Below are 220,317 nucleotides of genomic sequence, written 5' to 3'. Positions count from 1 at the left end.
GGGCAACCGCATGGCCAAGCGGGGCGCGGGCGGCAAGGCGCTTGGCGCGGCGGCCATCGGGTCGTTCTTCGGCGGCACCATCGCCACGATGGGCCTTGCGCTGGTCGCACCGCTGATGGTGGCGGTCGCGCTGTCCTTCGGCACGGCCGAGTATTTCGCGCTGATGGTGCTGTCCTTCATGACCGTCTCGGCGGCCTTCGGCGGGTCCGTGGTGCGCGGCATGACCGCCCTCTTCATCGGCCTGACCATCGGCATCGTCGGCACGGACAAGCTGACCGGGCAGGTCCGCATGGCCTTCGGCGTCCCGGAAATGAGCGACAACATCTCGATCGCCATTGTCGCGGTGGGTCTGTTTGCCATCGGCGAGACGATGTATCTGGCCTCGCAGCACATCAACCACAAGACCAAGGCCCAGGCGGTCAGCGGTTCGGTCTGGCTGAACTGGGCGGACCTCAAGCGCTGCTTCCGGCCTTACTTGCGCGGGACGGGTCTGGGCTTCCTGTTCGGACCGATGCCCACGGGCGGCGCCGAGATCCCGACCTTCCTGTCCTACACCACCGAAAAACGGCTGGCGCAGGGCGAGGCGCGGCGCGATTTCGACGAGAACCGCGGCGCCATCGAGGGCGTGGCCGGACCCGAGGCCGCCAACAACGCATCGGCGGCAGGCACGCTGATCCCGCTGCTGACGCTTGGCCTGCCGACCTCGGCCACAGCGGCGATGATGCTGGCGGGCTTTCAGCAATACGGGCTGCAACCGGGGCCGCTGCTGTTCACCAACAGCGCCGATCTGGTCTGGGGTCTGGTGGCCAGCCTGTTCATCGCCAACCTGATGCTGGTCGTGCTGAACGTCCCCTTCATCGGCATCTGGGTCAAGCTGCTGACGATCCCGCGGCCGTTCCTCTATGCGGGCATCCTGACCTTTGCGACGCTTGGCATCGTGGGGGCGCAGGGTTCGGCCTTCGCGCTGATCCTGCTTCTGGGCTTCGGCACGATCGGCTTCCTGATGCGGCGGTTCGGCTATCCGCTGGCGCCCGCGCTGGTGGGGGCGATCCTCGGGCCCCTGGCCGAGGAACAACTGCGGCGCGGTCTGATGATCAATCAGGGCGACTGGACCTTCCTGCTGAACTCGAAGATCGCCCTGTCGATCTATGCCATCGCGCTGCTCGCGGTGCTGGGGCCGCGCCTCTGGGCGCTGATGCGCCGCAAACCCGTCGTCGCGGCCTGATCCCTCCCCGCCGCGCGACAGGGGCCGCCCCGGCGGGGCGGCCCTTTTGCGTTCACGATGACGTGACGTCCCGCTCGCCAGAACGGCCCCGGCCGGTGGAGATTATGCTCAAGGTGTCTGTGGGGGGCGAGGAATGTTCGATGTCATCATCGTGGGGGCGGGTTCGGCGGGCTCGGTTCTGGCCAACCGGCTTTCGGCCGATCCCGGCTGCCATGTCTGCCTGATCGAGGCGGGCGGACGCGACCGAAGCCCGTTGATCCACATCCCGCTTGGTCTGGCGCTGCTGGCGCGCACCAAGGGCGTCAACTGGGGCTTTGGCACACAGCCCGAACCCGCGCTGAACGGGCGCAGGCTCTACTGGCCGCGCGGGCGGACGCTTGGAGGGTCCAGTTCGGTCAACGCGATGATCTATACGCGCGGCCACCCCGAGGACTACCGCATCTGGGCCGAGGCGGCAGGCCCGGATTGGGGCTGGGACCGCGTGCGGTCGCTGTTTCTGGACCTCGAGGCGAATGGCAGCCACGGCGCGCCCCATCACGGGCAGGACGGCCCGCTGACCGTCAGCGACCTGCGCCATGTGAACCCGCTCAGCCGCGCCTTCGTCGAGGCGGGCGTTCAGGCGGGCTTTCCCCAGAATCGCGATTTCAACGGGGCGGCGCAGGAGGGCGTGGGCCTCTATCAGGTGACGCAGCGCGAGGGGCGGCGCTTCAGCGCGGCGCGGGCCTTTCTGGTGCCCGCGATGGGCCGCGCGAACCTGACGATCCGCACCGGCGCACAGGTCCGCCGGGTCCTGTTCGAGGGGCGGCGTGCCGTGGGGGTCGATCTGGGGCCGGAGGTGCTGCGCCTCAGGCCCGGCGGTCAGGTGATCCTCTGTGGCGGCGCGGTGAATTCGCCGCAATTGCTGATGCTGTCCGGCATAGGGCCGGGCGCGGAATTGGCGCGGAACGGCATCCCGGTCCTGCATCACGCGCCCGAAGTGGGGGCCAATCTGGCCGATCATCTGGACATCACCGTCATGGCCGCCGCGCTTGGGCGCGAGGCGATCGCGGTCGCCCCGGGCCTTCTGCCGCGCCTCTTGCGCGCAGGGCTGGCCTTCGCCCGAGGGGGTCAGGGAGAGCTGACCTCGAACGTGGCCGAGGCGGGCGGCTTCGTGCGCTCGGACCCGTCGCGGGACAGGCCGAACCTGCAATTCCATTTCCTGCCCGCGTTGCTGCGCGACCACGGGCGGCGGACCTCGTGGGGTTACGGGGTGACGCTGCATGTCTGTGACCTGCTGCCGCAAAGCCGGGGGCGGATCGGGCTGGTCAGCCCCGACCCCCTGGCGCCCCCGCGGATCGAGGCGAATTACCTGACCCATCCCGCCGACATGGCCGTGATGCTGGACGCTGTGAGGATCGCGCGCCGGGTGATGGCCGCGCCCGCGCTGGCCGGACGGCTCGGCGCCGAGATCCTGCCCGGCCCCGCAAGGCGCGACGACGCCGCCCTGATCGAGGATATCCGCGCCCGCGCCGAGACGATCTATCACCCTGTCGGCACCTGCCGGATGGGCCGCGACGATGCCTCGGTCGTCGATCCGCAGGGCCGCGTGCGCGGGGTCGAGGGCCTCAGCGTCGTCGATGCCTCGATCATGCCCTCGATCATCGCGGGCAATACGAACGCCCCCACGATGATGCTGGCCGAGAACATCGCCCGAATGATGACCCGCGCCTGACGCGCCCTGTAAAGGGCTGCGACCTCGCGCGAACCGCGCGCCGCAAGGCGTTGATAATGCTGGATCAGGAAGATTTGGCTGGGGCGGTAGGATTCGAACCTACGGTACACGGTACCAAAAACCGATGCCTTACCACTTGGCCACGCCCCAACTGTGGGAGGGTGATTACCGAAGGCCCGAGGCAGGTGCAAGACCGAAAATGCAGAAATCTTGCCCTGCCCGTCACGCCGGGTTAACCGGGCCGCATGGAGCATTTCGACCTTGTCATTCTTGGCGCCGGGGCGGCCGGTCTTTTCTGTGCGGGCTCGGCCTTGGCGCAGGGCCGGCGCGTCGCGGTGCTGGATCACGCGCGCAATCCGGGCGAGAAGATTCGCATCTCGGGCGGGGGGCGCTGCAACTTCACGAATCTGGCCACGGCGCCCGACCGGTTCCTGTCGGGCAACCCGCGCTTTGCCGCCAGCGCGCTGGCGCGCTATCCGGCCCGCGACTTCGTGACGCTGGTGGATCGGGCGGGCATCGCATGGCACGAAAAGACCCAAGGCCAGCTTTTCTGCGACGGCAAGGCCACGCAGATCACCGACATGCTGCTGGCCAGGATGCGCGGCGCCGACCTGCGCCTTGAGACGCCGATCGAGACCGTCACACATCAGGGCGACCGCTTCCATGTGACCGGCCCCCGGGGGGCAATGACGGCGGCGCGGGTGGTGGTGGCGACGGGCGGCAAGTCGATCCCCAAGATCGGCGCGACCGGTTTCGCCTATGATCTGGCCCGCCAGTTCGGGCTGCGTCTGGTGGATACGCGCCCTGCCCTCGTGCCGCTGACCTTTGCCGAACAGGATCTGGCGCTCTGCCGCCCGCTGGCGGGTGTTGCAGTCGAGGCCCGGATCGCCCATGGCGGCGGCGCCTTCCGCGATGCGCTGCTGTTCACGCATCGGGGCCTGTCGGGGCCGGCGATCCTGCAGATCAGCAGCTTCTGGCAACCCGGAGAGGTGCTTCAGATCGACCTTTGCCCCGACCACGACATCGCCGCGCACCTGAAGGAGGCGCGGGGCCGCAATGGCCGCCAGCAGGTGGCGACCGCGCTTGGCGCGATGCTGCCCGAACGCCTGGCGCAGGCCCTTGCGGTCGAGACGGGGCTGGCGCAGGCGCGGCTGGCCGATCAGAACAACGCCCGCCTTGACGCGCTTGGCGCGCGGGTCAATCGCTGGCGCATAACCCCCGTCGGGACCGAGGGCTACCGCACCGCCGAAGTGACGCTTGGCGGGGTGGACACGCGCGATCTGGATGCACGCACACTGGCGGCGCGCGCCGTGCCGGGGCTGCATTTCATCGGGGAATGCGTGGATGTGACCGGCTGGCTGGGCGGCTATAATTTCCAGTGGGCCTGGGCCTCGGCCGATGCCGCCGGGCGCGCCTGAACGCACCCGGCGCGCGGGTCAGTAGCGCGCGGCCATCGCGGATAGCGGCAGGGGCTTGATGCGGCTGGCATGACCCGCCGTGCCGAAAGCCTCGAACCGGGCGCGGCAGATTTCCGACATGGCGGCCATGGCGGGCTTCAGATAGGCGCGCGGATCGAATTCCTCGGGGCGCTCGGCAAAAACCTTGCGGATCGCCGCCGTCATCGCCAGCCGGTTGTCGGTGTCGATGTTCACCTTGCGCACGCCGTGGCGGATGCCGCGCTGGATTTCCTCGACCGGGACGCCCCATGTCGGGCGGATGTCTCCGCCATGCGCGTTGATGATCCACTGCAGGTCCTCTGGGACCGAGGATGAGCCGTGCATCACCAGATGCGTGTTCGGCAGGCGGCGGTGGATCTCCTCGATCACATGCATCGCCAGGATGTCGCCATCGGGCTTGCGGGTGAACTTGTAGGCGCCGTGGCTGGTCCCCATGGCGATGGCCAGCGCATCGACGCCGGTATCCTGGACAAAGCGCACGGCCTCGTCAGGGTCGGTCAGCAGCTGATCCTCGGACAGCTTTTCGGTGGCGCCGTGGCCATCCTCCTGATCGCCCATGCCGGTTTCCAGACTGCCCAGAACGCCCAGTTCCCCCTCGACCGAGACGCCGCAGGCATGGGCCATCTGGGTCACGCGGCGGGTGATGTCGGCGTTATAGGCGTAATCGGCGGGCGTCTTGCCGTCGGCCTTGAGGCTGCCATCCATCATCACGCTGGTAAAGCCGTTCTGGATCGCGGTGGCGCAGGTCGCCAGACCGTTGCCGTGATCCAGATGCATGCAAATCGGAATATCGGGAAAGGCGCGGGCCAGCCCCGTGATCAGCCCCGCCAGAACCGCGTCATTGGCATAGGCGCGCGCGCCCCGGCTGGCCTGCAGGATCACCGGGCTGTCGGTGGCGGCGGCGGCCTGCATGACCGACAGGCCCTGTTCCATGTTGTTAATGTTGAAGGCCGGCACGGCATAGCCATGCTCGGCGGCATGGTCCAGAAGCTGGCGCAGGGTGATCATGGCCATGGGGCGTTATCCTTTGCGGGCAAGGTAGGTGTGGATCGTCGCCACCTCGTCGGCGGCGCCGAAGATCAGGGGCGTCATCTGGTGCAGGCTGTCGGCGGCCAGATCGAGGATCGGGCGGCGCCCATCGGTCGCCTGCCCGCCCGCCTGTTCGATCAGAAAGGCGATGGGCGCGGCCTCGTAGACCAGCCGCAGACGCCCGTTGGCATAGCCCGGGCGCGCGTCGTCGGGGTAAAGGAACACCCCGCCCTTCAGCAGGATGCGGTGCAATTCGCCGACCGCGGCGGCCAGCCAGCGCATGTTGAAGTCGCGCCCGCGGGGCCCCTCGGCGCCCGCGCGCAGATCGGCGGCCCAATCCCGCAGTCCGGGCGCCCAGTGCCGCTCGTTCGAGGCGTTATAGGCGATGGTCGAAGCCTGATGCTTCAGCCGCAACCCCTCATGCGCGATACGGAAGTCGCCGCCGGGTTCCAGCGTGGCGACATGCACGCCCTGCCCGGTCGAAAAGCCGAAATCGACCGAATGGCCAAAGGACGCATAGCCCGCCGCCACCGCCGTCCGGCCCGGCCGCAGGAAGCTGTCCGGACCCGAGGGCAGAACGCTGAACAGCAGGCCAAGCGGCGCGCCGATGCCGATACTGCCCGAGCCGTCGATCGGGTCGATGGCCACATCGAAATCGCCGCCCTCGTTCAGGGCGATGACGGCTTCGGCCTCTTCCGACAGGACGCGGCGCACGCCGGCCGCGCGCAGCGCCGTCAGCATGTGGTGATGGGCGGCCAGATCCAGCGCCTTTTGCCAGTCGCCGCTATCATTCGTGCCGACCACGGCTTCGGGATCGCCATGCAGGCGCCCCGCCGCCAACCGCGCGGCCAAGGGCGGCACGGCGCGGGCGATGGCCGCGATGACGGGGCCTGCGGGGGCGCCTTCCAGCGCCTCGGCCAGGCGGGGGCCGGTCGCGGCCCCATCGGTGGGAAGCCGCAGCATCAGGCCTTGTTGTATTTGGCATCGACCGCGTCGATGGCATCCACATTGCCCGCCGACTTGCCCGAGGCGTCGAAGTTCAGCGTTTCCGCAAGCCAGGCATCGGCGATGGCCTTGGCCAGTTCCGGGCCGATGACCCGCGCGCCCATCGTGATGATCTGCGCGTTGTTCGACAGCGCCGCGCGGGTCGCGGAATAGGTGTCATGCGTCAGCGCCGCGCGGATGCCCGGCACCTTGTTCGCGGCGATGCAGACTCCGATCCCCGTGCCGCAGACCAGGATGGCGCGGTCAAAGGTGCCGTTCATCACGCCCGAGGCGACGCGGTCCGACAGGTCCGCATAAAAGGCGTCCGGGCCTTGATCCGTGCGGCTGATCTCGGACACGTCAAAGCGGTCCTTCAGGTGATCGGCCAGCAGCTTTGCCAGACCCTCGCCCGCGCTGTCCCCTGCAATCGCCAGTTTCATGCCGTCTCTCCCATGGTTGCGGCGCAGCGCGCCAGAATGTCCAGATAGCCCGCCACGTCCCAGGCCGAGCGTCCGATGAACAGCCCGTCCACATGCGGACAGGCGATGAGTTCCGCGCAATTGCCCGGATTGACCGACCCGCCATAGAGACATGGGATGTGCCGCCCCATGACCTGCCGCGCGACGTCGGCTATCTCGGCGTGCCGCGCATCGGCATAATCGGCGGTGGCGGGTATGCCGCCCGCGCCGATGGCCCAGACGGGTTCATAGGCCAGAAGGATGGGCGCGTCGGACCCCGCCACCGGTTCCAGCGCGGCGCGGACCTGCGCGGCCAGAACCTGGGTGGCGCGACCCGCCTCGCGTTCGGCCAGGGTCTCGCCGATGCAGATCAGCGGGGTCAGCCCGTGCCTGACGGCGGCCGCCGTCTTCAGGCCGACCGTCTCGTCGGTCTCGCCGAAATGGGCGCGGCGTTCGCTATGGCCCAGCTCGACCAGATCGAGGCCGCAATCGACCAGCATCGGCGCGCTGATCTCGCCGGTCCAGGCGCCCTCGTCCTGCCAGTGCATGTTCTGCGCGCCGACCTTGACATCGGTGCCCGCCAGCGCCGCCTTGACCTGACGGCAGGCGGTGAAGGGCGGCACGACAAAGCGCTGGATGCCAGGCAGAGGCCGAGCCGCGCGCAGCCCCTCGGCAAAGGCCAGCGCCTCGGGCAAGGTCTTGTTCATCTTCCAGCTCGTGCCGATCCAGAATGTCGTCATCGCTTTCCTCCGCTGTCCTGTGAACCCGTGGCATTCCCCGCGACGATCAGCGCGATGCCGCCGCGCTCCAGCGCCGCCAGATGGTCGGGCGCGGGCGCCGCATCGGTGATGATCGCGTCGAAATCCGACAGATTGGCCAGCAGATGCAGCGCGCTGCGCCCGAAGCGGCGATGGTTCACCAGCAGCACGCTGGTTCCCGCCGCCCGCATCATGGCGCGCTTCGTCCGCACCGCGTCGCCATCCATGTGAAAGGCCTGAAGCCCCGCCACGGCCGGGGTCGAGACAAAGGCCAGATCGGCGCGCAGCCCTGCCAGCGCGTTTTCCGTGACCATGCCGAAAAAGCCGTTGAATTTGGCGCTAAAGGTGCCGCCAAGCGCGATCAGCGTGACGCCGGGCGCGTCCTTCAGCCGTTCGATCACGGCGGCATTGTTCGTGATGACGGTCAAGGGCGCCAGCGCGGCCAGACGCGCCCCCAGAAGCGCCGCCATCGAGCCGTCATTGACCATCACCGTCATGCCCGGCTCGACCAGCGCCATAGCCGCCTCGGCCATGCGGGCCTTGGCCTCGCCGTCCTGCAATTCGCGGATGCGGAAGTCGCTTTCGAACTGGGTGCCCGCCTCGATCGTGGCGCCGCCGCGCACCTTTCGCAACAGGCCCGCCTGGGCCAGATCGTCCAGATCGCGGTGGATGGTCATGCGGCTGACCGCGAAACGGGCCGCCAGCGCGTCCAGATCGACCGCGCGGTCGGCCACCAGCAGATCCATGATCGCCTGTCGTCTCTCGTCCCGCTTCATCACCAGCGCCCCCTCTGGCGCCGCTCATAACACAATGCGCGTTATATGGAACACCGATCATGTGATCCTGTGACGATTTCATGTGATGAATCGGCAAGCCTGCCGCGCGCAGGGCGGCGCGGGGCCAAGCGGCAGCGTCCGGGCCGGGCTTTGCCCGGCCCGCCCCCCTTACGGGGCAGGTCGTTGGTCAGGACAACAGGCTGCGGGCTGTCAACTCGTCAGTGATCAGCCCGGACAGGTGGCCACTGTTCAGCACCGCGCGGATCGCGGCGATCTTCTGCGCGCCGCCCGCGATCACGACGATCCGGTGCCCGTCAGGGCGGCCCAGATCCACCGACAGCGTCCGCATGCTCAGCGTCGTGGTCAGAACGCGGCCCTCGGCATCGAAGAAATGGCCCATCATCTCGCCCACGGCGCCGGCGGCGTTGATCTCGTCGATCTCGTGGCGCTCGATCATCCCCGAGGCGACAAGCTGCGCGCCCGCATCCGCCGATCCCATCCCCACCAGTTTCAGCGTGGCGCTGTTGGACAGGTCGAAGATCTCGCGCACGCCGGGCTGCGCCAGCAGGATCGCCCGGTCGCTTTCGCTGTTGGCAAAGAACGGCACCGGCAGCACGAAGGCCTGCGCGCCAGTCTTTTCGGCCAGGCTGTGCATCACGTCATGCGGGTTCGCCGCGTAATTCCGCGTAAGCCCCCCCAGAACCGAGACGAACCGCACCCGCCCCGCATCAAAGCGCGGCAGGTTCTGCACCGCCGCCGCCATCGTGCGGCCATGGCCCAGACCGATCACCTGATGTTCGCCCCGCTCGATCTCGCGGCGCAGGAAGGCCGCGCCGGCCAGGCCAAGCGCGCGCAGGGGGATGTCCTCCTCGCCCAGATCGGGGGCGACCTCGCAATGATCCAGCCCGAAGCGGGCGCAAAGCCGGTCCTCCAGCATGGCGCATTCGACGATCTCGCCGTCGATCGTCACTTTCACCACGCCCTCGGCCACGGCGCGGGCGATCAGGCGATGCGCCTTGACCCCCGGCACGCCCAGCCGCTTGGCCACCGCCGCCTGCGTCAGCCCGCCCGCGTAATGCAGCCAGGCCGCGCGAATCGCGAGGCTCTGTTCAGGATCGACCGGCCCACGCCGCGCCATCAGCCCGCGTCCCGCATCAGCGCACAAAGCGCGGGCCGCGACAGCACCGCTGGATTGGCTCTCATCGACGAGGACGAGGCGGCCGCCTCGGCCGCCTGGCCCTGCGCGTCTGCGTCGATGCCAAGCGCGGTCAGGGACGGCAGGCCGCAGCCCCGCGACCAATCCGCCAGCAGGCCCGCCGCGCGATCCATATCGGCATCCGGGTGCCCGAAGGCCGCGCCGATCCATCCCGCGACCTCATCAAGCCGCGCGGCCAAGGCCGGATCGCTGACCACCGCCCGGTTCGCCCGCAGGCCATGCGGCAGCAGCACCCCGCAGATCGCGCCATGCGCCGCCCCCGTCAGCCCGCCCAGGGGGCCCGCCAGCCCATGCACGACCCCCAGCCCGGCATTGGCCAATGCCAGCCCGCCGCACAGGCTGACCCAGGCCATGCTGTCGCGGGCGGCAGGGTCCTCGGCCTGCATCAGCCGCATCAGCGCGGCCAGCCCCTGCGGGATCGCATCACGGCACAAGGCGTCGGTCAGCGCATTGGCGCGGGTGCTGACATAGGGCTCGATCACCTGCGTGATCGCGTCCAGCCCCGAGGCCAGCGTCACCGCGCGCGGGCAGCCATCGGTCAGGGCCGGGTCCACGATGGCCAGACGCGGCAGCATCCGCGCATCGCGCAGGCTGACCTTGCGCCGCGCCTCGGGCACGCCGATCACCGCGTTGCGCGTGACCTCGGCACCGGTCCCCGCGGTGGTCGGGATCGCGACAAAGGGCAAGGGCGCGTGATCCAGCGGCAGGCCCTGCCCCACGACCTCAAGGTGATCCATCAGGGGCCGCGCCATCGTCAGGCAGGCGGCCAGCGTCTTGCCCGCATCGATCACCGCGCCACCGCCCAAGGCCACGACGACCTCGGCCCCGCGCGCAAGGCGCAGCGCGTCCTCGATCATCGGCAGGTCCGGCTCACGCGGGATCGAGAGGCGCGCGACCGTGCAGCCCCGATCCTCGAGCGCCCGCGCCAGCCCGTCGGCGCGCGACCCCGTCGCCCCCTGCACCAGCAGCACCGCCCGCCCCATCGCGGCCACGCGGGCGGCAGCACCCGCCATCTGGCCGCGTCCGAACAGGATTTCCGTGGCTGTGGCAAAAGCAAAAGGGCTGGTCATGGCTGAATTCCTGCTGTGTCAATCCGCTAGATATTCAGCTTATCCGCGCCCGTGTCGATATGGGGCGCCCAGAAGGCCACGCTTTCCGCGATCTGGGCGATGACCTGCCGGTCATTGGGCTCGCGTTCCTTGAAGCTGAGTTCCAGACAGATCTCATTGTCGATGGCGCCGCCCTCTGCCAGCGCGACCAGCAGGGGTTTCGGCTGGATGCGGCCCAAGGCGTTGAAATCTGCGGTAAAGGGACGATGCCCGCCCTTGTCCATCAGCGATTGTTTGATGTGGATGATCGGGCTGACCGGCGGCACCGCCCGCGCCCAGGCATAGGGATCGTAATCGGCCGGGTCCGCGCTGGTCACGTCGCCATGGTCGATATCGGCCATCATCCACATTGGGATGGCCATGCCCGAAGCCGCGATCCGGTCCTGCAAGGCCATCGCGGCGGGAATCGTCTCGCCGAATTCGCGCCCTATGCTCATCGGCTCCCAGAACAGGTAATCGAGGCCCGCGCCCCTCGCGTGGTCCGCGACCTCGGCCCAGCAATCCAGCGCGGCGTCGATCAGTGCCTCGCGGCGCGCCGGATCGTCGTAATCGCGCCAGGTGAAGATCGCGAATTGCGTGCCGATGCTGCGCCCGCCCAGTTCGGCGGTGATGTCGGCGAAGGTCCGGAACCAGTCGATATAATGTCTCCGCACCTCGGCGTCGGGATGACCGAAATGATTGAGCCGCCCGTAAGGCCCGGTCATGCCGCTGGTGACGCGCACCCCGGTGCGGTCCAGCGCGGCGCGCATCTGCCGGGTCAGGCGCCGGATCAGCGGCGCGGGCCAAGAGGGGTTGATGAATTCATGGGTCAGTTGCAGGTCGCGGATGCGGATGTCGCGGGCCACGATGTCGATCAGATGGTCCGGGTCGGCGATGCGGTTGACCAGCGGATTGGTGTTCAGCGAAAGCGTCAGCATCGTCATTTCCTCAGGCCGCGCGGGCCAGATCAGAGGCGTTGAACCATTCGGCAAAGGCGGCCTGTTCGGCGGCGCTCAGATGCAGGTAGTGCTTGGTGCGGCGGGTCAGGATATCCTCGGGCGTGCGCGCCCATTCGCGGGCGACCAGATAGCGCGCCTCGGCCTCGTAGAGCTGGCCGCCGAAATGGCGCCCCAGATCGGCCAGCCCCATCGCCCCCGCCACCACGTCGCGGGTCCGTGCGCCGTAAAGCCGCCCGTAATGGCGCACCAGCGCCCGTGGCATCCAGGGATGAAGCTCGCGCAGCAGCGCCGCGAAACTTTCGTAATCGGCATTGGCGATCTCGCCGCCCGGCAGAGGCGCGGTCTCGGTCCAGTCGGGGCCCATCTGCGGGAAGATCTCGGCCAGCCGGTGCATCCCGCGTTCGGCCAGTTCGCGAAAGGTGGTGATCTTGCCGCCGAAGATGTTCAGCATCGGCGCCCCACCATTCCGGTCAAGGTCGAACACGTAGTCGCGCGTCACCGCCGAGGGGTTGCCCTGCCCGTCATCGAAGAGCGGCCTGACCCCCGAGAAGGAATGGATCACATCCTCGCGCCGCAGCTTTTCCTTGAAATAGCGGTTCACGGCGGCCAGCAGATAGTCGATCTCGGATTCGTCGGCGGTCACGTCCTCGGCCCGGCCTTCATAGGCGATGTCGGTCGTGCCGATCAGCGCCATGTCGCCCTCGTAGGGGTTGATGAAGATCACCCGCTTGTCGTGGTTCTGGACCAGATAGGCGTTCGGCCCGTCCCACCATTTCGGCACGATGATGTGACTGCCCTTGACCAGCCGCACGTTGCGGGCCGAGTTCGAGCCCGCAACGCGCGTGATGATGTCGCTGACCCACGGACCCGCGCAATTCACCAGACAGCGGGCGCGGAACTGGCGCGTCTCGCCGGTCAGGCTGTCGCGGGTGGTGACGGACCAGGCCCCGTCCTCGCGCCGGGCCGAGATGCAGGGGCTTCGCGTCAGCACCGTCGCGCCGCGTTCGGCCGCGTCCACCGCGTTCAGCACCACGAGGCGCGCATCATCGACCCAGCAATCGCTGTATTCGAACCCCTTGTGATACTTGTCCAGCAGCGGCGCGCCCTCAGGGTCGCGGCGCAGGTCCAGCACCCGCGTTCCGGGCAGTTTCCGCCGACCCCCGAGATTGTCGTAGAGAAACAGCCCCAGCCGCACCAGCCATGCGGGCCGGTCATCAGGGCTGTGGGGCAGCACGAAGCGCATCGACCAGATGATGTGAGGGGCTGCGCGCAGCAGCACCTCGCGTTCGATCAGCGCCTCGCGGACCAGGCGGAATTCGTAATATTCAAGATAGCGCAGCCCGCCATGAACCAGCTTGCCCGACCGCGACGAGGTGCCCTGCGCCAGATCGTCCTTTTCGCACAGCACGACCGACAGGCCACGCCCGGCGGCGTCGCGCGCCATGCCCGCGCCGTTGATGCCGCCGCCGATCACGAACAGGTCGATCATCTCGGGGTCATGGGTCATCCTGTTTCTCCTGTCGTCGGGCGCGAGCGGGCCAGCGCGGCCCAGACGGGCGGCATCGCGGCGCGGGTCGCGGCAAAGGCGGGGTAAAGGCGCGCATAGGTCGCGGCCAGATCGGGGTCGGGCATCTCGGGGGCGCCCAGAAGCGGCGTCACCCATCGGTCGATGCAGCTCCGCATGTCGGGGGCGGCGCCGATGGCGACGGCAGCCATCATGGCGGCACCGGCCGCCCCGGCCTCGTCACGCGCCGAGACGCGCAGCGGCGCGTTGAGGCAGGCCGACAGGATCGCGCGCAAGCCCGGCGATCGCGCAGCCCCGCCCGTCAGGCGCAGTTCCGAGGGCAGCGGCCCCATCGCGGCGTAGCAATCGCGCATGGCCATGCCCAGCCCCTCGGCCACGGCCCGGACCAGATCGGGATAGCGATGCGCCGCCGACAGACCGGTGAACGCGGCCCGCGCATCGGCATCGACAAAGGGACCACGCTCGCCCGCCTCCGAGATATAGGGATGATACAGCACCCGCCCCGGCGCGGCCTGCGCCAGCCAGCCGTCCAGCCGCGCGACCAGATCGCGATGCGTCACGGGCTGGCCCATCTCGGACAGAAGGTCCGCCGCCAGCCCCAGCACCCAGTCGAGGTTCAGCGTCGCCGCCATGTTGGTCTGGACCTGCGTCACCATGCCCGGCACCGGCAGGCAGATCACATAGCCCGTCCCCTGATCGTTCAGATGCACCCGTTCCGCCGCAACGGCGCGCAGATGCACCCCGGTCGATCCGACGGTCGAACAGGCCACGTCTCCCGCGCCCTGCCCCTCGTGCCCGGCCAGCACGCCCGCACCAAGGGCTGTCATCACCATGTCCACATAGCCCAGACAGACCGGCGTGCCTGACAGAAGGCCGGTGGCGCGGGCGGCCTCGGCGGTCAGGGGATGGGTGATCTGCGTCCCCTCGATGATGGGCGGCAGCAGGGCGCGGCGATGCGTCAGGCCAAGGGCTGCGATCACCGCATCGTCATAGGCGCGCCTGCGGAAATTGCCGAAGGTAAAGCTGGCCTCGGACGGATCGGTCGCGCGGATGCCGGTCAGGTTGAGGTAAAGCCAGTCCTTGCAATGCAGCGCGACCTCGGCCCGGTCCAGCAAGTCGGGGTGGTGGGCGTCCATATGCGCCATCTGCGCGCCCTGCTGGCAGGTGTTGAGGCCAGTCCCCGTCGCCTCGAACCGGGCGCGGTCCTGGCCCAGTCGCGTCACGGTCGGCGCGGCGCGGGCGTCCAGCCAAAGCCAGGCGTCACCGACCGGACCGTCGCGCCCGACAAGCCATGTCCCGTCGCCCTGCCCCGTCACCGCCAGCGCCGCGGTCCGCGCGGCAAGCCCCGGCACGCGATCGGCCAGACCGCGCAGCGAAGCCGCGCAATCGGCCCAGGTCCGCGCCATGTCCTGCACCGCCGATCCATCGGCCCCGCTGCGATAGCGATTGGCGACCGAGGCCGCGCCAAGCTGCCGCCCGTCCAGATCGAAGGCCACGGCCTTGATGACCGACGTGCCCGCATCGATGCCGATCAGGACATCGCGTCCGCCCGGCGCATCGCCGTTGAAGGCGCCCCCCTCGACCATCTGCTTCCCCCTCGCTTGCGGCGCCGCAGGGCGGCTTACCGCATTCCCGATATAGCACGCATTCGGGTTGTTAAACGAATTTTTTTACGGACAGCGCAAAATATTTCATCTAAGCTGATCCTGTTCGCCGCAAAACGGTACCGGGAAAGACGGCGCATTGTCGCGGCCCGGCACCTGAAAGCAAGACAGGCGAAGCCGAAGGGGAGGTCGGCGCTTGGTCATGAATACACCGCTTTTCCAGCGCCTTGCCGCGATCATGCCCGCCGCGCCCATCAGCGCGCACGACGCCGCCTTGCGCGCGGCAGGCCCGCGAATCGCCTACCCCTCCCGCGACGTCACCGACCAGAGAGGCCGCCCATGACCGCAGACGCCGAAAGCCCCCGGACCCCGCCCCGCGCCGCGGCGCCCAAGGCGGCGCCCTCGTCCCGGCGCGGATTGTGGCTGTCGCTGGCGGCGGGGGTGCTGGTTCTGGGCGCCATCGCGCTGGACACGACCGTCGTTCATGTCGGCTCCGAGGCCGATGTCCGCCAGCAGGCCTTTTCGCCGGACGCCTATGGCCAGCAGGAATTCCCGCGCATCCGCGACTTTGTCATCAGCCGCGCGGTCGAGGCCGAAGCCCTGCATGCCGCCATCGCCGCCGACCAGCAGGCGGCCATCGACGAATACGGCACGCCGGCCTCGACCGGGGCGATCTTCATGGTCACCGTCTCGGGCGTCGCAGGCACGCCCCGCGCCGGCGTCTATCCGCTGGAGGTCGAGGGCATGCCCGAAGGTCAGGTGATCCGCGTGCAGACCGGCCCCGCCATCAACGGCACCGACCTGCGCGACGCGCCGGGCGACATCGCCTTTGGCGCCTTCCGCAACCAGATCGAGTTCCAGGATGCCGGATCGGGCATCAACCGCGCCATGGCGGCCGAGGTTCTGGGCCCCATCGACACCGCCAACCTGACCGGCCGCACACTGACCGTGACCGGCGCCTTTCGCCTGATCAACCCGACCAACTGGATGATCACCCCCGTCGCGCTGGAGGTCCAATGACCGGCATCGTCCTTGCCGCGCGCAACGTGGCCAAGTCCTACGGGCAGGTCCATGCCCTCAAGGGCGTGAATTTCGACATCCGCCGCGGCGAGGTCACGACTCTGTTCGGGGAAAACGGCGCGGGCAAGTCCACGCTGATGAAGATCCTGTCGGGCGTCATCCAGCCCACATCGGGCGAGATCGTGCTTGACGGCCAGCCCGCCCGTTTCGCCAATGCCGCCGAGGCGCAGGCGCGCGGCATCTCGATCATCCATCAGGAACTGAGCCTCGCGCCCAATATGTCGGTGCGCGACAACATCTTCATGGGCCGCGAGATCATGACCCCCTTCGGCGTGGACTACGCCGAAGAGGAACGGCAGGTCCGCCTGCTGATGACCGAGCTGGAAGAGGATATCGACCCCCAGACCCCGGTCGAGGATCTGCGCCTTGGCCAGCAGCAGATCGTCGAGATCGCCCGCGCCCTGTCCGTGGACAGCCGCATCCTGATCATGGACGAGCCGACCAGCGCACTATCGGCAAGCGAGGTCGAGGTCCTGTTCAAGGTGATCCGCGACCTCAAGGCGCGCGGCGTCAGTATCGTCTATATCTCGCACCATCTGGAAGAGGCGCTGACCATCACCGACCATGCGGTCGTGCTGCGCGACGGGGTGATGACCGCCAGCGCGCCGCGCGACCGGATCGACCTGGAGTGGATCGTCCGCAACATGGTCGGCGAGAATTACGATCTGGGCAGCCCGCCCGACACGACGCCGGGCGCTGTGGCCCTGTCGATCCGCGGCCTGTCGGTGCCGGATGCGACCGGGCAGGATCTGGTGCGCGGCCTTGATCTGGACATCCGCGCGGGCGAGATCGTCTGCATCTACGGGCTGATGGGCGCGGGCCGGACGGAACTGCTGGAAACCGTCGCGGGACGTCTGCGCGCCAGTGGCGGGCAGATCGTGCTGGACGGGCAAGAGGTCAGCCACGTGTCCATCGCGGACCGCATCGCGCGGGGCCTTGCGCTGGTCCCCGAGGATCGCCAGCGCGACGGGCTGGTCCAGACCATGAGCGTGGGCCAGAACCTGTCGCTGGCTTCCATCGCGCGCTTCACGCGGGGCCTGTTCACCGACACGGGCGCCGAACGCGCCCTGATCGCGGACAGCATCCGCCGCGTCACGGTCAAGACCTCGGGCGGGGACGCGGCCATCGGCTCGCTATCGGGTGGCAACCAGCAAAAGGTGGTGATCGGCAAGATCCTCGCCACCCAACCCCGCGTCATCATGCTGGACGAGCCCTCGCGCGGCATCGACATCGGCGCCAAGGCCGAGGTGTTCCGCCTGCTGGCCGAAGGCGCGCGGCAGGGTCTGGCGGTTCTCTATTCGACATCCGAGGTCAGCGAATGCCTGTCCATCGCGCATCGGATCATCGTCATGCACAAGGGCCGCATCTCGGCCGAATTCGACAGCAGCGTCTCGAAGGAAAAGATCATGGCCGCCTCGGGCGAGTCCGTGGCCGCCTGAGCGCGAGGAGGAAACCATGTCCGCATCAACCACCAACCCCGCCTCGCCCAAGCGCCGCCCGCTGAACCTGACCCGCATCCTGCTTGAGGGTCGCGCCTTCTTCGCGCTGATCGCGATCATCGCGGTCTTTTCGTCGCTGTCGCCCAATTACTTCACGGTGGCGAACTTCCTGATCATGTCCAGCCAGGTGGCGATCTTCGGCATCCTGTCCATCGGCATGCTGCTGGTGATCCTGAATGGCGGGATCGACCTGTCGGTGGGCTCGATCCTGGCGCTGTCGGGGGTCGTGGCGGGCGCGATGATGCAGGGGGTGGAACTGGATGCGCTTGGCGTGATCCTTTATCCGCCGGTCTGGGCGGTCGTGGTGCTGACGCTCTGCGTGGGCGCGGCGGTGGGCGCGGTGAACGGCGTGCTGGTCGCCATCTTCAAGGTGCCGCCCTTCGTGGCCACGCTTGGCGTGATGTATGTGGCCCGCGGCATCGCGCTGCTGATGACGAACGGGCTGACCTACAACAACCTGCGCGGCCGCGAGGAACTGAGCAATACCGGCTTTTCGTGGTTGGGCTTCAACCGGCTCTGGGGCATTCCGATCAGCGTGATCGTGCTGGCCAGCATCGCCATCATCGCGGGGCTGATCCTGTCACGCTCGGCCTTCGGGCGCTGGCTTTACGCCTCGGGCGGGAATGAACGCGCGGCGGAATTGTCGGGCGTGCCCGTGAAGCGCGTCAAGATCACCGTCTATGTCGTCTCGGGGATGCTGTCGGCGGTGGCGGGGCTTGTGCTGGCCTCGCAGCTGACCTCGGCCGGTCCCACGGCGGGCATGACCTACGAGCTGACCGCCATCGCGGCGGTCGTGATCGGCGGCGCGGCGCTGACCGGCGGGCGCGGGACGGTGCGCGGCACGATGCTGGGCGCCTTCGTGATCGGCTTCCTGTCGGCGGGCCTCGTGATCATCGGGGTCAGTTCCTACTGGCAGACGGTCTTCACCGGCGCCGTGATCGTGCTGGCCGTGCTGATGAACTCGCTTCAATATGGCGGCCCCCGCAAGGGCTGAGGCCGCCCCGACCTTCCCCGCGCGGCCCGAAAAGAGGACGGGCCGCCCGGAAAGACCCCCGCAAGGGGCAGACCACCAACCCAAAGGGAGAGAGAGAATGCTGAAGATGACCCGCCGGATGCTGATGGCCGCCGTGGCAAGCGCCCCCCTGATGGCCGGCTCGGCCTGGGCCGAAGGGCTGATCACGATCATCGTGAACGACCCCGCCAACCCCTACTGGTTCACCGAGGGCGAGGTCGCGAAGGCCACCGCCGAGGAACTGGGCTACACCGCCAATGTGGCCGCCCATCGCGGCGACACCAATTCGGAAAGCACCCTGATCGACACCGCGATCACCAATCAGTCGGTCGCGATCATCCTTGACCCGGCCAATGCCGACGGCTCGATCGGCGCCGTCCAGAAGGCCGTCGATGCAGGCATCCCGGTCTTTCTGGTGAATGCCGAGATCAACCAGGAAGGTCTGGCCAAGGCGCAGCTTGTGTCGAACAACGCGCAGGGCGCGGCCCTTGGCGCGCAGGCCTGGGTCGAAGCCATGAGCGAAGAGGGCGGCCAGTTCGTCGAATTGTTCGGCAACCCCGCCGACAACAACGCGCAGACCCGCTCGAACGGGTTCGAGACCGTGCTGAGCCAGTATCCCGAATTCGAAAAGGTCGGCCAGGAGGTCGCGAACTGGGACCGCACGCAGGGCTTCCAGCGGATGCAGTCGCTGCTGCAGGCGAACCCCGACATCACCGGTGTGATCTCGGGCAATGACGAGATGGCCCTTGGCGCCATCGCCGCGCTGAAAGAGGCCGGGCGTCTGGACGGCATCGTCGTCGGCGGCTTCGACGGCAGCCCCGACGCGGTCGAGGCCGTGAAGGCGGGCGAGATGGCCTATACCGTGCTGCAACCCGTCGCGGTCTTCGCGGCCGAGGCCGTGCGTCAGGCCGACAACTACATCCGCACCGGCGAGACCGGCGCCGCCAGCGAAAAGCAGCTGTTCGACTGCCTGCTGATCACCGCCGAGAACGCGGATCTCTACAGCGCGCCCTTCGTGCTGGATCAATAAGCCCTCTGGCGGCGGGGGCACTCTGCCCCTGCCGCCGACACCTCTCAAGGAACCGGGACGCGCATGCTGCTGCTGGGCATCGACAACGGGCTGACCGTCACCAAGGCGGTGATCTTCGACGCCTCGGGCCGGGTTCTGGCCACGGCGCGGCGACGCGTCGCGCAATCCATGCCCCATCCCCGCCATGTCGAACGCGACATGGCCGACCTGTGGCGCCAGACCGCCGCCGCCATCGCCGAGGCCATCGCCGCAAGCGGCCAGCCCGCCTCGCGCATCGTGGCCGTGGCCGCGACCGCGCATGGTGACGGGCTTTATCTGCTAGACCGCGCGGGCGCGCCCCTTGGCCCCGGCATCCTGTCGTTGGACAGCCGCGCGGGCCGCGTCGCCGAGGACTGGGCGCGCGACGGCACCGCCGCGATGGCGCTGGAGCGGACGGGGCAAATGCCCCATGCCTCGGCACCTTCGGCGATCCTTGGGTGGATGCGCGACCATGAACCCGAGCGCTTCGCGGCCATCGGTCACGTTCTGGCCTGCAAGGATTGGCTGACCCTGTGCCTGACGGGCCAGATCGGCACCGACCTGACCGAGGCCAGCACGTCCTTCACCGACATGCGGACCCAAGGTTACGCGCCCGACATCCCCGCATTGTTCGGCCTTGGCCCCCTGCCCCTGCCCGAGATCGCCTTGCCCGATCAGATCGTGGGCCATGTGACCGCCGAGGCGGCTGCGATGACCGGCCTTCTGCCCGGCACGCCGGTCGCTGCGGGGCTGCATGACGTGACGGCCTCGGCGCTTGGCTCGGGCAGCTACGCCGAAGGGGTCGTCGCCATCGTGGCCGGCACCTATTCCATCAACGAGACCGTAACCCGCAAACCCCTGACCGATCCGCGCTGGTTCTGCCGCAACGGCATCACACGCGGCGAATGGAACGCCATGTCGATTTCGCCAGCATCATCAGCGAATTACGACTGGTTCCTTGACAATCTCTGCACCAATGACGGCTCGGGTGCTCCCCTGCACGAACAGGCCATCCCGCAGATCGAGGCGGCCTTGGCCCAACACTCGACCGCGCTGTTCCACCCCTATCTGTTCGGCTCGCCCCATGGGCCGCAGGCCAGTGGCGCGTTCTTCGGCCTGCGCGGCTGGCAAGGGCGCCCCGACCTGCTGCGCGCCGTGGTCGAGGGGATCGCCCTGAACCACCGCCACCATGTCGAGGCCCTGCGAGAGGGCTTTGCGCCCGGCTATGCGCGTCTGACCGGCGGCATCTCGCGCGCGCCCCTGCTGGCGCAGCTTTTCGCGGATGCGCTGGACATGCCCGTCACGACATCGCCCGTCGAAGAGGCCGCCGCCTGGGGCGCGGCGCTTTGCGCGGGGGCGGGGGTCGACCTTTTCGCATCGCCCCGCCACGATCCGCGCACCGAGGCCGGCACGACCCATCAACCCGACCCCGCCCGCGCCGCCGAGTTGACCGCCCGTCACGCGCTGCTGACCGATCTGGCGACGGCCCTGACGCCGTTCTGGCCCCGGATCGAGGCTTTGGGCGCGCCATGATCCGCGATCTCGACGTGCTGATCCTGGGGGCGGGGATCAACGGGGCGGGCCTGTTTCGCGACCTCTGCGAGCAGGGGATCGATTGCGCGATCATAGACAAGGGCGATTACGGCGGCGGCACCTCGGCCGCGCCCTCGCGGCTGATCCATGGCGGCATCAAGTATCTGGAAACGGGCGAATTGCGCCTGGTCGCGCAATCGACGCTGGAGCGGAACCTGCTGCTGAAGAACGCGCCGCATCTGGTCAGGCCGCTGCCGACGGTGATCCCGATCTTCTCGTGGCTACGCGGCATCGGCCCTGCGCTGCGGACGCTGATGGGATCGACCACGGCGCCCCGCAGCCGCGGCGCGGTGCTGATAAAGGCCGGGCTGGCGATGTATGATTTCTACGGCCGCCGCCACCGGGTCATGCCCCGCCATCAACTGTGGTCGCGGGCGCGCGCGCTGCGCGAAATACCGCCCCTGACGCCGCGCATCCGGGCAGCGGGGCAATATTACGACGCGGCGGTGACGCTGCCCGAACGGCTGGTCTGGGAACTGGTCGCGGACGGGCTCGGCGCCAATCCGCAGGCGCTGGCGCTGAACCACACGACGCTGGCGGGGACCGATGGCGAGGTGATCCGCTTTGACGGCCCCTCGGGTCCGGTGGCTCTGCGCCCCCGCATCGTGGTGAACGCGGCAGGGCCCTGGATCGACCGGGTGAACGCGGCGCTCGGCGCGCCCTCGCGGCTGATCGGGGGCACGCGGGGCTCGCATATCCTGCTGGACCATCCCGAACTGCTGGCCGCGCTGAACGGCCGGATGATCTATTTCGAGGCCGATGACGGCCGCATCTGCCTGGTCTTTCCCTATCTGGACCGCGCGCTGGTCGGCTCGACCGATATCCGCGCGGAGGATCCGGACGAGGTGGCCTGCGACGATGCCGAGATCGCCTATTTCCTCGGCGCGCTCAGCGGCCTGCTGCCGGGCCTCGACTTCGACGAAAGCCAGATCGTCTATGCCTATTCCGGCATCCGGCCCCTGCCCGCCTCGGACGCGGCCAATCCCGGCCTGATCAGCCGCGACCACTCCGCCCCGGAAATCGCGCCAGATGCCACGCGCCGCTGGCCGATCATCTCGCTGGTGGGGGGCAAATGGACGACCTTTCGCGGCTTTGCCGCCGAGGTCGCCGATGACCTGATGGCGCGGCTCGGCGTCACGCGCCGCCGGGACACGGCCCTGCTGCCCATCGGCGGTGGCCACGATTACCCGGCCGATGCGGGCGCGTGGAGCGACGATGCGGCCCGCCGCACCCTTGCCGCGCCCGCCCGCGCGCGCCAGCTTCTGGCGCGCTATGGCACGACGGCCGAGGCCATCCTGAGAGCCGAAGGCGCAGCACCTGCGATGCTGGAGGCCAGCGATCACAGCGAACAGGAGCTGGACTGGATCATCCGCAACGAACAGGTCGGCACGCTGGCCGATCTGGTCATGCGCCGCACGGCGCTGGCGGTGACGGGGCGCCTGTCGTCGCGCGATCTGGCGCGGATCGCGGATCTCTGCGCAGGGGCGCTTGGCTGGGACGAAGCGCGGCGCGACATCGACCTGAAAGAGACGCAGGCGATGCTGCTGACGCGGCACCGCCTGCGGATGGATCAGGCGGCCTCGGCCTGATCCAGGCGGGCCAGACGGGTCTCGACCGCCAGCATCTGCGCGACGGCATTGGCGGCCTCGGCACCCTTCTTCACGAAATGCTCGCGATAGAAGCCGGTCAGAAGCTCGGTCTCCTGGTAATTGTGCGGCGTCAGCGAGACCGAGAAGACCGGCACGTCGGTCTCCATTCCGGCCTGCATCAGCCCGGACACGACGGCCTGCGCCACGAAATCATGGCGGTAGATGCCGCCATCGACGACAAGCGCCGCCGCGACCACGGCGTCATATTTGCCGGTCCGGGCCAGCTTCTTCGCCAGAAGCGGCATTTCGAAGGCGCCGGGCACGTCCCAGGCCTCGATTTGGGCGCCGGGCATCAGGCCGGCGGCCTCGGCGACGAAACCATCATGCGCGCGGTCCACGACATCGGCGTGCCAGCGGGCCTTGATGAAGGCGATACGAGGAGATTTGGTCATCTTTCAGGAACCTTACGTTAATTGCGTCAGGCCCCCAAGGCATACCACCGCACACGCCGGGGTGGCGCATGAGACGGTTCTCTTCCATCCGGACTATACCGTCGGCCCCGGAATTTCACCGGATCTGCTGACCCTTCCCTCTCGGCAAGGCGCTCGCGGGCTGTCACCGCCGGTGGGGAATTTCGCCCCGCCCTGAGAACTCTTGCAGAATAGGCATTCCCGAGGGCAGCGCCAAGGCCCAAGCGGCAGGCCAGCGGGAAAAAACGACATCAGAGCGGTTCGATGTCGCCTTCGGCCCGCTTCGCGTGGAAATCCGCGACGAAGGCGTCCAGCCGCCCCTCGGCGATGGCGCGGCGCAGGCCCTCCATCAGGCGCTGATAGTAATGCAGGTTGTGCCAGGTCAGCAGCATGCCGCTGATCATCTCTTTCGCACGGAAGACATGGTGCAGATAGGCGCGCGAATAGCCGGTGCAGGCAGGACAGGTGCAGGTCTCGTCCAGCGGGCGCGGATCGTCCTGGTGGCGGGCATTCTTGATGTTGACCTGACCGCGTGGGGTCCAGGCCTGCCCCGTGCGCCCCGAGCGCGAGGGCAGAACGCAATCCATCATGTCGATGCCGCGTTGGACCGCGCCCACGATGTCGTCGGGCTTGCCCACGCCCATGAGGTAACGCGGCTTGTCCTGGGGCAGGAAACCGGGGGCATAGTCCAGAACGCCGAACATGGCCTCTTGCCCCTCGCCCACCGCCAGGCCGCCGACCGCGTAGCCGTCAAAGCCGATCTGTTGCAGGGCCTGGGCCGATTCCTCGCGCAGCTCGCGGGTGACGCCGCCCTGCATGATGCCGAACAGCGCATGTCCCGGACGGTCCCCGAAGGCGTCGCGCGACCGCTGCGCCCACCGCATCGACAACCGCATCGAGGCCGCGACCTCCGCATCCGTCGCGGGCAGCGCGGGGCATTCGTCAAAGCACATCACGATGTCGCTGCCCAGCAGGCGCTGGATCTCCATGCTGCGCTCGGGGGTCAGGTGGTGTTTCGATCCGTCCACATGGCTGGAAAAGGTCACGCCCTCTTCGGTCAGCTTGCGCAGGCCCGCCAGCGACATGACCTGAAACCCGCCCGAGTCGGTCAGGATGGGTTTCTGCCAGTTCATGAAGCGGTGCAGCCCGCCCATCCGCGCGACCCGTTCCGCCGTGGGGCGCAGCATCAGGTGATAGGTATTGCCCAGAAGGATGTCGGCCCCGGTCGCGGCCACGCTTTCGGGCAGCATCGCCTTGACCGTCGCCGCCGTGCCCACCGGCATGAAGGCCGGGGTGCGGATCTGGCCGCGCGGCGTGTCGATGATGCCGGTGCGCGCCTTGCCGTCCGTGGCGTGAAGGGTGAATCCGAAACGGGTGCTGTTCATCTGGCCTGACCTTCTGCAAGCGCTGGCTTTTAGCCCCGGCGTGGCGCGGGCGCAATGCGTGTGCCACTGGACCGGGGACGCGTGCTGCCCTATATAATCGGTCGGAATTGAAGGAAGACGCGATGACCGAACCCCTGATGGAAGGCGCGCCGCTGATCGCGCCCTCGAGCACCGATCACCCGCTCTACGAGTCGATCGTCGAGGCCTGCAAGACGGTCTATGACCCGGAAATCCCGGTCAACATCCACGATCTGGGCCTGATCTACACGGTCGAGATCAACGACGAAGCCGAGGTCAAGGTCATCATGACCCTGACCGCCCCCGGCTGCCCCGTCGCGGGCGAGATGCCGGGCTGGGTCGCCGACGCGGTCGAGGCCGTGCCGGGCGTCAAACAGGTCGACGTGGAAATGACCTTCCAGCCCCAATGGGGCATGGACATGATGTCGGACGAGGCCCGGCTGGAACTGGGCTTCATGTAACCACCCACCCCTTGCCACCGGCGGGGAACGCGAGGCCCCGCATCTTGAGCGGCGGCCCCTTCGCGCCTATCTCTTACATGACGCTGCCTGAGGAACGCACCATGTTTGCCCTGCCCGGAACCGCACCCGTGACCATCACCCCCGCCGCCGAGGCGCAGATCGCGCGCCTGATGGCGGGCAAGGGTGCCTTCGGTCTGCGGATCGGGCTGAAAAAGGGCGGCTGCGCGGGCATGGAATACACGATGGAACTGGCCGAGGCCGCAGGTCCCGCCGAAGAGGTCATCGAACAGGGCGCGGCCCGCGTGCTGATCGCGCCCATGGCGCAGATGTTCCTCTTCGGGACCGAGATCGACTTCGAGACGGGTCTGCTGGACTCGGGCTTCCGCTTTCGCAACCCGAACGTGACCGACAGTTGCGGCTGCGGCGAATCCGTCCGGTTCGAGCCCCTCGAAGGCAGCCGCGCCGCGCAAGGCTGATCCCGCCACAAGGCTGTTGCACGGCCGCGCCGCTCCGCTTAACTGCTTTCGCAGTCAAACGGAGGAATGACATGGCACCGCGCAAGCTGGCAGCAGGCAACTGGAAGATGAACGGCACCCTCGCCGCGCTGGCCGAGGTCGAGGCCCTGGCCGAGGCCCATCCCGCACCGTCCTGCGACGTGCTGATCTGCCCCCCCGCCATCCTGATCCATGCCCTGTCCACCCGCATCGCGGGGCGCGGCATCAAGGTCGGCGGTCAGGACTGCCACGCCAAGGCCTCGGGTGCGCATACCGGCGATCTGGCGGCCGAGCAGCTGGCCGATGTCGGCGCAAGCCATGTCATCCTCGGCCATTCCGAGCGCCGCGCCGATCACGGCGAGACCAGCGGCGCCGTCGCCGCGAAGGCCCGCGCCGCACATGAGGCCGGGCTTGTCGCGATCATCTGTCTTGGCGAGACCGAGGCCGAACGCGATGCGGGCCAGACGCTGGACGTAATCGCCGGCCAGCTGGCCGCCTCGCTGCCCGAGGGCGCGACCGCCGCGAACACCGTGATCGCCTACGAGCCCGTCTGGGCCATCGGCACCGGCCGCACCCCCAGCACCGAGCAGATCGCCGAGGTCCATGCCCTGCTGCGCGCGGACCTGTCCAAGACCCTGACCGACGGCGCGGATGTCGCGCTGCTTTACGGCGGCAGCGTCAAACCCTCGAACGCAGCCGAGATCTTCGCCATCCCCCATGTGAACGGCGCGCTGGTCGGCGGCGCCAGCCTCAAGGCCGCCGATTTCGGCCCCATCGTGGCAGCCCTGTCCGCCGCCTGACGGCTTCGGCGCGGCGGGATCATTTCGGCATTGCGCCGGACCTGCCGCGCCTGTATCTACCCCCGCAGGCACCCGTAGCTCAGCTGGATAGAGCGCTGCCCTCCGAAGGCAGAGGCCAGGGGTTCGAATCCCTTCGGGTGCGCCAGAAATTGCCTCACCAGAACGACGAAAGCGCCAGCATTTGCTGGCGCTTTTCGCATTCCGGCCCCTATGGATGCGCGGGACACCCCGGATTTGGTTCACAGTCTGGTTCACAAGTCTATGCACAATGCACTTGCGCGCTTCCTTGCAATTTGCCCATATGGCGCAATGAAGCCGCCAAAGATCATCCTGCGCGAAAGCACTTGGCATATCCGCAAGCGGGTGCCGATCCGCTATGCCGCTATCGAACCGCGATCCATCATCCATGTCAGCCTGCACACCGATAGCAGGGTCATCGCCCAGGCAAAGGCCATGCAGGTCTGGACGGAAATGATCGAAGCCTGGGAAGCGAAGTTGGCCGGGGCCGACCAAGAGGCCGAAAGCCGCCTTGCCGCAGCCCGCGAACTGGCGCAGCGCCGGGGCTACCGCTATCTCGCGGCGCCCGAGGTCGCCAAGCTGCCTATTAACGACCTGCTGACACGGCTGGAAAGCATCGTGGACGGCAACGGCCGGTTCGACCCCCGAGAGGCCGACGCGGCGCTTGGGCTGGTCACGCCCCCCGCCCTGACGGTCGCCCAGGCCTTGGACAGCTTCTATGAGGTGGCCGCCGAGGACTTGCGTGGCAAGAACGACGACCAGATACGACGCTGGAAGAACCCCCGGATCAAGGCCACCAAGAACTTCATCGACGTGATCGGCAACAAGCCCGTGGCCGAGGTCACGACCGAGGATATGTTTGCCTTCCGCAAGTGGTGGGTGGATCGCGTCATGGAGGGTCAGACGGCAGCGGAAACCGCGAACAGGGATTTCATCCACCTCGTCGGCATGTGGAAACGGGTCTGCCGGTCCAAGGGGATTGCCCTGGGCTTCTCGACCGAGGGGCTGATGCTGAAGAAGGACAAGGACAAGGACGATGTGCGCCCGCCCTTCTCGCCCGACTGGATCAAGGCCAAGCTGCTCGCGCCCGGCGCGCTGCGCGGGCTCAACACCGACGCGCGGCTGATCCTGCTGGGAATGGTGAACACCGGCTACCGGCCTTCCGAGGGCGCGGGGCTGATGCCCGACGAAATCAGGCTTTCCGACAACGTGCCGCATATCGTGATCCAGCGGAACGCGAATCGCGGCCTCAAGACGGCCCACAGCAAGCGGGTGCTGCCACTGGTCGGCGTCAGCCTTGAGGCGTTCAGGGAGGCGCCCAAGGGCTTCGCGCGCTATGCCCGCAACAGCGCGAGCCTATCGGCCACGGTCAACAAATACCTGCGGGAAAAGGGCCTGCTGGAAACGCCGGGGCATTCGCTCTACTCGCTGCGCCACAGCTTTGAGGACCGGCTTCTGGTGGCTGGGATAGATGAAAGGGTGCGGCGCGATCTTCTTGGCCACGCGCTGAACCGGGAACGCTACGGATCGGGCGGCGATCTGGTGTTCCTGCGCGATCAGGTCTTGAAAGCCGCGATCTAGGCGCGGCCTGCCAAGTGGTCGATCTGGGCGCCAGCCAGCAAGGCGCGGGCGCGGGCGACAGGATCGCGCGAACGCTGCGCGGCGGCGGCGCGGCTCGCCGCCTCAAGTTCCCGGTCTATCCGCTCGAAGATGGGCAGAGCGGACGGGTCGTGTTCGACGGCCCGCGCCGCGATCATCAGCGCCCGCTCAAGCCGGGCGAGGAAAGCCGGGTTCACGATATGGCGCGGCGCGTTCATTCACCCCTCCCACTGTTGATGATCTGCCCGCAGCAGGGGCATCGCTCGATGCCCTCGGCGTCGTCGGTATAGGTGATCGTCTCGCACTGGCATTCCGCATCATCGCCATAGAAGGCGCGGTTCGCGCAGCCCGGCACGAGGTATCGCCCGCCTGGCACATCCTTATCCTCGATCCAGCGACAGTGGTCAGCCATTGGCCTGCCTTTCCCGGATCGCGGCGACGAAGAAGTCCCGGCGCGTGGTGGCCTTGGGCTTGCGGTCCTCGTCTGCCAGGCGGTCGGCGGCGTCGATGACGATCCACGGGCGGCGGGCGCGCAGGACGTCGAGCAGGACATCGGCGCGGGCGCCGGTTTCGGCTGCGGCCTTGAGCCAGGGCGTCAGCATCGCGTCGGAGAAATTTGCCACGGAGTCCGGCTCGTATTCCAGGAGCGCCTTGAGGCCAGCGGTCACGGCTGCGCGCTGGCGCGCCTCGATCAGTGCCCGGATCGTGGCGATGGCGAAGACCTGGCCGGGCTTGCGGGCGTTGGTGCTGAAATTGCTGGTCATCAGACGGCAGCCCGCTTCGGCCACAGCATCGCGACAGGCCAGCGCCCAGTTCTCGCCCGCGATCAGGGCCGCGCGATAGATCTGATGGCCGGTCACGCGGATCTGACGGGTGTTGATGTCGATGAAGGCCTGCGCCTGTTCCTCGGGCGCGACCAGTGCGACCATGGCGGGGATCGACTTGATCCCGACCAGCGCGGCGGCATGGGCCCGGTGCTGGCCGTCGATCAGGGCATAGCCCCCGCCCTCGGCCGGGGCAACGATCACGGGGGTGAAGCGCGACCACCGGAAATCGGCGGCGATCCGGCGGATCGCGGCCCGGTTGCCTGCATTCAGCGGGCGCTGATAGCGGTCATCGATCAGGAGCTGGTCGATCTCGACCCAGAGGATCTGCGGGGCTGGCTGCGAGGCCAGTTCGCAGGGCTGCATGCCCTCGAGGTCGATGCGGCGGAAATGGCTGGTCATGTCACGCCATCCCCAGGGCGGATTTGTACATCTCGAGGATCGACTCTTCCTCGGCCACATCGTCCCGGTGGCGCTTCCGCAGGGCGACGATCTTCTTCATCACCTTGGTGTCAAAGCCGCGCCCCTTGGCCTCGGCCATGACCTCTTTCTGGCGCTCGGCGGCGTCCTTCTTCTCGGCTTCCAACTGCTCGAACCGTTCGATGAACTGGCGCAACTCGTCGGCGGCCACGCCGTAGGCTTGATCTTCCACGTGCTTATCCTCCGGGGTGTTCTTGACGGGCGGGGCGCCGCGCCGCTTGCGGTCGGCGGCTTTCATCTGGTCGAGGGCTTCGCGGAACTCGCTCATGGTCCCCTCGGCCGTGACGGTGCCGTCTTGGGCGCGGATCTGGATGATGGGATCGGGTTGCTCGGCGGGTTGGGGCCAGAGAACTTCGCGCTTGCCCACATGATCGGGCGCAGACACGACGCCGCGCGCCTCCATTTCCTCAACCAGTCTCGCGGCGGCGTTGTAACCGATAGCCAGCTTTCGCTGGACATAGCTGGTCGAGCATTTCCGGTCGGTCGTCACGATACGGACGGCCTCGGAAAGTCGGGCGAACCAATCGGGTTCAGTGATCATTGGCTTTCCCCCTTGCTGTCGATGTTGCTGCGCTGGACCGTGAAGGTCAGGGCGCAGACCCACGGGTTCGTGTCCCATGCGTCGGGGCTGTGCAGGCTGTTCCAGAGGTCGCAGAACCAGTGCCGGGCGTTGCCGAGTTCAGGATACATCCGCAGTTCCGCGACCGGCGCACCCTCCGCCACCGCATCCGCCTCGCTGATGTCCTGCAACCGCTGCACCCGCACGTCGGTGATGTGCAGCGTGATCCGGCTGGCCCAACGGGGCATGTGGATCGAGGGGCGCCAGCGGCCCCAATATTCTTGCCATCCGTGATCAGGGTCAGATCGATAGTGCAGCCGTCCCAGCCCCTCCTGGATGCGTGGCCACGCTGCGCCGGATTGGGCAAAAGCCTCGCGCACCCACACCCGGTCGCCGCGCCGGAAGCTAGTCTCTATGAATCCGGTTGCCACTTCGGCGCTGATATCGTCTGCGGGGTCGATCCAGGCCGGAACGCGCAGCACCCGCCGCGTCTGCGTCTTTCTGCCGTCCAGCAGCGCCCGGACCATCGGGCCGGAAAAGATCATCGGTCGGTCGGTCATCACGCATACTCCCCGATGATGTAGCCCCGGTCGCCGCCGAGGGATTCCAGTTCGGCATCCACCCGCAGCGTGGCGGGGATGCCCTCGTTGGGCGCGGTCCCCGAGCCGCGCAGGCGCCCGGTCCAGCCTTTCGCGCGCGCGATCCGCGCAACCTGTTGGGGCGTCGGGTCCAGTTCGCGCGCGGCCGGGAAATGCTCTTTCATCGACTCGGCCAGATCGGCGGCGGTCATGTCCCAGCCGTAGGTCTTGCCGTGCGCCTCCATCAGATAGGCAACGGCCATGCTGCGCGCGTTCATGCCGCACCAACCTTCACCGCGTTCGCGGCAGCGTGCGCTTGCGCCTGATCTGGCGTGGCAACCTCAAAGCGCGGGTGTCTCTGGCCGTCCTCGGTGACAACCTCCAGCTTGTGCAGCCTGAAAAGCCCGCCGAGAGTCCAGTTGCAGGGCTGGCCGTCTGGCGTCGCGCGCGGCGATCCTGCGCCGGTCCATCGCCCGACGCACGAGAAGCCAAGATATTTCTCGACGGCCTCGAAATCGAGGCCCGCGCCTGCGGAAATCAGATCGCGCGCACTCTGGACCGTGCCGCAACAAGGGCAGATCAAAGCCAAGTCGGCGCGATCCTGAACTCCTTGGGATTTCAACGCGGCATGGAAATCCGCGACTGTCATGGTCTGGACGCTCATGCCGTCACCTCGATCAACTCGTAGCCGCGAAAGAAGGCCGCGACGTCGCTGATGCGGTAGTCAGGCCCGATCCTCTGCGCGTCAACCGGCGCGAGGTGGATGAAATTGGCATCGGCCGGATGCAAGCGGATGCGGGCGCCATCAGGGACGGCATCGAAATCTGTTCTCAGGCTGGCGAGCATTGTGGTCCTCACTGGATGGAAAGGGCGGGCCGGTCTGTGAGAGGGCGACCGGCCCGCAGTTGCCCGGCGCGGGACAGGGGTTCGCACCGGGTGGTAGGTCGTCAGGCGCGGTCGGCGGCGATCTTCTCGTAAGCGTCGATCATCGCGGCGTGTTCGCTCGCATCTTCGGCCTTGATCGCGTCAAGCTGGGGCTCGAACATTTCCAGCACCTCGGACAAGGGCGCGTTCTCGGCCAGCATGTCGCGGATGCTGTCGTCCAGCATCTTGATCCGCTCAGACAGGGACGGTGCGCGCAGGTCCATACCGGCCTGATCATCCGCCCGTGCGCGCGACTGGCGCGGCGCGGGCTTTTCCTCGGCCTTGGCGCGCGACTGGCGCGGCGCAGGATCGCGGGCGGGTTCCTGTTCGATGGTGGTCTGGGCGGCGCGCTGATCCTCGATCACCGGATCGCCCCCGACCTCGCCCGTCTCCGGGTCGTGGTCGATGTAGCCGGAATCGTCGTCGGGCGTGGCGTCCAGTCCCGCGACCGGGTTCATGGCGAACGCTGCGTAGTCAGCATTGCGGGCGCCGTCGCTTTCCAGCCCGTCGCGGAACTCGGTCGAGAGCGGCAGAAACTTGGCCAGGGCGCGGATGGCGGTTTTCTGGGCCATCTCGTCCTCGTGGGTTGCCCACGGGCTGTTCACCGGCTTCTTGTATTTCTCGGCCGTCTTGACCGCTGCCTGCCAGCCCTGCGATCCGTCGCGGATCTTCATAACCTTGTGCCAGGGCAGGACGACATAGGCATGGCCGCCATCGGTGAACTTGGCGATGGCATAGGCATGCAGCTTTTCGCCCTCTTGGTAGCCGGGCCGATGCCGCAGGCGGCTTTCCGTGCCTTCCTCGTATTCCCAGAGGCCGCCCGTGGTCTCGTCGTCCGAATAGTGGATGCCGGCCGCAATGCTGGTGATGTGGCCAGACCGGCGCGCAAGGTCGATGTAGCCCTTGTAGCCGATGATAAGCTGGACGTTGACGCCCAGCTTTTCGCGCTGCCGCGTGTTCGGGTTCCACCGCGATTCCTCGAACGGGATCAGGTAGGCGTGGCCGAGGACCGTGTTCGGCTCAAGGCCAAGGCTGGCGCATTGCATCATGGCGCCCAAGAGCGAGAGCGGGTTGCACTCGCCCAATTTCGGGTTGGCGCGCATGGCGTTCGCCATCAGCCGCATCATGCGCTCGGGGTTCATGTGCCGGGCGGCCACCGCTTGAAGCTGCTGGCGCGCCTGATCGTTCACCAGCATGGTTTTCACGTCAGGGACTTGCCGCAGCGGGATTTTCGAGGCGGGCAGCTTGGATTCGCCTTGTCGGGGGGCGATCTGGTTCATGGGTGTTCTCCTGTCCTCGACCGTCAGGCGACGGTCGTTTGTTCGATGAAGGTGACGCCGTTGATTTCGGTCGGGCCGTCCTTGCGGCGCCGGGCGGCGGTGCAGAGGCGTTCCATTTCCGCGAGCAGGGCCGGGCGGCTTTCCGGGTCGGCCAGCAGCCAGCCGAACGCGCGGCGCGCGTCGCTGTCCGTCTTGATTTCGGCGCGGTAGGTGGTCCGCGTCGCCATGGTGCGGCCCCCGCCCGTGGCGCTGGCGATCTGGGCGCGGGCGGGCTTCTCTGCCGCCTTCGCGGCCTTCTCTGCCGCCTTGGCGCGTTCCTCGGCCTCGGCCTGGGCGATCACGTCATTGCGGGCCTCGGCCTCGCGGCGCAGCCGGTCGGCTTCTTCCTGCGCGCGGCGGGCTTCCTCCTGCGCCCGGCGCCGTTCCTCGTCCAGCTTGCGCTGTTTCTCGGCGGCGAACGCGCCCAGCATGTCCTTCAGCTTGACGCCGAGGGTGGTGAGCGGGCCGGTCAGGGTCTTGAACTTCGCGTCAACCGCCGTCGCCGCGTCCATGTGCGGCTGTTTCGCGGTCTTGCGGGCGTCCTCGATCTGCTTGGCGCACTGGCGCGCTTGGGCCAGAAAGTCGTTCAGCTTGCCCGCCTGTTCCTCGTCCTCGATCTTACCGAGGTCGAGCCATGCGCCGCCTGCGTCGGCCAAGTCGCGCACACGCTGTTCCAGCGCGGCGACGGTCTCGGGGTCATAGGGGGGCGGGTTGTTGTGGCCAGCAGCGGCCGGGGTCATGTCGTTCATTGTCCTGTCCTATTTCTGGGGTGGGTTTTGCCCGGCGCCCTCACACGCCGGGCAGCGCGATCAGCAGGACCGCAGGCGGCTTTCCAGCGCGATCACGCGGCCCTTCTCGGTGGCGATCTGCCCGGCCTTGTCGCCGCCCATCAGCGAGGACGTGGGGACGCCGATCAGAAAGACGCCGATGGCGTCGCCCGCGACGGCGCCGCGCTGTGCGCTTTCAAGCGCCGCAAGATTGGCGCGCGCCGCCGTCAGTTCGTCCGACGCGGACTGGCAGGACACGCCCGCATAGGCGTTGCCCATGCTCACCGGCGCGATGGCGTCCGGGGACTTGGCGCAGCCCGCAGCGATTGCCGCGACGGCGGCCAGGATCAGAAACTTACCCATGATGATCTCCTATCGGTCAGGGTCGGATTGGGGCCATTTCGGCCAGGTTGATCGAGACATGCGTTGCCGCCATGTCTGCGATTGCGTCACGCGCGCCGGTCAGCGCGTCGTATTCTTCCAGGCTGATCGCTCGGCAGTAGGACCAGACCGTGTAGGGGTTGCACCGCTCGCCGTTGCAGACCGCGCGCAGTTCCTCGTCGGCCGTCAGTTCCCCCGTCTCCGGGTCGATCTGCTGTTCGAGCCAGATTTCGACCGGCACGAAAGGCCCGCCCCTGACGAACCGGCGCTTGTAGAACCCCGGCTGGGGCTCGTCCTCGATGCGCGGCACACGCTCGCCCGCGACCGATCGCTGCCAGTGGTCATATTGAGCGGCGCGAGTGGTGGGCTGGCGGATCATGCGGGCGGGTCCAGCTTGACAAGCCCGGTGCGCCGCGCCCGTTCGCGGGTCATGCGCGCCAGATAGGTCGGCTTGATCGCGGCGCGGTCGAGGATTTCCACCTGAGCCTTGGGCGCCCATTCCGCTGAATGGCGGGGCTTGCCCGGCAGAGAAAGCAGCAGCCCGCGCGGGCTTTCGCTGACAATCGCAACCTCGACCTCGATAACTTCATCACGGTCGATCATGCGGCACCGCCTTCCGCATTCCATCGGCGGATCGCGTCGGCCTTGCTGCCGCTCGAACCGCTCGCCCCGCAGATGCGGCAGAAAGCCCAGAACAGGCCGCCCGCGTGGCTCAGGCCCGCGCTACCGCCGCAGCGGCAGGGGCGCAGAAAAACGCCCCCGGTCATGCGTCACCGCCTTTCGAGAGGGCGGCGCGGGCGCAGCGTAGGTCGCCAAGGGTAAGGCCCGCTCCGATAAAGCCAGCCGTGTCAGGGTGGCCTTTTGTGTCCACCTGGGCGCAGGCTTTGGCAAACGGCTCCAAAGCCGCCCGCAGATCGTCGGTAGGTGCTGCGATAACATCGCCCGACCGGATCAGGTCGAGCAGGCGCTGCATGTCCGACAGCGTGGGGTCGCTGTGGCGCTGGCGCAGGGCGGCGATGAACTCCGCAGGGGTCGGGACGCTCATGCGTCACCGCCGTTCTTCGCGGCATCGCGGGCGGCCTGCTGGCGCAGCGCGTCGGCCAACATGGCGGCGAAGATCGCCGCGCTGAATGCGTCGGGTCCGATGATCGTCATGGCCGCGCCTCCGCGCAGGCCGCCGCCTCGGCGCCGCGATACTGCTCGCAGCCGGTCAGCCGCGCCTCGGCCCGGCCCAGCCCTTCCAAGAACGCCGCGCCCAAAAGCCACACGATTGCGGCGCAAACGAGGATGATGGCCGCGACGCGGGCGATGCTTCCGACAACGGACGGCTGGCGCGCGGGCTCGTGCCAGAACCCTCGCTGTTCATCGTAATCGGGGGCGCCGGTCGAGCGGCGCGCGGGAATGTAAGGGTCGGGGTGCATGGCGTTGTCCTCCGTTCGCGCGGTATGCGCTTTCGGAAGTTATGCGCTGTGCATACAGGTCATGTCAATGCGTAACGCATACATAGAGCATAATTTTATGCGGACATGAAAAAGCCCCGCGCGGGGCGGGGCTTCATCAGGCTTGTAGATCAGATCAGTAGCAGGTCGTCTGAACGCTGGTCCCGAGGCGCGACGATGTGCATGTCGTCTGCCGTCGCGGCGCCGGTGCCTGCTGCTGCATGCCCGCGCCGTAGCTTTGCAGGCCGACCGAGAAGGCGTTGCCGATTTCCTCCCCGAGTTCGGCGCGCGCGCGCTCGATCTTCGCCATTTCGTCCGAGACGCAGGCCGAGAACCCGGCGCTGCCCGGCGCGATGCCTCCTGCCCTGCACGTCGCTGACGCGCGCTCTGCATCCCTCGCGGCAGAGGCGCATCCGGCCAACGCCAGGGTAATGATGATAGCTGCTTTCCTCACACTTTCCTCCCGAACCAGATCACACGCCCCAAAATGGCGACCTCGTGGTATTCGGCCTCGATCTGTCGATAGGCGTCATTGTCCGAGGTGATCGTCACCCAACCTGCTTTCCTGTGCCGACCGATCCGCTTGACGTGCAGGGCATCACCATAGCGCAAAACGAACAGCCCGTCGAAATCGGGATTCGTCTTGCTCATGTCCACAAGCACCTGATCGCCATCGAGCAGCGTGGGTTCCATGCTGTCGCCCTTGACGCTGATGATCGAAAGCTGGCGGGGCGATGCCATCGTCATCGACCGCAAGAAGCGGGGCGCGAAAGCCACCTCATCCACGGGCCGTTCCGCATCGACAAGCGCACCGCCCCCGGCGCTTGCCGACAGATCGTAAACCTTCACCTGAACCAAACCTGACCCGTTATCATCTGAAACCATCGGCGCCGGGGCCGGTGCGGTCGCGCTTTCATCGGCCCCGAATTGCAGCCAGCTACGGCTGACCCCGAACGCGGCGGCATATTCCGCGACGGTCTCGGGTCCAGGGACGCGCGATCCGTTCTCATGCCCGGCATAGGTAGGGTAAGCCCAGCCGAACCGCTCGCAGGCGGCGCGAGCAGACTTGAAGCCCGCGTTCCGGCGCGCCTGGGCGAGCCTGTTCTTCAGTGCATCATCCATCGGGCGACCTCGGCGCATAGGTTATGCGAACGGCATTGACAGGGCATTATGCGAACTGCATAAAGTGTGCCATGGAACGGATATTCGACATGTGGCCTTCGATGGCCGACTTCGCGCGCGACCTGGGCGAGAAATACCCCACGGTCGCGGCATGGAAGCAGCGCCGCAACATTCCGGCGCATCGTGACTTTGACGTGGTGGCCGCTGCGAACCGTCGCGGCCTCCCGCTGACCATCGAGGAAATGGCGCGCGCCCGGCGTGATGCCTTCGAGCAGAAGGCTGGGGCCTGATCCATGTCCAGACCGCTGACACCCCGTCCGGGCGGGTCGAATGCGCTTGATCGCGCGGTATTCGATCAATGGCCGTCCATGGCAGAGTTGGCGCGCGATCTGCGCGAGCCCTATGACGCCGTGCTGTCGTGGCGGCGCCGGTCGAGCATCCCGGCCCGCGCCGATCTGGCGCTGATCCGTGCCGCCGAGGCGCGCGCTATCGACCTCACACTTGAAGGCTTGGCGCGCGCCCGCGCTGCCGTCGCCAAGGCGCGGCACAAATGAGCAAGCCGATGATTTCACAGCGCAACGGTTCCTTCAAATGTATGCACCGAGCATACGGGCATGTTGCACGGATGGTCAATCCATGACCCCGCCCCGCGCACCTACCAAATCGGTCATATTGTCTGCACTTCGGATGGGCTGGGGCGTGGAAGATATCGCCCTCAAGGCAGGGTGCGCGCCCGATCAGGTCCGCGAAATCGTCGCTGAACTGCGCCGCGATGGGATCATCCAGAACGTCCGGTTCGACCGGCCCCGGAGGTGCGCGGGATGAGGGCTGTTCCGCTTCCCCAACCCTTTGCGGACCGCCTTGCACAGAAAGGCGAATGCCTTGTGTGGCAAGGCTGCGTTGGCCGCGACGGTTATGGTCATGTCAGGCACAAGGGGAAGGTCGTCGCTGCGCACCGGCTCGCATTCGAGTTGGCGAGCGGCTGCGCCCCGAACGGCCATGTCCTGCACTCGTGCGACAACCCTCTGTGTTGCAACCCGGCTCATTTGAGCGTCGGCACGCACCGGGACAATATGCAAGATTGCGCCCAGAAGGGGCGCAACCGTGTCCCGCGTCCTGGTAATGGGCGCACCAAGCTGGCGACCGCCGACTTGGACCTAATCAAGCGGCGCTTTGCAGCCGGGGGCTGCACGAAGTCCAGCCTTGCCAGGGAGTTTGGTGTTACGCCGACCCGGATACGGCAGGTGCTGAAATGACCGCATCTGCAAAGCCGCTTTTCCGTGCCATGAAGCCGAAGCCCGACAAGGGCCCTGCGCTTGGTCTTGATCTTCACAGGCAAGATAAGCCGGTGCTGGCCCGGCGCAAGGACGATTACTATGCCACAGCGCAGCCCGAGGCGATCCGCGCGCTGTTCGCCCGCGATGGCGACCGCATCCGCGAGTGTGGCGCGGTCTGGGAACCGGCCTGCGGCGATGGCGCGCTGGTCCGCGAGATCCGGGCGATGGGCGTTCCCTGCTGCGCGTCCGACCTGATTGACCGGGGTTGCCCCGATAGCTGGGTGGCCGATTTCTACACCTGCTTCCGCAGCCGCGCCCGCGCGATCATCACGAACCCGCCGTTCTGCGAAATCAACGCGCGCGACGGGCATGGACGCTGGCTGCGCCACACGCTCGACATGCCGGGCTGGGATTACCTTGCCTTGCTGCTGTCGTGGGACTGGCCGGCCGCCCGCATGAATGGGCTGGGCGAACTGCTCGACACGCGCCCGTTTTCCTACTGCTACCTTATGCGCTGGAAACTGGACTTTTCCGGCGAGGGGAGCCCGCCGCAGAGAAACGCTTGGTTTGTCTGGGATCGGCATGACCCGCGCGGCGGCCCGCATCCCGACCCCTCGTTCCGATGGCTCGACCGCACGGACGCCCGGCAAGCGGAGATGCAGCTATGACGCCGCAGGATCAGTCAATCGCCTTCATGCGCGTGGTGCGGTCTGGCCGGTTCACGCTGCGTGAAATCGCGGAGCGCGCGGGGCTGTCCGTCGATCAGGCCCGCGAGGTGCTGTTTCGAGGCGTCCAGAAAAAGCTGCTGATCGTCAACGACGCAGACCGACAGAACATCGTCATCGAGATACGGAAGCGCGAGGCCGAGACATGACCGCCCGCATGACCGCCGCCGATTTGATCGCCATGCAGGCCAAGGCCCGCCGCCCGAAGCGCGTGGACCGCGAGGGGCCCATCCACCGGGAGATACTGGCGCATCTGCGCGCTGTGCTGCCTGCCGGGTCCATCGTCCACCATAGCGCCAACGCCATCGGCCTGTCAGGCGCGCTGATCCAGCGCCAGATCGCGCACAATGAGGCGATGGGGACGGTCAAGGGTTTCCCCGATCTGCTTTGCATCCTGCCCGGCCCGCGCGTCTGGCTTTTCGAGGTCAAGGCGCCCGGCAACAGCCCGGACAAGGACCAGCGCGCCCTGCATGCCGATCTGCGCGCCCTGGGCGCCCGCGTGGCCGTGGTCCGGTCCACGGTCGAGGTCGATGCCGCAATCACCGAATGGAACGCCGCCGAGGCGCCGCGCTGGCGCCCGAACGATTACCGCGATCTGCGCGACCGGATCGTGGGGGAAGGAACAGACACATGACCCCGCCAGATCACATCGTTGGACCTCTCAATGCGTCGATGCGTCAAGCCGTGGCCGACCGGCTGGATTGGGTGGCGAAGGCCCTGGCCGCAGGCATGACACGCCGCCAGATCGGCGCCGCCCTCGGGCTGGCCGATTCCACGGTTGTAACCCTCGCCGTCAAGGCAGGTTTCGGCGGGATCAGGGACAACAGCGCGGCGAACGCGGCGCGCATGGCCAAACAGCGCGCCGCCCGTCATGCGCCGCGCAACGGCTGGACTTGGGAGGCGCTGCACGAGGCTGGCTATTCATCCGCCCGCGCCGCCCAGCTACGCGGGCAGTCTCGATCCAGCGCGCTGTCTTGGGCGAAGGACACCGGCAAGAAGTGGACGGACGGCCGCAAGACCGAAGAAACTCGGGCGAAGAAGCGCGCCCTCTACGCGGGGCAGGCCGAAGCAATCCAGCGTGGGTTCAGGGCGATGCTGGCCGATCCGTCGCGCTGGCACATGGCCCGCATGACGGAGCGGCAGAAGAAGGACTATCTGGCTTTCATCCATGCTGGCTATCGCTCTGCGGAGGCCGCAGCGATGGCAGGCGCCCCCCATGCGTCCATTGAGGCGGTCCGGGCTGACCGGGCGGCGCGCAAGGCCGAGAAGGCGGCGAGGAAAGAAGCCGCGCGCCGCCGCGCGCACCTCAAGACGCTGATGGCCGCCGATCCAGAGACAGCCATGATCGTCGCCATGCGTCTGGACGGGGTGCGGGCATGAGCATTGCCCACATCGAAGCCGTTTTCAGGTCCGACCTGCCGCCGACTCAGCGGTTGGTAATGCTGGCGCTGGCCGATCACGCGGACCGCCGCACCGGACAATGCTTCGTGTCCATCGAGCGATTGGAGCGCCGCACCGGGCTCGCAGAGCGGACCATCCAGAACAGCATCCGCGCGCTGTGCGCCGCAGGACACCTGACGCTGGAGACCAGGGGCGGGCGTGGTCGCGCGAACGCCTATTCCGTCCACACAAACCCCGCAGCAGATGCCCCGTTTGAGGCTGAAAACCCCGCAGCAGATGCACCCTTTGCCGATCAAAACCCCGCAGGAGAAACCCCGTATCTGACGACAAACCCCGCAGCAGATGCCCCGTTTATTCCCAAAAGGGTGCATCTGACGACCGTAAACCCCGCAGGAGATGCCCCCCAACCGTATAGAACCAACGTAAACGGAGCGGATACGGTTACGCGCGCGAGCGTCGATCACGGCTTGATCGCAAAACTGACCCACGCCCTGGGCTTCGACCTTCAGGGGATCGTCCCGAGGTATTGGGCATCGCCCGACGCCGCCCTGATCGTCAGCCGATGGCAAACCGACCTCGGCCTGACCGCCGATGAGATAATCCACATCGCCACCGCGAACATGCGCGCGCACGGCGCACCGGCCAACGGGCCGAAGGTGCTGACGCGCCACATGCAGGACTACGCCGCCGCCAAGGCCGCGCCTGCCCTCACCCCCACCCCCGACCCCATGACCACCGGAGGAAACAGCTATGCCCAACGACCTGCCCGCCGTGCCGCCGATGACGCTGCCGCCGCTGACCGCCTACGACGCGAAGTTGATGCCGCAGTCCGAATGCGACGCCCTACGCCGAGCGACATGCCTTGAGGTCAAGATCGCGCTTGGCGAATACTGGCAGGACACCCGCAAGACGTTCGAGATGACGGCCGCCAGCACAGCCCTATGGGCCGACATGCTGGAAGGCTGGACGCCCGAGCAGGTGCGATGGGCGCTGCGGCAGCACATGCGCGACGAGCCGAACCGGCGTCCGAATCCTGGCCATATCCTGCAAATCCTGAAGGACGCATGGGGCAGGAAGCATGCCGACGAGGTGCGAGCCGCGCTTGCCGCCCGCCAGCCTGCCCCATCGCAGCCCATGACGCGCGAGCGGCACGAGCAGGTCAGCGCCGAAATGGCCGATCTGCTGGGCCAGTTCATCCGCCGCGTCGAGCCCCCGCGCGAGTTCTGAAAGGACGCCAGCCATGACCGACCGTTTCGACCCCGAGGACGCCATGCGCCGCGCGTGGCAGCGCAGCATCCCGGCCCATCTGCGCGCCAAGCCCGAGAAGCCAGACCGGGCGCCGCCTACGCCTCGCCAGTCCACAGCGCGCGTTCGCGCCGCCGCCGCGCGCCGGGCCGAACTGGCGCCCCGCGTGGCCGAGTTGCGCGCCCAGGGCGCCACCATGCCGGCCGTCGCGGAAGCCCTGGGGATCGGCCTCGGGACCGTCCACAAGATCATCCGCGAAAACCGGATCGAGGCCCCGAAATGAGCCGCCAGCGCATCGGCGCCAAGATCCGAAAGAACCCGGATTACATCGCACTGGCGCGCTACCTCGATGCCCACGACCTCAAGCATGAGATCGTCCCGCCGACCGGCAAAGGCCATCCCGCCCTGCGGATCACGCTGCCAGACGGGTCCGACATGATCCATCACATCGCCTGCACACCGCGCGGGCGATGCCACGTCGCGCCCCGCGTCGCCCAGCTGCGCCGCCGACTGGAAGCCAAAGGAGTTCACGCATGACCGACGCCACCACCGCCCTCGATTTGATATTCGATTCCGGCATTGGCTGGGCAGTTGTCGGCTTCATCGTGGGGATGATCGTAGGCATCAGCATCTTCCTGGACGACTGATCGCGCCGGGGAGGGGAAACTTTATCCCCCCCTTGACTATACCCCAATACGGGGTAATATGGGGACATTGAAACGGGCAGGAAGCCCACAACAGGAGATAGACCATGCAGCACAGCTTCAACGGCATTCGCTACAAAACCCGCGCCGACATGCTGGCCGGGTTCGCCCACGATTTTATGACCGGGGGCGGGCTCCATTCACCCGATCAGGTCGCGCACCTGCTGGCGCACCTGACCGACGCCGAAGCCGCCGCCGAGGCTTTCGACAATTGGGATCTTGGGGACATGACCCACGCCGAGGTTGAGGCCGCCATCGCGCAATTCCGGGCCGACCGCCCCGACATGAAAGGCTGACCCATGCGTATCTGCACCATCACCGCCGACATGGACCGCGCCGCGATCAACGAACTGATGCCCTGCTGCGATTTCATCGAGGCCGCCGTTGATGCCCGCGAAGCCGCCGCGCCCGGATCGGCCGTCGCCACCCTGCACCGGATCGACGGCCTGTTCGTCCTGCACTTCCCCGGCACCGAAACCGCACTGGTCAACAAGGTCAGCGCGGGGACCGACAGCAGCAGCTACATCGAGGACGTGCCGAGCGCGCGCGACGCCGTGGACAGCTTCAAGGGGCTGGGCGACATGCCCAGCTACGTCCGCGAGCATCTGGAAGAACAGGACCGCATCTGCCGCGAATACGAAGCCCGCTCGTTCTGAGCCAGCCAACAGGAGGACCAGACCATGACCACCACCGCCCTCGACCGCGCCAATGCCGCCTTGAGCCGGTTCAGCGATACCTACGACCGGATCAACGCCAAACACGCCCTCACCCGCCCCCTCGCCCGCGCCTTTGCCCGCCGCCTGTCCGATGCCCTCACGCCCGAACAGCTTGAGGTCGTCAACCTGACCAACGCCCGGCCCGAGAACGCCGCCTGTTGCGCCTCGCATGACTTCTGCGATGCCAACGAGGTCATGGCCGCCGCCTTTCAGGAGGTCCATGGCCGAAAACCGGACCCGGCGTCCGACGACGACGCCGACCAATGGAACCGCGCATGGGAAGCCGCCCGCGCCGGGGGATTCCGCCCGTTCCAGCCTGCCAAGGTCGAAATCACCCGCAAGCGGTTCAGCGTCACCCAAGGCGAGGTGCTGGTGGCCTATGCTGGCCACAGGATCGAGCAGTATGGCGACAACATCGCCATGAACGAGGCAGGCAAATGGCGCGGCCAGCCCGATGAAGTCTGGCAAGGCGTGGCAGAGCGCGAGGCGATCAAGCGGGGGCTGGCAGTATGAGCCGCGCAGGCGCCGCGAGGCATTGGAGGATCGGCTTTGCCAGCGGCGCAAGGCTGACCGTCAGGGCCACCGATCACGCCGCCGCCGAGGCCCGCGCTATCGCAATCGCCGCCAGCGCGCGAAACCGGCCGCGCATCGTGTCCATCGTCCTGATCGACAGCCCAAAGCCGGGCGGCATGTGCAGCGCCGGATTGAGAGAGGAATGACCAATGGCCCAATCACCGCAGTTCAAGATTTTCAGGCCGGGCGGCGAATACGTCGCGGCATGCAAGTATGCCGAAGACGCCGCCGCGCTGACCGCAATCCTCGGGGATGGAACCAAGATCAAGCATGGCCACAGCCATGTTGTGTGGACCGAAGGCGCCGAGGACTTCAGCGCAGGCGAAAGCTATGATCGCGTGGCGAAAATCGTCCACGACCGAATACGGCAGAAGGGCGAGGACTACCTGCGGCGGGTAGGACGGCTATGACCCCCGAAGCGTTCGCCCGCTGGCTGGCCGACATGCTGGCCAGCGGGAAGGCCCGCAACAAGAGCGATTGCGCCCGCGCCCTCGGCGTCCTGCCCAAGCACCTGCACCGCTACGAGGCGAACGGCGGCGACACACGCCTTGCCCTCGCATGCGCCGCCCTGCTGGCCGGTCTGACCCCCTACGAATAGGCCCCGCAGCCGTCACGTTCCGCGCCGCCCGTTGATCGGGCGGCGTTTTCGTGCGATTTGTGAACCAAATTGTGTTCCAACTCGACCGTGAATGGACCGTTAACGACATGCCCCGGCCCCGCCTGACCGAGATGAAGCTGAAATGGTGTCAGGAATACGCCATCAAGCCCGATGCCAAGGCCGCCGCGCTGGCCGCTGGCTACTCGCCTGCCGGGGCTCATTCCCGAGGCTACGAGAACAGCCAATGCCCCGACTGCATGGCCGAGGTCGCCCGCCTGCGCGCCCTTGAGGACGAAAAGTTCCTGCTCCGCAAAACCGAGGTCATCCGCGAACTGGCGATCCTCGCCATGGCCGATCTGGGCGATGTGCTGGAATGGGGCCAGGAGCCCGTCGAGGACGATGACGGTCTGCCCGTCACCCTGCCCAATGGCGAGCCGGTGATGCGCCCGGTCGTCACCCCGATCAATTCCCGCGCCATCCCCGCCGCCCTGCGCCGCGCCATCAGCGAGGTCAGCATGAGCGACAAGGGGACATTCAAGGTCAAGATGCACGACCGGATGAAGGCACTCGAAATGCTCGCCCGCATCCATGGCCTGTTCGAGAAGGACAACGAACAGGCTGGCAAGGCCGCCGCCGACAGCATCGCCGCGCTGATCGAGGCCGTCCAGGGCAAGCCCCTGTCACCCACCACCGACACCTGAAGCGCCATGGATTACCACCGCGCACCCCCACCGCTCCCCAACGTCGAGGACAGACACATGAGCATGCAGAAGCCGACCACAGCACCGACAGACGCATTCAGCGTGACCGCCCAGGGCGTCAGCTCAAGCGATCTGTGGCAGATCGACTATCAGCCGACCGGCATCAGCATCAAATGCGCGCCGGGCTACGAGGCCGACACCCTCAAACTCGCGCTGGACGCTGCCCCGCGCATCATCGAGCGCATGGACTATGAGCGCGCGCGGCAGGAAAACCGCATCGAGGCCGCCCGCGACACGCTGCGCGAGGCCGTCATGGGCGACGACGACGCCGAGCGCGACCATGCAGGCGACGTGATCGAGGATCTGGCCGCGTGGATCGCCGGGGCCGAGGATGAACCTGCCCCCGCCGACCCGGACGCGGACAAGGCAGAGTTCGAGCGAGCCGCCGATCCTTGTGGGCTGACCGAGGCATTCCGCAAAGCTGAGGCGCAAGCCTTCGCATGCGGCACCGGCATGATCCGCGTGACCTATAGCCACGGCTACGGGCTGCAATACGAAGCCGTGCCAGTCCCCGCGCGATGAATGACATGGGATTGGTCACAGCCACTCACCCAGCCCCTACCGGCGCCCACAACGCCGGAGGAATGGCGCGTGGCTCTGGCCGACCCCATGTGGCGCATCTGTTCCGGCGTCCTCTACAAGATCATGGTCAAAGGGGACGATCAGGACGACAGCGAGATCGGGCAGTTGGAGCCGTTCTTGCCCAACGTGAACCAATTGCGGTTCCTGGCCGATCTGCATTTCCGCAACACGATCCTCAAGGCGCGGCAGCTTGGCTTCACGACCCTCGGCGCCGTCATGGGGTTCGACCGGGCCGCGTGGACGCCCAACCAGCGATGCGGGATCATCGCGGACGAAAAGGACAAGGCCAGCGCGATCCTGCGCGACAAGGTGTTCATCCTCTACGAGAACCTGCCCGAACCGCTGCGCGCCAAGATGCCCCTGGCCAAGCGGTCGGAAACCGAACTGCAATTCGCCCACAACAACAGCAGCATCCGCGTCGCCATCAGCATGCGCGGCGGGACCATCCATTTCCTGCACATCAGCGAGTTGGGCAAGATCGCAGCCAAATACCCGGCCAAGGCGCGCGAGGTGCAAACCGGATCGCTGCCAGCCGTCCCCAAGAGCGGCATCGTCACCATCGAATCCACCGCCGAGGGTGCAGAAGGGCTGTTCTTTGACATGACCAGCCGCGCCGAGGCCCAGCACATCGCCCGCCAGCCCCTCAACCGGGGCGATTACCGGTTCCACTTCTTCCCGTGGTATCTCGAACCCGGCTATGTGGCCGAGCCCAGGCATGTGCGGATCAGCCTCAAGCAGCACGAGTATTTCGACAAGATCGAGGCCGAGACGGGCGCCACCCTCACGATGCCGCAGCGCGCGTGGTATGTGAACAAGCTGGAAGCCGATTTCAGCGGCGACCACCAGTTGATGAAGCAGGAAATGCCATCGACACCCGCCGAGGCATGGTCGCGCAGCACCGCAGGCACCTACCTGACCGCCCAACTGAACGCCGCGCGCGCGGCAGGCCGGATCGGCAAGGTTCCCCACATCGCCAGCCTGCCCGTTCACACGTTCTGGGACATTGGCGCGGGCGACGGGACCGGCATCTGGCTCATGCAACAGGTCGGGCTGGCCTCGCACTTCATCCGCTATGTCGAGGATTGGGGAAAGGGCTACGCGCACTACGTCCGCATCCTGCGCGAGACGGGCTTTATCTTCGGCGGCATGTATCTGCCCCACGACGCCAACGCCGAGCGTCAGCTGGCCGACAAGATCGGCGCCCCCATCGGGATGCTGCAAGACCTCGCCCCCGACTGGAACTGGCAGATCGTCCCCCGTGTCCACGATTTCCAAGCGGGCATCGACATGCTGCGCCAGCGGTTCCCCGAAGCGTGGTTCGATGAAGAAGGCTGCAAGGAGGGTATCACCCACCTGAGCCTCTACCGGAAGAAATACAACACCGCGACCAAGACCTTCCGCGACGAGCCCGAGAAGTATGACGGCCATTCCGAGGCCGCCGACGCGCTGCGCCAGTGGGCGCAAGGATTCACCCCATCCCACGCAACTGGCGAGCGCAGGAAGCAGCAGCGCCGCAGATCAGGAATGACCGCATGACCTTCGATGAAATTTGGCATATCGCCGCGCCGTTCTACGAGCATGTTCCGGCCGACGAGAATGGCGTCAGCTATCTCGGCCTCAACTTCAGGAGCGCACCGAGGGGAACGCCGTCTAGCAGGCTGCGGAAGGGTTATTCGGCAGGCGGCAGCGGTCATCCCATCGTCGCATCGCACGGCCGCGAGCTGCTGAAGGACTACTTCAGAGACAACCCCGAGGCGCAGGACAGGCTGTGCCGGATGATGGCCGAGGTCGGGCTGATCGAGGTGACGGCATGAGCGACCAGCCCAACGCCCACCGCACCCAGGTTCTTCAGTTCGGTGTCGATATGGCCCGCCAGCCCGATACTGCCGTCCTGACCATCATCGCGCTGCGCGCCGATGGCACCGTGGCCGTGCAGACCGATGGAGACGCGGCCACGTTCTGCCTGTCGGTCGAGCAAGGCAAGGCCGCGATCCTCGCCAACCTCATTCGGGAGGCGTAACCGTGAGCGCGCTTTTCCACAGGCAGTTCCACAGCATCAGCCTCGACACCCGCCCGGTTCTCGACATGACGATGACCGAGTTCGAGACCATCGCGCCGGGCAATATCCGCGTCACCGGGACGTGGTTCATGGACCCGGAGACCCGGACCAGCCAGCCCTGTCTTGTGCTGACCGACGCCCGCCGCCCGCTCATGCGGCGAGCGAGCGGCCGCCGCGCCGTTCCCTGCATCATCACCCTGGACGTGGCGTGGATGTGGACGGTCGAAATGGGCGACCCCACCCATGTCTGGGCGACGATCAGCAATTGGCTGCGAGAAGGCGTCTTGCCCGGATCGCCCACCAACGACCTCGACAAGTGGGCCGTGTTCGATGCGGTCCAGTGCCGACTGCGTGACATGATGATGATGCCGCCGATGCCTGCCGCCCCGGCGATCAAATATGGCACCCCCCCCGAGGTCGTGGGGGAGGTGGTCATACGGGACCAAAGCACCGGGGCGGTGCTGCAAGAGGTGGAGTTGACCAAGCATGTTCGACATTGATTTCAGTTCCGGGCGCATCCTCACCGTCAACGGACACCCCTACAATTCACGGCCCGGCGAAGTGCCGTTCCTCGAAAGCGCAAAGGCGCAGATCGAGCGCGACCGCGCGTCACCACCGGCCAAGAGCCGCGTCAGCAAGCTGGACAGCCCGGAGGCCATCGACCTCTGGAAAAGGCTGCTGGCCACCTACCGCTACGAACTCGAACGGCAGGCGCAGAACCGCTACGAAATGTCGGTGGACGAGGATTTCTACGACCATATCCAATGGACGCTGGAAGAAATCGCGGAACTGGAAGCGCGGGGGCAATTCCCGCTCGTGTTCAACCTGATCCAGACGACAATCAACTGGATGCTGGGGACGCAGCGCCGGGCGCCGCAGGATTACAAAGTCCTGCCCCGCAAGAAGGACGGGCTGCAATCCGCCGAGCGCAAGACCGAACTGCTGCGCCATTTGCGCGACGTGAACCACTCGAACCAGCATGTCAGCATGGCGTTCAGCGACGCCGTGAAGGCCGGGATCGGCTGGCTTGAGGTCGGCCAGGGCGATCCGGCCGAAGGCGTCCGCGTCATGGATCGGCGCGAAAGCTGGCGCAACATGCTCTGGGACAGCCGCGCGCAGGACATGGGCCTGAAAGATGCCCGCTATGTCACCCGCATGAAGTGGCTCGACCTCGACATTGCCGCCGCCCTCTGGCCCGACCGCATCGGCATCCTTGAGGCGTCGCGCGAGCATCGCCTGTTGTCGGCCATCACGTCCGACTATGGCGACGATGCCAGCGATTCCCAGGAGATGGACCATCACGGCAGCGTCGGCAGCGACGTGACCGCAGGCGGCGCCTATCTGCGCGACCGCATCCGCTGCATCGAAATGTGGTTCAAGAAGCCCGCCGCCGTGCCGGTCCTGAACAATGGCCAGTTCCGGGGCGAGGTGTTCGATGAATGGTCGCGCGGCCATTGGGACGAACTGCTGCACGAACGCGCAAGCCTCGTTATCCGCCCGCGCGAGGTGATGCACGTTGCCGTGTTCACCGAGTTCGGCCTTCTGGACCTGCGGCAATCGCCCTACCGGCACAACCAGTTCCCGTTTACGCCAATCTGGGGCTATCGCCGCGCCCGCGACGGTCAGCCCTATGGCGCGATCCGAGGGCTGCGCGGGCCGCAGAAAGACCTGAACAAGCGCGCATCCAAAGCCCTGCACCACCTGTCCACGGTTCAGGTGACGGTCGAGGAAGGCACCGTTCAAGACATCGAGGAACTGCGCGACGAGGCAGGACGGCCCGACAGCGTGATCGTCCACAAGCGCGGCACCAACCCGCCCCGGATCGACAAGAACACCGAGGTCGCATCCGCCCATCTGCAACTGATGGAGACCGACGCCCGCATGATCCAATCGGTCGGCGGCGTCACCGACGAGAACCTGGGCCGCCGCAGCAACGCCACCAGCGGCAAGGCGATCATGGCGCGGCAGGATCAGGGATCGCTGGCAACGTCCGTTTTCTTCGACAACCTGCGCTATGCCTCCCTGCTGCATGGCGAGAAGCAGATGATCTGCATCGAGCAGTTCTACACCGAGCAGGACCAGATCAGGATCACCGACAGCCGGGGCAATCCCCAATGGGTCGATCTGAACGACCCGGAGCATCCCGAGAACGCCATTGATATGTTCAAGGCGGATTTCATCATCGAGGAAGAAGATTGGCGGGCCAGCACCCGGCAGGCGCAGGCCGAGCAGCTTCTCGAACTGATGGAACGGCTGGCCGCCACCGCGCCGCAGGTCGTGATCCAGACGCTCGACCTCACGGTCGAAGCCCTGGACGTGCCGAAGCGCGACGAAATCGTGAAGCGCATCCGGCAGATCACCGGCGCCGCCGACCCGGACGAAGATCCGAACAACCCGAGCCCCGAGACGATCCAGCGCCAGCAAGCCGCCGAGGCCGAGGCCGCGATGCAGCAGCGCGCGGCAGAGGCCGAAATCTCGGAGAAGGAAGCGCGCGCAGCCAAGACCGCCGCCGAGGCCAAGCTGATGGATATGGGCCTGCGCGGCGCCAGCCTCGACCAACTCAAGAAGGCCATCGAGGCGGCTATCCAGATCGCCGGGGCGCCCGCCATCGGCAAGGCCGTCGATAATCTGATGGCGACCGCCCAAGAGGACGCCGCAGCCGCCGCAGGCGCGGGCGAGCCGACCGAACCCCCCGCCATGGAACCCCAAGACCCCATGGCCGAACCGGCTGCGCCCGCAGCCATGCCGATGTGAGAGGAAACACCGTGGCAAAGACCCCCCTGAACACCACCGCCGAGGACGATCTGAAGGCTATGGGCCTGCCCCCGGCGTTCACCATCGACGACATGCGCGAACTGCTGGACCCGGCTGAAATCGCCGCCATGGCCGAGGGCGATGATCCGCTGATCGACAAGCTGCCCGACGACCTCAAGGCCGCCACGGTCAAGAGCAAGAGCGCGTTCGAGGAACTGAACCCCGGAATGGAGGACGACGACGCGGATGCTGATGCTGATGATGATGCTGACGGCGACGACGAGGACGCCGACGAGGATCAGGATGGCGACGCCCAGGACGACGAGGAAGGCGCGGCGGATGATGGCGACGAGGACGAGGCCGACGACGCGGCGGGCGATCCGCAGGACGATCAGCAGGCGGATCAGACCCCGGACCCGAGCCTGACCATCAAGGACACCGGCGACCTGCAAGCCAAGGTCGAGGCGTTCGACACCAGCCTGGACGAATTGCAGGCGCAGTATGACGATGGCGAACTGACGACCAGCGAGTTCCGCGAGAAGCTGAAGGCGCTGACCACCGATCAGGCCAAGGCACAGGCGGAACTGGACCGGGCGACCGAGGCCAACCAGCGCGCGCAGGAAGAATACGCGCAGACATGGTTCCAGAAGGTCGAGCGGTTCACCGAGGCCCGGCCCGAACTGATGGACACCAAGCCCATCCCCGGCCTGCCCGAGAACGCCAGCGCCTATACCGTGTTTGACCTGTCCCTAAAGCACGTCAACGCGGACCCGGCGTTCGCGGCCCTGTCGATGCAAGAGCGGATCGACGCGGCCGCCCAGATCGCCAACACCTACATCGAGAAGCAGACGGGCAAGCCCCTGACCGGCCCGGCGCCCGGCAAGAAGGGTGACGGCAAGAAGCCCGGCCCGCGCACCGACAAGCGCCCCGATCCGGTCAAGACCCTCGGCGGCATCACGGCGGCATCCGACAACGATGTGCAGGACAGCCGGTTCGCCGCGCTGGATCGCATGGACCCGATGGACGCCGAGGCCGCGCTTGACCGCATGAGCCCCCGCGAGCGCGAAAAGTATCTGGCAGGCTGACAAGCAACGGAGGCGCCCGGCAAAGGTCCGGGCGCCCGTCACGAGGACGAGGGCAGATGAGCAAGCAATCAAGGGGCGGATACGGGCTTGTGCGGCGCTGCCGCCTCGAAGAAACACCCGTGTCGATCAAGGTGGGCGATGTGACGGTGACGATCACCCGCCTGGGGACGCTGACCGCGACCGTGGGCGTCAAAGCGCCCCCCGACATGGAGATAACCTTTGCCGATGGCCGCCCGCTTCACGAGACGGTTGAGCAGGCCATTCAATCCATGGTAGAACGCGGATCAGACGACAACGCATAGGATGTGCCGCGCGTCACGAACCCCAACAGGTCTGTGACAGGAGCATCCTATGAAAACGACCTTCGGAATCAACAGCCCCCAGGCTGTCAAACGCTGGGCCAACGAACTGGCCCGCGACACCACCAAGCAGATGTATTTCACCAAGTTCATCGGGACTGGCGAGAACAACATCATCGAACGCAAGGTGGACCTCGAACAGTCGGCGGGCGATGAAATCCGCTTCGACCTCAACATGAAGCTGCGCGGCGACATGACCGAGGGCGACGATGTGGTCGAGGGCCGCGAGGAAAACCTGACCTTCCTGCAAGACGTGGTGCGGATCGACCAAGCCCGCAAGGGCGCCGACGCGGGCGGCCGCATGACGCGCAAGCGCAGCCTGCACAACCTGCGCCAGATCGCCAAGGATCGCGTGGCCGAGTTCACCGCCGAATGGTCCGACGAACTGATGATCGTCTATCTGTCGGGCGCCGCGCCGGGCAGCTATGTGAACGAGGATGCCATGGTGCGCCGTCCGTTCGCCACCAACCCCATCGAGGCCCCGGACCAATACCACATGGTCTATGGCGGATCGGCCACGTCCAAGGCGACGCTGGAAGAAAGCCACCGCATGAGCCGCGAACTGATCGAGCGCGTCAGCGTCATGCCGCGCATGATGGCCGCAATCGACCCGACCGGCCAGACCGTGAAAATGTCGCCCGTCTCGGTCGAGGAAGGCGGCAAGCATTTCGTCATGCTCATGTCGCCCTTCCAGATGCACGACCTGCGGAACGGCGCCGGTGAACTCGGCTGGGCTGCGATCCAGAAGGCCGCCGCCGCAGCCGAGGGCAAGAACAACCCGCTGTTCAAGGGCGGCGCGGGCATGATCAACGATGTGGTCCTGCACCAGCACGAGAACGTGCGCCGCTTCCGCGACTACGGCGCCGGTCAGAACGTCGAGGCCCACCGCGCCCTGTTCATGGGCCGTCAGGCGGGCGTCCTGGCCTATGGCAACGGCGGCAACGGCACCCGCTTCCAGTGGGTCGAGGAATCGAAAGACGCTGGCAACCGCGTGGCGATCTACGCGGGCGCGATCCTGGGCTTCAAGAAAACCCGGTTCGGCGGCCGCGACTTCGGCGTCATCACCGTGGACACCGCGTCCAAGAACCCGAACCCGGCCATCGCCGCCTGATAGCGCCTGACCGGCCCCGAGCGGGCCGGTTTCCCCCTTCACGCCACAAGACACACAGGAGAGTGCCATGGCGATCATCAAGAGCCGTTACACGGGCGGGAACGGGCGCAAGCAGCTTCCGTCGCCCTATGTCGCGCATGTCGAGTGCGTCGAGTTCATCGACCACGTTTTCACGCAACCCCTCACCACCGCCGACATTCTGGAACTGTTCTACCTGCCCCCGAACTGCCGCATCACGGACATTCGCATCGTGACCGCAGGCACCGGCGCCGCGACCCTGAACATGGGTCTCATGTCGGGCGATGTGGGCAGCGAGGACGCATCCCGCACCCTCGGGACGCAGTTCTTCAACGCCCAGGCCACGCCCACGAACCCGCAGACCGCTTCGCTGGCCGGTCTGGCGGCCGTCGCCGCGTCGCCCATGCCCCGTTCGGTCGGCGTGTCCTTCTCGGCCAACGTCGCCGCGAACCCCGGCAACCGGATCACGGCCATCGTCCGCTACGCCACGACCTGATCGGGGCGCGATAGCCACCTGACGCCCAGCCCCGGCCCCACAGACGGGCCGGGGCTTTTTCAAAAGGAAGGACTGCCATGTTCATCGAACGCATCCTGCGTGACCCTGACGGAACCAAGGTCCGTCTCGGCGCCATCGAATACCGCTTCCGCCCGATCTGGAATGACGGGCCGCACGTCGCCCGCGTCGAGGATGAGGCGCATCAATCCGTGCTTCTGGCCATCCGCGAGGGCTACCGGGAATATTCCGGCCCCATGCCCGATGTGGAAACGGCCGCCGCCGCCATCAGCGCGATCATCACGCCGCCCGCCGCGCCAGCCCCGGCGCCTGTCGTGACGCCCGAGCCCGAGCCCGCGCAAGGCGACCAGACCGGCGCAGCTTCCGAGCCCGCACAGGATGGTGAGGGTCAAGCGCCCGCCACCGACTTCGACGCCCTGGACGACGACGCCCTGCGCGCGCTGTTCAAGGACGAGATCGGCCGCGCCCCGAACTCGCGCGCCGGGCGCGACACGATGATTGCCCAGATCGAGGCCAAGCGCGCCGAAGCCGCCACCGAGCAAAAGGACGCCTGATCCATGAGCGTTGCCGCATCCGTCATTATGAAGCGCGCAAGCACCATCCTTCAGGATGCGGATGCGGTGCGCTGGACCCCCATCGAACTGCACGACTGGCTGAACGAGGCGCAACGCGCCGTGGCCATCGCCAAGCCGAACGCCAAGAGCGGGACCGTGACCCTGCCGCTTGTCCAAGGCACCAAGCAGGACTTGCCCGAGCAATACACCATCCTGTCGCGGATCGTGCGGAACGGAGGCGCCAGCGGTCGCGCCGTTCGCCAGCTCGCGCGCCGGGAAATCCTCGACGCGCAAATCCCCGGCTGGCACAGCACCGCCGTTCTGCCCTTCTCGGCAGAGGTGCAGTATGTCTTTCAGGACATGATGAACCCGCGCGAGTTCTATGTGGCGCCGGGCAACACCGGGACGGGGAGCCTTGAGGCGGTCGTGGGCATGGTCCCCACGAACATCGCAGCCCCGGCATCTGGCCAACAACTGAACATCGACGCCTATACCGGCACCATCGACCTGCCGCCGATCTATCAGTCGATACTGCTGGACTTCCTGCTGTTCCGGGCCTTCTCGAAGGACAGCGCGGCCCCGGACGCGGCACAGCGGGCGCAGGTTCACCTTGGCCTTGCCACCAACGCCCTGGGCGCCATGGGCGCATCCGAGGCCGCCATGAGCATGGCCACGGCCTTCCTGATGCAGCCCGGCCCGGCAGCGGCGGGGTAAGCCATGGCGGTTCAACTGGTCAGCACCGCCGTTCTGCTTCCGCAGATCGCGCCTTTCGCCCCGACCTGCCCGGCTTTCGTGGCCGAGCAGCAAATCCGCATGGCGGCGATTGAACTGGCCGAGGTCAGCCGCGCATGGCGCCATGTCACGACCACGACCGCGCCAGACCCTACCCATATCCTTGTCGCCCCTGCCGGAACGGCGATCCACGAAATCGAGTTTGCCGAGTTCAACGGTCGGCCGCTCGCCCCCATCCAGTTCAGCACTTTCGAGGAAGGTCTGACCGGCTTTCCCGCGTTCGTCAGCCAGATCGGGCCGGGCGAGGTGCGCCTGAGCCCCGCACCGGCGCCCCCCGGCCCCGGCATCGAGCCAGGAACGCTGCGGATCAGCGTTTTCCTCAAGCCCCGCGCGGACAACGCCATCGGCGGCAACCCGGCCAAGCCGTTCGAGGATGCCCACAACCTCATTCCCGACTTCTTCGTCAGCATCCACGGCCACACCCTGACCTGTGGCGCGCTGGCCCGGATCTTCGCCATCCCCGACGAGCCTTGGACCGACGAACGCCGCGCGGCCTATTACGAAGCCGAGTTCACCCGCAAGCGCGATGCCGCGTTCACCGGGAACCTGCGCGGCCAGCAGCGGGCGCCGATCCGCACCAAGTTCAGGGACTTCTGACATGGCCAAGATCGCGCTGCGCGGCTTCACCGGGGAAAGCCCCCGCCTCGACCCCTATTACCTGCCCGAGCAGGCGGCGGCCATCGCCCTGGACGCTGCGATGCGCGGCGGGAGCCTGACGCCCTTCCGCCAGAACAGCGCGCCCGTGGTCGCGTTCGAGACGAACCGCCAGACCATCTACCTGCACAATGCGGAATGGCTGGCATGGAACACGGACGCCAACGCCGTTCCCGGCCCGGTCGCCACGGATCGCCTCTATATCACCTATGCCAACGCCGCCCCGCAAATGTGGATCGCGGGCGACTATATCCCCCTCGCCCTGCCGCGCCCGAGCGCGCGCCCGACGCTGACGCGGGGCGGGACGCTGAACAACGACATTGCCGAACTGGTGGCCTATGCCTTCACCTGGGCAACGTCGCTTGGCGAGGAATCCGGCCCGTCTCCCGTCTCGGCCCCGATCCTATGGAGCGAGGGCAACACGATCACCGTGGCAGGCATGCCCGCGACGCCCCCGGCAAACCGCCTCGTGACCCACAAGCGCATCTATCGCAGCGTGACCAGTATCAGCGGCGTCACGGAACTGTTCTTCGTGGCGGAAATCCCGGCTACGGACACGACCTATGTGCATGATCTGGCCGCCGCGCCGATTGCCGAGGCCATCGCCACCAGCGATTTCGCCGCCGTCCCCTCGAACCTGCGCGGCCTTACCGCCATGCCCAACGGCATCATGGCAGGCTTTGCCGGGAAGGAACTCTATTTCTGCGAGCCCTACCAGCCCCACGCATGGCCGCTGAAATACAACCAGACCATGAATGACACGATCATCGGTCTGGCGTCGTTCGGAACCATGCTGGCCGTCCTGACGACCGGCAATCCGGTGACCATGCAGGGCATGCACCCCGAGCAGATGACGGCCGAGAAGGTCGAGCAGCCTTTCCCCTGCATGTCCAAGCGCGGGATCGTGGACATGGGCTATTCGGCGGTGTTCCCGTCCAGCGACGGCCTTGTCTCGATCAGCGCCCAGGGCGGCCGGCTGATTTCCGAAGGCATCTGGACGCGCGAGCAATGGCTTGCCTTGCAGCCGACCAGCTTCATCGCGGCCCGGATCGGCACCCACTACGCATTCAGCTACGTCCCTGCCGGGGGCGGCCCGCGCCGCATGGCGATGATCGACCCGGCATCGCCGGAACCCACGCTTCTGCCCGTCTCGGGCGCCTCGGCCTCGATCTACACCCAGATCAGCAGCGGCGACAGCTTTATCCTCGACACCGACAACCGCACCGTCAGGCGGTTCGACAACCCGGCCAGCGCAAAGCGCGCCTTCACATGGCGGTCAAAGCCGTTCCGCATGCCCTTCCCCCGATCCATGGGCGCCCTGCGGATCGACGCGCGCGCCGAGGCCGGGGAGACCCTGACCACCCGCATCTTCGCGGATGGCGCGCTGCTGCACGAGACGACGCGGATCAACCAGCCCGTGCGCCTGCCTGATGGCGAGCGCACCGACTGGCAGATCGAAATGAGCGGCACCGCCACAGTGATGCAGGTCACGATGGCGCAATCCCTGGCCGAATTGGGGTAAGGCGATGGACGCGCGGCTGAAAGCCCAGATCGAGGAACTGATCGGCCTGCGACCCGGCGCGCAGCAGCGCCGCGCCGTCCGATGGGCCGACCTGAAGAACGGGATCGCGGGCGGGGCAGGCTTCAACGCCGAGGCCGTCCGCAACATCGCGGAGAAGGTCGCGCGGGAGGTGGCCGAAAGCTACGACAGCGCGAACATCGACTTCGCGCAGCTTCAAGCCGAAATCAACGCCGCCATGGCCGAGGCAACCGCCGCGCGCAGCGAGGTCTTGAGCGCCATCAGCGCCGCGAACGCCGCCCAGGCCTATGCCGATACCATCGTCGCGCAGGCCCGGTCTGATTTTCAGATTGATTTCGATACCGCCATCAGCGCATCGCAGGACGCGCTGGCCGCATCGCAGGCCGCGCAACTGGCCGCAGGCGGCGCCAATGAGGATCGGCTTGCGGCCGAGGCAGCGGCGCAGGCTGCGCTGGCACAGGCCGATCTTACGGTTCAGGAGCGGATCGCCAGCCAGACAGCCCGCAGCGGCGCCGAGGTGGCCCGCGATCAGGCGGTTGTGGCCCGCGATGAGGCAGGCGCGGCACAGGCCGCAGCGCAGACGAGCCAGACCATCGCAGCAGAGGCCGCGAACCGCGCCCTGACCGGCAACATCGACGCCGATGCAGGGCTGACCGGGTTCCCTGCGAACTACACCCTGTCAGGCGCGACCGCCCGTCTCACCAAGGTAACGCCCACCGTCGAGGGCGCCGCACAGGCCGAGGCCCTGCGCTTCGGCACGACGAACAACAACGTGCTGGCCGCATTTGCCACGCCCGCCTCGCCGGTCGAGCGCGCCGCCAACCGGACCTATCGTATGTCCGTCCGCACCCTTGGCCAGACCAGTCCGGGGAACGTGTCGAATGGTGTCAACGGCCGCTTCGAGGTCCACATCGAGGCCCTTCTTGCAGGCGCAGTCGTGGAGACGCACCGGCTGGCGCTGAACGCGCCGGTCAGCCTGACCACATGGGGCCTTGTCGATGTGGCCCAAGCCATCGCGGCAGAACATGACGCGGTGCGCTGGCGCTTTGACCGGCCGACCGGACGCAGCGCGGACAACCTGCTGATCGCAGACCGGATCATTCGGGACGTGACGGAATCCGCAAGCGCCGCGAACAGCGCCAATGCCGCAGCCACGAGCGCCGCCCTGGCCGCCAGCAGCGCAACGGATGCGGGCAGCAATGCCGTAGCCTCGGAACAATCCCGCCTTGCAGCGGAGGCCGCGCAGGCTGGCGCGCAGACGGCCCGAGCCAATGCCGAGGTCGCGCGGGACGCGGCGGTCACAGCACGACAGGACGCCCAGGGCGCGGCCAGCACGGCGACGACGCAGGCGGGGCTGGCGGCGACGGCGCGCGATCAGGCGGGCAACAGCGCCAGCGCGGCGGCGACCAGCGCGAGTGCAGCGGAGACCAGCGCCACACAGGCGGGGCAACAGGCCAGCGCGGCCGAAAGCAGCCGCCTTTCGGCAGAGACGGCCCGAGGCGGCGCCGAGACAGCGCGCACCGAAGCAGAATCCGCCCGCGACGGCGCAACCATCGCGCGGGACGCGGCTGTTGTCGCCCGGCAGGACGCCGAGGGGGCCAGCGCGGCGGCCCAGACCAGCGCGAACCTTGCGGCCACGTCACGGAACGAGGCGGCGGGCTTTGCGGATGCCGCAGGCACCGCCCGCACACAGGCCCAGAACAGCGCGACGGCGGCCGCGAACAGCGCAACGACCGCAGGAACGAGCGCAACCAACGCGGGCTCAAGCGCAACGGCCGCGAACAATGCCCGGATCGCCGCAGAGGCAGCGCGCGACGGGGCCAACAGCGCGAGCGCCAGCGCAGGCGTCGCCCGCGATCAGGCCGTGCTTGCCCGGCAGAATGCCGAGGGCGCGGCGGCGGCGGCGCAAGAGAGCCTGAACCTGACGGCCGAGGTCAGCGGTCGGGATATGTCGGTCATCAACGACACCTTCCTGATTTCGTCGGATTGGCAGCGCATCGGATCGCAAGGGACGCTGACGACACCCGCCAACACGATCTATCCTATCGGCCGGGACTGGCGCTTTGTCGTCACGAACAGCCAGAATGATGGCCTGCGGATCAACCAGAGCCCGGCAACCATCTGGCCCGGCCAGACCAATGCCGAGGCGTTCGTGGTCGAGGTCGAGTTTACTTTGGTCACGGGCGGCTTGGGCGGCGCGGGCATCCAACTGGCCTGGACGAACAGCGCAGGCTCGAACTTCTGGACATGGGCCGCGCTGGCCGACATTCAGGCGGGCGCAGGTCTGGCCGGTCGCGCAAGAACCGCGCGCGTGGTCCTGCGGCGCCCGGCCAACTTCACCGGCACATTCGCATCCCACACGCTGATCATACACGCCAACGCCCAAGAACAGAATTGGGTGAGGCAGGCCAAGACGATCACCTTCCACCGCGTCCGCATCCGCCCGGCGACGGCCGAGGAATTGGGATCGGGCGAGGTCGAGGCTGGCGTTCGCGCGAACATCCTTGTCGATTACCTCACCAGCGCATCGACGCAGCAGGCCATCGCTGCGCTGCGGGAGGATATGACCGTCGAGATGGGCGGCAGTCTCGCCGCCGTGCGCCGGTCGGCTCAAGCCATCGCCAACCTGAGCGGCACCGTCGCCCGGTTCAGCCAGATCGCCAGCGTGAACGGCGAGCAGGTCGCGGCAGGGATCGAGGCCGTCTCCTTCAACAACGAGGGAGGGGCCAGCGGATCAGTCTTGAAGCTGATCGGTGACAACGTGGTGGCCGAGGGGACTCTATCGGCAAACGCGCTTGTCGTGGGCCTGGGCAAGAACCTTCTGGCCGACCCGGAGTTCGTGGAAGGATCGCAGCACTGGACGCCGGGGGAGTGGGACGCGGCCAATCACAGCCTGCTTGTTCTGGCGCCCGGCAGCTTCGGCGCGCATCCTGCATTCCCCACGCTGGCAGCGCGTCAGACCGGCACCAGCACGGCAAACGCATCGGTGGGATACCGCCCGGTGAGCAACGAGAGCGGCGCGCGAGCATGGGGCGTTCCAGTGGTCGCAGGTCAGCGATATTGCGCGTCGGCATATTTGCGTGTCACTGGCGGCGGCGTGGCTGAAGCGCGCATGCAGATCATCTGGCGAGACGCGAGCGGGAATGTCCTGGGCAATAACACGCCGCCTTTCGCAGCCACGGGGGGCGACGGGTTTCTTCCCGACACATGGCCCCGGATGGCAGCGTTCGGACTTGCCCCGAGTGGCGCAGTCTTTGCCGAGATCCGGGCGCAAAAAGCGCCAAGCGGCCAGTTCCCGAACACGCTCTGCATCTGGAAGCCGCAGTTTGAGGAAGTGCATGCAGCCGCGTCCGGTCCGTCGCCTTGGGCGCCGGGCGGCACGTCCTACATCAGCGGGGATCGGATCGTCACCGGGGGCGTGGTTTCGCGCCATGTAACCACCGATACCATCCGCGCGATAAACGGCCGGTTCAACAGCTTGTCGGCTGCGAATATCAGCGTCGGAAACGCAGAAATCGGCGCGGCCCAGATCGCCAACGCTGCAATTACGCGGGCGAAAATCGAGGACGCCGCAATCAACTCGGCCAAAATCCAAGATTTGGAGGTCACGCGGCTTAAAGTCGCAAATGGCGCGATCACGTCATACGAGCGGGCTTTCACGGCGGGGAGCATTACAGCTTCAGTTAATGGATTTTTCAGCGCGCAACAGCTTTCCTACACCATCGGTCGCGCCGGGCCGCAGACGCTATTCATTGCGTGGACCGCGACAGGCGCTGCTGGGAGCGGTTTGCTTCAAAACCATGGGATGCGGATCATCAGGACAAATGCAGGCAATTCTTCCGTGATCTACACCCAAGGGTTTGACGCATCCCCATCTGGCTCCGATTACAATATCTGCATCACCGATACTGCCGTTCTGTCTGGTCCGGTGATTTACGGCTTCGAGTTTTCGCGCTTCACCGATGGGACGGTCAGCAGAAGCGTTACGCTTTCCAACCGCTTCTTTGGGGCGCTCAATGTTTTCAAGTGACCGGACCATGTTCGCCATTATTGCCATCGAGACAGGCGCCATTATCCGCATGGGCGAATGCGACATTGACGATCTGGTGCTGCAAGCGACACCGATGCAGGACGTGATTGCGCCGGTTCCTGACGGGATCAGGGACGATACGCATTTCTGGGACGGGGATGCATTCCAGCCCTTGCCGCCCCGCCCCGGCATCTGGGCCGAATGGGACGGACAGGCATGGATTGACCCGCGAACGCCGGCCGATTTCGCGGCGGCGCTGCAATCGGCCCGAGACGCGGCCCGGCGCGACAAGAGCGGCCTTCTCATGGACCTTGCCATGATGGGAGTGCTGACCGTCCCCGAGGCCATACAGGCGGCGCGCGGCGACATTCCCGAAAGCTTCGAGCCTGCGCTATCGTCCCTGCCGGAAGAAGCGCAGGGGATCGCCCGCATCAAATGGGCAGGCGATCAGACGATCAGCCGCACCAACCCGCTGATCCTGCTGGCGGCATACGCCAAGGGGATCACGGACGAACAACTGGATCAGGCATTCGGCGTTCAGGCGCCGGTCTAAGGAGGAAGCCATGGGCAAGATCACTTTCATCAGCAACCAGCAGGCGCATCACGTCGAGATTGCAAAGCAGCTCACCGGGTCGGAAGGCTTCATGCACGACGCCCGCGCCATCGCCGCCTATCTGCCGGGCGAAACGGCGATGGACCTGCTTTGCGTCGCCGTGTTCGAGTGCTTCCGGGGCGGCCGGGCCGATCTGCACCTTGGTTGCGCGCCGGGCAAGCGGCTGACGCCCGAGGTCATCACGACCGTCAGCACCCTGGCCTTTCATCCCCGCTTCTTCAGCCTGGACGAACTGCGCTGCCGCGTTCCGGTCGAGAACGTCAACGCGATCTGCACCCTTCTCAAGATTGGGTTCCAGATCGAATACCGGGATCGCGCTTCCGTTGTCGGGGGCGGCGATGCTATCGTGCTTTCACTGTCCAAGGAGACGGTATTGGCCTCTGCCGGGCCGCGTGACGAAATCAGCCGTCCCGACGAGGGCGCGGCCGCGCAGGAGTAAGGCAGATGGGCCGCAGCAAGGCGCCGCAAGCAGACCCCAATATCGGCATCGCCGCGCTGAAAAGCGCGGAGTTGGGCGAAAAGCATCTGGAATGGATGAAGGGCCAAGCCGAGATCACGAACCAATGGGCCAGCGAGGATCGCGCCGACTGGCGGGAAATCTTCAAGCCCATCCGCGACGAGTATGTGCGGGACGCGAAGAATTGGGACACCCCGCAGCGCCGCCAGCAGGCGCAGCGTGAAGCCATTGCCGATGTTCGCATGCAGGGCCGGGTCGCGGACGGAAGTCGCATCCGTCAGGCCATGGCAATGGGCATCAACCCGAACAGCGGCAAGTTCCTGACCGCGCAGCGCGACGGCGCCAACGACATGGCGCTGGCCGCCGTAGGGGCGGGCAACATGGCCCGCGACCGGATCGAGGCCCAGGGCGAACAGCGCGTGGCCAGCGCCATCAACATGGGCGCTGGGCTGGGCGTGAACCCGGCTCAGTCGATGCAGATTTCCAACGGCGCCGCGTCGTCAGGCTTTAACGGCGCCATGCAGGGCTACGGCCAGCAAGGAAGCCTGCTGAACACCCAATTCCAGCAGCAGATGCAGGCATACGAGGCCAAGCAGTCGAGCCGTGGCAGTCTCTTCGGCGCAATCGGTTCGGTCGCGGGCATGGCGAACTGGGGCAAGATCGGCGCGACCGTGCTTCCGATGCTGTCGTCCAAGAAGGCCAAGACGAACAAGAAACCGATCAAGGACGGCGCCGGGATCGAGGCCGTCCGCAAGATGCCGGTCGAACAATGGGACTACAAGCCGGGCATGGGCGACGGCGGGCGGCATGTCGGCGCCTATGCCGAGGACTTCCAGAAGGCGACCGGCCAGGGCGATGGCAAGACCATCGACATACCGTCCTACCTCGGGACGCTGACCAAGGCCGTGCAGGACATTGACAAGATGATCCGCAGCGGTGCGGCAGGAGGGAAATCGGCATGAGCCTCGCCAGTTCCATCGCATCCTTTGCCCAAGGTTTCGCCGGTTCTGTCCAGAACAAGCGGGATCGAGCCGAGCGGACCAAGCTGCAAGAGCAGAGCGATCGGTTGATCGACCTGATGGGGCAGCAGATCAAGGCAGGGGGCGCCATGCAGGGCAGCGGCACGATGGGCGCCGAGCCACAGCCGGGCGGCCTGTCCTATGGCGCGGCAGCACCCACCAGCGGGACCATGGCGGGCGGCACGGCTGGCGGACAAGCCTCGGCCGCCGCCTTCCCGCGCAGCAAGGCTGTCGATTTCATGGCGCTGATGGACAGGCACGAGGGCGCGGGCGATTACGACACGCTGTTCGGCCACGCGCAGAGGCGCGGGCAGTTCGCCGGAACGCGCATCAGCGACATGACGATTTCCCAAGCCCTCGATTTCGCCAGCCCGCGCGGCGCCTATGGCCAGTGGGTCGCATCGAAGAACAACGGGACCGTGGCAACGCCGATGGGCCGTCACCAGATCGTCGGCAGCACCTTGCGGCGCGCGGTCGAGCAGATGGGCCTTGATCCGAACACGACGCGCTTTGACCGCGACACGCAGGACGCGGTATTTCGCCATCTGGCAACGCAGCGATTGAGAGGCGCCGCCACGCCCGAGGCCGCGCGAACCGCGATCCGTAACGAGTGGGTCGGCTTCCGCAAGGTGCCGGATCACATGCTGGATCAGGCGATCCACAATTTCAGAGTGCAACACATGGGCGGCGGCTTGGGCGCGCGGCCACCGGCTTCGTAGGAGAACCAGATGAGCCTGGGAAACAGCTTCGCCAGCTTCGTGAACGGCTTTGTCGGCGGCCGGGACGTGCGCGACCGTTGGGAGGATCGCAAGATCGCCCAAGAGCGCCAGAAGGTGCTGGACGAATACGAGGCCGAGCGCCAGAAGCGGCTGGCCGACATGCACGGATGGGCGGGCGAGCAACACGGCTGGAACGCCCAAACGCACCGGTCGAACATGACCGACGCGCAGCATCGCCAGAGGCTTGCCGAACTCGGCTATCAGGACACGATGTCCACCCGCAGCGCGCTTGAGCAGGCGCTTGCTGCGGCCGAGGGCGGATTGGGCGCCCCTCCGCCCCCCGGCGCGGCAACCGGACCCGCACCGGCGCCCGGCCCGGCCAGCATGCAGTTCGCCCCTGCAATGCCCGACGCCCTCGGCGCACCCCCGGCGCCCGGCGCACAGGCGGCCCCTGCGCCCGGCCCCGTCGAGCGGGCAGCAGGCGCCCCGACCGTCGCGCCGCGCAGCGCCCGGCCCGAGTTCGGCCCCGCAATGCCGGGGATGGAAGCAGGTCAGCCCCCGGCCCTCGGCGCGCGGCCCGCGCCCGCGCAAGCCCCCGACGATCTGTTCATCCAGAACCCTGACGGCACGGTGACGACCGCGCGGCCACCGCGCACCCCGGAAGAAGCGCGGGCGATTGCAGAGGCGGCCCGTGCTGGACGGCTGCGCCAGTCTGACGAAAGCGCCGAGCGGCAAGGCCAGATCGACGCAGCAGGCAATGCGCGCCAGCAGGAGAGCGCGATTGCCCGCAACCTGCGGCTGGACGAGGGCAACGAGTGGGGCGGTGACGGCCAGTTGGCAGGGAACATCGCGCAGGTCGGGCGGCACATAAACCGTGCCATGGTGAAGGGCGCCGACTATCTCGGCAACACGGCCATCGAACTGGCAAATACGCCTATTCGCAAAGCCAACGCCATGCAGCGATGGGCGACCGGCGAGGACGCCGTGTCCGAAATTCCGCGCCTCGACACCCTCAACCGCAAAGCCCCGGCCTTCCCCGACGCACCGGCCACGCTTCCCAAAGACGCGGACGAGACGCAGGCGGCGGCAGCGACCGGCGCGGCCAACGTGGTCGATCAGGTTTCCCAGACCCCGGCAGGGGCGGCCGCGCTGGAAGGGATGCCGGAACTCGGCGCCAAGCCTGGGCAATCCCTCACCCCGGCCCAGATTGAGCGGGGCGCGACCGGGCTTATGCAGTCCTATCGGGACAATGGCCTGCCGATCATCACCAAGGAACTGATGCGGCAAGGACGGTTCGAGGAAGCGGAATCCCTGCGGTCCTTCGTGTCCGAGGCCGCCGCGCAGGAAGGCATGAAGGCATGGAGCGGCGCCGTGTTCCGCGCGCTGATGGGCGACGTGGACGGGGCTGCGAGCGGCATCATCGACGCCTATAACTCGGCCGGGTATTTCGATGATGGTCTTGAAATCGTGAAGGACCAGACGGAACTGATCCGGGCTGATGATGGGCAGGTCATGGGCGTCAAGCTGGCGATGCGCGATCAGGCGAGCGGCGAGGTGACTGTCGAGCAGATGAACATCGAGAACCTGATCGAGCGCGGCCTGTGGCTTCTGTCGCCCGAGCAGGCTGCGCAGAACTATCTGGCGCAGCGGCAAGCCGTCAGGGCGCAGCTTGCCGAACAGGCGGCTGAACAGCGCAGCACCGGCCGCCAGATCATCCTTGAGGGGATGAAGGCCGACGAGCGGGCTGCGCTGGAAATCTACAAGGCTCACATCGGTCTGGACGGTCAGCCTTCCATCAGCTTCGAGGAAGCTCGTGCGCTGGCCGTCGCCCAGGCGCAAGAAGGCGAGCCCGAGGACGCGGAGGACGACGAGCCGCCGATGCTGCGCCGCCCGACGCGGTGATCCGCGCTTGAGCGAACCGGCCCGCCCGTGTCATAACGGGCGGGCGAGGACGTAGGACATGGGCTCGCGAAGCTGACACCTTCGGAGAGCCCCATGTCTGGCAATACGCCTGCTGATCGCGCACATGCGCGCCTCGACGCACTTTATGGCGTCGCCCCCGCTTCCCAGACCGATTTCCGCAGCATCGCGCGCCGCACCAAGGTTCCCGTCAACCTGCTGATGGCGCTGGATGGAGGCGCGGGCGACTTGCGCGCGGTCGAGCAGCAGGCCAGCAAGATCGCGGAGGCGGTCAGCGCGGGCAAGCCCCTTGAGGCGGCTGTGGCAGAGGTCGCGGGCGACGAGGCGCGGGGCATGGCCATTCTGGAAACGGCCTATGATCTGGCCGACCGGATGGCCCCGGCGCCCGAGGCGGCGCCCGGCAGGGGCAATGATGGCCGGGTCGGGCTCGGGGAAGGCATCGCAGGCGCGGCGCGCAGCTTGGGCGGCGGTCTCGTCCGGGCGAGCGGCGGCGCGCTGGATGCCCTGGGCGTGGCGGCAGACGAGGCGTGGCGGCAATCGTTCAGTGACGACCCTTCGCAGGCAAGCGGGCTGCGTCGGGCCGGTCAGGCGGCCGGGGATGCCGCCCGAGGCGCGGGCGAAAGCATCATGGATGGCGCCAGCGAGGACTTCAAGGCGCGGCGCGAGGGCTTCCAGCCGAGCGGAAACCTTGCGGACCCGTCGAGTTGGAGCCTTGGCGACGATCCGAGCATCTGGGGCGCGATTGGCCTGACGGCCGAGGGTCTTGGTTCGATGGCGCCTGTCGTCGCGGCCGGTCTGCTGACCAAGAACCCCGCCATTGCCGGTTCCATCGTCGGCGGCCTGATGGGCGCGGGCGAGGGCGTGGAAACCGGGCGGCAGTTCGTGCAGGACGCCGCCAAGACGCTGGACGAAAACGGCCGGCCGGTGATCGAGGGCCTGCCAGAATACAAGAATCTGCGCGAGGCGGGCGAAAGCCATGACCGCGCCGTGTCCGAACTCACGCGGCGGGCCGAGAACGACGCCGGTTTCCGGCAGGGCATGGTTGCCGGTCTGGGCGGCGCGGCCACCAACCGCATCCTCTTGAGCGCGGACGGCTGGCTTGGGCGCGGCGGGCGGCTGGCGCGGGCAGGCAAGAAGGGCGCGGCCAGCGCGCTTGAGGAAGGCGCGCAAGAAACGGCTGAAGGCGTCGCGGGCGGGTCTGGGATCGAGGCCGCGACCGGCGCCGATCTGGACCTGATGGACGACAGCTTTGGCGATTTCGTCGCTGGCGCGCTGTCTGGCGGCGTGATGGGTGCTGGCGCTGGCGCGCTTGGACGCAGCAACGACGAGCCGCCCGCCTCCCTGGGTGCTGCGCCCGCGCCAAGTGCCCCGCTGGCGCTTCCCGCGCCCACGAACGGCGGAACGATCTTCGGGCGCCCGCCTTCGGCCGATCTGAACCCCTCCATGCCCCTCGGGCTTCCCGCGCCGAACAATGGCGGCGCGATCATCCCGCCTGCACCGCCCCCCGGCGCGCTTGGCCTTCCGGCGCCCGAGCCGGTCACGCAACGAGACAACCCCGAGATTGCCGGGGCGCCGCTTGGCGGCCCCGCACCCTTGGCCCCGGCTGGCGGCAGCAGCCAGGGCCAGACCGCCGCGCCCGCCCCGGTTTCCTCCCCTGGGATCGGCGCGGCGGTTCCACCCTTGGGCGCGGCGCCTGCGCCCGCCCCGATCACGCCCCCGGCGCCGCCCGCAGGCCCGGTCGAGGCCATCGCGCAACAGATCGCCGCCGCCACCCCGGCGCCGCAGGCCGAGCCCGCGCCGCGCTTCCCCGACCAGAAGCCGGGCGCGACCGTGACCTTGGGCAATGAGGACGGCGCGAACGAAAACGCCGTGTTCCTGCGCGAGACCCCGAACGGCGCCCTTGTCCGCATCCAAGGCCAGGAAATCGAACTGACGCCCGAGCAGTTCGATCAGGCCCGCAATCAGGCAGAAGTGAACCAGAACCGCGAGGAAACGAGCCGGGGCGAATTGGGCGGCATTTCGGTGGCGGCAAGCCTCGGCGCGCGGCCGGGCCCCCGGATCGCCATGACGGTCGAGGAAGAATTTGCCCGCATGACGCCCGAGGAGGCGCGCAAGCGGCTGGTGGCCCTTGAAGCCGGGGCGCGTCAGCGCGGCTGGAACACGCGCACCTCGAACCTTCGCACTATCCTCTTGCAGCGCATCGCCCTGGGAGAACCGGCCAATGTGGAATCCAGCGTCGCAGAAGATCCGGCCTCGGGACCATCTTCCCCCCTTGGGCTACGCGATGGACGCAATGACGGCAGCGCGGGAACTGCAACGGGCGGGGCTGCTGTCCAAACGGGAGCGCAAGACGCTGGAAGCGTGGATATGCGACCCGAACCGGCAGGAACCGGACCTGCACCTGTCAGCGGTGATCTGGGCGGTGTGGATGTGGCAGATGACGCCGGGAAGCTGGGCGCTGCACTGAACGCCGCGCGCGCGGCCGGGCTGGTGACGCACACCACCAAGAAGGGCAAGCCCAAGGTCGGCTATGTGCTGCAAGGCGTGACCAAGGCCGAGGCCGACGCCATGGACCCCTATTCCTTCCGCAAGGACGGGGGCATCTTCGTGAACGCCGCGCGGGCGGATGCGTTTGACGTGCAGCAACCGGCCCAAATTGACACACAAGCCGGTTTGAGTGGCAAAGATGCGCCTCAACCGCCGCAGGGAAACGGGACATCGGCCAACCCGGAACCCCTCACAGTTGCGACCGCCGCCGCTAATGTGGCCCCGGCACCGACCGACGCCCAGAAGGAGGCCGGGAACTATCGCAAGGGGCATGCCCGCTGGAACGGGCTGGACCTGTCTATCGAGACGGCCAAGGGGCAGGAGCGCAGCGGCACCGACCCGAACGGCAAGCCGTGGTCTGTCACCATGCCCGCCGACTACGGATATTTCCGCAGGACGGAGGGCAGCGACGGCGATCAGGTCGATTTCTACATGGGACCGGACGAGGGCAGCGATTTCGTCCTGGTCGTGGATCAGAAGGACTTGGCCACCGGCGCATTCGATGAACACAAGGTCATTCTCGGGACGAACAGCGCCGCCGAGGCCATGGCGATCTACGAGGCCGGTTTTTCGGATGGGCGCGGGCGCGAGCGCATCGGCGGCATCCGTGAGATGCACCCGCAAAGCCTGCGCGCTTGGCTGAACAATGGCGACCTGACCAAGCCCGCGTCGCCCAGCTTCGACGGCCCGGCGCGGCCCATGCAGCCCACCAGCGCCCAGAAGGCGCGCGATCAGGAGGCCAAGCCCGCCAGCACCGCGCCCGAACACGCGGCGGTCGGCGTGGACCCGCGCGAACTGTCCGAGATCGTGGCCGAGTTCAACGATGCTCAAGGCGGCATGGTTCAGGACGGTGATCGCATCCACCATCTGTTCGACGCCCCGAAGAAAAGCGAGATCGTCAGGCTGGGCCAGAAAGCCGAGGTCCGCTCTGTCACGCGCGACGGCGCGCGCGTCTGGCACCGTGACAAGGGCTGGATGACCCCCGCAGAGGCCCGCGCCCAGATCGAGGAATGGAAAGCCCACGCCCGCGCCCAGGGCGAGACGCGCGAAAACGCCGACAAGGTGGTGCTGTCCCTGTTCGACCTGACCGGAAGCTGGTCGCTCCCGTGGGAAGAAGCGGGCTATCAGGTGTTCCGCTTTGACATTCAGGCCGACCCCGAGATGGGCGACGTGAACAACTTTTCGACGGATTTCTTCGGGGACTGGTTTGGCGACTTCGACGGGATGGACATTTACGCCATCCTTGCCGCCTGCCCTTGCACGGATTTTGCCAGCAGCGGATCGCGCCACTTCGCGGCCAAGGACGCTGACGGCCGAACCGTCGCATCGGTCAAGCTGGTTCACCAGACCCTTGCCACCATCGAGCATTTCCGACCGGCTGTCTGGGCTATTGAGAACCCCGTGGGGCGGATCGAGAAGCTGGGCGGCCTCCCGCCCTGGCGGCTTTCGTTCGAGCCGTTCCACCTTGGCGACACCTACACCAAGACGACGCTTCTCTGGGGCCGTTTCAATGGTGATCTGCCTGTCGCGCCGGTCGAGCCGGTCGAGGGCAGCAAGATGCACCAGAAGTATGGCGGCAAGAGCCTTGCCACCAAGAACGCCCGGAGCGCGACGCCCGAGGGCTTCGCCTATGGCTTCTTCATGGCCAACAACGCGACCGACCATCCTGTCATGGCGCTGGCCAACAAGTTCGACCGGCTGGACCGCGATCTGATCGAGCAGGCCATCGAGGCGGGCGTGACGGCCGACGCCATCACCGAGGCGGTCTCGGATTTCTACTACATGGAACTGGACGACGCGGCCGCCAATCAGGCGATCCGCGACCTGATGAAGCCGTCGCCCTCGCCCAAGGGCCAGCGGATCGAGGATGCAGAGGTCGTCAGCACGACGCCGCCCGCCCGTTCCGAGGTCGAGCGCACCGTTCCTGAAGCGCGTGATGCGTCCGAGTTCGCGGCCGCCATCGGCGCCACCGCGAACCGCCCTATGACCGGGCTGGATAGCCTCGATTTCGACGCATTCGATGACAAGACCCGCGAGGACGGACAGAACAGCCCGGCCAAGCGCAAGGGCCGCGACGAGACCGGACGTTGGGCCAAGGCTGTCGTGAAGGCCCTGACGACCGTGGCAGGCATGGAGCCCGTCAAGGACAAGAAGGGGAAGGCCCAGAAGCCGGTCAGCTTCGGCTATGGCATGGCGTCCGAACTGGACGAGACGAATATCAGCTTGGCCGGGAAGAACGGCGTTCAGGTGTTCGTCAAGATGGCAAACGGATGGAGCCGGGGGCAGACCCAGACCATCTATTTCCAGATCACGGGCAACCCGGAGAAGCCCGGTTACAGCCGCCCCTTCATCGGAGGCAACACGTTCATTCCCGAGACGGCGACCCCGGCAGAAGCGGCGGCGATGATCGCGCGCGCTGTCGAGCGGGCCGAGGGCGCGGCCGAGCAAAAGGCGGTGAAGGCCGCAGCCGATCAGGCGGTCAGCAAGCCCGCCGAGGGGGGAGCGTCCAATTCTGGACAGACCCCCGAGGCCGCGCCCGCCGCGCCGGAGCCTGCCGCCGATCACCCGATCAAGAAGCACCTCACCGGCCAGATCGAGCGCGAGAAGGTCAAGTCCCGCAAAGCGCGCGCGGCAGGTGACAATTCCAAGGCAGGCATCGCAGATGCGACCTTGCGCAGGCTGCGCATGAATATGTGGAAAGCCGAGGAAGCTATTGACGCGGCTATTGCAGCCAAGGACTTCGCACCGTTCGCGCCCCACCAAGCGGATTTCCCCATCGCGGCGGAAGCGTTGCGCAGCGAAATCAGCCGGATCGCCCCTGCCGTCCAACCTGATGTTACAGAAACCGCCCCTCAAAGAGGGCCTGAAAATGTAACACGCCCCGGCAGCGGCATCGCCGCCGCGCTGTCGCCCGAAGATCAGGCGCGCATGGCGGAGTTGAAGAAGAAGCTGGCGGCCCGCCTGCGGACCCAGGCCAGCAGCGGCCTCGACCCCGAAATCCTCGGCATGGCCGTTGAACTGACCGGCCTCTACATCAAGGCAGGGGCGCGCAAGTTCGGCGCCATGCTGCGCGACTTCATGGCCGACACCGGCCTGACCGCCTCGGAGTCGCAGCGTTACATGCGCGCGGCCTATGGCGACGTGCGCGACGACATGGACCTGAACGGCGAGGACGTGAGCGGCTTCGATACAGCCGATCAGGTCATGGCCGAGGTCCGCGCGGCGCTGGCAGAGGAAAAGGCTGCGCCTGCCCCATCGGCCAACTCGCAGGAAGCGCCGGATCGTGGTAGTATCGGGCAGAACGCCCAGAAAGAGGATCAACCCGATGATCGAAACGGCTCTGATGAAAGCGATGATCGAGCAGGCGCCGACCGAGGCCCGCAAGATCCAGAAGCGGGGGCCGAACGCCCTCAAGGAACACGTCGCGGCCGTGGTGACGCGGACGCGGGCCAATCTCGATCCGAACCCGCCGCAGGACGATCCGGCCGGGGACGTGATGATGCGCGAGATGGTGATGGCCGAGGCGATGGCCGAACTGACGATGCGCGACGAGTAGAAGCGCCGCAGAACCACGTCATTCCCGAGGGCGGTCTTGAACTGACCGGAGGGGAAAAGACCCGCGCCCGCAACGCGGTGAAGGCCATCGAGATTGTCCGCGCCCTGGAACGCGAGGGGCGCCCGGCCACGGCCGACGAGCGCGCGGCGCTGGCCAAGTATGGCGGCGCTGGCGTTCTGGCCCCTGCCCTGCCCAACAGCGCGGGCCGGATCAGGATGCAGGACATTGCGGCTGATCTGGACCGACTGCTGACCCCCGAAGAACGGGCGACGGTCGAAAAGACCAGCCAGTATGCGTTCTATACCGCCGAGCCGGTCTTGCGGAATATGTGGGCGCTGGCGCAGCGCCTTGGATTCAAGGGCGGGGAAGTGTTCGAGCCCGGTATGGGCGTGGGCGGCTTCGCTGGCACCATGCCTGCGGGCGTCAACGGGCGCTATCACGGGATCGAACTGGACCACATCACGGCGAAGATCGCGGCGGCCCTCTATCCCCGGCACCACATCAAGCATGGCGACTTCATCCAAACGGCCATGCCCCGCGACTTCTACGACCTCGTGATCGGCAACCCGCCCTTCTCGCAAACCAAGATCACGGCCGACCCCGCCTATCCGCAGGGGTTTATGATCCACGACTATTTCTTCGCCAAGAGCCTGGACTCGGTTCGGCCGGGCGGCCTGCTGATGTTCGTCACCAGCGCAGGAACGATGAACAAGCGCGACGCCAAGGCGCGGAACTATCTCGCAGACCGGGCCGACCTTGTGGGCGCGGTCCGCTTGCCCAACACGGCCTTTGCCGAGAACGGAACCCAGGTCACGACCGACATCATCGTTCTGCGGAAGCGCCTTGAGGGCGAGCCCGAGGCGAACCCGGCATGGCGCGAATCTACCCCGGTTTCCGTGCCGGATGGGAAAGGCGGCACGGTCGAACTGAACGTGAACCGCTATTTCCAAGCGAACCCCGAAATGATCCTGGGCGAACAGGGCGCGTTTGATACGCTCGTCGGCGCCCCGAGGATCGGCGTTCGCCCGCGTGAGGGCGCCAACCTTGGCCGCGATCTGCAAACCGCGCTGGCCAGCTTCCCCGAGAACGTCATGTCGGCCGCCGATCCGCGTCAGATGATGGACGGGCCGCGCGACGCGACCAGCGCCGAGACGAAAACCGGCAGCTACTACCTGAAGGACGGGGAACTGTGGCAGTTCGACGGCCGCGAGGGCAAGCCGGTCCAACGGAAGGGCAAGAGCGGCGGCGGCATGAGCAAGGCCGATTACGACCTTATCAGCCAGCTTGTGCCGATCAGGAACGCCCTGCGCGCGGTCTATGCCGCCGATCTGGCGGAAGCCGACGCGACGCAGGCCCGTGCGGAACTGAACCGCCTCTACGACGAGTTCGTCGCCAAGAACGGCCCCATCAACAAGGTCGAGGAAAGCTATCGCCGCCCGAGCGCGGTTGAATTGGAGGGGATGCGTCAGCGCGCCGCCGAGGATGCCCGGTCGGCCAGTCTGGGCTTCGACATTGGCAGCTTCGATGCCGGGCCGATGATCGAGGCGGGCGCCAGCATGGCCGCCATCGCCCGCGCGCGGCGCGAGGCCGCGCAGCAGCCCGGATACCGTGAAGGCACGTTCGACCCCGAGGCCGTCCCTGACAAGGTGTTGGAGCGGTTCCCGAACATCGACGCATTCCGGCAAGACCCCGAGAGTTTCCGGCTGCGCGCCATCGAGAAGTTCGACCGCGCGACGGGCGAGGCAACCAAGACGCGCGTATTCACCGAGAACGCCGTGAAGAAGGCCACCCAGCCCAAGATCAGTTCGCCCGAGGATGCGCTTCTTTATCTGCTGGCAGACACGGGCCGGATTGATCTGGACCGGATCGCGGAACTGTCCGGGTCCGCACCGGCGACCGTGCGCGCCGAGTTGAAGGGCAAGATTTTCCTCAACCCGGCCACCGGCGAGTTCGAGACGCGGACCCGCTACCTGTCAGGCAATGTGCGGCGCAAGCTGGCCGAGGCCGAGGCCGCAATCTCGCGCGACATTCGCTTTGCCGAGAACGCCGAGGAACTGCGGAAGGTCATTCCCGACCCCATCCCTCGCAGCGGGATCGTCATTCCCCTGGGCGCGCATTGGTTCGATCACGGGTTTTACGCCGAGTTCGCCAAATCCAAAGGTCTGCGCCTCGAAGCGACCTTCAAGAAGGCCCTGGGCCGCTGGAATGTCGAGGGCGACGACAGAAGCCCGGCCGCGAAGAACGAGTGGGGGACCGAGGACGTTCCGTTTGCCGACATGATGCGGCGGGCGATGAACAACAAGCCCATGCGCGTGACCCGGACCGTCAAGAACGAGGACGGCACCACTACCAGCTTCGTGGACGAGGAAGCCACGCAAGCCGCGTCCGACAAGGCCGCAGAGGTGCAGGCCGCGTTCTCCGAATGGCTTTGGTCGGACGAGGCCCGCGCCGAGATGCTGGAAGAACGCTACAACGAGGTGTTCAACGCCGAGGTCGCGCCGGTCTATGACGGCGCCTATCTGACCACGCCCGGCATCAACACGGGCTGGAAGTGGCGCCCGCACCAGACGGCGGTTGTCGCGCGCATCCTGCAATCGGGCAGCACCTACATGGCCCATGCGGTTGGCGCCGGTAAGACCAGCGCCATGATCGGCGCTGGCATGGAGGCCCGCCGCCTCGGGATCGCCCAACGCCCCTGGTATTCGGTTCCGAACCACATGCTTGTGCAGTTCGCCACCGAGTTTCAGGAGCAATACCCGCTGGCGAATATCCTTGTCGCGGACGAGACCAACTTTCAGGGGGACCGGCGCCGCCAGTTCGTCGCGGACGCCGCGAGCGGCGATTACGATGCGGTCATCATCACTCACAGCGCGTTCGAGCTGATCCCGTCGAGCCCGGCCGCGAAAGCCGCCGTGGTCGAGGAAATGCTGTCCGATCTGCGCGAGTTGATCGAGGACATGGGCGACAATCCGCGCGACCGACAAGCCGGGCAGGATCAGGCTCTTTTGGGCGCGCTGCGGTCCGTGGCGGGCGCCCTGGGCATCAAGGAGGAAAAAGAGAAGGGCGTCAGCACCGCGAAGAAGATCGCGCAGATGATGGAGCAGGCCGAGCAGCGGCTTACTGCCATGACGCAGGACACCGGCAAGGACGAGGTGTTCACCTTCGATGAAATCGGCGTGGATATGCTGTTCGTGGACGAGGCCCACCTGTTCCGTAAGCTATCCTTTGCCACGACGAATGGCACGATCAAGGGCATCGACCCCAAGGGTTCGGCCATGTCGATGGACCTGTTCATCAAGTCCCGATCTGTCGAGCGCCGCAATCCGGGCCGGGGTCTGGTATTGGCATCGGGAACGCCGATCACCAACACCATGGCCGAACTCTACAGCCTGCAACGCTTCATGCAGCCGCAAGCCTTGGACGATAAGAACATCAGTGCGTTCGATTCCTGGGCCGCGACATTCGGGCAAGTCACCAGCGAGTTGGAGCAGACACCGGACGGAGGATACAAGGAGGTCAGCCGCTTCTCGAAGTTCGTGAACACGCCTGAACTGTCGCTGATGGTTCGGCAGGTCATGGATATTGTGACCAGCACCGATCTTGAGAAATACGTCACCCGGCCGAAACTGCGCGGCGGCGGCCGCAATCTTGTCGTGGTCGAGGCCACCCCCGAGCAGAAGGCATACCAGCAGGATCTTGCCCGGCGCATGCGGGCGATGCAGCAGCGCAAAGGCCCGCCCAAGCCGGGCGACGACATCATGCTGAACGTGGTGAACGATGGCCGTCTTGCCGCTATCGACATGCGGCTGGTTGACCCCAATTCGACCGGCGAGGGGTCCAAGCTGGAGCGGCTTATCCAGAACGTCTATGCGGGCTGGAAGGCGGGGGCGAACGCCCCCCTGCATGGCGTGAAACCGGAAGGCGGCTACACCGACAAGCCCAAGATGCGCGGGCCGACGACGCAGATCGTGTTCTCGACCCTGGGCGTGAGCCCGTCGAAGCACAATCCCAGCTTCTCGGTCCACCGTCACATCAAGGCCTCACTGATCCGCATGGGCGTCCCCGAAAGCGACATTATCATGGCGGGCGATCTCAAGTCGCACGTTGCGAAGCAGCGGGCGTTCAACGACATGAACGATGGCAAGCGACGCATTCTGATCGGCTCAAAAAACCTGTTCACCGGCGTCAACGCGCAGCGCCGGTTGGCGCAAATTCATAACCTCGATCCGCTCTGGTTCCCGGCTGACGACGAGCAGCGGAACGGGCGCGGCATCCGCCAGGGGAACATGAACCCCGAGATTGCCATCAACGACTACTCGACCAAAGGCACCTACGACGCGACGATGTGGCAGATGATGGAGCGCAAGGCGGGCTTCATCAGCGGCTTCTATCGCGGCGATCCGACGATGCGCGACATGGAGGACTTGGGCGAGGAAAGCGCCTTTGCCCAGGCCAAGGCCATGACGACCAGCGATCCGCGCGTTCTGCAACTGACAGAGATGAAAACCGAGCGCGACAAGCTGCGGCGCCGGGCTGGCGCCGTGGATACGCAGCGGTCGCGCCTGCGCGCACAGATCAGGGGGGCAATGCGCGCCGCTGAATATGCCCGTGACGAAGAACGCAAGATCAGCCCTGTCGCCGCGATGATCCCCGACCTTTCAGGCGAGAAGTTCAAGATGCGGGTCGGCGCCACGGAGTTTGACAGCCGGAAGGAGGCGGGCGAAGCGATCATGGCGCGCGCTGATGCGCTGGTCGAGGCGGGAAAATCGGTCGATGATGAAGTGATCGGCAACATCGGCGGGTTCCCTGTCGAGGCCCGCTATTCGGTCATTTCCCAAGTCGTTGGGCTTGGCATCCGCCACAGCCCGGCGATGGACTTGGCCGATGCCGAGTTCAGCGATGATCCGGTCGGCCTGATCCGCAAGCTGGAATACGCCCTCAAGAAGCCCGAACGCTACGTCGAGTTCTATCAGGCAGATATTGCCAAGCACGACCGGGCGGCCGCCGCCCTGCGCGGCCAGCTTGAAGGCGTGAAGGAGTTTGCCGATCAGGGCAAGCTGGACAAGCTGGACGCCGAGATTGCCGAACTGGAAGCGGCGCTTCTGGCGGATGCCGCAGCCGAGGCCGAGGCCGCCAAGGAGTCGCGCTTCACCGACGATCCTGAACTGACCCCCGCGCTGGCCCGCCAGATCAACGCGGCAGCGCGGGCCGAACTGGAAAAGGTAGGCATCGCCGGTCGAGTCCGGGCCGAGGTCGGGGGCGAGGGCCGCGCGGCTGGCACCTATCAGCGCGGCGTCATTCGCATCCTGCGCGCCCGTTCGGGCAAGTGGCGGCACACGCTGGACCATGAAATCATCCACGCCCTGCGCGATCCGGCGATCTGGGGCGGCGATGCCGGTATCTTCACGCGCGACGAGTGGCGCGCGCTGGTCCGTGCCGCGCGGGCCGACGAGGGTATCGCGGCGCGCGTCGAGGCCGCTTACAGCGATCTGGACGCCACAGGCCAGACCGAGGAAATGGTTGCCGAACTCTACGCAGATTGGGCGCAGGCGCGGCGTGAGGCGCCCGCAGGGCCGGTGCGGACCGCGTTCGACCGCATCCGGTCTTTCTTCCGGGCGGTGGCCTCTGCGCTGCGCGGTGAGGGCTTCCAAGACGCCGCGCGGATCATGGAGCGGATCGCCAATGGCCGGATCGGCGGGCGAGGCCCGGACGGGCCGGGCGGTGGCGTCAGCCCCGCGCGCGAGCAGCGCGACACCACGAGCGCGGCGTTCCGACGCTGGTTCGGTGACAGCAAGGTCGTGGATGCCGATGGCAAGCCGCGCGAGGTCTATCACGCAACCAAGGCAGGCGATTTCGAGGCGTTCGACACGAACATTTCCAGCCCCGACCAGACATTCGGGCGCGGCAGCTACTTCGCAACCCGCAAGTCGGACCTGAACGAGCATCTGGGCATGGGCGAATATGACGAGGGCGCGCGCGTCATCACGGCCAATTTGTCCATCCAGAACCCTTACGTCTGGGATGTCAGCACGGAGGCCAAGCGCGTAAAGCTGCTGGCAGACCTTGACGCAGCCGGGATCGAGGGCAAGGGGCCGTATCCGTTCCATGAGATGAACGGGCGGCGCGATCCTGGGCGTTTCACGGCCTGGGCGAAATCGCAAGGCTACGATGGCGTGTTCGTCATGTCGGCCAACGGGCGTGACGTGACAGAAATCGTCGCCTTCGACCCGACGCAGATCAAATCGGTGAACAATCGCGGCACGTTCGAGCCTGACAACCCTAACATTCGCGAGCAGCGCGACATGACCGCGATCAAGGATGCGTTGCGCGCGGCAAGCGGGCGCGGCAAGGGCCGGGCGGCTTCGGCCGCGCGGGCGATGTTCAGCCGCGACGGCTGGAAGAAGTCGCCCGAGGTGTTCTCGAACTGGCTGACCGACGCCATGGGCAAGAACGAGCGGTTCAACGTCCTGGGCGCCGTTCCCGGCCATGCCTTGTTCGCGGAATTGGGCAAGAACCTGTCCGCTGCCCAGACCTACCTGAAGAACAAGCAGGCCATGGACACCGAGCGCAACGACTGGCAGGCGCGCGCGGCCGCCATGGTGGACAAATGGTCCAAGGCCGGGCGCCAGGACGGGGAGGCGAACACGCGCCTCATGGACCTGATGCACGAAAGCACCCTGGCCGGGATCGACCCGAGCAAGCCCGACGATTGGGTGCATCCGAGCGCCGACAGCGCGCGCAGGATCGACCGGAGCGACGTGGCCAGCCCCGAGCAGAGGGCCTTTGCGCGCCGTGTGGCGGAGGAAATCGCGGATCACAAGGCGACCTATTCCCGCCTCAAGGCCGCGCATGATGCGCTGCCCGCCGAGTTCCAAACCCTCTACAGCGAGATCCGCGACGAATACGCGGCCATGGCCGACGCGACCGATAGCGCGGTGCTGGAGAATGTCTCTATCGCCAACGAGGTCGCGGTGAAGCGCGCCCGGCGCCAACACGCAAAGGAGATGCAGCGGATCAAAGACGAGGGCTTGACGGGCAGCGCAAAGGACGAGGCCATTGACCAAGCGGATGCGAGGCTGGCGGCGACCGAAAAGCGGGCGCGCATGAACGGGGCCGCGCGGATCGCGGCGCTGCGCGCGGCGTTCGAGACGAACCGGATGCAGGGGCCGTATTTCCCGCTCGCCCGGTTCGGCAACTACTTCGTCACTGTCCGCGATAGCGCGGGCAAGGTCATCAGCTTTAGCCGCTTCGAGAAGAAGGAAGCCCAGCAAGCCGCGATCCGCGAGGCCGAGGAAGATGGCGCGGCCGAGGGCTGGCAGATCGAGCATGGCGTCCTGGGTGGCAACGCCGATCTGAAAGGCATGGTCGATCCGCGCTTTGTGTCCGAGGTCGAGGGCATCTTGGCAGAAACCGGGGCCAGCCCCGAGACCATGGACGCGATCTGGCAGCACTGGCTTGAAACCCTGCCCGACCGCAGCGTTCGCAAGAGCCGCATTCATCGCAAGGGCCGCAAAGGCTTCAACCAAGACGCGGTTCGGGCATTCAGTTCGGCCATGTTCCACGGCGCCCATAACCTCGCCCGCCTGCGCTACGGGCTGCGGATGGACGAGAACCTGAACGACGCCGAGGAACAGGCGGCCCGCCAGCGCGACCCCGAGCGCGCCGGGTTCGTGGTGCGCGAGATGCGCCAGCGCCACGCCTTCACGATGAAGCCGACGAACAACCCGCTTGTGACGGCCGGCACGTCCCTGGCCTTCATCTGGTATCTGGGCATGAGCCCGGCCGCAGCCATGGTCAACATCACCCAGACCACGGTTTTCGGCATCCCGATCCTCGGAACGCGCTTCCGCAAGGCGGGCGTGACCGGCGCGGCCGACGCTCTGGCGCGGGCCAGCGCGGATTTCGCGCGGGGCAAGGGCTGGGCCGAGCGCAGCAAGAACCTGACGGCCGACGAGCGCGCGGCGATGCAGCGCGGCTATGAGTTGGGGACCATCGACAAGACCCAGGCGCACGATCTGGCGGCGGTTGCGGAATCCGGCGTTGAGTATCGGCCCGGCCGCGAGAAGGCGATGCGCGTGATCGGCTTCCTGTTCCACCATGCCGAACGGCTGAACCGCGAGGTCACTTTCCTTGCCGCCTATCGCTTGGCGCGCAAGGAAGGGCTGGCCCACGAGTCCGCGATAGACGAGGCGGCGGCGCTGACGTGGCGAACGCACTTCGACTATCAGAACACCAGCCGTCCGCGCATGATGCAGGGCGATTTCGCCAAGATCATCCTGACCTTCCGCAACTTCACCGTGAACGCGCTTTACCGGCTGTTCCGCGACACGCATCAGGCTTTCGCGGGCGATAGCCCGGAGGCGAGGCGCGAGGCGCGCGGCCAGCTTGTCGGGATCACGCTGTCGATGATGGCACATGCCGGGATCAAGGGCGTCTGGGGCTTCGGCCTGCTAATGGGGCTTCTCGGACTGGCTTTCCCCGGTGGCGACGGCGACGACATCGAGGATTGGTTGCAGGATGCGCTTCTGGTCGAGGGCGACGGCCTCGGGACCGCCTCTTGGAACTGGATGATGGGCATGCTTCTGCACGGCGTTCCCGGTCACGCCATGGGCGTCAGCATGACGGAGCGCGTGGGCATGCCGAACCTGTGGTTCCGGCCGCCGCGCGAGGGGACCGAGGGGCAAGACCTGTGGACGCACTATCTGCAAGAGGTGGCCGGGCCGGTCGTCGGGATCGGCGGGAACTTCGTGTCGGGCCTGTCGATGATTTCCGACGCCTGGGGCGATGGGAACAGCGAGAACATGCTTCGCGGGGCCGAGCGGATCACGCCGAACTTCGTCAGCAACGGCGTGATAAAGCCCGCCCGGTTCATGGCCTATGGCGCCAACACCTATCGGGGCGATCCTCTAATGGAGGTCGGGCCCCTAGACGCGCTGCGGACGGTTGCAGGCTTCACCCCGGCGCAACTGGCCGAACGCTACCGGATCAACGGGCGCCTGCGCGCCGCCGAGCAGCGCGTTATGAGCGAGCGCGCCAGCATCCACCGGGCAATCGGTAAAGCTGTCGAGGCGGGCGAGCCTATCCCCGAGCGCGTCATGCGGCAGATGCGCGAGTTCAACGCGACCTACCCCGAATACCCGATCACGGCCGCCACGATCCGGCAGTCGATCCGCAGCCGGGCGACGATGAAGGAGCGGAACGAGTGGGGCCTGTCGCTGAACCCGAAGCTGAATGACCGGCTGCGCGGCGAACTGCCCCAGGCGATTTACAGCTAGGTCTAGCACAACCGGGGGGCGATCTGTTAGATTGCCCCCATGCTCACGCACAGGACGTGCCGAGGCCCCTTTCTTCTGGAGCCCGCTGTCCGATGGCAGATCACAACGATATGAAGGTGGGCGCGGCCTACGTCGCCCTTCCGGCCGATGCCGAAGATACCATCATCTTCTGCGATGATGGCGAAATCCGGTTCACCGCCCATTCCAGCCCGACCGGCAATACCGCAGGCATCCCGCTCAAGAGCGGGCAGGCCCATTTGGTGAAGGCGGGGACCGTCCTGCATGTCCGATCCGGCGTCGCGGTCAATTCGATCTTGGTCCGCACGGTGGCGTGATGGACTGGTTGCTGAAAGCGCCAAACACGCTGCTGGGCAGGGCGGCGGATCGCGGGATACCGTCCACGCTCACGGCGTTCTACCGATCCGGCGCGATTTTGGCGCACTACAGCACCGACCGCGTTTTGCGGGACGCCGCAGGCGCGATAACTGCGTTTCCGAACATGGGCGGCGCTGGTTCAGTTCTCGACGCAACTGTAATCGGGCCGGAGCTGATGCAGCAATTCAGCACGGCGATTTTCCCCGAGAACGGGACAAGCATTACACAGATTGCTGCGCCGCTTAATTTGATCGGCGTGCGTCTGTTTTGGCTGATGGACACGGCCCAAGCCGCTGACGGCGCTCGGCTTTTCGGGCGGCAGGATGTGTCTGGCATCGTCATGGCCAAGAACGCCAGCGGCATGGAACTGCAAATTCGCCGGGCGGGCGTCGGGCCTAACCTAGCGCCGCGCACCCCATGGCCGGAAGGGCTGGCGGTTTATGAACTGGACGCGACCGCCACGACCTACACGCTGCGGATCAACGGCGTCGTCGTGGCTTCTGCTGCGCACACCCATGCGGACCTGCTGATTGATCGGATTGCATCGGGGCAGGCTGGGTTGCTGCGCTTCGCCGGTCGCATGGGCGAAATACTCGGGGTCATCCTAGGCCTGACAGACACCGGCGCCGCGATCACCGCAGCCCGCGCCCGCCTCAACGCGCGCCTTCTGGAAATCACCCCCATCGCGTCGGGCGCGGCCATCGCTGGCCTTCCTGCCGTTCCTGCGGTCGCAGTCACGCCCACGTTCGACGGCGCAATAATCGGAGCATCCTGAACCATGAACCGCAGCGTTTTCTTCCGCACCAAGTCGCCGGTTGGGCCTTGGCAGCGATACAGCGGCGCCCTTCCGTTCAACGTGACTGGCTTTCAGGCTGGCGTGGTTCTGGAATACGATATTGGCGATGGTGTGATCCGTGAAATCACGACCAGCGCATTCGACCCGGACGCGCAGGCCCTTTTCAACCGCTTTGAAATTGCCCCAGAGCTTGAGCGCAAGCAGCTTATCAGCGACCGCTTCATCGCAGGCAAAGCGACGACTTGGTGGTCAAAGCTGGATGCCTTGTGGGTCCATGCGGCTCACGCGCCCGAAGCAGGACGCCTGAACTGGCTGTCGCCCAACTTCAACTGTCTGCCGGTCAACAACCCGTCTTTCGAGGTAGATCGCGGCTATACCGGCGACGGCGTGTCGTCCTATCTCGATAGTCAGTTCAATCCGGCTGTGCAGGTTCCGCTCGGGTCTAAGTTCCAGCGCGACAGCGCGAGCATGGGCGTCCGCTCGAACACTGACAACCAATCCGCAGGATCTCTGATCGGATTCTTCGACGGAACATCTGGTGTGTCCATGAACCCGCGCAACGCCAACAACGGCGCGGCCTACCGGGTGAACCAAGGGACGCAGTTGACCAGTTCCAACGGCACCAGCCCGTCAGCAGTCGGCATGTTCGCAGTCACGCGAACGGCGGCCAACGCGGTGGCCCTCTACCGGCAAGGCGGGCTTATTGCCTCCGGCACGACCGCCAGCAACCCGGTTGCCAATGGAAATCTGCGGCTTGGTGCGATCACCGACACGAGCCTGCGATCCTGCCAGTTCGCAATGGGCTGGATCGGCGGCGGCCTCACGGCAGACGAGGTGCAGAGCATTTTCGAATGGTTCCAGCCTTACCGGACAGCATTGGGGATTGAGTGATGGAATGGGTGATTTTTGACGACGCTGATTGCGCGTCGCTTGCCGAGATGAACGCGGGGACCGAATACAAGGTCCGACCTCGCCTGATCGACAACCCGGCAAGCCCGCTGGCGGGTCGGTTCGTGGCGCCGGTCGGCATCCTCGACGGCGCGTCGGGCGAATACTGGCGTGACCTGCTGGCAAATCATCAGCGTGCCACGGCCTCGCCTGACGGCCTGTTCACCCCCCCGGAGGACTGAGCGATGCTCCCAGACTGGCTTGGCCTGATCATGGACATGCTGTCCACGCCCGGCACTCCTGAAGGGCCGTATGAGCGCATGGCGGCCGCCTTCGGTCATTCCATGATCGGCGTCCTGCTGGCGGCTGCTGTCCTGCGCTTACTGTCTGCGCGGCCGTGGCTCGCGGCAGCAGCGGGGGCGGCGATCTACGCCCCGTGGGAAGCGGCCCAGATGATCTGGTTCGGGTCCAGCTTGGCCGACAGCGCGATTGACCTGGGCGCGGCGCTATGCGGCGCGCTGATCGCCGCATCGCTCTGGGCGCACCGCTTGCCGCCGATCCTGCCCGTGGCACTGGTCCTGCTCGCACTCGGCCGGGCCGCGCCCCGAGACAAGGACCGGCGCGATGGGTGAGAAGGCTAAGAACTTCTGGTCGTTCGTCCTTGAAGAAGCGAAGAAGTGGGCAGCGAGGACGGCGATCATGCTGGCCGTGTCCGTCCTCGTGCTGGTCGTCGCGCCCTTCCGAGACCGGATCATCGCCATCTGGCAGAGCCCGGCCCAGCTTGACCAGATCGCCACGCAGTTGGATCAGATCGCGGCAGGGTTCGCCGGGCAGTTGGAGCAGATCGCGGCAGAGTTGGCCCGCGCCACCGGCGAGGATCGCGTGATCCATGAGGCGCAGGGCCTAAGCTATGTCAAAGAGCCGGTCTATGTGGGCGATCCCATCACCCTGAACATCGTTGTGCGTCGGACGCGGCTTGGCGAAGCCTGTGTGCTGCTGAACCGCACCGCGATCTTCACCGACGAATCCAACATCACGAGCGCGGGCGAAACCCTGCGGCCGGCGCGTCAGGTGACGGTGGCCGAAACCGCCGTTCGCCTGTCCCTCGACGTGCCGCCGCAGGTCCAGCCGGGCCGCGTGACCGTCTATCTGTCCCTGGAGTTCGATTGCGCCGGGCGGCGGGTGTTCGACCAAACCAGACCAGTGGCCTTCGCGCTGCTGGAACAGCCCGAAAGGATCGACCCGTGAAGGTTTCCCATTTCAGCCGTTTCCCCATGGACCAGTGGCGCTGGCCCAACTTCTCGCCCCGCGAACTGGCGTCCAAGCGCGAGGGCGAGTTGCTGATCGACCCCCCGTCGCTCGACAAGCTGCAAGCCCTTCGGACGCGCCTTGGGCGGCCCATGGTCATCACCAGCGCCTACCGCAGCCCGGCCCACAATCGCGCGGTCGGCGGCGCGGCAGGCAGCCTGCACATGGATGGCAAGGCGTTCGACGTGGTGGTCGGCAACCATGATCCTCGCGCATTCATCGCGGCGGCGCGGGCGGCGGGCTTCACCGGGATCGGCACCTATCCGCGCCAAGGCTTCATCCACATCGACACCGGCCCGGCGCGGACCTGGGGCGACCCGTTCCCCTTCACGCGCACCGGCCTTGCGCCCGAGCCCGCTATGCCGCCCCAGCCCGAGAACAAGGCACCTATCCCCGTTCTCGACGCGGCGGCTGCATGGGACGTGACGGGCGGCGCCGCGCGGTCGGCGCTGACGTGGCCCACCATTGGCGGCCTGTCGGCAATTGCCCTGGCTGCGGCCTACTTCATCTTCGGAGGCTGACGTGAACCCTGTCCTGATCTTCAAGGCAATCCGCGACCTGAACGCGACTATCGAGCAAGCCAACCGGCTGGCCGGGCCGGATCGTCGCTATTCGCTGGCCGTCTCGAACCGCAGCTTCTGGTTCATGGCCGTGGCCGCGCTGGCGCAACTTCTGGCCGCCCTTGGCCTGGGCTTTCCGCTTCCCATCGACGTGACGGCCGAGACGGCTTATGCTGTGGTCACGGTCGCGCTGATGCTCTGGGCCGGGATCGAGAGGGTGCGCGGCAAGACGCGCGCGATCTGGAACCGCAAGCAGGGCGCCGACGCTCTGACCGAGGCCCTGCGCGCGGCTGTAGGGGACGAAAAGGGGCGGTGAATCTGGTTCACAGAATGGTTCACATTCTGGATCACGCCGCCCTCTGATTTCCCAGCATTTGCTGGTTATTGCCCGTCCGCATGGATGACTTCGGGTGCGCCAATTTCAAAACCTGTGATTGTCCCTTCGCCGCCTGACCAGGCGCGCTTCCGGGGTATGCCCCTGCGGCCTTTGCCCCGCTTCGGAACAATCACCGCCCCCTCTGGTTCACCATGACCGGGCGGGAATTCTCCGGCCGCAAAAGAAGCATCCGGAGAGACAAGCAGGCATGACCCCCGCCCGAGGCCAGATCGACTTTCGCGACGTGGTGATCATCGGCGCGGGCTTCGCCGGGCTGGAGGTCGCCAAGGCCCTTGGCCGCGCAGGCATCGGCGTGACGGTGATCGACCGGCGCAACCATCACCTGTTCCAGCCGCTGCTCTATCAGGTGGCGACGGCTGCCCTGTCGGCCACGGATGTCGCGGTGCCGATCCGCAAGATCCTGCGCCGCCATCACTCGGTCCGGGTGATCCTGGGCGAAGTGACCGGGATCGATACCGAGGCGCGGCGGCTGCTGCTTGGCTGCGGGCAGGTGATCGGTTATCGGCACCTCGTCCTGGCCAGCGGGGCCAGCCATGGCTATTTCGGTCGGGACGAATGGGCGGAATGGGCGCCGGGCCTCAAGACGATCGAGGATGCGCGGCATATCCGCTCGCAATTGCTTCTGACCTTCGAGCGCGCTGAACGCGCAACCGACCCGGCCGCGCGGCAGCGCCTGATGCGGATCGCCGTGGTCGGCGGCGGCCCGACCGGGGTCGAGATGGCGGGCGCCATCGCCGAACTGAGCCGCCACACGCTGCTGCACGATTTCCGCAGCATCGATCCGGGCAGCGCCTCGGTCACCCTGATCGAGGCCGGGCCGCGTCTGCTGGCCGGGTTCGACGAGGACATGTCGGCCTATGCCAAGGCCAGGTTGGAGCGGTTGGGCGTCACCATCCTGACCGGCGCAAGGGTCGAAGAGATCGGGCCGGGCTCGATCAGCCTGGCCGGGCAGACGCATCCGGTGGGCGTGGTGGTCTGGGCTGCGGGCGTGGCGGCCTCGCCCCTGGGGGCGCAATTGGGGCCGACCGACCGTGCGGGCCGCATCGCCGTGGACGAGACCCTGACCGTGAGGGGACAGCCGCAGGTTCATGCGCTTGGCGACGTCGCGCTGTTCACCAACGCCGAGGGCAAACCCCTGCCCGGCCTTGCGCAGGTCGCCAAGCAGCAGGGCATCCATCTGGGCCGTGCCCTTGCCGCGCATCTGACCCATGGCACGCCCCTGCCCGCCTTTCGCTACAAAAGCCGCGGCAACACCGCGATCGTCGGCCGCCATGCCGCCATCTTCGAACAGGGTCGCTTCCGACTGCGGGGTTGGCCCGCCTGGATGTCCTGGGCGATCATCCATGTCTATCTGCTGGTTGGGTTTCAGAACCGTTTTCTGGTCTCGATGCGCTGGCTGTGGCGTTACCTGACCTACGAGCGTGGCGCCCGCCTGATCGCCGGTGATGTCAGCGACGCAGCCGACAAGATGCCCCCCGACCCGCCCGGTCTGCGGGCGGCAAGGACCGGGGATCGGAGCATCGGATGATCAATCCCTTCCGCTTCCGACCCGAGACTCCGGCCCGATCCGCCGAACCAGAGGCCGGCAACCTGACCGGTGATACCGCCGAGTGGCAGGATAACTGGCTCTCGAACGGGATGGCATGGGGCAGCCGGGCCTTCCTGCCCGCTTGGTGCCATGGCCCCGGCCATTGGACATCGCGACTGGTGGCGCATCTGCACACGTCCTGCCCCTGCTGCCTGTTCTTCCGGGGGATGGTGCTAGGGCTGCCCTTGGGCGGCGCCGTCGGCCTCGCGGTCGGGGTCATCCTCTGAAAGCGCCTGTGGCGCAGCGCCGGCCATCACGCAGGCCGGGACAAGACCCCGCCCACAGGCTTTGGCACCACGGCGCCGGTTTTTCAGCAGAACCCTAAGATCAGACGCAGGCCGCGCGTCGCGTGCCGCCGGACATGGCCACTTGGCCGGTGCCGCTTTCGACGGCAAAGCCGGGCATGTCGCGGGCGGCTGTCCAGCCAGCAACAGCCTGGACGCGGCCGGGGACCTCGTTATGGCCGTCGCTGCCTAGAAATCGAAGGGCGCGACGATGGCCCTCTGGCCCATCGTGAAAGCGTCGGCGACCAGAACCATCGGCGCCAGATCGACCTCGCTGCGACCGTCCTGCACCAGCCCGGCCATCCGGGCATAAAGGGCGGGGTATTCCTGCATGATGTCCTTTTGCCCCTCGACCGGCCTGCCCGCGATCTCGAGGAGGTTGCCGCCCATCCGCAAGGCCATCGGCCCGGCATCGGTCACAAGCTCGATATCCCAGGTCTGCGGCCCGGTCTGGAGGAAGTCCAGATCGGCCTCGATCCCGCCCGAAAGGCTGAGACGCGCGGCGATGGGGGCCTGCCGGTTCGCCGGGAAATCCAGAGTGGCTGCGCGCAGGTGGACCGGGGCGGGCAGGATCTCGGTCAGGATCGAGAGCGCGTTGATCCCCGGATCGAAGACGCCCATCCCCCCGGCCTCGAGGATCCAGTCCTGCCCGGGATGCCAATGCCGGATATCCTCGCGCCAGATGATCCGGCCGCTTTCGATCCGCTTGTCGGCCAGCCAGCGCTTGGCCGCCGCGACGCCAAGTGCCATGCGCGAATGCCACGTGGCGTAGATCGTGACGCCTGCCTCGCGCGCCAGCGCCTGCAGCGCGTGAACCTCGGAGAGGCTGGCACCGGGGGGCTTTTCCAGCATCAGATGGCGCCCGGCGCGCAGCACGGCCTTGGCCGCGGCAAAGCGTGGCACCGGTGGCAGGCAGAGGCTGACCGCCCCGATATCGGGCCGCGCCTCAAGCATGGCGCCGATCTCGGTGAAGGCCTCGACGCCCTCGACCCTGCCGCTGCGCGAGACGGTGGCGGCAAGGTCCCAGTCGGCGCTGGCGCGCAGCGCGGGAACATGCTGGTCCAGCGCGATCTTTCCGATGCCGACAAGCGCGATCTTCATCAATGGCTGTCCCTTCCGACCGCGTTGCCCCGGCACCCCTGGAGGAAATCGAAATCCGCACCGGTATCGGCGCCCATCACATGGTTCTGGTGAAGCCAGGCGTAACCGCTGGCTGGCGGATCGGGCAGCGGTTGCCATGCGGCAAGGCGCGCGGCCAGTTCGGCATCGCTGATCTCAAGATGCAGGCGGCGGTTCGGCACGTCCAGCTGGATCATGTCGCCGTCGCGCACCACGGCAAGGGGACCGCCCGCCGCCGCCTCGGGCGAGGTGTGCAGAACGACCGTGCCGTAGGCCGTGCCCGACATGCGGGCGTCGGAAATCCGCACCATGTCCGTCACGCCCTTGCGCAGCACCTTGGGGGGCAAGCCCATATTGCCGACCTCGGCCATGCCGGGATAGCCGCGCGGGCCGCAATTTTTCAGCACCATCACACAGGTCTCGTCGATATCCAGCGCCTCGTCGGCGATGCGGGCCTTGTAATCGTCGATATCCTCGAAGACGACCGCGCGGCCGCGATGGGTCAGCAGATGCGGGCTGGCGGCCGAGGGCTTCAGAACCGCCCCGCTTGGGGCGAGGTTGCCGCGCAGGACCGCGATGCCGCCCTGCGGGGTCAGGGGATTGTCCACGGGCCGGATCACGTCCTCGTTCCAGTTGACGACATCCTTGACCTCTTCCCAGATCGTGGCCCCGCTGACCGTCAGCGCGTCGCGGTGCAGCTGCCCGGCCTCGGCCAGACGCTTGATGACGACGGGCAGGCCACCCGCATAGAAGAATTCCTCCATCAGGTATTTCCCGGAGGGCATCAGGTTCACGATGGTCGCCACATCGCGGCCGCAGCGGTCCCAATCGTCCAGCGTCAGGTCGATCCCCGCCCGGCCTGCCATGGCCAGCATGTGGATCACCGCATTGGTCGAGCCGCCGATGGCCCCGTTCACGCGGATCGCGTTCTCGAAGGCCTGCCGCGTCATGATGTCCGAGGGCTTCAGGTCGTCCTTGACCATCTGCACGATGCGCCGCCCCGACATCTGCGCCATGACGCGGCGACGCGAATCCACCGCAGGGATCGCGGCATTGCCGGACAGGGCCATGCCCAAAGCCTCGGCCATCGATGCCATGGTGCTGGCCGTCCCCATCGTGTTGCAGGTGCCGCTGGAGCGGGACATGGCGGCCTCGGCGTCCAGAAACTCGTCCTGCGTCATCTGCCCGGCCTTCACGGCCTCACTGAACTTCCACAGATGCGTGCCGGACCCGACCCGCTCGCCCCGGTACCAGCCGTTCAGCATCGGTCCGCCGGTCACGACGATCGAGGGAATGTCGCAGCTGGCCGCCGCCATCATCAGGCTGGGCGTGGTCTTGTCGCAGCCCACCATCAGCACCGCGCCGTCGATGGGCTGGCCGCGGATGGTTTCCTCGATGGCCATGGCGGCCAGGTTCCGAAACATCATCGCGCTAGGCCGGAAGGTGTTTTCCGAGACCGAAAAGACCGGCACCTCGACGGGAAAGCCCCCGGCCTCCCACACGCCTGCCTTCACCTTTTCGGCCAGTTCGCGCAGATGGCCGTTGCAGGGCGTCAGGTCGGACCAGGTGTTCAGGATGCCGATGACCGGGCGGCCGTCGAACAGGTCGTGCGGATAGCCCTGATTCTTGAGCCAGCCACGGTGATAGATCGTGTCACGCGAATTGCCGCCATACCATTCCTGGGATCGCAGCTTTCGGGGCCAGGGGGCGGGGGTGAAACTCATGCTCGCCTCACAGCGCAAGGGCGGCGACGGGCGCCGGGTCGGCGGCCTCGACCGCCAGAGGATTGGTCAGGGGCAGCCCGAAATCGGGGCATTCGATGCGGAAATGATCCCCCGCCTCGGTCCTGATCCCGTCGGCGAATGACAGGGTCGCGGTGCCAAAGAAATGCACATGCACATCACCGGGCTGCCGGAACAGAGCGTATTTGAAATGGTGGTGTTCCAGATTGGCGATGCTGTGGGACATGTTCGCCTCGCCCGAGAGGAAGGGCTTTTCCCAGACCGTGCGCCCGGCGCGGATCAGGCGGCTCGTGCCCTCGACATGGGCGGGCAGATCGCCCACGCGCATCTCGGGGCCGAAGCTCGCGGGGCGCAGCTTGGAATGGGCCAGCCACAGATAATTGCCGCGCTCGGTCACATGGTCGGAAAACTCGTTGGCCAGCGCGAACCCAAGCCGCACAGGGCGCCCGTCGGGGGCGACGATGTAGAGGCCCGCGATCTCGGGCTCCTCGCCTGCGTCGAGGGCGAAACCGGGCGAATGCAGCGGCTGACCGGGCGCGACCGCGTTGTGGCCGTTGCCCTTCCAGAACCATTCGGGCTGCGCGCCGATGCGCCCCGCCTCGGGCTTGCCGCCCTCAAGACCCATGCGGAACATCTTCATGCTGTCGGTCAGCTCGCCCGCCTCCAGGCTGGCATGCATCTTGTCGCGCGCCGAGGCGCTGCCCAGATGCGTCAGCCCCGTGCCGGTCAGGTGCAGATGCGCCGGGTCCTCGTGATCCAGCGGCAGAAGCAGCCGCCCCTCTTCCAGCGCGGCGACCAGATCGACGGCCTCGCCCGCCCCGCGAGTGGTCACTTCGGCCTGAAGGCCCCGACCCGCCGCCAGCGCGGCCAGCGCAAGCTCGCGGGTGGTCGCGATGCCGGGCACCAGATGCGCCCCGGCCCCGGTTCGGGCGGCGACGGCGCGGCTTCCGTCCGTCAGCGTCAGTTGCGACAGCCACATGGTTCAGCCCTCACGGTTCTTGTTGTAGACATCGAAGAAGACGGCAGCCAGAAGCACCAACCCCTTGATGACCTGTTGGTAATCGATGCCGATCCCCATGATCGACATGCCGTTGTTCATCACGCCCATGATGAAGGCGCCCACGACCGCGCCGACGATCTTGCCGACACCCCCCGACATCGAGGCGCCCCCGATGAAGACCGCCGCGATCACGTCCAGCTCGACCGCGAAACCCGCCCGAGGGGTCGCGGTGTTCAGCCGCGCCGCAAAGACCAGCCCCGCCAGCGCCGCCAGAAGCCCCATGTTCACGAAGACGAGGAAGGTCAGCCGCTCGGTCCGGATGCCCGACAGTTTGGCGGCCTTTGCATTGCCGCCGGTGGCATAGACACGCCGCCCGATCGTCGTCCGCTCGGTCAGGAAGACATAGATCACCGTTAGCACGACCATGGACAACAGCACATTCGGCAGGCCCCGGAACCAGGCCAGTTTCCAGGTCACGAACAGCAGTGCGGCCGCGATCACGCCGTTGCGGATCAGGAACAGGGCCAGCGGCTCGTCCTCCATCCCGTAGCGGGCGTTGCGGGCGCGGGCGCGCAGGCCGATCCACAGGATCAGCAGGACCGACAGCACGCCCACCGCCAGCGCAAGCCCGTTGGGACGGTCAAAGCCGAACGGGTCCGCGATGAAGCCCGTCGAAAGCTGCTGAAAGCTCTGCGGGAAGGGCCCGACCGACTGTCCCGCCAGCAGCCACAGCGACAGGCCCCGGAAGACCAGCATCCCGGCCAGCGTCACGATGAACGAGGGGATCTTCCAATAGGCGATGAAATAGCCCTGAACCGCGCCGATCGCCATGCCGACCACGATGCAGACCGCCATCGCCTGCCAGACCGGCATCTGGTTCTGGACGATCATGACCGCGGCCAGCGCCCCGATGAAGCCCATGACGGACCCGACCGACAGGTCGATATGGCCCGAGACGATCACCAGCAGCATCCCAAGCGCCATGATGATGATGTAACTGTTCTGCAGGAACAGGTTGGTGATGTTCACCGGGCGCAGAAGGACGCCGCCGGTCACGATCTGGAAAAAGACCATGATCGCGATCAGCGCGAAAAGCAGCCCGTATTCGCGGATGTGCCGCGCCACGTATTCGCGCATGCCCGTGCGGGGCGCGCTGTCGATGCGTTCCACGCTGTCCTCCTATTCCCTGACGATCAGCGACATGATCGCTTCCTGGCTGGCGCTTTCCGCGTCCAGTTCACCGACCAGACGGCCTTCGTTCATCACGTAGATCCGGTCGCACATGCCCAGAAGCTCGGGCATTTCGGACGAGATCATGACGACGGCGCGGCCCTCGCGGCTGAGATCGTTGATGATGTTGTAGATTTCGTATTTCGCGCCGACGTCGATCCCACGCGTCGGCTCGTCCAGAACCAGCACGTCGGGCGCGGTGAAAAGCCATTTCGCCAGCACGACCTTCTGCTGGTTGCCGCCCGAAAGGTTCATCACCTTCTGAAAGACCGAAGGCGTGCGGATGCGCAGTGCGCGGCGGTACTTTTCGGCGGTCTCGGTCTCGCGCCCCTCGTCCACGATGCCCCGGCGCGACACGCCGCCAAGATTGGCAAGGATCGTGTTGCGCCGGATCGTCTGTTCCAGGATCAGGCCAAGCGTCTTGCGGTCCTCGGTCACATAGGCCAGCCCCGCTTTGATCGCCCGGTCCACGGTCGAGACATCCACCTCGCGCCCCCGGACCAGCGCCTGACCCGAGATGCCCCGCCCGTAGCTGCGGCCGAAGACGCTCATGGCCAGTTCGGTGCGACCCGCCCCCATGAGGCCCGCGATGCCCACGACCTCGCCCGCGCGGACGGTCAGCGAGACATCGCGGATCATCTGCCGCTCGCGCTGTTCGGGATGCCAGACGTTCCAGTTCTTCAGCTCGAAGACCACCTTGCCCGCGCGCCGGTCGCGTTCGGGATAGCGGTGCGCCATGTCGCGGCCGACCATGTCGCGGACGATCTTGTCCTCGGTCAGGCCCTTCGCGTCCAGCGTGCTGATCGTGGCGCCGTCGCGGATCACCGTTACGCGGTCGGCGACGCGGCGCACCTCGTTCAGCTTGTGGCTGATGATGATCGAGGTGACGCCCTGCTCCTTGAGTTCCAGCAGCAGGTCCAGAAGCGCCTGGCTGTCGCTTTCCGAAAGCGCGGCAGTAGGCTCGTCCAGGATCAGCAAGCGCACATTGCGCGACAGGGCCTTGGCGATCTCGACAAGCTGCTGCTTGCCCACGCCCAGCGTGCCGACGATGGTGCCGGGTGCCTCGCGCAGCCCCACCTTGGCCAGCAGCGCCTCGGTCTGGAGAAACGTCTCCTGCCAGTCGATCACGCCGCCCCTGGCGCGCTCGTTGCCCAGAAAGATGTTCTCGGCGATGGTCAGAAGCGGGATCAGCGCCAGCTCCTGGTGGATGATGATGATGCCCTTCGCCTCGCTGTCGCGGATGGTGCGGAAATCGACCACCTCGCCGTCATAGGTGATCTGGCCCTCGTAGCTGCCGGTCGGGTAGACGCCGGACAGCACCTTCATCAGCGTGGACTTGCCGGCGCCGTTCTCGCCGCAGATGGCGTGGATCTCGCCGGGGGCGACGTCGATGCTGACATCGTCAAGCGCCTTCACGCCGGGAAAGCTTTTCGAGATGCGCTGCATCTGAAGAAGGGCATTCATCGCGACATTCCTTGCCGGGCCGGTCCGCGGGGGGACAGCCAGCGCGCCTGAAGGGCCGCCCCGAAAGGCGGCCCGTGATCTTACTGAAGCTGCTCGGCCGTGTAATAGCCGCTGCCGACCAGAACCTCTTCCCAGTTCGAGGCATCGACCGGCACCGGCTCCAAGAGGAACGAAGGCACGACCTTGACGCCGTTGTCATAGGTCTCGGTGTCGTTGATCTCGGGCTCGCCGCCCTTGAGCATGGCATCGACCATGCCCACCGTCACGCGGGCCAGTTCGCGGGTGTCCTTGAAGATGGTCGAATATTGCTCGTCCGCGATGATCGACTTGACCGACTGCACCTCGGCATCCTGGCCGGTGACGATCGGCATTTCCAGATCGCCCGAGCCGTAGCCGACGCCCTTCAGCGACGACAGGATGCCGATCGACAGCCCGTCATAGGGCGACAGGACGCCGTGAACCGTTTCCTGCGTGTAGTTCGCCGAGAGCAGGTTATCCATCCGCGCCTGCGCCGCCGAGCCGTCCCAGCGCAGCGTGCCGACTGTCTCCATCCCCTGCTGGCCCGAGGGGATCACGATCCGCCCCTCGTCGATCAGCGGCTGCAGGATGGACATGGCCCCATCATAGAAGAAATAGGCGTTGTTGTCGTCCGGGCTGCCGCCGAACAATTCAACATGCCAGGGGTTCACGTCGCCGAAACGCTCCTCCAGCCCCTGCACGAGCGAGTTCGCCTGCTGCACGCCGACCTGAAAGTTGTCGAAGGTCGCGTAATAATCCACATCGGGCGTGTCGCGGATCAGCCGGTCATAGGCGATGACGCGGATGTCCGAGGCGGCGGCATTCGCCAGCGCGTTCGACAGCGTGGTGCCGTCGATGGCGGCGATCACCAGCACGTCCACCCCTTGGGTGATCATGTTCTCGACCTGCGCAAGCTGGTTGGGGATGTCGTCCTCGGCATATTGCAGATTGGTCTGATAGCCCGCGGCCTCGAATTGCTGGACCATGTTGGCCCCGTCCGCGATCCAGCGCGCCGAGGATTGCGTCGGCATCGAAATGCCGATCGTCTGGGCCGATGCGGCCACGGCCAGCATCGACACGCCGAACGCCAAGGCGGCGGTCCTGATGGTTTTCATGTCGTCCTCCGCTGCGGCGCCCTCCCCGGCGCCTTTTGTGTCGCAAAACCCTAGCGCAGGAAGAAGATAACCGTAAAATGATATTATGGCCCTTCTCTATATCGGAAATGGTATGTCAGACCCGCTTGCCCGCCTGCATCTGAAACCCTCGCAACTGCGCCTGATCCTGCGCATCGCCGAAAGCGCGCGGTTGCAGATCGCGGCCAATGCCTGCGCGATGACCCAGCCCGCCGCGTCCCGCATGCTGGCCGAGACCGAACGCCAGCTGGGCGCGCCGCTGTTTGTGCGCGCCCCCTCGGGCATGGTCCCGACCGAGATCGGCACCGCCGTCATTCGCCGCGCGCGCACCATCCTGCGCGAGATGGGCAACATGGCGGCCGATGTGACGGCCTTGCGCGGCGGGCATGCCGGGTCGGTCGTCGTGGGGGCCGTGACGGGGCCCGCAGTCAGCCATCTGGTCCCCGCCATCCGCGAGATCAAGCACGAGATCCCCGAGGCGGACATCACCGTCGAGGTCCTGCCCTCGCGCGATCTGCTGCATCACCTGACCGCCGGCGAGATGGATTTCGCCCTCGCCCGCATTCTGCCCGAATTCGACAGCCGCGATTTCGAAATCCTGCCCATGCGTGACGAAAAGGTCGCCTTCTGCACCCGCGCGGGCCATCCGCTGGCGCGCGCGCCGATGGTCACGCTGACCGAGCTTGCCGAATACGAATGGATCATGCAGCAACGCGGCGCGCCCATCCGCGAGGCCACGCTGGAGGCCTTTGCCTCGGTCGGCCTGCCCGAGCCGCGAAATGTCGTCTCGTCGGCCTCGATCGTGTTCACGATGGCCTATCTGGCCGAAAGCGACGCCGTGGCCTCGGTCTCGCAAGAGGTCGGGCTGCTCTTGCGCCGCGCGCCGGTAGGGGCTGGCTTTGCGCTGCTGGCCGTCCAGCGCGACATCCGCGTGGCGCCCTACTTCCTCTTGAACCTGCGCCACCGTCCGCTGTCGCAACTGGCGCAGCGCGTCCGGGCGAAGGTCATCGAAAAGACCGGGCTGTCTGGCTAGGGCCGCGTCTCCAGCCGCGCGGGGATCAGCCCGCGCAGCGCATTCCCCATGATGATGCCCCCGCCCCGCAGATCATCCATCGTCAGCGCCGCCTCTCGCGCGCGCCCCGCCGCGATCAGGCTGGCGCGCAGGACGCCGGGCAACAGACCCACCGACAGGGGCGGCGTCAGCAGCACCCCGCCGCGATCCAGAAACAGGCTGGTGATCGTGCCTTCGCAGGGCACGCCCGCGCGGTTCAGCAGGATCGCCTCGTCGATGCCCGGCGGCAGGGCGGCGCGGGCGGCGTCATAGACCGGGCGGTGCGACGACTTGATGGCCAGCCACGGATCGCCCGCATCCAGCCGGTGTTCAGCGATCACGACCCGCCACAGGGCCGGGTTCGGCGGCAGGGCCGCATGGGTCAGCGACAGCGCGCCCGCCCGATCGACGGCCAGCCGCGCCCGCAGCACCTGCCCGCGCGGCAGCCCCGCCAGCAAGGCAAAGGCCCTTTCCTCGTCCAGCGGAAAGCCCAAGGCGGCGCAACCGCGCCGCAGCCGCGCCAGATGCAGGGGCCACAGCGCGATGCGGCCGTCAGCCTCGGCGCGCATCGTCTCGAAGACGGTCAGCCCGTCGGGAAATGGCCCAGGAATGCGGATTTGCACAGAGCCTCCTCCCATTCCGAACCGGCCTCGCTGTCATGGACGATGCCGCCGCCCACGTTCAGCCGCAAGCGGTCCGGGGCGCTGAACCAGGGCGACCGGATCGCCACGTTGAACCGCATCGGCCCCGCCGGATCGACCCAGCCCACCGCGCCGCAATAGACCTCGCGCGCGGCGCCCTCGAGTTCGGCGATGATCTCCATCGCACGGATCTTGGGCGCCCCGGTGATCGAACCGCAGGGAAACAGCGCGCCCAGGATCTGGGCCAGACCGACGCCCGGAAGAAGCCTCCCTTCGACGGTCGAAACCATCTGATGGACCGTCGCATAGGTCTCGATGGTGAACAGGTCGGGCACGCGCACGCTGCCCGGATGACAGATGCGGCTGATGTCGTTTCGCAAAAGATCGACGATCATCAGGTTCTCGGCGCGGTTCTTGTCGGAGAGGCGCAATCCCTCGGCGCTGGCGTGATCGCTGGCCGGATCGTCGCCGCGCCGGGCGGTGCCCTTCATCGGCCGCGTCCGGATGGCGCCCCCATGACCGACGGCAAAGAACAATTCCGGCGAACGCGACAGCACGACCGGCCCGCCCAGATCGACAAAGGCCCCCTCGCCCACCGGCTGACGCGCGGCCAGCGCCGCATAGACGGCCAGCGGATCGCCGCTGACCTCGGCCTCAAGCGGGAAGGTCAGGTTGATCTGGTAGGTGTCGCCCGACTCGATATAGCGATGCACCGCCGCCAGCGCCCGGTCATAGCGCGCCCGGTCCCAAAGAGGCTTCGGCACGCCGATCTGCACGCCATCGGGCGCAGGCAGGGGCAGCGCCGGGCGGGGGGCGTCAAAGACCCCCATCAGGATCAGCGGCAGCCGCCTGTTGGCGGGCATCAGATGGAACAGGCGTGGGGTCAGCGCATGACCCAGTTCATAGGACAGATAGCCCGCCAGCCAGCGCCCGCGCGACTGCGCCGCCTGCATCGCGGCCAGGGCAGGGCCGACCCCTTCGGGCGTGTCGGCGCGGATCACCGTCTCGGGGGCGGCGAACAGCGTGCCGTCCCCAAGCGGGCCGGTGTCGAAGCGGATCTGACCGGCGCTCATCCCTTGGCCTTTCCGGCCGCGCGGCCTTCGCGGATCTTGGCGGCAAGGTCACGGGCGACGGCAAAGGCACCCTTGATGCGGTCACCGTCCGTGGCGAAGTCGCGTTTCAGGACGACCTTGTTGTCGATGACCTTGGCATTGCCGCGCTCGTCCGACAGGTATTCGACCAGCCCTGCGGGGTTCGGGAACTTGTCCATGTGGAATTGCACCGTGACCCCCTTGGGGCCGACATCCAGTTTCGAGATATTCGCGCGTTTCGCCATCGCCTTGATCCGGATGACGAGAAGCAGGGTGTTCACCTCGCGCGGCAGCGGGCCGAAGCGGTCGATCAGTTCGGCGGCGAACCCTTCCAGCTCGACCTTGGTGGTCAGCTCGGCCAGACGACGATAGAGGCCAAGCCGCACATCCAGATCGGGAATGTAGCTTTCCGGGATCGTGACCGGCACGCCAAGGTTCAGCTGCGGCGCCCATTCATCCTCGGGGGTGCCCTCGATCTCGCCGGATTTCAGCTTGGCGATCGTTTCCTCCAGCATCTGCTGGTAAAGCTCGAAGCCGACTTCCTTGATGTGGCCGGACTGTTCCTCGCCCAGAAGGTTGCCGGCGCCGCGCAGGTCCAGGTCCTGGCTGGCGAGGTTGAAGCCCGCACCCAGCCCGTCGATCGAGCCCAGGAACTTGAGCCGCCGCATCGCCTGGGGCGTCAGCGGCACGCGCGGCTTGGTGGTCAGATAGGCATAGGCCCGCGCCTTGGATCGCCCGACCCGGCCCCGGATCTGGTAAAGCTGCGACAGGCCGAACATGTCGGCGCGCCAGACGATCATGGTGTTCGCGGTCGGGATATCGAGGCCGCTCTCGACGATCGTCGTCGCCAGCAGCACGTCATGGCTGCCGTCGTAGAAGGCGTTCATCCGCTGATCCAGATCACCCGCCGCAAGCTGGCCATGGGCCACGATGTAGTTCAGCTCGGGCATGTTCTCCTTGAGCCAATGTTCCACATCGGGCAGGTCCGACAGGCGTGGCACGACGAAGAAGCTCTGCCCGCCGCGATACTTCTCGCGCAGCAGCGCCTCGCGGATCGTGACGCTGTCGAATTCGCTGACATAGGTGCGGATCGCCAGACGGTCCACGGGCGGCGTACCGATCACCGACAGATCGCGCACCCCGGTCAGGGACAGTTGCAGCGTGCGCGGAATGGGCGTCGCGGTCAGGGTCAGCACGTGGATGTCGGAACGCAGTTCCTTCAGGCGTTCCTTGTGGGCCACGCCGAAATGCTGTTCCTCGTCGATGATCAGCAGCCCGAGGTTCTTGAAGCGTACGCCCTTGGCCAGCACGGCATGGGTGCCGACCACGATATCGACGCTGCCATCGCCAAGGCCAGTTCGGGTCGTCGCCGCGTCCTTGGCGGAAACGAAGCGTGACAGGGGGCGGACATTGATCGCGGTGCCGCGGAACCGCTCGGCAAAGGTCTTGTAGTGCTGGCGGGCCAGCAGCGTTGTGGGCGCGACCACCGCGACCTGCATGCCCTGCGACGCGGCGATGAAGGCCGCGCGCATCGCCACCTCGGTCTTGCCGAAGCCGACATCGCCCACGACCAGCCGGTCCATCGGACGGCCCGCGGCCAGATCCTCGGCCACGTCCTCGATGGCGGCCATCTGGTCGTCGGTCTCGCTATAGGGGAAGCGCGCGGCGAATTGCTGCCATTCGTGGTCGTCAGGCTCCAGCACCGGGGCGGGACGCAACAGGCGTTCAGCCGCCACCCGCATCAGCTTGTCCGCGATCAGGCGGATGCGTTCCTTCAGCCGTGCCTTGCGGGCCTGCCATGCGCCGCCGCCCAGACGGTCCAGCAGCCCCTCCTCGTGGCCATAGCGGGACAGAAGTTCGATATTCTCGACCGGCAGGAACAGCCGGTCACCGCCCGCATATTCCAGCGCCACGCAATCATGCGGCACCTTCATCGCGGTGATCGTCTCGATCCCCATGTAGCGGCCGATGCCGTGTTCGACATGGACGACCAGATCTCCGGGGCTGAGGGTCGTGGTGTCCTTCAGGAAATTCTCGGCCTTGCGGCGCTTTTTCGCGCCCCGGATCAGGCGGTCGCCCAGCACGTCCTGTTCCGAGATCACCGCGATCCGGCCAAGGGCCTTGCCGTCGGCCACAAAGCCCTCGTCCAGCGGCCAGACGGCCAGACCGATGGCGCCCGGACGGTCGGGAAGGTCGCGCAGATCGGCGATGGCTGTCGCGCCCGCCAGCCCCTCATCGGTCAAAAGGCCCGACAGGCGTTCCCGCGCGCCTTCGGAGAAGCTGGCGATGACCACGCGATGATCGCGGGCCAGCGTGCGGACGTGATCGGCCAGGGCCGAGAACAGGTTGATCTGTTCGGCCTGACGCTCGGGGGCGAAGTTGCGGCCCACGCGCCCGCCCGCATCCAGCACGCCCGGCCCCGGCGGCTGGTTCAGCACCGACAGCCGCAGCACCCGATGTGCGTCCAGCCAGCCCTGCCATTCCGAGGGCATGGGGAACATCGCGTCGGGCGGCACGGGTTTATAGACGCTGTCCGCACGCCCCTTGGCTGCCATCGCGGCGCGGCGGGCGTCGAATTGCTCGTCGATCATGCGGCGGCGCGCCTCGGCCACCTGCGCCAGATGATCGTCCAGCACCACCGAGGCGCCGGGCACGTAATCGAACAGGCTCTCCATCCGCTCATGGAACCAAGGGAGCCAATGCTCGGCCCCCGCCGTCTTGCGGCCCGCGCTGACGCTTTCGTAAAGCGGATCGTTCTGGCCGCCACCATATTCTGCACGATAATTCTGGCGGAACCGCGTGATCGAGGGCTCGTCCAGGATCACCTCGGACATGGGCGCCAGTTCGACGCGGGTCAGCGTCTCGGTGCTGCGCTGCGTTTCCGGATCGAAGCGGCGCGCGCCGTCCAGCACGTCGCCCCACAGGTCCAGCCGCACCGGCCCGGCGCCGCCCGGCGGGAAGATGTCGATGATCCCGCCCCGGATCGCGTAGTCGCCCGGCTCGGTCACGGTGGGGCTTTGCTGAAAGCCCATGCGGACAAGGAAATCGCGCAGGGCGGCCTCGTTCACGCGCTCGCCAACGCGGGCGGAAAAGGCGGTCGCGCGCACGACCTCGCGCGGCGGCACGCGCTGCATCGCCGCGCTGAGCGTGGTCAGCAGGACGAACGGCCCCTTGATCCGCCCCTGCGCCAAAGCCGCCAGCAGACCCATCCGCGCCGCCTGGATCTCGGGCTGGGGCGAGACGCGGTCATAGGGCGTCGTGTCCCAGGCCGGGAAATCCAGCACCGGCAGGTCGGGCGCCAGAAAGGCCAGCGCCGCGCGCATCGCGGCCATGCGGCGGTCGTCGCGCGCGATGTGGATGACGGGCGCTCCGCCATTCTCGGGGCGGGCGACCTCGCGGGCCAGAAGCGCCGCGTCATAGCCCTCGGGGGCGCCGGACAGGATGATCTGCTGGGTCATGCGCGCTGACCTAAGGGGCGGGTTGGCGGTGTCAAGGCGTCCTCAGAAACCGAAGGGCCGGATCAGCATCCACAGCATGCCCCACAGCAGCGTGACAAGCACCGCCGCGACCGACAGGAGCATGTGGAGCATCCGGTGGCGGACCATATGCCGCACCGTCCCCGCCACGGCATCAGGCAGGGGCAGGACGCCCTGCTGCGCGTCCGCGAGGATCGGCGCCAGTCGCCGCGCCAGCCGCACCCGCAGCCAGAAGAGCAGCCAGAACGGCACGCCCACCAGCGTCAGCGCCTGCGCCAGTTCCAGCCCGAAGCCGAAGCCCAGCACCGCCAGCGATGTCAGCCCGAAACTGGTCAGGCCCAGAAACACCGCGCCTTCGCGCGGGCCAAGCCGCCAGCGCGGCAGGTTCAGCGACAGCCAGTCCATCAGGGCGATCGCCTCAGGGGCGTCGGGCGCGTCGCGGCGCAGGGCGGTGCGCGCGCGGGCCAGAACCTCGACCGGCACGCCCAGCACATTGCGCCCGGCCGCCGACCACATGCCGATCAGCGCCAGCCAGAACCAGATCGTGCTGAAGGACCGGCTGGCAAGCACCCCGATCAGGCTGTCGAATGGCGGCAAGAGGCTGTTCCTTGTCCTTGGGCGCCCGTGACCTTAGAACGGGTTTCGACCGAGGAAAAGCGCCCTGCCGCACCCGCACCCCGCGTCGAGAAGCCGCCACCAGCAGCAAGGAAGCCCCATGGCCAGCCCGATCATCGCCCCCTTCCCCGCCACGCGCCTGCGCCGGCTGCGCCGCACCCCCAATATCCGCGCCATGGTGGCCGAGACGAACCTGACCCCCGCCAACCTGATCTGGCCGATTTTCGTGACCGAAGTGGCGGGCGCCGAGGGCGAGATCACCTCGATGCCGGGCGTGGAGCGTCTGACGCTGGACGGCGCGCGCCGCGCGGCGGAACGGGCGGCGCGGCTGAACATTCCGGCCATCTGCATCTTTCCCCACTCCGACCAGACCCTGAAGACCGAGGGCTGCGAACGCGCGTGGGACCCCGACAATATCGGCAACCTTGCCATCCGCGCGGTCAAGGAGGTCGCGCCCGATCTGGTCGTGATGACCGACATCGCGCTGGACCCCTACAACGCCAACGGCCATGACGGGCTGGTCGTCGACGGCGAGATCCTGAACGACGAGACGGTCGAGGCGCTGGTCCGCATGGCGCTGGTCCAGGCCGAATGCGGCGCCGACGTGCTGGGGCCATCCGACATGATGGACGGCCGGATCGGCGCGCTTCGCCGCGCGCTGGAGGAAGCGGGCCACAAGCACGTCTCGATCCTGTCCTATGCCGCGAAATTCGCCAGCGCCTTCTACGGCCCCTTCCGTGATGCGGTCGGCGCCTCGGGGCGGCTGGTGGGCGACAAGAAGACCTATCAGATCAACCCCGCGAACCGCGGCGAGGCGATCCGCTGCGTCGCCCGCGATCTGGCCGAGGGTGCGGATATGGTCATGGTCAAGCCGGGGATGCCCTATCTGGACATCTGCCGCGCGGTCAAGGACGAGTTCGGCGCCCCCACCTTCGCTTATCAGGTCAGCGGCGAATACGCGATGCTGGAAGGCGCGATCCGCAACGGCTGGCTCTCGCGCGAGGCGATGCTGGAAAGCCTTCTGGGCTTCCGCCGGGCGGGCTGCGACGGGGTGCTGAGCTATTTCGCGCCAACAGTCGCCGAGATGCTGGCGTGATCCCTCGGGAATCGCTATTCTTTTGCGTCAAGGGGGCCGATCAGAGCCTCCGCAACCCGAGAGGCGACAGATGAGCCATTCCCCTAACCTGACCCGCCGGGGCCTTCTGGCCGGTGGCGGCGCGGCGCTGATGCTGGCCGGCTGCACCAACGCTGTCGGCAGCAACGCGGCGGCGCAGCTGGATGCGCGGGTCGATCAGACGCACCAGTTCCTGATCTCGAACTATCCGGCGGCAGCGCCGCTGGTCCAGCAGGCGCGCGGCGTCCTCTACATGCCGCTGATGACCGAGGCCGCGCTTGGCTTCGGCGGGGCCTATGGCCAGGGCGCGCTGCGCATCAACGGGCAGACAGTGGATTACTATTCGGCCACCCGCGCCACGGTCGGCTTTCAGGCGGGCGCGCAGCAATATGCGCATGTGCTGATCTTCCAGACCGACGAGGCGCTGGCGGCATTCCGTGGCGCGCCGGGCTGGGTCGCGGGCGCGGGCGCCTTCTACGCGATCCCGGCCGGCGGCATGGCAGTCGGCGCGGACACGTTCAGCGCGCAATTCCCGGTGATCGCGATGATCTTCGGGCAGGCCGGCCTGATGGCCGGCGCCGCGATCGAGGGCACGAAATACACCCGTGTCATCCCCTCGACCCTGGCCAATATCCGCTTTGGCGGGACGGGGCTGCCGCCGGGCTGATGCCGCTTGCGCCCTAGCCGCGCCCGTCCGGCCCGGTCAGGTGGCGCAACCCGTGCGTGACGTCTGCCCGCACCGCCAGCCGCAGGGCGGGCTCGTCGCCCGCGCGCAGGGCCGCCAGGATCATCCGGTGATGGCGCGGCGGCTCGTTGCGCTTGACGCGCCCGTAAAGCGCCCGCATCGTGGGGCCAAGCTGCAGCCAGATCGTCTCCAGCACGGCCAGCATCGCGGGCGCCTGCGCGCGCAGATACAGCATCCGGTGAAATTCCAGATTGCAGCGGATATAGCCAACCGCGTCATTGCGCTCGACCGCGTCGGCGATGCGGCCGTTCATCGTCGCCAACCGGTCGATCAGCGCAAAATGGGCGCGCGGCAGGGCGCGTGCGGCCAGTTCCGGCTCGATGAGGGCGCGCAGGGCGGCCAGTTCCTCGATCCGTTCGTCCGACAATTCCGGCGTGGCCACCCGCCCCGAGCCCGACAGCGTCAGCGCGCCCTCGGCCACCAGACGACGCACGGCCTCGCGCGCGGGGGTCATCGACAGGTGGTATTCCTGCGCGATCCCGCGCAGCGTCAGCGGCTTGCCCGGCGGCAGCTCGCCCAGCATGATACGCGAGCGAAGCCCACGATAGAGGCGCTCATGCGCGGCGGGATCGGCAGGACGAAGAACGGTCATGCGGCCAAGCTGTGATCACGAATCCGCGCCGCGTCAATCATGAAAGCGCCACATCATCAACGCACCGCCATGCGTCTTAAGCCAGGCGCGCTGCGGCGCATGGCCGGGCAGCAGCGTCTCGACCGTGGCCCAGAAACGCGGCGAATGATCCATATGCGCCAGATGCGCGACCTCGTGGGCGGCGACGTAATCCAGCACCTCGGGCGGGGCCATGGCCAGACGCCACGAGAACATCAGCCGCCCGTCATGCGTGCAGCTGCCCCAACGCGACCGCGTATCGCGCAGGACCAGCGCCCGCCACGGCCGCCCCAGCCGCGCGGCATGGCGATCACAGGCGGCGCGCAGGCGCGTCCCGGCCAGCATCCGCAGCCATGCGGCAGCGACCGGACCGGCAGGCCGCCCCTCGGGGACCAGAAGCGCATCGTCCCGGACCTCGGCCGCCCGCAGGGCGGCGGGGATGATCCGCAGCCCCCGCCCCTCGACCGGCAGGATCGCGCCCGGCGCCACGATCTGCGGCGCCGGGCGGCGCCCCATCGCGGCGCGCAGCCAGTCGGCGCGCTCGCGGACAAAGGCGATGCCGTCGGCGGCCGCCGCGCGCTGTGGCAGGGTCAGGACGGGGGCGCCACCGTCGCGCGGAACCCGCAGCGTCATGCGCCGCGCCCGTGCCGAGCGCTTCAGCCGGACGGTCATCCCGTCATCGATGGTAAAGGTTGTCTCCACGCTCTTGCCTTGGGTGACGGAGCCTGCCAGATAAAGCCTTTGACACCCTCAGGCCGCTGTGGCAGGGGGGCGCCGGATTTCCCCTAATCGCGGCTGAAGGAGATTACCATGCCCAAAGAGGAATGGGGCACGAAACGCCTGTGCCCGACCTGCGCCACGCGCTTTTACGACCTGCGCAACGACCCCATGACCTGCCCCGCCTGCGGCCACAGCTTCACGCTGGAAAGCATGAACGAGGGTCGTGGCAAGGCGCTGGTCAGCGAAAAGACCGCCGCCCGCGACGATGATGATCTGGTCGATGACGAGGACGACATCGCCGACGATTCCGGCGAGCTGGACGATGACCTGCTGGAAGAGGACGATGACGATGGCGACGTGTCGCTGGACGACATCGCCGATGTCGCAGGCGACGACGAGGAATGAGACTCCAAGGGCCACGGGAAACCGTGGCCCTTTCGCTTTGCCGGAACGAAGGCGGTAGCCCCCACCTGTCAGCCATGACGCCGTGTGATCCTCGGTGCGGGGCATCTGAGCAGGCTCATCGGCTTGCCGGCCGGCGCCCCACGACAGACTTCATCGCGCGCTTCAGATCCGGTGCATCTGCGCGTCCAGCGCGGCAGCGACCTCGCGGCGAATGACGATGCGGAGGTTGCGCGAGAAACGCTCGCCCAGCTCGCCCAGCAATTCGCCGCGGATCATGTCCGACAATTCGGCGCGGATGCCGCCTTCGATCGCCTCGCGCAGGCTGCCCTGCAATTGCTGGCGCATCAGCTCGGCAAGATCGTCCTCGAGTTCATGGCGCACGCTGTCGCGGACCTGCTCGCGCAGGCTGCCCTCGACCAAGGCGCCCATACGCTCGGACACGGCCGACTCGCAGGTCGCCTTGAGGCTCTCGTCCATCTCGGCGCGCAGTTGTGGCAGCGTGCGGCCCATTTCCTGACGGATACGCTCGGGCAGGTCGGTCTCGATCTCGGTCTGCACGGTCTCGCGCAGATCGCCCAGGACGACGTCACGAAGGCCCCGCTGCAACTCGGCGGCGATGCGGTCGGGCAGCGTCGCCTCGATCTCGGCCTGGGTCATCGCCGGCAGCGCCGCCAGAAGGTCGGCGCGCAGACCCGCGGCCGTGGCGTCGAACCTTGCATCATCCTGCGCAGCGCGTGCCTCGGCCTCTTGGCGCAGGATGGCGGCCTCGGCCGCGATCTCGGCGCGCAGGCCCTGGGCGGCCAGAACCAGATCATCGCGCAGCGCGCCGGTCCGATCTGCCAGATCGGCGCCCAGAACGCCCGTTGCCCTTACCAGATCAGCGGCCGCCACGAAGCGTTCGCCGAATTCCTCGCGCAGCATCTGCGAATGCCGCGCCAGATCCGCCTCGAGCCGCGCCATCAGGTCGTCGGACAGCGCCGCCCCCAGCCGGGCGTCAAGCCCGGCCTGCATGTCGGCCAGCGCGCGTTCCATGCGATCCAGCGCCTCGGTCGTGTCGTGGCGCAGATCGCCCAGCATGGCCGCGCCGATCCCGGCAAGGCGATCAGGGTCGAGATATGCCTGAAGCGCGGGCTCCAGATCCGCCGAAACCTGCTCGCGCACCAGCTGGCTCAGCAGGTCGCGGATCTGTGCCTCTTCTTCGGCGCCAACCAGATCATCGGTCGCGTCGTCGGCCACGGCTGCAGGCGCGGGCAACGGCTCGGGCGTGGTGGCCAGCACCGTCTCGAAATCCGGGGCCGTCGCGATGACCTCTGGCTGCTCTTCGGGGAAGTCGTCGGTCAGTTCATCAAAGAGACTGCCGAGACGTCGCGGCAGATCATTCCGGGCCGGTTCCGGCCGCACCACAGCCGGCCGCGGTGCGTCAGGCGCGTTCGCCAACGATCCGAGCGGCCAGGCCTCGACCGGCAGCGCATCGGCGGCGGTCGACGATGCCATCAGATCCGAGGCGATCTCGGCCCCGGCAAGCTGTCGGGCCAGCGCGGCGTTCCCGCCATGCCGGCGGGCCAGAAACTCGGCCGAATCCTCGTGTTCGACCTGATCGCGCAGCAATTGCAGGCGGTCCCGGGCGGCGGCAAGGGCGTCATCCTCGGCGATCATGCGGCGGATGTTGTAGAGCGTCTCACCCAGATCGTCGGACCGGGCAGAGACGCGAAAGCGGCGGTCAGTCATGGCGCCCCCCGCAGCAGGGGGCGGGATCAGTCCCGGCCGATGGCGCGCAGAACGCGGTCGAGGCTTTCGCCCTGCTTGCTGGTATGCGGTGCGTTTCGGACTGCGTTGTAATACTGCGTCGGGTCATAGGTCGGGATCCCCAGGTTCAGGTTTTCTACCGTCAAGAGACCCATAGCAGCCAATAGTTGATAATGTGCTAATTGCAGATTGCTCTCGGCCGTGATGCGGTTGGCCCGCGCCTCGAGAAGCGCCTGTTCGGCATCCAGCACGTCCAGCGTCGTCCGCGCCCCCAGCAACGCCTCTTCGCGCACGCCCTCATAGGCCTGCTGGGCGGCGCTGATCTGCTGGTCGATGGCGCGAATCTGCGCCCGCGCGACGTCAATGTTCGCCCAAGCCTCGCCCACCTGCAGCACGACCTGACGCGTGGTGTTCAGCAAGGCCGCGCGCACCTGATCGCGCTGCGCCAGCGCCTCGCGGTGGACCGAGGGCAGCCGCCCGCCCGAATAGAGCGTCTGACGCATCTCGATCCCGACCGACGAGGAATTGCGCGTGCCGTAATCGCCGGTGACCTGATTCGGGCTGCGCGAGACGCCGACGCCCGCATTGCCGGTCAGTGTCGGATTGCGTTCGGCGGCAGCGGCGGCCACGGCGATCTCGGCGGCGGCGGCCTGGCGCTGCGTCTGCTTGATCGCGGGGTGGTTGCGCTGCGCGAGCGCACGCGCCTCGTCCAGCGTGGCGGGCAGGCTGGGCAGAGCGGGCGGCGCGGCCAGCATCCCCGCACGAAGGCCCGTCACAAGAGCGTAGTTCTCGCGCGCGATCTCAAGCTGACCCTGCGCGGAGGCCAGGCTGGCCTGCGTCGCGGCAAGCTGCGCGTCGGCCAGCGCGACATCGGTCACGGTGATCTCGCCGACCTCGAAGCGGTCCTGCGCGGCCTGACGTTCGCGGCCCAGAACCTCGACCGAGTTCTGTTGCAGCGACACCTGCTGCGTCGCCTCGCGCAGGCTGAAGAACGCACGCGCGGCGGACAGAAGCACGTCCTGCTCGATGCCCACAAGCGCCTCGCGGGTGGCAAGGACCTGTTCCTTGGCGCCGTCGATGGCCAGCCGCGAGCGGCCGAAATCGAACAGCGTCAACTGCGCGCCGAGCGTCAGCGAGGTACTGCGCGTGGTCGTGCCGCCCTCGGGGCGCTGCGCCGAATGGCTTGCGACCCATTGCACGACCGGACGCAGCGCCGAGATCGCCTGCGCGACATCCTCATCAGCGGCGCGCAGCACGGCGCGGTTCTGTTCCAGCAGCGCCGAATGGCGATAGGCCGCGACCATCGTGTCGGCCAGCGATTCGGCCAGAACGGGGGCGGCGGGCGCCAGCACAAGGGCGGCGGCCAGCGTCAGGCGACGCAGCACCCTCACAGGCTGAACCCGGGGGCCCGGCTGAAGCCGTCCAGAACCGGGGCCTTTGCGTTGAAGGCATAGCGCCAGGACAGGCGGCCATTCACCTTGTGTCCGATCCGCACGACGCCCAGCGCGCCCTCGACGAAGACCGCGCCGATGCGGCCGCCATCGCGAAGCTGGTCGATGATCGCGTCGGGGACATGCTCGACCGCGCCCTCGATCAGGATGACGTCATAGGGGCCCTGGCGGGGCGCGCCCTCGGTCAGCGCGGCGCAGAGGACGGCGGCATTGTCCACGCCAGCCTCGGACAGGCGCTGCTCGGCCTCGGCGACCAGTTCCTGTTGGGCCTCGATCGCGACGACGGCCTGGGCCAGACGCGCGATCACGGCGGCGGAATAGCCATAGCCGCAGGCCAGATCCAGGACCAGCTCGTCGGGCTGGATCGCCAGCGCGTCCAGCAACTTGGCCAGCGTTCGCGGCTCTAGCAGGACACGGCCATGGCCGATGTTCAGGTTCTCGCCCGAATAGGCCACCGGGCGCATCGCCGGGGGCACGAATTCCTCGCGCGGGACTGCCAGCATCGCGGCGATCACGGGAAGACTGGTGACATCACTGGGGCGCACCTGGTTATCGACCATCATCGTGCGCCGCGCGGCAAAATCGGTCATGTGGGGGACCCTCTGCTCGACCATTTCGGGCGTATTGCCATGTTTCCCCGGCATCGGCAACGCCGCTTGTTGCCCCGGGGCATGGCGCTGCCCGTTCGCTTGGCATCTTGCACCCGCCCCGGCTTTGGTCTAGAGCGAGCGCACTCTCGACGGCGGTGGGTTGGCGGAGAGGTTACGCACCGGATTGCAAATCCGTGAAGACCGGTTCGATTCCGGTACCCACCTCCAAGAATACCGACGCGAGGGTTGCGCCCCCATGATCTATGCCGCCACGACCCGCATCGCCGAGGCCGCCCTGCGCCTGCGCGCGCATGTCGGCGGCAGCGCGGCGCTGCGTCAGCGGCTGGCGGTGGATGCACTGCCCGGCCCCGCGACGATCTGGGTGCATGGCGCATCGGTGGGCGAACTGACCTCGGCCCGCCCGGTCATCGTCGCGCTGGCCGAACGCATGGCGGTCCAGATCACCGCCAACAGCGAGACAGGGCGCGATCTGGCGGCCGGCTGGGGCCTGCCCGCACGGCTGGCACCGCTGGACCTGCCCGGCGCGCTGGACCGGTATCTGGGCGCCGTCAGGCCGCGCCTGCTGCTGACCGTCGAAAGCGAATTCTGGCCGCTGCGCTCGCGGCTTCTGGCGCAGCGCGGCATCGCCCATGCGATGATCGGGGCGCGGATGTCGGAACGCTCGGCCACGACATGGTCGAAGCTGCCGCGCATCATCGGGCCGATGCTGGGGCGCATCTCGGCGCTGTCGGCACAGGATCAGGCCAGCGAGGCGCGGCTTTCGCGGCTGGGCCTGCCCTCGGGCGCGCTGCTGCCGCGACTGGACCTGAAGCTGATCGACCCGGCCCGGATCGCGCCCCCGCCCCATGACGCGGGCCGCGACGGCACGGTGCTGGCGGCCTCGACGCATGAGGGCGAGGATGCGCCGATCCTCGACGCGTTCCGCGCCCTGCTGCGCGATCATTCGGGCGCGCGCCTGATTCTGGCGCCGCGCCATCCCGACCGCGCCGATGCCATCGCCGAGCTGGTGACGGCGCGCAGCCTGCCGCTGGCGCGGCGCAGCCAAGGCGCAGATGCCGCGCCCGCGGGCGGCGTGCTGCTGGCCGACACATTGGGCGAGATGGCGCGCTGGTATCGCGCCGCGGGGATCTGCCTGATCGGCGGATCGCTGGTCGAACGCGGCGGCCATACCCCGTGGGAGCCCGCCGCCCATCGCTGCGCCCTGCTGCATGGCCCCCATGTCGAGAATTTCCGCGAAGGGTTCGACCATCTCGACGCCCATCGCGCGGCGCTTGAGATCAGCGCCGACACGCTGGCCGCGACCCTGTCCGACCTGCTGGCCCGGCCGCCGCGGATGCGGGCGATGGGCGATCAGGCGCGGGCCGCGCTGGACGGGCGCGCAGGCGATCCGGCACCGCTCATCGCGCATCTTGCGGGTCTTGCCTCGGGCGGGGAGGCGCCCGATATGAAGCGCATGTGACAGGAGCTTTCGCATGATCCGCTATGCCATGCGCTGCGACAAGGGGCATGATTTCGACGGCTGGTTCCGGTCCTCGGACGCCTGGGACAAGGCGCGCGCGGCCGGTGCGCTGGCCTGCGCCCATTGCGGCAGCGCCAAGGTCGAAAAGGCGCTGATGGCGCCGCGCGTCGCAACCGGGGACGACAAGCCCAGCCTGACCGCCCCCCGTTCCGAAGCCGAGGCCGCGCTGGAGAAGCTGCGCCGCCATGTCGAGGCCAATTCCGATTACGTCGGCCTCAGCTTCGCCGACGAGGCGCGGGCCATGCACGAAGGCCGCAGCCCGACGCGCTCGATCCACGGCGAGGCGCGCCCCGACGAGGCCCGCAAGCTGATCGAGGATGGCGTGCCGGTCGCGCCCCTGCCCTTTTTGCCGCGTCGAAAGGCGAACTAAGACCCGCCGCCTCTTGCGGTTTTTCGCGCCCGCCCCTAGAAGCCCGCCCAATGGTCAACCCCTGGGCAGGAGGCTTTGCATGCCCCTTCTGGTGATGAAATTCGGCGGAACGTCCGTGGCCGATCTGGATCGGATCCGGAACGCCGCCAAGAAGGTGCAGCGCGAGGTCGAGCGCGGCTATGACGTCATCGTCATCGTCAGCGCCATGTCGGGCAAGACGAACGAACTGGTGGGCTGGGTCGAACAGACCTCGCCGCTGTTCGATGCGCGCGAATATGACGCGGTGGTCAGCTCGGGCGAGAACGTCACCGCCGGCCTGATGGCGCTGACGCTTCAGGAAATGGGCGTGCCCGCGCGCAGCTGGCAGGGTTGGCAGGTGCCGATCAACACGACTTCGGCCCATTCGGCGGCGCGTTTCGTGGACATCCCGCGCACCAATATCGACCAGAAATTCGCCGAAGGCATGAAGGTCGCCGTCGTGGCCGGTTTCCAGGGCCTGTCGCCCGAGGGCCGGATCACCACGCTTGGCCGGGGCGGGTCGGACACGACCGCCGTGGCCTTCGCCGCCGCCTTCGAGGCCGAACGCTGCGACATCTACACCGATGTGGACGGCGTCTACACGACCGACCCGCGCATCACCTCGAAGGCACGCAAGCTGCCCCGCATCGCCTTCGAGGAAATGCTGGAACTGGCCTCGCTTGGCGCCAAGGTGCTTCAGACGCGCTCGGTCGAACTGGCGATGCGTTACAATGTGCGCCTGCGGGTGCTATCCTCGTTCGAGGATGGGGACGAGACGTCTGGCACGCTGATCTGCGATGAGGATGAAATCATGGAATCGAAAGTCGTCAACGGCGTCGCCTCTTCGCGCGACGAGGCCAAGATCACGCTGGTCACGGTCGAGGACCGGCCCGGCATCTCGGCCGCCATCTTCGCGCCTCTGGCCGATGCGGGCGTCAACGTGGACATGATCGTCCAGAACATCTCGGAAAAGGACTACGACGATCACCCCGGTTCGGTGACGGACATGACCTTCTCGGTGCCGATCAACCAGGTGGAACGCGCCAAGCGCGCCATGGAAGAGGCCCGTCAGGCCGGCACCATCGCCTATGACGAACTGGTCGTCGACACCGAGGTCGCCAAGGTCAGCGTCGTCGGCATCGGCATGCGCAGCCATGCGGGCGTCGCCGCCAAGATGTTCAAGGCCCTGGCCGACGAGAACGTCAACATCAAGGTGATCTCGACCTCCGAGATCAAGATTTCGGTGCTGATCGACCGGAAATACATGGAACTGGCCGTGCAGGCGCTGCATGATGCGTTCGAACTGGAGCAGGCGTAAACCCGCAGGGTTTTCCTGATATCAAACGGCGCGCCCCGTCGCAAAGGGGCGCGCGCGGTCAAGGGGCGGGCAGGCGATGCAGGATCGCACCGATGGCGACTCGCGCAGGCTGCTGCGGCGGCTCAAGGAAATCCTGTCGGCGCCCGGTGACGGGCAGGACAGGCTGGACCGGATCACCCATCTGATCGCGGATTCGATGGGAACCGAGGTCTGCTCGATCTACCTGTTCCGCGACCCCGAGACGCTTGAGCTTTGCGCGACCGAGGGCCTGCGCGCCGAGGCCGTGCACCAGACGCGGATGCGCCTGGGCGAGGGGCTGGTCGGGCGCGTGGCCCGGACCGGGCGCAACGTCAACACCGCCAACGCCCCCGCCGAGCCCGGCTTCCGCTTCATGCCCGAGACCGGCGAAGAGGTCTTTCCCAGCTTCCTCGGCGTGCCGATCCAGCGGGTCGGCGAAAGGCTGGGCGTGCTGGTCGTGCAATGCCGCGACGCGCGTCTGTTCAGCGAGGACGAGATCTACGGCCTCGAGGTCGTGGCGATGGTCCTGGCCGAGATGACGGAACTGGGTGCCTTTCAGGGCGATCAGGCCGATTCCATGCCTCGCGCCCATCGCTTCCCGCAGATGTTCCGCGGCGCGACGGGGCAAGAGGGCGCGGCGGCGGGCCATGTCTGGCTGCACGAGCCGCGTGTGGTCGTGGCCAACCCCGTGGGCGATGATCCCGAAAAGGAACTGGCCCGCCTGCACGAGGGCGTGGACCGGCTGCGCAGCACCGTGGACAAGATGGTCGCCGCCGCCGACATGGGCGGCGAGGGCGACCATGCCGCCGTGCTGGAGGCCTACCGGATGTTCGCCCATTCGCGCAGCTGGCTGCGCCGGATGGAGGAAGACATCCGCCTTGGCCTGTCCGCCGAGGCTGCGGTCGAAAAGGAACAATCCGCCGCCCGTGCACGGCTGGAGATGGCCGCCGACCCCTATCTGCGCGACCGGCTGCACGATCTGGACGACCTGTCGAACCGGCTTCTGCGCATCCTGACCGGACAGGGCAACGATACCGGCGCCGAGCTTCCGGTCGATCCGATCCTCGTCGCGCGCAATATCGGCCCCGCCGAGCTGCTGGAATATGGTCGCCGCCTGCGCGGTGTGGTGCTGGAGGAAGGCTCGGTCGGCAGTCATGCCGCAATCGTTGCCCGCGCCTTGGCCATTCCGCTGGTCATCCACGCAGCCCGCATCACGACCGAGGCGCTGAACGGCGACCCGATCCTCGTCGATGGCGATCAGGGCGTCGTGCATCTGCGCCCCGAGGAAAGCGTCGCCAAGGCATTTCTGGACAAGATCGCCATGCAGGCGGCCGCGCAGGACCGCTATGCCAGCCTGCGCGACCTGCCCGCGACCTCGACCTGCGGCACGAATGTTCAGCTTTACATGAATGCGGGGCTGATGGCCGACCTGCCCTCGCTGGCGGGATCTGGGGCCGAGGGCGTGGGCCTGTTCCGTACCGAATTGCAGTTCCTGATTCGCAGCCATGTGCCCAAGCGCGCGGAACTGGCGGGCCTCTATCGCCGTGTTCTGGACAATGCGCAGGGCAAGCCCGTGCATTTCCGCACGCTGGATATCGGCTCGGACAAGGTGCTGCCCTACATGAAGCCGCAGGACGAGCCCAACCCCGCGATGGGCTGGCGCGCGATCCGGGTGGGTCTGGACAAGCGCGGCATCCTCAGGATGCAGCTTCAGGCGCTGATCCGCGCCAGCGTCGGGCGCCCGCTTCATGTGATGTTTCCCTTCATCACCGACATCACCGAATACGAGGCCGCCTATCGCATCCTGATGCAGGAAATGGCACGCGAACAACGGCTTGGCCATGAAATGCCAAGCGATATCCGCGTCGGCGCCATGCTCGAGACGCCCTCGCTGGCCTTCGCGCCGAAGAAGTTCTTCGAGATGTGCGATTTCATCTCGGTGGGCGGCAACGATCTCAAGCAGTTCTTCTTTGCCGCCGACCGCGAGAACGAGCGCGTGCGCCGCCGTTACGACACGCTCAGCCCGTCCTTCCTGACGCTGCTGCGCCAGATCGTCGAACGCTGCGACGAGGCCCGCGTGCCCCTGTCCTTCTGCGGCGAGGATGCCGGGCGCCCGATCGAGGCGCTGGTCCTGGCCGCCCTGGGCTTCAAGCGGCTGTCGATGCGCCCGGCCTCGATCGGGCCGGTCAAGCATCTGATCCGGCGCGTCTCGCTGGTAGAATTGCGCCAGGTGATCGACGAGGCCGCCGAGGCGGGAATGCCCTCGGTCCGCGGCCCGGTCACGGCCTGGCTGGCCCGCCAGTAACGCCCCCGACCGGCCCTGCCTGAAAAGGTGCCTTTTGCCGCCGATCCGTTCAAGATCGCGGGAAGGGCGCTTGCTGCGCTGCGGCGGCAGCCTTATGATACGCAAAGATTTTCGGAACATCGGTGAGATGAAGCGTCGTCAATTCCTCAATGCAGCCACTGCGATGGCTGCCGGTGGTGCAGTTCTGGCCGCGTCGGCCGATGCCCAGCCCATCACCGACCCTGCGGCCATCGGTCCCCAGCCCTTCGGTTTCGAACATGTCGCCGCCGTTGCGGCGGAACGCGCGACTCGGGTCTATCAGCAGCCGATCTCGCAGCTGGTCGGCAGCTTCGCCAATCTGAACTATGACCAGTATCGGGGCATCCGCTTCCGCCGCGACCGGGACCCTCTGGGTGCGGGCGGGGCCTTTGGCATGGACCTTCTGTCGCCGGGCATGATCTTCTACGAACCCGTCCAGATCAGCATCATCCGGAACGGCATCGCCCGCCATCTTGCCTTCGACCCGTCGATGCTGGAATTCGACAGCCGCTACTTCCCCGACGGTCCCGACCTGAACAACGTGGGCGACATGGGCTGGTCGGGCTTTCGCATCCGGACCACGCTGAACCGGCCCGACGTGATGGACGAATTCCTCGTCTTTCAGGGTGCCAGCTATTTCCGGGCGGTGGCGCGCGGCACGCTTTACGGCCTGTCGGCGCGCGGCCTTGCGATCAAGACCGGCAGCCCCGATGGCGAGGAATTCCCGCTTTTCACCGATTTCTGGATCGAGCAGCCCCAGCCGGGCGATGCATTCGTGCGGATCTATGCGGTGCTTGACAGCCGTTCGGTCGCGGGGGCGTTCGAGTTCGTCGTCCATCCCGGCGCCACGACCATGGTCGAGACCCGCATGGCGCTGTTCCCCCGCGTCGATCTGCGCGAGACGGGGCTGGCGCCGCTGACCTCGATGTTCTGGTTCAGCCCGGCCTCGCGGCGTGTGGTCGATGATTACCGCCCCGCCTGCCATGACAGCGACGGCTTGCAGATGCATACCGGGGCCGGTCAGGCCTTGTGGCGGGGCCTGATGTCGCCCCGGCAGTTGCAGATCAGCAGCTTCGTGGACAACAACCCACGTGGCTTCGGGCTGGTCCAGCGCGCCCGTGATTTCGAGACCTATCAGGACGCCGAGGCGATGTATCACCTGCGCCCCTCGACCTGGATCGAGCCGGTCGGCGACTGGGGCGAGGGCGAGGTCCGGCTTGTCGAGATCCCCGTCGAGAACGAGTTCAACGACAACATCGTCAGCTATTGGCTGCCCAAGGAGCCGATCACACGCGGCCAGCGCCACGAATACCGCTACCGGATGGGCTTTTCGGCGCTGCCGCCCGACGACATGCCGGTGGCGCGCGTGCGGCAGGTGCGTTCTGGCCGGTCGATCAATGTCGAGACGACGCGCAGCTTCATCATCGACTACGAACTGCCAATGTTCACCGACGAGCTGCCCCAGATCCAGGTCAAGGCCTCGGCCGGAGAGATCGTGCATGCCTATCTGAAGCGGCTTCCCGACCAGCGGGCGCTGCGGCTGGCCTTTGAATTCGCGCCGGGTCGGGCGCAACTGGCGGACCTGCAGGCGGTGCTGACCGATGCCGAGGGCCGTGCGCTGTCCGAGACCTGGCTGACCCGCTGGACCGCATGACAAGGCCGCAGACGATGAGTGAACAGCCGCCTCTCGCGGCCCCTTGCGGCATTGCGGGGGGCGCGTCCGATGCCGCCATTCCGGCCATGCCGCCCGAGGCGCCCCTGGCCATGCCGGTCCAGGATTTTCGGGCCCCACCACGCGGGGGGCCTGCACGGCAGATGAACTCGATCCGCGTCTGGGCGGCGCGTCTGCTGGCCTTCGGCGGCACGGCGGCGATCGCGGCGATGGGGTTCCGGCAGATGCTGGCGACCTTCGGCGCCGAACCGACGCTGATGCAGATCGCGTTTCTGGTGCTGTTCGTGCCGACCTTCGCCTGGGTTGGCTTTTCCTTCTGCGCGACGGTCGCGGGCTTTCTGGCCCCGCGCCTGACCACGCCCGACGATTCCGGCACCGCGCGACTGGCCGTCGTCATGCCGATCTATCACGAGGACGCGGCCGCCAGCATCAGCCTGCTTGTTGCCCTTGCACGCGAGATCGCCGCCGAGGGCATGGCCGAGCGCACCGAGATCTTCGTTCTGTCGGACAGCCGCGACGCCTCGATCGCGGTTCAGGAAAGCCAGGCGCTGGCCGCCGCCCGCGCGCTGTCGCCCCTGCCGATCTGGTATCGCCGCCGCGCCGACAACGAGGATCGCAAATCCGGCAACATCGCCGAATTCCTGCGCCGTTGGGGCGGCCGCTTCGACCAGCTGGTCGTCCTGGACGCCGACAGCGTGATGACCGGCCAGACCATCCGCGAATTGTCCGCCCGCATGTCAGCCGACCCCGCCATCGGGCTGATCCAGACCATGCCCATGCTGGTCGGAGGCGAGACGATCCTGGCCCGCCAGACCCAGTTCGCCGGTCGCGTCTACGGCCCGATGATCGCGCGCGGCGTCTCGGCCTGGTCGGGCGATACGGGGAATTACTGGGGCCACAACGCCATCATCCGCACCGAGGCCTTCGCCCAGGCCTGCGGCCTGCCGCGTCTGCCGGGCCGTCCGCCCTTTGGCGGCACGATCCTCAGCCACGATTTCGTCGAGGCCGCCGCCCTTTGCCGGGCCGGCTGGAAGGTGCGGCTGGATCACGACCTGCGCGGCAGCTACGAAGGCTGCCCGCCCACGCTGATGGACATGGCCGCCCGAGAACGCCGTTGGGCGCAAGGCAACCTGCAGCACGTTCGGCTTCTGGGCATGAACGGGATGCGCGGAATCAGCCGGGTGCATTTCGTCATCGGCATGATGGGCTTCCTGATGAGCCCGATCTGGCTGGCGCTGATCCTCGTCGGCCTTGCCCTGTCGGCGACGGTGCTTCTGTCCACGCCCGAATATTTCCCGAACGCCTATCAGCTTTTCCCGGAATGGCCGGTCTTTGACAGCCGCCGTATGCTGTTACTGTTCACCATCGCCATGGCGCTGCTGCTGCTGCCCAAGTTCATCGCGACCTTCCGGGCCTGGGCACGGCCTCTGGCGCGCAATTCGGGCGGGCGCGTGCGGATCTTCGCCAGCGCCATCTTCGAGACCGTGCTGTCGGCGCTGATCGCGCCGGTGCAGATGCTGGTCCAGACCCGCCAGATCGCCGAGATCCTGCGTGGCCGCGACAGCGGCTGGAACCCGCAGATCCGCGCGGGCCATGTGCCCGGCTGGGGTCTGGTCCTGCGCCATCACTGGTCGCACGCGCTTCTGGGTGTCGTGACGCTGGTCGTGCTGTGGCAGTTCTCGCCGCCGCAGCTGATCTGGTTGTCTCCGATCCTGGCGGGGCTGATCCTGTCCCCGCTGACCGCGCGACTGTCGGCCAGTGCCGTCCTGGGCCGCTGGACGCGGATGCGTGGCCTGCTGGTCACGCCCGAGGAACGCGACCCGCCCGCCATCCTGATCGAAGCCACCGCCATTGCCCGCGCTCTGCCCGCGCCCCTGTCCGGGCGCGAGGCGCTGCTGCGGCTGGGGCGTGATCCGCAGGTCCTCCAGAACCACCTCGGCGCCCTGCCCCCCTCCGAGGGCGAGTTGCCGACCGCGCTGGCGCTGTTGCGCGTGACGGCGGGCGCCAAGATCGACCATGCCCGCAGCCAGTCCGAGGCGCTGGATTACCTGGACCCCGCCGAAACCGACGCTCTGGTCTCGGACCGGGCACTTCTGTCTCGGTGGAGCGCGCTGCCCGCATGAACCGCATGATCGCGCTGGACATGCTGCGCGGCTACGCGCTGCTCAGCATCATGGTGAACCACATGCCGGATTCGGTCATGCGGGGGGTGACGCTGCCGAATTTCTCGATCTTCGACGCGTCCGAATTGTTCGTCCTGCTGTCGGGGTTTCTGGTCGGCATGGTCTGGCTGTCGGTCGAACGCCGCGAGGGGCAGCGCGCCGCGCAATGGCGCTTTGCCCGCCGCGCCTTCGAGGTCTGGCGCGCACTGATCCTGATCGGCGTGCTGATGGCGCTGCTGTCGGCGGGCCTGCTGGCCGCCGGGATGGCGCACACGGCGATCTGGAACCAATACGCCGTCTGGGTGATCGAGAACCCGCTCGGCTATGTCGGCTCGCTGGCCTCGCTGTGGTTGCAGCCCAACATCGTCGATGTGCTGGCGGTCTATGTTGTGCTTCTGGCCGTGACGCCGGTGATCGTGCCGCTGATGCTGCGCTGGCCTCTGGTCGTCGCTGTGGCGCTGCTGGCGGTCTGGTGGCACGGGCCCGAGCTGAACAGCCTGCTGCCGAACCACCGTCGTCAGGGCGGGCTGCTGTTCAACCCCTTCGGTTGGCAGCTTCTGTTCTTCTCGGGTGTGGCGATGGGCCTTTTCCGCGACAGGATCATGGCCACGCTTCTGCCGCGCCGCCATCTTGTGACGGCCCTCGCGCTTGGCATGTTCGCCTTCGGCTGCGCCATCGTGATCGCCGCGCGCATCGGCGAACCGGCCCTCGCGGTCCGGCAGGCCATGCGGCTGGTCTATGGCAGCATCGACAAATGGAGCCTCGACGGCACCCGCTATCTGGCGATCATCGCGGCGACATGGCTGGTCGTGGTGCCGCTTGGGCCGCTGATGGCGCGGATCGCGGCCAGCCCTCCGGGCGTCTGGATGCAGCAGATCGGGCGCGGGGGCCTCTGGTCCTTTGGCGCCTGCGTGCTGCTGTCGGTCCTGTGCGACGCGTTGCAGATCAACCCCGCGGGGCAATCCGCGGCTGCCCGGCTGGCGGTGGATCTGTGGGCCTGCGTGGCCCTGTGGTGGCTGTCGATCCTGTGGCTGCGGCACGGCGATCCCTGGCGGCGCGCGCGAAAGGCCCGCCGCAAGCTGCGCCGCAGCATCGCAAGGGGTGACGCGCCCGCAGGAATGGTCTAATCCGTCATCAGACCGTCACACCCCCTGACGCAGGGTCAAGACATGGCGCGGCATCGCCCGCCACCGCACCGGAGGAGGAGCCGAGTTGCTGGACGATACCCTTATCCGCCGCGAGCTTGCCGCGCATTACGACCTTGCCCCGTCCGAGACGCTGGCCCGCGAACTGGCGCATCTGCACGCGCCCATGGCCCGCGTCATGCCCTATCCGGACTGGGTGAACGCCGCGCCCTGGGTCTCTGCGATCAACCGGCTCAAGGCCGAACGCGGCGCGGTGGTGCTGGCCCATAACTACATGACGCCCGACATCTATCACGGCATCGCCGATGTCGTGGGCGACAGCCTGCAACTGGCGATCGAGGCCACCCGCGTTGAGGCGCAGGTGATCGTGCAATGCGGCGTGCATTTCATGGCCGAGACCTCGAAGATCCTGAACCCCGCCAAGACCGTGCTGATGCCGGACATGGAGGCCGGCTGCTCGCTTGCCGAATCGATCACCGCCGAGGGCATCGCCCAGATGCGCGCGCGCTATCCCGGCGCCAAGGTCGTCAGCTACGTCAACACCACCGCCGAGGTGAAGGCCGCATCCGACATCTGCTGCACCTCGTCGAACGCGGCGCAGATCGTGGCGGCCATGCCCGGCGACACGGTCATCATGACGCCCGACAAATGGCTGGCGCAGAACGTCGCCAAGCAGGTGCCGCAGAAGCGCATCGTCTGGTGGGACGGCGCCTGCATCGTGCATGAACGCTTCACCCCGCAGGATCTGCGCGATTTCCGCGAATGGCATCCCGGCATCCGCATCATCGCCCATCCCGAATGCCCCCCCGATGTCGTGGCCGAGGCCGATTTCGCGGGCTCGACCAAGCACATCATCGACTGGGTGGGCGCGAACCGCCCCGAAAAGGCGATGCTGGTGACGGAATGCTCGATGGCCTCGAACATCTCAGACGCCCATCCCGAGGTCGAGTTCCTCGGCCCCTGCAACATGTGCCCCTACATGAAAAAGATCACGCTGGAAAAGGTGCTGTGGTCGCTGCACACGATGACCGGGCAGGTCGAGGTGGACCCGGCCATCGCCGCCCCTGCCCGCTTGGCGGTCGAACGGATGATCGACCTGTCGCGCAAGCTGGCGGCCTGACCCGATGATCCCGAATGACCGCGTGGTGATCATCGGCGCGGGGCTTGGGGCGCTTTACGCGGCGCTGGCTCTGGCGCCGCGCCCGGTCCTGATGATCTCGCCCGATCCTCTGGGGCAAGGGGCCAGTTCGGCCTGGGCGCAGGGTGGCGTCGCCGCCGCCATGGCCGCGCCCGACAGCCCCGACCTGCACGCCGCCGATACCGCGCGGGCGGGCGCAGGCACCGTCGATCCCGCCATCGCCCGGCTGGTCGCGGACGAGGCGCGCGCGCATATCCTTGCGCTGACCGATCTGGGCACGCCCTTCGACCGCGATGCCTCGGGCGGCTATGTCATGTCGCGTGAGGCCGCGCATAGCCTGGCCCGCGTCGTGCGGGTGCGCGGCGATCAGGCGGGCGCCGAGATCATGCGCGCCCTGATCGCAACGGTCCGCGCCACGCCCTCGGTCCAGGTGCTCGAGGGCTGGCTGGCCACGGGCCTGCGGCATGACCGGGGCCGCGTGACCGGGGTCGAGGTGATGCGCGCGGCGGGCTCTGCCACCCTTGCGCTGGCCGCGCCTGCGGTGCTGATCGCGGGCGGTGGCGCGGGCGGGCTTTACGCCGTGACGACCAATCCGCCGCGCATCCGGGGCGAGGCGATGGGCATGGCCGCCCGCGCGGGCGCGGTGATCGCGGATGCCGAATTTGTGCAGTTCCACCCGACCGCCATCGCCACCGGCGCCGACCCCGCGCCGCTGGCGACCGAGGCCCTGCGCGGCGAGGGCGCCGTGCTGGTCAACGCCACAGGCGCGCGCTTCATGCCGGGCCTGCATCCCGATGCAGAACTGGCACCGCGCGACATCGTGGCCCGCGCCGTCTATGCCGAGACGCAGGCAGGCCGCGCCCCCGCGCTGGACTGCCGCGCCCTGCCCGATCTGGCGGCGCATTTCCCCGCCGTCCACGCCGCCTGCATGGGTGCGGGGATCGACCCCGCGCGCCAGCCGATCCCGGTCGCGGCAGCGGCGCATTACCATATGGGCGGGATCGCCACCGATGCCGAGGGACGCGCCAGCCTGCCGGGGCTCTGGGCCTGCGGCGAGGCGGCCTCGACCGGGCTGCATGGCGCGAACCGGCTGGCCTCGAACGGGCTGCTCGAGGCGTTGGTCTTTGCCCGCCGCGCCGCGCGGTCGATGGCCGCGGACCTGCCGCTGCGTGACGCGCCGCCCGTCCATCTGCCCGAACCGGCCCCCGCGCCCCTGCCCGACCCCGCACTGATCCGCCGCCTGCGCGCCGCCATGACCGAAGGCGCGGGCGTCATCCGCGATGCGGCGGGCCTGACGCAGACCCTGCGCCGCATTGCCGCCATCGAGGCCGAGGGCGCGGCCCATCCCCAGATCGTCAACATGGCCGCCGCCGCCACGCTGATCTGCGCCTCGGCGCTGATGCGCCGCGAAAGCCGGGGCGCGCATTGCCGCAGCGATCACCCCGAAGCGCTGCCTGACGCCGCCCGCAGCCGCCTTACGCTGACGCAGGCGCTGGCCCTGCGCGCCAGCCTGGAACCCGAACCGGAGCCGACATGATCCCGCCCCTGCCCGACATGATCCTGGAACCCCTGATCCGCGCCGCCCTGACCGAGGATCTGGGCACGAACGGCGACATCACCACCCGCACCGTGATCCCGGCAGGGATCCGCTATCAGGCCGCGATCCGGGCGCGCGAGGCGGGCGTGGCCTCGGGGATGCAGCTTGCGGCGCTGGCCTTCCGGCTGATCGACCCGGCCCTGCGCTTCGACGCGCTCTGCCCCGACGGCACCGTATTCGAGGCCGGCGAGACACTGGCGCGGATCGAGGGCGAGGCCGCCTCGATCCTGTCGGCCGAGCGTGTGGCGCTGAACTTCGCGGGCCGGCTGTCGGGCATCGCCACGATGACGGCAGCGTTCGTAGCGGAAACGCGGGGGACCGGGGCGCGCATCACCTGCACGCGCAAGACGACCCCCGGCCTGCGTCTGGTCGAGAAACAGGCCGTCCTGCATGGCGGCGGCTTCAGCCATCGCGTGTCGCTGTCGGATGCGATCCTGATCAAGGACAACCACATCGCGGCGGCGGGCGGCATCCGTCCCGTGCTGCAAGCGGTCAAGGCGCGCGCCTCGCACATGATGCGGGTCGAGATCGAGGTGGACCGGCTGGACCAGCTGGCCGAGGTGCTGGACGAAGGCGGCGCCGATGTCGTGCTGCTGGACAACATGGACACGGCCACGCTGCGTCAGGCGGTGGCGATGGCCGATGGAAGCGTGGTGCTGGAGGCGTCGGGCAACATGCGCCTTGAGCGCATCGCCGAGGTCGCGGCGACGGGCGTGGGCTATATCTCGGTCGGGGCGCTGACCCATTCCGCGCGGACACTGGATCTGGGTCTGGATTTCTGACGTGGTTGAGGGGCGCACCGCCCCTCAATTATCCATCTTCAGCGCCTGGATGAAGGCGGTCTGCGGAATCTCGACCTTGCCGAACTGACGCATCTTCTTCTTGCCGGCCTTTTGCTTTTCCAGCAGCTTCTTCTTGCGCGTGGCGTCGCCGCCATAGCATTTCGCCGTCACGTCCTTGCGCATCGCCGACAGCGTCTCGCGCGCGATCACGCGGGCGCCGATGGCCGCCTGGATCGGGATCTTGAACATGTGCCGCGGGATCAGGTCCTTGAGCTTTTCGACCATCGCGCGGCCCCGACTTTCGGCACGGTCACGATGAACCATGATCGACAGCGCGTCCACGGGTTCGTCATTCACCAGAATCGACATCTTGACCAGATAATCCTCACGGTATTCGCTGATCTGATAGTCGAAGCTGGCGTAACCCTTGGTCACGGATTTCAGTCGGTCGTAGAAGTCGAACACGACCTCGGCCAGCGGCAGGTCATAGACCACCATCGCGCGGCTGCCTGCATAGGTCAGGTCCAGCTGGATGCCGCGCCGGTCCTGGCACAGCTTCAGCACGTCGCCCAGATATTCGTCCGGCACCATGATCGTGGCCTTGATGCGCGGCTCTTCGATATGATCCACATGGGTCAGGTCGGGCATGTCGGCGGGGTTGTGCAGGTCGCGCACCTCGCCGTCACGCATATGCAGCTTGAAGACCACCGAAGGCGCGGTGGTGATCAGGTCCAGATCGTATTCGCGTTCCAGCCGGTCGCGGATGACCTCAAGATGCAAGAGCCCCAGGAACCCGCAGCGGAACCCGAAGCCAAGCGCGGCCGAGGTCTCCATCTCGTAGCTGAAGGACGCGTCGTTCAGAGCCAGCTTCTCGATCGCGTCGCGCAGGGCCTCGAAGTCATTGGCATCGACCGGGAAAAGGCCGCAGAAAACAACCGGCTGCGCGGGCTTGAAACCCGGCAGCGCCTCTGCCGCGGGCTTTTTCTCATGCGTGATCGTGTCGCCCACCCGCGTGTCGCGGACCTGCTTGATCGAGGCGGTGAAGACACCGATCTCGCCCGGCCCCAATTCCTCGATATCCTTCATCGCGGGGGTCAGCACGGCCAGCTTGTCCAGCCGGTAGGTCGCGCCGGTCTGCATCATCTTGACCTGATCGCCCTTGCGGATCACGCCGTCCATCACGCGGATCATCACGACGACGCCCAGATAGGCGTCATACCAGCTGTCCACCAGCATCGCCTTCAGCGCTGCGTTCCGGTCGCCCTTGGGCGCGGGCAGGCGCGTGACGATGGCCTCCAGCACGTCGGGGATGCCAAGGCCGGTCTTGGCGCTGATCGGAATCGCGTCCGAGGCGTCGATGCCGATCACATCCTCGATGTTTTCCTTGACGCGCTCGGGCTCGGCGGCGGGCAGGTCGATCTTGTTCAGGACCGGCACGATGTCGTGGTTCGCGTCGATGGCCTGATAGACATTGGCCAGCGTCTGCGCCTCGACCCCCTGGCTGGCATCCACGACCAGCAGCGAGCCCTCGACCGCGCGCATGGAGCGGCTGACCTCATAGGCGAAGTCCACGTGTCCGGGCGTGTCGATCAGGTTCAGGACATAGGTCTTGCCGTCCTTGGCCGGATAGCTGATGCGGACGGTGTTCGCCTTGATGGTGATGCCGCGCTCGCGCTCGATATCCATGCTGTCCAGCATCTGGGCCTTCATGTCGCGTTCGGCGACAGTCCCCGTCAACTGGATCAGCCGGTCGGCCAAAGTGGATTTGCCGTGGTCGATATGGGCCACGATCGAAAAATTGCGGATGAGGTCAAGCTCGGTCATGGCCGGGCTATACAAGGGCGCGGGCCGCGCGGAAAGAGGATTTCGCGGCCCTGCGCGCTTTGGTGTCAGGGCATGGCGGGGCGGTGCCCAGCCTCCAGCATCAGCCGGGCGACTTCCGCCGAAGAGGCCGGGTTCTGCCCGGTCACCAGCTGCCCGTCGGCGATGGCAAAGGGCGCCCAGTCGGGCCCGCGGTGATGCTCGGCCCCCGCCGCCGTCAGCCGGTCGGCCAGAAGGAAAGGCACCACATCCGACAGGCCGACCGCATCCTCCTCGCTGTTGGTGAAGCCGGCGACGCGGCGCCCCGCGACAAGGGCCTGACCATCGGGCAGACGCGCAGCCAGAAGGCCCGCCGGGCCATGGCAGACAGCACCGATCACCGCCCCGGCCTGCCAGGCATCGGCCAGAAGCCGACCCAAAGGCGCGGATTGCGGCAGATCCCACATCGTTCCGTGCCCACCGGGCAGAAAGACGATATCACAACCGCTTACTGCGACATCCTCGACATTCGCGGTATGGCGCAGACGGTTCATTGCGGCGTCGTCGGCCATGAAGCGGCGCACATCGTCATTCATCGCATCCCCTTCGGCCGAGGCCGGATCGGCGGGCGGCTCGCCCCCCTTGATGCTGGCCAGCTCGACCGTCCAGCCCGCATCGGACAGGGCCCAATAAGGCGTGGCCAACTCCTCCCAGTAGAAACCGGTGGGCTTGCCGCTATCGCCCAGACGGGCATGCGAGGTCAGAACGAATAATGCGCGGGGCATGGGAATCTCCTTGATTTCAGGGTCGCCCCATAACCGAAGCCACCCGCAACGGGTTCCCCCCGGAAACCAACCCGGCGTCCCGCGCGCGCGGCCCCCCGGGGGCCGCGCAGCCGGCAAGGCCCCTCGATGGGGCCGCCGCCGGCTTCCCCCGCCCCGCTAACGTTTCCGCGCCAACCCGTCGGCCGAGACCGCCGCCGGGCGTCGCCCGCGCCCCTCGCGCCACATCGCATAACCGCCCGCCAGCGCGATCAGCGCCGCGCCGATCAGGGTCAGCCCGTCCGGCCGCTCGCCAAAGACGACCATCGCGACCAGAAGCGCGAAACCCAGCCGCGTATAGCGGAACGGCGCCACGACCGAGGCCTCGCCCAGCCGCGATGCCGCGACCAGCGCCGCGTAACCCAGAACACCGAACAGGACCGTCCCCGCCAGAAGCGCCAGTTCCAGCCCGCCCGGCCAGACCACCGGCTGCCCCCCGAACAGCGCCAGCGCCAGCCCGGCAGGCACCATCGCCCCATAGGCCGAGGCCGAAAGCTGGTCCGAGGGCACATTCGCCGGAATCCGCCGCGTCGCCAGATCGCGCAGCGTCAGCCCCGCCACGCCCAGCACCGCCCACATCATCGACGGATCAAAGGCCGCGCCTCCGGGCCGCAGGATCAGCAGGACGCCTGCGAACCCCACCGCAACAGACAACCAGCGTCGCCAGCCCACGGCCTCGCCCAGAAACAGGGCCGCACCCATCACGATGGTCAGCGGCAGAACCTGAAGGATCGCCGATGTCACCGCCAGATCGCCCTTGGCCAGCGCCGCGACGAAGCCGAAGGCGCCTACGACCTCGCCCAGATTGCGCGCGACGACCATCGGATGCAGCAGCGCCCCTGTCCACAGCGCGCGCCTGCGCCGCGCCAGCCGCAGCCAGAAGACCAAGGCCGCGCAAAAGCCGGTCATCGCCAGCAGTTGCGGCACCGGCAGGCTGGCGGTCAGCGTCTTGATGAAGGCGTCCTCGACCGCGAAGAAGCCCATCGCGGCTGTCATCAGCAGCGCCGCGCGCCCGTTCTCGGTCATGCCTCGCCCGCCTCGATCCGGGCCAACAGCGCGGGCAATTCGTCAAGACCCGCCAATTCGTGCAGGCGCGGATGATCGGGCGCCTCGGCATGTTCCATCGCCCAGGTCTCGCGATGGGGCACAAAGACCCCCCAGCCGCCCAGTTCCAGAACCGGGATCACGTCGCTTTTCATCGAATTGCCCGCCATCAGAAACCGCTCGGGCGCGATGTCCTGCGCCCAGAGAATGCGGGCATAGCCCTCGGGCGTCTTTTCCGCCAGAATCTCGACCGAGGCGAAACGCTCGGCCAGACCCGACGCCGCGATCTTGCGTTCCTGATCCATCAGATCGCCCTTGGTGATCAGGATCAGCCGCCGCCCCGCCATCGCATCCAGCGCGCGCTCGACCCCTGGCAGCAGATCGACCGGATGGGCCAGCATCTCGCGCCCCATGTCGAGGATGCGCCCGATGGTGCGGCCATCGACCCGGCCGTCGGTCAGCTCGATCGCGGTCTCGACCATCGACAGCATGAATCCCTTGATCCCATAGCCGTAGCGGGCCAGATTCGCGCGCTCGACGTCGAAAAGCCGCGCGGCGATGTCGCCCGCCTCGACGTGATCGGCCAAGAGCGCGCAGAACTCGGCCTCGGTCAGGCGAAAAAAGCTTTCGTTTTCCCACAGCGTGTCATCGGCATCCAAGCCCACAGCATCAATCATCGCGCGCCCTCCGGCCCTGTCACGATCCGTCTCGACCATGCGGCCACGCTTTTGTCAAACCGCCCCGCCGCGCCGGGCGATTGAGCCGCCGCCGCTTTTTTGCTATGGCTGATAAGTGTGGGCCTTTCGAGACCGGGAAAACCGGCGCGCGCCCCGCAGATGCGAGGATCAGGACCGGCACGACCGGAAACCCGAGGAGACAGTCCATGCAAAGGCAGACCATCCTGAACAGGCTGATGATCGCGGCTGCCGCCGTGGTGATGACCGCGCCCTTGGCGGTGGCGGGCCCGATCGACAGCGCCTGCGTGCGTTCCGACCGGGCGCGCGGCAATGTGGCGCTGTGCGGCTGCATCCAGCAGGTCGCGAACCAGACCCTGTCGCGCGCCGACCAGCGCCGCGCGGCGCAGTTCTTCCGCGATCCGCACCGCGCGCAAGAGGTCCGCACCTCGAAGCGCAACGGCGATAGCGAGTTCTGGCGCCGCTACAGGCATTTCGCCTCGCAGGCGGAAACCCTCTGCCGTCGCTGATACGGTGATGTGCCTCGCCTTGGCCCCTTGGGGCCGGGGCGCGCGGTTCAGCCGATCCGGGTGAGGATCTCGTCCATCAGGGCCGCCATCTCGTCACGCGCGGCGCCCGCGCTGCTGCGTTCCACCACGCCCAGCCCCTGGCCCAGGGTCTCGGCATAGGCCACGCGGTTGGCGATCCGCGTGTCGGCCACCACAGCGCCCAGTTCCGAGGCACGTTCGGCCACCTCGACCGACAGGCGCGTATTGGGGCGGGTGCGGTTCAGCACGACCAGCACTTCAGCCTTTTCGCGCCGCGCAAGGTCCAGCACGCCCTCGGTCGCCCACAGATCAACATGGCTGGTCGCCACCGGGACCAGAACCAGATCGGCCACACGCAGCGAGGGGCGAAGATCGCTGTCGATCTTGGGCGGCGTGTCGATGATGACGTAATCGAACCGCTTCTTCAGCTTTTCCGATTCGTAGCTGGCCCCCCAGGCCGACGAGGTCGAGAAATCCAGCGCCTCGTCCTCGCCCTGCGCGGCCATGCGTTCCATGAACCAGCGGCCCATGCTGCCCTGGGGATCGGTATCGACCAGCGCCACAGAATGGCCCCGCCCGTGCAGCGCGACCGCCAGATTGACCGCCATCGTGGTCTTGCCGCTGCCGCCCTTCTGTTGGGCCACGGTGATGATCCGCCCTGCCATGGAAATCCTCCGGTCCGTTTGATGCAGCCTAGAAGGCGCAGGCCCGGAATGCATCATCTTTCTGCATGTGCAGCATCAGGGATGGACCGACTGCACCTCGTACATCACGGGCTCGAAGCTCTTGCACATGGCGTGGATCTCGCGGTTGCGGCGACGCATCTCGGGCTCGCGCAGCATGGCCTGGTAATCGCGCCGGTCGCGCCACTGGGAATAGGTGGCGATGCGGGTCTGGGCGTCGTTCAGATGGATCGCGCCGCCAAGGCATCCGGGCTGGCGGCTGATCACCTCGGCCCATGCGGCGGTCAGCAGGTCCAGCACGTCATGGGCGCTGCCGGGCGTGACCTCGAAGGTAGTGATGACGGTCTGGCCGTCGAAATCGGGCGTGATGCTGGGCATGGGGCTGGCCTTTCGTTGGCGGATGGCTCCAGCCTAACCCGCCCCGGTGCTTGCGCAAAGCGCATTGCGGGCGGCTTGCAGGATGTGCATTCTGCCGCCGAACCGACCGGAGCCTTGCCATGATCCCCGTATTCGACGGCCATAACGACACGCTGCAACGGCTGGTGGCCGCCGGACCTGATGCCGCAAGGCTGTGGCAGCAGGGTGACGGCGCGGGCCATCTGGACCTGCCGCGCGCGCGGGCGGGTGGGTTGGTGGGCGGCTTCTTCGCCATCTGGGTCCCCTCGGCCCCGCATCCCGATGACGCAGCCCATATGCGCCAGATGGAGAACCCGCCTTTTGCCCTGCCCCTGCCCGACGAGATCCCGCCCGAGGCCGCCCTGCCCCAGGCCTTCGCGCAGGCGGCCATGCTGCACCACCTGCACCGCGCGGAACTGCTGACCATCGTGACACGCGGCCCCGACCTGCACGCAACGATCGCCGCCGGAGGGATCGCCGCCGTGATGCATATGGAGGGCGCCGAGGCGATCCGCGACCATGACGCACTGCATCTGTGGCACGCGATGGGGCTGCGCTCGCTCGGGCCGGTCTGGTCGCGGCCCACGCGGCACGGGCATGGCGTGCCCTTCGCCTTTCCGTCCTCGCCCGATCTGGGCGGGCCGCTGACGCCCGCCGGACGCGCGCTGGTGGCAGGGTGCAACCGCCTGGGCATCATGCTGGACCTGTCGCATCTGAACCAGGCCGGGTTCGACGACATCGCCCGGCTGTCGGATGCGCCGCTGGTTGCCAGCCACAGCGCGGCTCATGCGCTCTGCGAAAGCAGCCGCAACCTGACCGACCGGCAATTGCGCCAGATCGCGGATAGCGGCGGGCTGGTCGGGCTGAACTTCGCGTCAAGTTTTCTGCGGCCGGACGGGCGGCGCCTGCCGCTGGAGGATATCGGCGTGATGCTGCGCCATCTGGACCATCTGCTGGCGATCCTGGGCGAAGGCGGGGTGGCGTTTGGATCTGATTTCGACGGGGCGCTGATGCCGCGCGACCTGCCGGACGCGGCGGCGCTGCCGCGCCTGATCCAGGCGATGCGCCATCATGGCTATGGCGACGCGCTGATCCAGCGCATCGCCTGCGAGAACTGGGTTTCGGTGTTGGAACGAACGTGGCGCGACTAGCGAATTAGCGCGAGCGGCCGATCACTCGGCCGCTTGCTGCTCGGCATTCGCCGCGCTGGCAACCGAGACGATCTGCGCCAGTTCCGGATCGGCGTTCAGATCGGCCAGCGCGAAGCGCTCGGTCAGGCTTGAGGGGACCAGTTCCACATTGCTGATTACCTGCGCGCCGGGCGCGACGGGTCCATAGGTTTGCCCGTTCACCGCGAAATAGACCGCGCCGGAATTGCCGGTCCGCAGGCGCGGCGCCTCTTCCAGCTTGGGCAGAGCGAAACGCTCGCCCGCATCCATGATCTTTTCCAAGAGCACCGTGCCATCGGCCGAGGTCACGCGGACCCATGCCGGGCGCGCGGCCAGAACTTCAAGCTGCGGCGCGTCGGGCGCCAGCGTGCGGACGCTGCCCTCGGCCGGCACGGCATCGGCGACCATGCTCGCGATCTCGGACGGCAAGGCCAGATCGGCGGGCAAAAGCGGGCCATATCCAGTGGCTTGCGTCTCGTCCTGCGAGGGCTGCGGCATCGCCACACCGCCCGTAGCCGCAACAGCGGTGGTCGCGGTTTCGGCCAGCCCCGGATCAATGGCCGCGATCGGCCCGTCACGCGCGGTCAGCACAGGCGCCTCGAGGATCTGCGGACGATAGAGCCGGTCCAGCGCCTCGGGCTGGGGCAGACGGCGTGCGATCTCGGCGGGGTCGCGCGATTCCATGTCGGGGCCGGCAAGGCCCGCACCCTGGGTCGGGTCAAGCTCGGTCACCAATTGCGGCAGGTCGTCGCCGGGCATCAGCGTCACCCGCTGCACCTCTTGCAGCAGCGCGTAACCACCATAGGCCAGCCCCGCGATCAGTGCCATCAGGACAGCCAGCGCCCCGATGGCGCGTGGTTCCAGATCGGCCCAGAAGCTGCGCTCCTGCGGGATGAACAGCGCGCGCGGATTGGCCAGAGCCTCAGCCGGGTCCGAGGGACGGCGCACGGGTTTCGGCCCGGCGGCCGAGGGCGCCATGCCATGCGTCGGCTGGAAGCCCGATTCCGTGCAGAAGCGGCGAAAGGTCCAGTCCGGGTCCATGCCCAGGTAACGCGCATAGGAGCGTACATAGCCGGAAATGAAGCTGGGCGCGTCAAAGGCCGAGATGTCGCAATTCTCGATGGCGGCGACGTAGGATGCCCGGATGCGCAACTCACGTTGGACATCCAGCAGCGACTTGCCAAGCGTGGCCCGTTCGCCCCGCATGACATCACCGAGGCGAGTCTCATCGTTCAGGAAATGCTGCACATCCCCGATCTGAACGACATCCTCTGCCGGGTATTGCGCCCGCAGCCTGCTCATCCGAATTGCCTCTTACGCCCGCCAGTCGGGCGGTCCGAATCACCGCCCCTGCCTCTTCTTTACCCGCACGTTATCACGCGGGCGAGAGCAGTTCACCCTAGATTGGGGTCAGGCGCTCAATTCGGCGCGATTCAGCGCGCAATGCGACCAGAGGCGATCCATCGCCCGAACCAGGTGGTCGATCTGCTTGGGATCATGCACGGGCGAGGGCGTGAAACGCAAGCGTTCCGTACCGCGCGGTACAGTCGGAAAGTTGATCGGCTGCACATAGATGCCGTGATCGCGCAGCAGCATGTCCGACAGCGCCTTGCAGTGAACCGGGTGGCCCACATGGACCGGCACGATATGACTGCCATGGTCGATGATCGGCATGCCGAGCGATTTCAGACGCATCTTCAGGATGCGCGCGTGCAGTTGCTGGGCATCGCGCAGCTTCTGCCCCTCGGGCGTTTTCAGCAGCGCGATCGAGGCCGCAGCCCCCGCCGCGACCGCCGGCGGCAGCGAGGTGGTGAAGATGAAGCCCGGCGCATAGGACCGGATCGCGTCGCACATCTTGGCGCTGGCCGCGATATAGCCGCCGAACACCCCGAACGCCTTTCCGAGCGTGCCGTTGATGATGTCGATGCGATGCGCCAGCCGGTCGCGTTCGGCCACGCCGCCACCGCGCGGACCATACATGCCGACAGCATGGACCTCGTCCAGATAGGTCAGGGCGCCGAATTCCTCGGCCAGATCGCAGATCGCGGCGATGGGGCCGAAATCGCCATCCATCGAATAGATCGATTCAAAGGCGATCAGCTTGGGCGCGGCCGGGTCATCGGCCTCCAGCAGCTGGCGCAGATGGGCCACGTCGTTGTGGCGGAAGATCCGCTTGGCGCCGCCATTGCGCTTGATCCCCTCGATCATCGAGGCGTGGTTCAGCTCGTCCGAATAGATGATCAGACCGGGGAACAGCTTGGGCAGGGTCGAAAGCGTCGCGTCATTGGCGATATAGGCCGAGGAAAAGACCAGCGCGGCCTCTTTCTCGTGCAGGTCGGCCAGTTCGGATTCCAGCCGCTTGTGATAGACGGTCGTGCCGCTGATGTTGCGCGTCCCGCCCGACCCCGCGCCGGTCGCGTCCAACGCCTCGTGCATGGCCGACAGGACGGCCGGATGCTGGCCCATGCCCAGGTAATCGTTCCCGCACCAGACGGTGATTTCCTGCTTTTCGCCATCGGGACGGTTCCAGACGGCCTGCGGAAAACGCCCCTTGGCACGCTCGATATCGATGAAGGTGCGATAGCGCCCCTCATCATGCAGACGAGCGATGGCCTGGTCGAGGGCGGCATCATAGTTCATTGCGGGCGTTCCCTTGCATAGCTGGCTGGGTGCAATCATTGTCAGATTACGCGCGGCCCGACTTTGATAGAGGTCAAGGCGCGAAAAGGACAGGCCAAAATCGTCGGACTAGACGAAAGAACCATGTCCAATCCCGGCGGATACCCAAGGAAAGATAGGAAAAATGACGGATTCGACAAGACTGGCGGACATCCTGACGCAGCTTGATGCGGACCGGGATGCGGCGCTTGAAAGGCTGATGCATTTCCTGCGAATCCCTTCGATCTCGACCGATCCGGCCCATGCGGGCGATGTACGGGCGGCGGCGGAATGGCTGGCGCGGGAATTGACCGATCTGGGCTTTGACACGCAGATCCATGACACGCCGGGCCATCCGATGGTCGTGGCGCGCTCTGCCCCCGGCGGTGCGCGCAGTCTGCTGTTTTACGGACATTACGACGTGCAGCCGGTCGATCCTCTGGCGCTGTGGGACCGCCCGCCGTTCGAACCCGCGATCGAGGACACCCCCTCGGGCCGGGTGATCCGCGGGCGCGGCGCCTCGGACGACAAGGGGCAGCTGATGACCTTCATCGAGGCGTTCCGTGCCTGGAAGGCCGTGCATGGCGCCCTGCCCTCGGACCTGATCCTGCTGTTCGAGGGCGAGGAGGAATCCGGCTCGCCCTCGCTGCGTCCGTTCCTGCGCGATCACGCCGAGGCGCTGCGCGCCTCGCTTGCGATGATCTGCGATACCGGGCTTTACGCCGATGGCCGCCCCGCGATCACCACGCAATTGCGCGGCCTTGTCGGGCAGGAGGTGGTGATCCGCGCCGCCGACCGCGACCTGCATTCGGGCAGTTTTGGCGGACTGGCCGCAAACCCGATCATGGTTCTGTCACAGGCGCTGGCCGCCCTGAAGGACGAGACCGGGCGCGTCACCCTGCCCGGCTTTTACGACGGCGTCGAGGATCTGACCCCCGAACTGGCGCGCGACTGGCAGGCGCTGGATTTCGATGCCGCCGCCTTTCTGGGCCGTGTCGGACTGTCGCAACCCGTCGGAGAACAGGGCCGCACCCCGCTGGAAATGGTCTGGAACCGCCCCACCGCCGAGATCAACGGAATCGCGGGCGGCTATGCGGGCGACGGCTTCAAGACCGTGCTGCCCGCCGAGGCGCGCGCCAAGGTCAGCTTCCGGCTGACCGGACGGCAGGACCCGCAGGCCATACGCGCGGCCTTTCAGGACCATGTCCGCCGCTTCGTGCCCGCCGATTGCCGGGTCGAATTCCACGACCACGGCGCCAGCCCGGCCAGCGTCATGGACGTGTCCGACCCGGCCTTCGGTCTGGCGCGCGAGGCGCTCAGCCTGGAATGGGGCCGCGAGGCCGCCTTTATCGGCGCGGGCGGCTCGATCCCCATCGCGGGCGATTTCAAGGAGTTGCTGGGGATGGATTCGATGCTTATCGGTTTTGGCCGCGACGACGACCGCATCCATTCCCCGAATGAGAAATACGATCTGGAAAGCTTCGCAAGGGGCGCGCGGTCCTGGGCGCGCATCCTGGCGGCCTTGCGCTGACGAAAAAGGGCGCGTGGCTTCTGCGGCTCGCGCGCCCGTGATCCCGCTGTGGTGGCGCTCAGGCGCCGCTGCGGCAATAGCTCTGTGACGAGGTCCAGGCGGCGATGTCGGCGCGCTTGCGCTCGCTGCGCAGCGGCGCCCAGTCGCGCGCGACACCACGCCAGCCGCTGCCGTCATGGGCAACGGCATTGTCGCGCCCGACCTGCCGCGACATGATCCGCACCGCGCAGGCCATATTGTCGGCACCGTCACGGATATTGCCCGTGCAGCCGTAATGCCGCCACGTCGCAGGCGCGATCTGCATCAGGCCCAGCCAGCGGCCACCACCTCCGGCGGCGTTCGGGTTATAGGTGCTTTCATGTTTGGCCACCGCCGACAGCAAGCCGGCCCAAAAGGCGCGGCGCCCGGTCTCGTCCAGCGTGGCGTATTGCGGGCAGAAGGTCTGCACGTCTTCCGGCACGCGCGACATGATCGTGGCGCCCTCGCGGTCCAGCGCGGCCAGCGTCGCTTGGGTCCACGCGTCCGAGCCCTGCCTTTCGCCCCAACGCATCGGGGGTGCCGATGCCAGCGACATCTGCCGTGCCTCGGTCTCGGCGCGGGCCTCGGTTTTGGCGGCCGGGGCGCAGGCGGCGATCAGGGCAACGGCGGCCAAGGCAAGCGCAGTGCGCATCGGGGACTCGTAAGATTGTTTCGGTCCCAATCCCGATGCGGCGCTTTCATGATCCGCGCAATGGCGGCGACCCCAAGCCCCGGTTTATCGGCAGAATCACGCCGCAGCCCGCAGAATCCAATGGGGGATTTCCGCCGATCCGGGCGAGAACCGCGCAACTGACCCGAAAAGCGCATACAAAACAGCCCATTCCAACCGAACCAACGCGATTCGTCTGCGCCGGTAGCGGCTGCCGACCCGTGACAAGACCTGCGGCCTGTCCTACAAGGCGCAAAAGACCGGAACGACCGATGAAAAGGCCCGCGCGATGCTTGACCACCTGACCTATGCCGCACCCCAGCCCAAGGTGATCCAGGGCGCCAAAAGCGATTGGGAACTGGTGATCGGGCTCGAAGTCCATGCGCAGGTCGCATCGAAGGCCAAGCTGTTCTCGGGCGCTTCGACCGAATTCGGGTCCGAACCCAACAGCAATGTGGCCTTCGTCGATGCCGCCATGCCGGGGATGCTGCCCGTCATCAACGAATTCTGCGTGGCGCAGGCCGTGCGCACCGGGCTTGGTCTGAAGGCGGCGATCAACCTGCGATCCGCCTTTGACCGCAAGAACTATTTCTATCCGGACCTGCCGCAGGGCTACCAGATCAGCCAGCTCTACCACCCCATCGTGGGCGAGGGCGAGGTGATCGTGGATATGGGCCCCGGCATCGCCCGCCGCGTCCGGATCGAGCGTATCCACATGGAACAGGATGCGGGCAAGTCGATCCACGACATGGACCCCAACATGTCCTTTGTGGACCTGAACCGCACCGGCGTCGCCCTGATGGAGATCGTCAGCCGCCCCGACATCCGCGGCCCCGAAGAGGCCGCCGCCTATGTCGCGAAGCTGCGCCAGATCATGCGCTATCTGGGCACCTGCGACGGCAACATGCAGAACGGCAACCTGCGCGCCGACGTGAACGTCTCGGTCTGCAGACCCGGCGATTACGAACGCTTCATGGAGACCGGCGATTTCGGCCATCTGGGCACGCGCTGCGAAATCAAGAACATGAACTCGCTGCGCTTCATCCAGGCCGCCATCGAATACGAGGCACGCCGTCAGATCGCCATCATCGAGGATGGCGGCACGGTCGTTCAGGAAACCCGCCTTTATGATCCAGACAAGGGCGAGACGCGGTCGATGCGGTCGAAGGAAGAGGCGCATGACTACCGTTATTTCCCCGATCCCGACCTCTTGCCGCTGGAAATCGATCAGGCGTGGGTCGATGACATCGCGGCCTCGATGCCGGAACTGCCCGACGAGAAGAAAGCCCGTTTCGTCAAGGATCTGGGCCTGTCGGAATATGATGCGGGCGTGCTGACCGCCGACGTCGAGAATGCCGACTATTTCGAAGCCGTAGCCGCGGGCCGCGACGGCAAGATGGCCGCGAACTGGGTCATCAACGAGCTTTTCGGCCGCCTGAACAAGGAAGGTCTGACCATCGCGACCTCGCCCGTCTCGGCGGTGCAGCTGGGGGGCGTGATCGACCTGATCGCCAAGGGCGACATCTCGGGCAAGATCGCCAAGGACCTGTTCGAGATCCTCTGGACCGAAGGCGGCGATCCGGCTCAGATCGTCGAGGCGCGCGGCATGAAGCAGGTGACCGATCTCGGCGCGATCGAGGCCGCCGTGGTCGAGATCATCGCCGCCAATCCCGCCCAGGTCGAAAAGGCCCGCGCCAATCCCAAGCTGGCGGGCTGGTTCGTGGGTCAGGTCCTCAAGGCCACCGGCGGCAAGGCCAATCCGGCGGCCGTGAACGACCTCGTCGCGCAGAAATTGGGTCTGTGAACCCTGGGGCGCGGCATGGATCGCGCCCCTCCCCGGCCCATCACCACAAGGACAGCCCGATGCGCTATGAATATGCCGTCATTCCCGCGCCGACCAAGGGCGAAAAGGCCCGCGACGCCAAGACGCCGACCGACCGCTATGCTCTGGCTCTGGCGGCGGAACTGAACCGCATGGCGGCCGATGGATGGGATTACCTGCGCGCGGATGTCCTGCCGAGCGAAGAGCGCAGCGGGCTGACCGGGCGCAGCACCGTCTATCACAACGTGCTGATCTTCCGCCGCGCGGAACCCGAACCGGTCGCACCCGTCCCGGCACCCGCGCCCGAACCGGCCCCCACGCCTGAGGCCCAGCCCGAATAGTCCGATCAGGCCGCGGCGCTCAGCGCTTCCGGGACAAAGGGCGCGCTCTCGAACCGATCGCCGTCAAATATGCAGAAGCTGCCGGGCGGCACCTCCTGCCAATCGGTCTCGTCTGTCTCAAGCGGCTCGGACACCACGGCCCAACCCCGCCGGGTCGCTGACCAGCGGTGATAAAGCGACGGCGCCTGATCGTCGCTGCTGTAGCGCAGGACGTAAAGCCGCTGGCCGTCCGACAGGGCGCAGGCCGCGCGCACATGCGGGGCCTCACCCCGCTGGCGGGCCAGTGCCCCCAATCGACCCACGGCCCGCTCCATCGCGCCGCGCGGATCGTCGTCCAGCCCCTCGCCCAGAGCGATCAGGAACAGCGCCTCGCTGTCCGTCGCGCCCTTGCGATGGGGATAGAATTCGTCGCGGATCAGCACATCGGCATGGCGGCGAAAGCCGTCATAGCCGCCGAACTGGCCGTTATGCATGAAGCTCCAGCGCCCGACGGTGAAGGGGTGGCAATTGTTGCGGCTGGTCGCCGTCCCGGTCGAGGCGCGCACATGGGCCAGAAACAGCCCCGAGCGAACCTGCCCCACCAGAGAGCGCAGATTGGGGTCCGACCAGGCGGGCATCACGTCGCGGTATAGACCGGGCTCGGGCCTTTCGCCATACCAGGCAATCCCGAAACCGTCCGCATTGACCGGCGTGTGGCAGCGCATCGCGCCCTGGCTCTGGCGGATCAGCGAATGCGCCGGTCTGCTGACGATGTCTTCCAGAAAGATCGGTTCGCCCAGATAGGCGGCCCACCGGCACATACCCTTGCCCCTTCACGTCTCTTTCGTGACAGGGTTAGCACGAAAGACTTAAGACTTCACCTATTCCGTCGCGGGAGGAACCTCTTCCACGATCACGAGGTCGCGTTCGCTGGCGCCTTTGGCATGGGCCAGCGCGGCCTGATACTCACTGCTGTGATAACAGGCGACGGCCGCCTCCAGCGAGGGAAAGCGCGCGACCACGTGTCGGGCACGATCCGCCCCCTCCAGCACGTGATAACGTCCACCGCGCGCCAGGAACACACCACCATGCGCGGCAATCGCGGGACCTGCCGCCTTGGCGTAAAGGCCATAGGCGTCAGCGTCGGTCACATGCACATGGGCAATCCACAAAGCCGTCATTTGCTGTCCTCGATGATCTTGCGCGCGTCCTGGAACGCCGTCTCCGCGGCCGCAAGCGAGGGGGCGCCCCCCTGTGCCCGGTCGGGGCGGCCGCCCCCGCCCTTGCCACCAAGCGCGGCCGTCGCGGCCTGCACCAGCGCGACGGCACTGATCCGCGCGGTCAGATCCGCCGTCACCCCTGCCGCGACGGTCGCCTTGCCGCCATCCTCGGCCAGCACCAGCACCGCCCCGCTGCCCAGACCCGCCTTCATCTCGTCGACCAGCGCGCCCAGTTCCTTGCCGCCCACGCCCTCGACCTGGCGGGCGATGAACTTGACGCCCGCGATCTCCTCGGCTTCGGAGCCACCGCCGCTGCCCATTGCAAGCTGACGCTTCAACTGCGCGACCTCGTTGGCCAGCGCCTTGCGCTCATCGGCCAGCGCACGGACACGGTTCACGATATCGGCCGATTGCGCCTTGAGGATACCGGCGATCTCGCCCAGACGCCGGTCCGCATCCCGCAGATGGTCCAGAGCCGCCTGCCCCGTCAGCGCCTCGATCCGACGCACCCCGGCGCTGGAGGCACCGTCGCCCAGAAGCACGAAAGCCCCGATATCGCCCGTCCGCGCAACATGCGTGCCGCCGCACAGTTCCAGCGAATAGGTGGCGCCATCCGCGCCCTTGCCGCTGCCCGGCTTCGCGCCCATCGACACGACGCGCACCTCGTCGCCGTATTTCTCGCCAAAGAGCGCCTGCGCCCCAAGCGCACGAGCATCATCTGGCGTCATGATCCGCGTCTCTACGGGGCTGTTCTGACGGATGAAGCCGTTCACCTCGGCCTCGATCCGGGCCATCTCATCGGCCGTGACGGCACTGTTATGGCTGAAATCGAAGCGCAGCCGGTCCGGCGCATTCAGGCTGCCCCGCTGCGCGACATGCTCGCCAAGGGCGCCGCGCAGCGCCTCGTGCAGCAGGTGCGTGGCCGAATGGTTCGCGCGGATCGCATCGCGGCGGGCGTGATCCACCACCAGCTGGGCGCCCTGCCCGCGGCTGATCGTGCCCGTCGTCACTTCGGCCTGATGCAGGAACACGCCCGCAACCTTCTTCGTGTCCGTAACGCGCGCCGAACCCGTCTCGGTCCGGATCAGCCCGGTATCACCCACCTGACCGCCGCTTTCCGCGTAGAAGGGCGACTGGTTCACCACGATGGCGACCTTCGCGCCCGCAGCGGCCTCGGCGACCTCGGCCCCGTCGATCACCAATGCTGTGACCTGACCCTCGGCCTCCTCGGTGTCATAGCCGAGGAACTCGGTCGCGCCATGCTTCTCGGCCAGCTCGAACCAGACCTTGGCATCCGCCGCCTCGCCCGACCCGCTCCAGGCCGCGCGCGCCATGCGCTTCTGCTCGGCCATGGCGGCATCGAAGCCCTCGATCTGCACCGCGCGCCCCTTTTCGCGCAGCGCATCCTGCGTCAGGTCCAGCGGGAAGCCGAACGTGTCGTACAGCTTGAACGCCGCCTCCCCCGGCAGATCCGCCCCCTCGGGCAGCTTCGCCAGCTCGTCGTCCAGAAGCCGCAGGCCCCGGTCCAGCGTCTGGCGGAACCGCGTCTCCTCGGACCGCAGCGTCTCCTCGATCATCGCCTGCGCGCGGGTCAGCTCAGGGTATGCGGCCCCCATCTGGCGCACCAGCGCGGGAACCAGTTTGTGCATCACCGGGTCCTGCGCACCCAGCATATGCGCGTGGCGCATCGCGCGCCGCATGATCCGGCGCAGCACATAGCCGCGCCCCTCATTGCTGGGCATCACCCCATCCGCGATCAGGAAGCTGGTCGAGCGCAGGTGATCCGCGATCACCCGGTGATGGACCTTGCCCGGCCCGTCCGGGTCCGCGCTGGTTACGTTGGCGCTGGCCTCGATCAGCGACCGCATCAGGTCGGTGTCGTAATTGTCGTGCTTGCCCTGCAGCAGCGCGCCGATCCGCTCCAGCCCCATGCCGGTATCGATCGACTGCATGTCCAGCGCGCGCATCGAGCCGTCCTCGAACTGCTCGTTCTGCATGAAGACCAGGTTCCAGATCTCGATGAAGCGGTCGCCATCCTCATCCGCCGAACCCGGAGGGCCGCCCCAGATCTTGTCGCCATGGTCAAAGAAGATCTCGGTGCAGGGACCGCAGGGACCGGTCGGGCCCATCTGCCAGAAATTGTCACTGGTCGGGATACGGATGATCCGGTCATCCGAGAGGCCCGCGACCTTCTTCCAGATCTCCACGGCCTCGTCGTCGGTGTGATAGACCGTGACCAGCAGCCGGTCCTTGGGGATGCCGAATTCCTTGGTCAGCAGCTCCCAGGCAAAGGGGATCGCGCCGTCCTTGAAGTAATCGCCGAAGCTGAAATTCCCCAGCATCTCGAAAAAGGTGTGGTGCCGCGCCGTATAGCCCACATTGTCCAGATCGTTGTGCTTGCCGCCCGCGCGAACGCATTTCTGCGCCGTCGTCGCGCGCTGGTAATCGCGCGTCTCGACACCGGTGAACAGGTTCTTGAACTGCACCATGCCGGAATTGGCGAACATCAGCGTGGGGTCGTTGCGCGGCACCAGAGGGCTGCTCTCCACCACGCGGTGGCCGTTCTTCTCGAAATAGCCAAGGAAGGTTTGGCGGATGTCATTCAGACTGGGCATGGCGGGCCTTCATCGCAAAACGGGTCTGACCGGCATTGCCGGCTTGGGAAACGGTCTAACGGCGCCCCGCGGCACTGTCCAGCAAGGCGCACACAGCCCTGTGGCCGGTGCATCGCACCGGCCACAGGGAGAAAGGTCTTGCGCGCAGGCTTGCCTGCGCGCGCCGCAAGGTTGCGATCAGTCCTCGGTCAGGGCCTCGTCCTCGCCGCCCTCGACCCCGAATTCCAGACCGTGGCTGGCGCGGATCTTGTCCTCGATGGCCAGAGCCACTTCGGGACGGTCGCGCAGGAACTGCTTGGCGTTCTCGCGCCCCTGACCGATGCGCTCGTCGCCATAGGAATACCAGGCCCCCGATTTCTCGACCACGCCGGCCTTGACGCCCAAGTCGATCAGTTCACCGACCTTGCTGATCCCCTCGCCATACATGATGTCGAACTCGACCTGCCGGAACGGAGGCGCGACCTTGTTCTTGACGACCTTCACCCGCGTCGTGTTCCCCGTCACCTCGTCACGATCCTTGACCGAGCCGGTGCGGCGGATGTCCAGACGGACCGAGGCGTAGAATTTCAGCGCATTGCCGCCCGTCGTCGTCTCGGGGTTGCCGAACATCACGCCGATCTTCATGCGGATCTGGTTGATGAAGATCACCATGCAGTTCGAACGCCCGATGCTGGCGGTCAGCTTCCGCATCGCCTGGCTCATCAGGCGGGCCTGGCTGCCCATCTGCATGTCGCCCATATCGCCCTCGATCTCGGATTTGGGCGTCAGGGCGGCAACCGAATCGACCACCACCAGACTGACCGCGCCCGAGCGCACCAGCGTATCGACGATCTCAAGCGCCTGCTCGCCCGTGTCGGGCTGGCTGATCAGCAGCTCATCCAGATTCACGCCCAGCTTCTTGGCATATTGCGGGTCCAGCGCGTGTTCCGCATCGACGAAGGCGCAGACGCCGCCCTTCTTCTGTTCCTCGGCCACAACATGCAGCGTCAGCGTCGTCTTGCCCGAGCTTTCCGGCCCGAAGATCTCGATGATCCGCCCCTTGGGCAGCCCGCCGATGCCAAGCGCGATGTCCAGACCCAGAGACCCCGTCGATGTCGCCTCGATCTCGGCCACCGGGTTGTCCTTGCCCAGCTTCATGATCGAGCCCTTGCCGAACTGCCGTTCGATCTGCGCCAGGGCGCTGTCGAGCGCCTTCTGCTTGTCCGCGCTGCGCTTGTCACTCATGTCGAAAATGCTCGCCTGTGCCATGTCGTTACCCTGTTATTCCACAGCCCTCCCGGCGGGGCAATCGCAGGACCAGCCGGATGTTCATGTCTTGTTCACCATAATTGGACCAGTTCCGTCCCGGTTTCAAGCGTCCCGTCGCAGGAAGTCGATTCGCCCGCCCGAAGGATCGCTCCCGATCGGTTAACAAACCGTTTACAGGCCACCGGCGGCGCGTTATTCCCCGTCGGGAAAACCCTTCACGACGGAAATGACGGCAAGCATGTTGATCTTCTGGGAAAAGCGACTGGTCTTTCTGGCAACGCCCAAGACGGGATCGACCGCGATCGAGATGGCGCTGGAACCGCTGGCATCGGCCTCGCTGCAACGCCCCGAGGCGCTGAAACATACCGGTATCGCCAGCTATCACCGCCATCTGGGCCCCTGGCTGACCGAGCAGACCGGCGAAGACTTCACCACCGTCGCCCTGATGCGCGAGCCGCTGGACTGGCTTCGCAGCTGGTACCGCTTCAAGCTGCGCGACGACAGCGACGACCCGACCCACCCGATGGAGGGCGTCAGCTTCGCCGATTTCGCGCGCCGCTATGTCGCGTCGGGCGGGCGTGCGGCCCTGGGCATCGGCAGCCAGGCCGAGTTCCTGACGAACGGCCCGAACCGGGCGGACCGGATCTTCCGCTATGACCGGATCGACGCCTTCATCGACTTTCTGGAAACGCGGCTGGATTGCATGATCGAATTGCCGCGCATCAACGTCCCGCCCAGTGTCGATGTCCGCCTGACCCCCGAGGACGAGGCATCCCTGCGCGCCGCGATGGCCGAGGATCTGGCGCTTTACAACAGCCTCTAGGCGCTAGCGGTCCACGTGACCCAGATCGCGCCCCGGCGCGATCACATCGCGCAGGCGCTGCTTGATCTCGGCCGCACCCGGAAAGCCGCCATCCGCCTTGCGGTCCCAGATCACCTGGCCATCGACCGTGATCCGGTAGATGCCGCCCTGCCCCGGCACCAGCGCGACCTCGGCCAGATCGGTGCCGAAGGTCTGCAGCAATTCCTGCGCGATCCAGCCTGCCCGCAACAACCAGTTGCAGCCGGTGCAGTAATGGATCTCGATCCGGGGTCCCGTGCTCATGTCGGCCAGCCTAGGGTGCGGCGCGGGCAGCGACAAGGGGCGCCCTTGACCCGGCCCGATCCCCGCGCAAGGGTGCCGCGCCAGCGATCGCCAGCCATCCCGCACACAGCACCACCCCAAGGTCAGGAGCCAAAGATGTTTCTTGCGATGAATCGTTTCACCGTCCCCCTGGAGAATGCCGAGGAATTCGAGGCTCTCTGGCTGAACCGTGACAGCCGCCTGCACGAGATGGACGGCTTCGTCGAGTTCAACATGCTCAAGGGCCCCGAAAGCGACGGCCACAGGCTCTATGCCTCGCACACGGTCTGGCGCGACGAGGACGCCTTCCGCGCCTGGACGCGATCCGACCAGTTCCGCGCGGCCCATGCGAATGCGGGCGAGACGCGCAAGCTGCATGCCGGTGCGCCGCAGTTCGAGGCCTTCCACTCGATCCAGACCAAGACCGCCAAGGACTGAGCGACGCGACAACCGCTCCCGGCGACGGCCCGTGTCGCAAATCAGCCACGGCGTGACGCTGAACAGCCACATTTCGCACCGCTTTCATGTCCACATGCACCCATGACGCATGACCGGAAGGGGTGGCGATATGGTGGTTGTCCTGGCCGGAATCTGGGCGCTGTTGCTGGGGATCGTGCTGATCATGCTGGGCAACGGCATGCATTTCACGCTGATCGGCCTGCGCGGCGGGATCGAGGGCTTTTCGTCGGTCGCATTGGCGGTCATCACTTCGGGCTATTTCCTCGGCTTCCTGTCGGGGGCGCGGCTGACGCCGGTGATGATCCGCCGGGTCGGCCATGTCCGCGTCTTCGCCGCGCTCGGCAGCTTTATGTCGGCGGCCTTGATCGCCTTTCCGCTGCTGACCGAACCTTGGGCCTGGACGCTTCTGCGGGTGCTCGTGGGCTTCTGCATGTCGGGCGTCTATGTCGCGGCGGAAAGCTGGCTGAATGCGGCCTCGACCAACGAGACGCGGGGCAAGGTCCTGTCGGCCTACATGATCGCGCAGACGCTTGGCATCATCGGGGCGCAGGGCCTGCTGACCTTGGGTGACGCGGCGGGTCCGGCGCTGTTCATCGGCGCCTCGATCCTGGTCTCGATCTCGTTCGCGCCGATCCTTCTGTCGGTCATGCCCGCCCCCGTGGCCGAGGTCGCAAGGCCCATGTCGCTGCGGGCGCTGCTGTCGGCCTCGCCACTCGGCACGGTGGGGATCTTCCTGTTAGGCGGCGCCTATGCGACCCAGTCGGGCATGTCGGCGGTCTTCGGCACCCAGATCGGCATGAGCGCCAGCCAGATCGCCCTGTTCGTGGCGACCCTGTTCGCGGGCGCGCTGGTGCTGCAATACCCGATCGGCTGGCTTTCTGACCGGATCGACCGGCGCAAGCTGATCCTCGGCGCGGCGCTGGCGGGGGCGGCGGCCTGCCTTCGGGGCTGGATGGCGGGCGACGGGATGGCGCCGCTGCTGACGGCAGCCTTCCTGGCCGGAGGCGTGACCACGCCACTCTACGCGCTGTTTCTGGCCTATACGAACGACGCCCTTTCGGTCGAGGACATGCCGGCGGCCTCGGGCGGGCTGGTCTTCACCTTCGGGCTGGGGGCCATCGTCGGTCCGATGGTGACGGGCTGGGCGATGGAAGGGCTGGGGCCGACCGCCTTCTGGCCGGTTCTGGCCGCCTTCTTCGCCGCCATTGCGGGCTATGCGCTTTATCGGCTGATGCAAGGCACACGGCCGCGTCCCGAACAGACCGACAGCTATCTGGGCGTCCTGCCCACGGCCTCGCCGGTGGCGGTCGAGGCGGCAGGTGCATGGGCTGCAGAACGCGCCGCGACCGACCGCGAAAACTGACCTGAAATCGAGGGTTTGTAAGATGGTGCCCGGAGACGGATTTGAACCGCCGACACGCGGATTTTCAATCCGCTGCTCTACCAACTGAGCTATCCGGGCACCCTTGCGACGCTGCTTGGCGTCGGGTGAGCGGTGTTTACGAAGCACCGAGGGCGCTGTCCAGACCCAATCGCAATTTTTTCAATCGCGCGGCGCAGGTTCCTCGTCGCGTGGCGGCAGATCCTCGACCGGCTCACCGGGAACGACGTAATCGCCGCGCAGCCACTTTGCCAGATCGATGTCGGCGCAGCGTTTCGAACAGAACGGACGATAGCGAGGATCGACCGGGCGGGCGCAGATCGCACAGGCCATCAGTGCGCCACGGCCTCGGCCAGACGGCGCAGGGGCACGCGGTCACGCTTGCGGTTCATCTCGAACAGGCCCATCGCGGTCCAGCCGGTCAGCGTCACCTCGGCGCCCGTGCTGCGGAACGCGGCCTGCAACACCTGTTCCAGCGTGCCGCGGTCGCGCTTGGGCATGGGCGCGAAATCGATCACGATCTGCCCGCCCATCCCCCGCAGTCGCAGCTGCCGGGGCAGGTCGCGGGCCAGCGCGATATTGGCCTTGAGCGAGGCTGCGGGGCTGTTGTCGGCGCCGGTGTTCACGTCGATCGCGACCAGCGCGCGGGTCTGTTCGATCCAGGCATCCGCCCCCCCGCCCAGCACAACACGCGGCGACAGCAGCGCGTCCACGGCATCAAGGACACCGCATCGTTCGAAGCTGTCCTCGCCCTCTTCGATGGCGTCAGGGGCCGGATCACCCCAATCCAGCCAGGCCTGCTCATGCGCGCCCGGCGCGTCCAGCAGCAACTCGGGGGGGCCCGAGGCCTCGGCGCCGATCTGATCGGCGAGGTCCAGCAGCTCGACGATCTCGGCGGCGACCTCGTCGGGCTCGGCTTCGGCGGCGATGCCGCGCAGGATCAACCCGTGATCGCGCGCGCCCCGCGCCGTCTCGCCCAGGGCCTGCAGCGCGTCGCGGATCTCGGGGTCTCGGACGCGGCGCGAGACGTTAACGCCGGGCGCGCCCGGCGTCACCAGCACAAGCCGACCGCGATAGATCAGCCGCGAGGTCAGCGGCACGGCCTTGCCCGGCTCGGCCACGCCAGTCACCTGAACCAGAACCGGCTTGCCTTCGCCCAGCCCCTTGCGGTCCCGCAGGTAGCCGGTCTGGCCGTCGGGCAGGCGCAGAAAGGCGCCGCCCTGCCCCTTCATCAGCCGGTCCGTCACGCCGCGACAGATCGCACCCGGCGCAAGCGTCGTCAGCGCCTCGGCCGAGGGCAGCAGATCGACCAGCACACCATCCTCGACCAGGGCTGCGGCCTCCTGACCGAAAAGCGTTCCCAGAACGACCTGTCTGCCCTTCATGCGTCACGTCCTTTCGGTGTCGGATGGATGCCGACCGAGGCCAGCAGCGTCGCCGTCTCGGAAAGCGGCAGGCCGACGACGGCGGAAAACGAGCCCTGGATCCAGGGAATGAAGGCTGCGGCCGCGCCCTGGATGGCATAGCCGCCCGCCTTGCCCTGCCAATCCCCGATATCAAGGTAATTTTCAAGCGCGGCAGGCTCGATGGGACGCATCCGAACCTTGGTCTCGACCAGACGCAGACGGGTGCGGCCCGCATGACGCAGCGCGATGGCGGTCAGGACCAGATGCCGGCGCCCTGACATGAGCCGCATGAACGTCCCGGCCTCGGCCCGGTCGGTGGGCTTGCCAAGAATGCGCCGCCCGACCGAAACGGTCGTGTCGGCACAAAGAACCGCCTCGTCAGCCGCAAGCGCAAGCGCCTCGGCCTTTTCAAGCGCCATCCGCCGCACGTATTCGCGCGGTGCCTCGCCCGGATACGGGGTTTCGTCGATATCGGCCGGGCGCAGCGCGTCGGGAACGATCCCGATCTGGCCCAGCAATTCCAGCCGCCTCGGGCTGGCCGATCCCAGGATCAGCCTCGGGCGGTCCTTGACCGGCATCACGGCCCCGTGCAGGGCGGCGCTGCCCGTCTCACTTGAAGCGATAATTGATCCGCCCCTTGGAGAGGTCATAGGTGTTCATTTCCACCTGGACCTTGTCGCCTGCCAGAACCCGGATTCGGTTCTTGCGCATCTTGCCTGCCATATGCGCGATGATCTCATGGCCGTTCTCAAGCTCGACCCGGAATGTCGCATTGGGCAGGAGTTCCTTCACGACGCCGGGGAATTCGAGCATTTCTTCCTTGGCCATGTTCACTCCGTAAAAGTCGCCCCGCAGGATTCGGGACGGACGTTAAATGCGTCCGGAGCGGCAGGAATTCAAGGAAAAAGCGCGGCGCAGCCCGGTGCGTCACCCGACCACGCGCCCGACGGAGAGCGTGATGGGGATCGCAGGGGCCAGTTCCGGGCGAAACGGGTCGTCGCTGAACTCGGCCCCCTCGGCCGTCATCGGCGGCAGGCCGAGCGCGCCGGACAGGGGGGGCGCAGCATCGGCAGAGGCCGCTTCACCCTCGGCGGCGGGGGCATCGGGGTCCTGAAGGCGGATCGCGTGGCAGCCCTCGTATTCGCCGAACTTGCCGCTGGCGACCAGCTGGCCCTGCAACGTCTCGACCCGCGCATCGGCCAGCCGCACACGCGGCAGATGCAGCAGCTTGCCCGCGCCCAAGCCCCGCAATTCGCCAAGCGTCACGGTGCGGCGGCACAGAATACCCACCAGATCGACCGGGATGTCGGGCATGGTCTCGGCCGAGGGCGGAGTAGGCTCGGCAGGCGCGGCCACGCGTTCGACCATGCGTTCCGGCACGGGTTCGGGAACGGCATCCTCGTCTTGGGGCATGACCAGCAGCATCCGTCCCTCCCGGGTCTCGGTGCCGCCAAGCGAAAGGTGGAAGGCGATGCTGCGAAACGGCCTGTCCTCGAGCATCAGCGACAGCGGGCGCGGATCGTCCAGCGCGGTGGCGAATCGCATCCGCGGGACGTGCGCAAAGCCCGGCAACCCCTGGAGCGCGGATTGCAGCTCGGCCATCAGCGCATCGACGAAATCGGTGCACAGCATCGACTCGCTGCGGGTGGGACGGCGGCGTTCGACAGGGCGCGCGGTCACGCGGCCAAGCGCCTGAATCTCGACCAGCGCGGCGACGACCTCGGGGCAGAGGGCCAGCGTGCCGATGCAATCGCCCGGCCCTTGCAGCACCGCCAGCAGCGCGCGTTCCGGCAGCAATTCCGGCAATTCCGCCAGCGTCATCGCCCCCGGCTCGACCGCGAGGGGGCGCACCGCCAGACCATAGAGCCGGTCCGCCACCCGCCCGCAAGCCGTCGCCGCCGCGCGGGCGGGCGTGACGGGCGCGGCCTTGGGCAGATTCGGTGGCTTGCCCTGATCGCGTTCCATCCGGTGCCGCGCCGCAAGCATTCGCCGCAGCACCCCCGGCATCGCGCCCGGTGGCGAGGCCTGCGCCTGATCGCGGTCGCTGTCATCGTGCTGGATCGTCATCGCGCCCCGAATCCCCTTTCATCCGGGCCAGATTGCACGCCAGGGGTTTAGAAAGCGTTTACGCCGCCGAGCTTCCTGCTGCCGAAGCCCCGACCGGGGGTCGTTTTGGCAGCCTGATCCTGAAGGCCGCGCCCCCCTGCCCCGGCAGATACGAGATGTCTCCGCCAAGCGCGGCCATGATCTCGCGGCAGATGGCGAGGCCCAGACCCGCCCCGCCCGCCCGTGCGGGATCGTTCAGGCGGGCGAATTTCTCGAAGATCAGCGACTGGCGGGCGCTGTCGATGCCGCTGCCATTGTCGATGATGTCGATGATCGTGCCATCGGATTCGAGGTTCTGGACCCGCAGGATCAACAAGGGCCGCGCCGAATCGCAGTATTTTCGCGCATTCGAGATGACGTTGATCAACACCTGCAGCAGACGGTCGGCGTCGGTGATGATGCCCAGATGCTCGCTGCTCATGTCGCGGTCGATCAGGAAGCTGCGCTCGGGGCGGGTGGCCGAGGCGGCGCTGAGCGCGCGGTTGATGAGGTCGTGCAGATTGGCGACCGAGATCGACAGCTGCGCCCGCCCGCTTTCCAGAACCGACAGGTCCAGCAGATCGTCCAGAAGGCGCGTCAGCCGTCCGGCTTCGTCATGGATGATTCCGGCGAAACGGGCGCGTTCGTCGGGTGTCAGGCTGGGGTCCTTGAGAATTTCCGAGAAGGCCCGGACCGAAGTCATGGGCGTGCGCAATTCGTGGCTGATCTGGCTGAGAAACGCGTCCTTCTGCACCGACAGCGCGGTCAGCTTGTCATTGGCCTCGCGCAGCTGGCGGGCGGTGACGGCCAGCTCGGCACGCGCGCTTTCCAGACGCTGCGTCTCTTCCTTGGCGCGCTGCGCCTCGTCGGCGACCTGCAAAAGGTCCGAGACCGTCAGCGCCACGCCCCCCGCCACGCGGTCGATCATCGCATGCGCCGTGGCCGACCCGATCGAGCCGCCCAGGCGACGTTCCAGCCGCGTCAGGAAACGTGGGGTCAGGTCGGGCAGATAGCCGGACTTCCCCTGCGCTTGGGCCTCGGCCTGGAAGTAGCGCAGGGCCTCCTCGGGGCCCCAGACCCGGCGCGCCATGGCCAGCAGCGGTTCGGCCCGGTCGTCCGAGCGCATCATGCGGCTGTGGCGGATCGGCTCGACCGCAGAGACGAAACTGAGGCCCTGCAGTCGCTCGACCGGATCGGGGAAGCCAAAGATCGACACGGCGATGAAGGCCAGCGTATTGGCCGAAAGCGACAGGAACACCGCCATCGCCCAGGGGTCCATCCCGCCGGGCACCGGCAGATCGCCCCCCAGCCCGATCGAGGGCAGGAAGATCAGCGCCATCCACAGAACGAAGCCCGTGCCGATCCCGGCATAGGCGCCCTTGCGGTTGGCGCCCCGCCACAAAAGCCCGCCGATCATCGCGGGCAGAACCTGTGCCATGCCGACAAAAGCGACCAACCCCATCGCCGCCAGCGCGGCCGAACCTTCCGAGGCCTGATGATAGACCCACCCCGCCGCGACGACAGCCAGAATGGCGATCCGGCGGGCGTTGAGGACGAAGCCGCGCAGATCGGTCGCCTCGCCCTCGGGGGTTTTCCGCATCAACAGCCACAACGGCACCAGCCAATGGTTCGAGACCATCGTGGCGACAGCGATGGCGCAGACCACCACCATCGAGGTCGCCGCCGAGAACCCGCCCAGAAAGACCAGCATCGCCAGCATGTCCTGCCCCTGAGACGCGGGCAGGGTCAGGACATAGAGGTCCGGGTTCGCGCCCGCCGGCAGAAGCTCGCGCCCCATCACGGCGATGGGCATGACGAACAGCGACATGGCGAACAGATAGGCCGGAAAGGCCCAGCCCGCGACGGTCAGGCGTTCCTCGTCGGCGGCCTCGACGACCATCACCTGAAACATGCGCGGCAGGGTCAGGATTGCCGCCGCCGCCACGATGTTCAACGCCGTCCAGCGGTCGGCGCGCAACAGCCAGCCCTCGGCATTCTCGGGGGCCTCGGCGGCGCGGGCGATGCGGGCCATGATGTCGGCGGGGCCGTCCGCCAGACCCCAGACCACGAAAATGCCAAGCGCCATGAACGCCAGCAGCTTGACGATAGCCTCAAGCGCAATGGCGGTGACGACGCCGTGATGGCGTTCATCGGCGGCCAGATTGCGGGTGCCGAAGAGGATCGTGAACAGCGCCAGACCGGCCGCGACCCAGCCCGCCGTGCCGCCAAGCGTGGCACCGTTGATGATCGGCGCCTCGGGCGTGTCGGTGGCGAAGACCTCGAAGGACAGGCTGACCGATTTCAGCTGCAGCGCGATATAGGGGGTCGAGGCGATGACCGCGATCAGCGTCACCAGCGCGGCCAGCTTGTTCGACTTGCCGAACCGGGCCGAGACCAGATCCGCGACCGAGGTGACATGGTGCATCCGCGCCACCCGGACCAGCCGCCTGAGGCCCCACCACGCGCAGGTGAAGACCAGCGTCGGCCCCAGATAGATGGTCAGGAATTCCAGCCCGGACCGCGAGGCGTAGCCCACCGCGCCATAGAAGGTCCAGGCCGAGCAATAGACCGACAGCGACAGCGTATAGACCAGCGGGTGATCCAGCCAGCGCACATGGCCGCGCGCGGCCGCCCGGTCGGCGGCAAAGGCCACGACGAACATCAGGACGACATAGGCAAGGCAGATCGCCAGCAGCGTCTCAAAGGGCATTCGGGCGGTCCTCCGGGCTCCGGGGGGCATTCCCGTCAGCCAGGCGGGCCTGCGGCCTGGCCTCGGGCTGGTTCTGGCCCGCGGCGACGGCCTCGCTGGCGCGGACGGTCGCGGCCTCGGCCCGCAGCAGCGCGCGGTGCAGCGCCCAGACCGCCAGGATCAGCCCCGCCCAGAGCAGAAAGAACCACAGGACCCCGCCCGCGAAACTAACCAGCGCAGGCGCCCACCAGACCGGCAGCAGCACCAGAACCACCGACAGCACCGGCAGCACGCGCGCCGCGTCGCCCAGCCGACGGCGGTGAAACGAGGCGCGTTCCAGAAACAGGGGCTTTTCAGGCATGGGCTTGTCCTTCGCGCGGCAGGGCCGCACCGCCCGGCGCGATGCCCCGCGCCGGTCTCATCCCAGCATCTGGCGCACGATGGCGCGCAGTTCGTCATTGGCGAAGGGCTTGGCCAGAACCGCGTCGGCCTGTTGCCCGGCCTCGGCCGTCTCGCCGCGCGCGGTCAGCATCAGGACCGGGGTCGCGGCAAGGTCGGGGTCATCGGCGGCGCGCAGATCGCCGAGGATCTCGGCCCCCGAGCGGTTGGGCAGCATCAGGTCCAGGATCACCAGACGCGGGCGCTGCCGGGTGATCGCCTCGATCCCGCCCGCGCCGTCGTCATGCAGCCCGATCTGCCACCCCTCGCGGGTCAGGATGAAGCGCACCGCCTCGGCGATGTTGGGCTCATCCTCGATCATCAGGATGTCCATGGGCATCCGGCGCCTCCCCCTCAACGCGGTGTGATAATGGTCCGGAAAGCGCCCCGGTGTCAAAGCCCGCGTGGTCTCAGCCGCGGGAGCGGGAGGGCGCGCGGGGCTGGCGGCCGGGCAGCGGCGCCAGGATCGAGGGCTCGCGCCGGGCGGGGCATTCGGTGCGCGGACAGATCCGGCAGGCCGGCCCCACCATCAGCGCATCGGCAGGCGCTGGCCCCTCGGCAGGCAACAGCAGCATGTGACCGCGCAGCAGCACCGGCCCGTCCAGCCCAAGGGGTTGACTGCGCGTCGCAAAGCTGAGCGAGCGGAACAGCCGCCCCTCGGGCGTCACGATATGGCGGGCGATGGCCGTCTGCGGCATGGCCAGCGCCAGATAAAGCGGCCAGAGCGGGCAGGCATCCCCCGGTCGCGGCAAGGGGAAACCGGGCGCCGCGCGGCGCAGCGTCAGCGCCCCCGAGCCGTCGCATATAACCAGCCCGGCACCCTCGTAGCCCGCAGGGCGCAGCATCGCCAGCCGCCGCATGACCAGATCCAGCGGCAAGCCCATATCGCCCGCCAGAAGCAGCGGATCGCGCGCCCGGGTGGCGTTCAGCACGGCCGCCAGACGCGCATCGGGCAGCTCGATCCGGTCGGCCAGCATCTCGCGCGCGATCCGCGCGGCCAGCGCGCGCGCCGCGTCCGAGGCCAGTTCCGCCGCGCCGTCGGGATCGGCGGCGCCCGCATCCAGCCAGGCCTCGACCTCTTCCTGCGGGGTCAGGGGCGTGCCTTCGGCCTCGAAACTGTCCACATAGCGGACCAGTTCCTGCGCGGTGACGGACAGGCGCTGGCTGTCCTCGGCCAGATTGGCGTGAAAGCGCATCCGCCATTCGGGCGCGATCTCGTCCTCTTCGACCAGGATCGAGGCGGTCGAGCGCAGGGACGTCACCGCCGACAGGACCTCGTGCAGCGCCGCCAGCAGATAGGGGTCGTGCGTCATGCGGTCCGACAGGTCGATCAGCTGACGCTCCATCGCGACGGCGCGGCGGCTCTGCGCCAAGAGCAGCGCCGACCAGCCCGGAAAGCGGGCCAGGAACTCGGCGGCCTGATCGAGCTCCGGCGAGACGCCCTGCGACGAGGGATGCGCGGCGGCCTCGCGCAGGGCGGCGATGCGCGCCTCTTCGCGGCCCTCGGACAGTTCGTCGGGCGGCACCTGCAATTCCGTCGCCAGCTTGGCCAGCAATTCCGGCGTGACCGGGCGACGGTTATGTTCGATCAGGTTCAGATAGGCCGGCGAGATGCCCACCGCGCGCGCGACCTCGGCCTGCCTGCGCGACAGGGCAAGGCGCCGCTCGCGGATGCGGGTTCCGGTCAGGACATGCAGGGCGCCACGCTCGCTCATGGCCGCATGAAACCCGCAAGGGCCTGAGCAAGCAAGCGAAATGCGCGGTCAGGGCGACAGGCCATGACGGCCCGCCAGATCGCAGAAGAATTGCCAGGCAACCCGCCCGGATCGTGCGCCGCGCGTGGCCTGCCACTCGATCGCCTCGGCCCGCAGGGTGGCGGGGTCGATGAGCAGCCCGGCGGCGTCGCAATAGCCCTGGATCATGGCCAGGAACTGGTCCTGATCGCAGGGATGAAAGCCCAGCCACAGCCCGAAACGATCCGACAGCGAGACCTTTTCCTCGACCGCCTCGCCGGGATGGATGGCGCTGGCGCGTTCATTGTCGATCATGTCGCGCGGCATCAGGTGGCGCCGGTTCGAGGTCGCATAAAGGATCACATTCGCAGGCCGCCCGCTGATCCCGCCATCAAGCACCGCCTTGAGCGACTTGTATTGCGCGTCGTCATGGCCAAAGGACAGGTCATCGGCAAACAGCAGGAACCGATGCTGCGGGGCCGCCCCCAGAACCGCCAGCAGGCGACTGACCGAGGACAGGTCGTCGCGCGCGATCTCGACCAGGATCAGCGGCAGGCCCTGGGCCACGGCCTCGGCATGGACGGCCTTGACCAGCGAGGATTTCCCCATCCCCCGCGCGCCCCAGAGCAGCGCGTTGTTCGCGCCATGACCGCGCGCGAATTGCAGCGTGTTGGCCAACAGCGTGTCGCGCGACCGGTCGATGCCGATGAGCTGCGTCAGGGGAACGCGGTCCACCCGCGCCACAGGCTCAAGCCGGTCGGGATCGGGGTGCCAGACATAGGCATCGGCGCCCGTCAGATCGGGCAGAGGCACCGGCGGCGGGGCCAGACGCTCCAGCGCGGAAGCGATGCGGTCCAGCGACGCCCGGCTCACGGCTCGTCCTCGACCCACAGCCCCTGGGCACGCAATTCGGCCTCGCGGCGCTTCTCGATGCGGCGGACCAGCTGGATCGAGACCTCGTAAAGCCCGTAGACCACCGTGAACAGCACCACCTGCGAGATCACGTCGGGCGGCGTCGCCAGCGCGGCCAGGACCAGGATCGCCAGAACGGCATAGCGACGCGCGCTGGCCAGACCCGCAGCCGAGACCAGCCCCGCCCGCCCCATCAGCGTCAGCAGGACAGGCAACTGGAAGGACAGGCCGAAAGCCAGAATGAACTTGGTCGTCAGCGACAGATATTCATCGACCGACCCCTGGAACACGATGGCCGCCATATTGGTGGCGCCCTCAGCCACCCCCGCCGGATCGTCCGGCAATTGCAGCGGCCCCTGCTGAAATCCAAGGAAGAACGCGTAAGCCATTGGCAGGATGATGTAATAGGCGAAGGCAGCGCCCAGGAAGAACATCACCGGCGAGGCGATCAGGAACGGCAGGAAGGCCCGTTTCTCATTGCGGTAGAGGCCCGGCGCCACGAAGCGCCACATCTGGTAGGCGATGACCGGAAAGGCCAGCACGAAGCCCCCCAGCAACGAGATGCGGATGGCGACAAAGAAACCCTCTTGCAGCTTCAGAAGGATCAGCCCGCATTCCTGGCTGCGATCCTCCAGCGCGGAACAGATCGGGCGGGTCAGGAAGTTGTAGATCGGATTCCAGACCGTATAGCAGAGCACCATCGCGGCGATGAAAGCCACCAGCGACCAGATGATGCGGGTCCGAAGCTCGGCCAGATGCTCGATCAGCGGGGCAGAGCTGTCATCGATGTCGTCGTCCTGCGGAGTATTTGCGGCCAAGTCACTGATCTTTCATGTCAGAGCGGCGAACGGCATGCAGCCTGCGCCCCTGATTCTGCGGCGCCGGATCGACCGGGGGCGCGACCGGGGCAGAAAGCTCGGCAGACGCCGAAACCGGCGTCGAAGCCGTGGCTCCGGGCGCGGGGGCCGCCGGATCCGGCTTCGGCGCGTCCTGATGGCGCGCGGGGCGGCCCGGCTCCCATTTCTCGAAACGCTCGGTGGCGCGATCCAGCGCGTCGAGGCCAAGCGCCTTCTTCGAGGTCAGCGACTTCATGTCGCGCAGCGTACCCGCCGCCTCGTCCAGGCCCGAGCCCTTGGCGGCATCCTCCATGGCCGAGCTGAACTCGCGCGCCATGCCGCGCAGCTTGCCCGTGACCCGGCCAAGCGAATGAAACAGGTGCGGCAGATCCTTGGGACCGACCACGATCAGCGCCACGACGCCGATCAACAGCAGTTCGGTCCAGCCGATGTCCAGCATGGGACGCGCCTTTCGCGGATCAGTTGCGTTCGGAACCCTGCGACGGGGTGGTCCCCGGCGTCACGTCGCGCGCACGGTCTCCGGGAGCGGCACCCGGCAGATCGCGCGTCGCCTCTTTCGAAGCGCCCTCGACCTCGTCAGAGCTGTCCTTGACGCCCCGCTTGAAGGCGGTGATGCCCTTGCCGACCTCGCCCATCAGCGACGAGATCTTGCCGCGCCCGAACAGCACCAGCACGACTACCGCGATCAGAAGAAGGCCGGGAAGGCCGATATTGTTCAACATGAGAAACTCCCTCTGCAGGCGGCCCGACCGCCCGCGCCCCAGATTTAGTTTCTTGGCGCGCGGATTGCAAAGCCCTTTCCCGTGAACCGGGGGCGGCATTTTGGATGCGATGCCGGATGCGGGGGCAGCCGGTCGCAGGCGGGGCGGCTTGGCACGGCGCGGCGAACCGGCGATAAGGGCGCATGGACATGGCCACCTACATCACCGCTTTCGTGACGCTTTTCGTGGTCATCGACCCCGTCGGGCTGGCGCCGATCTTCATTGCGCTGACCCCGGACATGAGCGCCGCTGAACGCCGCCGGATCGGCCTGCGGGCGCTGGTCGTGGCGGCGATCCTGCTGATGATCTTCGGCCTCGTGGGCGAGGCGATCCTGACAGGCATCGGCATCTCTCTGCCTGCCTTCCGAATCGCGGGGGGGCTGCTTCTGTTCCTGACCGCGCTCGACATGCTGTTCGAGCGTCGGACCGAGCGCCGCGAAGGTCAGGCCGAGGCCGACGCGCCCGGCCAGGACCCTTCGGTCTTTCCACTGGCCATGCCGCTTCTGGCCGGGCCCGGCGCGCTGGCCACGATGATCCTGCTGGTCGGCGAGGGTCAGGGCGTCGGTCATGTGGTGATGATCAACGTGATGATGCTGGCGGTGCTGGGCATCGCGATGCTGCTTTTCGTGCTGGCCACACCGCTGGCGCGCGCGCTTGGCCGGACCGGCACGATGGTCGTGACACGGCTTCTGGGGATGCTGCTGGCGGCCTTGTCGGTGCAGTTCGTCATCGACGGGCTGATCGGGGCGGGACTGGTCTGATGCCGGCGGACGAAATCGCCCGGCTGGCCTATCTGACGCTGCTTCTGGTGGTGATCGGGGGCGCGATGCTTTTCGAACTGTCGGGCCGGGGCGGGCGTGCGCTGCGTCAGCTGATCCTGTGGCTGGTGATCTTTGCAGGCCTCGCCGTCGCGGCCGATTGGTGGATGACCCGGAACCAGCCGCAACAGCAGGTTTTCGAGGGCAACCGGATCGAGGTTCCCGCCGGACGCAGCGGCCATTTCCACATCCGCGCCCTGCTGAACGGGGTCGAGGTCGAGTTCGTCGTCGATACCGGCGCAACCAGCGTGGCGCTGGCGCCGGGCGATGCACGACGGATCGGGCTGGACCCGGACCGGCTGACCTATACGGGTCTTGCCGTCACCGCGAACGGGCAGGTGCCGACCGCGCCCGTCACGATCCGCGAATTCGCCATCGGCGACATCATCGACCGCGATGTGCGCGCGGTGGTTCTGAACAGCGATCTGGGCGTATCGCTGCTGGGCATGACCTATCTGCGCCGCTTCGCGCGTGTCAGTTTCGAGGGCAACCTGCTGGTGCTCGAGCGCTGATCACTCGCCCCAGGCCTCGACGAATTCGCGCCATTCGCGCGCGCCCATGCCGGAATTCTCCTGCGTCACGACCTGCCCCGCCAACCGCCGACGCAACGCCTCGGCGCCCTGCGCCGACAGGCTGACCGCATCCATCCGGTAATCGCGGAAGGCCGCAAAGGCCGCCGGGACCCAATCGGCCACGATGTCGCACATCAGGTCGGCATAGGCCCGGATTTCGTACTGCGCGTGGGAATCGGCGCGAAGCCGCAGGAAATGCAGCAGGTTGTGCAGATCCACCTTCCAGTACCACTGGGTGTAGATGTTGGCGGGCAGGTTCATGCGCGCCAATTCGCGCGCCAGCCCCTTCTGGCCGTCCTGGCTCAGCATCGATTCGTAGTGATCATAGCTGCGCATCGCATCCTCGCGCAGCAGATCAAGAACACGCTCGGCCTCGGCACCCTGAAGAACCTCGCCGCGGCCCTGGTTGTTCTGGGTCGATTGGGCGGCCAAGTGCTCGGCGCGCGGAATGTAGAATTCGCGGTCGAGGATCGAATAGCGGGCCGAATATTCGTTCACGTTCGCGGTGCGGTGGCGGATCCACTGGCGCGCGACGAACACGGGCAGCTTGACGTGGAACTTGACCTCGCACATCTCGAACGGGGTCGAATGCCAGTGCCGCATCAGGTAGCGGATCAGCCCCTCGTCGTTCTGGACCGATCGCGTGCCCTTGCCGTAGCTGACCCGCGCCGCCTGACAGATCGCCGCGTCGTCGCCCATATAGTCGATGACCCGGACGAAGCCGTGATCCAGCACTGGATGGGCGGTGTAAAGGCGCGCCTCCATCCCCGGCGACACCGCCCGCAGCGTCTGGCGCGGCGTGGCGCGTTCGGATTCGATCTCGGCCTGCTGTTCGTGTGTCAGGGGCATAGCGCAGGATCCTCTCAGGCGGTCGTGATGAATCGCCCTTCGGGCGGTCGCGATGGCCCTCGTCCTAAGTCAAGATGCGGCCTGCGGCAACCTCCGGCCCTGCTCGGCGTTGAACCCGGCGGCGCGCCATGCCAGCCTCTGCGCGCAAGAACAGGAGTCCCCATGAACATCCGCTATCTGCACACGATGGTCCGCGTGAAGGATCTGGACAAGACGATGGCCTTCTTCCGCCTGCTGGGCCTGGAAGAGACGCGCCGCGTCGACAATGAAAAGGGCCGCTTCACTTTGGTCTTCATGGCCCCGCCCGGCCAGCCGGAATGCCCGGTCGAACTGACCCATAACTGGGACGGCGACGAGGGGCTGCCATCGGACAGCCGCCATTTCGGCCATCTCGCCTATCGGGTCGGCAATATCTACGAGATGTGCCAGCGCCTGATGGATGCGGGCGTCACCATCAACCGACCGCCGCGCGACGGACACATGGCCTTTGTCCGCAGCCCCGACAATATCTCGATCGAACTGCTGCAAGAGGGCGAACACCTGCCCCCGCAAGAGCCCTGGGCCAGCATGGAAAATACCGGCCATTGGTAAGGTCCGCCCCGGCGCGGCTTCGGTGCCGCGCCGGGCATGCCGTCAATAGATATAACGGATCTGCTCGCTCCAGAATCGTTCGATGCGGCGGGTCTGCATGTTCACATCGTCCAAGGGCGGATCGTCCAGCACGCCCGACATGGCCAGCCCTTGGGCATGGCGCAGGAAAAGCTGGCGCACGATCTCGCGGATGCGCTGACCCTCGGCCGTCAGGCGCACCCGAACCGAGCGGCGGTCCAGATCGCAGCGTTCGTGATGGACATAGCCCATCGTCACCAGCTTCTTGAGGTTGTAGCTGACATTCGACCCCTGATACATCCCGCGCGAGCGCAATTCGCCAGCGCTGACCTCGGCCTCGCCGAGATTATAAAGGATCATCGCCTGGACCGGCGTCAGATCTGTCTGGCGCAGGCGTTCGAACTCGTCCTTGACGAGATCCAGCATCAGCCGGTGCATCCGTTCCAACAGCCGCAAGGCCTCCAGATAAGCCTCGGAGGTGTCGGACAGGGTCTCGTCCTGGGGCAGACCGAAAGCGGGTCGCGGGTCCTGCGGGGCTTGGGCAAGCATCTTTCGCCGTCCTGTCATGTTCGTCATGATCTGACGATGACAGCAAAAGCCGAATTGCCGGTTAATCCCGCATATTATTCCGCGCCCGAATGCGAAGAATTTTAGTCAGCGGCGAAACGCGCAGCCGCATGCGCGGCGATCACGTCCAGCATGGGTTCCAGAGCGGGGTCGGGCTTGCTGCGCCCGGCCGGTGCTTCGGCCCCGATCCGGGCAGTGACCCACAAATAAAGGTCCTGGTCGTTTTCCGACAGCAGGCGCTCGTAAAGATCCAGTTCGGCGGCCTCCAGCCGGGCCAGCCGGTCATCCGCGAAATGGCCCAGAATCAGGTCCATCTCCTTCATGCCGCGGCGCCAGCTGCGCATGTGCAGACGCTTCAGGCGGTGTTCGGGCGATTCGGTCGTGGTCTCATCCATGGCTCAGTGCCTCTTGCAAACGGTCGATGCGCTGCTCGGCTTCGGCCAGCAGCGCGCGCAGCGCGGCCAGTTCGTCCAGCAGTGCGGCCTGTCGCGACCTCTCTTGCGGCGGCTCGCCCTCGCCCGTCAACAGCCATTGCGGCGTCACCCCCAGCCTTGCGGCGATCTGACCGATCAGCGGCGCGCCCGGTTCGGCCTGATCGACCTCCCAGCCCTGCTGGGTTTCAGGCCGCACGCCCAGTTCGTCGGCCAGAGCCTCGACGCTGAGCCCCGCCGCTTCGCGCGCGGCGGTCAGCCGGTCGCCCAGGGTCGCCACGGTCTCGCCATAAATGTCGCTGTCCATCCTGCCATCCTTGCCCGTTGATCGCGGGCAGCGTAAGCCCTGACGCGCATGATGACAAATACGAGGCCCGCCATGGCTTTCCTGTCCGCCCGACTTGACCAGATCAAGCCCTCGCCCACCATCGCCATGACGACCCGCGCGGCCGAGCTGAAGGCCGAGGGGCGCGACATCATCGCCCTGTCGGCAGGAGAGCCCGATTTCGACACGCCAGAGACGATCCGCGATGCCGCCAAGACCGCCATCGATGCAGGCCATACCCGCTATACGCCGGTGGACGGCACGGCGTCGCTGAAGCGCGCCATCGCGGCGAAATTCGCGCGCGAGAACGGGCTGGACTACGCGCCCTCGCAGATCACGGTCGGCACGGGGGGCAAGCAGATCCTCTATAACGCGCTGATGGCGACGCTGGATCAGGGTGACGAGGTGATCATCCCGGCGCCCTACTGGGTCAGCTATCCCGACATGGTGTTGCTGGCGGGCGGCACGCCGGTCGTCCTCCCCTGCCCCGCCGATCAGGGTTTCCGCCTGACGCCCGAGGCGCTGGAGGCCGCGATCACGCCGCGCACGAAATGGCTGATCCTGAACTCGCCCTCGAACCCGTCGGGGGCCGGCTATGACCGGGCGTCGATGAAGGCGCTGACCGATGTGCTGCTGCGTCATCCGCAGGTCTGGGTTCTGGCTGACGACATCTATGAACATCTGGTCTTCGACGGTTTCGAATTCTGCACACCGGCCCAGATCGAGCCGCGCCTGAAGGACCGGGTGCTGACGATGAACGGGGTCAGCAAATCCTATGCCATGACCGGCTGGCGGATCGGCTATGGCGCGGGGCCGCAGGCGCTGATCAAGGCCATGGCGATGCTGCAATCGCAATCCACCAGCAATCCCTGCTCGGTCAGCCAATACGCCGCCGAGGCCGCGCTGGAAGGGCCGCAGGACTACATCCGCGACAGCCGCGCGGTGTTCCAGCGCCGCCGCGATCTGGTCGTGGCCGGGTTGAATGCCTGCCCCGGTCTGGATTGCCCGGTGCCGCAGGGGGCGTTCTACGTCTATCCCTCGATCGCGGGGCTGATCGGCACCGTCTCGCGCAGCGGTCGCCGCATCGACAGCGACGAGGATTTCGCCAATGCGCTGCTGGACGAGGAAGGCGTGGCGGTTGTCTTTGGCGCGGCCTTCGGGCTCAGCCCGCATTTCCGGGTGTCCTACGCAACCAGCGACGAACGCCTGACCGAGGCCGTGGCACGGATCCGCCGGTTCTGCGAGGGCTGCAACTCCGCCTGACCGGGCGCGTTGGGACAGGGCGAGCAGAAGCAAGAAGGAGAATCCGATGCTGCCCCATAACGCCCTTGTCGTGGTGGCCGACGGCCATTCCGCCACCCTCTTTCGCAATCAGGCACGCCACGGGATCGACCTGGCCCAGCCCCGGCGCGTGACGCCGGAAAGCCTTGCCGACCCTGCCACGACGCCGAAACTCGACGAGATCAACACCCCACGCGACGAGGAAGAGGCTGCCTTTGCCGTAGATCTGACGCGCCACCTGAACGGGATGGTGCTGAAGAACAGGGTCGAGGATATCGTGATCATCGCCGATCCCTCGACCCTTGGCGTGATGCGCAAGCATTACCACAAGGAATTGCAGTTCCGCCTGCGCCGTGAATTGGCCAAGACGCTGACCAATGCCGACAGCGCGGCCATCGCCGAGGCGCTGGCCTGACAAGGCCCGCCAAAACGAAAAAGGCGCCCTGCGGGGCGCCTTTTTCATGCCGGGTGCCGCTTCGGGCCGTGATCAGAAGATGCCGAAGAGATACAGCAGGATGATCACGAAGACCGGCACCCCCAGAAACCATGCCACAAGACCTTTCATCGCCCGTCTCCTTCGTCGTTCATGTGTCGATCTGACAGGCGAACGTCTCAGGTGATCACAAGTTCCTGAACCGGGCGTCTCACAACGCCGTCCAGCCGCCATCCACGCTGATCGTCGTGCCGGTGATCTGGGCGGCGGCATCGCTGCACAGGAAGACCGCCGTATCCCCAAGCTGATCCGTGGTGGCGAAATCCTTCGAGGGCTGACGCTCCAGCAGGACTTTCTCGATCACATCCTCGCGGCCCATGCCGTATTTCTCCATCGTGTCGGGGATCTGCGCCTCGACCAGCGGCGTCAGGACGTAGCCCGGACAGATGGCGTTGGCGGTGATCGGCTCGCGCGCGGTTTCCAGACCCGTCACCTTGGTCAGCCCGACAATGCCGTGCTTGGCCGCGACATAGGCCGATTTGTAGGGGCTGGCCGTCAGCCCGTGGGCGCTGGCGATGTTGATGACCCGCCCCCAGCCCGCCGCCCGCATCATCGGCAGGGCCGCCGCCGTCGTGTGGAACGCCGAGGAGAGGTTGATCGCGATGATCGCATCCCACTTCTCGGCCGGGAAATCGGGGATCGCCGCGACATGCTGGATGCCCGCATTGTTCACCAGGATGTCGCAGGCCCCGGCCTTTTCGACCAGAGCGCGGCATTGATCCCCCTTGGACATGTCGGCCGCGATGTAGCGGACGCTGACCCCATGTTCGGCGGCCAGCTTTTCGGCCAGCGCGTGATCCTCGTCGCGGTCGGTGAAACTGTTCAGCACCACATTGGCGCCCGCATGGGCCAGCCGTGTGGCCACGCCCAGCCCGATCCCGGAATTCGAGCCCGTCACGATGGCGGTCTTGCCCGTCAGGAATTTCTGAAACATCGGCTGCTCCTCACTTGCCTGGCGCGGAACGCAAGGCGCCCTCCCGCTGGTTTCGCAGGTGCAGCATGAGCAAAAAAAAGCGCCCGCACAAGGCGGGCGCAAGTCATGAGGCAGGTTTCATACAGGCAAGAAACCTATCGAGCAGTGGGTTATTTATACGCGAGTGTTCGCCCGAGTCCAACACAGTTCTTCCCGCCTTGGTTGACGCCTCCTTTGCAAGCCTGTTGATATCGCCGGCAAAGGAAACGGCACGAGGCAGCGGGCGATGCGAATCTTCGGAATCCTTAACGAATGCGCGATCAGGGGTCTCGTTCCCGTGATCGCGGCCTTCGGAATCGGTGTTGCAGCAATGCCTCTGGCAAGCCTCGCCGAGCCCACCCATGGCATTGCTATCTATGGAGAACCTGCCCTGCCTCAGGGCTTCGCCCACCTGCCCTATGCGAATCCCTCGGCCCCTCGGGGGGGCACGATTCGCCTCGCGGAACCGGGGGGATTCGACAGCCTGAAGCCTTGGGTGCTGAAAGGAAACGCCGCTTGGGGCGTCGGTGTGCATGTCACCGAATCGCTGATGATCCGGTCGATTGACGAGCCCTTCACCCTTTACGGTCTGCTGGCCGAGACGGTCGAGACCGCGCCCGACCGGTCTTGGGTCGAATTCACGCTGCGCCCCGAGGCGCGCTTTTCCGATGGCAGCCCCGTCACCATCGAGGACGTGATGTGGTCCTACGAGACGCTCGGGACGCAAGGCCATCCGCGCTATCATTCGGCCTGGTCCAAGGTCGCCTCGATGGAGCAGACGGGCGAACGCAGCCTGCGTCTGACATTCTCGGAAATCGACCGCGAATTGCCGCTGTTGATGGGGATGCGCCCGATCCTGAAAAAGGCGCAATGGGAAGGTCAGGATTTCACCGACAGCAGCCTTGAGCCGCCGATCGGGTCCGGCCCCTATGTGATCGACCGCGTCGATCCGGGCCGCGCGATCAGCTTCCGGCGCAACCCCGATTATTGGGGCAATGACCTGCCCGTGACGCAGGGCCTGCACAATTTCGACGTGATTCGCTACGATTACTTCGGCGACGCCAATGCCATGTTCGAGGCCTTCAAGGCGGGCGAGGTGACGGTCTGGCGCGAACTCAGCGCGCAACGTTGGGCGCAGGAATACAACTTCCCGTTGGTCACGCGCGGCGATGTCACCCTGTCGGAAATCCCCAACCAGCGGCCTTCGGGGATCGTCGGTCTTGTGATGAACACGCGCAACCCGATCTTTGACGATTGGCGGGTGCGTCAGGCGATGATCGAGATGTTCAACTTCCCCTTCATCAACCAGACGCTGAACGGGGGCGTCGATCCGCGCATCACGTCCTATTTCTCGAACTCGGTCCTGGGAATGGATCACGGCCCCGCCACGGGCCGGGTGGCCGAGCTGCTGGAACCCTTCGCCGCCGACCTGCCCCCCGGCACGCTGGAGGGCTACAGCCTGCCCGAAGGCAGCGACCGGGCGATGGACCGGGCCGCCGTCCGCCGCGCGATGGCCCTGATGGAAGAGGCGGGCTGGGGCGTGCAGGACGGGCAGATGCGAAACGCGGCGGGCCAGCCCTTCGCCTTCGAGATCCTGCTGAACCAGTCGGGCACCGCGATGCGCACCTCGTCCGAGACGCAGCAGATCGTGAACATCTATATCGAGGCGCTGCGTCCGCTTGGCATCACGCCCCGCGTGACGCTGCTGGATTCCGCGCAATATGTCGAGCGGACGAACAATTACCAGTTCGACATGGCCTGGTATGAACGCGGCCTGTCGCTGTCGCCCGGCAACGAGCAGCGGCTTTACTGGGGTGCGCAGGGCGTGACCGAACCGGGGACGCGCAACTGGATGGGCATGAACAGCCCGGCGGCCGAGGCGATGATCGACCGCATGGCGCAGGCCGAGGATGCCGAGGACTTCACCGCCGCCGTGCAGGCGCTGGATCGCATCCTGACGGCAGGCCGCTATGTGATCCCGGTCAGCTTTTCGCCCATCTCTCGGCTGGCGCATGCCTCGGACCTGAAATATCCTGACAGGACGCCCATTTACGGCGACTGGCCGGGCTTCATGCCCGAAACGTGGTGGCAGGAGGCGAACTGATGCGGATGATTTTGGTTACGGTGACAGCCTGTGCCATACTGGCCGGGTGCAACACCATCGCCGGCGTCGGCGAGGACATCACCGGGGTTGCCCGTTGGGTTCAGGGCGGCATCCCCGCAGGAGGATATTGATGAAATGGCATCATGTGGCCGCCAACTGGCCGGCTTTCTACGAAGCGATCCTGGACAAATGGCCCGAGGCCGACGAATCCGACCTTGACGAGATCGACGGCGACCAGCGCGCCTTCATCGCCTATCTGGCCGAAGCGACCGGCCAGGAGGTAGAGGAGATCCGCGAGGAATTGCGCGACTGGCTCACTGGCGAAATCCCCTCGGACGTGGTCATGGACCCGATCCACGACAATCACTCGATCACCCTCAGCGCGAAATACGTCAACGAGGGCGAGGATGAATTCGCCGACGATGCCGCCTTCGGCGACGACAAGGAGGACGAGGAATGACCCCACCTCCCGCCGCGGCCCGGCCTCAGCCGGGCGTGGCGGGACCATGCAGAGCCGACAATTTCGTCAGGCGCCGTGCAAGCAGCACATAGATCACGGCATAGATCCCCGCCACGACCAGCCCCACCCACTGGATCTCGAACGGGGTGAAGACATAGGCCGCGACCAGCGTCGCCTGCAGCACGGCATGGATCGGGTAGTAACGCCCGCCCAGCCTCTCCCGCGTCCAGCCCAGATTGGCCGAGTAAAGCCGGATCAGGCTGTCGAGCGAGTTGATCACGAAGACCACGCCCACGACGATCATGAACCAGTTCAACCATGTCGGGATCACGATCTGGTTCGCGTGATAGACATAGAGAACCGAGAACCACAGCCCCAGAGGCACGGCCGGCAGCGCCACCATCGCCAGCGCCAGTTGCCAGACCGGCAACCCGCCCACGAAGCGCGCCACGAACTGTCCGATCATGATCGACCAGGCGAACCACCAGAACAGGTAGAATTCGTGGTAATCGCCGATGGGCGTGGCAAAGCGCGGCAGATGCCGGAAATAATCGCCCAGCATCGCGACGCTGCCGAAGAAGTCGCCCAGACCCACCCGGCTATAGACGAAGGCGATCATCGCCAGCGCCGTGAAGGCCAGAACGCCGAACCCGTAGCTGGAGACGATCGCCAGCCATTTCATCACCCGCATGTCACCGCTGGATACGACCGAGGTCGCGATCACCACCAGGACCAGCGCCCAGATCGCGCCCTGCGGCAGGTCGGGCGCATAGCCGGGCAGGTTGATCATGAACAGGTAGCAGGTGAAGGAACAGGTCGCGATGATCGTCAGGTTGTAGACAAGCTTGATCGCGGGGATCTCGAACAGGCGCAGGCGCGGCTCGATGGCGACGAAGTAGAAGGTCGTGACGAAATACATCAGCCAGACCAGCGGCCCCCACATCCCGAATTCGACCGCCAGCGCGTTGGTGAATCCAAAGGCCGGGTCGCTTTCATAAACGGGGAACTCGTTCAGCGGCAGCATCACCAGACCCATATCCAGCCCCGCCGTGAACAGCAGCGCGATCAGCGTGAACAGCCCGACCGGGCTTTCGCCGCGGCATTTGAGCCTTGGATAGCGCAGCAGCACGAAGAGCGCACAGCCGAGAACGCTGAGATAGGCCAGAGTGATGATGGGTGTCATGGATCGTCCTCGTGTCGGGATCGCCTCGCGTCTGTGTGGAACCGGCCCGCAACCGCGCAGCCTCATCCGTCCCGCCAGAGGTGGGATCGGTGGCCGCCGGATCGTCGCCGGCGCGACCCCCGAGGGGCCGCTGATCGGGATGTTCCCACCAGATTGCAGGAAATTGATTGTTGGGTCAATCAAGATTCTGTCACATCGGATGGTTGAGATCAGGCCCCGCTTCTGTCAAAGGCAGGCGCGACAAGACCAGCGCGACCGGGCCGCCATGACCACCACGATGAAACTCGCCGCAGGCAGCATCCTGCTGGGCCTTGCCGTCCTTGCTCTGAAGGCGCTGGCCTGGTGGCTGACAGGTTCGGTCGCGCTGTTGTCGGATGCGCTGGAAAGCATCGTCAACGTGGCGGCGGCCATCGCGGCGCTGGTCGCGATCGGCGTCGCGCAGCGCCCGGCGGATCAGGGTCACCCCTACGGCCACCACAAGGCGGAATTCATCAGCGCCGTCATCGAGGGCGTGCTGATCATCCTCGCCGCGCTTCTGATCCTGCATCAGGCCTGGGGCGCGCTGCAATCGCCGCGCATGCTGGAACAGCCCGGTCTGGGGCTGGCGATCAACGCTTTCGCCTCGGTCCTGAACGGCCTGTGGTGCTGGGTGCTGATCCGCGAGGGGCGCAGGCGGCGCTCGCCCGCGCTGGTCGCGGACGGCAAACACCTTTTGACCGACGTGATCTCGTCCATGGGCGTTCTGGCGGGCATCGGGCTGGCGCTGGCGACGGGCTGGATGATCCTAGACCCGATCCTGGCGATGCTGGTCGGGGTGAACATCCTCTGGTCGGGCTGGAAGGTCGTGACGGCCTCGGTTTCGGGCCTGATGGACGAGGCCGTGTCGGATCGCGCCCTGTCCGAGATCCGGCAGATCATCTCGGACAGGGCCGAGGGCGCGATCGAGGCGCATGACCTGCGCACGCGCCATGCCGGGCGCGCCACCTTCATCGATTTTCATCTGGTCGTTGACGGCCAGACCACCGTCGCCGAGGCGCATGACATCTGCGACCGGATCGAGGCCGCGCTGAAGGAACACCTGCCCGACGCGCAGATCACCATCCATGTCGAACCCGAACACAAGGCCAAGCATTCCGGCGTTCTGGTGATCTGACGCCCGGTCAGGCGGCCAGCCGCACCCAGACCGGGACGTGGTCGCTTGGCTTCTCGCCCGCGCGGACGTCGCGTTCGACGCCCGCATCGACCATCAGATCGGCGGCTTCGGGCGACAGCAGCACGTGGTCGATGCGGATGCCGTCATCGCGGTTCCACGCCCCCGCCTGATAATCCCAGAAGGTGAACGGCCCGCGCGTTCCGTGGGGGTCACGGATGCGGATGGCATCGGTCCAGCCCTGATGCAGGATCGCCCGGAACGCGGCGCGGCTTTCGGGACGGAACAGCGCATCGTCAAGCCAGTTCTGCGGATTGGCCACGTCGCGGGCCTCGGGGATGATGTTGTAATCGCCCAGCATCACCACCGGCATTTCAAGCGCCAGCAATTCGGCGGCGCGCAGGCGCAGGCGCTCCATCCAGGCCAGCTTGTAATCGTATTTCGGTCCCGGCGCGGGGTTGCCGTTGGGCAGGTAAAGCCCCGCGATCCGCACCGATTGCGTGCCGGTCACGGTCGCCTCGATATAGCGGGCCTGTTCGTCGCCATCGTCGCCGGCCAAGCCGCGCGTCACGTCCTCCAAGGGCAGCCGCGACAGGATCGCGACGCCATTGAAGCCCTTTTGCCCATGCGTCTCGACCTGCCAGCCCAGATCCTCGAAATGGGCGCGGGGGAACGCCTCGTCCACCGACTTGATTTCCTGAAGAACGACCAGATCGGCATCGGTCTGGCCCAGCCAAGCGGTCAGGGCCTCGATCCGGGCCTTGACGCCATTGATGTTGAAGCTTGCGATTTTCATGGCGCGACCATGCGTCCGGCCATCCCCCTTGGCAAGCCCGCTTACATCGAGAAGGACGTCCCGCAGCCGCAGCTGCTGGAGGCGTTGGGGTTCTCGATCACGAAGCGCGCGCCGATCAGTTCCTCGGAGAAATCGATCACCGCGCCCGCCAGAAACGGCAGCGAGACCGGATCGACCAGCACCTGCTGGCCCGCGCCCTCAAGCACCAGATCGTCGGGGGCGGGCTGGTCCAGGCGGATGTCGTACTGGAAACCCGAACACCCCCCGCCCGAGACCGCCACCCGCAGGGGCTGCGGCTCTTTGCCGGCATTGATCTGGGCCAGGCGCTCAAAGGCGCGTTCGGTGACTTTCGGCGGCAGGTTCATGGGGCGTTCCGGTTTTCCACATCTGCTGCGAAATATAGGGTTGGCGCGCACGTCCCGCAAGGAAGCCCCACGCCCATGACCGCCCTCGCGCCCTATGCCTGCCAGCCCGATCAGAGCCGCGGACGGCTGTTTCCGGAAAAGCTGTCCACCTTCCGCTCGCCCTGGCAGCGGGATCGGGACCGGATCATCCATTCGTCGGCCTTTCGGCGGCTCAAGCACAAGACGCAGGTTTTCGTCGAACATGACGGCGAGGCATGGCGCGGCGATTATTTCCGCACCCGCCTGACCCACACGATCGAGGTGGCCCAGGTCGCCCGCACCATCGCGGGCGCGCTGAACCTGAACACCGATCTGGCCGAGACGGTCGCCCTGGCGCATGACCTGGGCCACCCGCCCTTTGGCCATACCGGCGAGGACGCGCTGGCCGTCCTGATGGAGCCCCATGGCGGCTTCGACCACAACGCCCAGGCCCTGCGGATCATCACCCGCCTCGAACGCCATTACGCCGATTACGACGGTCTGAACCTGACCTGGGAATCGCTGGAAGGCATCGCCAAGCATAATGGACCGCTTGTCGGGACAAGCCCGACAGGAGGCCCCGTCACCGGCCCCCTGCCCTATGCCCTCGCCGAGGTGAACGCCGCCTGGGATCTGGAACTGCACAGCAATGCCAGCGCCGAGGCGCAGGTCGCCGCCGTGGCCGACGACGTGGCCTATAACCACCACGACCTGCATGACGGCCTGCGCGCCGAATTGTTCACCGAGGCCGAGCTGTCCGACCTGCCCGTGATCGGCCCCGCCTTCGCCGAGGTGGACGCCCTCTATCCCGGCCTCGACCCGACCCGCCGCCGCTACGAGGCCCTGCGCCGCGTCTTTGGCGTCATGGTCGAGGATGTGATCGCGGTCGCCCAGAACCGCCTTGCGGGCCTGCAACCCCGCCATGTCGACGAGATCCGGGCGATGGACGGCCCGATCATCCGGTTCTCGAAACCGCTCTACCAGAACATCAAGGCGATCAAGTCCTTCCTGTTCCAGCGCATGTATCGCGCGCCTTCGGTGGTGGTCGAACGCGAATCGGTGACGCGGATGGTGAACGACCTCTTTCCGCATTACCTGGCCCATCCCGAGGCGATGCCCGACCAATGGCACCAGGCCGCACGCGCCCTGAACGACGAGACCGAGCGCGCGCGTCTGGTGCTGGATTACGTCTCGGGCATGACCGACCGCTACGCCATCGCCGAGCATCAGCGCCTGTTCCGCCGCTGAGGGCCGCCGGAACTTTCCCGTCCCCGCATGTGTTGAGGGCCGGAAACGGCGGCCGGACCCTCGATCCCCGCGCGCCCTCGGGCGCCGGGCGAACTGCTCCGGCCCGATAGCAGGAAGGGAACATGGCATGATCACCCGCAGCGGTTCGGCGAAATGGCAAGGCGGTCTCAAGGGCGGCAAGGGCACGGTCTCAACCGCGTCGGGCGCGCTGGACGCGCTGGCCTACGGCTTCAATACCCGGTTCGAGGACGGCCCCGGCACCAACCCCGAGGAACTGGTCGGCGCCGCCCATGCCTCGTGTTTTTCGATGGCGCTGGCGATGATGCTGGAACAGGCAGGCATCACCGGGGTCGAGATCGAGACCCGCTCGGACATCTCGATGGACAGGGAGGGCGAGGGTTTCGCCGTCAAGAAGGCCCATCTGACCACCACGATCCGCGGCGAGGGCGACCCCGACACGCTGCGCGAGATGGCCGAAAAGGCCAAGGCCGGATGCCCGATCAGCAAGTTGCTGAACGCCGAGATCACGATGGACGCGCACCTGGCCTGAGGCCCGCGCTTTCGCATTTGACATCGGGCGGCCGGGCATGTGCAGATAGGGCAAACGCCCGCTGCAAATGAGGCCGCCCGATGCTTCGATCCTGCCTGCACCTGAAGGTCTGTCTGGGCCTCGCCATCGCCGCCACGCCGCTGGCCGCCGCCGCACAGGATTGCCCGGACTGGCGCCTCGTCGCCCCCAAGACCATCGAGGCCAGCGCCACCAGCCTGTTCTCGCGCTACCAAACGCCGCTGATCGCGGGCGGCTCGGTGAACCTGACCTCGTGCCTGTCGATGCCGGGGATCGGCTATCTGGCGGAAGCCCCTGATCTCAGTGTCGAATATGACGGACAGGGGGATCGCAGGCTGCTGGATATCCGCGTTCAGTCGGATTGCGACACGACCCTGCTTGTGAACCTGCCCGACGAGCAATACGTCTATTCCGACGACGAGGACGGGCTGAACCCTGTCATCCGTATCTCGGCCGCGCAAACCGGGCTTTACGACATCTGGGTCGGCACGATCGAGCCCGCGAATTGCGCCGCCATCCTGATGATCGAGACCTTCGACGAAAGCTGAGACCGGGGCCGCCCGATCACGGGCGGCTCTGGCTCATGGGGCGGCGCGGGATCAGACCATCATCTCCTTGGTGGCGGTCAGCTTCAGGTCGGGATGGTCGCGCCCGATCCGGTCGATGTCCCATTGCAGGCGGGTCAGATAGACCAGATCGCCGTCATGGTCATGCGCCAGATGGCCCTTGTTGGCATTGGCGAAGGCATCGACCTTGTCCTTGGGGCCGCTGACCCACCGCGCGCTGGTGAACTGGCTGCCCTCGAAGCGCACGGGGATGCCGTATTCGATCTCGATCCGGCTGGCCAGTACCTCGAATTGCAGCGCGCCGACGACGCCCACGATGAAGCCCGAGCCGATGGCCGGCTTGAACACCTTGGCCGCGCCCTCTTCGGCGAATTGCATCAGCGCCTTTTCCAGATGCTTGGCCTTCATCGGATCGGTCGCGCGCACGCTCTGCAGAAGCTCGGGCGCAAAGGACGGAATGCCGGTGAAGCGCAGGGCCTCGCCCTCGGTCAGGGCATCGCCGATGCGAAGCTGGCCGTGGTTCGGAATGCCGATGATGTCGCCGGCCCAAGCCTCTTCGGCCAGTTCGCGGTCGGCGGCCAGGAACAGGACCGGGTTCGTCACCGCCATCGGCTTTTTCGACCGCACATGCGTCAGCTTCATGCCGCGCTCGAAATGCCCCGAGGCCAGACGCACAAAGGCCACCCGGTCGCGGTGCTTGGGGTCCATGTTCGCCTGCACCTTGAAGACGAAGCCGGTCACAGGCGTCTCTTCGGGGCTGATCTGACGCCCGGCGGCGTTCTGTGGCTGGGGCGGAGGCCCGTATTCGCTGATCCCCTTCATCAGCTCGCGCACGCCGAAGCTGTTGATCGCGCTGCCGAACCAGATCGGCGTCATGTGACCTTCCAGAAAGGATTGCCGGTCGAAGGCGGGCAGCAATTCGCGCGCCATCTCGATCTCGTCGCGCAGCTTGGCCAGAAGGTCGGCGGGGACGTGATCGGCCAGTTTGGGATCGTCCAGCCCCTCGATCGCGATGCTTTCAGCGACCTTGTTGCGGTCTGCGCGGTCCATCAGTTCCAGCCGGTCGCGCAGCATGTCGTAGCAGCCGATGAAGTCGCGCCCGACCCCGATGGGCCAGCTGGCCGGTGCCACGTCGATGGCCAGGTTCTCCTGGATCTCGTCGATGATCTCGAACGTGTCGCGGCTTTCGCGGTCCATCTTGTTGCAGAAGGTCAGGATCGGCAGGTCGCGCAACCGGCAGACCTCGAACAGCTTGCGGGTCTGCGATTCGACGCCCTTGGCGCCGTCGATGACCATGATCGCCGCATCCACCGCCGTCAGCGTGCGATAGGTGTCCTCGGAAAAGTCGCTATGGCCCGGCGTATCGACCAGATTGAAGCGATATGCATCAAAATCGAACGACATCGCCGAGGCCGAGACCGAGATGCCGCGGTCCTGCTCCATCTTCATGAAGTCCGACCTGGTGCGCCGCGCCTCGCCCTTGGCACGCACCTGACCGGCCATCTGGATGGCGCCACCATACAGCAGGAATTTCTCGGTCAGCGTGGTCTTGCCGGCATCGGGATGCGAGATGATCGCAAAGGTCCGGCGGCGGGCGATTTCGGGCGGAAGTTCGGGGCGGTTGCTCATGGAGGGCGCTTTACCCCGCCCGCAGGCGCAAGGCAATCGCGGGGTTGGGCGGTGAACTGGCTCGTTTTGTCGTCATCCTGCGCTTGGCCAAAGGGCGCGGGCGCGGCAAGCCTTGTGCGATATCCCGTGTCGGTGGTGCGATGGAACAGGGTCTTGAACAGGTGATGCGGCTGGTCGGGCATCGCGCGATCGAATGGATGCGCCAGCATGTCATGGCGCTGCCCGATCCGCTGCCCGCAACCCATCCGGATCTTGGCGCGCTGGCGCAGGCGGGCGTCGTCGGCCCGATCCTCGGCGCGCTGACCGGGCGGCCCTCGCCGGTCGAGGTGCTGACACGCCGCCGCCTGCCCCCCGATCTGCCGCGCCGCGCGGCGCTGGACCATCTGGCCGGCCTGCCCGCGCCGCCCGCACTGATCCTGGCCGCGCCGCTGATCGCGCCCCGCGATCCCGCCTGCGCGCTGGCTCTGGCCGATCTGGCCGAGGATCCGGCCCGCGGCATCGCGCTGCGTCTGCTCTGCGGCGCCGCGCCCCCGCCCGAGGCCGAAAGGACCCTGCTGGCCCCCCTGCCCCCGGTGATCGACCGCGACTACCTGTCGGGGCGACTGGCGCTGCTGTTGGCGCTGTGGCGTCAGGCGGGGGGCCTGCCGCGCCTGTCCTCGGCCGCGCGGCATCAGGATCTGCTGGCGGCCCTGCACGATTGGACAAGGCTGGCGGGCGAGATGGGCGACACGCAATGCCTGGCACAGGCGCTCTGCGGCCTGCTTCTGGTCGATCCGCAGCATGAGGTGGCCGCCTTGCTGACCCGGCTTCTGGATCTGCAAGGCCCCGATGGCGGCTTTCCCGCCCGCCTGCGCCGGCCCGACGGCCCAACGCCACTGGCCGAGGGGATGGGCCCCACGCTTTCGGTGCTGCTGGCCTTTCAGCTGACGCGCCCCAACCGGCGACTTGCGCCCCTGTCGCCGCCAGTCAGGCCGATCACGGGCGCGATGCTGGCACTTGCCGCGCAGATGGAGAGCCGGTTGCAAGCGCCGCCGCCTGACCCCTGGTCGCGTCTTCTGGGCGATGTGCTGGTGATGCGGGCAACGGGGCGCAACCGGCTGTCGGGTGCCCCTGTCATGCCCGGTCGGGCGCGGCTGGCGCGGCTGGCATCGATCGTCTTTGGCGATCCGGTCGCGGCCCTTGCCCTGCGTCGTCATCTGGCCTGGCGACCGGTCGGGCCCCTGCCCATGGCCGAACTGGCCTGGCTGGCCGGCGCGCCGGTGCGCCAGACGGGACAGGCCTGCGATCCCGCGGCATGGGACCGCGCGACCTACCGGAACGATGGCCGCGCCTTTCTTGCGCTGATGGCGCAGGCGCGGCGCCATGGCGCAGCCCCGCCGCCCGGCACTCTGGGCTTCGCGCGTCGATTGGCGGGTGCGGCGCTGGCCGCGACAGAGGCCGGGAATGCACCCTTCAGCGACCTCGCCCGCGCCCTTGAACAGACGATCCTTCTGGCAGGCGCCTTCGATCAGGCCCCTGCCCCGGCGATGGTCGCCTAGAACAGGCCCTCGACCTGCCCGTCCTCGTCCAGCCGGATCGACTGGGCGGCGGGACTGCGCGGCAGGCCGGGCATGGTCATGATCTGCCCGCAGATCGCCACGACGAAACCGGCCCCCGCATTCAGCCGCACCTCGCGCACGGGGATCACATGCCCCTCGGGCGCGCCGCGCAGGTCGGGATCGGTCGAGAAACTGTATTGCGTCTTGGCGATGCAGACCGGCATGCGGCCATGGCCTGCAGCCTCCCACGCGGCAAGCTGGTCGCGGATGCCCGGCGCGGCCTCGACACGGGCCGCGCGATGGATGCGGGTGCAGATCGTCTGGATCTTGTCCCAAAGCGGCATCTCGTCGGGATAGAGCGGGCGGAACTCCGCCCGCCCCTCAGCCAGATCGACGACGGCACGGGCCAGATCCTCGGCCCCCGCGCCCCCCAACGCCCAGTGCCGCGCGGGAATGGCCCGCACGCCGCGCGCGGCACAGAATTCCTGCACCGCGGCCAGTTCGGCAGGGCTGTCGCCCTCGAAATGGTTCACCGCAACCACGACCGGCAGGCCGAAGCCAGCAAGGTTCTCTAGATGCCGCCCCAGATTGGCGCAGCCGCGCGTCACGGCGGCCACATCCTCCTGCGCCAGATCGCCCTTGCCCACGCCGCCGTTCATCTTGAGCGCCCGGATCGTCGCCACCAGCACCGCCGCCGAAGGGGTCAGCCCGCCCAGCCGACACTTGATGTTGATGAATTTCTCGGCCCCCAGATCGGCGCCGAAACCTGCCTCGGTCACGACGTAATCGGACAGGCGCAAGGCCGCGCGGGTGGCGATCAGGCTGTTGCAGCCATGCGCGATATTGGCAAAGGGGCCGCCATGCACGAAGGCGGGGTTGTTTTCCAGCGTCTGCACCAGATTGGGCTGCAACGCGTCCTTTAGCAGGACCGTCATTGCCCCGTCCGCACCCAGATCGCGGGCGGTCACGGGGCTGCGGTCCATGTCCTGCGCCACGACGATCCGGCCGAGGCGGTCGTTCAGATCGGCCAGATCGCGGGCAAGGCACAGGATCGCCATGACCTCGGAGGCGACGGTGATGTCAAAACCCGTCTGGCGGGCAAAACCGTTGGCAGGCCCGCCCAGACCGACCGTTATGTCGCGTAGCGCGCGGTCGTTCATGTCCATCACCCGCCGCCATGTCACGCGGCGCGTGTCGATCCGCAAGGCGTTACCCCAATGGATGTGGTTGTCGATCATCGCGGCCAGCAGGTTATGGGCCGAGGTGATGGCGTGGAAATCGCCGGTGAAATGAAGGTTCATCTCCTCCATCGGGACGATCTGCGCGAAGCCGCCACCAGCGGCCCCACCCTTCATGCCGAAATTCGGACCAAGGCTGGCCTCGCGGATGCAGATGGTGGCGCGCTTGCCGATCCGGTTCAGCGCATCGCCAAGCCCCACGGTCGTGGTAGTCTTGCCCTCGCCCGCAGGGGTCGGGTTGATGGCGGTGACAAGGATCAGCCGCCCTTCCGGGCGCCCGCTCAGCGCGGCCAGCGCGTCATGGGTGATCTTGGCCTTGTCATGGCCATAGGGCAGGATCTGGTCGCCGCCAAGGCCAAGCCCGGCGGCGATCTGGGAAATGGGGCGCTTTTGGGCCGCGCGAGCGATCTGGATGTCGGTCTGCATGACCGCCAGCTTCACCAGTCGCGCGGCGCTGTCAACGAACGACCAGCACCGAGACGGGCGAGTGGCGCACCACGGCGTTCACGTCGCGGCTGACCAGGATGCTGCGCAGCTCGTCAGGCTTGGGGCTGGCCATCACGATCAGGTCGGCGCCGAATTTCCTGGCCGATTTCAGGATCGTCTCGGCCACATGACCATGTCCGACATGGATCTGGACACGGTCGTTGTCGGGCAGGTTCTCGCTGGCGAAGCGGTCCAGATCGTCCTTCATCACCTGAAGGATGCGCGCCTCGTAGCCCTTTGGCAGGAAGGTCGCCACCATTGAGCTGCCGAAATCGTGGACGATCCCCAGCAGGTGGATCACCCCCGTTTCCCCCGCCAGCCGGATCGCGGCGGGCAGGGCGTTTTCCCAAGTCTCGGGGTGTTGCAGGTCGATGGGCAGAAGGATGTTGTCATGCATGACGCGTCTCCTTGTCGCGGCCCTGTGCGGGGACGGGCAGGCGGCGGCGTTGCAGCCAGACCACGCCGCCCAGAAGCAGGAAGGCCGGGATATAGGCCCAGTAGCGCGAGGGCGCATCGACCGGCGCCTCGACCGACAGGATCGTCTGATCCCAGTCCAGCCCCGCCGATTGCGCCGGGCTGCCAAAGGCCACGTTGTCGATCATCAGGCGCTCGCCATCCTCGATCAGTTCGATCCCGGCAGCGTCCAGCCGGTCCTGCCCGGTCTCGCCCTCGGGAACGGGCAGGATGGCCACGAACTCGATCGGGCTGCCGATGTCGTTCAGCCCGGCGATCCGCAGGCGCAGCCCCTCGCCGGGCACGCTGTCCTCAAGCGCCTGCACGAATTCCGTGCCGGGCCGTTCCTCGAAGGGCGGATAGACATAGCTCCAGAAGAAGCCCGGGCGGAAGATCGTGAAGGCGATCAACAGCAGCAGCGCCGATTCCCAGATCCGGTTGCGCACAAGGAACCAGCCCTGTGTCGCGGCGGCGAACAGCAGCATCGCGATCGTCGCGGTGACGAATACGAAGATCCCCATCACCCAGCCCACATCGATCAGCAGAAGATCGGTGTTGAAGATGAACAGGAACGGCAGCGCCGCCGTCCGCAGGCTGTAGAAGAAGGCCACAACGCCGGTGCGGATCGGATCGCCCCCCGACACGGCGGCGGCGGCGAACGAGGCCAGACCGACCGGCGGCGTCACATCCGCCATGATCCCGAAGTAGAAGACGAACAGATGCACCGCGATCAGCGGCACGATCAGTCCGTTCTGCTGGCCAAGCGTGACGATCACCGGCGCCAGCAGCGCCGAGACGACGATGTAGTTCGCCGTGGTCGGCAGGCCCATCCCCAGGATCAGCGAAAGGACCGCCGTCAAGAGCAGGATCAGCATCAGGTTGCCGCCCGACAGAAGCTCGACCACATCGGCCAGCGCCGCGCCGACGCCGGTCTGACTGACGACGCCCACGATGATGCCCGCCGTCGCGGTGGCGATGCCGATGCCGATCATGTTGCGCGCGCCACTGATCAGCCCGTCCACCAGTTCGTCAAAGCCCTGACGGATGCGCGCCACAAGCGCGCTTTCGCCGCGCAGCAGCGCCATCAGCGGGCGCTGCGTCAACAGGATGAAGATCATGAAGGCCGTCGCCCAGAAGGCTGACAGGCCCGGCGACAGGCGGTCCACCATCAGCGACCACACCAGCACGACCACCGGCAGGATATAGTGCAGCCCCGACCGCACCGTCGGCCCCGGCAAGGGCAGCGCGGTGACAGGCGCGTTCGGGTCGTCCAGCTCCAGCGGCTTCTCGCGCGAGGCGATCCACATCAGCGCGACATAGGCCGCCGTCAGCAGGCCAAAGACCACGTAACCCGCATTGGCGCCAAAGGCGGGCCTGATCCAGCCCATCGTGTAATAGACGACCAGCGACAGGGCGCAGATGCCCGCGATGATGAAGGCGGCGACCAGCAGGCGGCGCAGGATCGGCGGCGGCTCGTAGGCGCGGAGCAGGCCCTGCATCCCGGCCTTCATCGCCTCCAGATGGACGATATAGACCAGCGCGATGTAGCTGATCGTGGCGGGCAGGAAGGCGTGCTTGACGACCTCGAAATAGGGGATGCCGACATATTCGACCATCAGGAAGGCGGCCGCCCCCATGACGGGCGGCATGATCTGGCCGTTGACCGAGGATGCGACCTCGACCGCGCCCGCCTTTTCGGCGGAAAAGCCCACGCGCTTCATCAGGGGGATGGTAAAGGTGCCGGTCGTCACCACATTGGCGATGCTGGACCCGGAAATCAGGCCCGTCATGGCGCTGCTGACGACCGCCGCCTTGGCCGGGCCGCCGCGCAGGTGGCCCATCAGCGAAAAGGCGACCTGGATGAAGTAGTTCCCGGCCCCCGCCTTGTCCAAGAGCGCGCCGAACAGCACGAACAGAAAGACGAAACTGGTCGAGACGCCAAGCGCGATGCCGAAGACGCCCTCGGTCGTGACCCATTGGTGGTTGGCGACTTCGGACAGCGAATTCCCGCGATGCGCGATGATCGAGGGCATGTAGGGCCCGAGGAAGGTATAGACCAGAAACACGGTCGCCACGATCATCAGCGCCGGGCCAAGACTGCGGCGCGCGGCCTCCAGCAACAGCATGATCCCGATAACGGCGACAAGCAGGTCGGTCTGGATCGGCGCACCGACACGGCGGCCCAATTCGTCACTGTAGACAAAGACGTAAAGCGCGACCCCCGCCGCCACCAGCGCCAGCGCCCATTCCCAGACCGGCACCCGGTTCTTCGGGCTGCCCAGCAGGATGGCCGCGATGATCCCCGCCCCGGTCAGCCCGATCCACCACGCAGGAAAGCTGGACGGCGCGCCATAGATGAACAGGCCCGACAGCACGATCGGCGCCAGGATGCCCAGCCCAAGCTGGATGGGCGAACGCTCGGCCGGATAGGCCATGAAGGCCAGGAACAGCGCAAAGGCCAGATGCACCGCACGGGCATCGGTCGCGCTGATGATCCCGAAGTTCAGCATGAAGGGCAGAGGCGAGGCGATCCACAGCTGGAACAGCGACCAGCACAGCGCCACCCCCAGGATCAGCTTGCCGACCAGCCCGGGCGGAGTGCGCGCGCCCGTGTCGCTGGAGGCGACCAGCTCGTCCAGTTCATCCTGGCTCAGCGCGCCTCGGCCTGCGGCCCCCGTTTCGACGGCGGCGGCCTGTTGCTGGCGGCGCGCCTTGTCGTCCCTGTCCCTGTCACTCATCACGGCACCCCTGCGATGCATTGGTCATTCTTGTCGTTCTCTTTTGAAAAGGGCGGCCCGCGAGGGGCCGCCCGATCCGGGCCGGATCACTCGATCCAGCCGCGCTCGCGGTAATAGCGGGCGGCGCCGTCATGCAGCGGCGCGCTGAGCCCTTCCGAGATCATCGTCTCGGGCTCCAGCGACTCAAAGGCCGGGTGCAGCTGCTTGAAGCGGTCGAAGTTCTCGAAGACCGCGCGCACGACCTGATAGACGGTCTCTTCGGGGACATCGGCCGAGGTGACGAAGGTCGCCAGAACACCGAAGGTCTCGGTATCCTCGTCATTGCCCGCATACATGCCGCCGGGAATCGTGACCTTGGCGTAGAAGGGGTTTTCCTCGACCAGACGGTCGATCGCCTCGCCCGCCACCGTCACGAGACGCGCGTCCACGGTCGAGGTCGCCTCCTGGATCGAGCCGTTGGGATGGCCAACGGTGTAGCTGATCGCGTCCACCTGGTTGTCGCCAAGCGCCGCCGACTGCTCGGCCGGCCGCAGTTCGGATGCCAGCGCGAAGTCGGACATCGACATGCCCTTGGCGTCCAGCACGATCTCGAACGTCCCGCGCGAACCGGAACCGGGGTTGCCCACGTTCACGCGCTTGCCGGCCAGTTCCTCGAAAGTGGTCACGCCGCTATCGGCGCGGGCGACGACGGTGAAGGGCTCGGGATGCACGCCAAAGACCGCGCGCAGTTCGGGGAAGGCGTCGCCTTCATAGTCAGAGCTGCCGTTATAGGCGTGGAACTGCCAGTCGGACTGGGCGACACCCATCGTCATGTCGCCTGCCTTGATGGCGTTGATGTTGGCAATAGAGCCGCCGGTCGAGGGCGCTGTGCAGCGCAGGCCGTGGTCGGCGGTCTCGCGGTTCACAAGCCGGCAGATCGACTGCCCCACCACGTAATAGACACCGGTCTGGCCGCCGGTGCCGATGGTGATGAACTGCTCCTGCTGGGCCAGCACCGGCCCCGAGGCCAGGACCAGCGCGCTGCCCAGAAGGGCGGATTTCATGAGGCTCATTCGGCTTCTCCCTTGGTTTTCTGTCGCCTTGCGGATGCGCGGGAATTCGCGCAGGGGACGTGCCGCCGCTGCGTGATCCACGCCCGTCATCCCCACGGTCCCGTGGGGACAAGTCGTCAGACATAGCCCCGGTTCCCGGCGTTAACCAGATCCTGCACGAATTTTGTGCGTTCAATCAGGCGACAGGATGGCGGCAACGGCCTGCCGCAGCTCGGGCAGAAGCGTTGACTCGAACCACGGATTGCGGCGCAGCCAGCCGGTATTGCGCCAGCTTGGATGAGGCAGCGGAAAGATCGCTGGCGCGTGACGGCGCCAATCCGCGACCGTCTCGGTGACACTGCGTCGGCCCAGATGCCATGCCTGCGCATGGCCCCCGACCAGCAGGGTCAGCCGCGGCTTCAGCAGGTCCATGACGGGTTGCCGCCATGTCGCCGCGCAGATCGGCGGGGGCGGCAGGTCCGCGCCTCGCGCATCGTAGCCCGGAAAGCAGAAGGCCATCGGCACGATCGCCACCCGGTCGCGGTCATAGAAGGTCTGGGCATCGACACCCATCCAGTCGCGCAGCCGGTCGCCCGAGCGATCGGTGAAGGGCCTGCCGCTATCATGGACCCGCGCGCCGGGCGCCTGCCCCACGATCAACAGCCGCGCGGATGGCCGGAACCAGGCCACGGGCCGCGGCGCATGGCGCGTCGCGGTAGCAGCAAAGCGGGCAGCGCAAAGGCGACATTGGCGGATATCGGCGATCAGCGGATGATCGAGGGACTGGCCGGACGGATCGGCAGGAAGGTCGGACGGAACCATCGCCCCGATCTAGAGACGATTTGCGCGAAAGTAAGGCTGGATCTTCACTTTTCGTCAGAGTTTTGCGGCCATGCTGGACAGGATGCAGGTCGCAGCCTATGGTCCGCCCTATCCGGCCGAGGCTACCGGCATGGCATGCCTCGCGCAGTCGTTTATGTGGTCAATCATCGCCATGCTCGAATTCGATAATGTTTCCAAAGCCTTCTGGACGGGGAAACAGCACAAGATCATCCTGGACCGTGCGTCCTTCCGTATCGAGCTTGGCAATTCGCTCGGCATTCTGGCGCCCAACGGGGCCGGAAAGACCACCATCATAAACATGATGTGCGGGCTGGAAAAACCCGACGAGGGCAAGATCCGCCGCGATTGCCGGATCTCTTTTCCGCTTGGCTTCATGGGCGGGCTGGTCACCAAGCATACCGGCAATGAGAATGCGCGCTATATCGCCCGGATCTACGGGCTCGACCCCGATTACGTCGCCGCCTTCACCCGCTGGTTGACCGATATCGAGGAATATTTCGACATGCCGGTCGGCACCTATTCCAGCGGTATGCGCCAGCGTTTCAACTTTGCGCTGCTTCTGGCGCTGGATTTCGACATCTACCTGATCGACGAAGGCATGCCGCAGACCACCGACGCCGAATTCAACCGCAAGGCCGGCAAGGTGCTTTATGAGCGGTTGCAGACCTCGACGACGGTGATCGTGTCGCACCAGGCATCGACGCTTGAGAAATTCTGCAACAGCGCCGCCATCCTGCGCGACGGGCGGCTCTACATGTTCGAGACCCTTGACGAGGCCAGACAATATTATGACTACACCTCCTAAGGCGCGCCGCTATCACGCCTCGGCCTCGGAAGCGATCGCGCCCGACGAGCAGGCGGCCGCAGCCAACCCTCCCGGCGCCGCGGATCCCGGGCCCGTCCGGGTCGAGGTCACGCGACGTCAGCCGCAGGCTCCGCAATCGGGCACCGGGGATGACGGCGCCGATATGATGGCGCGACTCAGCGGGACGCAGCCCGTCGATGACGGCTTCGGCAGCCTCGGCCCCAAGGCCCAGACCGCCGCCGATCCCGATCTGGAGGTAAAGCTGGCCGCGATCCGGGACGAGAACCTGTCCGAGCGTAATCTGCGCATCGCCCGCCGCATCGCCGCCTTGCATCAAATTCCCGTCTCGTCCGACGAAGAGGCGATCCTGCGCCTGCGCGAACGCGGCATCGACCCCTCGCAGCGCGCAACGATCGGCAAGGTCCTGTCGGGCGAAGGCGCCACCGGACCTGAGGCCGCTCCCGGTGCAGCCCCCAAGGGGCCGCGCGGCGCGAAATCGCTGGTCCCGGTGGGCAAAACCAAGGGCGCGCTGACCGCAGATGGCGGGGAACGCACGATGCCCCTGCCCTCGCGCGAGGCCCTGACCGAGGAAAAGCGCGCGGCCGAAATCTACCGCATCCAGCGCGACCTGGCCCGCCGCCGCCGCAAGCGGATGATGATGCTGGCGATCCGCCTTCTTGTCTTCGTCTTCCTGCCGACCGCCGCGGTCAGCTGGTATTACACGATGATCGCCAGCCCGCTCTACGCCACCGTCTCGCAATTCCAGATCCAGAGCGCGGACGGAAATTCCGGCGGCGGCATCGGCGGACTTCTGGGCGCGGGCGGGATGTCGGCGAACACCGACTCGGTCGGGGTTCAGAGCTATCTGACCTCTCGCGAGGCGATGATGCGGCTGAACGATGATCTGGGCTTCACGCGCGCGTTCCAGGACCCGGCGATGGACGCGGTCCGCCGCCTGCCCGAGGATGCCACGAACGAGGCGGCGTTCCGCGTCTACCAGAATTCGGTCAAGATCGGCTATGACCCGACCGAGGGCGTCCTCAACATGGAGGTGATCGCACCCGATCCGGAACTCAGCCGCGAGTTTTCGCTGGCGCTGATCCGCTACGCCGAGGAACAGGTGGACCGCTTCACCGCCCGCCTGCGCGAGGATCAGATGCGCGGCGCCATCGAGAATTACGAGGATGCCGAGGCCAAGATGCTTCAGGCGCAACGCCGCGTGCAGGAATTGCAGGAACAGCTTGGCGTGCTGGACCCGCAGGCCGAAAGCTCGGTCGTGATGGGCCAGATCTCGTCGCTTGAGGGGCAGCTGACCAACCGCCAGCTGGAACTGGGGCAGCTACTCAGCAATCCCAGCCCCGTCCAAAGCCGCGTCGATGCCGCGCGCGGCGATATAGAGCGGCTGCAGCAGCAGATCGCCCAGACCCGCCAGCAACTGACCGAGGGCAACGAGTTGCGCCGCTCGCTGACGGCCATCACCGGCGAGTTGCGCGTGGCCGAGGCCGAATTGCTGACCCGTCAGGAATTGCTCGGCGCGGCCGCCGGCCAGATGGAGGTTGCGCGGATCGAGGCCAACAAGCAGGTCCGCTATCTGTCGCTGTCCGTCGCGCCCGTCGCCCCGGACGAGGCGACCTATCCCAAGGCTTTCCAGAACTCGATCGTGGCCTTCCTTCTGTTTGCTGGCATCTACCTGATGCTGTCGCTGACCGCCTCGATCCTGCGCGAACAGGTTTCCACATGACACAGCACCACCACGTTTCACTGGGTCCGATCACCTGCGGCAACGACCTGCCGCTGGTCGTGATCGCCGGACCCTGCCAGCTTGAAAGCCGCGAGCACGCGCTGATGATCGCCGAGCGGATGGCCAAGGCCTGCGCGGATGCGGGGGCGGGTTTCGTCTTCAAGGCCAGCTACGACAAGGCCAATCGCACCTCGCTTTCGGGTCGGCGCGGGCTCGGCATCGACGAGGGGCTGGCGATCCTGTCCGATATCCGGGCCCAGATCGGCTGCCCGGTCCTGACCGACGTGCATGACGCCGAACAGGCCATCCGCGCGGCCGAGGCGGTGGACATCATCCAGATTCCCGCCTTCCTGTCGCGCCAGACCGACCTGCTGCTGGCGGCAGGGCGGACCGGCGCGGTCGTCAACATCAAGAAGGGCCAGTTCCTTGCCCCCTGGGACATGCCGAATGTCGCCGACAAGGTCGCCTCGACCGGGAACCGAAACATCCTGCTGACCGAACGCGGCGCGAGTTTCGGCTATAACACGCTGGTCGCGGACATGCGCGCGCTGCCCATCATGGCGCGCACGGGCTATCCGGTGATCATGGATGCCACCCATTCTGTCCAGCAGCCCGGCGGCCAGGGCGGCAGTTCGGGCGGGCAGCGCGAGTTCGCGCCCGTCATGGCGCGCGCGGCGGTGGCGCTTGGCGTGGCGGGCGTCTTCATCGAGACGCACGAGGACCCGGACCGCGCGCCCTCGGACGGGCCGAACATGATCCCGCTGGACCAGATGCCGGCTCTGGTCGCATCGCTGATGCGGTTCGACGCGCTGGCCAAGTCCGATCCCCTGACCGTCTAGCCCGCCGCCTGTTCGCGCAGCGTGGCGCGCAGGCGTGGCATGGCCTGTGGCTGGCTGGACTGCAGATGGTCCAGCAGCCTTTCCCTGATCTCGCAGCGCAGATCGAAGGCGCGGCCCGCATGGGTCGCGCTGGCCAGAATGCGGACCTCGACGACGGTTTCGCGGAAATCTGTCACCTGCAGCGCGAAAACGTCCCCGTTCCAGAGCGGCGAGGCCCGGACGATGCGTTCCGCCTCGGCCCGCAGGGCCGGGATCGAGACCTCGTGGTCGACATAGAGCATCACCGTCCCGATCAGCGTCGCATCGCTGCGGGTCCAGTTCTCGAAGCTCTGCTCGATGAAGTGGTTCAGCGGCACGACAAGGCGCCGCTTGTCCCAGATGCGGACGACGACATAGGTGGCGGTGATCTCTTCGACATTGCCCCATTCGCCCTCGACGATCACGGCGTCGTCGATGCGGATGGGCTGAGTGATCGCCAGCTGGATGCCCGCCAGCAGGTTGCGCAGGACCGGCTGCAGCGCCAGACCGACGACCAGACCCGCCGCCCCCGCCGAGGCCAGCAGGCTGACCCCGTATTGCCGCACGCCCTCGATCGTCATCAGCGCGGCACTGACCCCGATGGCCAGGATCAAGACGCTTCCGACGCGCTGCAGTATGCGCCCCTGGGTGACGTGCTTGCGCGCCATCAGGTTGTCCTCGACATCCAACCGGTAGCGGCGCAGATGCAGCGTCATCCAGATGTCCAGCGCGCGCCGCGCCAGCCAGGTCAGGCCGAAGATCAGCGCGATCTGCAGGACATGCGCGATCAGACCCTGCCGTGAGGGGCTCAGGGGCGCGACATTGGCCGCCGCGATGCCCGCGATCACCATCAGGATCCACTGTACCGGCCCCTGCGCCCGCCGCAGAAGGTTCGCCCAGAATTCGCCCAGCCGCCCGAGGGCGCGGACCCCCAGCAGAAAGACCAGATAGCAGGCAATCCAGGCAACCCCCTGCGCCAGAAGGAAGATCGCCGTCGTTTCAAGCCATTGCGGCATGGGTCCTCGTTGATGCTGCCTTTGGGTCCTCAGGCGAACACGCACGGACCGCCTGATGTTCCCCCGCCGGGGCCGCCCTGCCTGTCACCGTCTTTTCACGAAAGCGTCAGCCCCCTGACACCCGATGATCCTAAACGGGCGGCAGAACAGACGAGGACGCGATGCTGGACGTCAGACAAGTCACGAAGATCTTCGGCCAGAAGGCCGCCGTGGACCAGGTCAGCTTCCGGGTGGACGGCCCCGCCTTCGTCGGGATCATCGGACGCTCGGGCGCGGGGAAATCCACCTTTCTGCGGATGATGAACGGCCTGACCCCCGCGACGGGCGGCGAGATCATCGTCGAGGGCCGCGACATCCTGGCCCTGCGCGGCAGCGATGCCCGCGCCTGGCAAGGCGAATGCGCGATGATCTTCCAGCAGTTCAACCTGGTGCCGCGCATGGACGTGGTGTCGAACGTGCTGCACGGCATCCTGAACCGTCGATCGACCATCCAGACCTTGTTCAACCTCTGGTCGCGCGCCGACATCGTGCAGGCGCTGGCGATCCTCGACCGTCTGGGCATCGCCGAGCAGGCCCCCAAACGTGCCGAGGCCCTGTCGGGCGGCCAGCAGCAGCGCGTGGCCATCGCCCGCGCCCTGATGCAGAACCCCCGCATCATCCTGGCGGATGAGCCCATCGCCAGCCTCGATCCGATGAACGCGCAGATCGTGATGGACACGCTGAAGCGCATCAATGTCGAGGATGGCCGCATGGTCATCGCCAACCTGCACACGCTGGACACGGCGCGGCGCTATTGCGACCGGGTGATCGGGATGCGCGACGGGCGGGTGGTGTTCGACGGCCTGCCGAGCCAGCTGACCACAGGTGTCGCGCGCGACATCTACGGCGCGGATGCGGGCTTCAACGAGGCCGCGACCTCGACCGCGATCCCCGCCGACCATGCGGGCGACGACCAATACGCCGCCACGATGCTGGCCTGACACCCCTTTTCCCGAAAACGCATCCATCGGAGATGACGATGACCAAGCTGCTGATCGCTCTTGCGACCACCACCGCCCTGACCGCCGCCGCCGCAACGGCCCAGGAAACCGAATTCCGCATCGGCCTGCTGGGCGGCGAGAATGCGCAGGACCGCATGGCCTCGAACGAATGCTTCCGCGCTTATGCCGAGGAAGCCCTGGGCGTGCCTGTCCGCCTGTTCACGCCCGCCGACTATAACGGCGTCATCCAGGGTCTGCTGGGCGGGTCGCTGGACATGGCCTGGCTGGGCGCCTCGGCCTATGCGGCGGTCTATGTGAACGACCCCGAGGCTGTCGAGCCGGTGCTGGTCAAGACGAACCTCGACGGCAGCTATACCTATCATTCGATCGGTTTCGCCCGCGCCGACAGCGGCATCACCTCGCTGGACGACATGCAGGGCAAGAGCTTTGCCTTCGCCGATCCGAACTCGACCTCGGGCTACCTGATCCCGAACGTGGAACTGCCGCAGGCGGGCTATTCGATGACCGAGGGCGAGTATTTCAGCCGCATCGGCTTCTCGGGCGGTCATGAGCAGTCGATCATCGCCGTGCTGAACGGCGATTTCGACGCGGGCGTGGTCTGGGCCGACGCGCAGGGCGAATGGGAAGACGGCTATAATTCGGGCGCGCTGCGCAAGGCCGCCGACAGCGGCATCGTGGACATGAACGACATCGTCGAGATCTGGCGCTCGTCGCCCATCCCCGAAGGCCCGGTCGTGCTGCGCAAGGCGCTGTCGGACGAGACCAAGGCCACGATCATCGACCTGCTGTCGAACCTGCACGCGAACGACCCTGACTGCGCCTATGGCGTCGCCGCGGGCGAGACCGCCGGTTTCACCCCGGTCACGCATGACGAATACGCCACCATCATCGAGATCCGCCGCGCCGAGATGAACTGACCCGCCTGACCCCTCGGGCCGGACCCTGCATCCACGGGGTCCGGCCCTTTGCCATTCCCGAGGTTCTCCATGTCCGCACCGGCCCTTGCCGCCATACAGACGGAATATCTGGCGCTGACACGCCGCCGCCGCATCTATGGCGGGCTTCTTCTGATCGTCTTCGTCGCCATCTTCGTCTCGGGCTTCCGCGTCGCGGACGGGCGCAATGCCGGGGGCTTCTGGCAGGGCCTGCGCCAGATCGGCGACTTTCCCGCCGACCTGATCCGCGAGGCCGTCGAAAAGGCCGCGAACCTGCCCGGCCACATGATCCGTGCCATCCCCGCCCTGATCGAGACGCTGAACATCGCGCTGGTCGCCACGCTGCTGGGCTGCATCCTGGGTCTGTTCCTGTCGCTGGCCGCGACCCGCGGGCTGGCCTATTGGCCGCGCATGGTGCCGGTGGCGCGGCGGGTGTCGGACATCTTCCGCGCCGTCCCCGAGATCGTGATCGCGCTGGTCCTGATCTTCGTTCTGGGTGGCGGCCCGGTCCCCGCCGTCATCGCCATCGCCATCCATACGGCGGGCGCAATGGGCAAGCTGTTCTCCGAGGTGAACGAGAACGTGGACCTCAAGCCGGTCGAGGGTCTGGCCTCGGTCGGTGCGAACTGGTCGCAGCGCATGTGGCTGGGCGTCATCCCGCAGGTGGCGCCGAACTACATGTCCTATGCGCTGCTGCGGCTAGAGATCAACATCCGCGCCTCGGCCATTCTGGGCTTCGTCGGCGCGGGCGGCATCGGCTATGAACTGCGCAACGCGATGACCTTCGGACAGGGCAAGTTCGATCAGGCGGCGGCGATCTTCCTGCTGCTTTTCGCCACGATCGTGCTGGTCGATCAGCTGTCGGGCAGCCTGCGCCACCGTCTGACCCACGGAGCCCCGGCATGAGCACCCTGACCGCTGCCCCCGAGGCCCATATTCTGCGCGTCATGCGCCGCAAAAGCCGCCTTGCGCTGGCCGTTCCGGCCCTGATCCTGGCCTATCTGGTCTATGTGTTCTTCGCCTTCGATCTGGGCGGCCTCGCGCAGCGGGCGCGGATGGACAATGCCCGCATCCTTCTGGCCGATACGGTCAGCTACAAGACCCATGTCACCCGAGACAACCGGCGCGAGACGCTGTCGGTCTCGATCGAGGGCAGCAACCGCGCGACCTATGCGCCCGACCGCATCCCCGACTGGGTCCAGACCGAGGGCGATCTGACCCGCATCATGCTGGGCGGCGGGCAGGTCGTGACCTATGATGGCCCGGTCGTCCTGTTCGACATCCCCGGCCACGGCACCGCCCGGCTGGAGGTGGGCGAGACGGTGGCGCTGGACCTGCCCCCCGACTGGCCCGCCCGCGTCAATGCCTCTGACAGCCGCGTGACGATCACGACTGACGAGGGGCGGCTGACCGTCACCCGCGCCCGCACCGAGACGCTGCGCTATTTCTGGGGGTGGGAGCTGTTCTTCTTCGACCTGAACAGCCCATATTCCGGTATGTCCGCGCCACAGGTCGTCACCACGGTGCTGGCGGGCGAGCGGATCCAGCCTGACCGCAGCAACCTGTCGCTGGCGCTGGACAACGTCTGGAACAACGGCATCTGGCGGCATGGCGAGGTGTTCTGGGCCCTGTTCGAGACGGTTCTGATGGCGTTCCTGGGCACGTTCGGCGCGGCCTTCGTGGCGCTGCCGCTGGCCTTTCTGGCGGCGCAGAACTTCGCGCCCTCGCGCTGGTTGCGCTTTGCGGTGCGGCGGGTCTTTGACTTCGTGCGCGGCGTCGATGCGCTGATCTTCACCATCATCCTGTCGCGCGCCTTCGGCCCCGGCCCGCTGACCGGCGCGCTGGCGATCCTGCTGACCGACAGCGGCAGCTTCGGCAAGCTGTTCTCCGAGGCGCTGGAAAACGTGGACAAGAAGCCCATCGAGGGCGTCCAGTCCACCGGGGCCAATGCGCTGCAACGATACCGGTTCGGGGTGATCCCGCAGGTGATGCCCGTCTTTCTGTCGCAAGTGCTGTATTTCCTGGAATCGAACACCCGCAGCGCGACGATCATCGGCGCCATCGTCGGCGGTGGCATCGGCCTTCTGCTGACGCAAGCGATCCAGACCACGCAGGATTGGGAAAAGGTCAGCTATTACATCCTCTTGATCGTGGTGATGGTGGTGGCGATGGACAGCCTGTCGGGCTGGCTGCGGCGCAAGCTGATCCGCGGCGAATAAGGCACTGACCGAAGCGGGGGGCGTCGCCGGTTCGCCGCGCCCAACGGGGCCTAAAGCCCGGTCAGGACCAGCGACACACGATCGCCCGCAAACCAGGTGCGGCCATATTCGACCGGGCGGCCCGGATCATCGGGGCCGCCTTCGCGGTTGATGGCGACGGATCGCAGGATCGGCGCTTTTTCCGCGATCTGCAGGGCCAGCGCCTGCGTGGCATTCGCCAGCTTCGCGGTGATACGCGTGCTGGCGCGGCTGTAATCGGCCACACCGCAAGCCGCCAGCGCCGCCGTGATCGAGGCATGGGCGCGCGCGTAATCGGGCAGCCCCTCAAGCCAGCCCGGCAGGACGGACCGGAACAGCGCCAGCGGCTGGCCGTCGGCCAGCGACAGCCCCTCGATCACATGGACCGGATCGCCGGGGGCGAGGGCCAGCGCCTCGGCCTCTTGCCGGTCGCAGGGGCGCGTCTCGATCCGGGTGAAACGGTGCGAGCCCGTGCGCCCCGCCGCCGCAAGGTTCTGCGAGAACCGCACCCGGCGGCCAAGCGCGTAATCGGTGGGCCGCGACAGCACGAAGACCCCCGCCCCCCGCCGCGCATGGACCAGCCCCGCTGCGACCAGATCCGACAGCGCGCGGCGCACCGTGTGCCGGTTCACGCCAAAACGCGCGGCCAGCTGCGCCTCGGTCGGCAGGCGGTCGCCGGGGGGGTAATGGCCGGTCTCGATCTCGGACCGAAGGGTCATGGCGATGGCCTGCCACAGGGGGGTCTTGTCCGTCATGGAAAATTCACAAGCTTCCGGTTGTGGAACGGGGCGGGCCGGGTTATCACTTGTCTAGTTGTATAGTGAAACGGACCGACCGGCAAGATGTCTGCTTCCCCCCTTCCCCAACGCCGCGACTGGCTGTCGATCCTGGCGAAAGCGCCGCCCGAGCGTCTGGCCGCGCTGCTGCCGGACCTGCCACCACATGAATGGCTGCGCGCCCCCGAGACCGGCACCGTCATGGTGCAGGGCCGCATCAGCGCGACCGGCGCCCCCTTCAATATCGGCGAGATGACCGTGACGCGCTGCGCCCTGCGCCTGCCCTGCGGGACCGAGGGGCACGGCCATGTGCAGGGCCGCAGCCACGCCCATGCCAGCCGCGCCGCAGCCCTGGATGCGCTGATGCAGACCGATCCCGCCGCCCATGCGCCATTGATCGAGACGCTGCGCCTCGAGGCGCAGACCGCGCGCGAGGCCCGCGCCGCCCGCGCCGCCGCCACCCGCGTCGAGTTCTTCACCCTGCAAAGAGGAGAGGACACATGATCCCCGGCCTTGCCGACCCCGCGATCCAGTCCTCGCGCGGCTTTCGCGTGCTGATGCAGGCGATGGCGCGGCCCGGCACGATCCAGCGCCTGAACCTGACGCGCCCGCCCGCGCTTGGTCCTGCGGCGGGCAGCGTGCTGCTGCTGCTGGCCGATCCGACGACGCCGCTGCATCTGGCGGGCGATCTGCCCGGCCTTGCGCCCTGGCTGCAATTTCACGCGGGCTGCCCGCTGACCGGCCCCGAGGGCGCCAGCCTCGCCGTCGGGCGCTGGCCCGATCTGCGGCTGGACCTGCTGCCCGTGGGTCTGCCCGATTACCCCGACCGCTCGGCCACGGTGATCGTGGAGCTGGACCGGCTGGACGCGGACGGCCCCCAGCTGACCGGGCCGGGGATCCAGGGCCATGCCAGCCTGTCCCTGCCCGACATCGCGCCCTTTCGCGCAAACCGCGCCCTGTTCCCGATGGGGCTGGATTTCATCTTCACCTGCGGCGACCGGCTGGCCTGCCTGCCGCGCAGCACCATCGTGAGGGATGCCTGATGTATGTCGCCGTCAAGGGGGGCGAGCGCGCTATCGACAACGCCCATGCCTGGCTGGCCGAGGAACGGCGCGGCGATCCCGCCCTGCCCCTGATGTCGGTCGCCCAGATCCGCGAACAGATGGCCCTGGCCGTCAATCGCGTCATGGCCGAGGGCTCGCTTTACGATCCCGATCTGGCCGCGCTGGCGATCCGGCAGGCGCGGGGTGACCTGATCGAGGCCGTGTTCCTGATCCGCGCCTATCGCACCACGCTGCCGCGCATCGGCGCCTCGCGCCCGGTGGATACCAGCGCGATGGCGGTGGACCGGCGCATCTCGGCCACGTTCAAGGACCTGCCGGGCGGGCAGGTGCTGGGGCCGACCTTCGACTATACGCACCGGCTGCTGGATTTCGCGGATCAGGCCGCGATCGACCCCGCGCCTCTGGCCCCGCCCGACACGGCGCCGGTTCCGCATGTGACCGCGATCCTTGATCGCGACGGGCTGATCGAGGCCGTTCCCCCGGACGACACGCCCGCCCCCGACCTGACGCGCGAGCCCTTGGAACTGCCCGCCTGCCGCGCGCTGCGGCTTCAGGCGCTGGCGCGCGCGGATGAGGGCTTCACCCTTGCTCTGGCCTATTCGACGCAGCGCGGCTACGGGCGCACCCATGCCTTTGTCGGCGAATTGCGGATCGGCCGCGTCCCGGTCGAGATGGAGATCCCCGAACTGGGCCTTGCCATCGAGATCGGAGAAATCGAGCTGACCGAATGCGAGACGGTCAACCAGTTCAAGGGCTCGCGGACCGAACCCGCGCAGTTCACGCGCGGCTACGGGCTGGTGATGGGCCAGTCCGAACGCAAGGCCATCGCCGTCAGTCTGGTGGACCGTGCGCTGCGCTGGCAGGAACTGGGCGAGGATTTCACCGGCGCGCCCGCGCAGGATGCCGAATTCGTTCTGTCCCATTGCGACAACATTCAGGCGACCGGATTTCTGGAACATATCAAGCTGCCCCATTACGTCGATTTCCAGGCCGAGCTGGAACTGGTCCGACGCCTGCGGGCCGAAGCGCAAGAGGCTCAGCCATGACCACCCTGACCACCATCGTCTTTGACATCGGCAATGTTCTGGTCCGGTGGGACCCCCACGCCGCATTTCTGCCCGCCCTGCCCGACCGCGCGGCGGTGGATGCCTTTCTGGCGCGGATCGACTTTTTCAGCCTGAACCTGCGCGCCGACGGGGGCGAGACCTTCGCGGACCTCGCCCGCGAGATCCCCGATGCCGATGACCGCGCGCTGTTCCTGACCTATCTGGAGGGACACGCGGCCTCGATCCGCGAACCGATCGAGGGGTCATGGGCGCTGATGGACCGTCTGCGCGCGCGCGGCCTGGCCATCCACGCGATCACCAACTGGTCGGCCCAGACCTGGCCCATCGGCGTTGCGACCCATCCGCGTCTGGCAAAAGCCTTCGGCGTCACCGTCGTCTCTGGGCAAGAGGGGGTCATCAAGCCCGACCCGCGCATCTTCGCCACGCTCTGCCAGCGGGCCGGTGTCGCACCGGCTGAATGCCTGTTCATCGATGACGGCCCGAGAAACGTCGCGGGCGCGCAGGCGGCGGGAATGCAGGCCCATCACTTCACCACGCCTCAGGCGCTGGAGGCCGATCTGACCGAACGGGGTCTGCTATGAGCGATTACAACTTCGCCTATCTCGACGAGCAGACCAAGCGGATGATCCGCCGCGCGATCCTCAAGGCGCTGGCGATCCCCGGCTATCAGGTTCCCTTCGCCAGCCGCGAGATGCCGATGCCCTACGGCTGGGGGACGGGCGGCGTGCAGCTGACCGCCGCCTGCCTGACCCCCGAGGACCGGCTGAAGGTCATCGACCAGGGCGCCGACGACACCACGAACGCGGTCAGCATCCGCAAGTTCTTTCAGCGCACCGCAGGCGTCGCCGTGACCGAGGCCACGCGCGAGGCGACCCTGATCCAGACCCGCCACCGCATCCCCGAGACGCCCCTGACCGAGGATCAGGTGCTGGTCTATCAGGTGCCGATCCCCGAACCGCTGCGTTTCCTCGAACCGCGCGAGACCGAGACTCGCAAGATGCACGAGCTGGAGGAATACGGCCTGATGCATGTGAAGCTTTACGAGGACATCGCCCGGCACGGCCAGATCGCGACCTCTTACGCCTATCCGGTCAAGGTCGAGGGGCGCTATGTCATGGACCCCTCGCCCATCCCGAAATTCGACAATCCGAAATTGTCGGACTGCCCTGCGATCCAGCTGTTCGGCGCGGGCCGCGAACAGCGCATCTATGCGCTGCCGCCCCATACGCAGGTGGTCAGCCTGGATTTCGACGACCACCCCTTTGTCGCGTCAAAGCCCGACCACGACTGCGACCTCTGCGGCGCCTCGGACAGCTATCTGGACGAGGTGATCACCGACGATCAGGGCGGGCGGATGTTCGTCTGCTCGGATACCGATTTCTGCGCGGGCCGCGTGCGGGCGGGCCATGCCAAGGGGGCCGCGGCATGAGCGCGCCGATCCTGTCGGTCCGGGGCCTCGAACGGCGCTACGGCGCGCGGATCGGCTGCACCGGCGTCAGCTTCGACCTTTGGCCGGCCGAGGTTCTGGGCATCGTCGGCGAAAGCGGCTCGGGCAAGTCCACGCTGCTGTCCTGTCTGGCCGGGCATCAGCGCCCCGATGCAGGCAGCGTCACCTATGACGGGCGCGACGTGCTGGCCATGCCCGAGACCGAAAGGCGGCGGCTGGCGCGCACCGAATGGGCCTATGTCCACCAGCATGCCCGCGACGGGCTGCGGATGGGCGTCAGCGCGGGCGCGAATGTGGGCGAACGCCTGATGGCCACGGGCGCGCGCCATTACGGTCGGATCCGCGCGCAGGCCATCGACTGGCTGGACCGGGTCGAGATCGACGAGACCCGCATCGACGACCGCCCCACGGCCTTTTCCGGGGGCATGCAGCAGCGGCTTCAGATCGCGCGCAATCTGGTGACGGGGCCGCGTCTGGTCTTCATGGACGAGCCGACGGGGGGGCTGGATGTCAGCGTGCAGGCGCGGCTTCTGGATCTGCTGCGCGGCCTTGTGCGCGATATGGGCCTGTCGGTGATCATCGTCACGCATGACCTGGCGGTGGTGCGCCTGCTGGCGGACCGGCTGATGGTGATGAAATCGGGCCGGGTCGTGGAACAGGGCCTGACCGATCAGGTGCTGGACGATCCGCAGCACGCCTATACGCAGCTTCTTGTCTCATCCGTCCTTCAGGTCTGAACCATGATCAGCGTCGAGAACCTTTCCAAATCCTTCACGCTGCACAATCAGGGCAGCACCGTGATCCCCGTGATGGCGGGCGCGTCGCTGCATGTGGGTCCGGGCGAATGCGTGGGGCTGGTCGGCCAGTCGGGCGCGGGCAAGTCCACGCTGATGCGGATGATCCAGGGCAATTACCTTGCGGGCGCGGGCAGCATCCGGATTGCCGGAACCGAACTGGTCGGCGCCGAGCCGCGCGCCATCACCCGCCTGCGCCGCGAGACGCTTGGCCATGTCAGCCAGTTCCTGCGCGTCCTGCCGCGCGTGCCCGCAGTCGATGTCGTGGCCGAACCCCTGCGCGCCCTTGGCACGCCCGAGGCCGAGGCCCGCGCCCGCGCCGAAAGCCTGCTGTGGCGGCTGAACATCCCGCGCAGGCTGTGGCCCCTGTCGCCCACGACATTCTCGGGGGGCGAACAGCAGCGCGTCAACATCGCGCGCGGCTTCGTTCATCCCTTCCCGGTCTTGCTGCTGGACGAACCGACGGCCAGCCTCGACGCGCAGAACCGCGAGGTCGTGCTGACCCTGATCGAGGAAGCAAAGGCCCGCGGCGCCGCGATCCTGGGGATCTTTCACGACGCCCCCGCCCGCGACCGGGTCTGCGACCGGCTGGTCGATGTGACGGCCTTCACGCCGGGGTGGGCGGCATGATCGTCGCGGTGGTCGGCCCATCGGGCGCGGGCAAGGACCGGCTGATCGAAGGCGCACTGGCGGCCCGTCCCGACCTGCGGCTGGCGCGCCGCGTCATCACCCGCCCGACCGAGGCCGGGGGCGAGGATTTCGAGGGCGTCCTGCCCGAGGATTTCGCCGCCATGCGCCGCGCGGGCCGCTTTGCGCTGGACTGGCAGGCGCATGGGCTGGCCTATGGCATCCCCCGCGATCAGCTTGCCGGGTCGGGGCCGGTCATCTTCAACGGCAGCCGCGCCGCCCTGCCGCAGGCCATGGCGCGTCTGCCCGGCCTGCGCGTCGTGCTGATCACCGCGCCCGAGGCGCTGCTGGCGCAGCGTCTGGCCGCGCGCGGGCGCGAGGATGCCGCCGACATCGCCGGGCGTCTGGCGCGCGCGGGCTTTGCCATGCCGCCGGGCATCCCCCATGTCACGGTGATGAACGACGCCGACCCCGAAACCGGCGTGGCGCGCCTGCTGAACGCGCTTCAGCCCGACAGGGTGGCACGGTGAACCAGATGGAACCGCCCGGCCTGATCCTCGCCCACAAGGCACAGATCCTCGATCACGAAGGGGCGCGGCAGGCTGGGGGCCAGCCAATCCGACAGGGCGGCCATGACCGGCGCCTGTTCGCCCGGCCGCAGCTGATCGGTCAGGGTCAGGTGAAAGCGGAACTCCTCCATCACGAAGGGATAGCCCCACCGGTCCAGCAGATCGCGCTGGCGGGGGCTCAGTGCCTCGGGGCGGCGGCGGGCGATCTCGGCCTCGGTCAGGGGCAGGCGCAGGGGGTCGGTGGCGCGGATCACCGCCTCGCCCAGGGCGCGCAGGCCGTCGTCGCAGCCCTCGGGCAGCAGCGCCAGAAAGCCGTGCAGATCGGCCAGCGCCAGCCCCTTGCAGCGCAGGGGGGCCAGAGACGCGGCGCAATCCTCGACGGCCTCGATCAGCCGGGCCTCGATGCAGGCGGGGCGGAAGGGCGCGCGGATCGTGCCGTGAAAGCCGTATTTCCGGGGCGCCCGCGTCAGGTCGGCCAGGGAGCGCGGCAGGCCCGGCAGGTCCGGCTGCGCCACCGCGCGCCCTGCCTGCATGTCCCAACCCAGCCACGCCGCGCAGGCATCGGCGAAATCCCCCTCGCGCGGGGCGTAGTAGATGGCATATCGTGCAAATTCGATCATGATGGCCCGCCTTACCCCCGGATCGTCACATCCCTGTGACAGAGTTCTGCCAATTCACCCGCTTCGACACCCAGCCTCAAGACCGGAAATCGACATGACCGACACGATCCTTGCCAATGCCCTTCTGGTCCTGCCGGATGAGAGCTTTTACGGCCATCTGGTCCTGCGCGAGGGCCGGATCGCCGCCATAGGGCGGGGCCGCGACATCCCGCACGGGGCGGTGGATTGCGACGGCGATCTGGTCATGCCCGGCCTGATCGAACTGCATACCGACAATCTGGAACGCCATATCGAGCCGCGCCCCCGCGTGGACTGGCCCCATCAGGCCGCGATCATCGCCCATGACGCCGAATTGTGCAGCGTGGGCATCACGACCGTCTTCGACGCACTGCGCGTGGGGTCCGTGATCACGTCGAACAATGCGGGTTACGGCGAATATGCCCGCGCCCTGGCCGACGAGATCCTGGACCTGCGCGCCCGCGCCGCGCTGCGGATCAGCCATTTCCTGCATCTGCGCGCCGAGATCTGTTCCCAGACGCTGATCGAGGAAATGGCCAAGTTCGGGCCGTTGGACCGGGTCGGCATCGTCAGCCTGATGGACCACACGCCCGGCCAGCGCCAGTTCCGCGATGTCAGCAAGCTGCGCGATTACGTCATCGGCAAGGCGGGCCTGTCCGAGGCCGAATTCGCCGAGCATGTCGCCGACCAGCAGGCCCTGCGCGACCGCGTGGGCGAGGCGCACGAGGCCGCCGCCGTGGCCGAGGCCCGCCGCTACGGCGCCGTGCTGGCCAGCCATGACGACACGACCGACGATCAGGTCGCCGTCAGCGCCCGGCACGGTTGCCATTTCGCCGAATTCCCCACCACGATCGAGGCCGCCCGCGCCTGCCATGCCCATGGCATCAAGGTGATGATGGGTGCCCCGAACCTGATCCGGGGCGGATCGCATAGCGGAAACATTGCCGCCAGCGCGCTGGCCGAGGCGGACCTGCTGGACATCGTGTCGTCCGATTACGTGCCCTCGGCGCTGCTGTCGGCGGCGCTGATGCTGGGCGATCTGTGGGGCGATCTGGCGCGCGGGATCGGCACGGTCACGCATGCGCCCGCCGATGCGGTGGACCTGCATGACCGGGGGCGGCTGGCCGTGGGCGCACGCGCCGACGTGATCCGTGTGACGCGGATCGCGGGCAGCGGCATCAATACGGGCGCGGTGCGCGGGGTCTGGGTGCAAGGGCGGCGCGTCGGCTGACGCGCGGCCCCTTCGCGGTCAAATCTGGCGTTCGGGCAGTTCGACGACCAGCCCGTCAAGGTCCTCGGTGACCTTGATCTGGCAGGTCAGGCGCGAGCGCACCGGGTCGGGCTGCCAGGCGAAATCCAGCATGTCGTCTTCCATCGGGTCGCGCGCGGGCAGTTTCTCGACCCAGTCGGCAGCGACATAGACGTGGCAGGTCGAACAGGCGCATGCACCGCCGCAATCGGCGTCGATGCCGGGAACGCCATTGTCGCGCGCGCCCTCCATCACCGTCATGCCGGGCCGCACATCGACCTCGTGGCGTGTGCCGTTATGTTCGATATAGGTGATCTTCGCCATCTCGCGCCTGTCCCTTGGTTCGTCCCTTGGTCGGGTCCGAGTTAGGATATCGCCCCGCCAATGAAAAGGGGCAGCCCGACGGGCCGCCCCGATGTCGCAGCAAGCCCGCCTTACTCTTGAGGGTCCAGCGCCAGCGCGACGAAACGCGGCGCGCCCTCGCGGCGGACCAGCACCAGGATCGAACGGCGCCCCGCCTCGCGCATCTCGTCCACGCGGGCGCGCAGATCCGCAACCGAGGTGACGGGCTGCTGCGCGGCCTCGGTGATGACGTCACCGGCGGCAAGCCCCTTGTCGGCGGCAGGGCCTTCGGGGTCCAAGCCGGTCACGACCAGACCTTGCGCGTCGGGCGACAGGCCAAGCTCGGCCGCCGTTTCGGGCGTCAGGGGCGCAAGGCTCAGGCCCAGCATCTCGGTCTCGGCCTGATCCTCGGGCGCGGGGGTCTCGCCGGGGCGGGTGCGGGCGGTGGCTTCCTCGCGCAGGCCAAGCGTCACCTGCAGCGTCTCGGGCGCGCCGTCGCGCATGACCACCACATCGACCGTCTCGCCCGCAGGCGCCTCGGCCACGCGCCGCACCAGGCTGCGCGTGTCGCTGACCTCGGTTCCGTCGAACGACGTGATCACGTCGCCCGCCTGAAGCCCCGCATCGCGCGCCGGGCCTTCGGGAACGTCGGTGATCATCGCGCCGCGCGTGCCCTCCATGCCCATCGCCTCGGCCATCTCGTCGCTGACATCCTGGATCATCACGCCCAGCCAGCCGCGCCGGGTTTCGCCAAATTCCTTCAGCTGATCAACGACTTGCGACACGACATTCGACGCCATCGAAAAGCCGATCCCGATCGAGCCGCCATTGGGCGACAGGATCGCGGTGTTCACGCCGATCACCTCGCCCCTGAGGTTGAACAGCGGGCCGCCCGAATTGCCCCGGTTAATCGCCGCATCCGTCTGCAGGTAATCGTCATAGGAACCGGACAATTCGCGATTGCGCGCCGAGACGATCCCGGTCGAGGCCGAGAAGCCCTGACCCAAGGGGTTGCCCAGGGCCAGAACCCAGTCCCCCACGCGTGCCGTGTCGCTGTCGCCGAAGCCCACGAAGGGGATCGCCTCGTCGCTTTCGACCTTGAGCAACGCGATATCGGTCGAGGGGTCGGTGCCGACCACCGTCGCGGGCAGGCGCTGGCCCGAATAGAACTCGATCTCGATCTGGTCGGCGCCCTCGATCACGTGGTTGTTCGTGACGATGTAGCCGTCCGACGAGATGACGAAACCCGAGCCAAGCGCGTTCGACCGCTGTGGGCCACGCTGTTGCGGCATCCCCTCGGGTCCGGGGAGGCCGAAATCGCGGAACAGGTCTGAGAACGGGCTGCCTTCGGGGAAACGCGGGCCGCCGGGGCCGCCCGTCGGCTGCGACACGACCGAGGTCGTGGTGATGTTCACCACGGCGGGCGAAACCTGTTCGGCCAGATCGGCGAAGCTGCCCGGCATGACCTGCGATTCCGCGGCGGCCGCGGCCTCGGCGCCAAGCGGCTGGTTGGCGTCGGCGGCGTCCTGCGCCTGCTGGCTGGTCTCGGGCGAAACCTCGGCCTCGGACGGTTCGACCAGTTGCTGCGCGAAAGGCGCGCCCAGACCAAGACCAAGGGCCAGGACGGACACGGTCAGCAGGTGGCGGGGCGAAAGCGATCTCATGGATAACCTCTCAATTCAGCGGCAGGGTCCCGTATCCGGCTGCCGTTTTCGCATTTGATCTTGATCTGGGGATGCGTTGCAAGAAATCCACGCTCATTGGCTGTGAACAGATCGTGACTTTTGTTGCAGAACGGGCGGGGAAATCCCCGCCCGCCCCTTGTCTGCCATCAATTCGCAGGCGCCGCGCCCTCTTCGGGCTGGATGGTCTCGGGCGCCTCGACCGGCGCTGCGGCCTCATCCGCCGCCCCCTCGGGCGGGACGACCTCGGACGGGTCCTGCGGCGGGGTGTTCAGGCTTTCGGGCACGGGGGTCAGCCGAACGCCTGCCGATTCGCCAAGCGGATTGCCGTCGCGGTCGGTCACGACCGGCTCGATCAGGTCGTCAGCCTCGCCGGCCTCGCTTTCATAAGCCCGCCAATCCGCCGCCGAATTGCCCGGCGGAACCGGGGACGAGGGCGGGTTGGCCTGATCGGCGCCATCACCAAGCAGATAGGTGAAGAACTCACCCTCGGGCGAGAGGACCATCGAGGCGCCCGTGCCGATCATCGCCCGCTCGTAGGCGGTCATCGAGCGGGTGAAGGCGAAAAACTCGGGGTCGCGGCCAAAGGCGTCGGCATAGATCGCGTTGCGCTGCGCGTCGGCCTCGCCTCGGATGATCTCGGCGCGGCGGCGCGCCTCCGAGGTCAGCTCGACCACGGTCCGGTCGGCTGCCGCGCGGACGCGCTGTGCGGCCTCGCCACCGCGGGCGATCTCGTCTGCGGCCTCGCGTTCGCGTTCCGCCCGCATCCGCGCATAGGTCGCATTCAGGTTCTGCTCGGGCAGGTCGGTGCGGGTCAGGCGGACGTCGATGACCTCGATCCCCAGCCCGGCCGAGTTGTTGCGCGCCTCGTTGCGGATCTGGTTCATCAGCACCGTCCGGTCATCCGACAGCACGGCCGTCGAGGGAACGGTACCCAGAACCTCGCGGATGGCGTTGCGGACGATGGGCTCAAGGCGCGACATGGCCGCCTGAATGCCGCCGGTGCCGACAGCTTGACGGAAGCGGACCGGATCGGTGATGCGCCAGCGCGCAAAGGCGTCCACGACCAGACGGCGATCGTCCAGCGGCGTGACCTCCAGCGGGATGGTCGGCAGGCCCAGGATGCGTGCGTCGTATTTCACGACATTGTCAAGGAACGGGATGCGGAAGTTCAGCCCCGGGGTTTCCTGAACGTCGACGACGCGGCCAAGCCGAAGGACCAGCGCCTTTTCGCGCTCGTCCACGATATAGAGCGACGAGGCCGCGACGACGGCTGCAACAAAGACCGCCGGAAGCGCGATCGCGGTCAGCGAGATTCTGCGGGCCATCAGTTCGTCCCTCCGGTGGTCGTGGCGCCCGTGGCGGGCTGCGCCCCGGTCAGGCCGGATTGCGCCTGGCCGGGCTGCGTGCGGTTCTGCTGCGGCGGCACGGCGCCGCTGCGCAGCTGGTCAAGCGGCAGATAGGGGACGACGCCCGATCCTGCCGCGCCCTCGCCCAGGATGATCTTCTGCACGTCGGCCAGAACCTGCTCCATCGTTTCCAGATACATCCGGCGACGGGTCACGTCGGGCGCCCTGACATATTCCTCGTAGATCGAGTTGAAACGCGAGGCCTCACCCTCGGCGGTGTTGACCGCCTCGGCGCGATAGGCTTCGGCCTGTTCCAGGATCTGGGCTGCGTTACCGCGGCCCTGCGCCAGAACGCGGTTGGCATAGGCGTCGGCCTCGTTCTCAAGCCGGTCGCGTTCCTGCTGGGCGGCCTGCACCTCGCGGAAGGCGTCGATCACCTCGGCGGGCGGGTCGGCGCGGTCAAGGTTGACCCGGACGACATTGATGCCCGACTGGTATTCGTCCAGCGTCCGCTGCACCGCCTCGTGCAGATCCGAGGCGATGGCGCCCCGGTCGCGGTTGAGGATCGGCGCCAGCTCGCTGCGGGCGATGATGTCACGCATTGCCGATTCCGACACGGCGCGGATCGTGTCGGTGGGATCGGCCAGGTTGAACAGGAACATCTGCGGATCGCGGATATTCCACACGACCTGATATTCCATGTCCACGATGTTCTGGTCACGGGTCAGCATCAGGCCGCTATCCATCGGCCCGGCGCGGCCGGTCCCGATCTCGGTGACGCGCTCGTTGGTGACGGGCACGACCTCGGCCCGCATCACGGGCCAGGGGGCAAAGTTCAGACCCTCGGTTCCGACCGACACGGCGCGACCGAAAAGGAACTCGACCGATTGTTCGTTCGTTTGCACGCGGTAGAAGCTGGCCGCCGCCCAGAGGCCAAGGGCCACAAGCCCCACCACCGCCAGCGTCGAGCGGTTCATCGAGAAATTGGGGCCACCCCGGCCCCGGCCCGGACCGGCAGGACCACCGCCCCCGCCGCCGCCCATCAGGACACGCAGGCGTTCCTGGCCCTTCTTCATCAGGTCCTCGATTTCCGGCATCTGCTGGTCGCCCCGGCCCGGTTTCTGACCGTTCGGCGGCTGCTGGTTGCCCCATGGCCGCCCGGTCGGAGGACGCCTGTCGCGATCCTCGTCATCCCGGCCGCCGCCATTTCCGCCACCGCCTCCGCCCCAGGGCCCCTGATTTGCCATCCGCAGACCTTCTTTCCTTGGAATTTCCGTTGTCTGAAAACTGGGGAACAGGGCCGGAATGTCAAGCCTCGCACCCCCGTGAACGCCCCCTGCCGATGCGGCAGAGGGCCGCGCACACGCGAACGTCAGCCCGAAAGCCCTGCATGGCGCCTTGCCGGGGCGCGCATCGTCACCAGTTCCTCGGCGGCCGTCGGATGCACGGCGATGGTCGCGTCGAACTGCGCCTTGGTCGCGCCCATGCCGATCGGAATGGCGGCAAGCTGGATCAACTCGCCCGCCTCGGGGCCGAAGATGTGGCAGCCCAGCACGCGATCCGTCTCGGGATCGACCAGCAGCTTCATCATCACCTTGGCATCGCTGCCGGCAAAGGCAGAACGCATCGGTCGGAACTGGGTCGCATAGACGTCGACCGGCCCCCTTGCGCGCGCTTCCTCCTCGGTCATGCCGACGCTGGCGACCTCGTGGGGACGCAGATAGACCGCGCTTGCGACCAGCGAATGATCGACCTTGCGCGGCCGGGCGCCAAAGACCGTGTCGGCAAAGGCGTGCCCTTCGCGGATCGCCACCGGCGTCAGGTTCACCCGGTCGGTCACGTCGCCCACCGCAAAGATCGAAGGGACCGAGGTCTGCGACCATTTATCGACCTCGATCGCGCCGTTGGGCTTCAGCCGGACCTCGGTGTTCTCAAGACCCAGTCCGCCGGTATAGGGCGCCCGGCCGGTCGCGAAGAAGACCGCATCGAAACGCTCGTCCGCGCCGTCGTCGAAACTGACACGCACGCCGTCACCGTCACGCTCCAGCTTCGTGGGCGTCGCGCCCAGCCGCAGATCGACGCCGATCTGGCCCAGTTGCAGCGTGGCCAGATCGCGCGCCTCGCGGTCAAAGCCGCGCAGAACGGCATCGCCACGATAAACCTGCACCGTCTCGACACCCAGACCCGCGAGGATCGTGGCGAATTCGCAGGCGATGAAGCCCCCGCCGACAAGCAGAGCCCGACGCGGCAGCGCATCCATCACGAACAGATCGTCCGAGACCAGCGCCAATTCCTCGCCCGAAACACCGATCTTGCTGGGCCGACCGCCCGCCGCGATCAGGATATGGCGCGCGGTCTTGCGCGTGCCGTCGGCCAGTTCGACCGTATGATGATCCGCGATGACGGCGCGCTGATCGTGAACCTCGACACCGGCGCGGGTCAACCCGGCGCGGTAGACCATCTCCAGCCGCGACAATTCCGCATCCAGCTTGGCGCGAAAGACCGACCAGTCAAAGACGCCCGCCTCGGCGCCCTCCCAGCCATAGCCGCGCATCTCATCGGCCATCAGCCGGGCCTGCGAGGCAAAGATCATCAGCTTCTTGGGCACGCAGCCGCGGATGACGCAGGTGCCGCCCAGACGGCTTTCCTCGGCCAGACCGACGCGGGCGCCGTGCTCGGATGCGGCGATCCGCGCCGCCCGGACCCCGCCCGAACCGCCGCCGATCACAAAGAGATCATAGTCAAACGCCATCCCGGTCCCCCTCTGCCGCCAGCATGTCGGCATCGATATCGGCCGCGCGCGCCAATTCGGTCACGCCGCCATCGGGCCGCCCGATGATCGCCAGATCGCACATGCCAAGAAACAGCCCATGCTCGACCACGCCCGGAATGGCCGAAAGCGCGCGCGCCAACGCGACCGGATCGGGGATCTCGCCCAGATGCAGGTCCAGGATCAGGTTCCCCTCATCCGTCACCACCGGCTCGCTGCCGCGCAGGCGCTGCATCACGTCACGCCCACCCAGATCAAGGCCATCCAGCGCCCGCCGGATCAGCTTTCGCGTGGTCTCGAAGCCGAATTCCAGAACCTCGACCGGCAGGGGAAAGGCGCCAAGCGTCTCGACCACCTTGCCGGGATCGGCGATCACGACCATGCGGTCGCTGGCCGCCGCCACGATCTTCTCGCGCAGATGGGCCGCCCCGCCGCCCTTGATCAGATGCAGCTGGCCGTCCACCTCATCGGCGCCGTCGATGGTCAGGTCCAGCCAACCGATCGCGTCAAGCGCCTCGATCCGCAGGCCCAGGCTCTCGGCCAGATCGGCCGTCGCCTTCGAGGTCGCAGCGCAGCGCAGCCGCAAACCCTCGGCCTCGACCCGCGCCGCCAGTTCGCGCACCATCACGCTGGCGGTCGAGCCCGTCCCGAGCCCCAGCCGCATCCCGTCCTGCACCAGCGCCACAGCGGCCCGCGCCGCCACCAGCTTGGCCGGATCGACCCCTGAAACCTGCGCCATGTCCTATCCCCTCTTCTGGACCCGCCACGCTTATAGGCAATGCCCCGCCAAAGTGCGAGACCCGGCCCGCCCTTTGCCTTGGCCAAATATCCTCAGGGGGGAGTTGCGGCACGCGACGGGGGGCGCGAGCGCCCCCCTGCCCGGCCCGGACGCCGCGCCGTCAGCCCCGGCGAAGATCCTCGGGCAGCACCACGGAAAAGCGGCTGCCCTTGCCGCGCTGGCTCTCGATCCGCAGGCGGCCGCGATGGCGGCTGATGATGTGCTTGACGATGGCAAGGCCCAGCCCCGTGCCGCCCTGTTCGCGCGACCGATGCGTGTCTACCCGGTAGAACCGTTCCGTCAGGCGCGGCAGGTGGATCTCGTCGATGCCCTCGCCGCGATCGGCGATTTCGACCGACCAGCCCGGCCCGCGCAATTGCGGCTCGTGCGGGATGCGGCGCAGAACGACCTCCAGAAGACCGCCTGAGCCACCATATTTCAACCCGTTCTCGATCAGGTTCTGGAAAACCTGCGTCAGCTGATCGGCGTCCCCCGGCAGCATGACCGGCCGGTCCAGCCCCTCGGTCCGCAGGACCACCCCGGCGGCTGCGGCGCGCGGCTCCATCGTCGCCAGGACCGACCTCAGCAGCCCGGCCAGATCCAGCATCTGCGCGGGACGGCGCCGTTCCTCGGCCTGGACGCGGCTCAGCGACAGAAGATCGCTGATCAGCCGGTTCATCCGACCCGCCTCGCGTTCCATGATGTCCAGAAAGCGGTCGCGGGCACGGGCATCATCGCGCGCCGGGCCGCGCAGGGTCTCGATGAAGCCCAGCATCGCGGTCAGGGGGGTCTTCAGCTCGTGGCTGACATTGGCGACGAAATCGCGGCGCAGCTGCTCGGCCTCGTCCGCGACCGAGCGGTCGAGGATCGCGATGCTCGCCCCCCGCCCGATCAGCAGCGACAAGGGCGCCACGGTGATCTCGGCCATGATCGTGCGCCCGTCCGCGCCAAGAGGCGCCCGCAGCACCGCGCAGCCGGGCGCGGCGGTCAGGCCCTCGGGCGTCTCGGGTGTGGGGTGGCGGTCGGGGTCGAGGACCCAGTCCACCGCCTGCACGACGCCGGGATGACGCAGGACCGTTACGAAGGGACGGTCCAGCAGATCATCGCCCAGTAGAAGCTGCGCAGGCCCATTGGCGGCGATGGTGCGCGCCTGCGCGTCCACCGCCAGCATCGGCACCGGCACCCCGTCCAGCAGGCTCTGGGCGCGGCGCCGCAGCTCAGACGACATCGCCCGGTCCCACGGGGCGCAGTCCCGCCCGGAACCGCGCGGCATTCGCGCGGTAGCGCCCGGCCGCGGCGCGCAGACCGGCCTGCGCGTCGGCATCCAGCATCCGCGCCACCTTGCCCGGGGCCCCCATGACCAGCGAGCCGGGCGGCACCTGCCGCCCCTCGGGGATCAGCGCACCCGCGCCGATCAGCGCGCCCTCGCCGATCTGGGCGCCGTTCAGGATCGTCGCGCCCATGCCCACCAGAACGCCGTCGCCGATCCGGCAGCCATGCAGGATCGCGCGATGGCCGATGGTGCAATCCGCACCGATCACCAGCGGAAAGCCGGGATCGGTATGCAGGCAGCAGAGGTCCTGCACGTTGCTGCCCTGCCCCACGCGGATCTCTTCGGCGTCGCCGCGCAGGACCGCGCCGAACCAGACCGAGCTGGCCGCCTCCAGCACGACGTGACCCATCACCTGCGCGTCGGGCGCGATCCAGGCATCGGGCGCGATCTGCGGGGCCAGCCCGTCCAGCGCCCAGATCACGCCTCGGTCCCCTCGGTCATCAGCGCCTGCACGAAGCCGCCCAGACCCGCCTGACGGTCGCGGCGCAGGCGCTCGGCGGTCAGGATGGCGCGCAGCCTTGCTTCGGTGTCGTTCAGATCGTCATTCACCAGAACGTAGTCGTATTCCGCCCAATGGCTGATCTCGGCCCGGCTTTTCAGCATCCGGCCCGCGATGACCTCATCGCTGTCCTGCCCGCGCGTGCGCAGGCGGCGTTCCAGCTCGGGCAGCGAGGGGGGCAGCACGAAGATCGACACCACATGACGCCCAAGCGCCGAGGCGCGGATCTGCTGGCCGCCCTGCCAATCCACGTCGAACAGGGTATCGCGCCCCTCGGCCATCGCGCGCTCGACGGGGCCGCGCGGGCTGCCGTAGAAATTGCCGAACACCTCGGCATGTTCCAGCATCTGCCCCTCGGAGACCATGCGGCGGAAGGTGTCAGCGTCGGTGAAGTGGTAATGGACGCCGTCCACCTCGCCCGGCCGGGGCGGGCGAGTCGTGGCCGAGACCGAGAACCGCAGGCTGTCATCCCATTCCATCAGCCGCCGCGCCAAAGTCGATTTCCCCGCCCCCGAAGGCGAGGACAGAATGACCATCAAACCGGTGCGCGTCATCATCAGGCTTCCTTTGGGCTGGCGGATGCCTCGGGGGATGCAACGGCCCGGCCAGCGGGTCAAGCCTTTCACGAAAGCCGCGCGGGTGGCTTAACCATTCGGTAACGAAGGACTCGGCATGGCGGGCCGCTCTGGCTATTCTGCAGGGGTGATTTCAGGCGCAGAAGGTTGCCTGCCTGTTCCTTATGTAACGAGGCGCACCATGAGCGACCATGAGACAGGTCCAGACGGGCCCGCAAAGGACGGCCCGCCCGCCGTGATCCGGTTGGGCGATCACGGCGTGGCCCAGGGCGACGCCGCGCTGCGCGAGATGCGCCGCTACTGGAACCTCTTGCGCGGGGGGCGGGCGGTGCCGGCGCGGTCCGATGTGGACCCGCGCGGCTTTTCGCGCGCCATCGACAATGCCTTCATCCTGGAACGAATCGCCCCCGGTGCTGCCCGGATCAGGCTGGCGGGGCGGCACCTGATCGACCTGATGGGGATGGAGGTGCGCGGCATGCCGATCTGCGCCTTTCTGAACCCCTCGTCGCGGGGCAGGCTGTCGGATGTGCTGGAAAGCGTGTTCAAGGCCCCGCAGATCGCGGAATTGCGGCTAGCATCCCCGGCGGGCTATGCGCGCCCCGCGCTGACCGGGCAGATGCTGCTGATGCCGCTGCGGTCCGATCTGGGGGATGTGACGCGCACGCTTGGATGCCTGGTCTCGGAGGGCGAGACGGGCGTGGCGCCGCGCCGCTTCGATCTGGTCTCGGATCATGTGATGCCGGTGATCGAGGGGGGGGTGACGCTGGCCCCCTCGCCCTCGGTCTCGGGCTTTGCCGAGATGGGCGACGGCTTCCGCCCCCGGACCGAGCCACGCCAGCCCCGTCTGTCAGGCCGGGGCTTCGGCCCCGAGGACAGCACGATCACCCCCGAGGAACGGCGCGCGCGCTTTCACGTCGTTCAGGGGACGAAGTCGCCCGAACGGCCCTGACGCCTAGACCAGCAGCCCCGGCCGCCAGCGGTAAAGCGCGGCATCGGCGGGCGCGTCGCGCCCCTCGGCCTTGAGTTCCACATCCTCGATCCGGCGAAAGCCAAGGTTCTTGAGGATGCGGCGCGAGGGCTGGTTGTCCAGAAACACGTCGGCCAGAACCTCGGGCAGGCCGAACCGGGCGACGATCTCGTCGAAGACGGCGGCGACCATCTCTTGGCCCAGTCCCTGCCCCGCCATGTCGGGGTCGAGGAAGTAATGCAGCCGCGGCGGGCGACCGTCGGTCAGCCCGATCGCGCCGATCAGCCGCCCCTCGTGCCGCACCGCCAGCCGCAAGGGCGGCCAGAGCGCCGATTCGTCGACAAGCTGCGCCAGCTCGGCCAAGGCCATGTCGGACCGGAAGCGCAGCATCATCCGCGCCACTTCCGGGCGGGTGGCGATGCGGTGCAGGTCGGGCAGATCATCGCGCGCAATCGGCCCGATCCGCAGGCGCGGGGTGTGCAGCACAAAGGGATGCAGCGCCTCGAACCGGGCGCGGGTCAGGCGCAGCGCGGTCGCCGGCACCTTCTGACGCAGCGGCGTAGCGTAAAGCCGGGTCCGGCTGACTGGCTCGAAGCCCAGCCAGTCCAGCAGGCGGGCCGATCGTGTGTTGCCCTCCAGCACATGCGCGCCGATCTCGGGCCCGCCATCCAGAAAGAACCGCGACAGCGCCAGAATGCCCGCGCGGCGGCCAAGGCCCCGGCCCTGACATTCAGGCGCGATCCATAGGCCGAAGCTGCTGCCCGCCCGGACCATGCCGACAAGCGCGTCGTCCTGCCGGACGGCATGTTCATCCAGCGCCGCACGCGCGATAAAATCGCGCGCATCGGCTTCGCGATAGGGCCAGGGAACGGTGGTCAGCCAGCGCGCGGTGTTCCAGTCGGCCATCGCCGCGGTGATGCGGGCTGCGTCTTCGGGCCAGGGACGGGTCAGACGCAGCCTTTCGCTCATCGGATCACCGGGCCGGAACGACCTTGACGGCGCCACCCTGCGCGGACAGCGCGATCTCGCCCGCCGCAAGCCGCAAGGCGTCGCGGCCGAAGACCTCGGCCCGCCAGCCCTGAAGCGCGGGCAGGTCGCGTTCGCCGGTGGCGATGGCGTCCAGATCCGAGGCCGAGGCGATCAGCTTGGGCGCGACCCCCGCCGCATCGGCCTTGGCCTTCAGCAGCACGCGCAGCAGGTCCGACAGGGCCGCATTGCCGGGCTTTCCCGGTTCCTCGGATTTTGGCTGCGGCAGGTCGCGCGTCTCGGTCCCGGCCTTGATGGCAGCCAGGATGCCATTGGCGATCTCGCCCTTGCGCGCCTCGCGCAGAAGCAGGCGCGAGCGGCCCAGATCGGCCTCGGTCAGGGGCTTGGTCGAGGCCAGCTCGATCATCGCGTCATCCTTGTAGACGCGCGAGCGGGGGATGTCGCGTTCCTGCGCATAGGCCTCGCGGAAACGCGCAAGCTCGCGCAGGATCGCAAGGAAACGCGGCGAATTCGTGCGGGTGCGGACCTTCATCCAGGCCTCTTCGGGGCGGGTGATGTAGGTCTCGGGATCGGTCAGCACGGCCAGTTCCTCGGCAAGCCAGCTTTCGCGGCCGGTCTTGACCAGTTCCGCCGACAGGAATTCGTAGATCTGGCGCAGATGCGTCACATCGGCCAGCGCATAGGCGGCCTGCGCGTCCGACAGCGGCCTGCGCGACCAGTCGGTGAAGCGCGAGGACTTGTCCAGATTGGCGCGCGCAATCTTGCGGACCAGCGTTTCGTAGCCGACCTGTTCGCCAAAGCCGCAGACCATCGCCGCGACCTGCGTGTCGAACAGCGGTTCGGGGAAGATGCCCGCATCGTGGTGGAAGATTTCCAGATCCTGACGCGCGGCGTGAAAGACCTTGACCGTGTCCTTGTGCCGGAACAGGTCGTAGAGCGGTTCCAGCGACAGGCCCTCGGCCATGGGATCGACCAGCACCGCCTGCCCCGCGCCCGGCTGGCCCGAGGGCGGCAGCGCAAGCTGGATCAGGCACAGCTTCGACCAATAGGTCCGCTCGCGCAGGAACTCAGTATCGACGGTGACGTAAGGGGCGGATTTGGCGGCCTCGCAGAACAGAGCAAGCTCTTCCGTGCGGGTGATCGTGGTGATGTCCTGGCTCATTCGGCTCTTTCGCGTGTGGCGGTTCGTCCGCCCATCCGCGTTTTCTACGCCGTTGACGAGAAATTGAAAAGGGCCGCGTGAGGGCGGCCCCTGTCCATGACGATGTGTCGCCTCAGCGCGGCGATTGTTCGGGCTGGCGGTGATGCAGCGCCTCGGCCACGCCGGGTTCGCAACGGGTCTTTTCGTCCATCGGAACGCCCGTGCGGAAGGCCGCGCGCCCGATCAGATGCGCCGCGACCGGCGCGGTCAGCAGCAGGAACACGATGGCCGCCACCGCCCGCGCGGTCACGGTGCCCTCGGAAAAGGCCAGCGCAACGGCAGTCAGGATCAGGCCCGAGCCAAGCGTGCCGGCCTTGGTCGAGGCATGCATCCGCACCAGCAGATCGGGAAGCCGCAACACCCCAAGACCGGCTGCAAAGCAGAAGAAGCCGCCGCCCACGACCAGAAGGGCCACAAGAAGGTCGATCATCATTCCTGCTCCTCGCGATTGATGGCGTTGCGCCGTTCCAGATAGCGCGCCAGGCAGACGGTCGCCAGAAAGCCCACCAGCGCCAGCACCACGGCGACATCCAGAAAGGCCGCGTTGCGCGATTGCAGCGCCGAGAGCCCCGCAAAGGCCACAAGCTGCACGGTCATCATGTCCAGCGCGACGATCCGGTCGGCCAGCGTCGGCCCCTTGATCAGCCGGATCGAGGCCAGCGCGACGCCCAGAATGACCAGCGCGAAGCCCAGAAGAACTGCATAATCCAGAAGTGTCATGGCCTTACTCCGTCGCCTCGCGCACCCAGACCTCGAACCGGTCGCGGATCTGCGCCCGGATCCCGTCAGCGTCATCGCCGAACATCGCGTGGATATACAGCGTCTTGCGGTCGTCCGAGACATCCAGCGTCAGCGTGCCCGGCGTCAACGAGATGAAGTTCGCCAGCAGCGTGATCTGCAGGTCGGTCGTCACGTTCAAGGGCACCGCGATCAGCGCGGGCTTGGAACGCTGGCCCGGCGTGATCACATCCGCGACCACCGCGAAAGAGCTGACCACCAGTTCATAGACGAACATCACGATCAGCCGCGCCCAATAATAGAGCCGCAGGAAATAGCTGCCCGTTTCCGGGAAAAGCGGCCGGACCAGCCACATCGCGGCCAGACCGATCAGGAAGCCCGTGATCAGGCCCACCATCGACAGATCGCCCATCAGCGCGACCCAGGCAAAGGCCAGAAGCAGGTTCGTGGCAAACAGGTTCATGGCTGCACCCCCAGAACGGTCGTGACGTAGGCGGTCGGGTCAAGCAGTTGCTCGGCCGAGGTCTCTGCGAATTGCACGAAGGGCTCGGGGAAGAGGCCGATGATGCAGGTCAGCACCGCCAGCCCCACGATCGGCGCCATCAGGGCCACCCGTTCGCCCGCGGGCAGATCGCCCAGGCGCGGCTTGATCCCGTCGGGGTGACTGGGCCAGAAGGCCGCGCCCCAGATCTTGGTCATCGAGTAGATCGTCAGCAGACCCACCGCCAGCGAGACACCGGCCACGAACCACATCTCCAGATCCAGCGCCGCCTTGACGACGACGTATTTCGCCCAGAAGCCCGACAGTGGCGGGAAGCCCGCAAGCGAGAAGGCCGGGATCAGGAACAGGAACGCCAGCAGCGGCGCATGCGCGTAAAGCCCGCCCAGACGCGACAGGTCCGTGCTGCCTCCGATCCGCTTGGCGACACCGGCGACAAAGAACAGGTTGGCCTTCACGATGATGTGGTGAACCAGGTAGAAGACCGCCCCGACAAGGCCAAGTGGCGTGAATAGCGCAAGCCCCAGCACCATATAGCCGATCTGGCTGATGATGTGGAACGACAGGATGCGACGGAAATCGTTCATCGCGGCCGCGCCCAGAACGCCCGTCACCATCGTCGCCACGGCCAGCCACAGCAGGATCGTATGGGTGAAGGCCACGTCCTGATCGAAGATCAGCGTAAAGCTGCGGATCAGCGCATAGACGCCCACCTTGGTCAGCAGGCCCGCGAAGATCGCCGAGACCGCGACCGGCGGCGTGTGATACGAGGCCGGCAGCCAGAAGAACAGCGGGAACAGCGCCGCCTTGACCCCGAAGGCCACCATGAACATCACGGCGATCGTGGTCAGCAGGCCGGTATTCTCGACCTCGCGCACGGCCAGGTGCAGGTCGGCCATGTTCAGCGTGCCGGTGATGCCGTAAAGCAGGCCGATCCCCGACAGGAACATGATCGTCGAGACGAGGTTCAGCGTCACATACTTGATGCCGCCATCCAGCTGTTCCTTGCTGCCGCCCAGCACCAGCAGGCCGAAGCTGGAGATCAGCATGACCTCGAACCAGACATAGAGGTTGAACAGGTCGCCCGTCAGGAAGGCGCCGCAGACCGCCGCGACCAGCACCTGAAGCAGGGCGTGAAAGCCCAGACGCTCCAACCGCTCGGGGATTTCGGCCAGGGTGTAGATGACCGTGGCCATCGCCGTGATCGCGGTGATCACCACCATGACGCCGCCCAGGTAATCGGCGACCAGCGTGATGCCGAAGGGCGCCTGCCAGTTCGACATCTGCCCGGCGATGACGCCGTGTTCCAGCACCTCGCCCATCATGATGAGGCTGGCGAACAGCAGCGCCACCGTGCCCGCGACGGAAATCCAGCGCCCGGCGGGGCTGGTGCGGAACAGATAGGCCAGAACCGCCGTGACCAGCGGGATCAGGATCGGGTTGACGAGAATCCAGCTCATGCGCGGGCCTCCCCGCCCGTGGGGGTCGTGGTGGCGTCGGTCTTGTCCAGCGTCGGATCGCTGGCGGGCGGGGTGCCCGGCGCGGCAGCCGGCGCAGGGTGCGGCGCGGTCTTGGGGGCGACGATGGGCTCGGCCACGCGCATCTCGTCGCTGTTGACGGTGCCGAGGCTGCGATAGGTCCGGTAGACCAGCGCCAGCGTGAAGGCCAGAAGGCCGAAGCCGATCACGATGGCCGTCAGGACCAGCGCCTGCGGCAGCGCGTTGGCGACCACGCCCGTCGGCGCATAGGCGCCTTCGTCGATCAGCGGCGGCGCGCCCGCGGTCAAGCGACCCGACAGAAAGATCACCAGGTTCGCGGCGTTCGACAGCAGGATCAGCCCGAACAGGAACCGGATCACGTTGCGGTCCAGCATCAGATAGACGGACGAGGCCATCAGCACGCCGATGGTCAGGGCAAGCAGCAATTCCACCCTCAGATCTCCTCTTCCATGGCAAAGACCAGCGTCAGGATGCCGCCGAACACGGCCAGATAGACCCCGACATCAAAGACCAGCACCGAGGACAGCGGCAGGCCCTTTTCGCCCTCGGCAGCGAAGAGGAACAGCCATTGGCCGGTCAGGAAAGGCTCTCCTGCAAAGGCGCCCATGATGCCCGACAGGGCGGCGATGCCGACGCCCAGCATGGCGATGTTGGCCGGATCGACCCGCAGCGCGCTGCGCGCATCCGAGACCGAGGTCGCTATGACATAGAGGATGAAGCCGGTGGCCCCGATCAGCCCGCCGATGAAGCCGCCGCCGGGCAGGTTGTGCCCGCGAAGCAGCGCATAGATCGAAAACACCAGCAGCAGGGCGACCAGAAGCCGGGTCGCGGTGGTCAGGATCAGGGATTGCATCAGACTTTCTCTCCCTTGTCGGCGGCAGCGACCTGCACGGGTTCCTCATCCTCGGGCGTCGGCTTGGCGCCCGGTGCCCCGCGCAGCAGCGCATAGGCGCCCACCGCCGCGATGACGACCACGACGATCTCGCCGAACGTGTCGGTGGCGCGGAAATCGACCAGGATGACGTTCACGATGTTGCGGCCATGCGCCTCGGGCCAAGACGCGATCTCGAAGAAATCGGTCAGGCGGCGGTCAAAGGGCGTCTGCAGGACCGCGATCATCACCAGCGTGCTGAGGATGCCGAAGGCCGCCGCGATCGCCGCATGACCCGCCCGGAACCCCGAGGCCGACCGCGCAGGAAGATGCGGCAGCCGCAGCATGATCAGTGCGACCAGCACGACGACCAGAACCTCGACCAGAAGCTGGGTGATGGCCACGTCGGGCGCGCTGAACATGATGAAGATCAGCGCCACGCCGATGCCCACGACGCCAAGCGCCGCAACCGCGGTCATCCGGCTGGAGGTGATCGTCGCAAGGATCGCGCCCATCGCGATCAGCGCCAGCACCGTCCACTGGATCGGATGGACGCCATCGGCCTCGTAGTTGATGCCGCTGCCCATCCCGCCGCGCAGCAGGAAGGTCGCGCCGACGAGGATGGTGAAGCTGGCAAAGATCACGGCCATGTAGGTCTGAAGATTGCCAGTCTGAATCAGACGCGTCTGCCATGCGGCCAGCGCCTTCAGCCCGTCCAGCACCCGGTCCCAGCCTGCGTCGAAATTGACGCGGCTGCCCTGTTCGATGCGGACCAGACGGTCGCGGATCGCCTCGTGACGGCGATACATCAGCCAGCCGACAAGGAAGGTCAGCAGCGACAGGATCAGCGCCATGTTGATCCCGCCCCAGAGATACAGATGCACCTCGCGCACCTCGCCAGAAACCGCGTGGGTCGCGGGGCCGACGAAATAATGCGCCAGAACGCCCGGGAACAGGCCGAAGATCAGCGACAGCGCGCCCAGAACCAGCGGCCCGGCCAGCATCGGCCAGGGCCCCTCATGCGCGGCATGCGGCGTCTCGCGCAATTCCCCACGGAAGGGCTTCCATGCGACGATCCCGGCCACGACGAACATCATCACCGAGGCCGCGAAGATCATCACCGTGACCCAGATCGCGCCGAAGCCGCCAAGGCCAAGCCCGGCCTTGTACATGAATTCCTTGCCGATGAAGCCGACCATCGGCGGGATGCCCGCCATGCTGACCGCGGCCAGCGCCGCCGCCAGACCGGTCAGGGGCATGGCCTTGGCCAGACCGCCCAGAACGCCCGTCTCGCGCGTGCCGGTGGCGTGGTCGACAATGCCGATCATCAGGAACAGCGCGGCCTTGTAGAGCGAATGCACCACCAGGAACAGCATCGCCGCCATGATCGCGTAATGCGTGCCCGCGCCGATGAACATGGTCAGCGTGCCAAGCGCCATCAGCGTCGTATAGGCCAGCACCTGCTTGATGTCGGTCTGGCGCAGCGCCATGACCGAGGCGAAGACCGCGGTCACGCCGCCGAACAGCGTCAGGATCCAGAACCAGGCGTCGGTGCCGCCAAGGCCGGGATTCATCCGCGCCAGCAGATAGACGCCCCCCTTCACCATGGTCGCGCTGTGCAGATAGGCCGAAACGGGGGTCGGCGCGGCCATCGCGTTCGGAAGCCAGAAATGGAACGGCACCTGCGCCGACTTGGTGAAGGCGCCCGCCAGGAACAGCAGCAGGATCGCCAGATACCAGGGATGTTCGCGCAGTATCTCGCCCTGGCTGAGGATATCGACCAGCTCGAAGCTGCCCGCGACCGTGCCAAGGACGATCATCCCCGCCAGCAGGATCAGACCGCCCGTCCCCGTCACCAGAAGCGCCTGCAGCGCCGAGCGGCGCGATTTGGCGCTGTCGGCGTTGAAGCCGATCAGCAGGTACGAGGCGATGGTCGTCACCTCCCAGAACACGAAGAGCGAGATCAGGTTGCCCGCCAGCACAAGGCCCAGCATGCCGACCATGAACAGCATCAGATAGGCGACGAAGCGCGGGTAATCGGGGTGCTGACCCAGATAACGCGCCGAATACAGCGTGACCGCCGTGCCGATGCCGGTGATCAGCAGCGCAAAGGTCAGGCTCAGCCCGTCCAGCAGCACCGAAAGCCCGATCCCGAGCGAGGGCACCCATTCGATTCCGCGCACCTGGGGCGCCTGGGCGATCTGGGGCGCAAGGCCCAGGAAATACAGGAACAGCACCGCAGGCAGTGCGATCGAGAACCAGCCCGAGGCCCCCCCCATCACCCGGTTGACCTTTGGATAATCGTCAGCCATGTCTCGAACCCCCGTCGCGGCATGCATTTGGCGGCGGTGAATATCACCCTTTCTCTCGGGAAAACAGGTGTTCAGCAGCGAAATCGGATGACCTGAGATCGAAATCCGACGCGTTCGGAACCGGCCCTGCCAAACGGGTGCACCCCCCTATAAAGAAGTATGCCCGCGCAGACCGCGCGGCGGCGCGCAAAGAGGCTGCGACCACATGCCGCGTTTGCGCGCCACGAGGCGGCCCGCCTGCTGCGGTCAGACAGGCCGCCCGCGCGCCAGAGGGGTTGCGCGGATGCCCTGCTATCGGACAAAGTGCCCGCCAGAAGCGCACCCCCTCGGGGCGGCGCGAATCGCCTTTAGCACGGAAAGGAATGCCATGCTGCTTGCACAATCCCGCCTCGCCCCGACCAGCCTGATGGGCAAGATCGGCCTCACCCTGGGCGCCGCCGCCCTGATTGCGCTCAGCGCCAAGGTGCAGGTGCCGTTCTGGCCCGTGCCGATGACGCTGCAGACGATGGCCGTGATGGCGCTGGCCGTGGTGCTGGGGCCGCGCCTGGGTCTGGCTGCGATGGGCAGCTATCTGGCCGCCGGTCTGGCCGGGCTGCCGGTCTTTGCCGGTGCGGGCGCCGGTGCGGCCTATCTGGCCGGTCCGACGGCGGGCTTCCTGGCGGGCATGGCCGCCGCGATGCTGGTGACGGGTCATCTGGCGCAGGGCCGCGCGACGCTTGGCCGTGGTCTGGCGATGCTGGCCGGTCTGGCCGCGATCTACGTTCCGGGCCTGCTGTGGCTGTCGAACTTCGTCCCGTCCGAGCGCGTGCTGGCCGCAGGCTTCACGCCCTTCATCCTGGGCGATCTGGTCAAGCTGGTCGTCGCGCTGATGCTGATCGAAGGCGTCCGCCGGTTCGCCGCGCGCCGCTGATCCCCTCGACCCGACATGAGCAAAGCCCCGCAACATCTTGCGGGGCTTTCTTTTTTTTTGCACGCGGCGCTGAAACGCAGAATGCCGGCCCTTTCGGACCGGCATTCGGTAGCGTCAGGACCCGAGGATCAGGCGCCGGCGAGGGTCTTGGCGACCTCGGCGGCGAAATCCTCTTCCTTCTTCTCGATGCCTTCGCCGACGGCCACGCGGGCAAAGCCCTTGATGGTCGCGCCCGCCTCTTTCGCGGCTTCGGCCACGGTCAGGTCGGGATTGATGACGAATTTCTGGCCGGTCAGCGTGACCTCTTCGAAGAACTTCTTCATCCGGCCTTCGATCATCTTCTCGATCACGGCCTCGGGCTTGCCCGATTCACGCGCTTGCTCGGTCAGGACCTGCTTTTCGCGCTCGATCAGCGCGGGGTCCAGGTCGCCCTCGTCCAGCGAGGCGGGCGAGGTCGCGGCGACGTGCATCGCGATCTGGCGGCCGATTTCCTCGTTGCCGCCCTCCAGGCCGACCAGCACGCCGATCTTGCCCATGCCGTCAGCGGCGGCGTTGTGGACATAATGCACGACGGTCGGCGCAGTCACGACGACCATGCGGCGCAGCGACATGTTCTCGCCGATCTTGGCGATGGCGTCGGTCAGGATTTCCGAAACCGCCTTGCCGTCGATCTGCTCGTTCTTCAGCGCCTCGACATCGTCCACGTTCAGCGCGGCTTGCGCGATCTTGCGGACCATGTTCTGGAATTCTTCGTTCTTGCCGACGAAATCGGTTTCCGAGTTCACCTCGACCGCGACGCCCTTGCCGGCCTTGACGGCGACGGCCACCAGACCCTCGGCGGCCACGCGGCCCGATTTCTTGGCGGCCTTGGCCAGACCCTTGGTGCGCAGCCAATCGACGGCCGCTTCCATGTCGCCATTGGTTTCGGTCAGGGCCTTCTTGGCGTCCATCATGCCTGCGCCGGTGGTCTCGCGCAGTTCCTTCACCATCGCTGCGGTGATTGCCATATCCGTCTCCTCTGATGTCAACGCGTCAGGCGGGGCTTATCCCCGCCTGACGACAATTCCGTGAAAACTTCGATCCGGGGCAGGATCAGGCCTCGGCGGCGGCTTCCGGGGCAGCAGCCTCGTCCAGCAGCTCTTCGGGGGCCTCGGCCAGCGAGCCCAGATCGACACCGGCGGCGCCCATCTGCGCCGACATGCCGTCCAGCGCGGCGCGGCTGGCCAGATCGCAATAGAGCGCGATGGCGCGGGCGGCGTCGTCATTGCCCGGAATGATGTAGTCCACGCCATCGGGCGAGCAGTTGGTATCGACCACTGCGACGACCGGGATGCCCAGTTTTTTGGCTTCCAGGATGGCCAGGTCTTCCTTGTTCACGTCGATGACGAACAGCAGGTCGGGCAGGCCACCCATGTCGCGGATGCCGCCAAGCGAGGCTTGCAGCTTGGCCTGCTCACGCTCGAGCTGCAGACGCTCTTTCTTGGTCAGGCCCTCGGCGCCGCTGGCCATGGTCTCGTCGATGGCTTTCAGGCGGTTGATCGACTGGCTGACGGTCTTCCAGTTGGTCAGCGTGCCGCCAAGCCAGCGATGGTTCATGTAGAACTGCGCGGATTTCTCAGCGGCTTCGGCGATGGCCTTCTGGGCCTGGCGCTTGGTGCCGACGAACAGCACGCGGCCACCCTTGGCGACGGTGTCGCGGATCACGGTCAGGGCCTGGTCCAGCATCGGCACGGTCTGGGTCAGGTCCAGGATGTGGATGCCGTTGCGGTCGCCATAGATGAACTCGCCCATGCGGGGGTTCCAGCGCTGCGTCTGGTGGCCGTAGTGAACGCCAGCTTCCAAGAGCTGACGCAGAGTGAATTCGGGAAGCGCCATGTCGTGTTCCTTTCCGGTTTGCGCCTTGGCAGGGGGTTTCAGGGCGATCGCCCCAACCGGTGGACCTTTGTGCGGATGTCTCCCGCACAGGGCCCGCCCCTGCCTGTGAAGTCTGCGCGCCTTAGCCCTTGGCACCCGCCAACGCAAGGGGGAATCGCTGTGGCACCCCTGCCGATAGCGGTAACGGATGCGCGGAAAGCGGCGGGCTTTCCCTTGCATCGGCCCGGGCTTTGGGGTGAGGTCTGCGCAAATGATCCTGCCCGAAGGTGCGCCATGACCCCCCAAGCCCAGTCCCAAGCCACGAAAGCCCTGTGCCAGCTGGCGCCGGTCATTCCGGTCATCGTCATCAAGGACGCGGCCCATGGTGCCGATCTGGCGCGCGCGCTGGTCGCGGGCGGGCTGCCCGTGCTGGAGGTGACGCTGCGGTCCGAGGCCGCGCTGGACGCGATCCGCGCCATGTCGCAGGTGGCGGGGGGCCATGTCGGCGCGGGCACCGTGCTGACGCCGGACGACGCGAAACGCGCGCGCGATGCGGGGGCGACCTTTGCCGTCTCGCCCGGTCTGACCGACCGCCTGATCGCCGCCTGCGAGGATATCGGCCTGCCGCTGCTGCCCGGCGCGGTGACCGCGTCCGAGGTAATGCGCGCCGCCGATGCGGGCTATGACATGCTGAAATTCTTCCCGGCCGAGGCCGTGGGCGGCGCGCCCGCCCTGAAATCGCTGGCAGGCCCCCTGCCCCGGATCAGCTTCTGCCCGACGGGCGGCGTCTCGGTCGCCAATGCGCGGGACTACCTGTCGCTGCCCAATGTGGTCTGCGTGGGCGGCAGCTGGATCGTCACGGATGCAGACATGGCGGCCGGAAACTGGCAGGCGATCGAGGATCGCGCCCGCGCCGCAAGCGGCCTGCGCGGTTAGGATCATGGCGGAAGGTCCGGCCCTCGATCTGGGGCGCGCAAGGCGCAACATGATCATCCTGGTGATGGCGCAGGCCATCCTGGGCGCACAGATGCCGATCATGTTCATCGTGGGCGGGCTGGCGGGGTCGATCCTTGCGCCCAACCCGTGCCTTGCGACGCTGCCCCTGTCGATGATCATTCTGGGCTCGACGCTGACGGCGCGGCCTCTGTCGCGGCTGATGCAGGCGCGCGGGCGGCAGGCGGGGTTCCTGCTGGCGGTGACGGCGGGCGGGATCGGGGCGGCGGTCTCGGCGGCGGGGCTTTGGGTCGGGTCGTTCTGGCTGTTCCTGGCCGGGTCGGTACTGACGGGGG

The 220,317-nt window shown here is 67.2% G+C and carries 224 protein-coding genes, 4 tRNA genes, 1 pseudogene and 1 riboswitch (2 of these 230 running past the window's edge); of the genes and pseudogenes, 118 read left to right on the top strand and 111 right to left on the bottom strand.

The annotated features are described in order from the left end of the window. Both ACTZWU_RS04490 and ACTZWU_RS04485 read left to right on the top strand, forming a co-directional pair. Positions 1-1,225, top strand: the 3' portion of a protein-coding gene (locus ACTZWU_RS04490) for a tripartite tricarboxylate transporter permease (RefSeq protein WP_444736156.1). Its footprint begins 287 nt before the window's first position; the window shows 1,225 of its 1,512 coding nt (coding positions 288-1,512); its start codon lies beyond the left edge, outside the window; the stop codon is at positions 1,223-1,225. A 133-nt stretch (positions 1,226-1,358) separates the two neighbouring features. Further along, on the top strand, positions 1,359-2,936 hold the full coding sequence (locus tag ACTZWU_RS04485; protein WP_444736155.1) for a GMC family oxidoreductase: 1,578 nt from the start codon (positions 1,359-1,361) through the stop codon (positions 2,934-2,936). 75 nt (positions 2,937-3,011) lie between these two features. Here the strand turns inward: ACTZWU_RS04485 and ACTZWU_RS04480 are convergent. Beyond that, positions 3,012-3,086, bottom strand: a tRNA-Gln gene (locus ACTZWU_RS04480). Between the two features lie 95 nt (positions 3,087-3,181). On the opposite strand from ACTZWU_RS04480, the gene ACTZWU_RS04475 reads away from it, so the two are divergent. Continuing rightward, positions 3,182-4,354, top strand: a complete 1,173-nt coding sequence (locus ACTZWU_RS04475; RefSeq protein WP_444736154.1) for an NAD(P)/FAD-dependent oxidoreductase — start codon at positions 3,182-3,184, stop codon at positions 4,352-4,354. A gap of 18 nt (positions 4,355-4,372) precedes the next feature. Here ACTZWU_RS04475 and fba read toward each other — a convergent pair whose 3' ends face one another. The 10 genes from fba to ACTZWU_RS04425 form a co-directional block, all read right to left on the bottom strand. Continuing rightward, positions 4,373-5,407: a class II fructose-bisphosphate aldolase gene (gene fba, locus ACTZWU_RS04470; RefSeq protein ID WP_444736153.1), complete on the bottom strand. Its 1,035-nt coding sequence runs from the start codon at positions 5,405-5,407 to the stop codon at positions 4,373-4,375. A gap of 6 nt (positions 5,408-5,413) precedes the next feature. Continuing rightward, positions 5,414-6,385 (bottom strand): class 1 fructose-bisphosphatase, encoded by a 972-nt coding sequence (locus ACTZWU_RS04465; RefSeq protein WP_444736152.1) that lies wholly within the window; start codon positions 6,383-6,385, stop codon positions 5,414-5,416. Then, on the bottom strand, positions 6,385-6,846 hold the full coding sequence (gene derI / locus ACTZWU_RS04460) for a D-erythrulose-4-phosphate isomerase (protein ID WP_444736151.1): 462 nt from the start codon (positions 6,844-6,846) through the stop codon (positions 6,385-6,387). Before derI ends, ACTZWU_RS04465 begins: the two co-directional genes overlap by 1 nt. After that, positions 6,843-7,604 carry a triose-phosphate isomerase gene (locus ACTZWU_RS04455; protein ID WP_444736150.1) on the bottom strand — a complete coding sequence of 254 codons (762 nt, stop codon included), beginning with the start codon at positions 7,602-7,604 and terminating at the stop codon, positions 6,843-6,845. The genes derI and ACTZWU_RS04455 overlap by 4 nt, the downstream gene beginning before the upstream one ends. Beyond that, the gene (locus ACTZWU_RS04450) at positions 7,601-8,398 is read right to left on the bottom strand and encodes a DeoR/GlpR family DNA-binding transcription regulator (protein WP_444736422.1); all 798 of its coding nucleotides are present in this window, start codon (positions 8,396-8,398) and stop codon (positions 7,601-7,603) included. Before ACTZWU_RS04450 ends, ACTZWU_RS04455 begins: the two co-directional genes overlap by 4 nt. Before the next feature lie 187 nt (positions 8,399-8,585). Beyond that, positions 8,586-9,536, bottom strand: a complete 951-nt coding sequence (locus tag ACTZWU_RS04445) for a sugar-binding transcriptional regulator (protein ID WP_444736149.1) — start codon at positions 9,534-9,536, stop codon at positions 8,586-8,588. Beyond that, the gene (locus ACTZWU_RS04440) at positions 9,536-10,684 is read right to left on the bottom strand and encodes an iron-containing alcohol dehydrogenase (protein ID WP_444736148.1); all 1,149 of its coding nucleotides are present in this window, start codon (positions 10,682-10,684) and stop codon (positions 9,536-9,538) included. Before ACTZWU_RS04440 ends, ACTZWU_RS04445 begins: the two co-directional genes overlap by 1 nt. A gap of 26 nt (positions 10,685-10,710) precedes the next feature. After that, positions 10,711-11,640 carry a sugar phosphate isomerase/epimerase family protein gene (locus ACTZWU_RS04435; protein ID WP_444736147.1) on the bottom strand — a complete coding sequence of 310 codons (930 nt, stop codon included), beginning with the start codon at positions 11,638-11,640 and terminating at the stop codon, positions 10,711-10,713. A 10-nt stretch (positions 11,641-11,650) separates the two neighbouring features. Beyond that, complete coding sequence (locus tag ACTZWU_RS04430) at positions 11,651-13,168, bottom strand: glycerol-3-phosphate dehydrogenase (protein ID WP_444736146.1); 1,518 nt, start codon at positions 13,166-13,168, stop codon at positions 11,651-11,653. Continuing rightward, complete coding sequence (locus tag ACTZWU_RS04425) at positions 13,165-14,772, bottom strand: FGGY-family carbohydrate kinase (protein ID WP_444736145.1); 1,608 nt, start codon at positions 14,770-14,772, stop codon at positions 13,165-13,167. Before ACTZWU_RS04425 ends, ACTZWU_RS04430 begins: the two co-directional genes overlap by 4 nt. A 357-nt stretch (positions 14,773-15,129) precedes the next feature. On the opposite strand from ACTZWU_RS04425, the gene ACTZWU_RS04420 reads away from it, so the two are divergent. The 6 genes from ACTZWU_RS04420 (at position 15,130) to ACTZWU_RS04395 (ending at position 22,611) form a co-directional block, all read left to right on the top strand. Next, positions 15,130-15,810 carry a DUF2291 family protein gene (locus ACTZWU_RS04420; protein WP_444736144.1) on the top strand — a complete coding sequence of 227 codons (681 nt, stop codon included), beginning with the start codon at positions 15,130-15,132 and terminating at the stop codon, positions 15,808-15,810. Continuing rightward, a complete protein-coding gene (locus ACTZWU_RS04415) occupies positions 15,807-17,309 on the top strand; it encodes a sugar ABC transporter ATP-binding protein (protein WP_444736143.1) in 1,503 nt (500 codons plus the stop codon). The genes ACTZWU_RS04420 and ACTZWU_RS04415 overlap by 4 nt, the downstream gene beginning before the upstream one ends. 16 nt (positions 17,310-17,325) lie before the next feature. Continuing rightward, entirely contained in the window at positions 17,326-18,363 is a 1,038-nt protein-coding gene (locus ACTZWU_RS04410; RefSeq protein WP_444736142.1) for an ABC transporter permease, read from the top strand. A 97-nt stretch (positions 18,364-18,460) separates the two neighbouring features. After that, complete coding sequence (locus ACTZWU_RS04405; protein WP_444736141.1) at positions 18,461-19,411, top strand: D-ribose ABC transporter substrate-binding protein; 951 nt, start codon at positions 18,461-18,463, stop codon at positions 19,409-19,411. A gap of 63 nt (positions 19,412-19,474) precedes the next feature. Further along, complete coding sequence (locus tag ACTZWU_RS04400) at positions 19,475-20,962, top strand: FGGY-family carbohydrate kinase (RefSeq protein ID WP_444736140.1); 1,488 nt, start codon at positions 19,475-19,477, stop codon at positions 20,960-20,962. After that, complete coding sequence (locus ACTZWU_RS04395) at positions 20,959-22,611, top strand: glycerol-3-phosphate dehydrogenase/oxidase (protein WP_444736139.1); 1,653 nt, start codon at positions 20,959-20,961, stop codon at positions 22,609-22,611. The genes ACTZWU_RS04400 and ACTZWU_RS04395 overlap by 4 nt, the downstream gene beginning before the upstream one ends. On the opposite strand, the gene ACTZWU_RS04390 is transcribed toward ACTZWU_RS04395, so the two are convergent. After that, complete coding sequence (locus ACTZWU_RS04390; protein ID WP_444736138.1) at positions 22,593-23,063, bottom strand: 6,7-dimethyl-8-ribityllumazine synthase; 471 nt, start codon at positions 23,061-23,063, stop codon at positions 22,593-22,595. The genes ACTZWU_RS04395 and ACTZWU_RS04390 overlap by 19 nt on opposite strands. A gap of 72 nt (positions 23,064-23,135) precedes the next feature. Beyond that, positions 23,136-23,267, bottom strand: a riboswitch (FMN riboswitch). Between the two features lie 65 nt (positions 23,268-23,332). Further along, positions 23,333-24,466 (bottom strand): tRNA guanosine(34) transglycosylase Tgt, encoded by a 1,134-nt coding sequence (gene tgt / locus ACTZWU_RS04385; protein WP_444736137.1) that lies wholly within the window; start codon positions 24,464-24,466, stop codon positions 23,333-23,335. Between the two features lie 122 nt (positions 24,467-24,588). Here tgt and ACTZWU_RS04380 point away from each other — a divergent pair, with 122 nt between their 5' ends. From ACTZWU_RS04380 to ACTZWU_RS04360, 5 genes are all read left to right on the top strand, one after another. After that, complete coding sequence (locus tag ACTZWU_RS04380; RefSeq protein WP_444736136.1) at positions 24,589-24,945, top strand: SUF system Fe-S cluster assembly protein; 357 nt, start codon at positions 24,589-24,591, stop codon at positions 24,943-24,945. A gap of 101 nt (positions 24,946-25,046) precedes the next feature. Further along, positions 25,047-25,421, top strand: coding sequence for a HesB/IscA family protein (locus ACTZWU_RS04375; protein ID WP_444736135.1), 375 nt, complete (start codon positions 25,047-25,049; stop codon positions 25,419-25,421). Between the two features lie 71 nt (positions 25,422-25,492). Continuing rightward, the gene (tpiA, locus tag ACTZWU_RS04370; RefSeq protein ID WP_444736134.1) at positions 25,493-26,239 is read left to right on the top strand and encodes a triose-phosphate isomerase; all 747 of its coding nucleotides are present in this window, start codon (positions 25,493-25,495) and stop codon (positions 26,237-26,239) included. A gap of 68 nt (positions 26,240-26,307) precedes the next feature. Then, positions 26,308-26,384, top strand: a tRNA-Arg gene (locus ACTZWU_RS04365). Positions 26,385-26,548: 164 nt separating this feature from the next. After that, positions 26,549-27,838: an integrase gene (locus ACTZWU_RS04360; RefSeq protein WP_444736133.1), complete on the top strand. Its 1,290-nt coding sequence runs from the start codon at positions 26,549-26,551 to the stop codon at positions 27,836-27,838. On the opposite strand, the gene ACTZWU_RS04355 is transcribed toward ACTZWU_RS04360, so the two are convergent. The 18 genes and pseudogenes from ACTZWU_RS04355 to ACTZWU_RS04270 form a co-directional block, all read right to left on the bottom strand. Continuing rightward, complete coding sequence (locus tag ACTZWU_RS04355) at positions 27,835-28,074, bottom strand: hypothetical protein (protein ID WP_444736132.1); 240 nt, start codon at positions 28,072-28,074, stop codon at positions 27,835-27,837. The two genes, ACTZWU_RS04360 and ACTZWU_RS04355, sit on opposite strands and share 4 nt — an antisense overlap. Further along, a complete protein-coding gene (locus ACTZWU_RS04350; RefSeq protein ID WP_444736131.1) occupies positions 28,071-28,268 on the bottom strand; it encodes a hypothetical protein in 198 nt (65 codons plus the stop codon). Before ACTZWU_RS04350 ends, ACTZWU_RS04355 begins: the two co-directional genes overlap by 4 nt. Then, positions 28,261-29,082: a hypothetical protein gene (locus ACTZWU_RS04345; protein ID WP_444736130.1), complete on the bottom strand. Its 822-nt coding sequence runs from the start codon at positions 29,080-29,082 to the stop codon at positions 28,261-28,263. The genes ACTZWU_RS04350 and ACTZWU_RS04345 overlap by 8 nt, the downstream gene beginning before the upstream one ends. Position 29,083: 1 nt before the next feature. Beyond that, on the bottom strand, positions 29,084-29,398 hold the full coding sequence (locus ACTZWU_RS04340; protein ID WP_444736421.1) for a DUF2312 domain-containing protein: 315 nt from the start codon (positions 29,396-29,398) through the stop codon (positions 29,084-29,086). Between the two features lie 117 nt (positions 29,399-29,515). Continuing rightward, positions 29,516-29,701, bottom strand: a pseudogene (locus ACTZWU_RS04335) (DNA translocase FtsK); the annotation flags it as partial. Further along, positions 29,698-30,279, bottom strand: coding sequence for a hypothetical protein (locus tag ACTZWU_RS04330; RefSeq protein ID WP_444736129.1), 582 nt, complete (start codon positions 30,277-30,279; stop codon positions 29,698-29,700). The gene ACTZWU_RS04330 and the pseudogene ACTZWU_RS04335, both read right to left, overlap by 4 nt. Next, the gene (locus ACTZWU_RS04325; RefSeq protein WP_444736128.1) at positions 30,279-30,575 is read right to left on the bottom strand and encodes a hypothetical protein; all 297 of its coding nucleotides are present in this window, start codon (positions 30,573-30,575) and stop codon (positions 30,279-30,281) included. The genes ACTZWU_RS04330 and ACTZWU_RS04325 overlap by 1 nt, the downstream gene beginning before the upstream one ends. Continuing rightward, positions 30,572-30,961, bottom strand: a complete 390-nt coding sequence (locus ACTZWU_RS04320; protein WP_444736127.1) for a VVA0879 family protein — start codon at positions 30,959-30,961, stop codon at positions 30,572-30,574. The genes ACTZWU_RS04325 and ACTZWU_RS04320 overlap by 4 nt, the downstream gene beginning before the upstream one ends. Beyond that, the gene (locus ACTZWU_RS04315) at positions 30,958-31,143 is read right to left on the bottom strand and encodes a hypothetical protein (protein ID WP_444736126.1); all 186 of its coding nucleotides are present in this window, start codon (positions 31,141-31,143) and stop codon (positions 30,958-30,960) included. Before ACTZWU_RS04315 ends, ACTZWU_RS04320 begins: the two co-directional genes overlap by 4 nt. A 101-nt stretch (positions 31,144-31,244) precedes the next feature. Next, complete coding sequence (locus ACTZWU_RS04310; RefSeq protein ID WP_444736125.1) at positions 31,245-32,501, bottom strand: recombinase RecT; 1,257 nt, start codon at positions 32,499-32,501, stop codon at positions 31,245-31,247. A 23-nt stretch (positions 32,502-32,524) separates the two neighbouring features. Beyond that, positions 32,525-33,289, bottom strand: coding sequence for a hypothetical protein (locus ACTZWU_RS04305; RefSeq protein WP_444736124.1), 765 nt, complete (start codon positions 33,287-33,289; stop codon positions 32,525-32,527). 60 nt (positions 33,290-33,349) lie between these two features. Beyond that, positions 33,350-33,670, bottom strand: a complete 321-nt coding sequence (locus ACTZWU_RS04300) for a hypothetical protein (RefSeq protein ID WP_444736123.1) — start codon at positions 33,668-33,670, stop codon at positions 33,350-33,352. 16 nt (positions 33,671-33,686) lie between these two features. After that, the gene (locus ACTZWU_RS04295) at positions 33,687-34,067 is read right to left on the bottom strand and encodes a hypothetical protein (RefSeq protein WP_444736122.1); all 381 of its coding nucleotides are present in this window, start codon (positions 34,065-34,067) and stop codon (positions 33,687-33,689) included. Then, positions 34,064-34,291 (bottom strand): hypothetical protein, encoded by a 228-nt coding sequence (locus ACTZWU_RS04290; RefSeq protein WP_444736121.1) that lies wholly within the window; start codon positions 34,289-34,291, stop codon positions 34,064-34,066. The genes ACTZWU_RS04295 and ACTZWU_RS04290 overlap by 4 nt, the downstream gene beginning before the upstream one ends. Positions 34,292-34,451: 160 nt before the next feature. Further along, the gene (locus tag ACTZWU_RS04285) at positions 34,452-34,733 is read right to left on the bottom strand and encodes a hypothetical protein (protein WP_444736120.1); all 282 of its coding nucleotides are present in this window, start codon (positions 34,731-34,733) and stop codon (positions 34,452-34,454) included. Positions 34,734-34,839: 106 nt separating this feature from the next. Next, positions 34,840-35,109, bottom strand: coding sequence for a hypothetical protein (locus ACTZWU_RS04280; protein ID WP_444736119.1), 270 nt, complete (start codon positions 35,107-35,109; stop codon positions 34,840-34,842). 154 nt (positions 35,110-35,263) lie between these two features. Next, positions 35,264-35,437 carry a hypothetical protein gene (locus ACTZWU_RS04275; protein WP_444736118.1) on the bottom strand — a complete coding sequence of 58 codons (174 nt, stop codon included), beginning with the start codon at positions 35,435-35,437 and terminating at the stop codon, positions 35,264-35,266. A gap of 140 nt (positions 35,438-35,577) precedes the next feature. Then, positions 35,578-36,249, bottom strand: coding sequence for an XRE family transcriptional regulator (locus tag ACTZWU_RS04270; protein ID WP_444736117.1), 672 nt, complete (start codon positions 36,247-36,249; stop codon positions 35,578-35,580). A gap of 101 nt (positions 36,250-36,350) precedes the next feature. On the opposite strand from ACTZWU_RS04270, the gene ACTZWU_RS04265 reads away from it, so the two are divergent. The 49 genes from ACTZWU_RS04265 (at position 36,351) to ACTZWU_RS04025 (ending at position 86,546) form a co-directional block, all read left to right on the top strand. After that, positions 36,351-36,539, top strand: a complete 189-nt coding sequence (locus tag ACTZWU_RS04265) for a hypothetical protein (RefSeq protein WP_444736116.1) — start codon at positions 36,351-36,353, stop codon at positions 36,537-36,539. A 3-nt stretch (positions 36,540-36,542) separates the two neighbouring features. Beyond that, a complete protein-coding gene (locus ACTZWU_RS04260) occupies positions 36,543-36,803 on the top strand; it encodes a hypothetical protein (RefSeq protein WP_444736115.1) in 261 nt (86 codons plus the stop codon). Between the two features lie 267 nt (positions 36,804-37,070). Then, complete coding sequence (locus ACTZWU_RS04255) at positions 37,071-37,505, top strand: HNH endonuclease (RefSeq protein WP_444736114.1); 435 nt, start codon at positions 37,071-37,073, stop codon at positions 37,503-37,505. Next, entirely contained in the window at positions 37,502-38,194 is a 693-nt protein-coding gene (locus ACTZWU_RS04250; protein WP_444736113.1) for a hypothetical protein, read from the top strand. The genes ACTZWU_RS04255 and ACTZWU_RS04250 overlap by 4 nt, the downstream gene beginning before the upstream one ends. After that, the gene (locus ACTZWU_RS04245) at positions 38,191-38,400 is read left to right on the top strand and encodes a hypothetical protein (protein WP_444736112.1); all 210 of its coding nucleotides are present in this window, start codon (positions 38,191-38,193) and stop codon (positions 38,398-38,400) included. Before ACTZWU_RS04250 ends, ACTZWU_RS04245 begins: the two co-directional genes overlap by 4 nt. Then, a complete protein-coding gene (locus ACTZWU_RS04240; protein WP_444736111.1) occupies positions 38,397-38,885 on the top strand; it encodes a VRR-NUC domain-containing protein in 489 nt (162 codons plus the stop codon). The genes ACTZWU_RS04245 and ACTZWU_RS04240 overlap by 4 nt, the downstream gene beginning before the upstream one ends. Further along, positions 38,882-39,631, top strand: coding sequence for a hypothetical protein (locus ACTZWU_RS04235; protein WP_444736110.1), 750 nt, complete (start codon positions 38,882-38,884; stop codon positions 39,629-39,631). The genes ACTZWU_RS04240 and ACTZWU_RS04235 overlap by 4 nt, the downstream gene beginning before the upstream one ends. After that, entirely contained in the window at positions 39,628-40,518 is an 891-nt protein-coding gene (locus tag ACTZWU_RS04230; RefSeq protein WP_444736109.1) for a helix-turn-helix domain-containing protein, read from the top strand. The genes ACTZWU_RS04235 and ACTZWU_RS04230 overlap by 4 nt, the downstream gene beginning before the upstream one ends. Continuing rightward, positions 40,472-40,879, top strand: coding sequence for a hypothetical protein (locus ACTZWU_RS04225; protein ID WP_444736108.1), 408 nt, complete (start codon positions 40,472-40,474; stop codon positions 40,877-40,879). The genes ACTZWU_RS04230 and ACTZWU_RS04225 overlap by 47 nt, the downstream gene beginning before the upstream one ends. Positions 40,880-40,892: 13 nt before the next feature. Further along, on the top strand, positions 40,893-41,180 hold the full coding sequence (locus ACTZWU_RS04220) for a helix-turn-helix domain-containing protein (protein WP_444736107.1): 288 nt from the start codon (positions 40,893-40,895) through the stop codon (positions 41,178-41,180). Then, positions 41,177-41,434, top strand: a complete 258-nt coding sequence (locus ACTZWU_RS04215) for a hypothetical protein (RefSeq protein ID WP_444736106.1) — start codon at positions 41,177-41,179, stop codon at positions 41,432-41,434. The genes ACTZWU_RS04220 and ACTZWU_RS04215 overlap by 4 nt, the downstream gene beginning before the upstream one ends. A gap of 214 nt (positions 41,435-41,648) precedes the next feature. Beyond that, positions 41,649-41,897: a hypothetical protein gene (locus tag ACTZWU_RS04210; RefSeq protein WP_444736105.1), complete on the top strand. Its 249-nt coding sequence runs from the start codon at positions 41,649-41,651 to the stop codon at positions 41,895-41,897. A gap of 3 nt (positions 41,898-41,900) precedes the next feature. Further along, on the top strand, positions 41,901-42,257 hold the full coding sequence (locus ACTZWU_RS04205; RefSeq protein WP_444736104.1) for a hypothetical protein: 357 nt from the start codon (positions 41,901-41,903) through the stop codon (positions 42,255-42,257). 24 nt (positions 42,258-42,281) lie between these two features. Then, a complete protein-coding gene (locus ACTZWU_RS04200; RefSeq protein ID WP_444736103.1) occupies positions 42,282-42,830 on the top strand; it encodes a hypothetical protein in 549 nt (182 codons plus the stop codon). After that, positions 42,827-43,036, top strand: coding sequence for a hypothetical protein (locus ACTZWU_RS04195; protein ID WP_444736102.1), 210 nt, complete (start codon positions 42,827-42,829; stop codon positions 43,034-43,036). Before ACTZWU_RS04200 ends, ACTZWU_RS04195 begins: the two co-directional genes overlap by 4 nt. 3 nt (positions 43,037-43,039) lie before the next feature. Further along, positions 43,040-43,300, top strand: a complete 261-nt coding sequence (locus ACTZWU_RS04190; protein WP_444736101.1) for a hypothetical protein — start codon at positions 43,040-43,042, stop codon at positions 43,298-43,300. Further along, positions 43,297-43,488, top strand: coding sequence for a hypothetical protein (locus ACTZWU_RS04185; protein ID WP_444736100.1), 192 nt, complete (start codon positions 43,297-43,299; stop codon positions 43,486-43,488). The genes ACTZWU_RS04190 and ACTZWU_RS04185 overlap by 4 nt, the downstream gene beginning before the upstream one ends. A 107-nt stretch (positions 43,489-43,595) precedes the next feature. Then, complete coding sequence (locus ACTZWU_RS04180) at positions 43,596-44,189, top strand: terminase small subunit (RefSeq protein WP_444736099.1); 594 nt, start codon at positions 43,596-43,598, stop codon at positions 44,187-44,189. Positions 44,190-44,246: 57 nt separating this feature from the next. Continuing rightward, entirely contained in the window at positions 44,247-44,771 is a 525-nt protein-coding gene (locus tag ACTZWU_RS04175) for a hypothetical protein (protein ID WP_444736098.1), read from the top strand. Between the two features lie 69 nt (positions 44,772-44,840). Continuing rightward, positions 44,841-46,367, top strand: coding sequence for a hypothetical protein (locus ACTZWU_RS04170; protein ID WP_444736097.1), 1,527 nt, complete (start codon positions 44,841-44,843; stop codon positions 46,365-46,367). Then, a complete protein-coding gene (locus ACTZWU_RS04165; protein ID WP_444736096.1) occupies positions 46,364-46,645 on the top strand; it encodes a hypothetical protein in 282 nt (93 codons plus the stop codon). The genes ACTZWU_RS04170 and ACTZWU_RS04165 overlap by 4 nt, the downstream gene beginning before the upstream one ends. After that, on the top strand, positions 46,642-46,851 hold the full coding sequence (locus ACTZWU_RS04160; RefSeq protein WP_444736095.1) for a hypothetical protein: 210 nt from the start codon (positions 46,642-46,644) through the stop codon (positions 46,849-46,851). Before ACTZWU_RS04165 ends, ACTZWU_RS04160 begins: the two co-directional genes overlap by 4 nt. 2 nt (positions 46,852-46,853) lie before the next feature. Next, positions 46,854-47,390 carry a hypothetical protein gene (locus ACTZWU_RS04155; protein WP_444736094.1) on the top strand — a complete coding sequence of 179 codons (537 nt, stop codon included), beginning with the start codon at positions 46,854-46,856 and terminating at the stop codon, positions 47,388-47,390. After that, positions 47,377-49,644 carry a portal protein gene (locus tag ACTZWU_RS04150; protein WP_444736093.1) on the top strand — a complete coding sequence of 756 codons (2,268 nt, stop codon included), beginning with the start codon at positions 47,377-47,379 and terminating at the stop codon, positions 49,642-49,644. Before ACTZWU_RS04155 ends, ACTZWU_RS04150 begins: the two co-directional genes overlap by 14 nt. A gap of 11 nt (positions 49,645-49,655) precedes the next feature. Beyond that, positions 49,656-50,729, top strand: coding sequence for a hypothetical protein (locus ACTZWU_RS04145; protein WP_444736092.1), 1,074 nt, complete (start codon positions 49,656-49,658; stop codon positions 50,727-50,729). 56 nt (positions 50,730-50,785) lie between these two features. Beyond that, positions 50,786-51,031 carry a hypothetical protein gene (locus ACTZWU_RS04140; RefSeq protein WP_444736091.1) on the top strand — a complete coding sequence of 82 codons (246 nt, stop codon included), beginning with the start codon at positions 50,786-50,788 and terminating at the stop codon, positions 51,029-51,031. Between the two features lie 49 nt (positions 51,032-51,080). Next, positions 51,081-52,199, top strand: a complete 1,119-nt coding sequence (locus ACTZWU_RS04135; RefSeq protein ID WP_444736090.1) for a N4-gp56 family major capsid protein — start codon at positions 51,081-51,083, stop codon at positions 52,197-52,199. A 67-nt stretch (positions 52,200-52,266) separates the two neighbouring features. Then, on the top strand, positions 52,267-52,713 hold the full coding sequence (locus ACTZWU_RS04130) for a hypothetical protein (RefSeq protein ID WP_444736089.1): 447 nt from the start codon (positions 52,267-52,269) through the stop codon (positions 52,711-52,713). Between the two features lie 77 nt (positions 52,714-52,790). After that, the gene (locus tag ACTZWU_RS04125; RefSeq protein WP_444736088.1) at positions 52,791-53,285 is read left to right on the top strand and encodes a hypothetical protein; all 495 of its coding nucleotides are present in this window, start codon (positions 52,791-52,793) and stop codon (positions 53,283-53,285) included. Positions 53,286-53,288: 3 nt separating this feature from the next. After that, the gene (locus tag ACTZWU_RS04120) at positions 53,289-53,999 is read left to right on the top strand and encodes a phage adaptor protein (protein WP_444736087.1); all 711 of its coding nucleotides are present in this window, start codon (positions 53,289-53,291) and stop codon (positions 53,997-53,999) included. A gap of 3 nt (positions 54,000-54,002) precedes the next feature. Next, positions 54,003-54,674, top strand: coding sequence for a hypothetical protein (locus ACTZWU_RS04115; RefSeq protein WP_444736086.1), 672 nt, complete (start codon positions 54,003-54,005; stop codon positions 54,672-54,674). Between the two features lies 1 nt (position 54,675). Further along, positions 54,676-56,253, top strand: coding sequence for a hypothetical protein (locus ACTZWU_RS04110; RefSeq protein WP_444736085.1), 1,578 nt, complete (start codon positions 54,676-54,678; stop codon positions 56,251-56,253). 4 nt (positions 56,254-56,257) lie between these two features. Further along, entirely contained in the window at positions 56,258-60,301 is a 4,044-nt protein-coding gene (locus tag ACTZWU_RS04105) for a hypothetical protein (protein WP_444736084.1), read from the top strand. Between the two features lie 7 nt (positions 60,302-60,308). After that, positions 60,309-60,854 (top strand): hypothetical protein, encoded by a 546-nt coding sequence (locus ACTZWU_RS04100; RefSeq protein ID WP_444736083.1) that lies wholly within the window; start codon positions 60,309-60,311, stop codon positions 60,852-60,854. 10 nt (positions 60,855-60,864) lie between these two features. Continuing rightward, complete coding sequence (locus tag ACTZWU_RS04095) at positions 60,865-61,353, top strand: hypothetical protein (RefSeq protein ID WP_444736082.1); 489 nt, start codon at positions 60,865-60,867, stop codon at positions 61,351-61,353. Positions 61,354-61,358: 5 nt separating this feature from the next. Then, positions 61,359-62,333 carry a tail fiber domain-containing protein gene (locus ACTZWU_RS04090; protein ID WP_444736081.1) on the top strand — a complete coding sequence of 325 codons (975 nt, stop codon included), beginning with the start codon at positions 61,359-61,361 and terminating at the stop codon, positions 62,331-62,333. Further along, positions 62,330-63,109: a hypothetical protein gene (locus ACTZWU_RS04085; RefSeq protein ID WP_444736080.1), complete on the top strand. Its 780-nt coding sequence runs from the start codon at positions 62,330-62,332 to the stop codon at positions 63,107-63,109. Before ACTZWU_RS04090 ends, ACTZWU_RS04085 begins: the two co-directional genes overlap by 4 nt. A gap of 9 nt (positions 63,110-63,118) precedes the next feature. Then, positions 63,119-65,011: a hypothetical protein gene (locus ACTZWU_RS04080; protein ID WP_444736079.1), complete on the top strand. Its 1,893-nt coding sequence runs from the start codon at positions 63,119-63,121 to the stop codon at positions 65,009-65,011. Between the two features lie 93 nt (positions 65,012-65,104). Further along, a complete protein-coding gene (locus ACTZWU_RS04075; RefSeq protein ID WP_444736078.1) occupies positions 65,105-80,407 on the top strand; it encodes a PLxRFG domain-containing protein in 15,303 nt (5,100 codons plus the stop codon). A 110-nt stretch (positions 80,408-80,517) separates the two neighbouring features. Further along, complete coding sequence (locus ACTZWU_RS04070) at positions 80,518-80,742, top strand: hypothetical protein (RefSeq protein ID WP_444736077.1); 225 nt, start codon at positions 80,518-80,520, stop codon at positions 80,740-80,742. After that, positions 80,742-81,557 carry a hypothetical protein gene (locus tag ACTZWU_RS04065; protein WP_444736076.1) on the top strand — a complete coding sequence of 272 codons (816 nt, stop codon included), beginning with the start codon at positions 80,742-80,744 and terminating at the stop codon, positions 81,555-81,557. The genes ACTZWU_RS04070 and ACTZWU_RS04065 overlap by 1 nt, the downstream gene beginning before the upstream one ends. Before the next feature lie 3 nt (positions 81,558-81,560). Continuing rightward, entirely contained in the window at positions 81,561-82,469 is a 909-nt protein-coding gene (locus ACTZWU_RS04060) for a hypothetical protein (protein ID WP_444736075.1), read from the top strand. After that, on the top strand, positions 82,469-82,708 hold the full coding sequence (locus ACTZWU_RS04055) for a hypothetical protein (RefSeq protein ID WP_444736074.1): 240 nt from the start codon (positions 82,469-82,471) through the stop codon (positions 82,706-82,708). The genes ACTZWU_RS04060 and ACTZWU_RS04055 overlap by 1 nt, the downstream gene beginning before the upstream one ends. Positions 82,709-82,711: 3 nt before the next feature. Next, a complete protein-coding gene (locus ACTZWU_RS04050; RefSeq protein WP_444736073.1) occupies positions 82,712-83,098 on the top strand; it encodes a hypothetical protein in 387 nt (128 codons plus the stop codon). Continuing rightward, positions 83,091-83,714 (top strand): hypothetical protein, encoded by a 624-nt coding sequence (locus ACTZWU_RS04045; RefSeq protein ID WP_444736072.1) that lies wholly within the window; start codon positions 83,091-83,093, stop codon positions 83,712-83,714. Before ACTZWU_RS04050 ends, ACTZWU_RS04045 begins: the two co-directional genes overlap by 8 nt. After that, positions 83,711-84,295 carry a YcbK family protein gene (locus ACTZWU_RS04040; protein WP_444736071.1) on the top strand — a complete coding sequence of 195 codons (585 nt, stop codon included), beginning with the start codon at positions 83,711-83,713 and terminating at the stop codon, positions 84,293-84,295. The genes ACTZWU_RS04045 and ACTZWU_RS04040 overlap by 4 nt, the downstream gene beginning before the upstream one ends. Position 84,296: 1 nt before the next feature. Continuing rightward, the gene (locus ACTZWU_RS04035; RefSeq protein WP_444736070.1) at positions 84,297-84,650 is read left to right on the top strand and encodes a hypothetical protein; all 354 of its coding nucleotides are present in this window, start codon (positions 84,297-84,299) and stop codon (positions 84,648-84,650) included. 268 nt (positions 84,651-84,918) lie between these two features. Continuing rightward, entirely contained in the window at positions 84,919-86,259 is a 1,341-nt protein-coding gene (locus ACTZWU_RS04030; protein ID WP_444736069.1) for an NAD(P)/FAD-dependent oxidoreductase, read from the top strand. Continuing rightward, complete coding sequence (locus tag ACTZWU_RS04025) at positions 86,256-86,546, top strand: hypothetical protein (RefSeq protein ID WP_444736068.1); 291 nt, start codon at positions 86,256-86,258, stop codon at positions 86,544-86,546. Before ACTZWU_RS04030 ends, ACTZWU_RS04025 begins: the two co-directional genes overlap by 4 nt. 246 nt (positions 86,547-86,792) lie before the next feature. Here the strand turns inward: ACTZWU_RS04025 and ACTZWU_RS04020 are convergent, their stop codons facing one another. The 6 genes from ACTZWU_RS04020 to chvE form a co-directional block, all read right to left on the bottom strand. Then, the gene (locus ACTZWU_RS04020; RefSeq protein ID WP_444736067.1) at positions 86,793-87,704 is read right to left on the bottom strand and encodes a Gfo/Idh/MocA family protein; all 912 of its coding nucleotides are present in this window, start codon (positions 87,702-87,704) and stop codon (positions 86,793-86,795) included. After that, a complete protein-coding gene (gene araD, locus ACTZWU_RS04015) occupies positions 87,704-89,446 on the bottom strand; it encodes an L-arabinonate dehydratase (protein ID WP_444736066.1) in 1,743 nt (580 codons plus the stop codon). The genes ACTZWU_RS04020 and araD overlap by 1 nt, the downstream gene beginning before the upstream one ends. Positions 89,447-89,453: 7 nt before the next feature. After that, the gene (araD1, locus tag ACTZWU_RS04010) at positions 89,454-90,443 is read right to left on the bottom strand and encodes an AraD1 family protein (RefSeq protein WP_444736065.1); all 990 of its coding nucleotides are present in this window, start codon (positions 90,441-90,443) and stop codon (positions 89,454-89,456) included. Positions 90,444-90,446: 3 nt separating this feature from the next. After that, the gene (mmsB, locus tag ACTZWU_RS04005) at positions 90,447-91,601 is read right to left on the bottom strand and encodes a multiple monosaccharide ABC transporter permease (RefSeq protein WP_444736420.1); all 1,155 of its coding nucleotides are present in this window, start codon (positions 91,599-91,601) and stop codon (positions 90,447-90,449) included. Positions 91,602-91,643: 42 nt separating this feature from the next. After that, complete coding sequence (gene mmsA / locus ACTZWU_RS04000) at positions 91,644-93,158, bottom strand: multiple monosaccharide ABC transporter ATP-binding protein (protein ID WP_444736064.1); 1,515 nt, start codon at positions 93,156-93,158, stop codon at positions 91,644-91,646. Positions 93,159-93,238: 80 nt separating this feature from the next. Beyond that, positions 93,239-94,249: a multiple monosaccharide ABC transporter substrate-binding protein gene (chvE, locus tag ACTZWU_RS03995; protein ID WP_444736419.1), complete on the bottom strand. Its 1,011-nt coding sequence runs from the start codon at positions 94,247-94,249 to the stop codon at positions 93,239-93,241. A gap of 154 nt (positions 94,250-94,403) precedes the next feature. Here chvE and ACTZWU_RS03990 point away from each other — a divergent pair, with 154 nt between their 5' ends. Further along, positions 94,404-95,342, top strand: a complete 939-nt coding sequence (locus ACTZWU_RS03990; RefSeq protein WP_444736063.1) for a LysR family transcriptional regulator — start codon at positions 94,404-94,406, stop codon at positions 95,340-95,342. On the opposite strand, the gene ACTZWU_RS03985 is transcribed toward ACTZWU_RS03990, so the two are convergent. Genes ACTZWU_RS03985 through ACTZWU_RS03970 form a run of 4 tightly spaced genes read right to left on the bottom strand, consistent with a single transcriptional unit; the run spans position 95,339 to position 101,165 of the window. Next, entirely contained in the window at positions 95,339-95,983 is a 645-nt protein-coding gene (locus ACTZWU_RS03985) for an aminotransferase class IV family protein (RefSeq protein WP_444736062.1), read from the bottom strand. The genes ACTZWU_RS03990 and ACTZWU_RS03985 overlap by 4 nt on opposite strands. Continuing rightward, complete coding sequence (locus ACTZWU_RS03980) at positions 95,944-97,074, bottom strand: aminodeoxychorismate synthase component I (RefSeq protein ID WP_444736061.1); 1,131 nt, start codon at positions 97,072-97,074, stop codon at positions 95,944-95,946. Before ACTZWU_RS03980 ends, ACTZWU_RS03985 begins: the two co-directional genes overlap by 40 nt. Next, entirely contained in the window at positions 97,071-100,550 is a 3,480-nt protein-coding gene (mfd, locus tag ACTZWU_RS03975; RefSeq protein ID WP_444736060.1) for a transcription-repair coupling factor, read from the bottom strand. Before mfd ends, ACTZWU_RS03980 begins: the two co-directional genes overlap by 4 nt. 42 nt (positions 100,551-100,592) lie before the next feature. Further along, positions 100,593-101,165: a hypothetical protein gene (locus ACTZWU_RS03970; RefSeq protein WP_444736059.1), complete on the bottom strand. Its 573-nt coding sequence runs from the start codon at positions 101,163-101,165 to the stop codon at positions 100,593-100,595. 118 nt (positions 101,166-101,283) lie between these two features. On the opposite strand from ACTZWU_RS03970, the gene hemB reads away from it, so the two are divergent. Together hemB and ACTZWU_RS03960 are read left to right on the top strand one after the other, a co-directional pair. Beyond that, the gene (gene hemB, locus ACTZWU_RS03965) at positions 101,284-102,279 is read left to right on the top strand and encodes a porphobilinogen synthase (protein ID WP_444736058.1); all 996 of its coding nucleotides are present in this window, start codon (positions 101,284-101,286) and stop codon (positions 102,277-102,279) included. Between the two features lie 70 nt (positions 102,280-102,349). After that, complete coding sequence (locus tag ACTZWU_RS03960; protein WP_444736057.1) at positions 102,350-102,964, top strand: YSC84-related protein; 615 nt, start codon at positions 102,350-102,352, stop codon at positions 102,962-102,964. A gap of 13 nt (positions 102,965-102,977) precedes the next feature. Here the strand turns inward: ACTZWU_RS03960 and ACTZWU_RS03955 are convergent, their stop codons facing one another. Both ACTZWU_RS03955 and ACTZWU_RS03950 read right to left on the bottom strand, forming a co-directional pair. Further along, positions 102,978-103,634: a GntR family transcriptional regulator gene (locus ACTZWU_RS03955; RefSeq protein WP_219830000.1), complete on the bottom strand. Its 657-nt coding sequence runs from the start codon at positions 103,632-103,634 to the stop codon at positions 102,978-102,980. A 33-nt stretch (positions 103,635-103,667) separates the two neighbouring features. After that, positions 103,668-104,324, bottom strand: coding sequence for a M48 family metallopeptidase (locus ACTZWU_RS03950; RefSeq protein ID WP_444736418.1), 657 nt, complete (start codon positions 104,322-104,324; stop codon positions 103,668-103,670). A gap of 138 nt (positions 104,325-104,462) precedes the next feature. On the opposite strand from ACTZWU_RS03950, the gene ACTZWU_RS03945 reads away from it, so the two are divergent. Next, positions 104,463-104,777 (top strand): FYDLN acid domain-containing protein, encoded by a 315-nt coding sequence (locus ACTZWU_RS03945; protein ID WP_444736056.1) that lies wholly within the window; start codon positions 104,463-104,465, stop codon positions 104,775-104,777. 162 nt (positions 104,778-104,939) lie between these two features. Here ACTZWU_RS03945 and ACTZWU_RS03940 read toward each other — a convergent pair whose 3' ends face one another. The 3 genes from ACTZWU_RS03940 to ACTZWU_RS03930 are packed head-to-tail and all read right to left on the bottom strand — an operon-like array spanning position 104,940 to position 108,564. Continuing rightward, positions 104,940-106,505, bottom strand: a complete 1,566-nt coding sequence (locus tag ACTZWU_RS03940) for a hypothetical protein (RefSeq protein ID WP_444736055.1) — start codon at positions 106,503-106,505, stop codon at positions 104,940-104,942. 26 nt (positions 106,506-106,531) lie between these two features. After that, positions 106,532-107,914 carry a TolC family outer membrane protein gene (locus ACTZWU_RS03935; RefSeq protein ID WP_444736054.1) on the bottom strand — a complete coding sequence of 461 codons (1,383 nt, stop codon included), beginning with the start codon at positions 107,912-107,914 and terminating at the stop codon, positions 106,532-106,534. Then, on the bottom strand, positions 107,911-108,564 hold the full coding sequence (locus ACTZWU_RS03930; protein ID WP_444736053.1) for a protein-L-isoaspartate O-methyltransferase family protein: 654 nt from the start codon (positions 108,562-108,564) through the stop codon (positions 107,911-107,913). The genes ACTZWU_RS03935 and ACTZWU_RS03930 overlap by 4 nt, the downstream gene beginning before the upstream one ends. A 154-nt stretch (positions 108,565-108,718) precedes the next feature. Between ACTZWU_RS03930 and ACTZWU_RS03925 the strand changes: the two genes are divergently transcribed. From ACTZWU_RS03925 to nadC, 11 genes are all read left to right on the top strand, one after another. Beyond that, a tRNA-Cys gene (locus tag ACTZWU_RS03925) sits at positions 108,719-108,792 on the top strand. 28 nt (positions 108,793-108,820) lie between these two features. Then, a complete protein-coding gene (locus ACTZWU_RS03920; protein WP_444736052.1) occupies positions 108,821-110,044 on the top strand; it encodes a 3-deoxy-D-manno-octulosonic acid transferase in 1,224 nt (407 codons plus the stop codon). A 13-nt stretch (positions 110,045-110,057) separates the two neighbouring features. Next, the gene (locus ACTZWU_RS03915) at positions 110,058-110,474 is read left to right on the top strand and encodes a DUF1178 family protein (RefSeq protein WP_444736051.1); all 417 of its coding nucleotides are present in this window, start codon (positions 110,058-110,060) and stop codon (positions 110,472-110,474) included. Positions 110,475-110,553: 79 nt separating this feature from the next. Next, positions 110,554-111,810 (top strand): aspartate kinase, encoded by a 1,257-nt coding sequence (locus ACTZWU_RS03910; RefSeq protein WP_444736050.1) that lies wholly within the window; start codon positions 110,554-110,556, stop codon positions 111,808-111,810. A 76-nt stretch (positions 111,811-111,886) separates the two neighbouring features. Next, positions 111,887-114,133, top strand: a complete 2,247-nt coding sequence (gene ptsP / locus ACTZWU_RS03905; RefSeq protein WP_444736049.1) for a phosphoenolpyruvate--protein phosphotransferase — start codon at positions 111,887-111,889, stop codon at positions 114,131-114,133. Positions 114,134-114,260: 127 nt separating this feature from the next. Continuing rightward, positions 114,261-115,805, top strand: a complete 1,545-nt coding sequence (locus ACTZWU_RS03900; protein ID WP_444736048.1) for a glucan biosynthesis protein — start codon at positions 114,261-114,263, stop codon at positions 115,803-115,805. 14 nt (positions 115,806-115,819) lie between these two features. Beyond that, positions 115,820-117,946, top strand: coding sequence for a glucans biosynthesis glucosyltransferase MdoH (gene mdoH / locus ACTZWU_RS03895; protein WP_444736047.1), 2,127 nt, complete (start codon positions 115,820-115,822; stop codon positions 117,944-117,946). Further along, a complete protein-coding gene (opgC, locus tag ACTZWU_RS03890) occupies positions 117,943-119,112 on the top strand; it encodes an OpgC domain-containing protein (protein WP_444736046.1) in 1,170 nt (389 codons plus the stop codon). The genes mdoH and opgC overlap by 4 nt, the downstream gene beginning before the upstream one ends. An 85-nt stretch (positions 119,113-119,197) precedes the next feature. After that, positions 119,198-120,250: a quinolinate synthase NadA gene (nadA, locus tag ACTZWU_RS03885; protein ID WP_444736045.1), complete on the top strand. Its 1,053-nt coding sequence runs from the start codon at positions 119,198-119,200 to the stop codon at positions 120,248-120,250. A gap of 4 nt (positions 120,251-120,254) precedes the next feature. After that, positions 120,255-121,805, top strand: a complete 1,551-nt coding sequence (locus tag ACTZWU_RS03880) for an L-aspartate oxidase (RefSeq protein ID WP_444736044.1) — start codon at positions 120,255-120,257, stop codon at positions 121,803-121,805. Further along, a complete protein-coding gene (gene nadC / locus ACTZWU_RS03875) occupies positions 121,802-122,647 on the top strand; it encodes a carboxylating nicotinate-nucleotide diphosphorylase (RefSeq protein ID WP_444736043.1) in 846 nt (281 codons plus the stop codon). The genes ACTZWU_RS03880 and nadC overlap by 4 nt, the downstream gene beginning before the upstream one ends. A 24-nt stretch (positions 122,648-122,671) precedes the next feature. On the opposite strand, the gene lepA is transcribed toward nadC, so the two are convergent. The 4 genes from lepA to ACTZWU_RS03855 all read right to left on the bottom strand — a co-directional run bounded on the left by lepA (position 122,672) and on the right by ACTZWU_RS03855 (position 126,989). Continuing rightward, positions 122,672-124,471: a translation elongation factor 4 gene (lepA, locus tag ACTZWU_RS03870; RefSeq protein WP_444736042.1), complete on the bottom strand. Its 1,800-nt coding sequence runs from the start codon at positions 124,469-124,471 to the stop codon at positions 122,672-122,674. Positions 124,472-124,536: 65 nt separating this feature from the next. Continuing rightward, positions 124,537-125,232, bottom strand: coding sequence for a type 1 glutamine amidotransferase domain-containing protein (locus tag ACTZWU_RS03865; protein WP_444736041.1), 696 nt, complete (start codon positions 125,230-125,232; stop codon positions 124,537-124,539). A gap of 156 nt (positions 125,233-125,388) precedes the next feature. Beyond that, positions 125,389-126,294 (bottom strand): DMT family transporter, encoded by a 906-nt coding sequence (locus ACTZWU_RS03860; protein ID WP_444736040.1) that lies wholly within the window; start codon positions 126,292-126,294, stop codon positions 125,389-125,391. Beyond that, a complete protein-coding gene (locus tag ACTZWU_RS03855) occupies positions 126,291-126,989 on the bottom strand; it encodes an HAD family hydrolase (protein ID WP_444736039.1) in 699 nt (232 codons plus the stop codon). Before ACTZWU_RS03855 ends, ACTZWU_RS03860 begins: the two co-directional genes overlap by 4 nt. Before the next feature lie 206 nt (positions 126,990-127,195). Here ACTZWU_RS03855 and ACTZWU_RS03850 point away from each other — a divergent pair, with 206 nt between their 5' ends. Next, a complete protein-coding gene (locus ACTZWU_RS03850; RefSeq protein ID WP_444736038.1) occupies positions 127,196-127,516 on the top strand; it encodes a hypothetical protein in 321 nt (106 codons plus the stop codon). A 47-nt stretch (positions 127,517-127,563) separates the two neighbouring features. Here the strand turns inward: ACTZWU_RS03850 and parA are convergent, their stop codons facing one another. Together parA and ACTZWU_RS03840 are read right to left on the bottom strand one after the other, a co-directional pair. After that, positions 127,564-128,199: a ParA family partition ATPase gene (gene parA / locus ACTZWU_RS03845; protein WP_444736037.1), complete on the bottom strand. Its 636-nt coding sequence runs from the start codon at positions 128,197-128,199 to the stop codon at positions 127,564-127,566. A gap of 75 nt (positions 128,200-128,274) precedes the next feature. Beyond that, the gene (locus ACTZWU_RS03840; protein ID WP_444736036.1) at positions 128,275-128,595 is read right to left on the bottom strand and encodes an antibiotic biosynthesis monooxygenase family protein; all 321 of its coding nucleotides are present in this window, start codon (positions 128,593-128,595) and stop codon (positions 128,275-128,277) included. A gap of 119 nt (positions 128,596-128,714) precedes the next feature. On the opposite strand from ACTZWU_RS03840, the gene ACTZWU_RS03835 reads away from it, so the two are divergent. Next, entirely contained in the window at positions 128,715-129,764 is a 1,050-nt protein-coding gene (locus tag ACTZWU_RS03835) for a dipeptidase (protein ID WP_444736035.1), read from the top strand. 21 nt (positions 129,765-129,785) lie between these two features. Here the strand turns inward: ACTZWU_RS03835 and ACTZWU_RS03830 are convergent, their stop codons facing one another. Both ACTZWU_RS03830 and hemA read right to left on the bottom strand, forming a co-directional pair. Then, complete coding sequence (locus ACTZWU_RS03830) at positions 129,786-131,084, bottom strand: helix-turn-helix domain-containing protein (protein ID WP_444736034.1); 1,299 nt, start codon at positions 131,082-131,084, stop codon at positions 129,786-129,788. Between the two features lie 108 nt (positions 131,085-131,192). Beyond that, positions 131,193-132,422, bottom strand: coding sequence for a 5-aminolevulinate synthase (hemA, locus tag ACTZWU_RS03825; protein ID WP_444736033.1), 1,230 nt, complete (start codon positions 132,420-132,422; stop codon positions 131,193-131,195). Positions 132,423-132,585: 163 nt separating this feature from the next. Here hemA and ACTZWU_RS03820 point away from each other — a divergent pair, with 163 nt between their 5' ends. Further along, a complete protein-coding gene (locus tag ACTZWU_RS03820; RefSeq protein ID WP_444736032.1) occupies positions 132,586-133,971 on the top strand; it encodes a dipeptidase in 1,386 nt (461 codons plus the stop codon). 58 nt (positions 133,972-134,029) lie between these two features. On the opposite strand, the gene ACTZWU_RS03815 is transcribed toward ACTZWU_RS03820, so the two are convergent. Further along, a complete protein-coding gene (locus ACTZWU_RS03815; RefSeq protein WP_444736031.1) occupies positions 134,030-134,641 on the bottom strand; it encodes a lytic transglycosylase domain-containing protein in 612 nt (203 codons plus the stop codon). Positions 134,642-134,948: 307 nt separating this feature from the next. Here ACTZWU_RS03815 and gatB point away from each other — a divergent pair, with 307 nt between their 5' ends. Next, entirely contained in the window at positions 134,949-136,463 is a 1,515-nt protein-coding gene (gatB, locus tag ACTZWU_RS03810; RefSeq protein WP_444736030.1) for an Asp-tRNA(Asn)/Glu-tRNA(Gln) amidotransferase subunit GatB, read from the top strand. Positions 136,464-136,522: 59 nt separating this feature from the next. Beyond that, a complete protein-coding gene (locus ACTZWU_RS03805) occupies positions 136,523-136,822 on the top strand; it encodes a DUF4177 domain-containing protein (protein ID WP_444736029.1) in 300 nt (99 codons plus the stop codon). 5 nt (positions 136,823-136,827) lie between these two features. Here the strand turns inward: ACTZWU_RS03805 and ACTZWU_RS03800 are convergent, their stop codons facing one another. The 4 genes from ACTZWU_RS03800 to recA all read right to left on the bottom strand — a co-directional run bounded on the left by ACTZWU_RS03800 (position 136,828) and on the right by recA (position 141,884). Then, the gene (locus ACTZWU_RS03800) at positions 136,828-137,622 is read right to left on the bottom strand and encodes a class II glutamine amidotransferase (protein ID WP_444736028.1); all 795 of its coding nucleotides are present in this window, start codon (positions 137,620-137,622) and stop codon (positions 136,828-136,830) included. 60 nt (positions 137,623-137,682) lie between these two features. After that, positions 137,683-137,982, bottom strand: coding sequence for a DUF1330 domain-containing protein (locus ACTZWU_RS03795; RefSeq protein ID WP_444736027.1), 300 nt, complete (start codon positions 137,980-137,982; stop codon positions 137,683-137,685). Beyond that, positions 137,979-140,636, bottom strand: a complete 2,658-nt coding sequence (gene alaS / locus ACTZWU_RS03790) for an alanine--tRNA ligase (protein WP_444736026.1) — start codon at positions 140,634-140,636, stop codon at positions 137,979-137,981. The genes ACTZWU_RS03795 and alaS overlap by 4 nt, the downstream gene beginning before the upstream one ends. 177 nt (positions 140,637-140,813) lie before the next feature. Beyond that, on the bottom strand, positions 140,814-141,884 hold the full coding sequence (gene recA / locus ACTZWU_RS03785; RefSeq protein WP_444736025.1) for a recombinase RecA: 1,071 nt from the start codon (positions 141,882-141,884) through the stop codon (positions 140,814-140,816). A gap of 238 nt (positions 141,885-142,122) precedes the next feature. Here recA and ACTZWU_RS03780 point away from each other — a divergent pair, with 238 nt between their 5' ends. Beyond that, positions 142,123-142,707, top strand: coding sequence for a hypothetical protein (locus ACTZWU_RS03780; RefSeq protein ID WP_444736024.1), 585 nt, complete (start codon positions 142,123-142,125; stop codon positions 142,705-142,707). Between the two features lie 3 nt (positions 142,708-142,710). On the opposite strand, the gene ACTZWU_RS03775 is transcribed toward ACTZWU_RS03780, so the two are convergent. Continuing rightward, a complete protein-coding gene (locus tag ACTZWU_RS03775; protein ID WP_444736023.1) occupies positions 142,711-142,989 on the bottom strand; it encodes a SelT/SelW/SelH family protein in 279 nt (92 codons plus the stop codon). 147 nt (positions 142,990-143,136) lie between these two features. Here ACTZWU_RS03775 and ACTZWU_RS03770 point away from each other — a divergent pair, with 147 nt between their 5' ends. Together ACTZWU_RS03770 and ACTZWU_RS03765 are read left to right on the top strand one after the other, a co-directional pair. Beyond that, positions 143,137-143,445, top strand: coding sequence for an antibiotic biosynthesis monooxygenase family protein (locus ACTZWU_RS03770; RefSeq protein WP_444736022.1), 309 nt, complete (start codon positions 143,137-143,139; stop codon positions 143,443-143,445). 130 nt (positions 143,446-143,575) lie between these two features. Continuing rightward, positions 143,576-144,829, top strand: a complete 1,254-nt coding sequence (locus tag ACTZWU_RS03765; protein ID WP_444736021.1) for an MFS transporter — start codon at positions 143,576-143,578, stop codon at positions 144,827-144,829. A 23-nt stretch (positions 144,830-144,852) separates the two neighbouring features. Here ACTZWU_RS03765 and ACTZWU_RS03760 read toward each other — a convergent pair. The 14 genes from ACTZWU_RS03760 to ACTZWU_RS03695 all read right to left on the bottom strand — a co-directional run bounded on the left by ACTZWU_RS03760 (position 144,853) and on the right by ACTZWU_RS03695 (position 155,689). Then, positions 144,853-144,928: transfer RNA gene (locus tag ACTZWU_RS03760), tRNA-Phe, on the bottom strand. A gap of 81 nt (positions 144,929-145,009) precedes the next feature. Further along, positions 145,010-145,180 (bottom strand): DNA gyrase inhibitor YacG, encoded by a 171-nt coding sequence (locus tag ACTZWU_RS03755; RefSeq protein ID WP_444736020.1) that lies wholly within the window; start codon positions 145,178-145,180, stop codon positions 145,010-145,012. After that, on the bottom strand, positions 145,180-146,232 hold the full coding sequence (locus tag ACTZWU_RS03750) for a ribonuclease E/G (protein ID WP_444736019.1): 1,053 nt from the start codon (positions 146,230-146,232) through the stop codon (positions 145,180-145,182). Before ACTZWU_RS03750 ends, ACTZWU_RS03755 begins: the two co-directional genes overlap by 1 nt. Continuing rightward, entirely contained in the window at positions 146,229-146,831 is a 603-nt protein-coding gene (locus tag ACTZWU_RS03745; protein ID WP_444736018.1) for a Maf family protein, read from the bottom strand. Before ACTZWU_RS03745 ends, ACTZWU_RS03750 begins: the two co-directional genes overlap by 4 nt. A gap of 31 nt (positions 146,832-146,862) precedes the next feature. After that, on the bottom strand, positions 146,863-147,081 hold the full coding sequence (gene infA, locus ACTZWU_RS03740) for a translation initiation factor IF-1 (protein WP_036636451.1): 219 nt from the start codon (positions 147,079-147,081) through the stop codon (positions 146,863-146,865). Positions 147,082-147,180: 99 nt separating this feature from the next. Next, the gene (locus tag ACTZWU_RS03735; RefSeq protein WP_444736017.1) at positions 147,181-148,320 is read right to left on the bottom strand and encodes a FliM/FliN family flagellar motor switch protein; all 1,140 of its coding nucleotides are present in this window, start codon (positions 148,318-148,320) and stop codon (positions 147,181-147,183) included. Between the two features lie 58 nt (positions 148,321-148,378). After that, the gene (locus ACTZWU_RS03730; RefSeq protein WP_444736016.1) at positions 148,379-151,048 is read right to left on the bottom strand and encodes an ATP-binding protein; all 2,670 of its coding nucleotides are present in this window, start codon (positions 151,046-151,048) and stop codon (positions 148,379-148,381) included. After that, positions 151,038-151,388, bottom strand: coding sequence for a hypothetical protein (locus ACTZWU_RS03725; RefSeq protein ID WP_444736015.1), 351 nt, complete (start codon positions 151,386-151,388; stop codon positions 151,038-151,040). Before ACTZWU_RS03725 ends, ACTZWU_RS03730 begins: the two co-directional genes overlap by 11 nt. Positions 151,389-151,445: 57 nt before the next feature. Further along, complete coding sequence (locus ACTZWU_RS03720) at positions 151,446-151,805, bottom strand: response regulator transcription factor (RefSeq protein WP_444736014.1); 360 nt, start codon at positions 151,803-151,805, stop codon at positions 151,446-151,448. Between the two features lie 70 nt (positions 151,806-151,875). Further along, positions 151,876-153,180, bottom strand: a complete 1,305-nt coding sequence (locus tag ACTZWU_RS03715; protein ID WP_444736013.1) for a short-chain fatty acyl-CoA regulator family protein — start codon at positions 153,178-153,180, stop codon at positions 151,876-151,878. A gap of 48 nt (positions 153,181-153,228) precedes the next feature. Next, a complete protein-coding gene (locus ACTZWU_RS03710) occupies positions 153,229-154,071 on the bottom strand; it encodes an ATP-binding protein (RefSeq protein ID WP_444736012.1) in 843 nt (280 codons plus the stop codon). Then, positions 154,068-154,928: a twin-arginine translocase subunit TatC gene (gene tatC, locus ACTZWU_RS03705; protein WP_444736011.1), complete on the bottom strand. Its 861-nt coding sequence runs from the start codon at positions 154,926-154,928 to the stop codon at positions 154,068-154,070. Before tatC ends, ACTZWU_RS03710 begins: the two co-directional genes overlap by 4 nt. Before the next feature lies 1 nt (position 154,929). Then, positions 154,930-155,406, bottom strand: a complete 477-nt coding sequence (gene tatB / locus ACTZWU_RS03700) for a Sec-independent protein translocase protein TatB (protein ID WP_444736010.1) — start codon at positions 155,404-155,406, stop codon at positions 154,930-154,932. Between the two features lie 19 nt (positions 155,407-155,425). Further along, complete coding sequence (locus ACTZWU_RS03695) at positions 155,426-155,689, bottom strand: twin-arginine translocase TatA/TatE family subunit (protein WP_444736009.1); 264 nt, start codon at positions 155,687-155,689, stop codon at positions 155,426-155,428. Positions 155,690-155,871: 182 nt separating this feature from the next. Here ACTZWU_RS03695 and ACTZWU_RS03690 point away from each other — a divergent pair, with 182 nt between their 5' ends. After that, the gene (locus ACTZWU_RS03690) at positions 155,872-156,489 is read left to right on the top strand and encodes a MarC family protein (protein WP_444736008.1); all 618 of its coding nucleotides are present in this window, start codon (positions 155,872-155,874) and stop codon (positions 156,487-156,489) included. Then, the gene (locus tag ACTZWU_RS03685) at positions 156,489-157,058 is read left to right on the top strand and encodes a retropepsin-like aspartic protease family protein (RefSeq protein ID WP_444736007.1); all 570 of its coding nucleotides are present in this window, start codon (positions 156,489-156,491) and stop codon (positions 157,056-157,058) included. Before ACTZWU_RS03690 ends, ACTZWU_RS03685 begins: the two co-directional genes overlap by 1 nt. Here the strand turns inward: ACTZWU_RS03685 and thyX are convergent, their stop codons facing one another. After that, positions 157,059-157,967, bottom strand: coding sequence for an FAD-dependent thymidylate synthase (gene thyX, locus ACTZWU_RS03680; protein WP_444736006.1), 909 nt, complete (start codon positions 157,965-157,967; stop codon positions 157,059-157,061). It abuts the gene before it with no gap. 162 nt (positions 157,968-158,129) lie between these two features. On the opposite strand from thyX, the gene ACTZWU_RS03675 reads away from it, so the two are divergent. Further along, positions 158,130-158,558, top strand: a complete 429-nt coding sequence (locus ACTZWU_RS03675; protein ID WP_444736005.1) for a VOC family protein — start codon at positions 158,130-158,132, stop codon at positions 158,556-158,558. Between the two features lie 42 nt (positions 158,559-158,600). Here the strand turns inward: ACTZWU_RS03675 and ACTZWU_RS03670 are convergent, their stop codons facing one another. From ACTZWU_RS03670 to ACTZWU_RS03660, 3 genes are all read right to left on the bottom strand, one after another. Further along, a complete protein-coding gene (locus ACTZWU_RS03670; protein WP_444736417.1) occupies positions 158,601-159,014 on the bottom strand; it encodes a MarR family winged helix-turn-helix transcriptional regulator in 414 nt (137 codons plus the stop codon). 212 nt (positions 159,015-159,226) lie between these two features. Continuing rightward, positions 159,227-159,538 (bottom strand): FAD assembly factor SdhE, encoded by a 312-nt coding sequence (locus tag ACTZWU_RS03665; protein ID WP_444736004.1) that lies wholly within the window; start codon positions 159,536-159,538, stop codon positions 159,227-159,229. Beyond that, positions 159,531-159,881: a helix-turn-helix domain-containing protein gene (locus ACTZWU_RS03660; RefSeq protein WP_444736003.1), complete on the bottom strand. Its 351-nt coding sequence runs from the start codon at positions 159,879-159,881 to the stop codon at positions 159,531-159,533. The genes ACTZWU_RS03665 and ACTZWU_RS03660 overlap by 8 nt, the downstream gene beginning before the upstream one ends. Positions 159,882-159,953: 72 nt before the next feature. On the opposite strand from ACTZWU_RS03660, the gene ACTZWU_RS03655 reads away from it, so the two are divergent. Both ACTZWU_RS03655 and ACTZWU_RS03650 read left to right on the top strand, forming a co-directional pair. Beyond that, positions 159,954-161,162, top strand: coding sequence for a pyridoxal phosphate-dependent aminotransferase (locus ACTZWU_RS03655; protein WP_444736002.1), 1,209 nt, complete (start codon positions 159,954-159,956; stop codon positions 161,160-161,162). A 46-nt stretch (positions 161,163-161,208) separates the two neighbouring features. Next, on the top strand, positions 161,209-161,595 hold the full coding sequence (locus ACTZWU_RS03650; protein ID WP_444736001.1) for a baeRF12 domain-containing protein: 387 nt from the start codon (positions 161,209-161,211) through the stop codon (positions 161,593-161,595). Positions 161,596-161,824: 229 nt separating this feature from the next. Here the strand turns inward: ACTZWU_RS03650 and ACTZWU_RS03645 are convergent, their stop codons facing one another. Further along, positions 161,825-162,607 (bottom strand): 3-hydroxybutyrate dehydrogenase, encoded by a 783-nt coding sequence (locus ACTZWU_RS03645; RefSeq protein ID WP_444736000.1) that lies wholly within the window; start codon positions 162,605-162,607, stop codon positions 161,825-161,827. Between the two features lie 265 nt (positions 162,608-162,872). Between ACTZWU_RS03645 and ACTZWU_RS03640 the strand changes: the two genes are divergently transcribed. Together ACTZWU_RS03640 and ACTZWU_RS03635 are read left to right on the top strand one after the other, a co-directional pair. Beyond that, positions 162,873-164,729 (top strand): extracellular solute-binding protein, encoded by a 1,857-nt coding sequence (locus tag ACTZWU_RS03640; RefSeq protein ID WP_444735999.1) that lies wholly within the window; start codon positions 162,873-162,875, stop codon positions 164,727-164,729. Positions 164,730-164,859: 130 nt separating this feature from the next. Continuing rightward, complete coding sequence (locus tag ACTZWU_RS03635) at positions 164,860-165,189, top strand: hypothetical protein (protein ID WP_444735998.1); 330 nt, start codon at positions 164,860-164,862, stop codon at positions 165,187-165,189. A 25-nt stretch (positions 165,190-165,214) separates the two neighbouring features. On the opposite strand, the gene ACTZWU_RS03630 is transcribed toward ACTZWU_RS03635, so the two are convergent. Continuing rightward, positions 165,215-166,372: a BCCT family transporter gene (locus ACTZWU_RS03630; RefSeq protein ID WP_444735997.1), complete on the bottom strand. Its 1,158-nt coding sequence runs from the start codon at positions 166,370-166,372 to the stop codon at positions 165,215-165,217. A gap of 265 nt (positions 166,373-166,637) precedes the next feature. Here ACTZWU_RS03630 and ACTZWU_RS03625 point away from each other — a divergent pair, with 265 nt between their 5' ends. Continuing rightward, complete coding sequence (locus ACTZWU_RS03625) at positions 166,638-167,525, top strand: cation diffusion facilitator family transporter (protein ID WP_444735996.1); 888 nt, start codon at positions 166,638-166,640, stop codon at positions 167,523-167,525. A gap of 7 nt (positions 167,526-167,532) precedes the next feature. Here the strand turns inward: ACTZWU_RS03625 and xth are convergent, their stop codons facing one another. Both xth and ACTZWU_RS03615 read right to left on the bottom strand, forming a co-directional pair. Then, entirely contained in the window at positions 167,533-168,318 is a 786-nt protein-coding gene (gene xth, locus ACTZWU_RS03620; protein ID WP_444735995.1) for an exodeoxyribonuclease III, read from the bottom strand. A gap of 41 nt (positions 168,319-168,359) precedes the next feature. Beyond that, entirely contained in the window at positions 168,360-168,683 is a 324-nt protein-coding gene (locus ACTZWU_RS03615) for a HesB/IscA family protein (protein ID WP_444735994.1), read from the bottom strand. Between the two features lie 75 nt (positions 168,684-168,758). On the opposite strand from ACTZWU_RS03615, the gene ACTZWU_RS03610 reads away from it, so the two are divergent. The 3 genes from ACTZWU_RS03610 to ACTZWU_RS03600 all read left to right on the top strand — a co-directional run bounded on the left by ACTZWU_RS03610 (position 168,759) and on the right by ACTZWU_RS03600 (position 171,065). Then, positions 168,759-169,949, top strand: coding sequence for a deoxyguanosinetriphosphate triphosphohydrolase (locus ACTZWU_RS03610; protein WP_444735993.1), 1,191 nt, complete (start codon positions 168,759-168,761; stop codon positions 169,947-169,949). Positions 169,950-170,076: 127 nt separating this feature from the next. Beyond that, complete coding sequence (locus ACTZWU_RS03605; protein ID WP_444735992.1) at positions 170,077-170,499, top strand: OsmC family protein; 423 nt, start codon at positions 170,077-170,079, stop codon at positions 170,497-170,499. Positions 170,500-170,579: 80 nt separating this feature from the next. After that, positions 170,580-171,065: a peptidase S1 gene (locus ACTZWU_RS03600; protein WP_444735991.1), complete on the top strand. Its 486-nt coding sequence runs from the start codon at positions 170,580-170,582 to the stop codon at positions 171,063-171,065. Between the two features lie 51 nt (positions 171,066-171,116). On the opposite strand, the gene ACTZWU_RS03595 is transcribed toward ACTZWU_RS03600, so the two are convergent. Then, positions 171,117-172,712, bottom strand: coding sequence for a peptide chain release factor 3 (locus ACTZWU_RS03595; RefSeq protein ID WP_444735990.1), 1,596 nt, complete (start codon positions 172,710-172,712; stop codon positions 171,117-171,119). Positions 172,713-172,852: 140 nt separating this feature from the next. Between ACTZWU_RS03595 and ACTZWU_RS03590 the strand changes: the two genes are divergently transcribed. Next, positions 172,853-174,250 carry a hypothetical protein gene (locus ACTZWU_RS03590; protein WP_444735989.1) on the top strand — a complete coding sequence of 466 codons (1,398 nt, stop codon included), beginning with the start codon at positions 172,853-172,855 and terminating at the stop codon, positions 174,248-174,250. Here the strand turns inward: ACTZWU_RS03590 and ACTZWU_RS03585 are convergent. The 5 genes from ACTZWU_RS03585 to ACTZWU_RS03565 all read right to left on the bottom strand — a co-directional run bounded on the left by ACTZWU_RS03585 (position 174,247) and on the right by ACTZWU_RS03565 (position 181,018). Continuing rightward, positions 174,247-175,914 (bottom strand): formate--tetrahydrofolate ligase, encoded by a 1,668-nt coding sequence (locus ACTZWU_RS03585; RefSeq protein WP_444735988.1) that lies wholly within the window; start codon positions 175,912-175,914, stop codon positions 174,247-174,249. The genes ACTZWU_RS03590 and ACTZWU_RS03585 overlap by 4 nt on opposite strands. A 31-nt stretch (positions 175,915-175,945) precedes the next feature. Then, positions 175,946-176,371, bottom strand: a complete 426-nt coding sequence (locus ACTZWU_RS03580) for a universal stress protein (RefSeq protein WP_444735987.1) — start codon at positions 176,369-176,371, stop codon at positions 175,946-175,948. After that, positions 176,364-179,165, bottom strand: a complete 2,802-nt coding sequence (locus tag ACTZWU_RS03575; protein ID WP_444735986.1) for a TRAP transporter permease — start codon at positions 179,163-179,165, stop codon at positions 176,364-176,366. The genes ACTZWU_RS03580 and ACTZWU_RS03575 overlap by 8 nt, the downstream gene beginning before the upstream one ends. An 86-nt stretch (positions 179,166-179,251) precedes the next feature. Further along, positions 179,252-180,217: a TAXI family TRAP transporter solute-binding subunit gene (locus tag ACTZWU_RS03570; protein ID WP_444735985.1), complete on the bottom strand. Its 966-nt coding sequence runs from the start codon at positions 180,215-180,217 to the stop codon at positions 179,252-179,254. 171 nt (positions 180,218-180,388) lie between these two features. Next, positions 180,389-181,018: a uracil-DNA glycosylase family protein gene (locus tag ACTZWU_RS03565; protein ID WP_444735984.1), complete on the bottom strand. Its 630-nt coding sequence runs from the start codon at positions 181,016-181,018 to the stop codon at positions 180,389-180,391. A 172-nt stretch (positions 181,019-181,190) separates the two neighbouring features. Here ACTZWU_RS03565 and ACTZWU_RS03560 point away from each other — a divergent pair, with 172 nt between their 5' ends. The 3 genes from ACTZWU_RS03560 (at position 181,191) to kdsA (ending at position 184,424) form a co-directional block, all read left to right on the top strand. Beyond that, complete coding sequence (locus ACTZWU_RS03560) at positions 181,191-181,844, top strand: ABC transporter ATP-binding protein (RefSeq protein ID WP_304616453.1); 654 nt, start codon at positions 181,191-181,193, stop codon at positions 181,842-181,844. 166 nt (positions 181,845-182,010) lie between these two features. Next, complete coding sequence (locus ACTZWU_RS03555; RefSeq protein WP_444735983.1) at positions 182,011-183,585, top strand: capsule biosynthesis protein; 1,575 nt, start codon at positions 182,011-182,013, stop codon at positions 183,583-183,585. Next, positions 183,582-184,424, top strand: a complete 843-nt coding sequence (kdsA, locus tag ACTZWU_RS03550) for a 3-deoxy-8-phosphooctulonate synthase (protein ID WP_444735982.1) — start codon at positions 183,582-183,584, stop codon at positions 184,422-184,424. The genes ACTZWU_RS03555 and kdsA overlap by 4 nt, the downstream gene beginning before the upstream one ends. On the opposite strand, the gene ACTZWU_RS03545 is transcribed toward kdsA, so the two are convergent. Further along, entirely contained in the window at positions 184,421-185,458 is a 1,038-nt protein-coding gene (locus ACTZWU_RS03545) for a mechanosensitive ion channel family protein (RefSeq protein ID WP_444735981.1), read from the bottom strand. The genes kdsA and ACTZWU_RS03545 overlap by 4 nt on opposite strands. 161 nt (positions 185,459-185,619) lie before the next feature. On the opposite strand from ACTZWU_RS03545, the gene phnC reads away from it, so the two are divergent. The 4 genes from phnC (at position 185,620) to phnE (ACTZWU_RS03525) (ending at position 189,613) form a co-directional block, all read left to right on the top strand. Next, positions 185,620-186,438 (top strand): phosphonate ABC transporter ATP-binding protein, encoded by an 819-nt coding sequence (gene phnC / locus ACTZWU_RS03540; protein WP_444735980.1) that lies wholly within the window; start codon positions 185,620-185,622, stop codon positions 186,436-186,438. A 38-nt stretch (positions 186,439-186,476) separates the two neighbouring features. After that, the gene (gene phnD / locus ACTZWU_RS03535; protein ID WP_444735979.1) at positions 186,477-187,376 is read left to right on the top strand and encodes a phosphonate ABC transporter substrate-binding protein; all 900 of its coding nucleotides are present in this window, start codon (positions 186,477-186,479) and stop codon (positions 187,374-187,376) included. Between the two features lie 69 nt (positions 187,377-187,445). Then, positions 187,446-188,300 carry a phosphonate ABC transporter, permease protein PhnE gene (phnE, locus tag ACTZWU_RS03530; protein WP_444735978.1) on the top strand — a complete coding sequence of 285 codons (855 nt, stop codon included), beginning with the start codon at positions 187,446-187,448 and terminating at the stop codon, positions 188,298-188,300. Next, complete coding sequence (gene phnE, locus ACTZWU_RS03525) at positions 188,297-189,613, top strand: phosphonate ABC transporter, permease protein PhnE (protein ID WP_444735977.1); 1,317 nt, start codon at positions 188,297-188,299, stop codon at positions 189,611-189,613. The genes phnE (ACTZWU_RS03530) and phnE (ACTZWU_RS03525) overlap by 4 nt, the downstream gene beginning before the upstream one ends. Before the next feature lie 50 nt (positions 189,614-189,663). On the opposite strand, the gene phnF is transcribed toward phnE (ACTZWU_RS03525), so the two are convergent. After that, a complete protein-coding gene (gene phnF, locus ACTZWU_RS03520; RefSeq protein WP_444735976.1) occupies positions 189,664-190,386 on the bottom strand; it encodes a phosphonate metabolism transcriptional regulator PhnF in 723 nt (240 codons plus the stop codon). Between the two features lie 87 nt (positions 190,387-190,473). Here phnF and phnG point away from each other — a divergent pair, with 87 nt between their 5' ends. Genes phnG through phnN form a run of 8 tightly spaced genes read left to right on the top strand, consistent with a single transcriptional unit; the run spans position 190,474 to position 195,936 of the window. Then, positions 190,474-190,911 (top strand): phosphonate C-P lyase system protein PhnG, encoded by a 438-nt coding sequence (gene phnG, locus ACTZWU_RS03515; RefSeq protein ID WP_444735975.1) that lies wholly within the window; start codon positions 190,474-190,476, stop codon positions 190,909-190,911. Beyond that, positions 190,908-191,450, top strand: a complete 543-nt coding sequence (phnH, locus tag ACTZWU_RS03510; RefSeq protein WP_444735974.1) for a phosphonate C-P lyase system protein PhnH — start codon at positions 190,908-190,910, stop codon at positions 191,448-191,450. The genes phnG and phnH overlap by 4 nt, the downstream gene beginning before the upstream one ends. Continuing rightward, positions 191,450-192,517: a carbon-phosphorus lyase complex subunit PhnI gene (locus ACTZWU_RS03505; protein WP_444735973.1), complete on the top strand. Its 1,068-nt coding sequence runs from the start codon at positions 191,450-191,452 to the stop codon at positions 192,515-192,517. Before phnH ends, ACTZWU_RS03505 begins: the two co-directional genes overlap by 1 nt. After that, positions 192,514-193,119 carry an HAD family hydrolase gene (locus ACTZWU_RS03500; protein ID WP_444735972.1) on the top strand — a complete coding sequence of 202 codons (606 nt, stop codon included), beginning with the start codon at positions 192,514-192,516 and terminating at the stop codon, positions 193,117-193,119. Before ACTZWU_RS03505 ends, ACTZWU_RS03500 begins: the two co-directional genes overlap by 4 nt. Further along, positions 193,116-193,967, top strand: a complete 852-nt coding sequence (locus ACTZWU_RS03495; RefSeq protein ID WP_444735971.1) for an alpha-D-ribose 1-methylphosphonate 5-phosphate C-P-lyase PhnJ — start codon at positions 193,116-193,118, stop codon at positions 193,965-193,967. The genes ACTZWU_RS03500 and ACTZWU_RS03495 overlap by 4 nt, the downstream gene beginning before the upstream one ends. Continuing rightward, complete coding sequence (phnK, locus tag ACTZWU_RS03490; protein WP_444735970.1) at positions 193,964-194,722, top strand: phosphonate C-P lyase system protein PhnK; 759 nt, start codon at positions 193,964-193,966, stop codon at positions 194,720-194,722. The genes ACTZWU_RS03495 and phnK overlap by 4 nt, the downstream gene beginning before the upstream one ends. A gap of 3 nt (positions 194,723-194,725) precedes the next feature. Then, positions 194,726-195,409, top strand: a complete 684-nt coding sequence (phnL, locus tag ACTZWU_RS03485; protein ID WP_444735969.1) for a phosphonate C-P lyase system protein PhnL — start codon at positions 194,726-194,728, stop codon at positions 195,407-195,409. Next, a complete protein-coding gene (gene phnN / locus ACTZWU_RS03480) occupies positions 195,406-195,936 on the top strand; it encodes a phosphonate metabolism protein/1,5-bisphosphokinase (PRPP-forming) PhnN (protein ID WP_444735968.1) in 531 nt (176 codons plus the stop codon). Before phnL ends, phnN begins: the two co-directional genes overlap by 4 nt. Here the strand turns inward: phnN and ACTZWU_RS03475 are convergent. After that, the gene (locus ACTZWU_RS03475; RefSeq protein ID WP_444735967.1) at positions 195,912-196,595 is read right to left on the bottom strand and encodes a DUF1045 domain-containing protein; all 684 of its coding nucleotides are present in this window, start codon (positions 196,593-196,595) and stop codon (positions 195,912-195,914) included. The genes phnN and ACTZWU_RS03475 overlap by 25 nt on opposite strands. 94 nt (positions 196,596-196,689) lie before the next feature. On the opposite strand from ACTZWU_RS03475, the gene ACTZWU_RS03470 reads away from it, so the two are divergent. Further along, positions 196,690-197,844, top strand: a complete 1,155-nt coding sequence (locus tag ACTZWU_RS03470; protein ID WP_444735966.1) for an alpha-D-ribose 1-methylphosphonate 5-triphosphate diphosphatase — start codon at positions 196,690-196,692, stop codon at positions 197,842-197,844. A gap of 18 nt (positions 197,845-197,862) precedes the next feature. Here the strand turns inward: ACTZWU_RS03470 and ACTZWU_RS03465 are convergent, their stop codons facing one another. The 9 genes from ACTZWU_RS03465 to gmk form a co-directional block, all read right to left on the bottom strand. After that, positions 197,863-198,186: a 2Fe-2S iron-sulfur cluster-binding protein gene (locus ACTZWU_RS03465; RefSeq protein ID WP_444735965.1), complete on the bottom strand. Its 324-nt coding sequence runs from the start codon at positions 198,184-198,186 to the stop codon at positions 197,863-197,865. A gap of 110 nt (positions 198,187-198,296) precedes the next feature. Next, the gene (locus tag ACTZWU_RS03460; protein WP_444735964.1) at positions 198,297-199,868 is read right to left on the bottom strand and encodes a DegQ family serine endoprotease; all 1,572 of its coding nucleotides are present in this window, start codon (positions 199,866-199,868) and stop codon (positions 198,297-198,299) included. A gap of 167 nt (positions 199,869-200,035) precedes the next feature. Further along, positions 200,036-201,202 carry a protease modulator HflC gene (hflC, locus tag ACTZWU_RS03455; RefSeq protein ID WP_444736416.1) on the bottom strand — a complete coding sequence of 389 codons (1,167 nt, stop codon included), beginning with the start codon at positions 201,200-201,202 and terminating at the stop codon, positions 200,036-200,038. Positions 201,203-201,213: 11 nt separating this feature from the next. Then, positions 201,214-202,482 (bottom strand): FtsH protease activity modulator HflK, encoded by a 1,269-nt coding sequence (hflK, locus tag ACTZWU_RS03450; protein WP_444735963.1) that lies wholly within the window; start codon positions 202,480-202,482, stop codon positions 201,214-201,216. Between the two features lie 125 nt (positions 202,483-202,607). Next, positions 202,608-203,987: a glutathione-disulfide reductase gene (gorA, locus tag ACTZWU_RS03445; RefSeq protein ID WP_444735962.1), complete on the bottom strand. Its 1,380-nt coding sequence runs from the start codon at positions 203,985-203,987 to the stop codon at positions 202,608-202,610. Beyond that, positions 203,977-204,744 carry a ribose-5-phosphate isomerase RpiA gene (gene rpiA / locus ACTZWU_RS03440; protein ID WP_444735961.1) on the bottom strand — a complete coding sequence of 256 codons (768 nt, stop codon included), beginning with the start codon at positions 204,742-204,744 and terminating at the stop codon, positions 203,977-203,979. Before rpiA ends, gorA begins: the two co-directional genes overlap by 11 nt. Before the next feature lie 160 nt (positions 204,745-204,904). After that, a complete protein-coding gene (locus ACTZWU_RS03435; protein WP_444735960.1) occupies positions 204,905-206,011 on the bottom strand; it encodes a sensor histidine kinase in 1,107 nt (368 codons plus the stop codon). Next, complete coding sequence (locus ACTZWU_RS03430; protein ID WP_444735959.1) at positions 206,001-206,537, bottom strand: gamma carbonic anhydrase family protein; 537 nt, start codon at positions 206,535-206,537, stop codon at positions 206,001-206,003. Before ACTZWU_RS03430 ends, ACTZWU_RS03435 begins: the two co-directional genes overlap by 11 nt. Next, positions 206,534-207,169, bottom strand: coding sequence for a guanylate kinase (gene gmk, locus ACTZWU_RS03425; protein WP_444736415.1), 636 nt, complete (start codon positions 207,167-207,169; stop codon positions 206,534-206,536). The genes ACTZWU_RS03430 and gmk overlap by 4 nt, the downstream gene beginning before the upstream one ends. A gap of 202 nt (positions 207,170-207,371) precedes the next feature. Between gmk and ACTZWU_RS03420 the strand changes: the two genes are divergently transcribed. Then, positions 207,372-208,139: a PAS domain-containing protein gene (locus ACTZWU_RS03420; RefSeq protein ID WP_444735958.1), complete on the top strand. Its 768-nt coding sequence runs from the start codon at positions 207,372-207,374 to the stop codon at positions 208,137-208,139. Between the two features lie 3 nt (positions 208,140-208,142). On the opposite strand, the gene ACTZWU_RS03415 is transcribed toward ACTZWU_RS03420, so the two are convergent. The 9 genes from ACTZWU_RS03415 to ACTZWU_RS03375 form a co-directional block, all read right to left on the bottom strand. Then, entirely contained in the window at positions 208,143-209,126 is a 984-nt protein-coding gene (locus ACTZWU_RS03415) for a GNAT family N-acetyltransferase (RefSeq protein WP_444735957.1), read from the bottom strand. A gap of 4 nt (positions 209,127-209,130) precedes the next feature. Next, positions 209,131-210,294 carry a ribonuclease D gene (gene rnd / locus ACTZWU_RS03410; protein WP_444736414.1) on the bottom strand — a complete coding sequence of 388 codons (1,164 nt, stop codon included), beginning with the start codon at positions 210,292-210,294 and terminating at the stop codon, positions 209,131-209,133. A gap of 124 nt (positions 210,295-210,418) precedes the next feature. Further along, positions 210,419-210,775: a monovalent cation/H(+) antiporter subunit G gene (mnhG, locus tag ACTZWU_RS03405; RefSeq protein WP_444735956.1), complete on the bottom strand. Its 357-nt coding sequence runs from the start codon at positions 210,773-210,775 to the stop codon at positions 210,419-210,421. Beyond that, on the bottom strand, positions 210,775-211,065 hold the full coding sequence (locus ACTZWU_RS03400) for a monovalent cation/H+ antiporter complex subunit F (protein WP_444735955.1): 291 nt from the start codon (positions 211,063-211,065) through the stop codon (positions 210,775-210,777). The genes mnhG and ACTZWU_RS03400 overlap by 1 nt, the downstream gene beginning before the upstream one ends. A 4-nt stretch (positions 211,066-211,069) precedes the next feature. Next, positions 211,070-211,546: a Na+/H+ antiporter subunit E gene (locus ACTZWU_RS03395; protein ID WP_444735954.1), complete on the bottom strand. Its 477-nt coding sequence runs from the start codon at positions 211,544-211,546 to the stop codon at positions 211,070-211,072. Further along, positions 211,543-213,042: a Na+/H+ antiporter subunit D gene (locus ACTZWU_RS03390; protein WP_444735953.1), complete on the bottom strand. Its 1,500-nt coding sequence runs from the start codon at positions 213,040-213,042 to the stop codon at positions 211,543-211,545. Before ACTZWU_RS03390 ends, ACTZWU_RS03395 begins: the two co-directional genes overlap by 4 nt. Further along, positions 213,039-213,512 (bottom strand): Na+/H+ antiporter subunit C, encoded by a 474-nt coding sequence (locus ACTZWU_RS03385; RefSeq protein ID WP_444735952.1) that lies wholly within the window; start codon positions 213,510-213,512, stop codon positions 213,039-213,041. Before ACTZWU_RS03385 ends, ACTZWU_RS03390 begins: the two co-directional genes overlap by 4 nt. 2 nt (positions 213,513-213,514) lie before the next feature. Continuing rightward, positions 213,515-213,934 carry a Na+/H+ antiporter subunit B gene (locus ACTZWU_RS03380; protein WP_444735951.1) on the bottom strand — a complete coding sequence of 140 codons (420 nt, stop codon included), beginning with the start codon at positions 213,932-213,934 and terminating at the stop codon, positions 213,515-213,517. Further along, positions 213,934-216,264 (bottom strand): putative monovalent cation/H+ antiporter subunit A, encoded by a 2,331-nt coding sequence (locus ACTZWU_RS03375; RefSeq protein ID WP_444735950.1) that lies wholly within the window; start codon positions 216,262-216,264, stop codon positions 213,934-213,936. The genes ACTZWU_RS03380 and ACTZWU_RS03375 overlap by 1 nt, the downstream gene beginning before the upstream one ends. A 367-nt stretch (positions 216,265-216,631) precedes the next feature. Between ACTZWU_RS03375 and ACTZWU_RS03370 the strand changes: the two genes are divergently transcribed. Then, a complete protein-coding gene (locus tag ACTZWU_RS03370) occupies positions 216,632-217,174 on the top strand; it encodes a biotin transporter BioY (protein WP_444735949.1) in 543 nt (180 codons plus the stop codon). Positions 217,175-217,302: 128 nt separating this feature from the next. Here ACTZWU_RS03370 and tsf read toward each other — a convergent pair whose 3' ends face one another. Then, positions 217,303-218,181 carry a translation elongation factor Ts gene (tsf, locus tag ACTZWU_RS03365; RefSeq protein ID WP_444735948.1) on the bottom strand — a complete coding sequence of 293 codons (879 nt, stop codon included), beginning with the start codon at positions 218,179-218,181 and terminating at the stop codon, positions 217,303-217,305. An 85-nt stretch (positions 218,182-218,266) separates the two neighbouring features. After that, positions 218,267-219,049, bottom strand: coding sequence for a 30S ribosomal protein S2 (gene rpsB, locus ACTZWU_RS03360; RefSeq protein ID WP_444735947.1), 783 nt, complete (start codon positions 219,047-219,049; stop codon positions 218,267-218,269). Positions 219,050-219,322: 273 nt separating this feature from the next. Between rpsB and eda the strand changes: the two genes are divergently transcribed. Together eda and ACTZWU_RS03350 are read left to right on the top strand one after the other, a co-directional pair. Then, complete coding sequence (eda, locus tag ACTZWU_RS03355) at positions 219,323-219,964, top strand: bifunctional 4-hydroxy-2-oxoglutarate aldolase/2-dehydro-3-deoxy-phosphogluconate aldolase (protein ID WP_444735946.1); 642 nt, start codon at positions 219,323-219,325, stop codon at positions 219,962-219,964. Between the two features lie 49 nt (positions 219,965-220,013). Beyond that, positions 220,014-220,317, top strand: partial view of an MFS transporter gene (locus tag ACTZWU_RS03350; RefSeq protein ID WP_444735945.1) — the 5' portion only. Its footprint extends 866 nt past the window's final position; the window shows 304 of its 1,170 coding nt (coding positions 1-304); its start codon is at positions 220,014-220,016; the stop codon falls past the right edge of the window.

The sequence above is a fragment of the Paracoccus sp. NSM genome (assembly GCF_052379855.1).
Taxonomy (GTDB): Bacteria; Pseudomonadota; Alphaproteobacteria; order Rhodobacterales; family Rhodobacteraceae; genus Paracoccus.
This window is presented reverse-complemented; position numbering and strand designations above follow the sequence as displayed.

Excerpts from the sequence above, each read along its gene's own strand:
- ACTZWU_RS04485 (WP_444736155.1), top strand. The coding sequence starts at position 1,359 with ATGTTCGATGTCATCATCGTGGGGGCGGGTTCGGCGGGCTCGGTTCTG.
- ACTZWU_RS04475 (WP_444736154.1), top strand. The coding sequence starts at position 3,182 with ATGGAGCATTTCGACCTTGTCATTCTTGGCGCCGGGGCGGCCGGTCTT.
- fba (WP_444736153.1), bottom strand. The coding sequence starts at position 5,407 with ATGGCCATGATCACCCTGCGCCAGCTTCTGGACCATGCCGCCGAGCAT.
- ACTZWU_RS04465 (WP_444736152.1), bottom strand. The coding sequence starts at position 6,385 with ATGCTGCGGCTTCCCACCGATGGGGCCGCGACCGGCCCCCGCCTGGCC.
- derI (WP_444736151.1), bottom strand. The coding sequence starts at position 6,846 with ATGAAACTGGCGATTGCAGGGGACAGCGCGGGCGAGGGTCTGGCAAAG.
- ACTZWU_RS04455 (WP_444736150.1), bottom strand. The coding sequence starts at position 7,604 with ATGACGACATTCTGGATCGGCACGAGCTGGAAGATGAACAAGACCTTG.
- ACTZWU_RS04450 (WP_444736422.1), bottom strand. The coding sequence starts at position 8,398 with ATGAAGCGGGACGAGAGACGACAGGCGATCATGGATCTGCTGGTGGCC.
- ACTZWU_RS04445 (WP_444736149.1), bottom strand. The coding sequence starts at position 9,536 with ATGGCGCGGCGTGGGCCGGTCGATCCTGAACAGAGCCTCGCGATTCGC.
- ACTZWU_RS04440 (WP_444736148.1), bottom strand. The coding sequence starts at position 10,684 with ATGACCAGCCCTTTTGCTTTTGCCACAGCCACGGAAATCCTGTTCGGA.
- ACTZWU_RS04435 (WP_444736147.1), bottom strand. The coding sequence starts at position 11,640 with ATGCTGACGCTTTCGCTGAACACCAATCCGCTGGTCAACCGCATCGCC.
- ACTZWU_RS04430 (WP_444736146.1), bottom strand. The coding sequence starts at position 13,168 with ATGACCCATGACCCCGAGATGATCGACCTGTTCGTGATCGGCGGCGGC.
- ACTZWU_RS04425 (WP_444736145.1), bottom strand. The coding sequence starts at position 14,772 with ATGGTCGAGGGGGGCGCCTTCAACGGCGATGCGCCGGGCGGACGCGAT.
- ACTZWU_RS04420 (WP_444736144.1), top strand. The coding sequence starts at position 15,130 with ATGACCGCAGACGCCGAAAGCCCCCGGACCCCGCCCCGCGCCGCGGCG.
- ACTZWU_RS04415 (WP_444736143.1), top strand. The coding sequence starts at position 15,807 with ATGACCGGCATCGTCCTTGCCGCGCGCAACGTGGCCAAGTCCTACGGG.
- ACTZWU_RS04410 (WP_444736142.1), top strand. The coding sequence starts at position 17,326 with ATGTCCGCATCAACCACCAACCCCGCCTCGCCCAAGCGCCGCCCGCTG.
- ACTZWU_RS04405 (WP_444736141.1), top strand. The coding sequence starts at position 18,461 with ATGCTGAAGATGACCCGCCGGATGCTGATGGCCGCCGTGGCAAGCGCC.
- ACTZWU_RS04400 (WP_444736140.1), top strand. The coding sequence starts at position 19,475 with ATGCTGCTGCTGGGCATCGACAACGGGCTGACCGTCACCAAGGCGGTG.
- ACTZWU_RS04395 (WP_444736139.1), top strand. The coding sequence starts at position 20,959 with ATGATCCGCGATCTCGACGTGCTGATCCTGGGGGCGGGGATCAACGGG.
- ACTZWU_RS04390 (WP_444736138.1), bottom strand. The coding sequence starts at position 23,063 with ATGACCAAATCTCCTCGTATCGCCTTCATCAAGGCCCGCTGGCACGCC.
- tgt (WP_444736137.1), bottom strand. The coding sequence starts at position 24,466 with ATGAACAGCACCCGTTTCGGATTCACCCTTCACGCCACGGACGGCAAG.
- ACTZWU_RS04380 (WP_444736136.1), top strand. The coding sequence starts at position 24,589 with ATGACCGAACCCCTGATGGAAGGCGCGCCGCTGATCGCGCCCTCGAGC.
- ACTZWU_RS04375 (WP_444736135.1), top strand. The coding sequence starts at position 25,047 with ATGTTTGCCCTGCCCGGAACCGCACCCGTGACCATCACCCCCGCCGCC.
- tpiA (WP_444736134.1), top strand. The coding sequence starts at position 25,493 with ATGGCACCGCGCAAGCTGGCAGCAGGCAACTGGAAGATGAACGGCACC.
- ACTZWU_RS04360 (WP_444736133.1), top strand. The coding sequence starts at position 26,549 with ATGAAGCCGCCAAAGATCATCCTGCGCGAAAGCACTTGGCATATCCGC.
- ACTZWU_RS04355 (WP_444736132.1), bottom strand. The coding sequence starts at position 28,074 with ATGAACGCGCCGCGCCATATCGTGAACCCGGCTTTCCTCGCCCGGCTT.
- ACTZWU_RS04350 (WP_444736131.1), bottom strand. The coding sequence starts at position 28,268 with ATGGCTGACCACTGTCGCTGGATCGAGGATAAGGATGTGCCAGGCGGG.
- ACTZWU_RS04345 (WP_444736130.1), bottom strand. The coding sequence starts at position 29,082 with ATGACCAGCCATTTCCGCCGCATCGACCTCGAGGGCATGCAGCCCTGC.
- ACTZWU_RS04340 (WP_444736421.1), bottom strand. The coding sequence starts at position 29,398 with ATGAAAGCCGCCGACCGCAAGCGGCGCGGCGCCCCGCCCGTCAAGAAC.
- ACTZWU_RS04330 (WP_444736129.1), bottom strand. The coding sequence starts at position 30,279 with ATGACCGACCGACCGATGATCTTTTCCGGCCCGATGGTCCGGGCGCTG.
- ACTZWU_RS04325 (WP_444736128.1), bottom strand. The coding sequence starts at position 30,575 with ATGAACGCGCGCAGCATGGCCGTTGCCTATCTGATGGAGGCGCACGGC.
- ACTZWU_RS04320 (WP_444736127.1), bottom strand. The coding sequence starts at position 30,961 with ATGAGCGTCCAGACCATGACAGTCGCGGATTTCCATGCCGCGTTGAAA.
- ACTZWU_RS04315 (WP_444736126.1), bottom strand. The coding sequence starts at position 31,143 with ATGCTCGCCAGCCTGAGAACAGATTTCGATGCCGTCCCTGATGGCGCC.
- ACTZWU_RS04310 (WP_444736125.1), bottom strand. The coding sequence starts at position 32,501 with ATGAACCAGATCGCCCCCCGACAAGGCGAATCCAAGCTGCCCGCCTCG.
- ACTZWU_RS04305 (WP_444736124.1), bottom strand. The coding sequence starts at position 33,289 with ATGAACGACATGACCCCGGCCGCTGCTGGCCACAACAACCCGCCCCCC.
- ACTZWU_RS04300 (WP_444736123.1), bottom strand. The coding sequence starts at position 33,670 with ATGGGTAAGTTTCTGATCCTGGCCGCCGTCGCGGCAATCGCTGCGGGC.
- ACTZWU_RS04295 (WP_444736122.1), bottom strand. The coding sequence starts at position 34,067 with ATGATCCGCCAGCCCACCACTCGCGCCGCTCAATATGACCACTGGCAG.
- ACTZWU_RS04290 (WP_444736121.1), bottom strand. The coding sequence starts at position 34,291 with ATGATCGACCGTGATGAAGTTATCGAGGTCGAGGTTGCGATTGTCAGC.
- ACTZWU_RS04285 (WP_444736120.1), bottom strand. The coding sequence starts at position 34,733 with ATGAGCGTCCCGACCCCTGCGGAGTTCATCGCCGCCCTGCGCCAGCGC.
- ACTZWU_RS04280 (WP_444736119.1), bottom strand. The coding sequence starts at position 35,109 with ATGCACCCCGACCCTTACATTCCCGCGCGCCGCTCGACCGGCGCCCCC.
- ACTZWU_RS04275 (WP_444736118.1), bottom strand. The coding sequence starts at position 35,437 with ATGGCGAAGATCGAGCGCGCGCGCGCCGAACTCGGGGAGGAAATCGGC.
- ACTZWU_RS04270 (WP_444736117.1), bottom strand. The coding sequence starts at position 36,249 with ATGGATGATGCACTGAAGAACAGGCTCGCCCAGGCGCGCCGGAACGCG.
- ACTZWU_RS04265 (WP_444736116.1), top strand. The coding sequence starts at position 36,351 with ATGGCCGACTTCGCGCGCGACCTGGGCGAGAAATACCCCACGGTCGCG.
- ACTZWU_RS04260 (WP_444736115.1), top strand. The coding sequence starts at position 36,543 with ATGTCCAGACCGCTGACACCCCGTCCGGGCGGGTCGAATGCGCTTGAT.
- ACTZWU_RS04255 (WP_444736114.1), top strand. The coding sequence starts at position 37,071 with ATGAGGGCTGTTCCGCTTCCCCAACCCTTTGCGGACCGCCTTGCACAG.
- ACTZWU_RS04250 (WP_444736113.1), top strand. The coding sequence starts at position 37,502 with ATGACCGCATCTGCAAAGCCGCTTTTCCGTGCCATGAAGCCGAAGCCC.
- ACTZWU_RS04245 (WP_444736112.1), top strand. The coding sequence starts at position 38,191 with ATGACGCCGCAGGATCAGTCAATCGCCTTCATGCGCGTGGTGCGGTCT.
- ACTZWU_RS04240 (WP_444736111.1), top strand. The coding sequence starts at position 38,397 with ATGACCGCCCGCATGACCGCCGCCGATTTGATCGCCATGCAGGCCAAG.
- ACTZWU_RS04235 (WP_444736110.1), top strand. The coding sequence starts at position 38,882 with ATGACCCCGCCAGATCACATCGTTGGACCTCTCAATGCGTCGATGCGT.
- ACTZWU_RS04230 (WP_444736109.1), top strand. The coding sequence starts at position 39,628 with ATGAGCATTGCCCACATCGAAGCCGTTTTCAGGTCCGACCTGCCGCCG.
- ACTZWU_RS04225 (WP_444736108.1), top strand. The coding sequence starts at position 40,472 with ATGCCGCAGTCCGAATGCGACGCCCTACGCCGAGCGACATGCCTTGAG.
- ACTZWU_RS04220 (WP_444736107.1), top strand. The coding sequence starts at position 40,893 with ATGACCGACCGTTTCGACCCCGAGGACGCCATGCGCCGCGCGTGGCAG.
- ACTZWU_RS04215 (WP_444736106.1), top strand. The coding sequence starts at position 41,177 with ATGAGCCGCCAGCGCATCGGCGCCAAGATCCGAAAGAACCCGGATTAC.
- ACTZWU_RS04210 (WP_444736105.1), top strand. The coding sequence starts at position 41,649 with ATGCAGCACAGCTTCAACGGCATTCGCTACAAAACCCGCGCCGACATG.
- ACTZWU_RS04205 (WP_444736104.1), top strand. The coding sequence starts at position 41,901 with ATGCGTATCTGCACCATCACCGCCGACATGGACCGCGCCGCGATCAAC.
- ACTZWU_RS04200 (WP_444736103.1), top strand. The coding sequence starts at position 42,282 with ATGACCACCACCGCCCTCGACCGCGCCAATGCCGCCTTGAGCCGGTTC.
- ACTZWU_RS04195 (WP_444736102.1), top strand. The coding sequence starts at position 42,827 with ATGAGCCGCGCAGGCGCCGCGAGGCATTGGAGGATCGGCTTTGCCAGC.
- ACTZWU_RS04190 (WP_444736101.1), top strand. The coding sequence starts at position 43,040 with ATGGCCCAATCACCGCAGTTCAAGATTTTCAGGCCGGGCGGCGAATAC.
- ACTZWU_RS04185 (WP_444736100.1), top strand. The coding sequence starts at position 43,297 with ATGACCCCCGAAGCGTTCGCCCGCTGGCTGGCCGACATGCTGGCCAGC.
- ACTZWU_RS04180 (WP_444736099.1), top strand. The coding sequence starts at position 43,596 with ATGCCCCGGCCCCGCCTGACCGAGATGAAGCTGAAATGGTGTCAGGAA.
- ACTZWU_RS04175 (WP_444736098.1), top strand. The coding sequence starts at position 44,247 with ATGAGCATGCAGAAGCCGACCACAGCACCGACAGACGCATTCAGCGTG.
- ACTZWU_RS04165 (WP_444736096.1), top strand. The coding sequence starts at position 46,364 with ATGACCTTCGATGAAATTTGGCATATCGCCGCGCCGTTCTACGAGCAT.
- ACTZWU_RS04160 (WP_444736095.1), top strand. The coding sequence starts at position 46,642 with ATGAGCGACCAGCCCAACGCCCACCGCACCCAGGTTCTTCAGTTCGGT.
- ACTZWU_RS04150 (WP_444736093.1), top strand. The coding sequence starts at position 47,377 with ATGTTCGACATTGATTTCAGTTCCGGGCGCATCCTCACCGTCAACGGA.
- ACTZWU_RS04140 (WP_444736091.1), top strand. The coding sequence starts at position 50,786 with ATGAGCAAGCAATCAAGGGGCGGATACGGGCTTGTGCGGCGCTGCCGC.
- ACTZWU_RS04135 (WP_444736090.1), top strand. The coding sequence starts at position 51,081 with ATGAAAACGACCTTCGGAATCAACAGCCCCCAGGCTGTCAAACGCTGG.
- ACTZWU_RS04130 (WP_444736089.1), top strand. The coding sequence starts at position 52,267 with ATGGCGATCATCAAGAGCCGTTACACGGGCGGGAACGGGCGCAAGCAG.
- ACTZWU_RS04125 (WP_444736088.1), top strand. The coding sequence starts at position 52,791 with ATGTTCATCGAACGCATCCTGCGTGACCCTGACGGAACCAAGGTCCGT.
- ACTZWU_RS04120 (WP_444736087.1), top strand. The coding sequence starts at position 53,289 with ATGAGCGTTGCCGCATCCGTCATTATGAAGCGCGCAAGCACCATCCTT.
- ACTZWU_RS04115 (WP_444736086.1), top strand. The coding sequence starts at position 54,003 with ATGGCGGTTCAACTGGTCAGCACCGCCGTTCTGCTTCCGCAGATCGCG.
- ACTZWU_RS04110 (WP_444736085.1), top strand. The coding sequence starts at position 54,676 with ATGGCCAAGATCGCGCTGCGCGGCTTCACCGGGGAAAGCCCCCGCCTC.
- ACTZWU_RS04105 (WP_444736084.1), top strand. The coding sequence starts at position 56,258 with ATGGACGCGCGGCTGAAAGCCCAGATCGAGGAACTGATCGGCCTGCGA.
- ACTZWU_RS04100 (WP_444736083.1), top strand. The coding sequence starts at position 60,309 with ATGTTCGCCATTATTGCCATCGAGACAGGCGCCATTATCCGCATGGGC.
- ACTZWU_RS04095 (WP_444736082.1), top strand. The coding sequence starts at position 60,865 with ATGGGCAAGATCACTTTCATCAGCAACCAGCAGGCGCATCACGTCGAG.
- ACTZWU_RS04090 (WP_444736081.1), top strand. The coding sequence starts at position 61,359 with ATGGGCCGCAGCAAGGCGCCGCAAGCAGACCCCAATATCGGCATCGCC.
- ACTZWU_RS04085 (WP_444736080.1), top strand. The coding sequence starts at position 62,330 with ATGAGCCTCGCCAGTTCCATCGCATCCTTTGCCCAAGGTTTCGCCGGT.
- ACTZWU_RS04080 (WP_444736079.1), top strand. The coding sequence starts at position 63,119 with ATGAGCCTGGGAAACAGCTTCGCCAGCTTCGTGAACGGCTTTGTCGGC.
- ACTZWU_RS04075 (WP_444736078.1), top strand. The coding sequence starts at position 65,105 with ATGTCTGGCAATACGCCTGCTGATCGCGCACATGCGCGCCTCGACGCA.
- ACTZWU_RS04070 (WP_444736077.1), top strand. The coding sequence starts at position 80,518 with ATGAAGGTGGGCGCGGCCTACGTCGCCCTTCCGGCCGATGCCGAAGAT.
- ACTZWU_RS04065 (WP_444736076.1), top strand. The coding sequence starts at position 80,742 with ATGGACTGGTTGCTGAAAGCGCCAAACACGCTGCTGGGCAGGGCGGCG.
- ACTZWU_RS04060 (WP_444736075.1), top strand. The coding sequence starts at position 81,561 with ATGAACCGCAGCGTTTTCTTCCGCACCAAGTCGCCGGTTGGGCCTTGG.
- ACTZWU_RS04055 (WP_444736074.1), top strand. The coding sequence starts at position 82,469 with ATGGAATGGGTGATTTTTGACGACGCTGATTGCGCGTCGCTTGCCGAG.
- ACTZWU_RS04050 (WP_444736073.1), top strand. The coding sequence starts at position 82,712 with ATGCTCCCAGACTGGCTTGGCCTGATCATGGACATGCTGTCCACGCCC.
- ACTZWU_RS04045 (WP_444736072.1), top strand. The coding sequence starts at position 83,091 with ATGGGTGAGAAGGCTAAGAACTTCTGGTCGTTCGTCCTTGAAGAAGCG.
- ACTZWU_RS04030 (WP_444736069.1), top strand. The coding sequence starts at position 84,919 with ATGACCCCCGCCCGAGGCCAGATCGACTTTCGCGACGTGGTGATCATC.
- ACTZWU_RS04025 (WP_444736068.1), top strand. The coding sequence starts at position 86,256 with ATGATCAATCCCTTCCGCTTCCGACCCGAGACTCCGGCCCGATCCGCC.
- ACTZWU_RS04020 (WP_444736067.1), bottom strand. The coding sequence starts at position 87,704 with ATGAAGATCGCGCTTGTCGGCATCGGAAAGATCGCGCTGGACCAGCAT.
- araD (WP_444736066.1), bottom strand. The coding sequence starts at position 89,446 with ATGAGTTTCACCCCCGCCCCCTGGCCCCGAAAGCTGCGATCCCAGGAA.
- araD1 (WP_444736065.1), bottom strand. The coding sequence starts at position 90,443 with ATGTGGCTGTCGCAACTGACGCTGACGGACGGAAGCCGCGCCGTCGCC.
- mmsB (WP_444736420.1), bottom strand. The coding sequence starts at position 91,601 with ATGCGCGAATACGTGGCGCGGCACATCCGCGAATACGGGCTGCTTTTC.
- mmsA (WP_444736064.1), bottom strand. The coding sequence starts at position 93,158 with ATGAATGCCCTTCTTCAGATGCAGCGCATCTCGAAAAGCTTTCCCGGC.
- chvE (WP_444736419.1), bottom strand. The coding sequence starts at position 94,249 with ATGCTGGCCGTGGCCGCATCGGCCCAGACGATCGGCATTTCGATGCCG.
- ACTZWU_RS03990 (WP_444736063.1), top strand. The coding sequence starts at position 94,404 with ATGTCAGACCCGCTTGCCCGCCTGCATCTGAAACCCTCGCAACTGCGC.
- ACTZWU_RS03980 (WP_444736061.1), bottom strand. The coding sequence starts at position 97,074 with ATGAGCGCCGGTCAGATCCGCTTCGACACCGGCCCGCTTGGGGACGGC.
- mfd (WP_444736060.1), bottom strand. The coding sequence starts at position 100,550 with ATGACCCAGCAGATCATCCTGTCCGGCGCCCCCGAGGGCTATGACGCG.
- hemB (WP_444736058.1), top strand. The coding sequence starts at position 101,284 with ATGGCCAGCCCGATCATCGCCCCCTTCCCCGCCACGCGCCTGCGCCGG.
- ACTZWU_RS03960 (WP_444736057.1), top strand. The coding sequence starts at position 102,350 with ATGAGCCATTCCCCTAACCTGACCCGCCGGGGCCTTCTGGCCGGTGGC.
- ACTZWU_RS03955 (WP_219830000.1), bottom strand. The coding sequence starts at position 103,634 with ATGACCGTTCTTCGTCCTGCCGATCCCGCCGCGCATGAGCGCCTCTAT.
- ACTZWU_RS03950 (WP_444736418.1), bottom strand. The coding sequence starts at position 104,324 with ATGACCGTCCGGCTGAAGCGCTCGGCACGGGCGCGGCGCATGACGCTG.
- ACTZWU_RS03945 (WP_444736056.1), top strand. The coding sequence starts at position 104,463 with ATGCCCAAAGAGGAATGGGGCACGAAACGCCTGTGCCCGACCTGCGCC.
- ACTZWU_RS03940 (WP_444736055.1), bottom strand. The coding sequence starts at position 106,505 with ATGACTGACCGCCGCTTTCGCGTCTCTGCCCGGTCCGACGATCTGGGT.
- ACTZWU_RS03930 (WP_444736053.1), bottom strand. The coding sequence starts at position 108,564 with ATGACCGATTTTGCCGCGCGGCGCACGATGATGGTCGATAACCAGGTG.
- ACTZWU_RS03920 (WP_444736052.1), top strand. The coding sequence starts at position 108,821 with ATGATCTATGCCGCCACGACCCGCATCGCCGAGGCCGCCCTGCGCCTG.
- ACTZWU_RS03915 (WP_444736051.1), top strand. The coding sequence starts at position 110,058 with ATGATCCGCTATGCCATGCGCTGCGACAAGGGGCATGATTTCGACGGC.
- ACTZWU_RS03910 (WP_444736050.1), top strand. The coding sequence starts at position 110,554 with ATGCCCCTTCTGGTGATGAAATTCGGCGGAACGTCCGTGGCCGATCTG.
- ptsP (WP_444736049.1), top strand. The coding sequence starts at position 111,887 with ATGCAGGATCGCACCGATGGCGACTCGCGCAGGCTGCTGCGGCGGCTC.
- ACTZWU_RS03900 (WP_444736048.1), top strand. The coding sequence starts at position 114,261 with ATGAAGCGTCGTCAATTCCTCAATGCAGCCACTGCGATGGCTGCCGGT.
- mdoH (WP_444736047.1), top strand. The coding sequence starts at position 115,820 with ATGAGTGAACAGCCGCCTCTCGCGGCCCCTTGCGGCATTGCGGGGGGC.
- opgC (WP_444736046.1), top strand. The coding sequence starts at position 117,943 with ATGAACCGCATGATCGCGCTGGACATGCTGCGCGGCTACGCGCTGCTC.
- ACTZWU_RS03880 (WP_444736044.1), top strand. The coding sequence starts at position 120,255 with ATGATCCCGAATGACCGCGTGGTGATCATCGGCGCGGGGCTTGGGGCG.
- nadC (WP_444736043.1), top strand. The coding sequence starts at position 121,802 with ATGATCCCGCCCCTGCCCGACATGATCCTGGAACCCCTGATCCGCGCC.
- lepA (WP_444736042.1), bottom strand. The coding sequence starts at position 124,471 with ATGACCGAGCTTGACCTCATCCGCAATTTTTCGATCGTGGCCCATATC.
- ACTZWU_RS03865 (WP_444736041.1), bottom strand. The coding sequence starts at position 125,232 with ATGCCCCGCGCATTATTCGTTCTGACCTCGCATGCCCGTCTGGGCGAT.
- ACTZWU_RS03860 (WP_444736040.1), bottom strand. The coding sequence starts at position 126,294 with ATGACCGAGAACGGGCGCGCGGCGCTGCTGATGACAGCCGCGATGGGC.
- ACTZWU_RS03855 (WP_444736039.1), bottom strand. The coding sequence starts at position 126,989 with ATGATTGATGCTGTGGGCTTGGATGCCGATGACACGCTGTGGGAAAAC.
- ACTZWU_RS03850 (WP_444736038.1), top strand. The coding sequence starts at position 127,196 with ATGCAAAGGCAGACCATCCTGAACAGGCTGATGATCGCGGCTGCCGCC.
- parA (WP_444736037.1), bottom strand. The coding sequence starts at position 128,199 with ATGGCAGGGCGGATCATCACCGTGGCCCAACAGAAGGGCGGCAGCGGC.
- ACTZWU_RS03840 (WP_444736036.1), bottom strand. The coding sequence starts at position 128,595 with ATGCCCAGCATCACGCCCGATTTCGACGGCCAGACCGTCATCACTACC.
- ACTZWU_RS03835 (WP_444736035.1), top strand. The coding sequence starts at position 128,715 with ATGATCCCCGTATTCGACGGCCATAACGACACGCTGCAACGGCTGGTG.
- ACTZWU_RS03830 (WP_444736034.1), bottom strand. The coding sequence starts at position 131,084 with ATGAGCAGGCTGCGGGCGCAATACCCGGCAGAGGATGTCGTTCAGATC.
- hemA (WP_444736033.1), bottom strand. The coding sequence starts at position 132,422 with ATGAACTATGATGCCGCCCTCGACCAGGCCATCGCTCGTCTGCATGAT.
- ACTZWU_RS03820 (WP_444736032.1), top strand. The coding sequence starts at position 132,586 with ATGACGGATTCGACAAGACTGGCGGACATCCTGACGCAGCTTGATGCG.
- ACTZWU_RS03815 (WP_444736031.1), bottom strand. The coding sequence starts at position 134,641 with ATGCGCACTGCGCTTGCCTTGGCCGCCGTTGCCCTGATCGCCGCCTGC.
- gatB (WP_444736030.1), top strand. The coding sequence starts at position 134,949 with ATGCTTGACCACCTGACCTATGCCGCACCCCAGCCCAAGGTGATCCAG.
- ACTZWU_RS03805 (WP_444736029.1), top strand. The coding sequence starts at position 136,523 with ATGCGCTATGAATATGCCGTCATTCCCGCGCCGACCAAGGGCGAAAAG.
- ACTZWU_RS03800 (WP_444736028.1), bottom strand. The coding sequence starts at position 137,622 with ATGTGCCGGTGGGCCGCCTATCTGGGCGAACCGATCTTTCTGGAAGAC.
- ACTZWU_RS03795 (WP_444736027.1), bottom strand. The coding sequence starts at position 137,982 with ATGACGGCTTTGTGGATTGCCCATGTGCATGTGACCGACGCTGACGCC.
- alaS (WP_444736026.1), bottom strand. The coding sequence starts at position 140,636 with ATGCCCAGTCTGAATGACATCCGCCAAACCTTCCTTGGCTATTTCGAG.
- recA (WP_444736025.1), bottom strand. The coding sequence starts at position 141,884 with ATGGCACAGGCGAGCATTTTCGACATGAGTGACAAGCGCAGCGCGGAC.
- ACTZWU_RS03780 (WP_444736024.1), top strand. The coding sequence starts at position 142,123 with ATGTTGATCTTCTGGGAAAAGCGACTGGTCTTTCTGGCAACGCCCAAG.
- ACTZWU_RS03775 (WP_444736023.1), bottom strand. The coding sequence starts at position 142,989 with ATGAGCACGGGACCCCGGATCGAGATCCATTACTGCACCGGCTGCAAC.
- ACTZWU_RS03770 (WP_444736022.1), top strand. The coding sequence starts at position 143,137 with ATGAATCGTTTCACCGTCCCCCTGGAGAATGCCGAGGAATTCGAGGCT.
- ACTZWU_RS03765 (WP_444736021.1), top strand. The coding sequence starts at position 143,576 with ATGGTGGTTGTCCTGGCCGGAATCTGGGCGCTGTTGCTGGGGATCGTG.
- ACTZWU_RS03755 (WP_444736020.1), bottom strand. The coding sequence starts at position 145,180 with ATGGCCTGTGCGATCTGCGCCCGCCCGGTCGATCCTCGCTATCGTCCG.
- ACTZWU_RS03750 (WP_444736019.1), bottom strand. The coding sequence starts at position 146,232 with ATGAAGGGCAGACAGGTCGTTCTGGGAACGCTTTTCGGTCAGGAGGCC.
- ACTZWU_RS03745 (WP_444736018.1), bottom strand. The coding sequence starts at position 146,831 with ATGCCGGTCAAGGACCGCCCGAGGCTGATCCTGGGATCGGCCAGCCCG.
- infA (WP_036636451.1), bottom strand. The coding sequence starts at position 147,081 with ATGGCCAAGGAAGAAATGCTCGAATTCCCCGGCGTCGTGAAGGAACTC.
- ACTZWU_RS03735 (WP_444736017.1), bottom strand. The coding sequence starts at position 148,320 with ATGACGATCCAGCACGATGACAGCGACCGCGATCAGGCGCAGGCCTCG.
- ACTZWU_RS03730 (WP_444736016.1), bottom strand. The coding sequence starts at position 151,048 with ATGCCCTTTGAGACGCTGCTGGCGATCTGCCTTGCCTATGTCGTCCTG.
- ACTZWU_RS03725 (WP_444736015.1), bottom strand. The coding sequence starts at position 151,388 with ATGCCTGAAAAGCCCCTGTTTCTGGAACGCGCCTCGTTTCACCGCCGT.
- ACTZWU_RS03720 (WP_444736014.1), bottom strand. The coding sequence starts at position 151,805 with ATGCCCATGGACATCCTGATGATCGAGGATGAGCCCAACATCGCCGAG.
- ACTZWU_RS03715 (WP_444736013.1), bottom strand. The coding sequence starts at position 153,180 with ATGAGCGAGCGTGGCGCCCTGCATGTCCTGACCGGAACCCGCATCCGC.
- tatB (WP_444736010.1), bottom strand. The coding sequence starts at position 155,406 with ATGCTGGACATCGGCTGGACCGAACTGCTGTTGATCGGCGTCGTGGCG.
- ACTZWU_RS03695 (WP_444736009.1), bottom strand. The coding sequence starts at position 155,689 with ATGTTGAACAATATCGGCCTTCCCGGCCTTCTTCTGATCGCGGTAGTC.
- ACTZWU_RS03690 (WP_444736008.1), top strand. The coding sequence starts at position 155,872 with ATGGACATGGCCACCTACATCACCGCTTTCGTGACGCTTTTCGTGGTC.
- ACTZWU_RS03685 (WP_444736007.1), top strand. The coding sequence starts at position 156,489 with ATGCCGGCGGACGAAATCGCCCGGCTGGCCTATCTGACGCTGCTTCTG.
- thyX (WP_444736006.1), bottom strand. The coding sequence starts at position 157,967 with ATGCCCCTGACACACGAACAGCAGGCCGAGATCGAATCCGAACGCGCC.
- ACTZWU_RS03675 (WP_444736005.1), top strand. The coding sequence starts at position 158,130 with ATGAACATCCGCTATCTGCACACGATGGTCCGCGTGAAGGATCTGGAC.
- ACTZWU_RS03670 (WP_444736417.1), bottom strand. The coding sequence starts at position 159,014 with ATGCACCGGCTGATGCTGGATCTCGTCAAGGACGAGTTCGAACGCCTG.
- ACTZWU_RS03665 (WP_444736004.1), bottom strand. The coding sequence starts at position 159,538 with ATGGATGAGACCACGACCGAATCGCCCGAACACCGCCTGAAGCGTCTG.
- ACTZWU_RS03660 (WP_444736003.1), bottom strand. The coding sequence starts at position 159,881 with ATGGACAGCGACATTTATGGCGAGACCGTGGCGACCCTGGGCGACCGG.
- ACTZWU_RS03655 (WP_444736002.1), top strand. The coding sequence starts at position 159,954 with ATGGCTTTCCTGTCCGCCCGACTTGACCAGATCAAGCCCTCGCCCACC.
- ACTZWU_RS03650 (WP_444736001.1), top strand. The coding sequence starts at position 161,209 with ATGCTGCCCCATAACGCCCTTGTCGTGGTGGCCGACGGCCATTCCGCC.
- ACTZWU_RS03645 (WP_444736000.1), bottom strand. The coding sequence starts at position 162,607 with ATGTTTCAGAAATTCCTGACGGGCAAGACCGCCATCGTGACGGGCTCG.
- ACTZWU_RS03640 (WP_444735999.1), top strand. The coding sequence starts at position 162,873 with ATGCGAATCTTCGGAATCCTTAACGAATGCGCGATCAGGGGTCTCGTT.
- ACTZWU_RS03635 (WP_444735998.1), top strand. The coding sequence starts at position 164,860 with ATGAAATGGCATCATGTGGCCGCCAACTGGCCGGCTTTCTACGAAGCG.
- ACTZWU_RS03630 (WP_444735997.1), bottom strand. The coding sequence starts at position 166,372 with ATGACACCCATCATCACTCTGGCCTATCTCAGCGTTCTCGGCTGTGCG.
- ACTZWU_RS03625 (WP_444735996.1), top strand. The coding sequence starts at position 166,638 with ATGACCACCACGATGAAACTCGCCGCAGGCAGCATCCTGCTGGGCCTT.
- xth (WP_444735995.1), bottom strand. The coding sequence starts at position 168,318 with ATGAAAATCGCAAGCTTCAACATCAATGGCGTCAAGGCCCGGATCGAG.
- ACTZWU_RS03615 (WP_444735994.1), bottom strand. The coding sequence starts at position 168,683 with ATGAACCTGCCGCCGAAAGTCACCGAACGCGCCTTTGAGCGCCTGGCC.
- ACTZWU_RS03610 (WP_444735993.1), top strand. The coding sequence starts at position 168,759 with ATGACCGCCCTCGCGCCCTATGCCTGCCAGCCCGATCAGAGCCGCGGA.
- ACTZWU_RS03605 (WP_444735992.1), top strand. The coding sequence starts at position 170,077 with ATGATCACCCGCAGCGGTTCGGCGAAATGGCAAGGCGGTCTCAAGGGC.
- ACTZWU_RS03600 (WP_444735991.1), top strand. The coding sequence starts at position 170,580 with ATGCTTCGATCCTGCCTGCACCTGAAGGTCTGTCTGGGCCTCGCCATC.
- ACTZWU_RS03595 (WP_444735990.1), bottom strand. The coding sequence starts at position 172,712 with ATGAGCAACCGCCCCGAACTTCCGCCCGAAATCGCCCGCCGCCGGACC.
- ACTZWU_RS03590 (WP_444735989.1), top strand. The coding sequence starts at position 172,853 with ATGGAACAGGGTCTTGAACAGGTGATGCGGCTGGTCGGGCATCGCGCG.
- ACTZWU_RS03585 (WP_444735988.1), bottom strand. The coding sequence starts at position 175,914 with ATGCAGACCGACATCCAGATCGCTCGCGCGGCCCAAAAGCGCCCCATT.
- ACTZWU_RS03580 (WP_444735987.1), bottom strand. The coding sequence starts at position 176,371 with ATGCATGACAACATCCTTCTGCCCATCGACCTGCAACACCCCGAGACT.
- ACTZWU_RS03575 (WP_444735986.1), bottom strand. The coding sequence starts at position 179,165 with ATGAGTGACAGGGACAGGGACGACAAGGCGCGCCGCCAGCAACAGGCC.
- ACTZWU_RS03570 (WP_444735985.1), bottom strand. The coding sequence starts at position 180,217 with ATGAGCCTCATGAAATCCGCCCTTCTGGGCAGCGCGCTGGTCCTGGCC.
- ACTZWU_RS03565 (WP_444735984.1), bottom strand. The coding sequence starts at position 181,018 with ATGGTTCCGTCCGACCTTCCTGCCGATCCGTCCGGCCAGTCCCTCGAT.
- ACTZWU_RS03560 (WP_304616453.1), top strand. The coding sequence starts at position 181,191 with ATGCTCGAATTCGATAATGTTTCCAAAGCCTTCTGGACGGGGAAACAG.
- ACTZWU_RS03555 (WP_444735983.1), top strand. The coding sequence starts at position 182,011 with ATGGCGCGACTCAGCGGGACGCAGCCCGTCGATGACGGCTTCGGCAGC.
- kdsA (WP_444735982.1), top strand. The coding sequence starts at position 183,582 with ATGACACAGCACCACCACGTTTCACTGGGTCCGATCACCTGCGGCAAC.
- ACTZWU_RS03545 (WP_444735981.1), bottom strand. The coding sequence starts at position 185,458 with ATGCCGCAATGGCTTGAAACGACGGCGATCTTCCTTCTGGCGCAGGGG.
- phnC (WP_444735980.1), top strand. The coding sequence starts at position 185,620 with ATGCTGGACGTCAGACAAGTCACGAAGATCTTCGGCCAGAAGGCCGCC.
- phnD (WP_444735979.1), top strand. The coding sequence starts at position 186,477 with ATGACCAAGCTGCTGATCGCTCTTGCGACCACCACCGCCCTGACCGCC.
- phnE (WP_444735978.1), top strand. The coding sequence starts at position 187,446 with ATGTCCGCACCGGCCCTTGCCGCCATACAGACGGAATATCTGGCGCTG.
- phnE (WP_444735977.1), top strand. The coding sequence starts at position 188,297 with ATGAGCACCCTGACCGCTGCCCCCGAGGCCCATATTCTGCGCGTCATG.
- phnF (WP_444735976.1), bottom strand. The coding sequence starts at position 190,386 with ATGACGGACAAGACCCCCCTGTGGCAGGCCATCGCCATGACCCTTCGG.
- phnG (WP_444735975.1), top strand. The coding sequence starts at position 190,474 with ATGTCTGCTTCCCCCCTTCCCCAACGCCGCGACTGGCTGTCGATCCTG.
- phnH (WP_444735974.1), top strand. The coding sequence starts at position 190,908 with ATGATCCCCGGCCTTGCCGACCCCGCGATCCAGTCCTCGCGCGGCTTT.
- ACTZWU_RS03505 (WP_444735973.1), top strand. The coding sequence starts at position 191,450 with ATGTATGTCGCCGTCAAGGGGGGCGAGCGCGCTATCGACAACGCCCAT.
- ACTZWU_RS03500 (WP_444735972.1), top strand. The coding sequence starts at position 192,514 with ATGACCACCCTGACCACCATCGTCTTTGACATCGGCAATGTTCTGGTC.
- ACTZWU_RS03495 (WP_444735971.1), top strand. The coding sequence starts at position 193,116 with ATGAGCGATTACAACTTCGCCTATCTCGACGAGCAGACCAAGCGGATG.
- phnK (WP_444735970.1), top strand. The coding sequence starts at position 193,964 with ATGAGCGCGCCGATCCTGTCGGTCCGGGGCCTCGAACGGCGCTACGGC.
- phnL (WP_444735969.1), top strand. The coding sequence starts at position 194,726 with ATGATCAGCGTCGAGAACCTTTCCAAATCCTTCACGCTGCACAATCAG.
- phnN (WP_444735968.1), top strand. The coding sequence starts at position 195,406 with ATGATCGTCGCGGTGGTCGGCCCATCGGGCGCGGGCAAGGACCGGCTG.
- ACTZWU_RS03475 (WP_444735967.1), bottom strand. The coding sequence starts at position 196,595 with ATGATCGAATTTGCACGATATGCCATCTACTACGCCCCGCGCGAGGGG.
- ACTZWU_RS03470 (WP_444735966.1), top strand. The coding sequence starts at position 196,690 with ATGACCGACACGATCCTTGCCAATGCCCTTCTGGTCCTGCCGGATGAG.
- ACTZWU_RS03465 (WP_444735965.1), bottom strand. The coding sequence starts at position 198,186 with ATGGCGAAGATCACCTATATCGAACATAACGGCACACGCCACGAGGTC.
- ACTZWU_RS03460 (WP_444735964.1), bottom strand. The coding sequence starts at position 199,868 with ATGAGATCGCTTTCGCCCCGCCACCTGCTGACCGTGTCCGTCCTGGCC.
- hflK (WP_444735963.1), bottom strand. The coding sequence starts at position 202,482 with ATGGCAAATCAGGGGCCCTGGGGCGGAGGCGGTGGCGGAAATGGCGGC.
- gorA (WP_444735962.1), bottom strand. The coding sequence starts at position 203,987 with ATGGCGTTTGACTATGATCTCTTTGTGATCGGCGGCGGTTCGGGCGGG.
- rpiA (WP_444735961.1), bottom strand. The coding sequence starts at position 204,744 with ATGGCGCAGGTTTCAGGGGTCGATCCGGCCAAGCTGGTGGCGGCGCGG.
- ACTZWU_RS03435 (WP_444735960.1), bottom strand. The coding sequence starts at position 206,011 with ATGTCGTCTGAGCTGCGGCGCCGCGCCCAGAGCCTGCTGGACGGGGTG.
- gmk (WP_444736415.1), bottom strand. The coding sequence starts at position 207,169 with ATGACGCGCACCGGTTTGATGGTCATTCTGTCCTCGCCTTCGGGGGCG.
- ACTZWU_RS03420 (WP_444735958.1), top strand. The coding sequence starts at position 207,372 with ATGAGCGACCATGAGACAGGTCCAGACGGGCCCGCAAAGGACGGCCCG.
- ACTZWU_RS03415 (WP_444735957.1), bottom strand. The coding sequence starts at position 209,126 with ATGAGCGAAAGGCTGCGTCTGACCCGTCCCTGGCCCGAAGACGCAGCC.
- mnhG (WP_444735956.1), bottom strand. The coding sequence starts at position 210,775 with ATGATCGACCTTCTTGTGGCCCTTCTGGTCGTGGGCGGCGGCTTCTTC.
- ACTZWU_RS03400 (WP_444735955.1), bottom strand. The coding sequence starts at position 211,065 with ATGACACTTCTGGATTATGCAGTTCTTCTGGGCTTCGCGCTGGTCATT.
- ACTZWU_RS03395 (WP_444735954.1), bottom strand. The coding sequence starts at position 211,546 with ATGAACCTGTTTGCCACGAACCTGCTTCTGGCCTTTGCCTGGGTCGCG.
- ACTZWU_RS03390 (WP_444735953.1), bottom strand. The coding sequence starts at position 213,042 with ATGAGCTGGATTCTCGTCAACCCGATCCTGATCCCGCTGGTCACGGCG.
- ACTZWU_RS03380 (WP_444735951.1), bottom strand. The coding sequence starts at position 213,934 with ATGCAATCCCTGATCCTGACCACCGCGACCCGGCTTCTGGTCGCCCTG.
- ACTZWU_RS03375 (WP_444735950.1), bottom strand. The coding sequence starts at position 216,264 with ATGGCTGACGATTATCCAAAGGTCAACCGGGTGATGGGGGGGGCCTCG.
- ACTZWU_RS03370 (WP_444735949.1), top strand. The coding sequence starts at position 216,632 with ATGCTGCTTGCACAATCCCGCCTCGCCCCGACCAGCCTGATGGGCAAG.
- tsf (WP_444735948.1), bottom strand. The coding sequence starts at position 218,181 with ATGGCAATCACCGCAGCGATGGTGAAGGAACTGCGCGAGACCACCGGC.
- rpsB (WP_444735947.1), bottom strand. The coding sequence starts at position 219,049 with ATGGCGCTTCCCGAATTCACTCTGCGTCAGCTCTTGGAAGCTGGCGTT.
- eda (WP_444735946.1), top strand. The coding sequence starts at position 219,323 with ATGACCCCCCAAGCCCAGTCCCAAGCCACGAAAGCCCTGTGCCAGCTG.